The sequence below is a fragment of the Microbacterium maritypicum genome (genome assembly GCF_008868125.1).
Taxonomy (GTDB): domain Bacteria; phylum Actinomycetota; class Actinomycetes; order Actinomycetales; family Microbacteriaceae; genus Microbacterium; species Microbacterium maritypicum.
This window is the reverse complement of record NZ_WAAQ01000002.1, coordinates 843,602-1,012,909: the sequence shown is the minus strand read 5'-3', so window position 1 is coordinate 1,012,909 and position 169,308 is coordinate 843,602. Positions and strand designations below refer to the sequence as shown.

Below are 169,308 nucleotides of genomic sequence, written 5' to 3'. Positions count from 1 at the left end.
CGAGGATAATTTGGCATTTGACAAGTGCACGCTGTTGAGTTCTCAAGGATCGGATGCTCCCACGACCCAGCCATCACAGCCAGGCCCGAAGGGCAACTTCTCTATCTTACCCACCTCGACCCGCTTGTCAAATCGGCGCGCCGTGCGGATCGAAGATCCGCAGCGCGGCTGATGACAGCCACAGAAGAGGTGGAGTCCCTATCCTAGACGCAAGCGTCTGTTCTCTCAAGTGAGAGTGGATCGGGAGTGGTTCTCCGCTTGAGGGGGGTGAAGCTCTTGGCTCCTCCGCTTCCCTGTGGGGCGAACAAGTAATAAGTTACGTGGATCCGCGGCTTCTGGCAAATCGGGCCACACTGCCCGGGCGTGTCGCTCCGAACCGGCACTCGGTTTCCGCCGGATCAGCCGAGGTTTCTGCTCCGCTCCCGCCTCGGAGTACGATCGCGCCATGCCTGCGCCCACGGATGATCGTCGCTCCCCTCGTGCATCCGCGAACGGGGAATCGGACGAAGGCGGACAGCGTCGTGCTGGTGTCGATCTGCTCGCGCGCGTGCAGCGTGAGCTCGACCTCTCGGTCACAGAGCCCGTCCTCCCGTCGGACCGCGCCGTCCCTCTTCCGTCCCGATTGGCCACGGGTGATCTCGCCTGGGCGAGCGTCAGCGCAGCGATGCTCGCTGCCGGGCGCTCCCCCGCTTCCCTCGATCCCGAGCGCATCGCCACGGCCTACCGGAGCGACAGGGTTCTCACCATCAGCGGCCAGGCTCCCCCTGTCTGGTCCGTGTACTCAGGTTTCTGGCGAACGTCGGACGGATGGATCCGCACCCACGGGAACTACCCGCACCATGCGGCCGGCCTGCGCGCGGGGCTGCGTCTTCGGCACGATGCCGCAGTCGACGCTGTTCGCGATGCGCTCGGAGAGCGGACGACCACGGCCGCCGTCGCCGACATCACGACCGCGGGCGGTCTGGCGGTCGCGGTCGCCGCGGAGGAGCCCGCCGTCGATCGCGCACTCCGCGAGCATCCGCTGCTCGAGCTGGTTCGCATCGACACGACACCGGCTTCGCATGCGCCCCGGGCTACGGCGGCGACGCCGCCGCCGCCGGCTTCGCTCCCCCTCCAGGGCATGCGCGTACTCGATCTCACGAGAGTCATCGCTGGTCCGGTCTGCTCACGCACGCTCGCCATGCTCGGTGCCGACGTGCTGCGTATCGATCCCCCGCATTTGCCCGAGCCGGAGTGGCAGCACCTCGACACCGGACACGGCAAGCGATCCGCGGTGCTGGACGCGCGCACGTCTCGGCTGCAGGAGATGCTCGCGCACGCCGATGCCGTCGTACTCGGCTACCGCCCCGCTGCTCTCGACAGGCTCGGGCTGCAGCCGGAAGTGCTCGCGCGCCGATATCCGCGTCTGGTCGTCGCGCAGCTCAGCGCTTGGGGCGTGGAGAATCCCGAGCGGGCAGGGTTCGACAGCCTCGTTCAGGCGGCGAGCGGAATCTCGTTCATCGAGTCGGCGGACGGCGACCGCCCCGGTGCGCTTCCGGCCCAGGCTCTCGACCACAGCGCCGGCTACCTGCTCGCTGCGGCGGTGTCCGCTTTGCTGCGCCGCCGCCCACAGGAGGAAGGTTCGTGGATCGTGCGCGCCTCACTCCGTCGCGTCGCGGCGGAACTGCTCGGGATGCCCCGCAGCGGAGAACCCGCAGCCGAGGTCGAGTTCGACACACGGCCGCATGTGGCGCGATTCGATGTCGACGGAACGGCTCTCGTCACCGCTCGTCCTGCACTGGCGGGCTTCGAGTATCGGGCGCCGCACAAGTGGGGTTCGGATCAGCCCACCTGGTGACGGCGCCCGCGCATCGAGAGAACGAGGCAGAGCACGAACGTGATCGCGCCCCAGATCGCACACGCCGGCGGGAGAACCCGGTAGGCGAGGTGCTGAACCGTGAACTCCGCATCCAGCGGACCGAAGACGACGAGTCCGCCGACCCACGCGCCGACCAGGATCACGGGGAGCGAGGCCCACCATGCCACGCGCATCCAGGTCGGTGACGACGACGCGACCGTCGTGCGGGGAGCCTGCCGAAGAAGCCACAGCAATGCCCAGATCCCGATGATCGCGAGGCCGATCAGACTCGACCCGTGCTGCAGCCACTTGAATCCGGGGAGCGGGCCCCACATCTCCTCGAGTCCGGGAATCGCCTCGACACCCCAGCGTCCCTCATGCGTGAAGAGGTCCCACACGATGTGCGAGAGCACTCCGAGCACGAACGACACAGCGAGCAGGAACGGATACGCGCGCTTCTGCCCGACGCCGACCGCCGACCGCACCGCGGCGAGACCCCTGTCATCCCAGTCGTCGGGCAGGCGTCGCGCCAGCCACAGCGGAACCAGCTCGGGAACCGCCGGACGCAGGACGACGCGCCAGATCAGGAACAACGCGAACGCGAGCAGTGCGGTCCACACGACATTGCCGAACGTGTGGGTGAACGAGTAGTTCAGCCCGACGCCGCGGACGAACAACGGGAGATCGGGTGTCATCGCGCCGATCGCGATCGCCGCCGGCACCAGCGGCGTACGGATGAACGGCAGCGCGACCAGTGCGTGGCTGGGAGTGAACGGCATCCGTCTCTGCTATCCGCTGGCCGGAGACTCAGCCGAGGAAGACGCCGGCGAGGGTCTTCTTGCCGCGGCGGAGGACGGAGACGCCGCCGGGAAGTAGGCCCTGAACCGTGGCTGCCTCGTCTTCGACGCGTTCGCCGTCGAGCGTGACACCGCCCTGGGTGATCGCGCGCCTCGCCTCGGAGAGGCTCGCCACGAGCCCGGTCTCGACCAGCGCCTCGACCACCGGAGTACCGGCGGCGACCGTGGCGTGCGGGAGCTCTTCGAGCGCAGTGCGGAGCGTATCCGCATCCAGTGCGGTCAGGTCTCCCTGACCGAACAGCGCCTCGGATGCCGCGATCACGGCCGCAGCCGCCTCGACACCGTGCACGGTCGCGACCACCTCGAGCGCAAGGCGCTTCTGGGCAGCGCGACGGAACGGCTCCGTGGCCACGAGCTCCGCGAACTCCTCGATCTCGGCCCTGCTGAGGAATGTGAAGACCTTCAGGCGGTCGATCACGTCGCTATCCGCCGTGCTCAACCAGAACTGGTACATCCGGTACGGACTGCACATGTCGGCGTCGAGCCAGATGGCGTTGCCCTCGCTCTTGCCGAACTTGGTGCCGTCGCTGTTCGTGATCAGCGGGGTACCGATGGCATGCACCGACACTCCCTCGGAACGACGGATGAGGTCGGTGCCGCTCGTGAGGTTGCCCCACTGATCCGACCCGCCCGTCTGCAGCACGCAGTCGTACTGCCGGTACAGCTCGAGGAAGTCCATGCCCTGGAGGATCTGGTAGCTGAACTCTGTGTAGCTGATGCCCTCGTCGGAGTTCAGTCGCGCAGCGACCGCATCCTTCTTGAGCATCGTGCCGACGCGGAAGTACTTGCCGATCTCACGCAGGAAGTCGATCGCACTCAACGGTGCGGTCCAGTCGAGGTTGTTGACGATGCGGGCGGCGTTGTCACCCTCGAAGCTGAGGTAACGCTCGACCTGCGCCCGCAGGCGTCCGACCCACTCCTCGACGGTCTCCCGCGTGTTCAGCGTGCGCTCGGCTGTGGGACGCGGGTCGCCGATGAGTCCGGTCGATCCGCCGACGAGACCGAGCGGCTTGTGGCCGGCGAGCTGGATGCGACGAAGGGTCAGCAGCTGCACGAGGTTGCCGAGGTGCAGGCTCGGCGCCGTCGGATCGAACCCGCAGTAATACGTGATGGGGTCTCCCGCGAGCAGGGCGCGCAGCGCCTCCTGGTCGGTGGACACATGGACCAGGCCACGCCACACGAGTTCGTCCCACACGTTCTCGAACGTGGGGTCGATCGCCTGGGGTGCGGTCGTCAGAGCGGGAGTTGACACGCGTTCCAGGCTATCAGCGCACCGCAGCTCAGCTGTGCGCGGCCCACCACACGAGGAACGCCGCGCTGAGCGCGATCACCCAGCTCACCAGGCTGCCGACGAGGAAGTACTCGGCACGGGCGCCGGTCTCGCCGTCGCGGGAGATCTCGGGGAAGCGGACGATGCCCTTCGCCGCGAGCATCGCGGCCAGGATCGGATAGGCCGCAGCGAGCGTGAGGATCAGGACGAGGATGCGCTCCAGGGGTCCGATGAGCCTCCCCCCCTTGAATCCGCTGCGCGGGTCGCGCGGCGCCGGCACCACCTCGGTGGCGGCGTCTCCCTCGGTGGCGGCGTCTCCCCCGGTGGCGGCGTCGCTCCCCGCATCGGCGGCCACCGCGACTTCGGCACCCACAGTGGTGGGCGCCGTCGTCGGCGCCGAAGTCGGGACCGACATCGGGTCGGTGGGACGCCAGGTGTGCTCGCCGTCGAGCGCAGCACGCACCACGAGGTTCGAGGACTCGAGGAGGAACACCCCGGCACCCAATGCCAGCATCGCGAGATCGAAAGGGACCTCTCCGAACGGCGATCGGAGTTGCCAGGTCGCGCCGATCAGACCGACGTCGGAGCGCGCACCGAGCCAGACGACGGCGCCGACGCTCACGACGGCGAGCAGCACGGCGGGCCAGAACCCCAGCGGCGCGGCACGTTCGGTGGGCATGCACCACACCCAGAGCGCTCCGACGACGAGCGCGAGGACCATGGGCAGGAGGGCATCGCTGACGCTGCCCAGCAGCAGGAGGATGACGGCGACGGAGAGGTAGCCGATCCATCGACGCGGTGCGAACTGACGCACCAGGTCGGCCGCGCCGACCGCCAGGAGGATGAATCCGGCGACGATCATGCGCGTTCCCCTCGGAGTGCAGCGACGCCCTCGATGAGCGCCGCCGTGCCGGCGGTGCGCAGCGACTTCGAGACGCTGGGCTGCGTGATGCCTTCTTCGGCCGCGAGTTCCTGCTGCGATCGTCCGAGCAGGCGGCCGTAGGTCAGGCGCCGTTCGCGCTCGCTCATCGCACCGACCAGCTCGTCGCGGACGAGGAGGTAGGCGTTCGAGGCGGCGATCGTGCTCTCCATGACCTCATCCTGCCGGGGGGCTCCGACAATCCAGGTCCGCGTGCGTGGCACGGCACGTCCCTCGCGCGCGTGCACGGTCTCGATCGCGGCCCGAGCCGCGTACCACCCCGGTCCGTCGGCGAGCTCGCCGTGGACGGATTCGACCGGCCGCACCTCGCCCACTCCGATGCCGAACCGGAAGGCGATGCCGTCGGGCAGCCTCAGCTGGATCATCAGGAGCGACACCAGCGCGTCACCCAGGTCGAGGTAGACACCCTGCTGCTCGTCTCCTACGGTGGGCGTGAGCGGCTGCGTCGCCAGCGGGAGATCGGCTTCGACTCCGGCGATGGTGTCGTCGAGGACGCGTTGCGCGGCAGTGCGATCGTCGAGCCGCCGAGAGCCCACGATGTCAGCGAGTACCGCGATGACCATGGGATAACCGTAACACGAATAACTCTCGACTTATGCTCTATCCGGCTATATGTTGAGAACATGCCTGAATCGCACATCATCCCCTGGTCCGACGGAACCTGGACGAACGCTCCCGCCTCCCCCTCCGAACTGCCGGCCGGATCCGAACACCTCGACGTCACGGCTGTAGAGGGCAGCGACGCCTGGCGGCACACCGCCTACGGCTTCGTGCACGACACCGAACACGCGCTGCTCGCCCCGTTCGCCGTCGGAGAGGCGATGGAGGTCTCGTTCCGCGCGCCGTGGGACGGCCAGTTCGACCAGGCAGGGGTGTTCGTGCGCATCGACGACGAGCACTGGATGAAGACCGGTCTCGAATACGCCGACGACCATCTCGGGCTCGGTGCCGTGGTCACCGCCGGCGGCTCCGACTGGTCGGTCGGTCACGTCGACGAGTGGCTCGAGAGCGAGATCACGGTGCGCGTCAGTCGCTGGGCGGACTCGCTGATCGTGCGCGCTCGCGCCGACGACGACCCCTGGCGTCTCGTCAGGGTGGCACCGTTCGACGGACAGGCCACGGCTTCGGCCGGGCCCTTCCTCGCGGCGCCGACCCGCACCGGACTCACGGTGCGGTTCACCCGATGGGAGCGGTCGGCGGCCGACACCGAGCTGCACTGAGCTGCGGGCGGCCGCCGACTCGCGCGGCTAGAGCCCGAGAGCGTGGGCGGCGGCCTGTGCGCGCGCGACGAGCTCTGCCCGCTGCTCCGCGACCCGGACCGGGGCGGTACCGCCGACGCCGGTCCGGGACGCGACCGATCCCTCGATCGTGAGGATTTCACGCACCTCGGGCACGAGATGCGGAGACACCGAGAGCAGCAGTTCGTCGGAGGCGTCCTCCAGACCGATCCCCTGCTCCTCGCATGCACGCACGAGCGCGCCCGAGATCTCATGGGCGTCGCGGAACGGCACCCGACGCTTCACCAGCCACTCCGCGACGTCGGTCGCGAGGGAGAAGCCCTGCGGTGCCAGCGCCGCCATGCGCTCGGTGTCGAAACGCAGCGTCGCGATCATGCCTGCGAAAGCGGGGAGCACGACCTCGAGCGTCTGCACCGAATCGAACACCGGCTCCTTGTCCTCCTGCAGATCGCGGTTGTACGCGAGCGGGAGGCCCTTGAGGGTGGCCAGCAGCCCCGAGAGGTTGCCGATGAGGCGCCCGGACTTGCCTCGCGCGAGCTCCGCGATATCGGGGTTCTTCTTCTGCGGCATGATGCTCGACCCGGTCGAGTAGCCGTCGTCGAGAGTGACGAAGCCGAACTCGCGGGTGTTCCAGAGGATGATCTCCTCGGACAGGCGCGAGATGTCGACGCCGGTCATCGCCGTGATGAAGGCGAACTCCGCCACCACATCGCGGGCGGCGGTGCCGTCGAGCGAGTTCTCGGCGGGGCGGTCGAGGCCCAGCTCGGTCGCCACGAGTGCGGGATCGAGGCCGAGCGTGGAACCCGCCAGCGCTCCCCCGCCGTAGGGCGAGACACCGGCGCGGCGACGCCAGTCCACGAGCCTCTCGAGCTCACGCACCAGCGGCCAACCGTGTGCCTGGAGGTGGTGGGCGAGCAGCACCGGCTGCGCATGCTGCAGGTGCGTGCGTCCGGGGAGGATCGCTCCCGGGTGCGCCTCGGCCTGGGCGACCAGCGCATCGATCACCCGCAGGATGTCGCGGGCGATCACGCGCGCGTGGTCGATCAGATACATGCGCACGAGAGTGGCGATCTGGTCGTTGCGGCTGCGACCGGCGCGCAGGCGTCCGCCCAGCTCCGGTCCCAGCTCGGCGATCAGCGCCTGCTCGAGTGCGCCGTGCACGTCCTCATCCGTCGGCACAGGGCGCAGAGTGCCGTCGGCGACCTTGCGCGCCACAGCATCCAGTCCCTCGTGCATCCGCTGCGCCTCATCGGGTTCGAGGTACCCGGCTGCGGCGAGCGCGGTGGCGTGAGCATGCGAACCGGCGATGTCGTACGGCGCGAGGATCCAGTCGAAATGCGTGGAGCGGCTCAGCTCCACCAGCTCGGGCGAGGGGCCCGTGGCGAAGCGGGCGCCCCAGAGCGCGCCCTCGTTGGTGCCTTCGTGCGTCGAATCGCTCATCACGCGTCCTTCTTGCCGAGAAGCCAGACCAGGAGCGCCTTCTGCGCGTGCAGCCGGTTCTCCGCCTCGTCCCACACCACGCTCTGCGGACCGTCGATCACGCTGGAGTCGACCTCGTAGCCGCGGTCGGCGGGGAGGCAGTGGATGAAGATCGCCTCGGGGTCGGCCAGGGCCATCGTCTCGGGGGTGACCTTGTAGCCGCCCAGATCGCGGATGCGCGCGATCTTCTCCTCTTCCTTGCCCATCGAGACCCAGGTGTCGGTCACGACGACGTCGGCACCGGCCGCAGCCTCGACCGGGTCGGTGTAGAGGGTGATCGAACCACCGGTCTCGGCGGCACGGCGATCGGCCGCCTCGATGACATCGGCGCGAGGGGCGTAGTCCTCCGGTGAGGCGATCCGCACGTGCATTCCCGCCGTGACCCCGGCGAGGGCGTACGAGTGCGCCATGTTGCTCTGCCCATCACCGAGGAAGGTGAGCGTGAGCCCCTTCAGGTCGCCCTTGTGCTCACGGATGGTGAGCAGGTCGGCGAGCAGCTGGCAGGGGTGGAAGTCGTCGGAGAGCGCGTTGATGACCGGCACCCGAGTGCCTTCGGCCATCTCCTCGAGCCCGGACTGCGCGTAGGTGCGCCACACGATGGCGGCGACCTGGCGCTCGAGCACGCGTGCGGTGTCGGACGGCGTCTCCTTGCCGCCGAGCTGGCTGCTCGCGGTCGAGATGATCAGGGGCGAACCGCCGAGATCGGCGATCCCCACCGCGAACGAGACGCGGGTACGCGTGGAGGACTTGTCGAAGATGACCGCGACCGTCTGGGGACCGGCGAGGCTCTTGTCGGCCCACCGATCCTTCTTCAGCTCGATGGCGAGATCGAGGATCTCGGCCTGCTCGGCGGGGGTCAGATCGTCGTCACGCAGCAGGTGGCGGGTCATGCGGATACCTTTCCGGCAACAGAGGCCTGGACGTCGGCGAGAGCGGCCGTGAACAGCTCGCGGAACTCGGCGAGCTCGATGTCGCCGATCGTGAGGGCCGGCGCGATGCGGACCGTCTCGGGGTTGGCGGCGTTGACGATGAGGCCGCGCTCCTGGGCGGCCGCGACGACCGCACCGGCGACCGGGGCGGTCAGAGCCACACCGACCAGCAGACCGCGTCCGCGCACACCCTCGATCAGAGGCGAGTCGATGCCGAGGATCATGTCGCGCAGCTCGACGCCGCGCTTCGCGGCGTTCTCGACCAGTCCGGCGCTCTCGATCTCGGCGAGCACCGCGTCGGCGACAGCGGTCGCGAGCGGATTCCCCCCGAAGGTGGAGCCGTGCGATCCGGGCGTGAAGAGGGCACTGGCGGCGCCGAACGTGACCAGCGCGCCGATCGGGAAGCCGCCGCCGATGCCCTTCGCGAGGGTGATCGCGTCGGGAGTGATGCCCTCGTGGCTGAACCCGAACCACGCGCCCGTGCGACCGGCGCCGGTCTGGATCTCGTCCACGATCAGCAGTGCACCGTGAGCGAGGGACAGCGAGCGCGCGGCGGCGAGGTACCCCTCCGGCAGCTCGACGACTCCGGCCTCGCCCTGGATGGGTTCGACGATGAGGGCGGCGACGCGGTCGTCCATCGCCTCGTGCAGCGCCTCGATGGTCGCCGGGATGTGCTCGACACCGGCCGGCATCGGCTCGAACGGCGCACGCATCGACGCCTTCGCAGTGAGCGCGAGCGACCCCATGGTGCGACCGTGGAAGCCGTTGTCGAGCGCGAGGATGCGCGGCCGCTCGGTGCCGCCGTGCAGCCGGGCGAGCTTGAAAGCGGCTTCGTTGGCCTCGGCGCCCGAGTTCGAGAAGAACACCCTGCCGTCGATACCGGCCCCCGCGAGACGCTTGAGCCGTGCGGCCAGGGCGAGCTGGGGCGGGGTGGCGAAGTAGTTGGACACATGGGCGAGCGTGGCCGCCTGGGTCGAGACCGCCTTCACGAAGGCCGGGTGCGCGTGTCCGAGAGAGGTCACGGCGATACCCGCCAGGAAGTCGAGGTGGCGTCGGCCGTCGGCATCCCACAGGTAAGAGCCCTCACCGCGGACCAGCAGTGCGAGCCGCTCCCCTGCGTTGAGCACGAGATCGCGTGCCGCATCCTCCTGCCAGACGGTCATCCCGTCACCTCCGACTTCCCCAGGACCACTTCGGTCCCGATTCCCTTGCTGGTGAAAAGTTCGACGAGCACCGAATGCGGCACCCGTCCATCGATGATCGCTGCCGCGTCGACGCCGCCCTCGACCGCGTCGAGGCACGCCCGCATCTTCGGGATCATCCCCGACTCGAGCTTCGGCAGCATCTCGATGAGCGCTTCCGATGTCAGGTGCGAGACGAGCGAGTCACGGTGGGGCCAGTCGGCGTAGAGCCCCGGCACATCCGTGAGGATCACGAGCTTGCGCGCGTGCAACGACACCGCGAGGGCGGCGGCTGCGGCATCCGCGTTGACGTTGAGCGACTGACCGGGGTGGTCGAGGTCGGGCGCGATGCTCGACACCACCGGGATGCGCCCGGCTGCGAGGTGGTCGAGCACGGGGGTCGGATCGACCTCGACGACATCGCCGACGCGTCCGAGGTCGACCTCTTCCCCGTCGATCACGACACCGCGGCGGCGTCCGCCGAAGAGGCCGGCATCCTCACCGCTGAGACCTGTCGCGATCGGACCGTGCGAATTGATCTTGGAGACGAGCTGCGGGTTGACCTGGCCGGTGAGGACCATGCGCACGACGCTGATCGCCTCGGTGTTCGTGACGCGGTAGCCGCCCTTGAACTCACTGGGGATCTCGAGACGCTGCAGCATGTTCGAGATCTGCGGACCGCCGCCGTGCACGACCACCGGCATCACTCCGACATAGCGGAGGTAGGCGATGTCCTGCGCGAAGGCGTCTTGCAGCTCCTCCGACACCATCGCGTTCCCGCCGTACTTGATGACGACGATCTGGTCGCGGAACTTCTTCAGCCACGGCAGCGACTCGATGAGGGTGGTGGCCTTCTGCGCGGCGACCTCGGCCGGGGTGTCCTGGATGTCGGTCATGAGGCGTACGCGCTGTTCTCGTGCACGTAGTCATGGGTGAGGTCGTTGGTGAGGACGGTGGCCGTCGCCTCGCCGACCTTGAGGTCGATCACGAGGTGCGTCGCGCGCGGGGTGAGGTCGACCTCTTCGCGAGGACGGTCGGGCCCCCCCTCGGTGCACACCCGGACGCCGTTCATCCAGACGTCCACGTCGTAGGGGTCGAACTGCGCGCTCGTGGTGCCGATCGCCGCGAGCACGCGTCCCCAGTTGGGGTCGTTGCCGAAGATCGCGGCCTTGAAGAGGTTGTTGCGCGCGACGGAGCGGCCGACCTCGACGGCGTCCTGCTCCGACACCGCGTGCTGCACCTCGATCGTGATGTCGTGGCTCGCGCCCTCGGCATCGCCCTGCAGCTTGACCGCGAGCTCCTGGCACAGCTCGGTGAGCGCTGCGGCGAAGTCGTCGAGGTCCGGCACGACGTCGGATGCGCCGTTGGCGAGGAGGGTCACCTGATCGTTCGTCGACATGCAGCCGTCGGAGTCGAGGCGGTCGAACGTCCGGCCCGTCGCGCGGCGCAGCGCCTCGTCGGCCTGAAGCGGCTCGAGGACCGCATCGGTGGTGAGCACCACCAGCATCGTGGCGAGGCCGGGCGCGAGCATGCCCGCGCCCTTCGCCATGCCGCCGATCGTCCAGCCGTCGCGGCTGATGACCGCGGTCTTCGCGACCGTGTCGGTGGTCATGATGGCGTGCGCTGCGCTCTCGCCACCATCGGCGCTGAGCTCCGCGATCGCCTGCGCGGTTCCGGCGAGCACCCTGGCCCGGAACGTCTCATCCCCGGTGCCGATGAGACCGGTCGAGCAGATCAGCACGTCGCCGGCGCTCACGCCGAGGAGCTCGGCCGCCTTCTCGGCGGTCTGATGCGTGGTCTGGAACCCGAAGGACCCGGTGAAGCAGTTCGCCCCTCCGGAGTTGAGCACCACGGCCTCCACCACGCGGTCGGCGACGGCCTGCTGCGACCAGATGATCGGGTTGGCCTTGGCCCGGTTGCTCGTGAAGACGGCGGCGCCGACCTTGCGCGGTCCACGGTTGACGACCACGGCGACGTCCGGCTTGCCAGTCGACTTGAGCCCTGCGGCGACTCCGGCCGCTTCGAATCCTGCGGGGGCGGTGACGCTCACGGCGCGACTCCGTTCACTGAGAGGGCGCGGGCTTCGGGAAGCCCCAGCGCGATGTTCATGGATTGGATGGCTGCTCCCGCTGTGCCCTTGACGAGGTTGTCGACGGCGGTGACCACGGTCACCCGGTTCGCGGCACGATCGATGGCGAGGCCGATCAACGCGGTGTTGGCGCCGAGCACGTCGGCCGTGCGCGGGAAGCGTCCCTCCGGGAGCAGGTGCACGAAGGTCTCGCCGGCGTAGGTGCTCTCCCAGGCGTCGCGGATCTGCGCGTCGGTCGCGCCATCGACGATCGGCGCGGTCGAGGTGGCGAGGATCCCCCGGGACATCGGCACCAGCACGGGGGTGAACGAGATCCGGATCCCGTCGGCGTCCGCGCCGGAAGCCGCGGCGAGCGCCTGACGGATCTCCGGGATATGCCGGTGCGTCCCGCCGACCGCGTAGGGGTTGGCGGTGCCGAGGATCTCGCTGCCGAGGAGGTTCGTCTTGAGGCTCTTCCCCGCCCCTGACGGGCCGACGGCGAGCACCGACACGATGTCGGAGGGGTCGATCACTCCGGCGGCGACGCCGGGAGCGAGGCTGAGGCTCACGGTCGAGGCGTTGCAGCCGGGCGCGGCGATGCGCGTCGCTCCCCGGAGGTGCTCGCGCTGCTTGACCCCGCCGACGACGAGTTCCGGCACGCCATAGGTCCACGGATCGTGGAAGGCGCCACCGTAGAACGCATCCCATGCCGAAGCCGAGGTGAGCCGATGATCGGCCCCGGCATCGATCACGAGAGGGGCATCGCCCAGAGCGTCGGTGTACTGCCCCGACTGCCCATGCGGGAGCGCGAGGAACACGATGTCGTGGCCGGAGAGGATCTCCGGCGTCGTGTCCTGCAGGGTCAGGTGCGCGAGGGAGCGCAGGTGCGGCTGGTGGTCGACGAGAGGCTGTCCGGCGTTCGAATGCGCCGTGACGGTGCGGATCTCCATGTCGGGATGATCGGCCAGGAGGCGCAGAATCTCGCCGCCTGCGTAGCCGGATGCGCCGGAGACGGCGACGGAATACGTCATGCTTCTACCTTAACGGTCGGGCCCGCGAGGAAATCGGGGCCGGGGACGGGGCCGGAGGCGGCGACACCGGCACTCGACCGCCGTGCGGGCACAGGCAGGAGGGCGGGGTCGCCTACAGTCGGCGGCCGCGGCGTCGGCGCACAGCGATGACGCTCGGAGCGAGCGTCGAAGAAGCGGTGGCGGCCGAAGGCATGTCGCGACAGTAGCGCGGCCCCGGCGGCCACCGCAAATCCGCTCCGTCATCTGAGACGCTGCGGCTCCATCGGCGCAGCGAAGAACGCCAGCTCGTGCGCGCTCGACGCCTCGAACGCCCGGCGCATGCGTGCCCGTGTTCCAGGATCCGCCTGTGCCGCGGCGTCGGCGACGTAGGCGATCGCCGTCCGTGTGGCCTCCTCGAATGCCGGATCCGCGTACGTCGCGAGCCACGAGGCGTACGGATGCCCCGCATCTCGCGCGTACTCCCCGAACTCCCCCGCGTGCAGGCGCCGCCCGAGATCGGTGTAGAGCCAGAAGCACGGGAGGACAGCGGCGATGATCTCCGCATAGTCGCCGCCGAACGCGACGGAGCGCAGATGGTCGAGGTATGCGGTCGTCGCGGGCGCCGGCTCTGCGGCGAAGGTGGCCGCACTCACGCCGTGCGAGGGGGTGAGCCATGAGGCGTGCAGCTCGAGTTCGCCCACGATGGAGCCGCGGGCGGAGTCCGCCCAGAAGGCCTGCTCGTCGGATGTCGGTGCCAGCCGGGCCGCCTCAGCGAGCACACGCGCGTACTCCCGAAGATACAGCGCGTCCTGCGCGAGGTAGAACAGGAACGGCGCGCGCTCCAGCGTCCCGTCGGCGAGCGCGCGGATGAACGGCAGCTCCGCGATGCCCGTGCGGATCGCGGCGATGCCCCGCCACCATTCCGTGGCGACCTCGCCCGCCGCGGGTCGGGTCTCGGCTCCCCCACGTTCCCAGAGTCCGGCGAAGTGGTTGATCGGCCCGTGTCCACGACCCACGCGCAGTGCGTCTCCTGCGCGCAGGGACTCGCGGAGCCAGTCCCGCGCGGCGCTGACGGCATCTCCGGGCTCTTCACCACGAGCGAGCAGGGTCGCGAGCGCGGACGACAGCGAGCAGCCGGTGCCGTGCGTGTTCCGGGTCGGGATCCGGGGAGCGATGAACTCCTGGCGCAGCCCTCGCCGCGCATCGACCAGCGCATCGGGGGCCTCGTCGCCGGGAAGGTGGCCACCCTTGACGAGCACGGCTGCTCCCACCTCGGCGGAGAGCTGCTCGGCCGCGGAGATCGCGTCGTTCCAGTCGGCGAGGTCGCGCCCGGCGAGCACCGCCAGCTCGGCGAGGTTCGGGGTCACGAGCGTCGACAGTGCGAGGAGATCGCGCAGCGCCCGTTCGGCGTCCGGATCCAGCAGTCGGTCCCCCGAGGTCGCCACCATCACGGGATCGAGCACGACGACGGGCGGACGCACAGCGTCGAGCCAGGCTCCCACCGCGCGGATGACGTCGGCGTCGGCCAGCATCCCGATCTTCACGGCATCGATCACGATGTCGTCCGAGACCGCGTCGAGCTGCGCGCGGAGGAACTCCACGGGCGGAACGTGCACCGCTCGCACTCCCCGCGTGTTCTGCGCGGTCAGCGCCGTGAGCACGGCCATGCCGTATCCGCCGTTGGCGGCGATGGACTTGAGGTCGGCCTGGACGCCCGCGCCTCCCGAGGGGTCGCTTCCGGCGATGCTGAGCACCCTCGGGACGGAGCCGCTGAGCCAGCGTCGCCGGAACTGCCGGGCGGTGGTGGCGGGATCGTCGGCGGCACACAGCGCCGAGACCACGGCGAGCCCCGCCGCACCGGCCTCACGAAGGGCCTCGGTGTCATCCATGCCGACCCCGCCGATCGCCACGCACGGCAGCGCGCTTCGCGACACGAGACCGCGAAAGCCCTCCACGCCGAGAGGGGCAGGGTGATCCGGTTTGGTGGTGGTCGGACGGATCACCCCGACGCCCAGGTAGTCGACCGTGCCGGAGGGCAGAGCCTCGACCGCGTCGAGGTGCGCCGGGCTGTTCGCGGTGAGGCCGATCAGAGCCTCCGGTCCGAGTACCTCGCGTGCACGCAGCACCGAGGCATCACCCTGTCCGAGATGCACGCCGTCGACCCGTGCGCCGCGCTCGCGAGCGGCCACGGCGGCATCCAACCGATCGTTCACGACCAGAAGAGCGCGGCCGTCGATCGCCTGCGACAGTGCCAGCAGCTGATCGACCGTCTCGGCGTCGGTCGCGTCCTTGTCGCGAAGCTGCACGATGCGCACGCCGCCGTCGACCGCGCGGCGGACGGTCTCGACGACGCCACGGTCTCCGCAGAGCGCCGCGTCCGTGACGAGGTAGAGCGAGAGATCGGCGTTCACAGGGCACCGCCTTCGACGCGTGCAGCGGCTCGGATGTCGTCGGCGCTCACCGCGGCGAGCGCATCCAGCAGGGCGACGGCGAAGCTGCCGGGCCCTGCCGATACCGCCGCCGCTCGTTCCGCCGCGATCGTGTAGACCAGGCTCGCCGAGGCCACGGCACTGAGCGCGTCATGCGTCGTCGCGCTGGCCGCTCCGAGGAAGGCGGCCATTACCGCACCGAGAGCGCAGCCTCCGCCGGTCACTCGGGTCAGCAGTTCGTGACCGTTGGACACGCGCAGCACCCGCTCCCCGTCGGTGATGAGGTCGACCGGCCCCGAGACCGCGACGACGCCGCCCGTGCTCCGAGCCAGCGAGAGGGCTGCATCGGCCGCGGAGTCCGTGCTGTCGGTGGCATCCACCCCGCGACCGCCCGCGCTCAGCCCCGCGAGGGCCAGGATCTCGGAGGCGTTGCCGCGGATCGCGGTGGGGCGGTGCCCGACGAGCTGATGGGCGAGTGCGGTACGAACCGGGAGCGCGCCGATCGCGACCGGGTCGAGCACCCAGGGTGTGCCGGACGCGACGGCACCGGCGACGGCCTCCAGAGTGGCCGCGCGCTGTTCGGGCGTGGGTGTCCCCAGGTTGATCAGCACCCCGGAGGCGACGCCGGCGAACATCCCCGCCTCATCGACGATGTCGACCATGGCGGGAGCGGCACCGAGAGCCAGCAGGACGTTGGCGGTGAACCCGGTGACGACCGCGTTGGTGATGCAGTGCGTCAACGGGGGCGCTTCTCGCAGCACCCCCAGCAGGGTCGCGGCATCGCCGGCGAGGTCGTGGGTGGTTTCAGGACGCAGAAGATCGCTCATCGCGACATCCCTTCGCTAGTACGAACTAGATCAGGTTCGACGGGTCTGTTCTCAGCCGCGGATTGCGGCACCCGTGTCACTGCTCGCAGTCTAGCGATCGGCCAGCAGAGCCTTCTCCTGCGCCCGCGTGAGTCCGGCCCGGCGCTCCCTGTCCACGCCGCGCACCCGTTCGTCGGCGACGACGCGTCGCGCGGTGTCGGCGAGGGGGCGCAGGTGTCCCCCGCTGTCGTGGAATGCGCTGTTCGAGCGGGTCATGAAGCCGGACATCTCGGGAGGAAGCCACAGCGGAAGCGAGAGCGGACCGGCCCAGTGCGCGACGCCGTGTGCTCGCAGCCACTCCTCGTCGGCGACCACCGTCTCCCCGGTGTGCCCTGCCTCCTCGCGCACGGTCTGCAGCAGTTCGGCGAGGGGATGCTCGTCCCCGATCGCGTTGACCACCCCGCTCCGCGTGGCGGCGACGATGTAGGCGGCCACGTCGTCGACGTCGATCACCTGCGCACTGCGCCTCTCGAGCGGAGGCAGCAGCACGGGCTCCTCCCCCGCTCGGGAGAATGCCGCAGCCCAGTACCCGAAGCGGTCGCTGGGGTCGCCGTCCCCGACGATGAGTCCTGGTCGCACGATGAACGCGCGATCCCCCAGCATCGTGACGGCGTCTTCGGCCGCCGCCTTCTGCGGGCCGTACTCGTACTCGTCGCCGGGGCGGGCGGCAGGATGCCGCGGCGCCGATTCATCGGCGCCGACCGTGGCGTCATCGGCGTACACCGAGAGGGAGGACACGTACGTCCATCGCGCCGTGCGGTCTCCGAGAGCCTCGACCGCTGCCACGACGTGCGCGGCCTGAGAGGAGATGTCGACGACGTGATCCCAGTCCTTCCGCGCGAGCGCGGCGTAGATCCCAGGGTCGTCACGGTCGCCGGTCACGAGCACCGCTCCTGCCGGCGCGAGGCGCTCGCCCCGGGCCAGACATGTCACGGCCGCTCCGGACTCGAGCCATCTCCGGGCGATCCGCCCGGAAAGCCACCCCGTCCCGCCGAGGATCAGAACATTCGTCATGGCTCCATGCCACCAGCAACCGCTGCGGGAGGGAAGCCCTCTCCGCTCAGGGCAGAGGGCCCCCTCCGGGACAGCACATCGCTCAGTCGCGGAGCGCTGCTCCGAATCGCTGCGCGGCGACGTCGACACCCGCGAGCTTGGCCGCGGTGGCCTCGGCCGCCGTGAGGGTGCGATCGTCGGCGCGGAATCGCAGAGCGAAGGTGAGGCTCTTGGAACCCTCCGGCACGCCGTCTCCGCGATAGTCGTCCACGAGACGCACCGACTCCAACAGTGCACCGGCTCCCTCGGCGAGGGCGGCCTGCACATCTGCGGCCGGAACTTCGGCGGGCAGTGTGAGCGAGACGTCCTGCGTGGCGGCGGGGAACGTCGACAGCGATGCCGCGACGACGCGACCACCGGCGAGCGACAGGATGCGGTCGAGATCGAGCTCGAACACGGTCGCACGCCCGGGGAGGTCGGCCCCTTCGGCCACGGCGGGGTGCAGCTCGCCGACGTAGCCGACCTCTTCGCCCGCGACCAGGAGCGATCCTGTGCGTCCGGGGTGGAGTGCCGCACGCTCGGCCTGCACGACGTCGATCTCGACGCCGGCCGCTGCCGCGATCACGCGGACGGCATCCAGCGCCTCGACGAGCCCGGCGGCCTCGGCAGGGCGACCGGGCTGGCGCGGGGCGACGTTACCGGTCAGCAGCGCCGAGATGAACCGGTGCTGCGGCGGGATGGAGGCGTTCAACTGCGCGAGGGTCTCGTCGGACGGACGCTCGCCCAGCGGCGGCACGTCTTCCGTGCCGTAATCCACTCCGGGCTCCGGCAGGAAGACGACACCCGTCTCGAAGATCGCGAGGTCGGTGAGACCCCGCGAGATGTTGCGGTGCGCGGTCTGCAGCAGGCCCGGGATGAGCGATCGACGCAGGTACGGAGCCTGCCCGTCGAGCGGGTTCGCCAGACGGATGCTGGGCAGGTGCGCGCCCGAGGCGGATCCGTGCAGGTCGTTCTGCACATCGGTGGTGAACGGGAATGACGGCGTCTCGACGAGCCCCGCTGCGGCCAGCGCATCGGCCACCCGGCGGCGACCCTGCTGGTGCGCCGTGAGTCCGCGGCCGGACGGAGGCGTCGGCAGCACCGAGGGGATGCGGTCGAGCCCGTGGATGCGGGCGACCTCCTCGGCCAGCGTCCACTTGTCGGTGAGGTCGGGGCGCCAGGTCGGCGGGATCACGGTCCAGCCGGAACCCTCCTCCGACGCGGTGACATCGGCGCCGATGGTGGTCAGTGCGCCGGTGATCTCGTCGTCGGTGTAGTCGACGCCGATGAGCCCCTGCACGAAGCCGGCGGGAAGCTCGATCTCGCTGACGAAGACCTCGGCGAACAGTGCGCCGCCCTCTTCGGTGAGCGTGCCTCCGGCGAGCTCGACCATGAGGTCGGCGGCACGGCGGGCGGCGACGAAGGGGATCAGCGGGTCGACGCCGCGCTCGAAGCGCTTGGACGCCTCGCTGGGCAGCTTGTGCCGGCGCGCCGACCGGGCGATGGTCGTCGGGTCGAAGTTCGCGGCCTCGATCAGCACGTTCCGCGTGGTGTCGCTCATCTCGGTCGTGCCACCGCCCATGACGCCGGCGAGGCCGATCGGGCCGGACTCGTCGGTGATGAGGAGGTCTTCGACGTGCAGCGTGCGCTCGACACCGTCGAGGGTGGTCATCTTCTCGCCGGGGTTCGCGCGACGAACGGTGATGCCGCCGGCGAGCTTGTCGAGGTCGTAGCCGTGCAGCGGCTGACCCAACTCGAGCATGACGTAGTTGGTGATGTCGATCAGCACGCCCAACGAGCGCATGCCCGCGAGGCTGAGCCGCGCGACCATCCACGGCGGCGTCGGACGCGAGGGGTCGACGCCCCGGACGACGCGCGTCACGAACTCGCTCGCGCCGATGTTCCCGCGCACGGGGGCGACGTCCTCGACGACGGTGGTGTGTCCACTGCCGGGCTGCAGCTCGGCGAAATCACGCTCAGCAGGGTCGCGGAAGGTCGCTCCGGTGGCGTGCGAGTACTCGCGGGCGACGCCGCGCAGGGAGAAGGCGTAGCCGCGGTCGGGTGTGACGTTGATCTCCACCGCGACGTCGTCGAGACCGAGCAGCGCGATCGCGTCGGTGCCGACAGGCGCATCGATGCCGAGGTCCGAGAGCACGACGATGCCGTTGTGCTCATCCCCGAGGCCGAGCTCGCGGGCCGAGGCGATCATGCCGTCGGACACGTGACCGTAGGTCTTGCGCGCGGCGATCGGGAACGGACCGGGCAGCACGGCGCCGGGGAGCGTCACGACGACCTTGTCGCCGGCAACGAAGTTGTGCGCGCCGCAGACGATGCCGCGGATGCCACCGTGCTCTTCGCCGACATCGACCTGGCACCAGTTGATGGTCTTGCCGTTGGACTGCGGTTCGGCGTCGAGCGAGACGACCTGCCCGACGACCACGGGACCCGTGATGTCGAAGCGGTGCACGTCCTCTTCCTCGAAGCCGACGGTCACCAGTGCCGCGAGGACATCCTCGGGCGTGGCATCCGCTGCCAGATCGACGTACTCACGCAACCACGAAAGCGGGACGCGCATCACACCACCATCCCGTACTGCTCGCTGAATCGGACATCGCCCTCGGCCATGTCGCGCATGTCCTGGACGTCGCTGCGGAACATCAGTCCTCGCTCGATGCCCATGCCGAACGCGAAGCCGCTGTACACCTCGGGGTCGATCCCGGCGGCGCGCAGCACGTTCGGGTTGACCATGCCGCAGCCACCCCACTCGATCCAGCGCGCGCCGCCCTTGAAGGTCGGGTGCCACAGGTCGAGCTCGGCGGAGGGCTCGGTGAAGGGGAAGTAGTTGGTGCGGAAGCGCGTCTCGGCCTCGGGGCCGAAGAGCTGCTTGGCGAAGTGGTCGAGCGTGCCCTTGAGGTGTGCCATCGTGATGCCCTTGTCGATCACGAGACCCTCGAACTGGGTGAACACCGGAAGGTGCGTGGCGTCGAACTCGTCGGTGCGGTACACCCGTCCTGGGCACAGCACGTAGATCGGCACCTCGCGGTCAAGCATCGAGCGCACCTGCACGGGGCTCGTGTGCGTGCGCATCACGAGGTGGCGCGAGGTCGGGTCGACGTAGAACGTGTCCTGCTCCTGACGGGCAGGGTGGTCGACGTCGAAGTTCAGGGCATCGAAGTTGAACCACTCGTGCTCGAGCTCCGGCCCCTCCGCGATCTCCCAGCCCATGCCGACGAAGATGTCGCAGACCTGGTCCTGCAGGAGGGTGAGCGGGTGGCGCGCGCCGACCCGCGTGCGCGAGGGCACGGCGGTGATGTCGACACGCTCGGCCTCGAGTCGCGCGGCGACCTCGGCCTCGGCGAGCTCGGCCTCCTTCGCGGCCAGCGCCTGGGTCACCTGCCCTCTCCCCTGACCCACGAGCTTGCCGAACGCGGCCTTGTTCTCGGGGGCGACCTGGCGCATCGAGGCGTTCAGGACCGCGAGCGGCGATCCGTCGGCGACGTGTGCGGCGCGAGCCGCTTTCAGCTCGGCGGTGTCGGCGGCTGCGGCGATCGCCGTGAGGGCGTCGGCGACAGCGGCTTCGACCGCTTCCGGGGTGATTTCAGGAGACTCTGACACGAGAATCGAGTCTACCGGGGGCACGTGGGTCCCTTTCGCGGATCAACGCGTCTTCTCGGACCCGTCTCCCTGCAGGACGATGAGCGAGGTGTTCGTCTCGCCGCCGTGCTGACGGGGATCCGGCACCGCCGGCCCGGCCTTCGGCGAGCGCTTGGCCCGACGCTGCAGGCGGTAGGCGATGTAGGACAGCAGCAGACACACGGCCACGTACATCGATCCGCCGACGATCGCCGCGGGGATCAGCGGCGACCCGTAGGGCGCCTGGTTGCCGATCTGGTTGATGACGTAGAGGAGCTCCTGGTACGTGATGATGAACCCGAGCGCGGTGTCCTTCAGCGCGACGACGAGCTGCGCGATGATCACCGGCATCATCGCTCGCACGGCCTGCGGGATCAGGATGAAGTACATCACCCCGGTCTTTCGCAGTCCGATCGCGTAGCCGGCTTCCTTCTGCCCACGGGGCAGCGACTCGATGCCGGCACGCAGCACCTCGGCGAGCACGGAGCCGTTGTAGACGATCAGGGCGATCACGACGGCCCAGTACGGCGGCATCTTCACACCGATCACGGGGAGGCCGTAGTACAGCAGCATCATCAGGATGAGCACGGGCACCGCTCGCAGCACCTCGATGATCCACCGGACGGGCTCACGCACCCAGGCGTGCTCCGACAGGCGCCCGATGCCGAGCAGGAAGCCGAGGGCGATAGATCCGACACCGGCGACCGCGAATGCGGCCAGCGTGGCCACCAATCCCTCGCCGAACCGGACCCAGACCGCGGAGAAGGTGAAGATGTTCCACTTCTCCGCAGAGAACTGTCCCGTGGCGAAGAGTCTCCACACGACCCAGCCGAGCACGGCGAGGACGACGAGGACCGTTGCGGCTCCGATGAGCCGGTTGCGGACGACGGCACGAGGGCCGGGGACGTCGAAAAGGACGGAACTCATCGCGCGATCCTCCACTTGTTCTCGAGAACGCGCTGCACCCAGGCGAGCAGCAGCACCAGCACCACGAACAGGACCATGACCCACAGCAGGACGACGAGGGCGTTCTCCCCGCGCTCGCTGAGCGCCGCGCGGATGGTGCCGAGGTTGACGACGGAGAACCCCGCCGCCACCGTGGTGTTCTTCATGAGTGCGATGAGCACGCTCATCATGGGCGGGACGACCGAGCGCGTCGCCTGCGGCAGCACCACGTAGCGCATGACCTGTCCGAAGTTCAGGCCGATCGCACGCGCGGCCTCGGCCTGTCCGACCGGCACCGTGTTGATGCCGGCGCGCAGCGCCTCGGCGACGTAGGTCGCGGTGTAGAGCCCGAGGGCGATCACGGCCAGCAGGAGGGAGTTCACCCGCTCCCCCAGCAGGATGGGGAGGCAGAACGCGAAGAAGAACATGACGAGGGTGAGCGGCGTGTTGCGGATCCAGTTCACATAGATGCCGCCGACGGCTCGTGCGATCGGAACCGGCGATACTCTCGCGGCCCCGACGATGAGTCCGAGAACCAGCGCGATGATGCCACCGCCCAGGAACAGCACGATGGTTCCCCACAGTGCCTCTCCCCAGAGGTCGAGGTGGTCGGTGATGACTCCCACAGCTGCTCCTGTCGATTCGAGTTCTCGAATGTTCCTGCCGATGAGCGGGGCGGTCGAACATGTCGACCGCCCCGCAGGAATCAGCCGATCGGGTCGACCTCGGGCTGCGTCGCCTTGACGCCGGAGGCACCCAGGTTGTTGTCGAAGATCTGCTGCCAGATCTTCGCGCCGTCGGTGAGCTGCGTGTTGAAGTACTCGACCAGCGCGTCATCGCCCTTGGCGAGTCCGATGCCGTAGCGCTCCTCGCTGAACGGCTCCCCGACGACCTTCAGCTTGTCCGGGTCCTGGGCCGCGTAGCCGATGAGGATCGCCTCGTCGGTCGTGACGGCATCCACCTGACCGTTCTTCAGGTCCTCGACGCACTTCGAGTACGTGTCGTACTCCTTGGTCGGCACGTCGGGGTAGTTCGTCTTGATGTTCTGGATCGGCGTCGATCCGGTCGCCGAGCAGACCGTCGTCTCGGCACTCAGGTCGTCGACGCTCTTGATGTCGCTGTCGGCGCCGACGAGGAGGCCCTGACCGGTGACGAAGTAGGGACCGGCGAAGGAGATCTGCTCCTTGCGCTTGTCGGTGATCGAGTAGGTGCCAACGTAGTAGTCGATGTCGCCGTTCACGATGGCCTGCTCGCGGTTCGCGGAGGCGATCGCCTGGAACTCGATCTTCTCCGGGTCGACACCGAGCGATGCCGCCATCCAGCGGGCGATGTCGACGTCGAATCCGGTGCGGTCGCCCGTCACCGGGTCGAGGTAGCCGAGGCCCGGCTGGTCCTCCTTGACGCCGACCTTGATCGTGCCGGAAGACTCGATCCGGTCGAACGTCGGGCTGCCGTCGATGCTGACGTCGGTCAGGACGGTCCACGGGGTGCTGCTGGAGGCCTCGCCCTCGTCGCCGCCCTCCGGTGCTCCTGTGCTGGACGGCGTACCGCTGTTGCAGGCGGTGAGCGCCAGCAGCGCGGCCGCTGCGATTCCGATACCTGCCAGTGTCCGTGTGCGTCGCATGTGCGTCTCCTTCGTGTGCTGTGTGTGCAGGGTCTGTGTGGTCGGTGCGTGGACGTCAGTGCGTGAGGAGCTTCGAGAGGAAGTCCTTGGCGCGATCGCTCTTCGGATGCGTGAAGAACTCCTCGGGAGTCGCCTCCTCCACGATCCGTCCGTCGGCCATGAAGACCACGCGGTCGGCGGCCTTGCGGGCGAAGCCCATCTCGTGGGTGACGACGATCATCGTCATTCCGTCGTGCGCCAGCTCGACCATGACGTCGAGGACCTCGTTGATCATCTCGGGGTCGAGGGCGCTGGTGGGCTCGTCGAACAGCATCACCTTGGGCTGCATCGCGAGAGCGCGGGCGATCGCCACGCGCTGCTGCTGGCCGCCGGAGAGCTGGGCGGGGAGCTTGTTCGCCTGCTGGGCGACGCCGACGCGCTCGAGCAGCATCATCGCCTCCTTCTCGGCGTCGGACTTCTTGATGCCGCGGACCTTGATCGGGCCGAGTGTCACGTTCTCGAGGATCGTGAGGTGGGCGAAGAGGTTGAAGGACTGGAAGACCATGCCGACGTCCGCCCGCAGATGCGCCAGGCCCTTACCCTCGGCCGGGAGCTCCTTGCCGTCGATGCTGATGCTGCCGCTCGTGATCGTCTCGAGACGATTGATCGTGCGGCAGAGCGTCGACTTGCCGGAGCCGGACGGGCCGATCACGACCACGACCTCCCCCGAGTTGACGGTCAGGTCGATGTCGGTGAGCGCCTGGAAATCGCCGTAGTGCTTCTGGACGTTCTCGACCACGACGAGCGGGGTATCAGAGGTCATCATTTCTCCAAACTAGCCACGTCGGACGCGGGTCTCCAGGCACCTCGGTGAGATTTACACGTTCGTAATCACCTGATCGCGGCACCAATGCAGCTGTGCATGGGTACCCCGCGGCCCGCCCCCACGGGCCGCGGAATCGTCCTGCTGCAGCACCCCAAAGACAGTTGAGCAGCAGGCGACGATCGTTCACGATCGACCTCACAATGACAGAGGGTGGACCCCGGTGTCAGACTTCTTGAGGATTTCTTGAGCAGTCAGCCGCGCAGGTCCCGGTAGTAGTCCACGGCCCCGGGGTGCAGAGGGACGGGACCGGTGAAGATCGCCGAACGACGGTCCAGCAACGCCGCGGTGGGCACCTCCCCCGCGATGCGCAGACGCGCGTCGAACAGCCCGGCGAGCACGTCGCGCACGACGGCATCAGGGGTCGCGGCTGCCGTGACGAGATAGTTGGGCACCGCCATCGTCGGCGCGGAATCCACGAGGCCGTAGGTCCCGGCCGGGACATCTGCCGGACGGTAGGCGTGCGAGTACCGCTCGTTCACCTCGTTGACCCACTCCTGCTCGATCGGGAGCAGGCGAACCGGCGACCTCTCGGAGAGCTCCGCCACTCCAGGGGTCGGCAATCCGCCCACCCAGAAGAACCCGTCGATCTCCCCGCGCTCCATCGCGCCGATCGACTCGCTGAGGTCGAGCTGGGGGTTGCGGACAGACCCGATGTCGACGCCGGCCGCATCCAGCACGCGCGCGGCGATCACGTTCACCCCGGAGTTCTCCGCGCCGAGCGAGATCGTGCGGCCGGCGAGATCGCCGACGTCGTCGATCTCGGAGTCTCCCCGCACCACGACCTGCACGTATTCGTCGTAGAGCCGAGCGAGGGCCTGCACCTCCAGCGGCGTGTCGAAGGCCCCGGTGCCGGCCACCGCATCGGCGGCCGCATCACCCTGCGCGAACCCGATCAGGGCCTCCCCCGAGCTGACCCGCAGCAGATTGTCGACGGATCCCGCTGTCTCCTGCGCCCCCATCCGGATATCCAGCGATGCGGACAGCTCTTCGGCCAGGTGACTCCCGTAGTCGTAGTAGACGCCGGTCGACCCGCCGCTGGCGATCGCGTACTCCGCATCCGTCCACTCGCTCGCACGAGGATTGCACGCGGTCAGCACCGCCAGGAGCGTGATCGCGAGCGCACCAGCGACGAGCCGCCGCGCGAGGGCCCTCACGGCATCGTCCCGTCGTGGAGCACGAGCGCGACGGCGAGCCCGCCGCCCTCCGCCGAGGCCACGGAGAGTTCCCCGCCGACCGTCGCGAGCAGGTCACTCGCGATGGCGAGGCCGAGCCCGGATCCGGGAGTGTCTCCGCTCTCGGCGCTGCGCCAGAAACGGTCTGTCGCCGCTGCCGCCTCCTCCTCGGTCAGACCGGGACCGTGATCGCGGACGGTGATCCGGCAGAGCCGGCCATCGCGTTGCGCACCGATCTCGATCTGCACCCCCTCGGGGGAGAACTTCACCGCGTTGTCGATCACGGCATCCAGCGCACTCTCCACGATCGTCCGATCGGTCACGCTCATCACCGACGAGTCCCCCGTGGCACGCAAGCCGACTCCGCGCTGTGCGGCGACGTCGCGCCACGCGTCGAGGCGCCGGGCGGCGAGGGTCGCGAGGTCGACAGCGGAGATGGCCGAATCCCCGCGTCCGCCGCGCGCGAGGCCCAGCAGCGTCTCGAGGATACGGGTCATCCGTCGCCCCTCCTCCCGCGTCTCCTCGACGTCGTGCTGCCACTGCGTCCCGAGTCCGGTCGCCAGATGCTCCACGCGCAGGAGGAGAGCGTTCAGGGGGTTGCGCAGCTCATGAGAGGCGTTGAGTGCGAACTCCTGCTGGCGTGTCATCACCCGTTCGATCTCGTCGGCCATCCCGTTGAACACCTGCGCCATGCGGCGCAGCTCCGGCGGACCGTCATCCGCCGCGACCCGCGCGTCCATCTCACCCCGCTCGATCGCGACCATCGCCTCATCGAGCCGGCGCACCGGCGACAGCACCCATCGAGCGAGGCGGAACACGAGGAGCACTCCGAGCGCGATGAGCACCAGCGCGATCGCGCAGATGAGGAGGAACTGCTGCAGGATCGCGGCACGCGGCGCCTCGACGTCGCCGGTGACGAGCACGGCGCCGATCACGTCCCCGTCGTCGAACACCGGCTCGGCCAGCGCCGCATCCGTGACGGTCCAGGGGAACACGACCGTTGGCTGCTCGGCCCGCCGCCCGGAGAGGGCCAGCCTGACCCTCTCGGCGTCTTCCTCAGGAAGGACCGCCGGGTCCTGCTCGCCTGCGGCCCACACGCTGCCGCCGAGATCGAAGACGGTGACCTCGATTCCGTAGACCTCACGGAAGCGCATCACCTCGGCGTCGATCACCGCCGCGCTGCCGGATCGCAGAGCCTGACGCGCGCTCGTGGCGAAGTACCCGAGGTCGCCGAGCTGCTGGGTGTAGAACGCCTGCTGCACGCCGTGGGCGGCGCTCCATCCCGCAGCCCCGCCGAGCGCGGCCAGGATGGCGACGAGCGGTACGAGGAAGACGATGATCAGACGGCGCCGCATGCGTCACGACCCCGCAAGCCGATATCCGACGCCACGCACGGTCTCGATGACCCCGCGGACTCCGATCTTCTTCCTGATCGCGCCGACGTGCACCTCGAGGGAGTGCCCGAACCCTCGCCAGTCGGTGTTCCACACCTCGCGGATCAGACGCTCCTTCGGCACAGCCACCCCCGGGTATCGGGCGAGGACCGCGACGATGTCGAACTCCTTGCGCGTGAGGTCGATCGGTGTGCCGTCGACGAGGACCTGCCGTGCGACGAGGTCGATCTCCACACCACCGTCATGCAGCAGCACACGGGCATCGGCCTCGGGTCGCATCGGTCGTGTTCTTCTGGTCACGGCCTCGATCCGGGCCAGGAGCTCGTGCACGTCATAGGGCTTGACCACGAAATCGTCGGCTCCGGCCCGCAGCCCTTTGATGCGCTCGGCGACCTGATTGCGCGCGGTCACGATCACGATCGGAACCTCCGAGCGGCCACGGATGCGGCGGCATAGGTCGACACCGTCGATGTCGGGAAGCCCGAGATCGAGCAGGACGACCTCGGTGTCCGCACCCAGCAGGTCCAGAGCTGCCGCTCCGTCCGCCGCGCGCACGGTCGCGTATCCCGATCGAGCGAGGAACGCCTCGAGCGCGCCGGCGACGCGGTCGTCATCCTCGACGATCAGAATCCTCATCGACTCCGTCTCCTGCTTCCTTCGGGGCCGAGAACTCAGCCGGCGGACGTCGCCCGCTGTGCGAAGGCGCTCTCGTAGAGGCACACGCTGGCGGCCGTCGCCAGGTTGAGGGATTCGGCACGGCCGAAGATGGGCAGCTTGAGCACCTGGTCCGCGAGCGCGAGCGCCTCGTCTTCGAGCCCGCGCGCCTCGTTGCCGAAGAGCCAGGCGGTGGGCTCTTCGAGCACGCCCTCGGCGCGTGCTTTCAGCAGATCGTCGCCCTTCACATCGGCCGCGAGGATGCGCAGGCCTGCGGCATGGGCGCGCGTGACGACATCGGCCAGGTCTCCCCCGACCGACACCGGCAGGTGGAAGAGCGACCCTGTCGTGGCGCGCACGACCTTCGGGTTGTACGGATCGACCGTGCGGCCGGTGAGCACGACGGCATCCGCACCGGCGGCGTCGGCAGCCCGGATGATCGTGCCGAGGTTCCCGGGGTCCCGCACCTCCTCGCAGATGGCCACCAGCCGTGGCGAGGAGTCGAAGATGTCGCGCACGGAAGTCGGTGTCTGCTGCACCACCGCGACCAGCCCCTGCGGGGTGACGGTGTCGGCCATCGCGTTGAGGACGTACTCGGTCACGTATTCGACATCGATCTCGGCCTCGGCGGCCTTCGCACGGATGTCGGGGTGCCTCTCCCAGCCGTTCGGCGTCGCGAACAGCTCGACGATCGCCTCGGGACGGTAGGTGAGCGCCTCGCGGACGGACTGCGGACCTTCCAGAAGGAACAGGCCCGTCTCGGTTCTCGCGCTGCGCTTGGTCAGCTTCGCGACGGCTCGGACTCGGGGCGAACGGGGGTTCTCCAGCACGATCACAGTCTAGAGAACGCGCGGCTGGTTCCCGCACCATCGGGATAGGGTGCCGGGATGAGCGACAGCCCCACGGTGAACAGCACCCGCCGACGGATCACCCTCGCCGTCGTCGCCGCCGTCACGGTAGGGAGCGGCCTCGTCGTTCACCTCGGTGTGAGCGGGATGATCGGCGACATCGTGGGCGATGCCCTGTACGCCGTGCTCATCTACGTGCTCGTCGCGTTCCTCGCCCCGCACCGGCCTCGTCCCGCGATCGCGGTCGTGGCATTCGTGTTCTGCGCCGCCGTCGAACTGCTTCAGCTCACCGGGCTTCCCCGCGAGTGGGCAGCCCTGTTCCCGCCGATCCGTCTCGTCCTCGGCTCGGGCTTCGATGTCCGCGACCTCGCGGTGTACGCCGGCGCGGTCGCCGTGGCGGCCCTCGTCGACGTGGTCGTCACCCGCGCATCCGCCGGTTCCGAGCCGACGAACGCCACAGGGCGCCCTCCCGAAGGAGAGCGCCCCGTGTGAAGAGATGCTTACGCAGCCGACTTCGGTGCGTTGACGTCGGAGGGCAGAGCCTTCTTCGCCGTCTCGACCAGCGTCGTGAAGGTCGCCGCGTCGTTGACCGCGAGGTCGGCGAGCATGCGACGGTCGACGGTGACACCCGCGAGGCCGAGGCCCTGGATGAAGCGGTTGTACGTCATGCCGTTCTGGCGAGCCGCAGCGTTGATGCGCTGGATCCACAGACGACGGAAGTCGCCCTTGCGCTTGCGACGGTCACGGTACGAGTAGACCAGCGAGTGGATGACCTGCTCTTTGGCCTTCCGGTAGAGGCGCGAACGCTGTCCGCGGTAACCGGAGGCGCGCTCGAGGATGACCCGGCGCTTCTTGTGGGCGTTTACTGCCCGCTTGACTCTTGCCATTTTCCTGTGTTCCTATTCGTGCGTTCGGTGCGCGTCAGCGACCGAGAAGCTTCTTCGCGACCTTGGTGTCAGCCTTCGACAGCACCTGGTCCTGGTTCAGACGACGGGTGCGACGGCTCGACTTGTGCTCGAGGTTGTGGCGCATCCCGGCCTGCTGCTTCTTCAGCTTTCCGCTGCCGGTGATCTTGAAGCGCTTCTTAGCACCCGAGTGGGTCTTCTGCTTCGGCATCTTCTCTTCCTTCGTATGGCGCCTTCTCAGGCGACGGTGTCAACCCGCGGTGCGGGAGTTCTGGGGGCGGGGATCACTCCGCCGGAGCTGCGGCTGCGGGCGAATCGCTCTTCGCGTCGCGCGCCGCCTGCTTCTTGTCGGCACGCTGAGCATCGCGCACGGCGTTCTGCTCCTGCTTCGCCTCGGACTTGCTCTTGAGCGGAGCCACGACCATCACCATGTTGCGACCGTCGATGGTCGGGTTCGACTCGACGGTGCCGAACTCGGCGACGTCTTCGGCGAACTTGCGCAGCAGGCGGACGCCCTGCTCGGGACGCGACTGCTCGCGACCGCGGAACAGGATCATGGCCTTGACCTTGTCGCCGGCCTTGAGGAAGCCCTCGGCGCGCTTGAGCTTGGTCGTGTAGTCGTGCGCCTCGATCTTCAGACGGAAACGGACTTCCTTGAGGATCGTGTTCGCCTGGTTGCGGCGAGCTTCCTTTTCCTTCTGGGCGGCCTCGTACTTGAACTTGCCGTAGTCCATGATCTTGACGACGGGCGGCTTCGAGTTGGGGGCGACCTCGACGAGGTCGAGATCGGCTTCCTGCGCGAGGCGCAGCGCGGCCTCGATGCGGACAACGCCGATCTGCTCACCCGCGGGGCCGACGAGGCGGACCTCGGGGACGCGGATGCGCTCATTGGTACGGGGATCGCTGATGCGGAACTCCTTAGACGATGTGATTCGGCCACCGCGATGCTGTCTGCATCACGGGCGAAATCGGAATCGTCCCCGCCCACCGGCATTCAGACGCCGGCTCCGCACCCTACCTGCCGGGTCCGTCTTGCGAACGGAGCCGGTGGAGTGCAAGACCCGGTAGCCTTGAACGGCAAGCGCGGGTGGGAAGTGAATCCTCTTTCGATCCGGAGCATGACGCTCCGGAGCCCGCCAAAGTCTAACAGAAAGCAAGGCGAAGTGACGAACCAGGCACCGGACGAGGCTGCACGTGAGCGCGAAGAGCGCTGGGCACGTCAGGAGGAGGCCGCATCGTCGGCCACCCGAGACATCGCCGATGTACCCGCTGTCGAGGTGATCACCACCGCCGCCGTGCACCTCATGAGCGCCGCAGCCGTCAAGCTCGGACTCGCCGACGATCCCGACGCCGCGGCGCAGATCGACCTCGACGAGGCGCGCAAGCTCATCAACGCTCTCGCCGGCCTCATCACCGCCGGCGCTCCCGAGATCAGTGACATGCACGCCCGCTCGCTGCGTGACGGTCTTCGTTCGCTGCAGCTCGCCTTCCGCGAGGCATCGACGATTCCCGACCCGATCGGCAAGGGACCGGGCGAGAAGTGGACCGGTCCGGTCAACTAGTCAGGGCTGCAGGATCAGGGGTTCCGCGGTGGAGGGGCCGGAGCAGGCGCCTCCGGTGTGGGTCCAGGCAATCGCCTCTTCAGCCTCGTGGATGAGGGTTCCCTGCGCGTCGAAGAGACGGATGTCGACGTCTTCCGGCGTGGACATGTCGAACATGAGGCTCCACGTCCCGTCGTCCTGACGGGACGTGGAGAACATGTTGGTCGAGGAGGTCTCGTCCTCCCCCGGCGCCGGTGAGCACTCCGCGTCCACGCAGAACTGGACGGCCGCGACCGCGGGGAATGCGCTCACGTCAACGACCGCCCCGTTGACGTAGCCGATTGCCGGGCACGCGGTGAAACAGCCCGTAGTGCCGGTCGCGGCACCACACAGGAGCGCGACCACGGCGAGGACTCGCATCAGACCGCGGGACATGCCCCGATCGTAGCGAAAGCGGTCAGGCGCTGCGGCGGAGCTTCACCGTGAGCGAATCCGCGAGCACGGCGATGCGGTCGTCGGACGCCCAGCGCTGAGCGAGGCGAGAGAGCACGGCGTCGAGCACCTCACGCTCCAGACCGTCGACGAGCTCGAGGATCACGATCAGCTCGGGGCCCCGGAGCCGTGCGTCGGGATCGCCCGCGGCCACCGCCACGTCGATCACGGCCAGTTCGTGCGCCACGCTCTCCTGGAGCGCGGTGAACACCTCGGTGGAGAGGAAGCTCGGCTCCCAGCGGTGCTCCTGAGCGATCGCCCACACCGCGGGGCGCCGGATGACGAACTCCGTCTCGGAGGTCGGGTCGAGCACGATCAGGTCGGTGTCTTCCGCGGAGGCCGCCAACGCGGCGCGAACCGCCTCGACCGGAATCGGTCGCGCGGTCGGATCCCAGGCCTGCATGGCCTGGACGGAGGAGAAGACCGGCTGCACGCGGCGTCCGTCGGGAGCCGCCACCGTCACGATGGACAGCTCCTGCGTCTTGTCGACGGTGAGTCCGTTCGGCGCGACGCCCTCGTCGCCCTTCTCCGCGATGAGCGGCACCAGCACTCGCGCACCCCGGAAGGCGTCGACCACCTCAGCCTGGCTGCCCTGTCCCGCACGGAAGCGAAGGATCGCGGCCAGGAGAGCGGGGTCTGCGGAGCCGTCGTCCCCCGCGTGCGGGTTCGACTCGAAGCTGCGCCCCTCCCAGGGGACGCCGGCCGAATCGCCGTGGTTGTGCGACTCGGGCCCGCAGGCGTGCGCGTCAGTCTCCTGCGACATCCAGTGCCTCAGCCAGCGTGAACGCGCCGGCGTAGAGTGCCTTGCCGACGATCGCTCCCTCGACGCCCAGCGGCACGAGCTCACGGAGCGCGGCGATGTCGTCGAGGCTCGAGATCCCACCGGATGCGACGACCGGCTTCGGGGTGCGCGAGGTGACCTCACGCAGCAGTTCGAGGTTCGGGCCGCGGAGCGTGCCGTCCTTCGTGACGTCGGTGACGACGTACCGGCTGCAGCCGGCGTCCTCGAGGCGCTCGAGCACCTCCCAGAGGTCACCGCCCTCCTTGGTCCATCCGCGGGCGGCGAGAGTCGTGCCTCGCACATCGAGGCCGACCGCGATCGCCTCGCCGTAACGACCGATCACGTCGGCAGCCCACTCCGGGTTCTCCAGCGCCGCGGTGCCCAGATTGATCCGGGTGGCGCCGCTCTCCAGAGCCGCCTCCAGCGTCGCGTCGTCGCGGATACCGCCCGAAAGCTCGATGTTCACGCCCTTGAACTGCTTGATGACCTTGCGCAGGATCGGCGCATTGCTGCCGCGGCCGAATGCGGCGTCGAGGTCGACGAGGTGGATCCACTTCGCACCCTGCGCGGCCCACTCCCCCGCGGCATCCAACGGGTCGCCGTAGCTGGTCTCGGTGCCGGCCTCGCCCTGGGTCAGGCGGACGGCCTTGCCCCCGGCGACATCGACCGCGGGAAGGAGCGTGAGCGAGGGGGACTGCGCGAAGTCGTTCATGGGGTCCTTGGATCGGGAAGCTCTTCGGCCCGGTGCGGGCACGAGAACCGAGGGTAGTCCGCCGGACGGCGGGGAACAAAACGGATGACGCCTGCCGGCGTCGTCAGAGGCTCTGGACCCAGTTGCGCAGCAGCTGGATGCCGGCCTCGCCGGACTTCTCCGGGTGGAACTGCGTCGCTGAGAGCGGGCCGTTCTCGACCGCCGCGAGGAAAGGACCCCCGTAGGTCGTCCAGGTGAGGACGGGTTCGGGGAACGGCGGGATGACGTCGAGCTCCCAGGACTGCGCGGCATAGGAGTGCACGAAGTAGAAGCGCTCCTGCTCGATGCCTCGGAACAGCACGCTGTCGGCACCCGGCTCGACCGTGTTCCAGCCCATGTGCGGAAGCACCGGTGCGTTGAGCTGGGTGACGGCCCCCGGCCATTCGCCGAGGCCCTCGGTGTCGTGGCCGCGCTCGACGCCGTGCTCGAACAGCACCTGCATCCCGACGCAGATCCCGAGCACGGGGCGACCGCCGGCCAGACGACGATCGATGATCTCGTCTCCGCCATGGGCGCGCAGGGCATCACGCACGGCCTGGAACGCACCGACACCGGGCACGACGAGACCGTCGGCCTCGAGAGCGGTGGCGCGGTCGCGTGTCAGCACGGCATCCGCACCGGCGGCCACGAGCGCCTTGACCGCCGAATGGACGTTGCCCGACTCGTAGTCGAAGACCGCGATGCGAGGCGCAGCGCTCACAGCGCACCCTTGGTGGAGGGGACGCCGTCGACGAGAGGGTCCAGCGCCTTGGCCTGACGGAACGCACGGGCGAACGCCTTGAACTCCGCCTCGGCGATGTGATGAGGGTCGCGTCCGCCGAGCACGCGCACGTGCACCGTCAGAGCCGCGTTGAACGTGATGGCCTCGAACGAGTGACGCACGAGCGAGCCCGTGAAGTGCCCGCCGATGAGGTGGTGCTCGAACCCGGCGGGCTCACCCGTGTGCACGAGGTAGGGGCGACCGGAGATGTCGACGACGGCCTGAGCGAGCGCCTCGTCGAGCGGAACGAGCGCGTCACCGTAGCGGGAGATGCCGGACTTGTCGCCGAGGGCCTCGAGAATCGCCTGGCCGAGCACGATCGAGACGTCTTCGACAGTGTGGTGCGCGTCGATGTGCGTGTCGCCGGACGCGCGCACGGTCAGGTCAGTGAGCGAGTGCTTGGCGAACGCGGTGAGCATGTGGTCGAAGAACGGTACCGACGTGTCGATGCGACTCGCACCGGTGCCGTCGAGATTCAGCTCGAGCTCGACGGTGGACTCCGACGTGCTGCGCACGCGGCTCGCTGTGCGCGGGGTCAGTGCGGGGGTGCTCATGAAGCCGATCCTATCGAGGCCAGGGCGTCGAGGAACGCGGTGGTCTCGGCCTCGGTTCCGGCACTCACTCTCAGGTGGCCGGGGATGCCGACGTCGCGCACGAGCACGCCGCGGTCGTAGAGCTGCTGCCACGTCGCCTTAGGGTCGGCGACTCCGCCGAACAGCACGAAGTTCGACCACGTCTCGTTCGGCTGATAGCCGAGCGCCTCGAGTGTCGCCGTGATCCTGTCGCGCTGTTCGACGATCTCCTCCACCATCCCGAGCATCACGTCGGCGTTGCGCAGTGCCGCGATGGCCGCTGCCTGGGTGAGGGCGCTCAGGTGATAGGGCAGACGCACCAGCCGCAGCGCGTCGATGAAGGCCGGATCCGCCGCGAGATAGCCGACGCGAGCGCCCGCGAACGCGAACGCCTTGCTCATCGTGCGCGAGACGGCGAGTCGCGGACGCCCTTCGAGCAACGTCAATGCGGACACCGCGTCGCGGGGAGCGAACTCCTGGTAGGCCTCGTCGACGATAACGATGCCCCGAGCCGCGTCGTAGACGGCTTCGACGACGTCGAGCCCCAGCGGCGTGCCGGTGGGGTTGTTGGGCGAGCAGAGGATCACCACGTCGGGGTCGGCGGCCCGCACCTGCTCGGCGGCCTCCTCCGGCGTGATCGTGTAGTCGGGCTGCCTGGTGCCGGCGATCCACCGCGCCCCGGTCCCCTGGGCGATCAGCGGGTACATCGAGTACGTGGGCGCGAAGCCGAACGCCGTGCGCCCCGGCCCGCCGAACGCCTGGAGGATGTGCTGGAGCACTTCGTTGGACCCGTTGCCCGCCCAGATCTGCTCGGGGGTGAGCCCGTGGCCCAGATACTCTGCGAACGACTCACGAAGGGTGCTGAACTCCCGGTCGGGGTAGCGGTTGACGTCGCGGATCGCCACGGCGATGTCGTCGAGGATGTCGCTGGCCACTTCATCCGGGATCGGATGTGTGTTCTCGTTCACGTTGAGCGCGATCGGAAGGGGCGCCTGCGGAGCGCCGTACGGCGTCAGTCCGCGAAGATCATCACGTACCGGGAGATCGTTGAGGGAGAGGGTCACCCTTCCCATGTTAAGCGGCGCCCCGAGTCGATGACGCAAAGTTGCTGCAGCGACGCTGCGGCAGGATCAGTTCACGTACTGGGCCGGGATGGCCAGTGTCTGACCGATCTGGAGCTCGCCACCACGCAGCAGGTTCATCCGGCTGATCTCACCGATCACGTCGCGCGGGTCGGCGTCGGGGGCGACGCCGGTGGCGATCGACCAGAGCGTGTCGCCGGGCATGACCGTGACGGTCTCGACGCTGACGGCCGCGGTGTCTGCACCCGAGGCGATCGCACTGCCACCGCTGAGTGCGGCGAACGCGATGCCGACCGCGAGCGGCACGGAGGCGAAGGCCAGCAGCACGGCGCGGCCACGCGTCGTCAGTCGGAGTCGCGTCGAAGGACGGGTCGACGCCGGAATGACTGCTGCGGTGCTGAAGCTGATGCTGCTCATGTGGTGCTCCTTAGCCTGTCCCGGAGCCGTGAGGCGACCGGGGAAGTTGGCGTAGCGTTCGCATTCCCGCCTCGGCCGGGAGCCGTGAATGCGAAGCTACGTACCGAAGATATCTTCGAGTTCGAACATCTGTCAAGTATTCTTCGAAACCCCACCGACGATTAGGCCGACACGCTCGAACAGATCTTCCAGATCGGCCCGATTCTCGGATACGGTTTCGATAAGGACACCCCACCACGGGCCTCCGACATTCGAAGAGGGACGTCGGATCACGCACTGAAGGAGCACCATGAGCGAGAACTCTGCCCCCGAGTCGGAGGCACCGCGCACGCGCCGCCGGAAGAGCCTCAGCCCGAAGCAGATGGCGATCCTCGAGGTCATCCAGAACTCGATCGCGCACCACGGCTACCCCCCGAGCATGCGCGAGATCGGCGACGCCGTCGGCCTCAAGTCCCTCTCCAGCGTCACCCACCAGCTCGGACAGCTCGAGCTCAGCGGCTATCTGCGCCGCGACCCCGGGAAGACGAGAGCCATGGAAGTGCTCATCGATCTGCCTGGCACCAGCACCGAGAGCCCCGCCGACGTGGCGACCCCGGTCGGAGACGCCGCGCTCGTCCCCCTCGTCGGGCGCATCGCAGCCGGCGTGCCGATCACCGCCGACCAGCAGGTCGAGGAGATCTTCCCCCTCCCCCGCCAGCTGGTGGGCAAGGGCGACCTCTTCATGCTCAAGGTCTCCGGCGAGTCGATGATCGATGCCGCCATCTGCGACGGCGACTGGGTCGTCGTCCGCTCCCAGAACAGCGCCGAGAACGGCGAGATCGTGGCAGCGATGCTCGACGGCGAGGCCACCGTGAAGGTGCTGCGTCGCCGCGACGGCCACACCTGGCTGCTCCCCCGCAACTCCGCGTTCGAGCCCATCCTCGGCGATGAGTCCGTGATCCTCGGCAAGATCGTCGCGGTACTGCGCGCGGTCTGAGACAAGACGGCACGACGAAGCCCCTCCCGGGTACCGGGAGGGGCTTCGTGGCGTCGGGCAACGGATCAAGACCGCGATGCTCCCGTCCTGACGCACGGGCGTCCACCTTCGACGCCTAGGCTCGAAGCATGTCGTCGTTCCCCTACGGTTCCTGGCCCTCGCCCTTCTCCGCGGCCTCCGTCGCGGCCTCCTCTCCGCGCATCGACGGAGCCCGCTTCGTCGGTGCGGAGATCTGGTGGGGTGAGTCGGTACCCGCCGAGAAGGGACGCGTGACGGTGCGGAGTTCTTCCGGCTCCGAAATCCTCCCCGCCCCCTGGAGCGCGCGCTCTCGCGTGCACGAGTACGGCGGAGGCGCCTGGACGGTCGATGAGCACGGCACGCTGTTCTTCGTCGATGCAGGAGACCAGCGGGTGCGCCGCCTGAGCGTCGGAGCCGAACCGGTCGCCCTTACCGCCCCGGGGCCCTCGCACGGCGGTCTGCGCGTGCAGAACGGCCGCCTGCTGGCCGTGCGCGAAGACCTCTCGACCACGCCGCACCTCCGCTCGGTCGTCGAGATCCCGCTCGATGGATCCGCCGCCGAAGACCCGTCCGCGATCAGGGTGATCGTGCAGGGAGACGGCTTCTTCGCCCACCCCGCCCTCTCTCCCGACGGCACCCGCGCGGCATGGGTCGGCTGGGATCGAGGACGGATGCCGTGGGAGGACGCGCACGTTCAGATCGCAGAGGTCCCCGGCGGGGCGCCGCACACGATCCCCTCGCGGGCGGCGCTGCAGCCGGAGTGGCTCAGCGACGCGGAACTGATCTTCGCCGACGATCCCGACGGTCGCTGGGCTCTGCAGCGTGTCACGCTCGATGGGGTGACTCCCACCGGGCCGGCGCGACCGTTCGCCCCTGCCGGCGCTCCTGTCGATGCCGACACCGGCTACGGGCTGTGGGTGCTCGGCAACCGCTGGTACCAGCCGCTCGACGACGGCCGCATCGTCGCCGTCCGTACGAACGGCCGCGACGAGGTCGTCGTGATCGATGCCGACGGCGGCGTGAGCGTGATCGACTTCCCCGGTGACGGCCACGTGAGCATCGATGCCGTCGACGGCACCAGGGTGCTCCTCTCCGGCAACGGCTCTCGGGCGACGGCGGGCCTGTGGTGCGTCGACATCGAATCCGGCGAGTTCACCGCCGTGCGCGGTGGCGAGCCGGTCGATCCGGAGTGGATGCCCGCGTCCATCCCGATCGAGATCGAGGGTCCCCGCGGCGCGGTGCACGCATTCGCCTATCCTCCGGCAAACCCCGACACGTCGGCGCCCGACGATGAGCGCGCACCCTACGTCGTGCTGGTGCACGGCGGACCGACGGCGCACGTCACCGGCGCGGCGTCCGCGGCGATCGCCTTCTACACGAGCCGGGGCATCGGCGTGCTCGACGTGAACTACGGAGGATCCACCGGCTACGGCCGCGCCTACCGCGAGCGTCTCGACGGCCAGTGGGGCGTGGTCGACGTCGATGACGTGATCGCGGCCGCCCGCGGACTCGCCGACGCCGGACTCGCCGACCCCGCCCGCATCGCGATCCGCGGCGGTTCGGCAGGTGGTTGGACAGTGCTGTCGGCGCTGGTCCGCGGTGGTGCCTTCGCCGCCGGGATAAGCCGCTACGGCGTGGCCGACCTGCGCATGCTGGTGGCGGAGACGCATGACTTCGAGGCGTCGTACATCGACGGCCTGGTCGGACCGCTCCCCGAGTACAAGCACCTGTACATCGAGCGTTCGCCGCTCACCCACACCGATCGCATCGATGTGCCCGTGCTGCTCCTGCAGGGTGGGGAGGACCGCGTGGTTCCGCCCTCGCAGTCCGAGGCGATCCGCGACGCGCTCACAACCCGCGGCATCGACCACGAGTACGTCCTGTACCCCGCCGAGGGGCACGGCTTCCGCAGCGCGGAGACGATCGTCGACGCCCTCGAACGGGAGCTGAGGTTCCTCGGCCGCGTCTTCGGGTTCGAGCCGCGCCTGTGACGGCCGGGGACTACTCCCCTACGCGGTTGCGCAGCCGCATGGCGCGGTCGGCCTCTCGGGTGTCCTGACGCTCGCGCAGGGTCTGGCGCTTGTCGTATTCGCGCTTGCCCTTCGCGAGAGCGATCTCGACCTTGGCGCGACCGTCCGAGAAGTAGAGCTTCAACGGGATCAGTGTGTATCCGCCTGCCGACACCGCGTGCGCGATCTTGGCGATCTCCTCGCGGTGCAGCAGGAGCTTGCGGATGCGCTTGGCCGAGTGGTTGGTCCAGTGCCCCTGCGAGTACTCGGGGATGTGCACGGAGTCGAGGAAGACCTCGTTCCCCTTGACGAACGCGTAGCCGTCGCTGAGGTTGGCGCGTCCCTGACGCAGTGACTTGACCTCGGTGCCGGTGAGCACCATCCCCGCTTCGTACGACTTCTCGATGGTGTAGTCGTGACGTGCGCGACGATTGGTCGCGATGACCTTCTCTCCGCGTTCCCTGGGCATGATGCTCTCCTGTTGCCGTGATGAGCTCGATCGATCGATCCGACCGAGCAGCCTTTCAGGCTATCAGGTACGCAGCCAGCGTCGGATCGCGAAGCCGGCCGAGAGCGCGGCGAGGATGACACCGATGCCGATCAGCACGGGAACCACGAGCGCGGCATCCTGCATCGTCACCCATGTCGTGATGAACGGAACCCGGCCCCGAAGGTAGCCGTTCACTCCGAAGTGCACGCCGGCCACGACCGCGGCGCTGGCCAGGGCGGAGCCGAGGAAGGCGGCGAACACGCCCTCGAGGACGAACGGCGTCTGGATGAAGCGGTTGGACGCTCCGACCAGGCGCATGATGCCGATCTCCTTGCGTCGGGCATACGCCGACAGTCGGATGGTGGTTCCGATCAGCAGGGTGGCGGCGATGAGCATGAGCACCGCGATGCCCACCGCGATGTATGTCGCGACGGTCAACGCGGAGAACAACGGCTCGAGGTATTGGAGCTGATCCTTGACCTGCTCCACACCGGCCTGTCCGCTGAACGCCTCGGCGAGCACCTGCGACTGGCCCGGGTCCTTCATGGTGACGAAGAACACCTCGAAGGCCTGGTCGGGCGTGAGCACGCTCGCCTGGTCGGCGCCGAGCTGATCGACGAGCTTGGCGTAGGTCTCTTCCTTGGTGTCGAACGTCATCGAGCTGATGAGCGGCTTGAGCGCGTCGCCCTCGAGCTGTGCACGGACGGCGGCGACCTGCTCCTCGCTCGCGGCGCCGTCGAGGCAGGTCTCGGATTCCGAGACCGCCGAGCACATGTACACCGCGACCTGGGCGCGCTCGGCCCAGTAGCCGCGCATGACGCCGATCTGCCCCTGCATCAGGATCGCTGCACCCACGAACGTCAGGGAGACGAAGGTGACGAGCACGACGGAGATCACCATCGAGATGTTCCGCCGGAGCCCGCCCAGGGCTTCGGTCAGGATGAGTCCGATTCTCATGAGGTCGGGCCCACTTCCTCGTCGTCTTCATCGGAGAGGCCGAGGCGATCGGCGACTCCGAGCTCGGCGACGTCGACCGTCGGCAGCGTGATGGGGTGTGTTCGCGGGCGGATGACCGCCGGAGGTTCGACGGCGGCGGGAGGCTCCACGACGTTCGCGGCAGAATCAGCGGCCTGCGAACGTGCGGACTCGGGGGGCTCGACCGTGCGCGGGGCCGGGGGAACCACGGTCTCCCCGTCGCGGTCGACCGCGGCCGCGGCCTTGCGCTGCGTGCTGAGCTCCTCCGCCAGGGCGGCACGCACCATGGAGAGGTCTGCGGTCTGACGTTGTACTTCCTGCACGGCGGTGAGCGCGGCCGCTGCCGCGGCCCCACGCACCTCCTCCGGGACGAGGCGCGGGATGTTGGAGGTGTCGCCGTACCCGCCGTGCACCTCATCGCGAACCATCTCGCCGTCACTCAGCTCGATCACGCGGCGCTGCATCTGGTCGACGAATCCGGCTTCGTGGGTGGCCATCAGCACGGTGGTGCCGCCGGCATTGATGCGGGCGAGCAGCTGCATGATGTCGACCGAGGTGGCGGGGTCGAGGTTTCCGGTCGGCTCGTCGGCGAGCAGCACCTGAGGACGATTGACCAGAGCGCGCGCGATCGCGACGCGCTGCTGCTCGCCGCCGGAGAGCTCGTGCGGCATCCGCTTCTGCTTGCCGTCGAGACCCACGAGCGCCAAGGCCTCCGGAACAGCCTGCTGGATGAAGCCGCGCGACGAACCCGTCACCTGAAGCGTGAAGGCGACGTTCTGGTAGACGGTCTTCGACGGCAGAAGTCGGAAGTCCTGGAAGACCGACCCGATGTGGCGGCGGAAATACGGCACCTTGCGGTTGGCGAGCGCCCGCAGGTCTCTGCCGAGCACAGCGACCCGCCCCGTCGTCGGGACGTCTTCGCGCAGGATCAGGCGCAGACAGGAGGATTTGCCGGAGCCCGAGGCGCCGACGAGGAAGACGAACTCCCCGCGCTGCACTTCGAAGTCGACACCGGAGAGGGCGGGCTTCGACGTCCCGCGGTAGCGTTTCGTGACGTTCTCGAACCGAATCATGGCGCTACGAGCCTAAGCGCGGGCTCTCCCCTGGCCGCGAGCGACACCCCGCACGACGCTTCCGTCCTCCGACCGGATGGGGATTGTTCCCCATCCACGACCCACTTCCACGTCGCCTGCCACTGCTATACATGAAGATGTCGGCTGCAGGAAGTGGCCGCCGAATTCTTTCAAGGGGGACCCATGACTACGCCCGCAGGATGGTACGACGACGGATCCGGTCGACAGCGCTGGTGGGACGGCCAGCAGTGGACCGAGCACTTCGCCCCGGAGACCACCGATGCCCCGGCCGTCTCCGAGGAGCATCTCGTCGTCGAGGAGCAGGTCGCCGAGACCCCATCGATCGATGACACCGTCGTCCGTCCGTCCGACGAGACGCCGATCTCCCCCGAGTCGCCGGATCCGTCGCAGACGGCTTCCGCAGGTCTCACCGCTCAGGATGTGAATGATGCTCCCGGGGCGACGGCGGCGACGACCCCGCTCAGCGACGACCTCGGCGCATACTCCGCGCCGGCGGCTCCCGCCTACCCGGTCGGCGCAGCCGCGCCGTCGTCGGATTCCTACCCGGGCGCCGCGCCGGCCTACCCCGGCAGCACGACGGGCTACCCCGCCGCCGCCGGGTACGGGCAGCCCGGTCCCGAGGAGCCGAAGAAGGTGTCGGTCCTCGGACTCGTCGGACTCGGGCTCGCGGCGCTCGGCACGATCCTGGTCTTCATCCCGGTGATCGGCTTCATCGGCTTCTTCCTGCTCGCCGCCGGGTTCATCGTCTCCCTCGTCTCGGTCTTCCTCAAGGGCAAGAAGTGGCCGGGCATCACGGGGCTCATCCTCGCGGTCGTCGGGACGATCATCGGCATCGTGATGTCGTTCGTCTACCTCTTCGCCTTCGCGCAGGGAGTGAGCGAAGAGATCGACAGGATGCCCACCTCTTCTCCGTCGATCGAGGCGACCGCGCCGAGCGAGACCGAAGGAACCGACAGCACCGAGGGAACCGATGCCGGCGTTCGCCCGACCGCTCCTGAAGTGGCTCAGGGACTCACGGCGATCCTCGCTTCCACCGGAGCCGAGGGATACACCGAGCCTCAGATCTCCTGCCTCGCGGACCTGTTCGTCGCCTCCGACCTCGACAACGCGACGCTGCGCACGATCGCCGAGAGCGATGGCGCGCTGACCGACACCGATGCCCTCTACGGCTTCGCTGAGGTGCTCGGGGACACGGACGCGGTCGCCGCGTGCTTCACGCCCTGACCACCGCAGAGTGACGTCGAAGGCCTCAGGAGCACCGCGCTCCTGAGGCCTTCTTCACGCGGTCGTCCTGTCATTCGACACAGGGCGCCCAGCGCCGCTACCGTCGTCATGACGGCCACACCGATGAGGATCGGCCGGCGTAGCGAGAATGACCTCACCACGCATTCGCCGACCGAGAAAGACACACGGGGAAGCCTGATGACAACACCTGCCGGCTGGTACGACGACGGCTCCGGGAACCGACGGTGGTGGGACGGTCTGCAGTGGACCGAGCATGTCGTCACGGGGAGGCCAGCGCCTGGCGGCGAGTCGACAGCGTCTGAACCGAGAGTGCAGGAGCCGACGGCTTCCGAACCGGCGCCGGAGGCTCCTGTGCCGGCTGTACCCATCACCCCGCCCGCCGACGCCGAACCGGCGCCCTTCGTCCCGCCGTACACGCTCGCAGGCCAGATGCCCGCGCCCGCTGCGACCACGTCCCCTGCCGGTATGACGTATCCGGCATACGGCGGATACCCGGCGGCGTCGTGGCCGGTCGCACCGTCTCCGCAGCCCGCGACCGGAGTGCCGGTGGTGGGGATCATCGGACTTGTCGCCGTGGTCATCGGCGTCGTCTGCGCCTGCTTCCCGGTGATCGCGATCGCCGGTTGGGCGCTGCTCGCCGTGGGCTTCGTGATGTCGCTGATCTCGCTCTTCCTGCGCGGACGGAAGTGGCCCGGCATCGCCGGACTGGTCGTAGCCGTCGTCGGCGCGGTGCTCGCCGCCGCGGTCTCTTTCCTCGTGCTGGCGACGTCGTCGATCGCGGAGAACGGCGACAGTCCGTTCGCCGCTCCCGGCGATCGCCCGTCGTCCGAGGGCGATTCCTCCACCGGACGCGAGGATCCCTCCACCATCGAGGGTGCGGAGATGGTCCCCTTCGAGGAGCTCGAGGTCGGCGACTGCCTCCCCCTGGTCGAATACACCGACGACGACGTGATCTTCGATCTTCCCGTCGTGCCGTGCGAGCAGCCCCACACCGACGAGATCTACCTCATCTTCGACGTCGAAGACGGCGAGTTCCCCGGGGACGACGCCCTGGGCGTCACGGCGTCGGACGGCTGCCTCGCGGCGTTCGAGTCGTACGTCGGCGTCTCCTACGACGTCTCCGAGCTCGATTACTACTACTACCAGCCGACGAAGTCATCCTGGAACCACGCATCGGATCGCACCGTGCAGTGCATCCTCTTCAGCTACGAGGAAGTGACCGGAACCCTCAAGGGCGCGAACTACTGACCGACGACGCACACGAAGAAGGCCCCGGATCTCTCCGGGGCCTTCTTCGAGGAATCAGTCCTCGATCTTGCGCTTGCGCCAGCGGATGCCCGCCGAGATGAAGTCGTCGAGGTCGCCGTCGAACACCGCCGCCGGGTTGCCGGACTCCTGTCCGGTGCGGAGGTCTTTGACCAGCTGCTGGCCGTAGAGGAAGTACGAGCGCATCTGGTCGCCCCAGCTCGCGGTGATGTTGCCCGCGAGCTCCTTCTTCTTCGCCGCTTCCTGCTCCTTCTGCAGGAGCAGGAGTCGCGTCTGCAGCACGCGCATCGCGGCGGCGCGGTTCTGGATCTGCGACTTCTCGTTCTGCATCGACACGACGATGCCGGTCGGGAGGTGGGTGAGGCGCACGGCCGAGTCGGTCGTGTTGACCGACTGCCCACCGGGGCCGGAGGAGCGGAAGACGTCGACGCGGATGTCGTTCTCCGGGATGTCGACCTCGGTGGCCTCTTCCATCAGCGGGATGACCTCGACGGCGGCGAACGACGTCTGGCGCTTGTCGGCGGAGCCGAACGGGCTGATGCGGGCGAGGCGGTGGGTTCCGGCCTCGACCGAGATGGTACCGAAGGCGTAGGGCGCATCGATCTCGAAGGTCGCAGACTTGATGCCCGCACCCTCCGCGTAGGACGTGTCCATGACCTTGACGGGGTACTTGTGACGCTCGGCCCAGCGCAGGTACATGCGCATCAGCATCTCGGCGAAGTCTGTGGCGTCGTCGCCGCCGGCGCCGGAGCGGATCGTGATGATCGCGGCGCGCTCGTCGTACTCGCCATCGAGGAGCGTCTGCACCTCGAGCTGGTTGATGAGGTCGGTGAGAGCGGCGAGCTCGGCGCGGGCTTCCTGCGCGGAGTCCTCATCGCCCATCTCGTTGGCGAGCCCGATCAGCACCTCGAGGTCATCGAGACGCTGAGCGATGCCGGTGATGCGGGCGAGCTCGGACTGGCGGTGGCTGAGTGCGCTGGTCACCTTCTGCGCGTTCTCGGTGTCGTCCCAGAGGTCGGGGGCACCGGCCTCCTCGCTGAGACGCGCGATGTCGTCGCGGAGACGGGAGACATCGACGACCTCGCTGATGTCGCCGAAGGTGTGCCTGAGCGCCTGGATTTCGGCGGAGAGATCTAGTTCGAGCATGACACCTCAGCCTAACGTGCCGCCTGCCCGCGCGGGGACCCCGTCGTCGGAGACCTTTCCGCAACGGGAGTAGCGTGAAGCTGTGAGCAGTGCTTCGACGGTCCTTCGACAGTTCGGGCCCATGGTGTATCTGCCGACGATCCTCTTCGCCCTCGGCGAAGGCGCCGTGATTCCGCTCATCCCGGTGCTCGCCGCATCCATGGGCGCCGACGTGGCGTTCGCCGCCCTCGTGGCCTCCGCCCTCGTCATCGGTCAGTTGTGCGGCAACCTTCCTGCCGGCTGGGCCGTGGGCAAGATCGGCGAGAGGTACACGATGGTCATCGCCGGCGTGATCGCCATCGTCGCCGGACTCGGAATGGTGTTCGCGCCCTCGCTCGGCGTGCTGGCGGCCTCGGTCTTCCTCCTCGGGATCTGCGCGGCGGCCTTCGGTCTCGCCCGGCACGCGTTCATGACCACTCGCCTGCCGGTCGCCTTCCGTGCGCGTTCGCTCTCGCTGCTCGGCGGCAGCTTCCGCCTCGGCATCTTCATCGGCCCCTTCGTGGCCGCGGGGCTCCTGCAGCTGTTCGGGAGCGAGAGTGCGGCGATCTGGTTCTTCCTGGGCTGCCTGGTGGTCATGGTCGTGCTGGTGCTCTTCGGGCCCGACCCCGAGAAGATGGTCCCGCCGGTACCGTCGACCACTCACGAGCGCTATCTGGAGGACTCCGGCGAGGCGGTGAGCGGATCGATCCCGACGATCGAGCGCCTGGGCATATTCCAGACCATGTGGCGTCAGCGCGCGGTGCTCGGCCGGCTCGGGCTCGCCGCCGCGTCGCTCTCCGCGGTCCGCTCGGCGCGACAGGTGGTGCTGCCGCTGTGGGGACTGTCGCTGGGATTGGATGCCTCGACCATCGCCCTCGTGGTCGGCGTCTCCGGCGCCATCGACTTCGCGCTCTTCTATGCGAGCGGCCAGGTGATGGACCGCTTCGGCAGACTTTGGGCGGCGATGCCGGCGATGGTTCTCATGGGCGCAGGGTTCCTCGCCCTGTCGTTCACGCACGACGTGGATGCGGCGGTTCTGTGGTTCGGCATGTTCGCCGCTGTCCTCGGTGTCGGCAACGGCCTCTCGAGCGGCATCCTGCTGACTCTGGGCGCCGACGTCGCCCCGAAGCGGGAACCCGCGGCGTTCCTCGGATCCTGGCGCACGCTCACCGACGCGGGCGGAGCGATCGCTCCGCTGCTCGTCTCGGCCATCACGGCTGTCGCCGCCCTGCCGTTCGCGGCGGCCGCGATGGGCGTGGTCGGCCTCGTCGGCGCTCTGGGGTTCCTGCGGTGGATCCCGCAGTTCGTGCCGCGGGAGCGACCGGAATCCGGCGACGACTCCTCCGAGGGGGAACAGGAATGACCCAGGCCCTGGAGGCGGATGCCCACCGACTGGTCTCGACCTTCGTGCCGCGATCGGAACGAGACCGTGCAGCGCAGGCCGACTTCGCGTCGTTCTTCGCGGCAGAGGGTGGCCCGGTGCATCGGGAGGCAGGACCCGATCACCTCACCGCGTCGTGCGTGGTGTTCGATGCGTCCCTGCAGCACACGCTGCTCGTCTTCCATCGCAAGGGGCAGTTCTGGGTGCAGCCGGGAGGCCACGTCGAGCACGGCGATGATTCGGTGGTGGCCGGCGCGCTGCGTGAACTGCGCGAGGAGACGGGCATCGTGGTGGAGCCGACGCCCGCCCCCCTCGCCTACGACCTCGACCACCATGGGCTTTCCTCGCGCTTCGGCGCCTGCGCCTCGCACCTCGACATCGGCATCGCGGTCGTCGTCGACCGTGAGTCCGCGCTGACTGTGAGCGAGGAGTCGGAGGACGTGCGCTGGTGGCCGGTCGACGCCCTGCCCGCCGAGGTGCCGCCGCAACTCGTTCCCCGGCTCGACGGACTGCTCACGCAGCTGCGCGACCCTCGCTGAGCCGAGGCATCTGTTACCGCAGGGCCGTGCGGCTGGTGGCGGTCGACTCCAGCGGCACACCTCCGGGCACGAACACGGACACCAGCGGCGGATGCCATTCCGCGGCGACGGTCACCCGGGCGGTGACACCGTCGGGCGTGCCCGCGGCGGTGAGCGACGCCTCGCCCGGCAGCGCGCTCATGAGAGCGTCGGCCTGTTCCTCGACGCCGGCATCGGTCAGCTCGGCCCGCACGCTGTCGTCGTACACCGCCAGGGTGAAACCGTCCGCTCCGGCGAGCGCCGCGGAATCGGCGAGTGCGTCCAACCGCTTCTGGGCGATGTAGAGATCGGTGGCGCAGACGCACACGAAGATCACGGCCAGAGCGAGCAGTACGTAGCCGAGAGTGAGCAGCAGCACGCTCCCCTCCTCCTGGTCGCCGACCGCGCCGTGAGCTGTTCGGGACTGCCCCCTCATCCCGTCCCCCACAGCCGTGACACCTTCTGCACCGCTTCGGCCTGCACCGGGACGGCCGTCGACCGGTCGAGTCCGAGCACCTCCGGCACCAGCGGCAGCCGTACCCGCGTGGTGACGGTGACGACGATCGTCGTGCCGGCCGACGGACACTCCGCTGCGGGCGGTGCGCAGGAGAGCATCACATCGACCGCGTCCTCATCGAGGCCGTACTCGTCCACGATCCCTGCGAGCACCGCGTCGCTGCGGTCCGCCGCAGTCGCAGCGTCTGGCGCTCGTGCGATCACGCGGGCGATGTGCCGTGCTGCCGCTTCCGCCCCGAAGGTCTGCTCCTGGATCGCACCGAGCGCGATGACGAGATAGATCAGCGGCACCAGGAGGATCACCCCCACCGCGATGAACTCCAGGGCGGCCGATCCCTCGTCATTCCTCCCCGAAAGTCTCGGCAGGTGCATGAGCCTCCACCTCCATCGCGAGGGGAAGGCCGATCAGTCCGAGCAGCGGAAACGTCGTGCGGACCCGGACGTCGACCGTCTCGTAGGGCGGGGCGCCGGAGACGCCGATTCGGATGTCCTCGGCGTAGTCCGCGCCGACCGCGCGGGAGATGACGTCCCTGGTGCGTTCGATGCCCTCCTCCGGGGTCGTATCGGCGAGAGCCGCGTGGTAGGCGCCTTCGACGGCGGCGTCGTGCACCACGTTGCGCACGTACACCGCGAACGCGAGCTGCAACACAGCGAGCGTGAGGGCGGTGAGGAGCGTTCCGACGAGCACGAACTCCACCGGGCTGGAGCCACGATCATCCGCGCAACCACTCCGGTCGTCCATGTCAGAGCCCCGAGACCCTCTGGATCGCCTGCTCGAACAGTGAGGTCAGAGCGGGACCGACGACGGCCCAGATCAGCACCACCAAGCCCGCGGTCATCAACGTGACGAGCACCCATCCGGGAACGTCACCCGCTTCGTCGTCGATGAAGGCGCGGAACCGGGTCGTGACGTTATGCCACCGGCGTCGCCGGTGATCCTGTGTTCGTGCGGTCATGGTGGTCCTTTCGTCGGGCGGTCAGCCGATGCCGAGCCGGAGGATGAAGAGTCCCGGATACACGGCGAAGAGCACCGAGAGCGGAAGGATCAGGAAGACGAGCGGTATGAACACCCAGTTAGGAGTCCCCTACAGCGTGGAGGAGTGATCGGCAGGGAGCGCCCGCTCGCGCGAGGCCCGGCAGTGCTCTCAGGGGGTTACGACAGATGCCTCATCGACCCAGCGCGCCAGGACGCTCAACGCGGCAAGCTGCTCGAGCGCAGCCTGCTCGTCCAGATCGCCCTCGTCGTGAGAGGCGGGGTTACGGATGCCGGCATAGCAACCCTCCGCGAACGCCATGATCCCGCGACGCAGGCTGAGGGACGTTCTGCCGCCGTCGTCGCCGGCGGGGCGGAGGCGATGAGCGCTGCCTGTGGGCGGGTCATTGGAGAGAGCCTGCTTGAAGAGATCGGTCTCGGAGATGTCGCGTCGGTGGAGCTTGTTCTGCGTCTCCGCGTTCACCTTGACCGATGCGGCGCGCACGGCCTCCCGGAAGTGCCCCGACTGCCAGAGCGAGCGCGCGCCCTCCCAGACCCAGGGGTGGAGGTTGCTGGCGCTCAGTACGGGAGAGTTGTCGCCGAGCCGAGCCGCGATCTCAGCGCCATCGCGGAGCTGCACGACGGCGCGCTGCGCGGCTTGGTGTTGCTGCTGCCAGCGGTTGGTCGTGTCTTCGGGTATCTCGGAGCGCCAGCGGGGCAGCACCCGATCGAGGATCTGCTCGGTGGTGTGGATGGCTTCGAGAATGGCGGAGCGGCCGCCAGCGGGGCGAGCACGGAGACCGTAGGTGTTGTTCGAGTTGGGATTGATCAGGCGCGTGAGATGGATGAAGTACTCAAGTCGCTCGATCGCCCATGGTTCGTCCACGCTGCTCAATCTACTTGAGCAGCCGTCGTCCCCCACCGCGACGCGTCGCACTTCGCTGCGACCTCGCCCGTGTCGGGGGTGGGTGCGACGGTGGGAGCATGTACAGCAGCCGGATGGTGGTGCGGGGCACGGAGCGGCGCGATGGGGCCGTGATCGACATGCTCGAGCGATCGCGGGACGACGGCTCTCGCGGCGTGCTGGTGACCGATCTGAGTGGAGACCGGTGGAGTCTTGAGCTCTCGGCGGAGGTGCGGGCGGGACGGGTGTGCTCGATCGCGGAGGGCGAGGCAGTGCCGGCGGCGAGCGCGGAGCCGTCGTGGGCGGCCGTGGAGGACGTGTAGCGCGTCGACGTGCGACGGCCCCGGCCATCCGCGGGTGCGGAGAGACCGGGGCCGTCGTGGCAGGTCAGGCGCCGGGGAGCGTGACCGTGTTGTTCAGCTTGATGAGCGAGAGGGCGGGCGGCACGGGGATGCCGAATGCCGCGCGGAGCTCGGCGCGGAACATGTACTGGTTGCGACGGAAGTCCTCGCCGGCGACGTCGGTTGCGCGGACCTCCATCTGCTCACGCATCCAGAGGATCGCCTGGCGGAGGTCGCCGACGACGGCGAGGCCGGCGGGCATGGTCGGGATCGCGATGGTGGGCACGCCCCACACGTTGCGCCCGCGGGCGGGAGCGACGTTGCCTCGGTACTGTCCGCCGGCCCCGTCGCGCTCGAGCTCGACGCCGGCGAAGTCCTCGGGGCCGATGAGGAGCGCGGTGTTGGCGTAGCCCTTCGCTTCGACGCGAGCCATGGCGCGGCGGATGGTGGCGGAGGGATCGACTGCGTAGTCCTGCACGAGCACGCCGTCGGTGTAGAAGATTCCCTCGAAGTTCTCGCCCGTGCCGTCACCGAGGAGGATCTGGTGATCGAGCTCGTTGAGCACGTCGGCCTTGAGCTCGTAGTCGAGGAAGGTGGTGAGGTCGGGGTAGTCTGCGATGTCCTGGCGCGGGATGCCGTCGAGGACGACGGCGATCGTGCGGGCCGGGGCGTCGACGCGCTCCATCTCAACGTTCTTGAGCGGCTTGAGCGCCTTGGGAGCGACGGGCTTGGCGGCGTTCTCCCGCTGGGCCTGGCGGAGGTAGTTCGCGCCGTTGCCACGGTCGAGCTCGATCACGGTGAGGGCGTCGAGCACGTGGCCGACCGGTGCCGCGGCGGCGACGATCGGGGTCGGCGCGGGCACGGTGAACGTGGCCGACGAGGGCAGGGTGAACGCCTTGCCCTCAGCGACGCCGGGGTGCTGCTTGGCGAACGCCGCCGACCAGTCGCCCACGGGGCGCGACTTCTGCGCGACGATCGCCTTGCCGCGGGACACGCCCGCGGCCGAGGGTGCCGGCGCGGCGTCTGCGTCGAGGGTGCCGGCCTCTGCGTCGCCGAGGAATGCGGCCACGCCGTCGGCGATCGCCTTGCTGCCGTCGATGGCCTTCACGGCATCCATGTGGGCTTTGAGCTCGGCCTGCTCCGCGGCGGTGAAGTCTCGGTTGGCGGCCTGAGCACGGTCGGTGATCGCCTTCATCGCGGCGATCAGCTGTGCACGGTTCATTCTTGTGATTCCCTTCGGGAGGGCGCGCGGTGAGCGCTGCCCGATGACGGTGAGATGTCGGCCGGCGCGGGAGTGCGCGGGCGGACGGTTCCGGTCGGCGACGGGCCGCGCGCGGGCTGGCGGTCGCTCGTGATACCGGGAGGGGCTGACGGGCCGTGTGCTGACGGATGGTCGCCCCGAAGGGGTGGGTCACGCTGGACCCGGTGCAGCGGTGCTGGCGGAGAGAGCGATTCGGGACGCTGCCCGGGTGGTCGCGCTGGACCGGTGCTCTCCATGGCCGCTACTGCGTGCTGGCGAGTGTAGCGCTGCTCGCGGACATCAGCGAGATCCCGGCGCGACGGATCAACGCGTCGCGTCTGCAGCGCGGATGAGTGCCCGCAGCCACTGGTCGGGTTCGTGGCCGGCGCTCGTGCGCAGCGCGGCGTCGAGGACGACCAGAAGCGACGCGATCGCCGCCTGCGCCTCGTCCACGTCGAGGTCCGCGATCATCCGCGCGAGGGCCGGGTCATCGCGACGCCAGGCGAGAGCCCAGGCGGCGACGTCGCCGGTGGCCGGCGGGACGCTGGACGGAGTCTCGCCGGTCACGCCGCACCGCCCGCGGGATCGACCGGAGTCCCGGTGGCCAACTGCGCGCGCGCGACGAACCACACTGGGTCCACGCCGGTGGGTGCGATCGCGACCAGACCGATGACCTGCGTAAGCCGCACGACGAGGGCGCGCATCTGCGACACGTCGAGGCCGTCGAGCACGTCGAAGATGACGGACGGGTCGTCAACGGCGTCGAGCGCGAGCTCGACGAGCTCGGACCTTTCCGGGATCAGCCCATACGGCTCCGGGACGCTCGCACCGAGTCGCCGATTTTCGACAGCCCGATCGCTCGATTTCGGGGTGGGGTGTGTAGTCACGCTGTACGCCTTCCTTGATTTTCTGGGGAATCGGGGTCGGGAAAGGGGGGTCTGCATTCTGAGATTTCGTGCGCGCAGCTAACCGAGCCGCTCTTCGCCGGATAGTGGGGCAGGATTCTGACTCCCCTTCCCCCGAGAGCACCGCCCGCACCCGTACCGGCACGCGTAGCGACCTGAACGGGCAGCGGGCGGCGCGGCCCCGGCTGAGGCGTCTCATCGCGCCACAGGGCCGCTGAGCGCCGTCCCCGCGCACTCCGGGCATGGCAGCAGTCGGATGTGCCGGTCGCATGCGCGCACCTGGTCGGCGCGACGGGTAGGTGCGACCTCGGCCGCAGCGCGGTCGCAGTCGACGCAGCGACGCGGGTACGGCTCGCCAACATGCTCCTCGCAGCGAGGCTCATGCATCGCGTCGCTCCTCTCGGGCGGTCGCACGTACAGCGGCGTGGTCCTGCTCGACGGCCGCGGCCAGCAGCGCGCGGTGCTCGGCGAGGAGCTCGCGCAGCCACGTGTCGGCGTACTGGCGGTTCTGGACGCTCGGCCGGAGACCTCGAGCAATGGAGATCGCGTCGAGCACGACGGGGCCTCGGAGAGCGGCGTCTCGCGGTGTTGCGAGCATCCGGTCGAGCGTGAGTACCGCGGCGTCGAGGTGGCGCAGCGACCGTCGGTCGGGCCTCGTGGGCGGCGTTTCGACGCTCATGCGGCTTGGACGCGGCGAGCGCGGGTGGGTCGGAGACGGGCTCGGAGGGCAGCGGCGGGATCGGTCGTGCCGTCGAGCGTGCGCTCGGTGACGCGCTCGACGATCTGGTAGCCGGCGAGGAGGTCGCCGTCGCCGAGGCGGGCGGCGTGCTGCATGAGCTCGTCGAGCTCGATTGGCAGCGCTCGGTCGCGGCGGAGAGCAGTCAGCTTGCGACGAGCGCTGATCGTGTCGCGTTCTGCCGCGGTGATGTTGGGGTTACGAGCGTGGCAGTGGAGGCAGGCGAGGGCGTCGCCGTCGAGCTCGTGCGGCCCTCGGGGATTGCGTCGAACATCGCACTCCTCCCCCGCCCATGGCGAGTCCTCGTGAGGGCGAGCCTTGTCGTGGGGGGTAGGGGGGTTCTCTCCCTCTATCAATAGAGGAACATCTGTCGAATTCGACACTTGTGAGGCGTCGTTTTCAGCAGCTCGATCTGTTGTATTCGACACATCGGAGATTACGGGGGTGTACGAGTAGCGGCGGTCGTAGGGGCCGTTCTCTCGTAGCTGGTGGCGACGCACCGCGGTGCGGGTCACGAGGGCGTCGAGCGCGCGACGGACCTGTCCCTCGGAGTGGCCGGTTTCGAGGGCGAGGTCGGACAGGGTGACGGTCCACCACCGGCGTCCATCGTGCTCGATCCAGGAGCGGTCCTCGGCGCGGGTGCGCCACACGATGCGGGTGAACAGGATTGCTTCGAGTGCGCCTCCGAGGTAGCGCAGGAGCGCGAGCCGCACTTGCACGAAGTCATTCGCGGTGACGAGCTCGGCGGGGACGCCGCCTGGGGTGTCCCCGCTCATCGGGCTCGCCTGGACGCGCTGGGAGTGTCGGTGGTGGCCGCTATCGTGATGGGCGGCGGACTCCATTCGCCTCGAGGTGCGGAACGCTCCCGGTTGCTACCGGGGGCGTTCCGTCGTTCCGGGGAGCGAGTACCCATGGCTGATCGGATGGTGCTGGCCTGGCCAGGGCTGAGTGGTGGCGCGGTGGCGACGATGCCGTCGATGTGCGCGGCGCGGTCGGCGGGGCTCATCGGTGGCCGCCGGTCAGCTGGTGGCGTCGGATGACGGCGTGGAGCTCGTCATACTGGGCGCGAGTGAGCACTGGGGCTTCGGCCAGCTTGCTTGAAAGGTGATCGACGACGGTCGAGGCGTAGAACTCCTGGCGAACCGCGGCGAGCGCAGCGGGGTCGGTGTTCTGGCGGGTGGCTTGTGCGAGTCGGGCGCGGAGTGCGCGGGATCGCGTTGAGAGGGTGGGCATGACGACGTGCCTCCGGTGAGGTATGTCGTCCGATGCCCAATGCGGAGCGGGTTCAGCCAGGAACAGGCAAGGCCCCTGGATGCTACCTCTCGGAGCGAGGGCGTGGCAACACCGCGGGGAGTTGACGGCGGGTTATGGTCCTGCCATGAACGATCCCGAATATCCCCTCGCGAACGAGGTAGGCGTAGTCCTTGACGAGCGGTTCCGGTGGACCCGCCAGCAGGTGCGTGAGGAGACGGGGCGCGACCTCGACGACGACACCATGCAACGAGCGTTCACGCTGATGAATCAGATCCGCTCGCTGAGCGGCGAACTCGACGACGTGCTCCGGGGCGCGTAGCCACTCCCCCGAGGAGAATGGCCACGACGAGACACGTCGCGAGGGCCCAAGACGCCAGACGCAGTGTCACCGACCCACGACGTGGGGCAATCGGAGCAGCGTGTCGGCGTCGAGCGCGTTCGGTAGGACTCGCGGGTCGAGGATGACTGTTCGCCCGCACCGGCATGGGACCGTCGGTGCTTCGTCGAGGGCGGCGAGGGGAACGTCTTGCTGGAAGCCGTTCTCGAGGTAGGCCACGTGGAGAGCCGGTCCGACGCGGTGAAGACCGGCGACACTGAAGCCCCCCTCGCAGAACACGGGTGCGGGGCGGGTGCGGGTGCTGGCACCGTGACGCAGGGTGATGCGCCGCTCGCCCGCGTCGAGGCGCTGACGCAGGTCGCGGGTGTCCAGGGCAACTGAGCGCCGGCCGCATCCGCAGGCGACCGGGAGCGTGTGGAGCGTCGAATCGGCGAGCTCGTCGAGGTCGAGCACGTGCGGGAGCCCAGCGGGCTCGGGGCGTCGACTGAGGGGCTCGGCCTGGGGAATGCTCAGTTGCTCGATGCGGATGCGGCGAGCGCCGGCGGAGGAGATCTCGACGGCGGCGACGGTGCGGCCGTTCTGACACTGGATACGGATACCGCTCATGCGGGCACCATTTCGGGCTGCAGCGGCGCGTGCTGTCTCCAGCGGATGGTGATGGAGCGGGGGTCAAACCGCGTGCCGATGCCGGAGGGGTTGATCGTTACAGTCATGAGCGCGTCGACAACTTCGCGCTGAGCATCGAGCGGCATGGCGTCCCACCGTTCGCGGACGTCGCCCGCGGTGAGGTCGAGGAGGCGGCTGTTGGGCTGGTAGGCGCGCAGCCGGCGCTCAGCGGCGTCCCGCTCGGCGCGTAGGCGGGCGGAGATGCGGGTCAGCTGGGCACCTGTGATCTGGTCGGAAGCGAACTGATCGGCGGCGACGTCGAGCTTGGCGTCGATAGCTGTGATGGTGCGCTGGGCCTCCCGCACGCTCTCAGGGTCGCCGGAGGACAGCAGCGGGAGCGCGTCGGGCTGGGAGAGGCGCGCGAGGAGCACGTCGACCACGAGATCGTCGACGGGCTCCTGCTTGCGACGGACCTTGAAGCAGTGGGTGCAGGCGTAGGACGGGGGCTGTCGTTTCGGCGTTCCGTCGGCGAGGGAGCCGGCGGAACGCCCGACCTGACGCTTCATGCGTCCGGCAGCAGCCACGGCGCTATCGCAGAGGTTGCATGCCGGCGGGTCGTAGTCGCCGAGATGCTCGGGGCAACGGCCGCAGCGGCCGCAGATAGCGATCCCGCTCAGGAGGTACTTGAAGCCGGGGCCGGATTGGTTCGTCTTTCGGCTGGGGTCGGTGAGTAGGGCGGTTAGACGGTCAAAGGTGGCGCGGTCGAGCACGGGCTCGGTCGTCGAGCTGCCGATGATCTTGCCCTGGTACTGGCGGAGGCCAGCGTTCGATCCGCGGAGGAGGATCTGGCGGAGGATTGTGGTGTTCCACAGCGGTGCTTTCGGGCCGTGCACGCCGCGGGCGTTGAGGTCGGTGGCGACGGCCCGCAGCGACTCTCCGTCGAGCACGCGGCGAGCGCACTCCAGGATGACGGTTGCCTCGTCGGGCTCGGGAACGTCTCGACCGTCGACGCGGCGGTAGCCGTAGGGGCTGTATCCGTGCGGCTCACCGCGCTCGGCTTTCTCCTGGAACCGCCGCTTGAGGCGGCGCGACATCTGCTCGGTCTCGTGGCGGGCAACTGTGCCCTTGATTCTGGCTGTCATCCGCCCCTGCGGGGTGGAGAGGTCGATCTCGCCGCCGACGTTGGCGAGGGCCAGCCCGTGCTGGTCAGCAAGGTCGATGATGTCCTCGAGCTCGCGGGGAGTGCGGGTGAGACGATCAACGTCCCAGACGACGATCGCGGTGATGTGGCCGGCGCGCACGTCGGCGAGCATGCGCTCATAGGCGGGGCGACGCTTCGAGCGCGTGGCGGAGACGTCGTTGTCGATGTACACCTCGTCGACGGGCCAGCCGCGACGTGCGGCCTCGGCCTGACAGTCGGCGGTCTGGCGGCCGACGCCGAGCTCATCGCCGAGCTGGTCCTGGGAGATTCGAGCGTATATGCCTGCGTGCATAGATGCATACTAACTCACGCTTCATAGGGAGGAGCATCAGGATCTCTTTGCGCCCCGCCTGCTCGATCAGTACGCGCTTCGCGTCTTCGCGTGCATCGCCCGCCTGTGCATGCAGGACGGCGGCGAGCGGGGCACCGTGCTCGAGCGCAGCGATCACCTGGTCGACGACGCGAGACAGTCCGGGAAGCTGCAGCCGTCGCGCCATCTCGTTCAGCGCATCGGCCAAGGGGGATCCGGTGCCGACCGCGAGCACCACCTGGCGCAGCTCGGCGGTGAGCTCACCCGACCCCACATCGGCGACCCGGCGCAGCGAATCGAGGAACCCCTCACCCGCGGAGAGACACAGAGCCAGGAATTCGAGCGTCGTCGGAAGCTCATCGGTGAGCCGCGCCCGGCGGGACCTGGCGCGCGCGGAGAGCTGCAGGTCGTACGCAGCGGCGGCCGCCGCGCCGCAGAGCAGCGGCATCGCGCCCGTCGGCACCGACAACCGGCCGGTCACCGCCAGCACGGTCAGCACGACCGCGCCCACACCGATCCCGGCGAGACCCCACCCCAGCTGCCGCCCGCGGAACGCAGCCGGGTCCGTGCGCAGACCCGCCTGCGCCAGCCGCTGCCGGAGAGCCTCTCCCCCGCCGAGCATCCTCTCGAACCCGCTTCGCGCGCGCTCCCACAGCGTCCGCCCGCTCGCCGGCAGTGCTCCCGCAGCGGGAAGAACCCCGCTGGGCAGCTGATCATCGGCGACGACGTCGCGCACGTAGGGCCCGATCCGCACGGCCAGAGATGCCGCCCTCCACCGCGGGAGGGCGGAGAGGATGCTCATCACTCCCGCGGCGAAGCCACCCCCGATCAGGATGGCGCTCGCGAGGACCGAGATCGCGCTCATCCGAACCACCGCCGAGGCTCGGGAAGCCGGCCGATGCGGACCATGACGTGGAAGGCGACGACTGACACCGCCGCCCCCAGGCAGATCACGATCACGCCTTCGGGAGTGCCGTATGCCGCAGCGCCCTCAGGTCGGAGCACCAGCAGGCCGAGGATCACCCACGGCGCGACGGCTCCGAGAACCGCGGCACCGCGGATCCACGACTGCCGCGCCTCGACCTCGCCCCGGAGAGCCGCATCCGCCCGCACCGAGCTCGAGAGGGCGCGCAGGACACTGATCAGTTCCGTGCCGCCGACCTGACGCGCCATCCGCAAGGTCTCGGCGATGCGATCGCCGATGGGGTCGGCCAACGTGGACTTGAGCCGATCGAGGCTCGACTCGAACCTTCCGCTCGCCCGCAGATCTCTCGCGAAGACGATGAACGCCGGCCTGAGCATCTTCGGTGCCGACTCCGCCAGACTCGCCACCGCGTCGGGGAGCGACAAGCCCACGCGGATCGATGCGATCAGGAGATCGCAGACGTCCGGCCAAAGCTGTCGCCGCGATCGTCGCAGTCGCGTGCGGCGCCCTCGGAGGAGCATGATCGGCGCCGCCGCCCCCGCAAGGCCTGCCAGCACGGAGAGCACGGCGATTCCGGTCAGAAGCCACACCACGGACGCCGCGACCAGCCCGGCCGCGATGATGACGGTGAGAAAGACACGCCGCGAGAGCCCGTCGAACCCCGCCTCCTCGATCAGACGGACGAGCCGACCCTGTCGCGGGAGCGGTTCGGCCTCGTCCGACAGGGGCCACATCCATGGCGAGAGGCACAGGAGCACACCCGCAGCGAGGACAGCGCCCACGAGCACCGTCACGATGCGGCCTCGATCGGGCGCAGGTCCCCGCGCTCCCTGCCGAAATCGTCGCTCTGCCGGGTTCGCGCCCGGTAGACCGACCTCGTGCGCACCTTCCCCTCGTCGATGTCGCCTGTCGGAGCGATGATCTCCTGCACGTGTCGCCGTCCTGCCCGATCTCGGACGCAGTGCACGACCAGATCGATCGACGCGGCGAGCGCCGGTGCGATGAATGCACGATCGATGTTCCGTCCGGCCAAGAGCGGGAGGATCGTGAGCTTCTCGATGGCTTCGGTCGCCGAGTTCGCGTGCACGGTGCACGCCCCGGGTACGCCGGTGTTGAGCGCGAGCACGAGGTCGAGGGCTTCGGCGTCGCGGACCTCGCCGACGACGAGACGGTCGGGGCGCATGCGCAGCGCCTCCTTCACCAGTCGACGCAAGGTGATCTCCCCGGTCCCCTCGAGACTCGCCTGGCGCCCCTGGAGCGAGACGAGATCTGGCCCCTCCACGGCCAGTTCGAACGTCTCCTCCACGGTGACGATGCGCTGCGTACCGGCGCAGGAGGCCAGCAGCGCGCCGAGCATGGTGGTCTTGCCCGCGTGCGTCGCTCCCGAGACGATCACGCTGCGGCCGTCGTTCATGGCGGTCGTCAGCAGCTCCGCGACATCGGTCGGCATCATCCCCTGGGCCGCTAGCGCGTCGAGGGATCGGTACTTCGGCAGGAACTTGCGGATGTTGACGGCCCAGGAGCCGCGCACCACATCGGCGATCGCCACGTGCAGACGGGATCCGTCCGGCAACGAGGCATCCACGAACGGCTGGCTGATATCCACCCGCCGGCCGGTCGACTGCAGCATGCGCTCGACGATGTCGCGCACCGCGACATCGTCGAGACGAAGGCCCGTCCGCTCTGCCTCGCCCTCGCGGGCGATGTGCACATGGCCGGATCCGTTCAGCCAGATCTCCTCGATCTCCGGATCGTCGAGCAGCGGCTGCAGCGCACCGAATCCGCTGAGCGACGCCATGACCTCTCTCACGCACGCCGCTTCATCGTCGATCAGCGCCTCCCCGCGAGCGAGGGCGAGATCGTCGTGTCGGCGAACCTCGGCGTGGGTGATGCGCGAGGCCGCCTCCGGATCGATCGACGGGTCGATGCCCTCGGCGCGCAGACGCGACCGCACACGGTCGGCGACAAGGGCGGACGGATGACTCACCCAGGCATCCTCGCAACAATCGCCCTCCGCCCTCCGAAGTTATCCACAGCCGCTCTGGCGCGCCCGAGCGCTCAGGGGGAGACGGACTGCGGGCTGATCCCCAGACAGGCGGTTTCGACGATCAGTAGACTGTTTCCACCGCGCGGGAGTGGTGGAATTGGCAGACACGCAGGATTTAGGTTCCTGTGCCCCAGGGCGTGTGGGTTCAAGTCCCACCTTCCGCACGAGAGACGACGGCATCCTTCTCGGGTCGCCACGACATCGCTCTGTTCTACCGCCGACCATTCACGACCGACGGGACTCCCCCTGTGCTCGAAACCATGCTGCACGCGCCGACCGCTCTCATCCCCTGGCTCGACCCTGCGACGATCATCGGGACCGCCGGGCCGTGGGCACTGCTCGTGGTGTGCTTCATCATCTTCGCCGAGACCGGTCTGCTCGTCGGGTTCCTGCTTCCCGGTGACACCCTCCTGGTGATCGCCGGCCTCCTCTCGCACCCGATCGCGGGCTCCGAGCACGGCGTCTTCGGCATCAACGTCTGGTGGGTCGCACTCCTGATCGGCCTCGCGGCGTTCGTCGGCGGTGAAGTCGGATACGTCATCGGCCACAAGGGTGGACCGGCGGTCTTCGAGCGCAAGGAATCGGGCCTGTTCAGCAAGAAGAACGTCGAACGCACGAACGCGTTCTTCGAGCGCTTCGGCGGCATCACCGTGATCCTCGCGCGCTTCGTGCCGATCGTGCGCACCTTCGCCCCGGTCGCCGCCGGTGTGGGCCATATGCCATGGCGCAAGTACACCCTCTACAACCTGATCGGGGCGGTCCTCTGGGGCTTCGGGCTCACCATGTTCGGCTATCTCATCGGCTTCATCCCGCCGGTCGCCGAGTTCGTGGAGAGCTACATCGACCTGATCCTGCTTGCGGCCGTCGGTGGCACCGCGCTCGTCACGCTGTGGCACTACCTCTCCGAGCGTCACAAGGCCAAGAAGTCCGCTGCGGCAGGCGAAGACGTGGTCACCGACGCCGAGGAGGCACAGGAGCTCGTGCTCGACGCCGACGTCTTCGACCGTTCTCCCGACCTGGACGGCGACGGCAAGCACTGATCGCGCATCGGGGGCCGACTCCTCGGCACCCGATGATCACCCCGCGTTCTTGGCGCGCTCTTCCTTCGACCGCGCCACGCTCGCGCGCAGCGCTTCCATGAGGTCGATGACCTCGCCGCCCTCTGCCGCCTTCTCGGTTTCACCGAAGGTCTCGGCCACGTCGAACGTGTCGCCCGCCTCGATCTTCGCGTCGATGAGGGTGCGCAGTTCCTTCTGGTACTCGTCGACGAACGCCTCGGGGTCGAAGTCCGCCGAGTAGCTGTCGACGAGGGAGGCCGAGAGCTCCAACTCCTTCTTCGAGATCCGCACGTCCTCCTCCAGCGCCGGGAACGCGGCTTCGCGCACCTCGTCTGCCCACAGGAGCGTCTGCAGCACGAGCACCTTCCCTCGCACCCGGAGCGCGGCGAGGCGGGTCTTCTGCCGCAGGGTGAAGCGCACGATCGCCGTGCGGTCGGTCTGCTCGAGGGTCTTCCTCAGCAGCACGTAGGCCTTCGGCGACTTCGAATCGGGTTCGAGGTAGTACGGCTTGTCGAGTGTGAGCAGATCGACCTGGTCGGACGGCACGAACTCGACCACGTCGATCTCCCGGCTCTTCTCCGCCGGAAGCGCCGCGAGGTCGTCTTTCGTCAGCACGACGGTCTGGCCCTCGTCGACGTAGGCGCGGTCGATGTCCGCGTAGGCCACGGTCTCGCCGCACACCTCGCAGGTGCGCTGATAGCGGATGCGTCCGCCGTCCTTCTCGTGCACCTGATGCAGCGGCACGTCGTGGTCCTCGGTCGCGGAGTACACCTTGACCGGGACGTTCACGAGCCCGAACGTCAGTGCGCCCTTCCAGATCGTCCTCATCACACCAGTAGACACCAGCCGCCGCCGTCACGACCAGCCCCTTGACCACCGACGCCTCGACCACGCGGACCCTTGACTACGCTGGCCCCATGGTCACAGAAGGGCAGATCGTGCAGGTCGACGGCCGACGCCTGCGTGTGACCAACCTCGACAAGGTCGTGTATCCCGCGACCGGCACCACCAAGGGCGAGATCATCGCCTACTACACGGCCATCGCTCCGCTCCTGCTCCCCCTCCTCGACGGCCGCCCCGTCACCCGCAAACGCTGGGTGGAGGGCGTCGGGAGCGCGGAGGCCCCGGCTGACGCGTTCTTCACGAAGCAGATCGAGCCGGGCGCGCCGTCGTGGATCCCCCGACAGGCGATCCAGCACTCGGACGGCCCCAAGGAGTACCCCCTCGTCCAGGACGTCCCGACCCTCGTCTGGCTCGCGCAGGTCGCCGCCATCGAACTGCATGTGCCGCAGTGGCGCTTCTCCCCCGAGGGCCTTCCCGGCAAGCCCGATCGGCTCGTGCTCGACCTCGACCCCGGGGAGGGGGTGGGGCTGGAGCAGTGTGCCGAGGTCGCCCGCATCGCCCGCGTCATCCTGTCCGACATGGGGCTCGACCCCCTGCCGGTCACCAGCGGCAGCAAGGGCATCCACCTGTACGCGTCGCTACCCGGCGAGCAGACGAGCGACGAGGTCTCGACCGTCGTCAGAGAGCTCGCCCGAATGATCGAGAACGACCACCCCGACCTCGCCACCAGCGTCATGGCGAAGGCGGTCCGTGGCGGCAAGGTGTTCCTCGACTGGAGCCAGAACAACGGCAAGAAGACCACGATCTCGCCCTACTCGCTCCGCGGCCGTGCGCAGCCCTGGGTGGCTGCTCCTCGCACCTGGGACGAACTCGACGACCCGGGCCTCGCCCAGCTCGACCTCGATCAGGTGCTCGCCCGCGCGGCCGCCGGCGTCGACCCCCTCTCGACGCTCCACCCGCCCGAGACCGCTCCGCTCCCGCAACCGGCGAAGGCCCGACGCTCCCACCGGTATCCCCAGAGCTCTCCCGCGCCCGCCTCCCCTCCGATCCCGGCATCGGTGGCGCCGATGCTCGCCGAGAACGGCTCCCCCGGGGTCGCCCGCGCTCTGAGCGACCCCTCGTGGGTCGAGGTCAAATGGGACGGCATCCGCGCGATGGGCACCTGGGCGAACGGGCGGATGCTGCTGCACGCACGCAGCGGAATCGACATCACCGCCCGCTACCCCGAGCTCACAGCCGACGGAGCGCCCTTCCTGCCGGTCGCAGACGCGATCGTCGACGGTGAGATCGTCGCCTTCGACTCCCACGGCCGCCCGAGCTTCTCCCTCCTCCAGAATCGGATGCACCTCACCCGCCCGCGAGAGATCGAGCGCGAGGTGGTGCGCACCCCCATCGTCTACATGCTGTTCGACCTGCTGCGTCTCGACGGACACGACCTCACCGGCATGCCTCTGCGGGAGCGTCGCACACTGCTCGAGGATGTGATCGCCGACCTCGACGCCCCCGTGCAGATCCCTCCCGTGTTCGACGACGTCGACGCGGCACTCGCTGCAAGCCGGGAGTTCGGGCTCGAGGGCGTCGTCGTCAAGGATCCGATGTCGCGGTACCGCCCGGGGCAGCGCTCCCCCTCCTGGCTGAAGCTCAAGCACACCAGGATGCAGGAGGCGGTGATCGTCGGGATCCGCCCCGGCAAGGGCGACCGGGAGAGCACGCTCGGGTCTCTCCTGCTCGCCGTGCCCGACCCGAACCGAGGTGGGGGCGGCCTGCGCTACGTCGGACGCGTGGGGACCGGATTCACCGACCGCATCCTGCGCGATCTGCTCACACGGCTCGAACCGCTGCGGGTGGACGCCGCACCGCTCGACGGAGTACCCGCCCCGGATGCCTCTGACGCCCTCTGGGTGCGGGCGGAAGTCGTCGGCGAGGTCGAGTTCGCGAACTGGACTCCGGACGGCGTACTCCGTCATGCCCGCTGGCGAGGTCTGCGCCCGGACAAGAGCCCGGACGAGATCTCCGTCGAGACCTGAGACTCGATCGAGCAGATCAGGCGTGGTGCGGCTCGCAGTCCGACTGCTCGGCCGGCTCGATCTGGAAGGTGGAATGCTCCACGTCGAAGTGATCGGCGAGGCACGCCTGCATCTCGGTGAGCAGTTGGGCTGAACGGCCGTCGGCGAACAGCGTCGGTTCGATGCTGACGTGGGCCGTGAACACGGGTGCTCCGCGTGTGAGCTGCCAGACGTGCACATCATGCACGCCGACGACGCCCTCGTATCCGAGAAGGTGGGTACGGATCTCGCTCACCGCCGTGCCCTTCGGCGCGGACTCGGCGAGAACCGAGAACACCTCCCGCAGCAGGGCGATGGCCCGAGGGATGATCATCGCCGCGATGAACAGCGACGCGATGGCATCGGCCGGCATCCATCCGGTGACGAGGATGACCACCGCTGCCACGATGACCGCCACAGAACCGATCAGATCGCCCATCACCTCGAGGTAGGCACCGCGCACGTTGATGCTGGTGCGCTGCGCGCGACTCAGCAGCCACATCGACACGGCGTTCGCGAGCATTCCCACCACCGCGACGATCAGCATGAGGCCGCCGGCGACCTCGACCTCTCCCGGATCGATGAGTCGCCCGATGCCCTCGATCGCGACCCAGGTCGCGAGGGCGATCAGGATGACGGCATTGATCAGCGCACCGAACACCTCGGCGCGCTGATATCCGAAGGTGCGCCTGTCATCCGCCGGGCGCGCGGCGACAGTGGCGGCGATGAGAGCGATCACGAGACCGGAGGCGTCCGTGAACATGTGTGCCGCATCGGCGAGCAGCGCGAGAGAACCGGAGAGCAGCGCGCCGACGATCTGGACGAGCATCACCGTCGCGGTGAGGGACAGCGAGATCGCGAGCAGGCGTCTGCTGCTCGCGGAGCGGATGCCGCCGGGGGCGCGTGCGTGATCGTGCATGCCCCCAGGCTAGACCGGGACGACGGCCCGGAAGGCCTGTTCCGGCTAGTCGGGAAGGGTAACGATTCTCAGCTTCAGCAGCGGTTTCTCGCAGCCGAGAGCCGAGCGCGCTCAGAGCGCGGCGAGCAGCGGAACCAGTTCGGCGAAGGCGCGGGCGCGGTGGGACTGCGCCTGCTTCTCCTCGGAGGTGAACTCGCCCACCGACCGCTCCTCCCCTGCGGGCTGACCGTCCGGGACGAAGATCGGGTCGTACCCGAAGCCGCCTTCTCCCGTTGCCGCGTGGGCCAGGCGCCCCGGCCAGCGTCCCTCCACGACCTGCTCACGGCCGTCCGGCAGCACGAGGGCGATCGTGGAGGTGAAGTGCGCGCCCCGGTGCGGGTCCGCGATGTCACGCAGCTGGTCGAGCAGCAGCTCGAGGTTCGCCGCGGCGTCCTTCTTCTGACCGGCCCAATAGGCCGAGAACACCCCGGGAGAGCCGCCGAGAACGTCGACGCAGATGCCGGAGTCGTCGGCGAGAGCCGCTAGTCCGGTGTGAGCGGCGGCCGCCCGTGCCTTGATCAGCGCGTTCTCGGCGAACGTCACGCCGTCTTCGACCGGCTCGGGACCGTCGTAGCCGACGACCTCGAGATCAGGACGGGCCTGCGCCACGATCTGCTGGAGTTCCGCGACCTTGTGCGGATTGTGCGTCGCGAGCACGATCCGCATGGTCACTCCCCTGCCAGTGCGGCGAGCTGCGCACCCTTCAGGTCGGCGCATCCGGCCAGACCGAGCTCGAGCAGCGCGTCGAGCTCCCGCTTGTCGAACGGAGCGCCCTCGGCCGTTCCCTGGACCTCGACGAAGAGTCCGCGGCCGGTGACGACGATGTTCATGTCGGTCTCCGCGCGTACATCCTCGACATATGCCAGATCGAGCATGGGCTCGCCATCGATGATCCCCACGGACACGGCGGCGACCGAATCGAGCAGCGGCGTGGAGTTCTTGCCGATGAACTTCTTCTCCCGGCCCCACTCGATGGCATCGGCGAGCGCCAGGTACGCACCGGTGATGGCCGCCGTGCGCGTGCCACCGTCAGCCTGCAGCACGTCGCAGTCGATCACGATCGTGTTCTCGCCGAGCGCCTTCGTATCGACGACGGCACGCAGGGCGCGACCGATCAGGCGCGAGATCTCATGGGTGCGACCGCCGATGCGGCCCTTGACGCTCTCCCGGTCGTTCCGGCTGTTCGTGGCCCGCGGGAGCATGGAGTACTCGGCCGTGACCCATCCCTTGCCCTTACCGGTCAACCAGCGCGGAACGCCGTTGGTGAAGGAGGCGGTGCACAGCACCTTGGTGCCGCCGAAGCTGATCAGTGCGGATCCCTCGGCGTGCGCACTCCAGCCCCGCTCGATGGTGATCTCACGCAGCTGATCGGTGGAGCGGCCGTCGACGCGGACGATTTCGGACATGTGCTTCTCTCAGGTCGGGGTGGCGGATCGAGTCGGAGCGACTCGATCCGGATTACTCGAAAGCGTTCTCGGGAAGAGTGATCACGCCGGTCTGGACGAGCTGCACGTCGCGGACCTCACGGCCCATCAGACGGTTGGCCAGAGCGGTGAAGTCGTCGGTCGACGCTCCGGTGGCCTCGTAGACGTAGCTCGCGGTGGCATCCGGCGAGGCGAGCAGGTCTCCGCGGACGAGCTGGCGATAGACGTCGCCGGCGGTCTCGTCGTCGCTGGAGACGAGCGTGACGCCCTCTCCCATGACGTAGCTGATGGCGCCGCGAAGGAACGGATAGTGCGTGCAGCCGAGCACGAGCGTGTCGACGTCAGCATCGCGAAGAGGGGCGAGATACTCCTCAGCCACAGCGAGCACCTCCGGAGTCCCGGTGATCCCGGCCTCGACGAACTCGACGAAGCGCGGGCAGGCGGCGGTGAAGACCTGCAGCCTCTCGTTCACCTCGAGCATGTCCTGGTAAGCGCGTGAGCCGATGGTGCCAACCGTGCCGATCACGCCGACGCGCCCGTTGCGGGTCGTGGAGACCGCGCGGCGCACCGCGGGACCGATCACCTCGACCACCGGGATGTCGTAGCGTTCACGAGCATCGCGGAGCATGGCGGCCGAGGCGGTGTTGCACGCGATCACCAGCATCTTCACGCCCTGCTCGACGAGGGTGTCGAGCACCTCGAGAGAGTAGCGGCGCACGTCGGCGATGGGCTTGGGGCCGTACGGCGAGTGCGCAGTGTCGCCGATGTAGACGAACGACTCACGGGGCAGCTGGGCGCGGATGGCCCGCGCCACCGTGAGCCCGCCGACACCGGAGTCGAAGATCCCGATCGGCGCGTCGTTCATGACTCCCCAGCCTACCTGCGCGGGAGCCGCCGCGCGCATCAGCACGCTCACTAAACTGAGCGCATGACCACGTCGACGGCGCTGCTCACCGACCGCTATGAGCTGACGATGCTCGCCGCCTCCCTCCGGGACGGGACGGCGTTCCGCCCCAGCGTCTTCGAGCTGTTCTCCCGGCGTCTGTCCGGGGGCCGCCGCTTCGGTGTCGTCGCCGGCACCGGCCGCCTGCTCGGTCTCCTGCGCGACTTCCGCTTCGGTGACGACGAGCTCCGGTTCCTCAGAGACCAGAACGTCGTCGATGCGTCGTCGATCGCTCACCTCGAGGACTACCGGTTCTCGGGAACGATCCGCGGCTATCGCGAGGGTGAGCTGTACTTCCCCGGCTCCCCCATCCTCACCGTCGAGGGCACGTTCGCCGATGCCGTCGTGCTCGAAACGCTCGCCCTGAGCGTGCTCAATCACGATTCCGCCGTCGCGACCGCCGCCTCTCGCATGAGCATCGCCGCCGGCGAGCGTCCGCTGGCAGAGATGGGATCACGACGCGCAGCCGAGCGCTCGGCCGTCGCCGCCGCCCGGGCTGCCTACATCGCCGGCTTCGGCGCCACGAGCAACCTCGAGGCCGGGCGAAGCTGGGGCATCCCCACCATGGGCACGGCCGCCCACTCCTGGACGCTGCTGCACGACTCCGAAGAGGAGGCGTTCCGGTCGCAGGTCGAGAGCATGGGCATCGGAACGACGCTGCTCGTGGACACGTACGACATCCGCACGGGCGTCGAGACCGCCATCCGGGTCGCCGGCACGGAGCTCGGCGGCGTGCGGATCGACTCCGGCGACCTCCCCATCGTCGCCGGAGACGTACGCGCGCAGCTCGACGAGCTCGGTGCGACGTCCACGCGCATCACCGTGACCAGCGACCTCGACGAGTACGCGATCGCCGCCCTGGCCGCATCGCCGGTCGACGCCTACGGTGTCGGAACGTCGGTGGTCACCGGATCCGGATATCCGACCGCGAGCATGGTCTACAAGCTCGTGGCACGACAGGATGCCACCGGATCCTGGATCGGTGTCGCGAAGGCATCGGCGGACAAGGCGTCGCACGGTGGTCGCAAGGCCGCTTTCCGGACCCTGGTGGACGGCGTCGCCACCGCCGAGACGGTCGTCGTCTCCGATGGTTTCGAAGAGCTCGGCACCGCGGCGGAGCATCCAGACGGCCGTCCGCTGCAGGTGACCTTCGTCGAGGCTGGTGACATCGACTCGAGCTACGAAGGCGTCGAGGGCACGGCAGCCGCGCGGGCGCACCATCTGCGCGTGCGCGAAGAACTCCCGGTGCGCGCTCTCGCGCTCAGCAAGTCCGACCCGGCGATTCCCACCGTGTACGTCGAAGCAGACTGAGGTCAGCCCATCATCGACTCGTAGATCTCCTTGCACGTGGGGCAGATGGGGAACTTCTCCGGGTCGCGGCCCGGGGTCCACTTCTTGCCACACAGTGCCCGCACCGGCTTGCCGGTGATCGCGGACTCGAGGATCTTGTCCTTCTTCACGTAATGCGAGAAGCGCTCATGGTCGCCCGGTTCGAGATTCTCCTCACGGAGGAGCTCTTCCAGTTCGCGATCAAGCGTTGCCACGCCGCCCTGATCGGGGCTGTCCAGCGGAGTACTCATCCCGTGAGTCTAGCGGCGTCGAGTGCCTCGTGGGCGGTCGTCACGCCGTCTCGACGAACTCCATCAGGCGCTCCCCGCTGCGCTCGAAGATGCGACCGCCGATGACCGCCCCCGCGGCCAACACCGCGAGGCCGCCGAGGAGCCCGACCCAGAAGGTCGCCGGGGCGTATGCGGAGCCCTCGAGCATCGTGGCCGCGAACAACCAGATAGTGGGGGCGCTCAGCACGATCGCTCCGAGGAACGCCGCTGCGGGACCGTATGTGCCTCGGGACGTCGGCCGTTGCGGCTGCTGGAACGGGCTGTCACCGGGTCGCGAGACCGCGTACGGGGCGACGACCGAGACGATGCTCGAGATACCCAGAGCGCAGAAGAGCAGGCTCGCGGCCACGCCGCCCATCGGCAGCAGCAGGCTCCAGTTGCCGACGAGGAGGAGCGACAGGGGAACCGCGATCGCGAGCACCGGAATCGCGACGAGAAGGACCGGCACCAGGCGTCCGAGACGGTCGGGAAGACCCCGGACGCCACTGGCCACGTGGGTCCACAGCGCCGTCGAGTCGTAGGCGACGTCGTTGTGCGGCAACCAGCCGAAGAACAGCGCCATCACGGGCACGGGCACGAGCGCTGCGACCTCCAACGGGACACCGGCGACGATGAGCGGAAGCACGGTGAGGACACCGGCCACCGGCACCACGATGATGTTCATGATGTAGCGACGGTCGCGAAGCCAGTAGACGAGGCTTCGAGCCGCGATCGCACCGAAGGCGTTCGACGGCAGCAGACCGAACCAGCCGAGGCCCGTGCGCTCCCTCAGCGTGACCGGACGCTCCGTCGTCGTGAGCAGACGCCGCACGAGCCAGGCCCATGCGATCCCGAGCAGAACGACCGTGAGGACCGCGATGACGCCGCTGACCCACGCCGAGGCGGTCGCCCCGGCTGCGGAGTCGAAGAGGAACGCGGGCGCCGCGGCGAACGGGCTGAAACCGAAGACGCTCGAGAGCGTCGCGAGCGACGGCGGCACGAGGCCGTCCCAGCGGAGCGATCCGAAGAACACCGCGACGGGGAACGCGATCACGATCAGCGCGAGCGCGAACAGCGCCGTGAGCTCTCGGGATCGGCGCTCCGGAAGAAGCAGAGCGTTGAGCGCCATACCGATCCTCGAGACCAGCATCGTCGTGATGACACCGATGATCGTCATCAGCACCGCCAGCGGCCAGGGAGTCCCTGCTCCGATCGCCACGATGCAGACGCTGATGTAGACCGCGAGAAGCGCCAGGCTGGGCACGCTGATGAAGGCGGCCAGCGTGAGCACCCAGGGCATCTGCCGCTCATCGACACCGAAGACCGCGAACCGTCGGGGGTCGAGCTGGTCGACGGCACCGACGAGGATCGGGCCGACGAGGAAGCCGATGAGGAGGGCGGCCCCGCCGAGCACGGTGACTGCGCGTGCCACCGGTACCGGGGCTGCCGCGAGGCTGAACACGGCGATGCACACCACGGCGGTGACGGCGATGACCGCCGCGAGCGAGATGAGCGTCCGGATCCGACGATCGCCGCGAACAGAGCCCAGCAGCAGCGCGAGCCTCAGTCGGAGAACGTGTGCAGCCACTCGAGCCCCTCCACCTCTCCGCTGGAGCCGGCGAGCTCGACGAAGCGCGCCTCGAGAGTCTGACCCGCGCGGACCTCGTCGATCGTGCCTTCGGCGAGAACCTCTCCGCCGACGATGATCGCGACGCGTGAGCAGACACGCTCGACCAGATCCATGCCGTGGCTCGACAGGATCACGGTGCCGCCGTGCGAGACGTAGGCGCGGAGGATGTCCAGGATGACCGCCGAGGAGACAGGATCCACCGACTCGAACGGCTCATCGAGCACGAGCACGCGCGGCGAGTGGATCATGGCCCCGGCGAGCATGATCTTCTTCGTCATACCGGCCGAGTAGTCGGAGACGACGCGGCTGAGGGCATCGCCGAGATCGAATGCTCGAGCGAGGTCGGCGGCGCGCTTCTCGATCACATCCGCCGCGAGGCCGCGCAGCAACCCGTAGTAGTAGAGCAGCTGACGACCGGTGAGACGGTCGAAGGTGCGCAGCCGATCAGGCAGCACGCCCATCAGCCGCTTCGCCGCCAGCGGCTGCTTCGCCTGATCGATGCCGCAGATGACGACGCTGCCCGCGTCGGCGCGCAGAAGCCCGGCGACGATCGAGAGTGTCGTGGTCTTACCCGCGCCGTTGGGACCGACGACCCCGTAGAACGAGCCGGCCGGCACGGTCAGGTCGATGCCGTCGACGGCTCTGTTGTCACCGAACTGCTTGACGAGACCGCGAATGCTGATCGCCTCGCCGGCGGAGCCGGCATCGTGGGGATCCACGACCCCGGAAGCCGCATCGTCGGACTCCGCCACCGCCGCGGCGATCTCGACGGAACCATCGGGTTCGACTGCGGCAGCAGCCTCCGCCGGTCCGGCCTCGACAGGTTCGGCCTCGACGGGTTCCGAGGCGACGGTCGCTTCCGCGACGGCCGCGGTCTCGACGACGGCGGGCTCGACGACGGCGGGCTCGACGGCCGCGGTATCGACGACGGTGATCTGCTCGATCGCCGCAGGAGTGGAATCGGCCGTCGGGGTGAGATCCACTGCGGGAGCCGTCTCGACGGTCACCGACTCGATGACGGGAGTCGCTTCCGGCGCCGCCGTGGCGGTGTCTGCCGCGGCCTTCGCGGCCGCGTCGGCGGCCTTCTTCGCCGCGGCCTTCTTCGCTGCCGCCGTCTTCGCGGCCGTGGTCTTGGCTGCCGTGGTCTTCGCTGCGGCCGATCGCGCAGTGGACTTGGATGCCGCCGCCTTGGTCGCCGCTGACTTGGCCGCCGCCGTCTTCGCGGCGGTGGTCTTCGCTGCGGCCGTCTTCGCTGCGGTGGTCTTCGCTGCGGCCGTCTTCGCCGCTGCTGTCTTCGCGGCGGTGGTGGTCTTCGCCGCGGTGGCGGTCTTCGCGGCGGCCGTGTTCTTCGCGGCGGCCGTGCGCGCGGCTGTCGTGCTGCGGGGGGAGCTCGTGGTCGACGACGGCTCACCCGTCTGGCCGGGCATCGCCTTCACCAGCGGTTCCACCACCACTTCCGCTGTCGGCGCCGCCTTCTCCGCAGCAGCCTTCGTGGCTCCGGTCTTCGCCGCGGATGCCTTCGTCGCAGCGATCTTCCTCGTGGCGGAGGGCGTGGACGTACGCGTGGTCGCCGGGCGCTTCGCGGCCGGCTTCTTCGCCGCCGGCTTCTTCACAGCGGGCGCGGGCGAGATCTCATCGGCGGCCGTTGCCGCGGTGGGAGTCTGCTTCTTGGCCGGCGCGCGCTTCGCCGACGTCTTCTCTTGCGCGATCTCGGTTTGGTCCACCTGGGCGGTGCGGTCGTCAGGGGAGGCAGTCACCGTCCTACGGTATCAACGGGTGGCTGTACGCCAAGGCCGCCGCGCAATAAACTGCCCTCGGATCGCGCAGATCCGCCGAGATCTCGAGGCGATCGGAACCCTGTGCATCCGGTGTGTAGTCGATCACGAAATGACAACGGGGGCCTCCTCACCCCGAGGTTCCCAGGCGGAATCGATACCATGACAACGGCACGACGAAGTGTCTGGTCGGTTAATCGACCGTGAACACAACTTCCTTTAGGAGCACTCGTGACTCTTCAGACCGTCATCCTCGCCGCCGGAATGGGCTCGCGCCTCGGCCGCGCGCTGCCGAAGCCGCTCACCGAACTGAGCGACGGCCGCACGATCATGGGCCAACAGCACGACAACATCCGCGCCGCTTTCGGTTCCGACGCCCGCATCACCACCGTGGTCGGCTACCGCGCAGAGACCATCATCGATGCGTTCCCCCAGGTGAACTACGTCCACAACGAACGCTACGACGAGACCAACACCTCCAAGAGCCTGCTGAGGGCCCTCGGTGCGACCGGTCGCAGCGGAGTGCTGTGGATGAACGGAGACGTCGTCTTCGACCCGATGATCCTCGGCCGCGCGCTCGAGTACATCGAGCGCGACCAGTCCTTCGTGACGGTGAACACCTCCAAGGTCAGCGATGAAGAGGTGAAGTACACGGTCACGGCCGAGGGCTTCATCAACGAGCTGTCCAAGACTGTCAAGGGCGGTCTCGGCGAGGCCGTCGGCATCAACTACATCTCGTCCGCACACAAGAAGGCGTTCATGCGTCAGCTGCAGCGCGTCGAGGACCAGGATTACTTCGAGCGCGGTCTCGAGCTCGCGATCGCCGAAGACGGCCTGCTGCTCGAGCCGATGGATGTCTCCGACCTGTACGCGGTCGAGGTCGATTTCGCCGAAGACCTGGAGCGGGCGAACCTCTTCGTCTGATCGCCGGTCACGAAAGCCCGGTCCCTCCGAGGGACCGGGCTTTCGGCGTTTTCGCGGACTGGCTTCATAGGATCGCAGCATGGCTCCCAAGGTGCACAAGATCCATTCGCTCCCGGACGACGCCCCGTGGGACAAGGGGGTGCCTCCCACCGGATCGGCGGAGCATCCGATGATGGTGCGCGGCCTCGACCGCGTGCTGTCGATCCAGCGCCCGCTCGTGCTGGCGCACATCCGGAGCATCCGCCTGCGCAATCCGCAGGCCTCGCCGGCCGAGATCATCCGCATCCTCGAGCGTCGCTACCTGGCGGCCGTGACCACCGGTGGAGCCGCGGTCGGCGCGACCGCTGTCGTCCCGGGCATCGGCACGGGTGTCACGCTCGCACTCTCCGGCGTGGAGACGGTCGGCTTCGTGGAGTCCACAGCTCTGTTCGCGCAGTCGGTCGCCGAGGTGCACGGGATCGCGGTCGCGAACCCGGATCGCGCCAGAGCGCTGGTGATGACGCTGATGCTCGGCAAGGAGGGCGTCGACCTGGTCGGACAGCTCGCCGGGCAGGTGGCAGGGCGCGGCGGGAGCAGATCGTCGTACTGGGGCGAGCTCGTCACGAAGTCACTCCCCCGCGCCGCCGTCGGACCTCTCGTCGACCAGCTCAAGAGCATGTTCGTGAAGCAGTTCGCTGCCAAGGGCGGCGCGTCGGTCATCGGCAAGGCCCTCCCGTTCGGGATCGGTGCCGCGATCGGAGGCGCGGGGAACAACATCCTCGGCCGCCGCGTGCTGACGACGTCCCACAAGGCCTTCGGTGCCGCCCCGATCGACCTTCCCCTCGAACTGGAACCCGTGCCCGGCGCCGAGAAGCTGGAGTTGCGGGTGCTGCGTGGTGCCCGCTACGCCGGCAATGCGGTCGCGGGAGCGGCCGGTACGACCGTCCGCGGGGTGGAATGGGCGGGACGCAAGGCCCGCTCGATCGGCCGCCGCCCCAAGGCCGACCCGGAACTCGAGTCCGGTGAGCCCGAGGGCTGAGCGCACCTCGCCAAAGGATCGGCCGACCCGTTGTGGCGAGCATCCAACAGCCGGAGGCGAGCCGACGATAGGGTGGAATCCGTGACGGACAAGCCCGACCTCTTTACCACCGCCGGCAAGATCGCGGATCTGCGCGCTCGCTATACAGAAGCCGTCGTCGACGCGGAAGCGAAGGCGAAGGAGAAGCAGCACGCGAAGGGCAAGATGACCGCCCGCGAGCGCATCGAGCTGCTCGTCGACCCCGGGAGCTTCGTCGAGTTCGACGAGTATGTGCGCCACCGCACCACGGCCTTCGGCATGGATCGTTCGCGACCCTACGGCGACTCGGTCGTCACCGGCGTGGGCACGATCAACGGCCGCACGGTCGCGGTGTACTCGCAGGACTTCTCGACCTTCGGCGGTTCGCTCGGCGAGGTCGCCGGCGAGAAGATCATCAAGATCATGGAGTTCGCCCTCGCCGGAGGGATGCCCTGCATCGGAATCCTCGACTCCGGTGGCGCGCGCATCCAGGAGGGCGTCGTCGCCCTCGGCAAGTACGGCGAGATCTTCCGCCTGAACACCCGTGCATCCGGCGTCATCCCGCAGATCTCCATCATCATGGGCCCGGCTGCGGGCGGAGCGGTGTACTCCCCCGCCCTCACCGACTTCGTGATCATGGTCGACAAGACCAGCCAGATGTTCGTCACCGGCCCCGACGTGATCAAGACCGTCACGGGCGAGGACGTGGGCATGGAAGAGCTCGGCGGTGCGTACACGCACAACACCCGCTCGGGCGTCGCGCACTACCTCGCCGAGGATGAGGACGACGCGATCGACTACGCGCGCACGCTGCTGAGCTTCCTCCCGGACAACAACATGGCGGAGCTGCCGTCGTACGAGAGCGCCTTCGAGTTCGAGACCACCGACGCCGATCGCACGCTCAACACGATCGTCCCCGATTCGACGAATCAGCCGTACGACATCCACACCGTCATCGAGCATGTCGTCGATGAGGGCGACTTCCTCGAGGTCCAGCCGCTGTTCGCGCCCAACATCGTGATCGGATTCGGACGCATCGAGGGCCGGTCGGTGGGCATCATCGCCAATCAGCCCTCGCAGATGGCCGGCACCCTGAACATCGAGGCCGGAGAGAAGGCGAGCCGGTTCGTGCGCTTCTGCGACGCCTTCTCGATCCCGATCGTCACGCTCGTGGATGTGCCCGGCTATCTGCCCGGCACCGACCAGGAATGGACCGGAGTCATTCGCCGTGGCGCGAAGCTGCTCTACGCCTACGCAGAGGCCACCGTGCCCCTCGTCACCGTGATCCTGCGCAAGGCCTACGGCGGCGCATACATCGTGATGGGCTCGAAGCAGCTGGGCGCGGATGTGAACCTCGCGTGGCCGACAGCGGAGATCGCGGTCATGGGCGGCCAGGGCGCCGTCAACATCCTGTACCGCGGCGAGATCAAGAAGGCCGAGGAAGCCGGTGAGGACGTCGCCGCCGTGCGCACCCGGCTCGCGAACGGGTACACCTACAACGTGGCGTCGCCCTTCCTGGCGGCAGAGCGCGGCGAACTCGACGGCATCATCGAGCCGGCGAACACCCGCGTCTCGATCGCCAAGGCGCTGCGCGCTCTGCGCGGCAAGCGTGCGGAGCTGCCTCCGAAGAAGCACGGGAACATCCCGCTGTGACCGCGCAGAACGCTCAGGACGGCACACCGGCCCCGGAGACCCCGGAGGCGCCGATGCTCGACATCACCCGCGGGGCGGCCACCGAGGAAGAGCTCGCCGCGCTCATCGCGGTGATCAGCGAGGCCTATGCGATGGAGGCGGCTGCCGCCGTCGCCGACGAGCCGTCCGTGTCGGCATGGACGCGGACGCAGCGACCGCTGCGACGCCCGCTTCGTCGCGACATCCCCTGGGGGCGCTTCTCCGGCTGACCGCCGCGCGCAGCTGCGGGACGCAGGCGTCTCGAAGGAATCCGACTACGTCTGCGTGATCCGTGAACCCTCCGCCTCACGAATCACGCAGACGATCGTCGCAGGACCCCCAGCGCCCTGCTCGGCGACGTTCCCCGTCGCCGCCTCGCCCTGCCCTGTGCAGGATGGGGCGTGTTCACCCCGACTCGGACCGGGACCGCTTCCCCCCTGCATGCCACGGTGCCGAGCATGCGGAGAGAGGGCGCAGTTCCGTGATCCGACGATGAGGGAACCCTAAATATTACATCGATTAGACATATACCCGCAAGCCCTGATCCGTCGACGGCAGAGACCGGGACGGCGTCTCGGATCAGCTGTCGAGCAGCAGATCCGAGGCACGGGGACTGAGGACCGAGTCGAGGACCACGCACCCGGCACCCACCGCACCGACGTCGTCCCCCACCACCGTGCCATCGACAGGAAGCGTGCGCACCGCGCGCGTCGCACTGGCACGATCGAGCCTGGCGGGGATCTCCCGCAGGTAAACGTCGGCGAGCCGAGCCCAGAAAGGCCCGCCGAACACGACCCGATCCACGTCGAGCATGTTGGTCAGCGCCGCCGTCAGCACGGTGATGTGCGCAGCCGCCTGTCTCAGCACCTCGACAGCCGCTTCATCGCCCTCGGCCGCTCGCTCGCACAGCCGACTGAATCTCTCATGGACGGCGGCGACGTCGCTCGCCTGGCGGTCGTCGCCGAAGACACCCGCACGCTCCGCCTGTTCGACGATCGCCTGCGGGGTGCAGACGACCTCGACGCACCCGCGGGACCCGCACGAGCAGGAGGGCCCGTCCGGGTCGACGATGATGTGCCCGATCTCGCCGATGTTGCGCGTGCTGCCACGCACCGCCTCCCCGTCTCTGGCCAGGGCCGCGCCGATCCCGGTGCCGAGGTAGACGAAGACGAACGAGTCGTCGGCCGACTCGCGTCGAGTCCACAGCTCCCCCACCGCGGCAGACGTCGTGTCCTTCTCCAGCACCACGGGCAGCCCGGTGGCCTCCGCCAACACCTCGCGCAGCGGAACACGGTGCCAGCCGACGAGCTTCGGGGGATCGATGACCGTGCCCTTCTCCACGTCGAGCGGGCCGGGGGCCGCGACCCCCACCCCCGCGATCCGCGAGCGATCCACACCCGATCCCACGATCAGGGCGTCGATCGTCGTCGCCATGGCCTCGACGATCCGGTGCGGATCCTCGGCGGGCGTGCGCACGCTCAGGCGTCGAACGATGGCACCCGACAGGTCGAGCAGCACGAATGTCATGAGGGCGGGGTCGAGGTGCACTCCCACCGCGAAGCGGCTGTCTGCGACGAGCCTCAGGGTGACGCGCGGCTTGCCAGGCCCGTTGATCGTGCGCCCGGCCTCCCTGATGAACCCGTCATCGAGGAGCCTCCGGGTGATGTTCGTGACGGTCTGCGCCGAGAGCCGGGTCGCCGTCGCGAGCTCGATCCTGCTCAACCCCTCGCCGGACTGGCGGATGGCCTCGAGGATCACGGACTGGTTGAAGTCACCCATACGCGGGAGATTGGTGCCACGACGCGTTGCCATCGTCCAATGATCCACCATCGAGGCGGATTCTTGTCCCCCAAAATACCTACAGACAATGTTTGCGCAAGCCATCAGACTGAGGGAGACGCTTCGCGTTCGGCTGGTCTCTCTGTCCCAGGGTAGACAGACGCTGATCGGCCACCAGCGGACGGTTTTCGGGTAACTGTCCGCACGGAGAGGGGCAGGGGGATTCGCCGCCCCTCTCCCACTCTCATCATCCTCGACTCCGGTCGCCTCCCCCGGCCGGGGCCGAGGACGTTCGCGAACCGCGTCAGACGACCGGCATTCAGCGCGGGATCTCGTGCCAGAGGTCGACCGCATCATCGTCGCCGGACGATCGCGAACCGGCGCGGCCGACCACGGTCACCGCGATACGAGGGTCCGGTGACGAGCGGATGATGAGTCGAGACGTCTGCGCCCGGCTGAGCACCACCGCCAGTTCGTCTCGGATCGCTTTGCGACGCGCCTCGTCGATACCGTCGAAGCCGCCCTCATCGAACACGGTGACGACCACGCCGCGCCGTCGCGCCGCCTCGATCGCGTTGCGCACCGCGTCGTTGAGGAGGTCGGCTCCGCGCAACTCGTCGCGCAGCCGCCCCTCGGCGAGACGTGCATCCAGACGCTCCTGATCGTTCAGCGCGCCCCTCGCCGCCACGACCCTGCTGAGGACCGGGCCGGCGACGGCCAGGGCGAACTGCGTGCGAAGACGCCGCTCACGCTGCCGGACCCGCTGCGTGGCGTGCCATGCGGACACCGCCTGCTGGATCTCTGCGAGACGCTCGGTGTCGCGCACCGCCCGGTCCCAGAACATCACGAGCAGTCGCGCAACGGCCACCCACATGATGGAGCCGACCAGCCCGAGGTTGAGCGCCACGACGAAGCCCAGCGACGCGGACGCCGCCACCACGAGCACCACGAGCACGAGCCAGCCGATCAGGGACCGCCGGCGAACGACGCACACGATACCGAGCAGGCCGAGAGCACCGATGTACCAGGTCGCGAAAGGGGCGGTGCGATCCGCCGGTTCGAGCGAGAAGGTGACGAGCACGGGGATCACCGCACTCGCCAGCAACGCGAGGATCGCCGACCACATCGGCATCTTCACCGAGGCGCCGTCGCCGAGGATCGCGATGTTCACGACCACCAGGTACACGGCGATCGCGAGGACCATCAGCAGCGGAGCCGTCGGCTGCTCGATCCACCAGATCCCTCGGGCGACGAAGTACAGTGCGAAACCGACGGCGAGAGAGGTGGCGACGCTGCGCACGGTGCGGTTCACGAGCGCACCCATCCCAGCGTGACGGTGGTGCCGTGCTCGTCGGAGACGATGTCGGCCGTGCCGGCGACGCCCGCCATGCGCGCGAAGATCGACGCGCGGATCCCGAGGCGGTCGGCACCGATCGAGTCGACGTCGAAACCCGACCCGGTGTCCGAGACCGTCACGACGACCCCTTCGTCTGCATGCCCCTCGACGATGATGTGGAGCCCGCGTCCGTTGGCATGCGACACGGCGTTGCCGATGGCCTGCCGCGCGGCGAGCACCAGCGCACGAGCCGCCCGCCCGGGGATGAGGCCGATTCCTCCGCGCTCCTCGACGATCGCGTCGGCACCGAGCTCGGACAGGGCCCGACGCAGCTCGACGACGATCTGCGCCGTGCCGACGGGCTCATCGCTGCCTTCCTGCGCGACGGCGGCTTCGGTGTTCGCAAGGCGGGTGAGAGCCTCCCGCGCCATGGCGACGGCCAGTTCCTCCGCACGCTCACCCTCGGCCCTCTCGGCGGCGATCAGCGCGGCGAGGACGCTGTCATGCATCAAGGCGGACATCGCCGCCCGCTCCTCTTCCGCTGCGGCCGCTGCGGCAGCCGTCGAATACGAAGCCACCGCCTGCCCCCTGGCCTCGTCCACGCCGGCGGCGACGGAGCGGAACATCCAGCCGAGCGAGACGATGACGACACCGAGGATGAGGGTGAACGACACATCGAACGCGGTCGTCACCCAGAACTCACGGGAGAACTCCCCCTGGACGAGGCGCACGTAGCCGTAGACGAACGGCATCCCGGCAGCCCACGCGAACTGGAGCCACAGCGGGAACGCGAGCATGGCCGCGACGACACCGACGTTGACGAGGAAGAAGATCCAGGGCTGGTCTCCCGCGCCCTTGTCCGAGGGGTCGACGACGGTCGGCCAGGCGGCGAGCGCGAGGACGTAGACCACGGCGAAGATTCCGGAGAAGGTGCGAACGCCCCGACCCACCACACAGGCCAGCAGCATCGCGGCGAGCGGCACGAACACCACGATCAGCGTCACCAGGTGCGCAGGATCCGCTGCGGACAGGGAACCCATCGCGGAGATCAGGGCCTGCGCTCCGAGCACAGCCGAACCGATCGCGACGACGATCGCGAGGATCCGTTCCATGCGCTTGCCGGTGAAGCGCTCGTACGCCGTCTCCGTGCTGCCGGGAGAGGGGATCTTGCTCCAGGCGTCGCGGATGCTCAGCGGCTCAGCGGCCACCGGGTGCCTCGTCAGCCGTGACGATCCCGTCCTCCATCGCTCGGCGCAGGAGATCGACCTTCGTCGGCGCGGGGCGCCCGACCTCGACGTACTTCACGCGGATGCGGGTGATGTTCTCCTTGGCGGTGGAGTAGGCGACGCCCAGCTTCTCGGCGACGGCCTTCAACGGCAGGCCGGTCGCATACAGGCGGAGCACCTCGCGCTCCCGTGTGGCGAGCTGCGCATCGGCGAAGGCGCGGTCTCCGTCGACGGCGCTCGCCCACTCGACGTTGTTGAGGGCCTCGCCCTGCGCCACGGTGCGGATCGCATCGAGGACGTCGTCGAGGGCGGAGGACTTGCTCACCACTCCGGCGGCACCGGCAGCGAGCGCCTCGCGCACGGCGGCCGGCCGATCGGCGACGCTGTGGATCACGACGCTCGCACCGTCGTTCACGAGGGAGGTCACGTTCTCGGTCACGGTCGTCCCGTCGCCGAGAGTGAGATCGAGCACGACGACCTCGGCAGGCGCCGCCGCGGTGGCGCGGCGCCATTCGAGGTACGACACGACGGTGCTCCCGGAGAAGACGACGGTCTGCGAGTCACGCGCGCACGCGGCCTCGAGACCGAGGCGAACGGACTCGTGATCGTCGATGAGTGCGACCGTGCTCATCCCCTCAGCCTACTGAGTCCCCCGACGAGCCGAGGATCGCTCACCGGGTGAGCAGCGCGACGACCTCGAAGTGATGCGAGTGCGGGAACAGGTCGAAGCTACGAAGGCGGTCCACGTTCCATCCGAGAGTCCGGAAGGTGCCGAGATCGCGAGCGAGGGCCACCGGATCGCACGCGACATACGCGATGGCATCCGGCGCGAGCGCGTGAATCGCCTCGACCACCTGACGACCGGCACCGGCGCGCGGGGGATCGAGGACCACGGCTCCTGTGCGCCCGCGCTTCTGCGTGGCCAGGAAACGATCGACGCGCGCCGTCACCGCATTCACCTCGAGGGGAGCGAGGTTCGCGGCCGCGTGCTGGGTGGCGCGGGCGCTGGACTCGACCGTCACGATGTCGGTGCCGCCGAGATCGGCGAGTGTCGCGGCGAACAGACCGACCCCTCCGTACAGGTCGTAGTGCGACTTCTGCTCGTCGACGTGCCCGTCGAGGATCCCGTAGACGGCGGCATCGAGCACCGAGGCCGCGCGCGGGTACACCTGCCAGAAGCCCGTGGAGTCGACCTGGAAGCGCCGGTCGTTGACCATCTCGTGGATGACCTCGGGAATGGGACGCTTGCGGAAGCCCCTCTGCACCCGTGGTGCACGCTCGGTCTCCTCGCGACGGATGATGCGCACCGTGCCGTCGGCGGGCTCGACGAGTTCGATGCGGCCAGGGGCCTCGCCCTGCAGTGCGAGTGCCGCTTCGGCGATCGCCGGCCGTGCGAGCGGGTGCGAGGTCACGGGGACGACGCGGTGGCTGCGAGCGGCGAACGGCCCGGCCATTCCCGTGTCGTCGACGTGCAGGGTGACGCGGGTGCGCCATCCGAGGCCGTCGCCCGACTCCACGGACTCGATCTCGGGGGCCTCGAGGCCGCTGCCCGCGAATCGGTCCAGCGATTCGGTCAGCACACGCCGCTTGAGCTCGCGCTGGTGGTCCAGATCGATGTGGCCCAGGTCGGCGCCGCCCGGGCGGTCCGCCGGATCACGGGAGACGTCGGCCTCCGCCCACACGTGCGGGCGGCGGTGCTCCGAGGCCTCGAGCACCTCGACGGTCTCCGCCCTCCAGAAGCTGCGGGTCGACGCATCAGCGCCCTCCTGCGGGGCGATCACGCGGGCACGCACGCGCTCACCGGGGATGGCATCGGAGACGAAGACCACGCGTCCCTCGTGGCGGGCGACGAAGGTGCCCCCGTGTGCGATGCCGGTGATGTCGAGTTCGAGCACGTCGGCTGGGGAGGAAGTCATTCTTCGAGGATACGGTGGTGGACATGCGCGTCTGCCTCGCCTCCACCTCCCCCGCCCGACTCATGCTGCTCCGCCAGGCCGGCATCGAACCGCTCACGGTGTCGCCGGATGTGGATGAGGACGCCGTCGCCGCCGCCGCAGAGGCGGAACGAGGCGCACCCCTGCCGCCGGCGGAACTGGTGCTGCTGCTCGCCCGCGCGAAGGCCGTGGCCGTCGCGCACGGTCTCGCCGACGAAGGCACCTTCGACGGCCTGGTGATCGGCGGGGACTCGATGTTCGCCCTCGGTGGGCGGGTGTACGGCAAGCCCTACACCCCGGAGGAGGCGACCAGGCGCTGGCAGGAGATGCGCGGAGCGACGGGCATCCTGCACTCCGGGCACTCCGTGTTCCGGGTCGCTCCCGGCTCAGAGCCCACCGAAGCCACCGCCGTCGCCGAAGCCGCCGTGACGTTCGCACACGACGTGAGCGACGCGGAGATCGCCGCGTACGTCGCCTCCGAAGAGCCGCTGCACGTGGCAGGGGCCTTCACCGTCGACAGCCTGGGCGGCGCCTTCATCACGCGCGTGGACGGCGACCCCTCGACGGTCGTCGGCATGTCGCTGTCGACCGTCCGCCGTCTGGCGGCCGAGCTCGGCGTCCGCTGGACGGACCTCTGGTCGTAGACTCCCCTCCACGTTTTCTCGACTTTCTTGTGGGGAGTCGTCAAAGGGATCGGGATCGTTCTCGCTAGGCTGGCAAGCATGCCTGCTATCGCCAAGGTGCTCATCGCCAACCGCGGCGAGATCGCCGTCCGCATCATCCGCGCCGCCCGGGACTCCGGAATCGCCTCGGTCGCCGTCTACGCCGACCAGGATCGCGACGCTCTGCACGTCCGCCTCGCCGACGAGGCCTACGCCCTCGGCGGCTCGACCAGTGCCGAGACCTACCTCCAGATCGAGAAGATCCTCTCGATCGCCCGCCGCGCCGGTGCCGACGCGGTGCACCCGGGATACGGGTTCCTCGCCGAGAACGCCGAGTTCGCTCGCGCCATCATCGGTGCGGGGATGACCTGGATCGGCCCGTCGCCCGAGGCCATCGAGGCGCTCGGAGACAAGGTGACCGCGCGTCACGTGGCAGAGAAGGTCGGCGCACCTCTCGCCCCCGGCACTCCCGGTCCCGTGGAAGGCGCCGACGAGGTCATCGCCTTCGCGAAGGAGTTCGGCCTGCCGATCGCCATCAAGGCGGCCTACGGGGGCGGCGGACGCGGTCTCAAGGTGGCGCGTGAGCTCGACGAGGTCGCCGAGCTGTTCGAATCCGCCACCCGCGAGGCCGTCGCCGCTTTCGGACGCGGCGAGTGCTTCGTCGAGAAGTACCTCGACAAGCCGCGTCACGTCGAGACGCAGTGCCTGGCCGACGCCGAGGGCAATGTCGTCGTCATCTCGACGCGCGACTGCTCACTGCAGCGCCGCCACCAGAAGCTCGTCGAGGAGGCGCCCGCCCCCTTCCTCACGCAGGAGCAGAATGACCTCCTCTACTCGGCGTCGAAGGCCATCCTCAAGGAGGTCGGCTACGTCGGCGCCGGCACGTGCGAGTTCCTCATCGGCGCCGACGGCACGGTGTCGTTCCTCGAGGTGAACACCCGCCTGCAGGTCGAGCACCCGGTCTCCGAAGAGGTCACCGGCATCGACCTGGTGCGCGAGCAGTTCCGCATCGCGGCCGGCGGCACCATCGACTACGACGACCCGAAGCCGCAGGGGCACTCGATCGAGTTCCGCATCAACGGCGAAGACCCCGGTCGCGGATTCCTGCCCCAGCCCGGCCCGATCCACGTGTTCAAGACGTTCGGCGGTCCCGGCATCCGGCTCGACTCGGGCGTCACCGCCGGCGACGCGGTCTCGGGTGCGTTCGACTCGCTTCTGGCGAAGATCATCGTGACGGGCAAAGACAGGGCGGAAGCACTGGAGCGCTCGCGCCGCGCGCTCGACGAGTTCGAGGTCGCAGGGCTCCCCACCGTCATCCCGTTCCACCGCAAGGTCGTGCGCGATCCCGCGTTCACCGCGGAGAACGGCGAGTTCGGCGTCTTCACGCGCTGGATCGAGACGGAGTTCGTCAACGACATCCCCGCGTGGGACGGCGAGCTCGAGGCGCCGACGCCTGCGGAATCGCGTCACACGGTCGTCGTCGAGGTCTCCGGCAAGCGTCTCGAGGTGAGCCTGCCCGATCGCGTCGCGGTCGCGGCCGGCACCGCCGGGCGCCCTGCCGCCGTCCCGCCGTCGCGTCGCAGCCACGCCACCACCGCCAACGCCGGAGCATCCGGTGACGCGGTCAAGTCGCCCATGCAGGCCACCGTCGTCAAGATCGCCGTCGCCGACGGACAGCAGGTCGTCAAGGGCGACCTGGTCGTCGTGCTCGAGGCCATGAAGATGGAGCAGCCGCTGCAGGCGCACAAGGACGGCGTGGTCGGCAACATCAACGCGGACGCCGGCGCCACGGTCTCCGCAGGACACCAGCTGCTCACGATCAGCTGACGCACAGCATCGACGCGAAAGGCGCCCCACCGCGGTGGGGCGCCTTTCGCATGTCTCCGCGGATCAGGAGATGTTCACAAGGTGCATCGCCCTGCTCGCATCGGTGATGCTGCTGGACAGCGAGGGGTACGCCGCGAAGACCCGGGAGACCTGGTCGACCGTGAGACGGCGCTCGACGGCGACCGCGATCGGGTAGATCAGCTCCGAGGCCTTGGGAGCGACGATCACGCCGCCGATCACCGTGCCCGATCCCTTGCGCGCGATGAGCTTGACGAAGCCGTCCTTGATGCCCATCATCTTCGCGCGCGGGTTCGCCGCGAGCGGGAGCTTGTAGACCAGGCCGTCGGCCACGCCGTCCTCGACGTCCTTCTCGCCGTAGCCGACCGTGGCGATCTCGGGCGCGGTGAAGATGTTCGAGGTGATCTTGATCTGCTCGAGCGGGATCACGATGTCGCCCAGGGCGTGGAACACGGCCGTGCGGCCCTGCATCGAGGCGACGGAGGCCAGCGGGAAGAAGTTCGTGCAGTCGCCGACGGCGTACACGTTGGGGACCGAGGTGCGCGCGACCCTGTTCACACGGACGTGCCCCGACTCGTCGAGCTCGACGCCGGCCTCCTCCAGACCGATGCCCGCGGTGTTCGGGATCGACCCGACCGCCATGAGGCAGTGGCTGCCGTCGACGGTGCGCCCGTCGGACAGCGTGACCGTGACGCCCTCGTCGGTGACCTCGACCCGGTCGGCGCGGGACTTGGAGAGCACCTGCATCCCCCCGCGCTTGAACACCTTCTCGAGAACGGCTGCGGCATCCTTGTCCTCGCCGGGGAGCACCTGCTCGCGGCTCGAGACGAGTGTGACCTTCGCCCCCAGGTTCATGTAGGCGGAGGCGAACTCCGCACCCGTGACACCCGATCCGACCACGATGAGGTGCTCGGGAAGGGCCTTCATGTCGTACAGCTGGGTCCAGGTCAGGATGCGCTTGCCGTCGGGCTTGGCCGAGTCGAGCTCGCGCGGCGAGGCGCCGACGGCCACGACGATCGTGTCGGCCTCGACCCGATCGAAGTCGGTGCCGCCCTGGCCCGTCGACACGATGATCGCGGTGGGCCCCTCGAGGCGGCCGTGTCCGGACAGGATGCGCACCCCGGCTTCGAGGAGCGTGGCGCGCATGTCCTCGGACTGCTGACCCGCCAGTGCGAGCAGGCGCTTGTTCACCGCGGCGAGGTTGATCGCGATCTCCGGCTTGAGCGGCCTGGAGTGATCGCCCTTCGCGTAGAAGTTCACACCGAGGTCGCTCGCCTCGGAGATGGCGACGGCGGCATCGGCGGTGGCGATCAGGCTCTTCGAGGGCACGACGTCCGTGAGGACGGCGGATCCGCCGACTCCCACGCGCTCGACCAGGGTGACCTCGGCCCCCAACTGGGCAGCCGCGAGGGCCGCCTCGTAGCCGCCGGGACCGCCGCCGAGGACGGCGACGCGCTGAGTGCGCTCGAAAGTGGTGGAAGACATGGAATCCATTCTCGCGCAATCCTGGCACCCGAGCCTGCACCTTCCTAGAGTGGATCCATGCCCGAAACGCACAGCAACCCCCTCGACGACCCGACCGCGAACCCGTTCGAGGTCGCCGCGCAGGCCGCAGCCGACATCGCACGTCTGACCGGTGTCGAGAAGCACGACATCGCCCTCACCCTCGGCAGCGGCTGGGGCAAGGCCGCCGACATCATCGGCGAGACCGTCGCGACGATCCCCGCGACCGAGGTCACCGGCTTCTCCAAGCCCGCGCTCGAAGGCCACGTCGGCACCCTGCGCAGCATCCGCACCCCCGACGGCAAGAACGTGCTCGTCATCGGTGCACGCACCCACTACTACGAGGCTCACGGCGTGCGCCGCGTGGTGCACAGCGTGCGCACCGCCGCCGCCACCGGCGCCAAGATCATGGTGCTGACCAACGGCGCCGGCGGCATCCGCGAGACGTGGACGCCCGGTCAGCCCGTGCTCATCAGCGACCACATCAACCTCACCGCGGACTCCCCGCTCGAGGGCGCCACGTTCGTCGACCTCACGGACCTCTATTCGAAGCGCCTGCGCGACGTCGCCCGCACCGTCGACCCGACGCTCGACGAGGGCGTCTACACGCAGTTCCGCGGCCCGCACTACGAGACCCCGGCGGAGGTGCAGATGGCCAAGCACATCGGCGGCCACATCGTCGGCATGTCGACCGCGCTCGAGGCGATCGCCGCCCGCGAGGCCGGCATGGAGATCCTCGGCTTCTCCCTCATCACCAACCTCGCCGCGGGCATCCAGCAGACCCCGCTCAGCCATGGCGAGGTGATCGAAGCCGGACGTGAGGCCGAACCCGTGATCTCCGCGCTCCTGGCGAGGGTGGTCGAGGCCCTGTGAACGAGGAGCTGCTCGCGCAGGCCAGGGCCTGGCTGCGACAGGACCCGGATCACGAGACGCGCGACGAGCTGGCCGGTGTGATCACCCGTGCCGCCGCCGGCGACGAAGGGGCGATCGCCGACCTGGAGGACCGTTTCCGCACGCGGCTCGCGTTCGGGACCGCCGGTCTCCGCGGCGAGCTCGGTGCCGGCAGCAACCGGATGAACAGGGTGCTCGTTGCGCAGGCCGCCGCGGGCTTCGCCGCCTACCTGCGCGAGAAGTCCGACGGACGCACGCCGACAGTCGTCGTCGGCTACGACGGACGCCGCAACTCCCGCGTGTTCGCGACGGACTCCGCCGAGCTGTTCGCCGGGGCAGGTCTGCGCGCGATCCTGCTCCCCCGGCTCCTCCCGACGCCCGTGCTCGCTTTCGCCGTGCGCCACTTCGGAGCCGATGCCGGAGTGATGGTGACCGCGAGCCACAACCCGCCGAACGACAACGGCTACAAGGTCTACCTCGGCGGCGCCGACCACGGGTCGCAGATCGTCGCCCCCGCAGACGCCGAGATCGCCGCGCACATCCAGCGCACGGCCGACGCGGGATCCGTCGCGACGCTCCCGCGCTCCACGGACTACGAGACCGCCGGTGAAGAGGTCGTCGAGGCCTACATCGCCGCGACCGTCGCCGTGGCCCCGGCCCCGGCGGGCACCACGGGCATGCGGTGGGTGTACACCGCGATGCACGGGGTCGGCTGGGAGACGCTGTCGCGCATCGTGAAGGACGCCGGCTACCCCCAGCCCTTCGTCGTCGACGAGCAGCTCACCCCCGATGCCACGTTCCGCACCGTCTCGTTCCCGAACCCCGAGGAACCGGGAGCGATGGATCTCGCCTTCGCGAGGGCCCGCCGGGTCAAGGCCGACTTCATCCTGGCGAACGACCCCGATGCGGACCGCCTGGCCGTCGCCGTGCCCGATGCTTCGACAGCGGACGGTTGGCGACGTCTCACCGGCAACGAGGTCGGTCTCCTGCTCGGCGCGCGGGCTGCCCGCGCCGCGGCAGGAACCCCGGGTGCATCGCTCGCGTGCTCCCTCGTCTCCTCCCCCGGTCTCGGTGCCGTCGCGGCGCACCACGGACTCGACTTCCACGAGACCCTCACCGGGTTCAAGTGGATCTCGCGCGCCCCCGGCATCGTCTTCGGCTTCGAGGAGGCACTGGGCTACCTCGTGAACCCGGAGACCGTGCGCGACAAGGACGGCGTATCGGCCGCGGTCGCCATCCTCGGCCTCGCCGCGGAGGCACGCGACCGGGGAGCCACGCTCGTCGATCTGCTCGATGAGCTCGGAGAGACCTACGGGCATTTCGCGAGCGGCCAGGTGTCGGTGCGCGTCGAGGACCTCGCGGTCATCGGCAACGTGATGCTCGCGCTGCGCACGCTTCCTCCGACGCACATCGCCGGACGTTCGATCGCCTCCGCCGAGGATCTTCTGCAGGCAGCGCCCGGCCAGCCGTCCGGCGACGTGCTGCGGTACCGTCTCGTCGACGGATCACGGGTGATCGTGCGCCCCAGCGGCACCGAACCGAAGCTCAAGGTCTACATCGACGCCCGCGCGGAGTCGGCGGAGAGTGCGCGTGAGGCGGTCGCAGAGCTCGAAGCCGGAGTCCGCGCCCTGCTCGACGAGCGTTCCTGAGCATGCCCGTCCGACACCTCGTCGTCAGCGCGCACAACGGTGCGCACGCCCGACCGGTGGCCGAGCTGGTACGACTCGCGCAGTCCCATACCGCTCCGGTGACCCTCCGCACGGGCGACGGCACGATCGTCGACCTGACCAGTGTGCTGGCGGTCATGGACCTCGGGATCGCCTCGGGGGATTCGGTCGTGCTCGAGACGGCGCCCTCCGCGACGGCTGAGGCCGTTCTCGATCAGCTCGCGGAGGTGCTCGCTCCCCGCGGATGACGATGACCGCGGTCAGCCGTCGATCACGGAGACGAGCTCGTCGAGGAACGCCTCGAAGGTCGTCCCCTTCCGGACGATCCGCTGCACGCTCTCGCGCTCGCTGAACACTTCGACCAGCTGCTCGAACACGGTCTGGAACGCCGCACGATCGCTCTCGCTGAAGGCCGCGAGCGCGACGACCTGCACGCGTCCTCCGCCCCACGCCGCAGAGCCGTCGGCGACGCCGATGGCGATGGCGGTGCGGCTCGCGGTCATCTGGAGCGCGTGCGGGACCGCGAGCGCATCCGTGAAGGCGGTCGAGGACATCCGCTCGCGCACGATGGTGTTCTCGACGTAGTCCTCGCCGATCAGCCCCGCCTGGACGAGGAGCCCGCCGAGGCGTCGGATGATCGCCTCCTCCCCCTCGTCCGGCAGCGGGAACACGTAGGCGTCGGCCAGGAAGTAGCGGGCGAGCTCACCCCGAAGGCGCGTGAGACGTCGGCCCCGACGCACCCGAGCCGCCGCCTGCTGGATGCGGTCGACGTCGGCGTCGGTCAGGAACGGCTGGATGCGCACGAAACGGTCGCCGGAGGACCCCGGTTCGATCGTGCTGAGCACGAGGTCGGTGTCGAAGGACGACCAGTCGGGATCGACGTTCGTCACGACGGTCGTGACCTCGATCGCCGAGCCCAGCGAGCGGTCGACGCTCGAGCGGAGCAGCTCGTGCAGCTCGTGATACCCCGGGCAGACGATAGTGGCGGTGAGGATCGACTCGGCCTTGCGGCTGCGCTCCAGCCGTCCGCCGACATGCATGGCGATGTACGCGATCTCATCGTCGTGGATGGGCGTGCCGACGCGGTCGTGCAAGCCGCTGGCGATCGAGACCGCCACCTCGAAGATCATCGGATACGTCGTCTTGAGGGAGCGGGTGAGCGGGTTGCGCGTCAGCGCGCTCTCCTCGGCGCGACGCAGCAGGTTCTGCACGTGCAGCGCGAGTCGGAGCACGAACGTCTCGTCGACCAGGTCGACCTGGAAGTCCTCGGCCGCCCGGCTGATCTCGGCGCGCACGGCGGCTTCGACGGCCGGGTCCACGCCGCTGCGCGCGACCTCCCGGGTGGCATCCTCACCGGGGGCGACGATGCGGGTGAGCACGAGGGAGGCGAGGTGGCCGCTGTCGCCCTCGCCGAGCACGACCGAGAAGTGCTCCGCGGCCAGGCGGGCGATGACCGCGCCGACGCGCGGGATCTCCTCCCGCGTGCCCGCCGGCGAGGATTCCAGGGCGTGTCCGGCCGCGACCCGCTCCGCCGCGATGGCGATGTGCAGCAGCACGTCGGCGATCGCGAGCTCGTTCACGTAGTAGCCGAGCTCGCCGAGTTCGCGGACCAGGGAGGACTTGAACGGCCCGACGGCGCTGGCAGCCACCGCGGACCCGGAGAGCGCACGGCGGAAGGTCTCGGGGTGGAAGGACGCGTCGTCCATCTCGTCGTGCGCGAGCCTGCTGAGAAGACGGCGCTGCGCGGGCTCATCGCCTCGGAGACGCACGCGCTCCCGGTCTCGCTCGAGCAGGAGCTCGGTGCCGTCGAGCAGGCCGCGCACCCGCACCAGGTCCGCCTCGAGAGTGGCCTCGCTGACGTGCAGCTCGTCGGCCGTGTCGAACACGTCGATCCCGGCAGGCTCGTCCAGCAGGAGCCGCACCAGCGTGTGAAGCCGATCGCGCGGCGCCGACTCCCCCGTCTGACGCATCCGGAGCGCACCACGGGCACCGGGCCCTGCACGATACCCGGCCGGGCCGGACTCGATCACGCCGGCACCGGGCGTGCGCGCATTCAGCGCCGCGACGTAGGAGCGGATGCTTCGCGGCGTGACTCCGAGCAGATCGGCGAGGCTCGCGGCCGTCGCCCATCCTTCCTGGCGCAGCAGCGCTGCGAGGAGCTGGTCCTGGCGCTGGCGCGACATGATCCTCCCCTTCCCGCGTGCTGACCGCACTGTCTCGACGTGGTCTCCATGATGTCAGCATGCCGGCATGCGCGGGCGGAAGCCCTCGTTCCGCGGGGGCGGAAAGGAACCTGTTGGCGCGGCACCCCCTCCGGTTCACAGACTGTTCTCAGGAAGGTGGGAATCGATGAGGATCCTCGTGGTGTGCGGCGCCGGCGCGTCGAGCACGTTCGTCGCACAGCGGCTCCGCACGGCGGCAGCAGCGGCCGGTCTCGACTGGGACGCGACGGCCGGGATGGAGAGTTCCGTCTCCGACTCCGGCTCCGACCTCGTCCTCGTCGGCCCGCACCTGAGCGACCGGCTGGAAGCCATCCGCACCCGTGCGCACGCGCCCGTCGCAGTGCTCCCGCATGACGTCTTCGCCGACCGCGACGGCTCCCGCACCCTCGTCTTCGCCCGATCGATCCTCGCCGCCGCCGGCGACACCCCGAAAGGAACACCATGACCGCCACCCGCACCGTCCGGATCGGCTCCTCCCACGGACTGCACGCCCGCCCGGCGAAGCTCTTCGCGCAGGCGGCGAAGGATTCCGGCATCGCCGTGACGATCGCCAAGGACTCGGGCAAGCCGGTCAACGCGGCGAGCATCCTGGGCGTCATCGCCCTGGCGATCGAGTACGGGGACTACGTGACGCTCACGGCCGACGGCGACGGTGCAGAGGGCGTCCTCGACACCCTCACCGAACTGCTCACCACGGACCACGACCAGGACGCCGCCGGATGAGCGAGCTGCGCGGAGTGGGGATCGGTCTCGGTGTCGCACAGGGGCCGATCATCCGCATGTCCGAGGCGATGCCCGCCCCGGAGAACACGCCGAGCACCGTGGGTGCCGAAGCCGAGCGCGCCCGGGTCCACGATGCCGTCGCGACGGTCGCCCGAGAGCTGAACGAGCGCGGCGCGGCCGCGGGCGGCTCCGCGCAGGAGGTGCTCGAGGCACAGGCGATGATCGCCGAGGACCCGACCCTCCAGGACGAGGTCGACACCCGCATCGACGCCGGCGCGACCGCCGAGTGGGCCGTGCACGACGCGTTCGCCGGATTCCGCGCGACACTCGAGGCCGTCGGCGGCTATCTCGGCGAGCGGGCTGCCGACCTCGACGACATCGCACAGCGAGTCCTCGCGCATCTTCGGGGCGTCGACGCCCCCGGAGTGCCCAGCCCGGGACACCCGTTCGTCCTGGTCGCGCGAGACCTCGCCCCCGCCGACACCGCCCTCCTCGACCTGGACCAGGTCCTCGCGCTGATCACGACCGACGGCGGGCCCACGTCGCACACGGCGATCCTCGCCAGGGAGAAGGGCATCGTCGCGATCGTCGGCGTCGCGGACGGTGCACTGCTCACCACGGGCGAGACGGTGATCGTCGACGCCGCCGCCGGGGTCGTGACCCGCGAACCGACCGAAGAGGAGAAGGACCGTGCCACGCAGCGCGCTGCCGCCCGCCGCTCGGCCGACGCCGCTCCGCTGACTCCCGGCGCCCTCGCCGACGGCACGCCTGTCGCACTGCTCGCGAATCTGGGGAAGCCCGCAGACGCTGCGGATGCGGTCGCTCGGGGGGCCGAGGGCGTCGGGCTGTTCCGCACCGAGTTCCTGTTCCTCTCCTCGGCGCAGGCGCCGACGATCGCCCAGCAGCGCGAGTCCTACCGGGCGCTGCTGGCGGCGTTTCCGGGCAAGAAGGTCGTGGTGCGGATGCTGGATGCCGGTGCCGACAAGCCGCTGGCGTTCCTCAACGACGCGCACGAGGAGAATCCCGCGCTGGGGCTCCGGGGCCTCCGGGCCCTCCGGGCGAGCGAGGACATCCTGCGCGAGCAGCTGACCGCCCTCGCCGAAGCCGACGCCGAGACCGAGGCCGACCTCTGGGTGATGGCCCCCATGGTCGCCACGGTCGAGGAGACCGTGTACTTCACGGGTCTCGCCCGCGAATACGGCCTGCAGACGGCCGGGGTGATGGTCGAGATCCCCGCGAGCGCCCTGCTCGCCGACCGCGTGCTCGCGCACGCCGACTTCGCCTCGATCGGCACCAACGACCTCACGCAGTACACGATGGCCGCCGACCGCATGCTGGGTTCCGTCGCCGGTTTCCAGGACCCCTGGCATCCGGCCGTGCTCAGACTCGTCCGCGAGGTCGGCGATGCGGGCGCCCGACTGGCCAAACCCGTCGGCATCTGCGGCGAGGCGGCGGCCGACCCGCTGCTGGCCGTCGTGCTCGTCGGGCTCGGAGCCACGAGCCTCTCGATGGCGCCGTCCGCTCTGGCGGACGTGCGACACGCACTGTCCGAACGCACCCTGTCCGAGGCGCGGAGCCTCGCCGAAGCCGCCCTGGCCGCTGACGATGCCCCCTCCGCCCGTACCGCCGCGGCGACGCTCGCCGCGGAACTCCCCCTCCACAAGAAAGAGACGACATCATGACGACGACGTCACCTGCCGCCACGAAACCGGGCGGCCTCCGCGTAGGAGTGCAGCGTTTCGGCACGTTCCTCTCGGGCATGATCATGCCCAACATCGCGGCCTTCATCGCCTGGGGCTTCATCACGATGCTCTTCATCGCCGTCGGCTGGCTGGGGTGGTGGCATCCGGTGTCCGACCTCCTCGGCGGCTTCGGAAACGCCGACGTCATCGGCTGGCAGGGAGCGATGACGGCTCTCGCCCAGGACGAGAACGGCGCCACGTTCCCGCAGTATGTCGGCCTCGTCGGGCCGATGGTCACCTACCTGCTTCCGCTGCTCATCGCCAACACCGGCGGTCGCATGATCTACGGCGAGCGCGGCGGCGTGGTCGCCGTGATCGCGACGATGGGTGTGATCGTCGGCACGAACATCCCGATGTTCCTCGGCGCGATGATCATGGGCCCGCTCGCAGCGTGGATCACGAAGCAGATGGACCGGCTGTGGGACGGCAAGATCCGTCCGGGCTTCGAGATGCTGGTGAACAACTTCTCCGCCGGCATCCTCGGCATGCTGCTCGCCATCGTCGGCTTCTTCGTGTTCGGACCGGTGATGCTCGCGGTGAGCACCTTCCTCGGCACGATCGTGGACTGGCTGGTGAACTACCAGCTGCTGCCGCTGCTCTCGGTCATCGTCGAACCGGCCAAGGTGCTGTTCCTCAACAACGCCATCAACCACGGCGTGTTCACCCCCCTGGGTCTGCAGCAGGTCGAGGAGGCCGGCAAGTCGATCCTGTTCCTCATCGAGGCGAACCCCGGCCCCGGCATCGGTCTGCTGCTCGCGTTCAGCTTCTTCGGCGTCGGCGCGGCGAAGGCGTCGGCACCGGGCGCGGCGATCATCCAGTTCTTCGGCGGCATCCACGAGATCTACTTCCCGTACGCGCTGAGCAAGCCGATCACCATCCTCGCGCTCATCGCGGGTGGTGCCACCGGCGTCACGACGAACATGGTGCTGAACGGCGGACTCGCCTTCCCCGCGGCTCCGGGCAGCATCATCGCGGTCACGGCCGCGGCGGTCGCACCGGCGGCGGGCGGAGTGGCGAACCTGCTGGTCGTGTACCTCTCGGTCGTGCTGGCCGCGGTCGTGACCTTCCTGCTCACGGCGGTGTTCCTGCGGGCCTCCCACAAGCGCGACCTCGAGGCCGAAGGAGACACCTTCGGCGCGGCGATCGCGCAGACAGAGGCGAACAAGGGCAAGTCGTCCGCCGCGATGGATGCCCTGCGGACGTCGACGGCGGCGACGACCCCCGAGGCTGCGGCCGCTCCGAGCACCACCGCGATCGCCACCACTCCGATCGAGCGCATCGTGTTCGCGTGCGACGCCGGTATGGGATCGTCCGCCATGGGCGCCAGCGTCCTGCGCAACAAGCTCAAGAAGGCCGGCATCGAGGACATCACCGTCACCAACCAGGCGATCGCGAACCTCGACGGCACTGCCGACGTGGTGATCACGCAGCAGCAGCTCACCGAGCGCGCCACCGCGAAGTCGCCGAACTCGGTCCACGTGTCGGTCGACAACTTCATGAACTCGCCCAAGTACGAAGAGGTCGTCGAGATGGTGCGCGAGCAGCGAAAGGAAGCAGAATGAGCGTTCTCACCCCCGAGCAGGTCCGCATCCATCCCGGAGGGGCGACGCGGGACGACGCGCTCCAGGAGGCGACCGACATCCTGGTCGCCGCCGGAGCCGTGACACCGGCGTACGTCGATGCGATGAGGCAGCGCGAGGAGACTGTGTCGACCTTCATGGGCAATGGCCTCGCCATCCCGCACGGCACGAACGACGCGAAGGATGCGATCCTCGCCTCGGCCCTGTCCGTCGTCCGCTACGACGGCGGCGTGGACTGGGCCGGCGACCCGGCGACGTTCGTGATCGGCATCGCGGGTGTCGGTGACGAGCACCTGGAGATCCTCTCCCGCATCGCGATCCTGTTCTCCGAGGAGGACGATGTCGCGCGGCTCACCGCGGCGCAGACCCCCGAGGAGCTCTACGCCCTCCTCTCGGAGGTGAACGAGGGATGAAGGCGGTCCACTTCGGGGCGGGCAACATCGGGCGCGGGTTCGTCGGTCTGCTGCTGCGCCAGGGCGGGTACGAGGTCGTGTTCTCCGACGTCGCGGATGCCCTGGTCGACGCGATCAACGCGGTCGACTCCTATACCGTGCACGAGGCCGGCCCCGGAGGGACCGATCACGTCGTCACCGGCTTCCGAGCGGTGAACAGCCGGACGGACCCCGCCGTCGTGGCCGAGGAGGTCGCATCGGCCGACATCGTCACGACCGCGGTCGGACCGACCGTGCTGCGCTTCGTGGCTCCGTCGATCGTCGCGGGGCTCGCCTTGCGCTCCCCCGCCGCCGGGCCGCTGCAGGTGATGGCGTGCGAGAACGCGATCGGCGCTACCGACCTGCTCCGCCGCGAGATCGCCGCGGCCGCAGGGGCGGATGCCGACACGCTGCTGGCCAGAGCGGTCTTCGCGAACACCGCCGTGGACCGCATCGTGCCGGCGCAGCCGGAGGGAGCAGGGGTCGATGTCACCGTCGAGCCCTATTTCGAATGGGCGATCGAGTCAGGGCCGTTCAGGGGGAACCTGCCCCACATCCCGGGAGCGCACTTCGTCGACGACCTGGCCCCGTACATCGAGCGCAAGCTGTTCACGGTGAACACGGGCCATGCGGCTACCGCGTACTTCGGAGCCCGCGCCGGCATCGAACGCATCTCGGATGCTCTGGCGGACCCCGCCATCGCGGCGAGCGTCTCGGCGGCTCTCGAGGAGACATCGGCGGTGCTGGTCGCCGAGCACGGCTTGGACCCGGACGATCTCGCCGGCTACCGTGCGACGATCCTCGATCGGTTCCGCAACCCCGCGCTCATCGACACCGTCCAGCGCGTCGGTCGCCAACCGCTGCGCAAGATCTCCCGGCACGAGCGCTTCGTGGGTCCTGCCGCCATGGCCGCGGAGCGCGGCCTGCCCACTGAGGCTCTGGTCGCGGCCGTCTCGGCAGCGCTCGAATTCGACGACCCGGCGGACGAGCAGTCGGTCGAGCTGCAGCAGCTGCTGCGGACCGAGGACCCTGACGCTCTCACCACGAGGACGACGGGCCTCGACCCCGAGCATCCGCTGTTCCGCTCGGTCCGCGACGCCGTCGCCGCCCGGCAGCACGGCCTCGATATCGCCTGACCCACAGCTCATCCACGCCCCCGCGCTGCCGATACGATCGGTGGGCGGGGGCGTTTTTCGAGCACGACGATGTGCGGGGAGCCAGATGAACAGATATGCCGTGATCGGCGCGGGGCCGTCGGGCCTCGCCGCAGCACGTGCGTTGCACACGCGCGGGATCACCGTCGACGGTTACGAGGCGTCGCACGGCGTCGGCGGGCTGTGGGACATCACCAATCCCCGCAGCACGATGTACGAATCCGCACACCTCATCTCCTCGCGCACGACCACCGAGTTCGCCGAGTTCCCGATGCGCTCTCGCGTCGACTACCCCGGTCACCGGGTGCTCAAGAAGTACTTCGACGACTACGCGGAGCACTTCGGACTCACCGAGCTGTTCCGGTTCGACACCAGGGTCACCCGCCTCGAGCCGCGCGACGGCGGCTGGGACCTGACCAGTGCCGGCCCCACGGGGAACGAGACCCGCTGGTATGCCGGAGTCGTCCTCGCGAACGGGACGCTCGCCGAGCCGAACGTGCCGACGTTCACCGGGGAGTTCAGCGGCGAGCTGCTGCACACGAGTGCCTACAAGTCGCCCGAGCAGCTGAAGGACAAGCGCGTACTGCTGATCGGCGCAGGCAACTCCGGCTGCGACATCGCGGTGGATGCCGTGCACCATGCGGTCTCGGTCGACATGAGTGTGCGGCGCGGGTACTACTTCGTACCCCGCTACCTGTTCGGCAGGCCCAGCGACACCCTCAATCAGGGACGCCCACTTCCGGCGCGCATCAAGCAGGCGGTCGACAGCCGCGTGCTACGGGCCTTCACGGGTGACCCCGTGCGGTTCGGGTTCCCCCGGCCCGACTACCGCATCTACGAGTCGCACCCGATCGTGAACACCCTGATCCTGAATCACCTCGGGCAGGGCGACCTGCGCATCCGGCCGGACATCGCCCGATTCGAGGGGACGGCGGTGCACTTCCGCGACGGCAGCGCCGACGACTACGAGCTGGTGCTGCTCGCCACCGGGTACACCCTCGACTACCCGTTCGTGGACAGGGAGCACCTGCACTGGCGCGGCGCCTCGCCCCGGCTGTTCCTCAACGTCTTCCCCGCATCGTTCAACGGCCTCTACGTGATGGGCATGATCGAGGCCTCAGGCATCGGCTGGCAGGGCCGCTACGAACAGGCCGAGCTGCTCGCGGCCTACCTCTCCGCCGTCGAGGAGGACCCCGCGCGCGCCGCCCGTTTCCGCGAGCGGGTGACCGGAGCACCCTGGCCCGATGTGACCGGCGGCTACCGCTACCTGGGCCTGGACCGGATGGCGTACTACGTCAACAAGGACGCCTACCGGGGCGCTGTGCGGCGCGAGAAGAGCGCGCTGGAGGTGTCGGCGTGAACGTCGACGACGTGGTCCTGTCCTTCACGCCGGGCACGCTCACGATCCTCAACGTCGTGCTCGGCCTGATCATGTTCGGCATCGCCCTCGACACCTCGCCGAGCGACTTCCGCGTCGTGGCGAAGCATCCGAAACCGTTCGTGATCGCGATCCTCGCACAGCTGCTCCTGCTGCCGATCGCCACCTTCGCACTCACCCTCGTGCTTCCCGTGCCGCCGTCGATGGCGCTGGGCATGCTCCTGGTCGCGTGCTGCCCACCAGGGAACATCTCGCAGGTGCTCACCCACCGCGCCGGCGGCAATGTCGCCCTCTCGGTCTCGCTCACGGCGGTCGGGAATCTGATCTACATCTTCGCGATGCCGCTCAGCATCACCTTCTGGGGATCGCTGCACCCGACGGCACGCACGCTGCTGCGTGACGTCGCCGTCGACCCCTGGCGCATGCTGCTCGAGGTCCTGCTCATCGTGGGGCTCCCGTTCGCGCTGGGACTGCTGCTGCGTGCCGGCGCTCCGCGGTTCAGCGCCCGTGTGCAACCGTTCGTGAAGTGGTTCAGCCTCATCGCGCTGCTCGGGTTCATCATCGCCGCGCTCGTGGGCAACTGGGCGGTGTTCGTGCAGGTCCTCGGCATCATCCTGATCGTGGTCGCGGTCCACGACGCTGTCGCCCTGGCCCTCGGCTACGGCACAGCGGTGATCGGCGGGCTCGGCACCCGCGAGCGCAAGGCCATGACGTTCGAGGTCGGCATCCGCAACGCCGGCCTCGGCCTCGGGCTGGTGTTCCTGTTCTTCGACGGGCTCGGAGGCATGGCCGTCGTCGCCGGCTGGTGGGGCATCTGGGACATCATCGCCGGCCTCGTGCTCGCCGGGCTCTGGGCGCGGCACACCAGAAGACGAACTGGCTCCTCGTCCGGCGACGCGAGCGGCCGCACGAAGGCGGAGGCTGCCTGATGCCGCGCGTGCTCATCACGGGAGGAAGCGGGTTCCTCGGTTCGCATGTCGCCGCGGCCCTCGCGGCCCGCGACGACGTCGAGCTGGTCGTCTGCGGCGATCTTCGACACGGGGTGCCTCGCGACGGCATCATCGACGAGACGCTGGATGTGACGGACTCAGCCGGCCTCGCCCCGCTCCTGCGACGGCACGCGATCGACACGGTCGTGCATCTGGCAGCCATCGTCAATCCCGGTCGCGACGTCGAGCAGGAGTATCGCGTCGATGTCACCGGGTCCGCGAACGTGCTCGCCGCGTGCGTGGAGGCAGGTGTCCGGCGGATCGTGGTCTCCAGCTCCGGGGCCGCCTACGGCTACCATGCGGACAACCCCCGATGGATCGACGAGGAACAGCCTCTGCGCGGCAACGACGCCTTCCCGTACGCGCGGCACAAGCGCCTGGTCGAGGAGATGCTCGCGGAGCACCGGGCTGCCCACCCCGAGCTCCAGCAGGTGGTGTTCCGCATCGGCACGATTCTCGGGCCGACGGTGCGGAACCAGATAACGGCGCTCTGGGATGGACGACGGATACTCCGGATAGCCGGATCCGCATCGCCCTTCGTCTTCATCTGGGTGGATGACGTGGCTGCGGCGATGGTGCGCGCGGCGACCGACGGCCCACCGGGCATCTTCAACGTCGCCGGAGACGGATGCCTGACCGTTCCCGAGATCGCCGAACGCCTGGGGAAGCCGCAACTCGTCCTCCCGGCGTGGGCGTTGTCGGGGGCCCTGCGCATCGGGCGGATGCTGCGTCTCACGGAGCACGGACCGGAGAAAGTCCCCTTCTTGCGGTACCGGCCGGTCCTGGCCAACGCAGACCTCAAGAGGGTGTTCGGCTACACCCCGCTGCGCACGAGCAGGCAGGCCTTCGAGGAGTACCTCCGCACGCACCCCACGATCGCCCGGGAGAGACGCCGGGCGCAGTAGCGTGGAGCCATGCAGAAGAAGCGTGGACGCCGGATCCTGAAGCGTGTTCTGTGGAGTGTCGCGATCGTGCTGGTGCTCGCCGTCGGCGGCGTGCTCGCGTGGTCGCAGATCGGCGTCATGGCCGCCGAGCCGGAACCGCTCGCGGCCGTGCGAGAGAACCCGGCGATCACCGTGACCGACGCGGACGAGGGCATCGTCCTCGCCCCGGCCGACGGCGCGTCGGAGCGCGGACTGGTGTTCATCCCCGGAGCCAAGGTCGACCCCTGGGCATACGCCGCGATACTGCAGGGGCTCGCAGAGGACGGGGTCACCGTCGTGATCACCCGACCCTGGCTGAACCTGGCGTTCTTCGATCCGCGCGGCCTCGATGCCTTCACAGCTGCGGCCCCCGACGTCGATGTCTGGAGCGTCGGCGGTCATTCCCTGGGCGGCGTACGCGCCTGCCAGCTCGCCGCCGACGCCGATGCGCTCGTGCTGTTCGCCTCCTACTGCGCGAACGACCTGTCCGAGAGCGGGCTCCCCGTCCTCAGCCTGTCCGGAAGCGAGGACGGGTTGTCCACCCCGGAGAAGATCGCCGACGCACGGGACCAGCTGCCCACCGACGCCGACATGGTCGAGATCGACGGCGCTTCGCACGCCTCCTTCGGCGACTACGGCCCGCAGGACGGGGACGGCACTCCCTCGATCTCTCGCGAGCAGATGCACGCAGAGGTCACGCGTCTCACCGAGAGCTTCCTCGCGCCACTCGCCCCGTGAGGGTCACTCCCCCGCCGTCCCGAGGATCGGGTCGAGCAGCGGATGCAGGTGCCGTGTGCGCAGAACCGATGCCGCGGCTCGGGCCCCTGCTCCGAGTGCGGCGGTGACGTCCGCCCCGTCGAGACGCGCATCGAGCACGCCGGCCAGGAAGGCATCACCGGCGCCGTTCGTGTCGACGACCTCCACGGGCGCAGCCGGAACCCGGTGCAATTCTCCGTTCCCGTCGATCGCCACCGCCCCGTCGGCGCCCAGGGTGCACACGGCGAGGCCGGCCCCCGCCGCGATGCGTGAGCGCAGGAACGCGACCGGGTCATCGAGGCGGTCCGCATTGCAGAACACGGCGTGAGCGGCGTCGAGGAACGGCCGGTGGAAGGGCGCAGTACCGTCGTAGTCGTGCACGTCCACCCAGATCGGAGTGCCGGTCGCTCGAGCGACCGGCAGCAGCCGCAAGGGCTCCGCCGCGAGATCGAGCACGATGGCATCGGCCGCCGTCATCTCGTCGCGCACCTCTTCGTCATGCTCTCCTCGCGTCTCCTGCGGCGTCGACAGGTACAGCGACACGCGCTCCCCCGCCGGTGTCATCAGGTTCAGATGCCGTTCGGTGATGCCGTCGCTCCACCGCGTCCGCACACCGGAGGCACGCAGGGCTTCGCGGACGCGTCGGCCCTCCGCGTCCGTCCCGGTGATGGCATGGAGCCGCGTCGTGCGGCCCAGTGCGGTCAGGCTGAGCGCTTTGCCGGCGCTGGTCCCGCCGACCGTCTCCCACGTGTCCTCGGCGAACTGCATGTGCGGCTCCGGTTCCGGCAACCGATCGAGCACGACGATACGGTTCCACGACGCGGGGCCGACGATGAAGACGGACGCGGGTTCGGAGGCGGGAGGCATGACACCATCCTGCCGTGCGGTCCCCTCAGCCGATGCGGGAGACCAGCGCGTCCAACCCCATGCCGTAGTCGATGCGCACCACGGGAAGAGCGAGCTTGTCCGTGCCGATCTTCACGTATCCGGGTTCGATGGTGCGACCCATCTCGTAGCCGGCCTGGGCGACGCCCTGCTTGGTCGTGTCGTTGTAGTGCCCGTAGGGGTACGCGACCACCTGACCCACGCCGAGGATGTCGGCCGAGGTCGTGAGGTCGGCCGCGATCTGATCGGCGCTCCAGTTGACCATCCGGCCCTTGCCGTTGTCGCCGGCCTGGTGCATGTCGTGGGTGTGCGAGCGGCGCTGCACGTAGATCGACGGTGCCGGATCCTGCCGATAGGCCGTGATCATGAACGACGTCGAGAGCACCTTGTATTTGTCGACGACCGGTACCGCGAGGTCGAACCACGTCTGATCGGCGTCGTCGTCGGTGATGATCACGCTCTTCGCCGGCAGCGAGAGCCGCCCGTCGATGAAGGCGCTGAGCTCATCCCACGTCGGCAGATAGAAGCCCGTGGTCGCGATGTGGTTCATCTGCGCGTCGAAGTCTCCGATGTACGCGTAGTTGCCGCGCAGCCAGCCCTTCTCGCCCTCGGGTTCGGCCGTGAACTGGTGGTACATGAGGATGGGCACCCGCACGTCTTCCGCGGCGTTCTCCTCCGGCGTCTTCCAGGCGGCGAAGAGCTCGACCTGCTGATCCACGCACACCACGGGGTCGGCGCCGTTCACGCGGGCTGCGACCGCGAAAGCTCCCGCATCCGCCGCGCTCGGGTACCAGCCGGCGAAGACCCGGCCGTCGAGCTGCGGGATGGGCAGTCCCTGATACAGAGCTTCCTGGAACTGCAGCATCGGCTCCGCAGGAGCACCTTCGCCCGTGAACGTGACCGCACACGCACGCGGGTCGTTCGCGTCCGCCACGATCTGCTCCGCCGGCGTCAGCGGATGCTCGATCGCCTCGGGCTGCGCCTTCGGGACCGTGTTCTCCGGCGTGCGGGTGAACCACACTAACGCGGCTGCCGCTCCTCCGACGACGACGACCGCCACGGCGGCGCTGATGATGATCGCGGCACGCGAGCGCCGCTTCCCCCCGGAAGCCATCATCAGGCGTCGAAGCCCTCGGCGATCATCTCGACGAGCTCCTCCCGCTCCTCGACCGGGAGGAATGCTGCGGCTGCGGCGTTGAACTGGAACGTCTCGAGGTCGTCGAGATCGTACTCGAACGCCTCCACCAGCAGCGCGAGCTCACGGGTGAGAGAGGTGGCGCTCATGGTGCGGTTGTCGACGTTCACGGTGACCGCGAATCCGAGCTGGTACAGCAGGTCGAAGGGGTGATCCACCATGGTGTTGCCCCACGCGGCGATCGCACCGGTCTGCAGGTTCGACGACGGCGAGAGCTCGAGCGGGATCTCACGGTCGCGGACCCAGCGCGCGAGGTCGCCGAACTGCACCTGCACCTCGTCGCCCTCCTGCGTGATGACATCCAGGTCCTCCGCGATGCGCACACCGTGTCCGAGCCGCAGTGCGCGTCCGTCCAGCAGAGCCGAGCGGATGGAGGCGGGGCCTGCCGCCTCTCCCGCATGCACCGTGACGGGGAAGAAGTTCTCGGCGAGGAAGTCGAACGCCTTGCGGTGGTTCGACGGCGGGAAGCCGTCTTCGGGACCGGCGATGTCGAAGCCCACGGCGCCGCGGCCGCGGAAGTCGACCGCGAGCTCGGCGATCTCGAGGGCACGGTCGGTGTGCCGCATGGCGGTGATCAGCTGGCCGACACGGATGCTGCGTCCCGCGCGGTCCGCGGCATCCTCGCCTTCCTCGATGCCCTGCTGCACGGCTTCCACGGTCTGCTCGAGGGTGAGGCCGCGAGCCAGGTGCTGCTCGGGGGCCCAGCGCACCTCGCCGTAGATCACGCCGTCGGCCGCGAGGTCCTGCACGAACTCGCGCGCCACCCGGGTGAGGCCCTCCTGCGTCTGCATCACCGCGGTCGTGAGGTCGAACGTCTTGAGGTACTCGACCAGCGAGCCGGAGTCGCTCTGCTTCGCGAACCACGACCCGAGAGCAGCCGGCTCGGATTCCGGCACCTCCAGGCCGGTCGCGTCCGCGAGCTCGATGATCGTGGCGGGCCGCAGCGCGCCGTCGAGGTGGTCGTGCAGCGAGACCTTGGGCAGGCTCCGCAGGGAGACGCCCTGAAGCGTGACGTCGCCGTTCGCATCGATCGACATGGTGATCCTCTCGGTCGCGGATGTGCTCAGTTCAGGCTAGCGGTCGAAGGTCACGCCGTGATGCGCTCGCGGACGATGGGACCGGTGACCGGAGCCTCGTCTCCGATCGCCCAGGAGCCCTCGAGAGCGTCGAGCGCCCTGCCGAATCGGGCGTCGTCCGCGGCGGAGAGCGTGAAGAGCGGCTGGCCGGCGACGACGCGGTCACCCGGCTTCGCGTGCAGATCGATGCCAGCCTCGAAGATCACCGGGTCCTGTGCCCTGGCGCGCCCCGCACCCAGACGCCACGCGGCGACGCCGAACGGGAGGGCGTCCATGCGCGTGACGATGCCATCGGCCGGTGCGAGCACCTGGTGGGTCTCGCGAGCCGTCGGAAGAGCGGCATCCGGGTCGCCGTCCTGGGCGCGGATCATCGCCTTCCAGGTGTCCATCGCGCGTCCGTCATCGAGGGCGGCCTCCACGTCGGCATCCGGCTGCCCGGCGAGGGCGAGCATCTCGCGTGCCAGGGCGATCGTCAGCTCGCGCACATCCGACGGTCCGCCGCCGGCGAGGATCTCGACGGACTCCCTGACCTCGTTGGCGTTGCCGATCGCGAGCCCGAGCGGCACATTCATGTCGGTCAGCAGCGCCGTCGTCGCGACACCCGAGTCGGTGCCGAGCGCGACCATCGTGCGTGCCAGCTCGCGGGCGCGATCGATGTCCTGCATGAATGCGCCGGATCCGAACTTCACGTCGAGCACGAGAGCGTCCGTGCCCTCGGCGATCTTCTTGGACATGATGCTCGATGCGATCAGCGGGATCGCCTCGACCGTGCCGGTGACGTCGCGCAGTGCGTACAGCTTCTTGTCCGCGGGGGCGAGCCCGGAGCCGGCCGCGCAGATGACCGCGCCGACGTCGCCCTGCATCTGCGCGAACATCTCCTCGTTGCTGAGAGCGGCGCGCCATCCGGGGATCGACTCGAGCTTGTCGAGCGTGCCACCGGTGTGGCCGAGTCCACGACCGCTCAGCTGCGGCACGGCCACGCCGAACGAGGCGACCAGAGGCGCGAGCGGCAGCGTGATCTTGTCGCCGACGCCGCCGGTGGAGTGCTTGTCGACGGTGCGCTTGCCGAGAGAGGCGAAGCTCATCCGCTCCCCCGAGGCGATCATCGCGTCGGTCAGCACGCGGATCTCATCGCGCTCCATGCCGCGCTGGAAGATGGCCATCGCGAACGACGCCATCTGCGCGTCGGAGACGTAGCCGCGCGTGTAGGCGTCGACCATCCAGCGAAGCGCGGGCTCCGGCACGGCACCGCCGTCGCGCTTGGCGCGGATCACATCGATCGCGTCGAACGGTTCGATGGCTCCCTGAGCCTGTGCAGCGGTCATCGTGCTTCCTCCAGGTCGCGCGGCCCGAATGCGTCGGGCAGCACCTCGTCGATCGTGCGGATGCCGGAGACGGTCTCCAGCAGCATCCCGGGCATCGCGTGCTCGAACAGCAGCTGGCGACAGCGTCCGCACGGCATGATGGTCTGCCCCTCGTTGTTGACGCACACGAACGCGACGAGCTGGCCGCCGCCGGACATGTGCAGGTCGCCGACCAGAGCGCACTCGGCGCACAACGTCACGCCGTAGGAGGCGTTCTCGACGTTGCAGCCGGCCACGATGCGGCCGTCGCCGACCAGGGCGGCCGCACCCACGCGATAGCGGGAGTACGGCGCGTACGCCTTGGTCATGGCGTCAGTTGCGACCTGGCGCAGTTCATCCCAGTCGATGTCCGTCATTGCGATGTTCTCTCTTCCCTGCAGGGCTACGACTTGATGTAGGGCTTGCCGTCGGCGGCAGGCGCCTTGATCTGCCCGGCGAACCCGGCGACCGCGAGCAGCGTCACCACGTAGGGCAGCATCAGCATGAACTCACCCGGGATGGGCGTCTTCAGGATCGACAGCAGGTTCTGCAGGTTGGTGGCGAATCCGAACAGCAGCGCCGCGAGCGTCGCGCGGATCGGGTCCCAGCGTCCGAAGATCACCGCGGCAAGGGCGATGAAGCCGAGCCCGGCCGTCATGTCCTTTCCGAACTGCGGGACCGAGACGAGGGTGAAGTACGCGCCGCCCATGCCCGCGATCGCGCCGGCGAGCAGCACGTTCCAGAACCGGGTCGGGTTCACCTTGATGCCCACGGTGTCCGCAGCCTGCGGGTGCTCACCGACGGCACGCAGCCGCAGACCCCACCGGGTGCGGTAGAGGCCCCAGGCCACGACGCCGACGGTGATGAACATCAGGTACCCGATGAACGTCTGGTTGAACAGCACCGGTCCGATGATCGGGATGTCGCTGAGCACCGGGATCTCGACGCGCGGGAAGCGCACCGGCCTGTTCAGCGTCGCCTCGTTCGGAGCGAGCAGCGCGCCGTAGAGGAAGCCCGTGAGACCGGTGACGAGCACGTTGAGCACGACACCGACGATGACCTGCTCGACGAGGTACTTGATCGCGAATGCGGCGAGCACACTCGCCACCAGGACGCCGCCGATCATGGCGCCGACGAGACCGACGAACGGGTTGCCCGTGATGCTCGACAGGAGCGCCGCGGAGAACGCGCCCAGGAGCAGCTGCCCCTCGATCGCGACGTTCACGACGCCGGCACGCTCGCCGATGACGCCGCCGAGAGCTCCGAAGACCAGGGGCACCGAGAGCGAGACCGCACCGAACAGCAGGCTCGTGACGGGCACGAGACCGCCGGCGGCCGCCCAGACGAGGAACGCGAACACGGCCAGCACACTGAACGCGATCACCAGCCACAGCGAGGGCGCACGGTAGGTCCATGCCCGAAGGAACGCCCCCACCGTCAGCACCACGAGGATGCCGATCACGACCCAGAAGGTCGAAGCCGTGGGCAGCGCCACGTCCGGCAGCGCGAGCGCCGAGGACTGGTCGGAGAGGCGGAACGTGCTGGTGCCGTCGCGCGGCACGAACAGGAACAGCAGCGCGAGGAGCACGGTGGCGCCGGCGAGAACGATCGGCGCCTTGAGGTGCCGTTCCTTCACGGTCGCCAGCTGGACCGTGCCGTCGGCGGCCTGAGTCTGCACGAGGGACATCATGCCGCCACCGCCTTCTTCGCGGCCTTGGCTCTGAGCCTGGCCGCCTTCTCGATATCGGTCTTCGGGAGGAAGAACACCGCGCGCAGCAGCGGCGGCGCGGCGATGAACAGCACCACGAGCGACTGCACGACGAGCACGATGTCGACCGGGATGTCCTGCGCCTGCATGGAGAAGGACCCTGCCTTGAGCGCGCCGAACAGGATGCCGGCGGCGAACGTGCCCCAGGCGCGGCTGCGGCCGAGGAGGGCGACGGTGATCGCGTCGAAGCCGATCCCGGCATCGATGGTCTCGGTGACGCCCGTGGTGACCGCGCCCTGGATCTGGTTCATGCCCGCGAGACCGGCGAGGCCACCTGCGAAGAGCATGGCGTAGACGTAGACGCGCTGGACGCTGATGCCCGCGGCGCGCGCAGCGTGCGGGTTCTCCCCCACGGCGCGCATGCGCATGCCGAGCGACGAGCGCTCGATGAGCCACCAGACGAACAGGGTCGCCACGATCACGATCACGAAACCGAGGTCGAGCAACGGGAACTGCGGTCCGAGCAGCGTCGGGAACTGGGCGCTCTCCGGCGTCGCCGATCCGAGCGCCTGGTTCGTCCCCGGCTTCTGCAGCAGACCCGGGGTGCGGATCATCCACAGCAGCAGGTAGTACGCGATGTAGTTCAGCATGATCGTGAGGATCACCTCGTGCGCACCCGTGCGCGCCTTGATGAGTCCCGCGATCGCGCCCCAGAGCGCACCGCCCGCGATGCCGGCGATGAGCGTGACCGGGATGTGCAACCAGATCGGCAGGTCGAGCGAGAACGTCAGCAGTGCGGCGACGGCCACACCGATGAGCATCTGGCCGCGAGCACCGATGTTGAACAGGCCGACGCGGAATGCCAGCGCCACGCCGAGGCCGGCCGCGATGAGCGGCGCCGCGAAGCCGAGCGTGTTGGTCAGCGGTCGGATCTGCGCCGCGAAGTCCGCGCCGCGGGCGTTGAAGATCGCTCCGCGGACCAGGGCCTCGTACCCGTTGTAGACGGCGTTCCACGCGGCGGCGAACGTATCACCGGGCTGTGCGAAGAAGTAGACGGATGCTTCCAGCACGTCTTCGTTCGTGAAGGCGATCAGGACGCCGCCGACGATGAGTGCCAGCACGATCGCGAGGATCGTGGTGACCGCATTGCCGCGGAGGATCTCTTTGAGGATGACGTTGCCGCGCGGGGGCGGCGGCACATCGGAGGGGTCGCGCGGGACCGTGCCGGTGCTCGTGCTGAGCTCCTGCGGCGGAATCCCCTTGGTCACATCTCCTGCGCCGGGTGTCGCTCCGCTCACGCGGCCACCTCCCCTTCGGCCGCTCCGGCCATCATGAGTCCGAGCGTCTCCCGAGGCGTGTCGCCGGGGACGATGCCGACGATCGTGCCGCGGTACATGACCGCGATCCGATCGGCGAGAGCTGCGACCTCGTCGAGCTCCGTGGAGACGACGATCACGGGCACACCCGCGTCGCGCGTCTCGATGATCCGCTTGTGGATGAACTCGATCGAGCCGACGTCGACACCACGGGTGGGCTGCGCCGCGACGAGGAGGCGCAGATCGCGGCTCATCTCCCTGGCGATGACGACCTTCTGCTGGTTTCCGCCGGACAGTGTTCCTGCGGCCGTCTCCGGACCCTGGGTGCGGATGTCGTACTCCTTGATGCGCGCACGGGCGAACTCGTCGAGCACCGAGCGCCGCAGTGTTCCCGCGCGACTGAACGCCGGGTCGTCCGAACGGTCGAGGATCAGGTTCTCCGCGACGGAGAAACCGGCCACCAGGCCGTCTTCCGTGCGGTCTTCCGGCACGAAGCCGACTCCGGCGTCGAGGATCGCGCGCACGCTCTTGCCGACGAGCTCGTTGCCGTCGAGCTCGATGCTGCCTTCGACGCGGGCGGCGAGGCCGACGATGGCCTCCACGAGCTCGGTCTGGCCGTTGCCCTGGACACCCGCGATCGCGAGCACCTCTCCCGGTCGGACGGCGAAGTCGACACCATCGACGACGATGGCCCCGGTGGGAGTGAGCACGCGCAGTCCCTTGACTTCGAATCCGCCCTCGCCCAGGCGCGGCGGTTCCTTGTGCACGGTGAGCTCGACGGCTCGGCCGACCATGAGCGAGGCGAGCTCGCCGTTGGTCGCGGTCGGGGACGCCTCGCCGACGACGCGGCCGAGACGGATGATGGTGATCTTGTCGGCGACCTCGCGGACCTCGCGCAGCTTGTGCGTGATGAACACGATCGCCGTGCCCTCGTCGCGCAGCTGACGCATGATGCTCATCAGCTCGTCGGTCTCCTGCGGCGTGAGCACGGCCGTGGGCTCGTCGAACACGAGCACCTTCGCGTCGCGCGACAGCGCCTTGATGATCTCGACGCGCTGCTGCACGCCGACGGGAAGGTCTCCGACGAGGGCGTCGGGGTCGATGTCGAAACCGAAGCGGGCGGCGACCGATCGCACGTGCTCTCGCGCCTTCGCGATGTCGAGCGTGCCGAGGGCCTTGGTCTGTTCGTGTCCGAGCATCACGTTCTCGGCCACGGTGAACACCGGGACGAGCATGAAGTGCTGGTGGACCATGCCGATCCCCGCAGCCATCGCGTCACCGGGACCGCGGAAGCGCTGCACCTCGTCATCGAGGAGGATCTCGCCCTCGTCGGCCTGATACAGGCCGTAGAGCACGTTCATGAGGGTGGACTTGCCTGCGCCGTTCTCACCGAGGAGCGCGTGGATCTCACCCGGTTCGACCACGAGATCGATGTGGTCGTTGGCAACGAGGGTGCCGAATCGCTTGGTGATGCCGCGAAGTTCGAGCTTCATATCTGCACCTTATCCAGAAGAGTTGTCCAGGAGAATCATCGTCCGTCCACGACACGGGGCGAGTGGCATCCTGCTCACCACTCGCCCCGTGCGGGAACTGCGACGGAATTACTTGGAGGTCGGGGAGTTCGGGGACTCCACCTTGATGTCGCCGGAGATGATCTGCTCCTGCAGAGCCTTGAGCTCGTCGGTCAGACCCTCCGGCAGCTTCGACTCGAAGTCACCGAAGCCGGAGAGCTTGACGCCCTCGTTCTCGAGCGTGCCCACGTACGGGGCCGGGTCGAACTCGCCCTTGGCCGCAGCCAGGGTCGCGTCCTTCACGGCGACGTCGATCGCCTTCATGATCGAGACGAGCGTGATGCCGGCCACCTCGGGGTCGGCGACGGCGAGGTCGCTGTCGACACCGAGCATCAGGGTGTCCTTGCCGCTGTCGGCGATCGCCGCAGCCGCGCTCTGGTAGACGGGGCCGCCGACCGGGAGGATGACGTCGACGCCCTGGTCGAGCACACCCTGTGCGGTCTGCTTGGCGGTGTCGTTCGCGTCGAAGCCGCCCGTGAACGAGCCCTTCTGCGTGGCCTCGTCCCAGCCGAAGACCTCGACCGCAGCGGACTCGTCCTCGTTGTACTTCTCGACACCGAGCTGGTAGCCGTCCATGAACACGGCGACCGACGGGATCTGCATTCCGCCGAACGTGCCGACCTTGTTCACACCGCTCTGGGCAGACCACGATGCGGCAGCGTAGCCGCCGAGGTATGCGGCCTGAGCCGTGTCGAAGACGAGGGGCTTGATGTTCGGGGCATCGACGGTGCCGTCGAAGTCGTTGTCGGCCCAGTCGTCGATGATCGCGTAGTCGATGTCGGGGTTCGCGAGAGCGGACTCGACCGTGGCGGCGGACAGCTTGAAGCCGACCGAGACGATGAGCGAGCAGCCCTCGGAGACCGCGGTCTCGAGGTTCGGCGCGTAGTCGTTGTCATTCGCCGACTCGAACTCGAGGGGCTTGATGTCCAGCTCCTCGGCGGCACTGTCCATGCCCTCCTTGGCGGACTGGTTGAACGACTTGTCGTTCCATCCGCCGGCGTCGGAGACGAGGCAGGGAAGGAAGTCGGAGGCGACCGGCTCGCCGGAGCCGGCGGGCTTGTCTGTCGGTGCCTGGCCGCAACCGGCGAGTGCGAAGACGACGCCAGCGGCGACGGTGACGCCGAGCAGCTTCTTGGTGGTGGAGATGGTCAACTGATGCCTCCCTCAACGAAACCGCGGCCATCGCGGATCGATCAAAGTTACCTACTGTTTCGGCTTTTGTGCACGCCCGCCCCGCATGTGCTGGCCAATGGTTACCAAGCTGAAATCAAGACAGCCGATGAGCGTGAGAGCGTGCTCATCGGAGCAGGCGTCAGAGCACGTCTCCGCGACCGGTGAGCTTGAGCGACTCGACCACGCCCTTGACCCGCTGCGCGTGCTGCACGGTGGTGACCAGCAGCGCGTCGGGGGTGTCGACCACGACGATGTCCTGCACCCCCACCAGGCTGATCACGCGCGAGGTCTGGCTGACGAGGATTCCGCTCGCGCCGTCGGTGAGAACGCGCGCGTTCGGGCCGAGAACGGCGAGATCGTTCTTGCGACCGTTGGTGATGAGCTTGGTCAGCGAAGCGAAATCGCCCACGTCGTCCCAGTCGAAGTGGCCGGGGACGACGGCGAGGCGTCCGCGGCGGGCGGCGGGTTCGGCGACCGCGTAGTCGATCGCGATCTTCTTCAGGCGCGGCCAGATCCGATCGACCGCCGGTCCTCGACGATCGCGGTCGTCCCATGCCTCGGCGAGTTCGAGCAGACCGGCGTGCAGTTCGGGCTCGTTCACGGCCAGCTCCTCCAGCAGCACGCTGGCCTTGGCGATGAACATGCCCGCGTTCCAGAGGTACCCGCGATCAGCGATGTAGGACTTCGCCGTCTCGAGATCGGGCTTCTCCACGAAACTCTCGACGAGAGCGGCCTCGCGCGCGCCTTCGACCACGAGCTCGGGCCCCATCTTGATGTAGCCGAAACCGATCGCCGGCTCGGTCGGCGTGATGCCGATCGTGCAGATGTACCCCTCCCGCGCCACCTCGACGGCGTCGCGCACCGCGAACTCGAACACGCGTGTGCCGCGGATCACGTGGTCCGCGCTGAACGAGCCGATGATCACGTCGGAATTGCGACGGTGCAGAATCGCCGCGGCGAGTCCGATCGCCGCCGCCGACTCGCGCGGCTCGGATTCCAGGAAGACGTTCAGGTCGGGGATGCCGGGCAGCTCCGCCTCGACGGCCGCGCGATGGGCACGGCCGGTGACGACGGCGATCCGGTCCGCCCCGGCGAGCGGGACGAGCCGATCCCAGGTGTCGCGCAGCAGCGAGTGCCCGGACCCCGTCAGGTCGTGCAGGAACTTCGGTGCGTCCGCCCGGGAGAGCGGCCACAGCCTGCTGCCGATGCCGCCGGCGGGAATGACTGCGTAGAAATCCTTGATGGGTGCGCTCACCCTGCCAGGGTAGCCGCAGAGGACGAGCCGACATCGAGAGACTTAGGCTCCCCTTCGTCGCTCCCAGTGATCTGACAGGAATAAGATGGACAGCGATCGGGCGTGCCTGAGACTTCGCCAGGCTCACACTTGAACGAGAGCAGTGCACGCGACCGAGTCACATCGATCCAGGGAGGACGACCGTGTCCACAAGCGCCCGCTTGACACCGTCGATTTCGGAAACCACGTCCAAGACCCCACGCGGCACCCTCTATCGGGGTCGCGAAGGCATGTGGTCGTGGGTGCTTCACCGCATCACCGGAGTCGCCATCTTCTTCTTCCTGTTGGTGCACGTGCTCGACACGGCGCTGATCAGGGTGTCGCCGGAGGCGTACAACGCCGTCATCGGCACATACAAGAACCCGGTCATGGCCCTCGGTGAGGTCGTGCTCGTCGCCGGCATCGTGTTCCACGCGATGAACGGCCTGCGCATCATCGCCGTCGACTTCTGGTCGAAGGGCGCCAAGTATCAGCGTCAGCTGTTCTGGGGCGTCCTGCTGGTGTGGGGCATCATCATGGCCGGCTTCGTGCCCCGCCACCTGATGCTCGCGTTCGCCGGGTTCGGAGGGGGACACTGATGTCTGCACAGACCATGGCGACCGCCCCGGTGCGCCGCCGCCGCGGAGTCAACCTCGAGAAGTGGGGCTGGATCTTCATGCGCGTCTCGGGCGTCGTGCTCGTCGTGCTGATCTTCGGCCACCTCTTCGTCAACCTCATGGTGGGCGAAGGCATCCACGCCCTCGACTTCGCGTTCATCGCCGGCAAGTTCGCCACGCCGTTCTGGCAGTGGTGGGACGTGCTGATGCTGTGGCTCGCACTCATCCACGGCGCCAACGGCATGCGCACGATCGTGAACGACTACGTGACGAACAGCACGGCGCGCAAGGCGCTGGTCTGGGCGCTCGGGCTGGCCGCCGGCCTGCTCATCATCCTCGGCACGCTCGTGGTCTTCACGTTCGACCCGTGCCTGGGTGTGACCGAGGACAGCGTCCTCTGGTCCGAATGCGCCGCGATCGTCGGGAACTAGAAGAAGGCATACGAGAAGTGACTACCGAGACGCAGGATTCCGTCGTCCGTGACGGCGTGCACTACCACCAGTTCGACATCGTCATCGTGGGAGCCGGTGGGGCGGGCATGCGTGCCGCCATCGAGGCGGGCCCCGGGGCGAAGACCGCCGTGATCTCCAAGCTCTACCCCACGCGCTCGCACACCGGTGCGGCGCAGGGCGGTATGGCGGCGGCCCTCGCGAACGTCGAAGAGGACTCCTGGGAGTGGCACACCTTCGACACCGTCAAGGGCGGTGACTACCTCGTCGACCAGGACGCGGCCGAGATCCTCGCGAAGGAGGCCATCGACGCGGTCATCGACCTCGAGAACATGGGCCTCCCCTTCAACCGCACGCCCGAGGGCAAGATCGACCAGCGCCGCTTCGGCGGGCACACCGCAGAGCACGGCAAGACCCCGGTCCGCCGCGCCTGCTACGCCGCCGACCGCACCGGCCACATGATCCTGCAGACGCTGTTCCAGAACTGCGTCAAGCTCGGCATCAACTTCTTCAACGAGTTCTACGTCCTGGATCTGCTCACGGTGAAGGACGCCGACGGCAAGACCCAGGTCTCGGGCGTCGTCGCCTACGATCTCGCGACCGGCGAGCTGCACGTCTTCCAGGCCAAGGCCGTGATCTTCGCGACCGGCGGTTTCGGCAAGATCTTCAAGACGACCTCGAACGCGCACACCCTCACCGGCGACGGCGTCGGCATCGTGTGGCGCAAGGGACTCCCCCTCGAGGACCTGGAGTTCTTCCAGTTCCACCCGACCGGCCTCGCCGGTCTCGGCATCCTCCTCACCGAGGGCGCACGAGGAGAGGGCGCGATCCTGCGCAACGCCTCGGGTGAACGCTTCATGGAGCGCTACGCCCCGACCATCAAGGACCTCGCCCCGCGCGACATCGTCGCCCGCTGCATGGTGCAGGAGGTCCTCGACGGCCGTGGCGCCGGTCCCCACAAGGACTACGTGCTGCTGGACTGCACGCACCTGGGAGCCGAGGTTCTCGAGACCAAGCTCCCCGACATCACCGAGTTCGCACGCACGTACCTCGGCGTCGACCCGGTCGTCGAGCCCGTGCCCGTGATGCCCACCGCGCACTACGCCATGGGCGGCATCCCGACCAACAACGACGGCGAGGTGCTCGCGGACAACACCACCGTCGTCCCCGGCCTCTACGCCGCCGGCGAGTGCGCCTGTGTCTCGGTGCACGGCGCGAACCGCCTCGGCACCAACTCGCTCCTGGACATCAACGTCTTCGGCAAGCGCGCCGGCCGCAACGCCGTCGAGTACGTCAAGACCGCCGAGTTCGTGCCGCTCCCCGAGAACCCGGCGGCATTCGTGTCGGGCATGCTCGAGGACCTGCGCAACAACCAGGGCACCGAGCGCATCGCCGTGCTCCGCAAGACCCTGCAGGACGAGATGGACAAGGGCGCGCAGGTCTTCCGCACGCACGATTCCCTCCAGCACGTGCTCGGCGTGATCGCCGAACTGCGTGAGCGCTACAAGAACGTCCACGTCGACGACAAGGGCCAGCGGTTCAACACCGACCTGCTCGAAGCCGTCGAGCTGGGCTTCCTCCTCGACATCGCCGAGGTCGTCGTCTACGCCGCGCAGAACCGCGAGGAGAGCCGCGGCGGACACATGCGCGACGACTTCCCGAAGCGCGACGACGAGAAGTACATGAAGCACACCATGGCCTACCTGACCGGTGACCCGCACTCCTCCACGCCGAGCGATCACATCAAGCTCGACTGGAAGCCGGTCGTCTTCACGAAGAACGAGCAGGGCGAGTTCAACTACCCGCCGATGGAGAGGAAGTACTGAGCATGTCGACCGCCATCGCAGAGGCACCTGCCGACACGACCGAGGAGACCGGCATCCAGTCCTTCGTCGTCACGTTCAACATCCGCCGGTTCAACCCGGAGGTCGACGCCGAGCCGCACTGGGTCGACTACGACGTGGAGCTCTACTCCACCGACCGTGTGCTCGACGCCCTGCACAAGATCAAGTGGGAGGTCGACGGCTCCCTGACCTTCCGCCGCTCCTGCGCTCACGGCATCTGCGGCTCCGACGCCATGCGCATCAACGGCCGCAACCGCCTCGCCTGCAAGACGCTGATCAAGGACCTCGACATCTCGAAGCCGATCTACGTCGAGGCGATCAAGGGCCTGCCGCTGGAGAAGGACCTGGTCGTCGACATGGAGCCGTTCTTCGCGTCGTACCGCGAGGTGCAGCCGTTCCTGGTCGCCAGCTCCGTGCCGGAGAAGGGCAAGGAGCGCGTCCAGTCCATCGCCGACCGCGAGATCTTCGACGACACCACCAAGTGCATCCTGTGCGCCGCGTGCACCTCGTCCTGCCCCGTGTTCTGGACCGACGGGCAGTACTTCGGCCCGGCCGCGATCGTCAACGCCCACCGCTTCATCTTCGACTCCCGCGACGACAACGCAGCGGTCCGCCTCGACATCCTCAACGACAAGGAAGGCGTGTGGCGCTGCCGCACCACCTTCAACTGCTCCGAGGCATGCCCCCGTGGCATCGAGGTCACCAAGGCCATCGCCGAGGTCAAGCAGGCCGTGCTCCGCGGGCGTCCCTGACGACGCTTCTGCAGTCGCATGCGAACAGGCGGTCCCTTCCGGGGCCGCCTGTTCGCGTATCCGCCACCACTCTCCTCGCCGCCACCTCTTGGGTAGGGTGGGGAGGTGTCCGAACCCGATGGCTCCGAGGCCGAGTCCGGTCGCCTCGATGCGGCCGTCGAGCGCGCGACCGCACTGACACAGCGCACCCTCGGTCTGTTCCCTGTGCGGGTCTGGCGCCACTTCCTGCAGCACAACGGATTCCTCCTCGCTGCGGGCGTGAGCTATCAGGCGCTGTTCGCGATCTTCGCGGCGATCTATCTCGTCTTCGCGATCGCCGGGCTCTGGCTCGGAGGCAGCGAGGAGGCGGTGGATGGCCTGATCGCCATGATCAACCGCTACATCCCCAATCTGATCCTCCCTGAAGGCGGTGTCTTCACGCCCGCACAGGTGCAGGAGATCGCGGTGAACACCACGGGGCTGCTGAGCGTGACCGGTCTGATCGCCCTCGGCACCGTGATCTGGACGGCCATCGGATGGGTCACGTTCTCGCGTCGGGCGACCAGGGACATCTTCGGCCTGCCGCCGGACCGGCGCAGCTACGTGCTGCTGAAGGCCAGGGACCTGCTGGCGGCCGTGATCTTCGGTGTCTCTCTCGTCGTCGGCTCACTGCTCAGCTCCGCCAGCGCGGCGGTGCTGAGCTGGCTCCTCAGCCTGCTGGGGTGGGACTCCGGCTCCGACGGGATCAACATCAGCATCCGCATCGGCACCGTGCTGGTGTCGTTCGCCCTGATGTCCGGGGCGCTGGCGGCGATGGTGCGCTTCCTGACGGGAACGTCACTGCACTGGCACGTGATCTGGCCGGGGGCGCTTCTCGGCGGCGGCGCGATGACCATCCTCCAGTACGGGGCCGGATTCCTGCTGAGCTACACGCCCTCCAACCCACTGCTCGCCACGTTCGCCATCTTCATCGGTCTCCTGCTGTGGTTCCGCGTGAACGGGGTGGTGATGCTGGTGGCGTCCTCCTGGATCGCTGTCGCCGCGCAGGATCGCGATCTGCCTCTGTTGACGCTCACGGATGCCGAACGCCGCGTGGCCGAGTATCAAGCGCTGTTGACGGCGGCGCGCATCCGGGTGCGCAAAGCCCACGCCGCCCGCGAGAGTGCGCCGTGGTACCGCGCCTGGGCTGCGGAGAGGGCCGTGCGCGACGCGGAGCAGGAGCTCGCGGACCTCGAGGCCTCTCCTCCCCCACCCGACGACCCGCGCGGCCCGCTGGCCCAGCGCCTGCTCACGGAGCTGCATCGACCGGGACGGGATGTCGGCGGCGCTCGTTAGGCTTGTGACCATGCCTCATCTGCGTATCGCCACGGTCAATGTCAACGGAATCCGAGCGGCGGCTCGCAACGGGATGAGCTCCTGGTTGGACGATGCCGGCGTCGACATCCTCACGCTCCAGGAGGTCCGCGGGCAGGACGAGCACCTCGAGGCCGCACTCCCCGGCTGGTCTTTCGTGCACGATGAGGCCACAGCGAAGGGGCGGGCCGGCGTCGCCATCGCCAGCCGCACTCCCGCGCTGGCCTCCCGCACCGATTTCGGCCCCGACGACTTCGACTCCAAGGGTCGCTGGATCGAAGCCGACTTCCTGATCGGCGATCGCCCGCTCACCGTCGTGAGCGCCTACGTGCACTCCGGCGAGGCCGACACCCCGAAGCAGGACGAGAAGTGGAAGTTCCTCGACGCGTTCGGGACGCGCCTGGGCGAGCTCGGCTCCGACGGCGCCCTCGCGCTCGTCACAGGCGACCTGAACGTCGGGCACCGTGAGCTCGACATCAAGAACTGGCGAGGCAACCGCAAGAAGGCCGGTTTCCTCCCCCGCGAGCGCGCCTACTTCGACCGCTTCCTCGGCGAGGCGGGCACAGAGGTCTCGGGGGTCGACGGCACCGTGGGCCCCGGCCTCGGCTGGATCGACGTCGGCCGAAAGTTCCACGGCGAGGTCGACGGCCCGTACACCTGGTGGTCGATGCGAGGACAGGCGTTCGACAACGACTCCGGGTGGCGCATCGACTATCACCTCGCGACGCCCGCACTCGCCGAACGCGTCGAGAGCTATCACGTCGCGCGCGCCGCGGCCTACGACCAGCGCTGGAGCGACCACGCGCCCGTCGTCGTCGACTACCGCTACTGATCCGCGGCGGGCACGCCACCCGACGTCGTGACGTCCGGCGCTGTGAGGTCCGCATAGCGGTACCACCCGCGGTACTCCAGGACCGTCCCGAGAACGGGGCTCGTCGCGCGCATGTCGATGGTGCGTCGACGGCGGGCCTCGTCCCAGCCGTCGACGAGCTCCACCTCGATGCGCAGGATGCCGCGGAGCGGGATCCGATACCGCCCCAGCCGCAGTGCGACGGCGCGAGTGCTCATGCGCAGCGCACCCTCGTCGGTCACCGAGCAGTGCTCGAGCATCTGCACCCGCCCTCGCACGCCCAAGGCGTTCTGCACGATGCCGGGGTGACCGGTCGCGAAGAGTCGATCCGTCACGTGCTGCGTCGCGCCGGGAAAGCGGAACTCGCGGACGGTGTCGAGCGTCGCCCGCCCCGCGCGCGATCGGCCGGACACGGTATCGATCCGGAACGGCACGTCACGCGCGAACCGCGTTACCAGCAGGCCGGGACCGATGACGGGCGCGGCGAGACCGGCGACGCGTCCGAACCGGCTCCCGGCGACCGCGAACACGCCCTCGGCGCTGTCCCTGGTCGCCTCGACGCTCATCTGCGCGAGGATCTCGGGATGAAGCCGCTGCGCCTGCTCCCCCAGCGCTTCGAGGAAGGCCGCTCCACGCGCGGTCACTCCCTGGCCTCCTCACGGTACGGCTTCACGGTCTCCGGGGCGGGGCCGTCGACGAACTCGCACGTGAACGCACCCCGATAGCCGAACAGGAACCCGAAGACGTCGTTGTGGATCTCGAGGTCGATCAGGTAGCACTCCTGCTCGTCGTCATAGCGCTCGACGAGCCGCGCCCGTCCGCTGAAGACCATCGGGAAGCGGAAGGCCGCACGCCCCTCGTAGAAGCGCTGTGCCCCCGAGGTGAGCAGGAGCCCGCCGTCATCGGTGACGGCGAGGTCGAGGTCGACCGCGAGGTGCTGGTGGGTGCCCAGGTAGTCGACCACTCGCCGCCGGGCCTCGCTGTAGATCATGGTCGCGTCGAAGCGGCGACGGCGACCGGGGCGCACATCCATGGTCCGCACGAAGGTCACGGTCTCACGGCCGAAGTCGTCGACGTAGGCGTGGTTGTCGATCCGGAACGGCACGTCCTGTCCCCGCTCGGGGAAGAGGATGTTCCGGAACGTCCCGATGAGGAGGAACGGCAGCGTCCACCACGGACCCCGGCGCACCTCGGTCATCACTCCGCGCCCGATGCAGCCGTAGCCGGCGTCGACGCCGACCCCGAACCGGCGCTGGAGCTGCGGGTGGAGTCGCGCGAAATCGGCTCCCAACGCGCGCTCGAAGATCCCGGCGCCTGTGGTCATACGAGCTCCTCCAGAGATTCCGGTGCGTCCTCCATGATCGTGCGTCCGGTGCGTCGCGGAGGCCGGGAGAGGCAGTTTCCTGCGCGAGGTCGGTGACCTCGGCGCAACGATCGCCATCCGCTGGTCTCCTCGGGCGCGATCCCCTGCTCGGCCCAGAGCCGCAGGCGATCGAAGCTCCGCGCCGTGAGCCACCAGACGAAGCGCCGCGTGATCAGCGGATCCAGCACGCGCCCGAGCCAGCCCCAGCCCGGGACGTAGTCGTAGCCGGTGAGGAATCGCACGCCGTCATCCGTCGGCACGTAGCGCCAATACCCGCGCCCCGCACCGAGCGGGGAGAGCGCGTCGTCCGTGTCGAACAGGAGCGCAGAGGTCCGCTCGCCCGTGCGGCTCAGCTTCGTGGCGAGCGAGACGCCGGTTCCGCGGATCGTGTGCACCCGCAGATCGAGTTCGTAGCGGAAGTCCTGTGCGCCGTCCGCCCGGGTGCGCTGCGGCACGATGTCGCTGAAGCGCGCGTCCCAGCGCACGTGCGAGGACGGGTCCTGGGTCAGCGCCCACACCTCGTCCAGGGGCGCGCGGATGAGGATCTCGACGTAGAGGGCCCGATCCCCTCGCGACCGTGGGAGAGGAGAAGCGGAAGCCATGCGCCCATCGTAGGGGCACAGCACGCACCCCATAGGATTGATCCCGTGACGAGACCTCGCCTTTACTCCGGAATGCAGCCCTCCGCCGACTCCCTCCAGATCGGCAACTACATCGGCGCGCTGCTCCAGTGGCGGGAGCTGCAGAGTTCCTACGACGCCTATTTCTCCGTCGTCGATCTGCACGCGATCACCGTCGCCCAGGACCCGGCAGAGCTGCGTGAGAAGACGCGTCGTACGGCAGCGCAGTACATCGCCGCCGGTATCGAGCCCTCGCTGTCGACGCTGTACGTGCAGTCGCATGTGCGCGCTCACGCCGAGCTCGCGTGGATTCTCAGCACCATCACCGGCTTCGGCGAAGCCGGTCGGATGACGCAGTTCAAGGACAAGTCCTCGCGCTACGGTGCGGACTCGACCAGTGTCGGCCTGTTCACCTACCCGGTGCTCATGGCCGCAGACATCCTGCTCTACCAGACCGATGTGGTGCCGGTGGGCGATGACCAGAAGCAGCACGTCGAGCTCACGCGCGATCTCGCCGAGCGTTTCAACTCGCGATTCGGTGAGACCTTCACGGTGCCGATGCCCGTCATCCAGAAGGAGACCGCGCGCATCTACGACCTGCAGAACCCGACGTCGAAGATGTCGAAGTCTGCCGAGAGCGACGCCGGCGTGCTGTGGATGCTCGACGATCCGGCGAAGTCGGCGAAGAAGGTCATGCGCGCGGTGACCGACAACGAGGGCTCCGTGCGGTTCGACCGCGAGAGCAAGCCCGGCGTCTCGAACCTGCTCACGATCTACGCGGCGCTCACAGGACGCCAGGTCGCCGCGATCGAGGACGAGTACGCGGGACGCGGCTACGGCGACTTCAAGAAGGGCCTGGCCGAGGTCGTCGTCAACGAGTTCGAGCCGGTGCGCGCCCGCGCCCTCGAGCTGCTCGACGATCCCGCCGAGCTCGATCGCATCCTGGCCGAGAACGCCGCCCGCGCCGATGCCGTCGCCGACGCGACTCTCTCGGACGTGTACGACCGGGTGGGTCTGCTCCGGCGCGTCTGACGCTCGCCTTAGGATGGGGGCGTGACTGATCCACAGCTGCCTTCCCCGTCCGGTGCCGTGCCCTCCGAATCGCAGGTGCCGCCCGAGACGTCGGTCCCGTCGGTGCCGGCAGCGCCTGCAGGTGCGGTCCCACCTCCTCCGGCCTTCCCCGCGCCGCCCGCGTTCTCCGCCCCACCGGCTCCGCCGGCGTATCCGGTTCCGTCGGCGTACCCGGCAGCTCAGGCCGCACCTCCTGCCGCCGGTCACCCGGCGTATGCCGCGACGCCCGGCTCTCTCCCGTCCGCTCCTGCTCCCGGATATCCTGCGGCCCCTCCCGGGGCGTACCAGGTGCCCGTCGGCGGCTACGCCGCACCTGCGGGCGCGTACGCCGTGCCGGAGACCACGCCCCGTCGCTCCGGGCTGATGGGCATGCTCGCGCTGATCTCCGCGCTCGTCGCCGCGATCGTGATGCCCATCGTCGCGGGCATCAACGCCTTCGCGATCGGCCGCGTCATCCCGCCGAGCATGACCACCTACAGCGATGATCTGCGCATCTTCTCCCCGGTACGCGATCAGGTGCTGTGGACGGAGCTCTCCTTCTGGGCGGGCACGATCCTCGGCATCGCGGCGATCGTGCTCGGCATCATCGCGATCCGCAAGAAGCAGGGCCGCGGGGCCGGTATCGCCGCTCTCGTCGTGGCCGTGCTCGGCGCGGTGATCTTCTCGATCGTCCTGGTCATCGCACTGGGTGCGGGAAGCGCTACAAGCGTCGCCGGCTACACCGCCTGATCGGTCGACCGCGGCCGGGCGTCGCCGCCCGGATCACCGGGGTGCGTGGTGCTTCTGCTGCGCTGCGAGAAGGCCTTCGCCCACCAGCAGCTCGACCGCGTCGGCGGCGTCCGCGACGAGGATCGGCAGGTTCGGCTGCTCCTCCTTGCCGAACGGGGCGAGCACCCAGTCCGCGGGATCCTGGCGCCCGACGGGACGGCCGATGCCCACCCGCACGCGCGGGAAATCGGCGGTGCCTAGGGCGCGTGCGACATCGCGCACGCCGTTGTGTCCGCCGTGACCGCCGCCGGTCTTGAGCTTGACCGTGTCGAACGGGATGTCGAGCTCGTCGTGCACCACGATCACCTGCTCGGCGGGGACCGAGTAGAACCGGGCCAGAGCCGCCACGGGCGTGCCGGAGACGTTCATGAAGGTGTTCGGCTTGGCCAGCACCACCTTGTCCGCCCCGGGGCGCAACCACGTCTCCACGACGCGCGCTCCTCCCTTGTGCTCGCGGAACGCCTCGCTGCGTCGCGAGGCCAGCTCGTCGACCACCATCTGGCCGATGTTGTGCCGTGTGGCCTCATAACGGGGGCCGGGGTTGCCGAGCCCGACCACGAGCCAGGTCGATGCCATGTCCTCGTCCTCTCACTGCCCGGGTGCAGAGCCTCGGTCAGGATACGACAGAGGGGACGCGATCGGATCGCGCCCCCTCTGTGATGAATCAGTCGGAGATCACTCCGCGGCGGCCTCTTCTGCCGCCTCGGTCGCCGCGGCGGCCTCGCCCTCTTCGTCATCCTCGGTGGGTGCAGCCGGGACGGAGATCGCGACGACGAGCACCTCGGGGTCGGAGAGCAGCGTGGAACCCTTGGGGAGCTTCACGTCGGCGCCGGTGATGTGCGCGCCCTCTTCCAGGCCCTCGACCGAGACCTCGATGTTCTGGGGGATGTGGGTGGCCTCGGCCTCGATCGACAGCGTGGTCGCATCGAGGTTGACGATGGTGCCCGCAGCGGACTCGCCCGTGACGACGATCGGGACGTCGATGGCGACCTTCTCGCCCTTCTTCACGACGAGCAGGTCGATGTGCTCGATGATCTGGTGCACCGGGTCGCGCTGGACGTCCTTGACGAGGGCGAGCTGGCCCTTGCCCTCGATGTCGAGCTCGAGGAGAGCGTTGGCGCGACGGATGATGAGCGAGACCTGGTGGCCCGGCAGCGCGACGTGCACCGGCTCGGTGCCGTGGCCGTAGATGACGGCGGGGATCTTGCCGGCGGCGCGGAGGCGGCGGGCGAAGCCCTTGCCGAAGCTCTCGCGGAGCTCGGCCTGGACCTTGGTGTCTTCAGACATGGGGTTCTCCTTCGGGGCACGCAGCGAAGGCGCCGCGCGGTGGTCTTGGAATTTTCGAACTCGCTGACGCAGGAGGAAAGCCACCGGGCTTGCTTCGCCGCGTCGATAACGGATGTTCGCGCACGCGCAGAAGCATCCCTCGCCGAGGTACAGCCTCAATGGTACCGGATGACCCGATAGGCTGAGGACACCGGTCCTTTTTCTGCAGAACACGGAGAACCCCCATGCTCGACGGCGCCTTCCTCTCGCACGCACTCCTCTGGCTAATCGGCGCCATGACCGTGTGCGCTGCCGTCACGTCGTTCATCGCACTGTTCGCGATGGGCCGCTCGGGGTACCGCAAGGACTGACCTCCGCAGGACTCAGTGCGGCAGCCGTGCCGCCGCGGCGATGACGGCGGATGCGGTCCGAACGTCCGCCGACTCGTCCACCCTGATGCCGTGCTCATCGGCTTCGAGGGACTCGAGCGTCTGGAGCTGCGAGTCCAGGAGCGCCGCCGGCATGAAGTGATCGGCCCGCAGACGCATCCGCTCCTCGAGCACGGCCCGACCGATCGCGAGTTCCGCGAAGAAGGTGTCCGGCGCCTCGGCTCTGATGACCTCGCGATAGGCACGTCGGAGTGCCGAGCACGCGACGACGATCCGCTCCTCGGCCTGGAGGGTCTCGCCCACGAGGCGGAGCCAGGGCTGCCGATCCGCGTCGTCCAAGGGGATTCCCGCCGCCATCTTGCGGACGTTCGCTGCCGGATGCAGGTCGTCGCCGTCGATGAACCGCGCACCGAGAGCATCGGCGAGGAACGCCCCCACCGTCGACTTTCCCGAACCGCTCGGGCCCATCACGACGATGCGCACACTCATGCCTCCCGGCCGAAGTCGATGAGCACCTTGCAGGAGCTCGCGGGGTCGGCGGCCCGTGCGAAGGCGTCGAGCGCATCGTCCACCGGCAGCACGTGGCTGATGATACCGCGCACGTCGAGGCTGCCGTCGGCGAGGGCGGCGATGACCTCGTCGAACTCCGCCCCGAAGCGGAAGGACCCGCGCAGCGTGAGCTCACGGGTGATGGCCGTGGCCATCGGCGCCGGCACCTCTCCCCCGCGCTGGAGCCCCAGCATCACCACCGTGCCCCCGCGGGCGGCGGCGGAGACGGCGGCCGAGAGTCCGGGGACGGTGCCGCTCGATTCGATCACGACGTCGGCGTGCAGCTCGGAGATCTCATTCTCGGCCCGTGCATCGAGCGACCGGATGCCGCGCGCTTCGGCGATGTCGCGCGGCTGCTGCTGCAGGTCGGTGACGGTCACGGAGGAGGCCCCTGCGCGCTGCGCCACCGCGGCGACGAGTTGGCCGATGGGTCCGGCACCGATCACGACGACCCGCAGACCGCGCACATCACCCGCACGCTGCACACCGTGCCAGGCGACGGCTGCGGGCTCGGCGAGCGCCGCCGTCTGCAGGTCGAGACCGGCGGGAAGCGCGTGCAGCATGCGTGCGGGCAGGGCGACGCGGCGCGCGAAGGCGCCCTGGGTGTGCGGCAGGTGCATCGCCGAGCCGAGATACGTCGACGCCGGCGCGAGGTTGGGATGCGCCGCCGGCCAGGGGGTGCGTCCGTCACCGTGCGCGGTGAGCGGATGGACGGCCACGGGAGTGCCGACGGCGGGCCCCGTGCCATCGGCCGCGGCGACGCAGACGACGCCGGACACCTCGTGTCCGAGGATCATCGGCTCACGCAGCACCGAGGCACCGGCGGCTCCATGTCGCCAATAGTGGAGGTCTGATCCGCAGATGCCGCCGTAGGCGATGTCCACGACGGCTTCATCCGGTCGGGGCGCCGGGGCGCCGATGTCTTCGATCCGCAGATCCTCGGCGGCATGCGCCACCACGGCGAGGTTGTTCACCGCGCTCCTTCCTCGGTCACACGAATGCCGTGACCAGCTCGATTCCCGCGACCCTGACGGTCACGGTCTGCCCGGGCTCCACGGGCGCCTGGGAGTGCGGAGCGCCGGTCATGACGACGTCTCCCGGTCCGAGCGGAGACCACGCGGCCACGTAGGCGAGGCATTCCCGGATCGACATGGGCAGCTGCCTGCTTCCCGTCTCGGCGACCAGGCGTCCGTCCACCTCCACCTCGAGGCTCACGTCGTCGATCCCGACCTCGGTGTCGATCCAAGGGCCGAGCGGGGTGTAGCCCTCCCCCGACTTCGATTCGAAGTTGCGGGGGTCGAACGCCGCTCGATCCGGGCTCGAGAGGTCGTTCACCGCCGTGACGCCCAGCACGTACTCGTGCGCGTTGTGCACGGTCAGCCCCGGAGTCGGGCGCCCGATCACGACGGCGATCTCGCCCTCGGCGACCTGGGCACCGGCGTCGCGGCGCATCACGACCTCGGCACCGCTGCCGATCACCGTCCGCGGACTCTTGAGCCACGCCTGCACCGGCGACACGTGCTCCGGTCCGTTCTGGGCGATGCCGACGATCACCACGGGGTCCACCGGCGCGATCATCGCCCCGTCGACGGCGTCTCCTTCATCGCTCGGCAGGCGCCCCTCGGCGAAGGCGAGGAAGGGATCGGACAGCGGGATCAGCCCGTCCGCCGTCTCGCGCACCCAGCGGGGGCCGTCGGCGGTGTCGATGCGCCCAAGACGCATCAGACCACCGCCGTCATGCCGCCGTCGACGAACAGCGTCTGCCCGTTGACGAAGTCGCTCGCGCCACTGGCGAGGAACAGCAGGGCACCGACGAGGTCCTGGGTGTCTCCCCAGCGGCCGGCGGGCGTGCGTCCGCGCACCCACTGCGAGAACTGCTCGTCCGCGACGAGCGCCTTCGTGAGCTCGGTCGCGAAGTACCCGGGAGCGATCGCATTGGCCTGGATGCCGTGCGGGGCGAGATCGGCGCACAATCCCTTCGTGAACATCACGATGGCGCCCTTGGTGGCCGAGTAGGCAGCGATCGAAGGACGCGCGAGCTGTGACTGCACGCTGCCGATCTGGATGATCTTGCCCGAGCCGCGTGCGATCATCCCGGCGGAGACCCGTCGCGACAGATGGAAGACGCTGGAGAGGTTGGTCTGCACGAGCGCATCCCAGTCCTCGTCGGCGAACTCCGCGATCGGCGCTCGGCGCTGGACCCCGGCGTTGTTCACGAGGATGTCGGGGGTGCCGACCAGACGCTCGACCTCGGCCATGCCGGCATCCACCGCCGCGGCGTCGGTCACGTCGAAGACGACGCTGTGCACGACGGCTCCCGTGGCGTGCGCGATCTCGTCGGCCGATGTCCGGGCCTTGACGGCATCCCGTCCATGCACGACGACGGTCGCGCCCGCGCCGGCGAGCCCCGCCGCGAGTGTCCTGCCGATCCCCTGGCTCGACCCCGTGACCAGCGCCGTGCGCCCCGTCAGATCGAAGGCGGCGAGTCCCGCCGGCAGCGCGGTCATCGGCCCACGGCCTTGATCGACACCGTGGTGGCGAACACGTCGTCGCCGGCCTCGGCCCTCGAGACCTTGATCGCGTCGTCGACGCGGGTGAGGTCGCGACGGAGGGTCTCGGGCGCGAGGAAGGTCGACGCGGTGGTGATGAGGGCGAGCACGGCCATGTAGATGGCCAGCAGCACCCAGTTGCCGTCGCTCACCGCGATCAGGTAGGCACCGAGGACACCGGCGAGACCGCCGGCGAGCACGGCCGAGATCTCGCGGGCCATCGCGACACCCAGGTAGCGGTGACGGTTGCCGAAGAGCTCGGGGAGCATGGCGCACTGCGGTCCGAGCATGCTGTTCACGGCGACACCGATGCCGATCGCGATCACGCCGATCGCCACGGCGTAGTTTCCGAGCGACAGCAGCCACCACGCAGGGAAGGTGTAGACGAGCATGAACACCGCCCCGAAGCGGTACACCGTGCGACGACCGAAGCGGTCGGAGAGGTGGCCGGTGAACGGCACGGAGAACACGCCGATCAGCGATCCGAGGGTGACACCCCACGTGAGCAGGCTCTTGTCGGCGTTGTCGCCGATCACGGTGACGAAGAACGCGAGTCCGAGCGTCTGGAACATGTAGGAGCCGCCGTTCTCGGCCATCCTCAGACCCACGCCGACGATCACACCGGGCAGCCCGTGCGTGAAGATCTCCTTGATCGGGCGGTCTGCGACCTGCTCGTGCTTCTCGAGCTCGATGAACGTCGGCGTCTCGCGCAGTCGCATCCGGATGAACAGCGCGAGCAGGATCAGCGCGAAGGAGGCGAGGAACGGCACGCGCCAGCCCCAGCTCAGCAGCTGGTCCTCGGGAAGCAGCGTGATCAGGCCGAAGACGACCGCGGCGAGCAGCGTTCCCGCCTGGATGCCGACGAACGGCAGGGCCGAGAAGAAGCCGCGACGCTTCACCGGCGCGTACTCGGCCATCAGCACGGTCGCGCCCGCCTGCTCGGCCCCGGCACCGAAGCCCTGCAGCAGACGCATCAGCACCAGCAGGATCGGCGCCCAGACACCGATCGCGGCGTAGGTGGGCAGCAGACCGATCGCGGTCGAGGCTCCGCCCATCAGCACGATCGTGGCGACCAGGACCCACTTGCGCCCGAGCTTGTCTCCGAGGACACCGAAGAACAGGCCGCCGAACGGACGAGCCAGGAACCCGACGCCGAAGGTCGCGAAGGCGGCGACCGTGGCCATGGCCGGGTCGTCCTGAGGGAAGAACAGCACGTTGAAGATCAGCGCGGTCGAGAGGCCGTAAAGCGCGAAGTCGAAGTACTCCAGCGCGCTGCCGATGCTCGACGCGAGTGTCGCGCGACGCAGGTTCGCCGCGTATTCCGGGTCATCGGACGCTGCTCGGACGGGGGTGCGGGGGTCGGTCACGGCCATCTCCTTCGATCGGCTTCGCCTGCGGCGTGACCCCGACTGTACCAGCCCGTTGGATTGCGTTCAACCCTTTGGACCGGAGTCAGGCGTACGAGAAGCATGGCCCTCCATAAGGGCTCCGCCGGTTGCGCGGCGCGAGGGGTCAGCGCCGGACGGCGGCGCTGAACGGGTTCGTCAGCGCCGCGGCGGCCTCGCGCAGAGCCTCACCCACGCGCTCGATGCGCTCGTAGTCGGCTTCGGCGGCGCGGATCGCCACTCCCAGCGCGAGGGGCGGATCGGTCGGAGCCCAGCCCTCCAGCGGCACGGCCACGCCGACGATGCCACGGAAGGACTCCTCGGCGTCCAGCGCCCAGCCTCGGCGGCGGGCCGTGGCCAGCACTTCCAGAAGGCCGGACATGGTGGTCGCACTCCGCTCGGTGAGCTGAGGGAAGACGGCATCCTCGCCGAGGAGCTCGACCACCTCGGCGTCGCTCATCGCCGCCAGGAGAGCGCGGCCCGTCGCCGACAGCGGGGCCGGGAGCCGCGAACCGAGCGGCGTGCCCAGCCGGAGCGACCGCGATCCCTCGTGCCTGGCGAGGTAGAGCGCATCGGTGCCGTCGAGCATCGCGACCTGGACGAGCTCGGAGGCGAGCTGCGGGGAGGCCTCGCACACGCTGTAGAACTCGCGCACCTGGTTGAACTGCGCCGCGAACGCTCCTCCGAGCTCCGCGGTGCGCACCCCGAGGCGGTAGCCCTGCGGGGTGCGGTCGACCATGCCACCGGCCTCGAGCGCCAGACAGAGGTTCGCCGTCGACGACTTCGCCAGCCCCAGGTCTCCCGCGAGCTCCGTGAGGGTACGCGGGCCACCGGCCTCGGCGAGGATGCCGAGCAGGCGGATGCTGCGAGTCACGGCCGGCGCGGGGTCGCGCCCTTCGCGGGTGTCGTCGTCCATGGCCGCGCCTTCCGCCTTCAGGGATTCCTGCAGGCGGTCGCCGCCTGCAGGCCGATCAGTAGAACTCGACCGTATCGACCACGGCGGTCAGCGGCTCGCCATCGAGCAGGCGCGCCGCGTTCTCCGCGAAGCGGCGGGCGATGCGCTCCTCCTCCTTCGAGCTGAGGGCCGCGGTGTGCGGGCTCACGAGAACGTTCGGATGGCCCCAGAGCGGCGAGGCGGCATCGAGGGGCTCCTGCTCGAAGACGTCGAGAGCCGCGAACGCGATCCGACCGTCGTCGAGCGCACCACGCAGAGCGGTCTCGTCGACAACGGTGCCGCGGCCGACGTTGGTGATGATCGCGCCCGGCTTCACGGCCTCGAACACCTCGGCGCCGATCAGATGACGGGTCTGCGCCGTACCGGGAAGGGTGACGACGATCGCGTCGACGTGGGCCACCGCGTCGATCAGCTCGTCCAGCGGCACCAGACGATCCACTCCGTCCACCGGCTCGCCGGACCGTGTCGTGCCCCACACCCGCGCGCCGAGCGCGTGGAAACGTCGTGCGCACTCCGCGCCGATGCCGCCGAGGCCGACGACCAGCACGGTCATCTCGTCGAGCTGACGCATCTCCCAGCGGTCGGGCCAGGTGCGGGTGCCCTGGTCGGCGAGAAGACGCGGGAGGTTCTTCGCGCCCGCCATGACCCCGAACACCGCGAACTCCGCGAGCGGTCCGCCGTGCACGCCCGCACTGGTCGTGAAGACGACGCGGTCGAGCTGCTCGCGATCGAGACCAGCGGCCTTGACCGAGGCGCCGCCACCGGCAGCGGTCGTCATGACCCAGCGCAGCCGCGGATTGGCAGCCACGGTGCGCGCCAGCGCCGCCGCATCCACATCGGGGATCCCGAACAGCACGTCGGCCGAGTCGACCATCTCATCGAAGGCCTGCTGCTCGCTCGGTGTGCGCACGTGGTCCGGGTCGCCGGACCAATCGGCGGGTCCGCGCATCGGCGGCATGAGCGCGTGATCGCGGATCACCTCGACGCGAGGCTCGAGCTCCTCGATCAGCCGACACAGGTCTTCCGCCAGCGGTACCGCCACGACGGCGCGCAGCTTCTTCTCGGTCCCCGTCATGCTGGTCCCTTCCTCGGGAAGTCTGGATCCCTCACCTTAGCCCAGTTCCAGCAGGTTGGACACTGTTCTATCTGTTGGATTGTTGCTACCGTGTGCGCATGAACATCTCATCCGTCACCGTCGGCGTCGTGGGCCTCGGCGCCATGGGCCGCCCCATGGCCGACCACCTGCTCGCCGCACACGGCCGGCTCGTCGTCCACGCGCGGCGCCCGCAGCCGGAACTGCTGGCCGCCGGAGCCTCCTGGGCGCAGACGCCACGCGAGCTCGCCTCCAGAGTAGACGTCCTGCTCATGATGCTGCCGGACCTCCCTCCGTTCGAGGCCATGCTCGACGGCCCTGACGGGCTGCTCGCCGATGCCGGCGACCTGCTCATCCTCATCGGATCCACCTCCTCGGCACCCGCCGTCCGCGCGTTCGCGGAGCGTGTCTCGGACCAGACGGACGGCCGGGTACGTGTCGTGGACTGCCCGGTCTCGGGCGGCGAGGACGGGGCGATCGCCGGAACCCTCTCGATCATGCTCGGCGGCGCCCCGGACGACGCGGCCGTCGCGGCAGAGGTGCTCGCCCCCTGCGGCACACCCGTCCTGCTCGGCCCGCTCGGCGCCGGCGAGGTCGCCAAGGCCTGCAACCAGCTCGTGGTCTCCGCGACGATCATGGCGCTCGGGGAGGCCACCGTGCTCGCCGACCGCTCCGGCCTCGATCTCGACGCGTTGTGGTCGCTGCTGTCGGGCGGATACGCCGGATCGCGGCTGCTGGACAGCCGTCGCGAGAAGCTCATCACCGGCGACGACTCCCCCAGCGGCATCGCGCGGTACATGGTGAAGGACCTCGGCTTCGCGGCCGACATCGCCGATGCCACCGGCACCTCCCCCGTCCTGCTGCCCGCCCTGCGCGCGGCCTTCGACGAGCTGGTCGCCGCAGGTCTCGGCGACCGCGACATCGCCGTGTCACGACGCTTCATCGCCTCTCGTGACACAGGTGGCCACTGACCTGCCGTACAGCGATACGCTGAAACCACCCCTTCTTCACCATCGAGGAGCCTTCTGTGCCCGAAGCATCAGCGAACATCGGAGTCGTCGGACTCGCCGTTATGGGATCGAACCTCGCCCGCAACCTCGCCAGCCGCGAGGGGAACACGGTGGCGATCTTCAACCGCAGCTACGAGAAGACCCAGACGCTCCTCGACGAGCACCCCGAGGCCGGCTTCGTTCCGGCCCGCACCTACCAGGAGTTCGCCGACTCGCTGCAGAAGCCGCGTACCGCGATCATCATGGTCAAGGCCGGCGGCCCGACCGACGCCGTGATCGACTCGCTGGTCGAGGTCTTCGAGCCCGGTGACATCATCGTCGACGGTGGCAACGCCTACTTCCCCGACACCATCCGTCGCGAGAAGGCCGTGCGCGAGACCGGCATCAACTTCGTCGGCGCCGGCATCTCCGGCGGCGAGGAGGGCGCCCTCACCGGCCCCTCGATCATGCCCGGCGGCTCCGACGAGTCCTGGATCACGCTCGGACCGATCCTGAAGTCGATCGCCGCGATCGCCGAGGGCGAGCCGTGCGTCACCCACGTCGGCCACGACGGCGCCGGTCACTTCGTCAAGATGGTGCACAACGGCATCGAGTACGCCGACATGCAGCTGATCGCCGAGGCCTACGACCTCATCCGTCGCGGCACCGGCAAGTCGCCGGCCGAGATCGCCGAGATCTTCGCCGAGTGGAACAAGGGCGAGCTCGAGTCGTACCTGATCGAGATCACCGCCGAGGTGCTCCGCCAGGTGGACGCCTCCACCGGCCAGCCGCTGGTCGACGTGATCCTCGACCAGGCAGGAGCCAAGGGCACCGGCGCCTGGACCGTGCAGACCGCACTGTCCCTGGGCGTCCCCGTCTCGGGCATCGCCGAAGCGACCTTCGCCCGCTCGCTCTCCTCGCACCCCGAGCAGCGCGCCGTGTCGCGCGACCTCCCCGGCCCCGAGGAGGAGTTCTCCGTCGAGGACACCGAGGCGTTCATCGAAGACGTGCGCCTCGCGCTCTACGCGTCGAAGATCGTCGCCTACTCGCAGGGCTTCGACGAGATCCGCGCGGGTGCGGCCGAGTACGGCTGGAACATCGACCTCGGCGCGATCTCGAAGATCTGGCGCGGCGGCTGCATCATCCGCGCCCAGTTCCTCAACCGCATCGCGGACGCCTACGCCGAGACCCCCGACCTGCCTGTGCTGCTGACCGCTCCGTACTTCACCGAGGCGATCACCCGCGCCCAGGCGCCGTGGCGCCGCGTCGTGATCGCGGCCGCCGAGGCCGGCATCCCCGCGCCCGCGTTCTCGTCGTCGCTGTCGTACTACGACGGCATCCGCGCCGACCGCCTCCCCGCAGCGCTCGTGCAGGGTCAGCGCGACTTCTTCGGCGCGCACACCTACAAGCGCGTCGACAAGCCGGGCACCTTCCACACGCTGTGGTCGGGCGACCGCACCGAGATCGAGGCGGAAGACACGCACTGACGTCTCGCCGTCGAAGGGCCGGGTACCGCGAGGTACCCGGCCCTTCGTGCATCGCACCACGATGCCGCGCTCCCCTACTTCGTGATGTCCTGCACCACGCCCTTCGTCAGACGCAGCCGCCGTGTCGCATGACGCGCGACCGCCGAATCGTGCGTCACGACGATGATCGTGATCCCCTCGGCGCACAGCGATTCGAGCAGCGTCAGGATCTCGTCGCGCATGCTCTCGTCGAGATTGCCCGTCGGCTCGTCGGCGAGGAGAACGCGCGGCCTCTTCACGATGGCGCGTGCGATCGCGACGCGCTGCTGCTGCCCTCCGGAGAGCTCGGTGGGCAGATGGTCGCCCCTGTCGTCGAGCCCGACGTGGGCGAGCGCCTCGGCCACCCTGGTGCGGCGCTGCGCCCTGTCGAGACCGAGGGGCTCGAGCGCCATGTCCACGTTCTCCGTGGCGGTGAGCGTGGGGATCAGGTTGAACCCCTGGAACACGAACCCGATCTCCTCCGCCCTGATGCGGCCGAGCTCCTTCGCCGAAGCCGATGCGAGCTCTCTGCCGTCGAGCAGGAGCGAACCGGTCGACGGCGTGTCGAGGGCCCCGAGCAGCTGCAGCAGTGTCGATTTCCCCCCGCCTGTCGGCCCTTGGATCGTGACGAACTCGCCGGGCATGATGTCGAGGTCCACTCCGGTGAGCGCCTTCACGATGCGGCCCTTCTGCGTGTACGTCCGCGTGACGCCCGCCACGCGGTAGAGCGGGTGCTCGTCCTCGCGTCGTGGCGTCGTCGGCTCGAGGTCTGCGATGGTCATGCGGTTCTCCTTCTCCTGGAACGACTGCTCGGGCAATGGCGTGCGCTGTGGGATATCGTCCGTGTGCTGAATACTCATGCGACCGACCGCAGCGCTTCCGCCGGGCTGAGCCGGGCGGCACGCCAGCCGCCGAATGCGCCTGCGACGAGGCCGCCGAGCACCGCGAGACCGACGGCCGCCACCAGCACCCACGGCGTGAAGGGGGCCTGGAGGACGACGTCGGCGGCGGGAGTCTGGAGCATCCCGCCCCCACCGCCGGTGGGACCGGGGCCCATGCCTCCGGGGCCCGCGCCCTGACCCGCGCTGCTCGCGGCGACCGTGGGCCTGAGGACGTTGATCAGCACGATCCCGGCGATGCCGAGGACGAGCCCGACGGCGCCCCCGATCAGCCCCTGCACCATCGATTCGCCTGCGACCTGCCGCACGACGCGACCGTTCGACCATCCGATCGCCTTGAGGGTGCCGAACTCCCTGGTGCGACGCCCCACGCCCGACAGCGTGAGCAGCACCGAGAGCACCACGGCGACGACGAGCACGATGATCGAGAGCCACGTACCGAGGTTCGTGATCAATGCGGTCGCGCTGGAGAGCGAGCCGGAGACGGTCGAGGCGAGCTCGGACTGTGACGTGACGGTCGCGTCGGGGAGTTCATCTGCCAGCGCCGCCTGCACGGCATCGATCGAGGCGGCAGAGTCCGCCTGCACGTAGACGGTGGAGATGACGTCGTCGACACCGGCGAGCGTCTGCGCGGTGCTCAGCGGCAGGTACACGTTCACCGCCGTGTCCGCGCTGTCCGAGGTCGAGCCGAGGATGCCGACGATCTCGACATCGGAGCCGGCCACGTCGATGGTGCTCCCCACCGAGAGCTCGTTCGTGGCGGCATAGGTGCGGTCGACGAGCGCGACGAGCGCCTCATCGTCAGCGGCGTCGAAGCCGCGACCGTCCGTCACCTCGGCGGAGGCGAGCGGGCCCACCGTGGTCTCGGCGGGGTCGATCCCGAGCACCGAGAAGGAATCGACGCCGAAGGATGCTCCGCCGCCCTGCCCGGCGTCCGGCGGTGCCTGTCCGGCCTCGGGCGCGGCCGGCTGCTCGCCGTCCTGCTGTGCGAAACCGCCGCTGGGCATCTCTCCGGAGAAGGTGGAGTTCGTCAGACTCAGTGCCCCGGAAGCGGCAGCGACGCCGTCCGTGTCGGCGACGGTGTCGAGCACCGAGGAGTCGAGAGTGCCGCGCAGGAAGTCGGTCCGCAGCATCGACTGCGCGAGCGTGGTCGTCTCGCCGTCGCTCTCCCCGGCGCCCGCATCGAAATCGAAGCGCGGCCCCTCGCCCTGGCCCGGCTCCGTGGTCGCGCCGGTCACGGTGAGGTCGGTGCCGACACCGTAGACGGAGGCGAGGGCCTGCGCCTGTGCGTCCCGCACTCCCGCGGTGAGGGCGTTGACCACGATCACGAGAGCGATTGCGATCGCCAGTCCGATCGCGACGATCATCGTCTGCTTCTTGCGGCCGGCCAGTTCGCGCCGCAGATACATTCCGTACATCTCTCTCCTTCCGCCGCGGCCATCGCGGGGCGAGATCGACGTTAGGAATCGCTCATATGCGAGATCGAGGGACAGGTGATGAGGAACCTATGGAAGGCGCGGATCATCCACAGCGCATGCCTGGACGAACGCGCCGGCGCGAACCGCGAGCGCCTCGAGGTCGCCGCCGGGAGCCGTGGCGTCTCCGACGAGCGGCCCGCCCACCCCGATGCCGAAAGCACCCGCCGCGAGATACTCGGCTACCGTGTCGACGCGCACGCCCCCCACCGGGATGATCCGCGCCTGCGGGAAGGGATCGCGCACGGCACGGATGAAGCCGGAGCCGAGCGCCGACGCGGGGAACAGCTTGACCGCCGCGCTTCCGAGGTCGTGGCCCCGCTGGATCTCGGTGGGTGTGTAGACGCCCGCCAGCACACCGATGCCCTGGCTGACCGCATAGGGGACGGAGGCGCTGAGGGTGGGCGTGACCATGAACTGCGCACCGGCGGAGACCGCTCGTTCGACATCGGCCTCGTCGAGCACCGTGCCGGCACCGACCAGCGCCGTCGCCGGGGCGTCCTGCACGATCTGCGCGATCGCCTCTTCCGCGTCCTGCAGGGTGAGGGCGATCTCGAGGGTGAGCACACCCACCTGCAGCAGCGTCCGCGCCGCGGCGACCGTGGCGTCGACATCCGTCCCCCGCAGGATCGCGACGAGCCGGGTGCTGCGCAGCCGCTCCTGCAGCTCGGCGTTGTCGACGGTGCTCACGATGCCACCTCCTCCACGGAGCCGGCAGATGCCACGATCGGCGCCCCGCCGCCCCAGGGGAAGGCGGGTGCGCCGCCGACGTCGACCCGCACGCCGAGCAGGGCGCCGTCGGCGTCCGTGGGGTCGGAGAGCCCGATGCTCGCCGTCGTGATCACGAGCAGCCGGTCGACGAGCGCCACCGCGGTGGGCCGCTTCGCCGGAAGGCTGATCGTCTCGACGAGCTCACCCGCGGGTGAGTAGCGGCGCACCTCGGAGGCGTCCCAGACAGCGACCCAGAGCATGCCGTCGAGATCGATGGCCATGCCGTCGGGGTTGCCGCCCTCGACCCGGCACAGGGTGCGGCGGTTCGAGAGCTCCCCGTCGGGCGCCACGTCGAAGGCCTCGATGCTGCGGTGCGGGAGCGTGTCGATGTAGTACAGCGTCGAGCCGCTGCGGTCGAAGGCGAGTCCGTTCGACACGGTAACCCCGTCGAGGCGGGCGGTCGGCTCGCCGTCGGGACCGATGCTCCACAGTGTGCAGTGGGGATCGCGGGGCATCGACTGACTGCCCACCCAGAACCGCCCGGACGGATCACCGCCGCCGTCGTTCATGTAGTCGCCCACCCCGGCGATGTCGCCCGTGAGGGGAGAGACGACGCCGTCGTCACCGACATGCACCACGCGGCGGTCGACGCCGACGAGCCAGCCCGCCCCCGGCTGGGCGAGCGGGATCGGGGCGCCGATCTGCGCGCCGACGACGACCGCGGTCTCGGGAACCACCCGTCCGTCTTCGATGCGGCCGCGATGCAGCGAACCGGTCGCCATGTCGATCCAGGCGAGGCTCCCGTCCCGACCGTCCCAGCGCGGCGATTCGGCCTGGACGTAGCGGGCGTCGGAGAGGATCTCGACGCGTCGGGAGGTCTGGGTGTGCGGCATCCGGGTCATCCTTCGCTGGTAGCTCGTAACCGTTATGTGGCAGACTATCTCACAATATGCATAACACTTGCGAGAAATGTGGACACACGATGATGAAGCGGGGAAACAGCTGATGGCTCCGACACTCCACGGCTTGATGCCCATCCTGGCAACACCTTTCGACGAGTCGGGCGCCCTCGACCGTCAGGGCCTGCGCCGGCTGGTCGAGTTCCAGCTCGCGTCCGGCGTCGACGGCGTCGCCGTCTTCGGCATGGCGAGCGAGGGCTTCGCCCTCACGACCGAGGAGCGACGCACGATCCTGGACGATGTCGTCCGGGTGGTGGACGGCCGGGTCCCCGTGGTCGCCGGCGTCAACGGCACCTCCACGGCCACCTCGATCGAGCAGGCGCTGCTCGCGGAAGAGGGGGGCGCTGACGCCCTCATGGTGCTTCCACCGTTCATGGTGAAGCCTCCGGCCGGCACACTCGTCGACTTCTACGGGGACGTCGCCGACGCCACCTCGCTCTCCGTCATGGTGCAGGATGCCCCCGGTGTCACCGGTGTGGTGATGGCACCGGCGCTGATCGCCGAGATCGCCCGCCTCGACGGCGTCGACTCCGTCAAGGTGGAAGCTCCCCCGACCGCCCCCAAGGTCGGCGCGGTCGTCTCGGCCATCGACGATCCCGCCTTCACCGTGCTCGGCGGGCAGAACGCCCAGTTCTGCCTCGAGGAATACGCCAGGGGCGCCGTCGGCACGATGCCCGCGTGTGAGTTCCCCGACCTCCTCGGCCCCGTGCTCGCCCAGTTCCTCGAGGGGCGCGTCGACGAGGCTCGCGCCGAGTTCCGACGTATGCTCCCTCTCGTGCTCATCGGTCTGCAGGGCGGCATCGCGTGGGCGGTGCACAAGGAGGTCCTCGTCGCGCGTGGCGTGATCGACCATGCGACCGTGCGCTACCCGGCCTCGCGCCTGGACGCCGGCAGCCGCGCCTCGGTGAAGCTCGTGATCGACGAGCTCGCCCTTCCGCCGATCCCGGCCACGGTGCGGGTGTGAGCGGCCGCGGTGTTCTGCTGATCGGCGGCAGCTCCGACATCGGCCTCGCGATCGCCCGCGCCTTCGTCGACGGCGGAGACGCCGTCGTCGGAGTGGGGCTCGATCACTCCGACGATCCCGTCTTCGCGCGGTACCTCGTCGCCGACTGCAGCAGACCCGAGGCCGCCGACCGTGCCGTCGCGGATGCGGAGCAGGCGCTGGGCCGACTCGACGTCATCGTTCTCGCAGCCGGGCGCATGCCGATCGCCCGCGCGGAGGACACCAGCGACGAGGACTGGCGCGGCGCGCTGGGCGCCACACTCGACTCCGCGTTCTTCGTGGCGCGAGCGGCCCTTCCCCGGCTCTCCGCGGGATCGTCGATCGTCGCGGTGACGTCGGTCAACTCGTCGCTCGCCGCACCCGCCCTCCCCGCGTACGCGGCCGCCAAGGCGGGCGTCGACGGCCTCATCCGGCAGCTCGCCCTCGACAACGGCCCCCGCGGCATCCGCGTGAACGCCGTGCAACCGGGAAGCATCTCGGCCGCCGACACGGGCGAGAGCGAGGGATACCCGCTCGGACGCATCGGCCGCCCGGAGGAGGTGGCGTCGGTGGTGGCGTTCCTCGCCTCCGACGCCGCCTCCTTCGTCACCGGCACCTCCATCGCCGTCGACGGGGGGCTGTCGATCTCGTCCCCCGCGGCCTGGCTGAAGCCGGTGCTGCGGGAACGCTGGCTCTGACCCGCGCACATCGACGAAGAAGGCCGCGTCCCCTCCCGGGACGCGGCCTTCTTCGTGAGCAACGCTCGGATCAGGCGTTGGCGTCGAGGAGCCCCTGCACTTCCTTCTTCAGCGCGTTGAGACCGGCCTGCGCCTCGACCTGACCCGCGAGGATCGTCGCGACCCCCGCGCCGATGGCCGCATCGATCTGGGCGGTCACGGCGACACGATCCCACGCGGCGCCGCGCGCGTGCTCGGAGACCTCGGTGCGGAACGCGCCCTGGAACTTGTCGGCGGCGAGAGCCGGGATCTTGTCGGCCACGCTCTTGGCGGCCGGCGCCACGGCGGAGTTCTCGTAGAGCGCGGTCGCGGCCTCGACGTTCGTCGCCGCGTAGAGGATGAAGTCACGGCTCGTGAGCTCTCCCTCGCCCGCCGTCGCGAAGACACCGCTGCCCCAGGCCCGGTTGTACGAGTCCTTGCCACCGGCGGTCGGACGCGAGATGGCGCCGATGTTGTCGATGATGTTCTGGGCGGCGCCGTTCGTCTTGACGAAGGTCGACGCGAGCGGGGCGTCGTCGTACAGGGCCGCCCGCCCGCTCGCGAACAGGATGCGGGCATCGCTGCGCGCCACGTTCGTCTGCGTCAGACCGGCGTCCTGAAGCGACTTGTACCAAGTGACCGCCTTGACGCTCTCGGCGTCTCCCAGGGTGCACTTCAGGTCGTCGGTGACGACATCGCTGCCGAAGCCCCACATCCACGGGACGGCGTCCTTCAGGTCGGGGTTCTTGGTGACAGCGGCGTACGGGATCAGCGAGGAGTCCTGCTTCTTGATCTTCTCGAGCGCCGTGGCGAACTGCTCCACGGTCATGCCCGAGGTGATGCCGACGCTCTTGGCGATCTCGCCGTTCGTGATGATGCCGATGCCTGCGGCCGTCAGCGGCAGCACGAGCAGCTTGCCGTCCATCGTGTACGAGTCGAGCACGCCCTGCGGGATGCCCAGCCCCTTCGCGAGGTCGGAGAGGTCGGCGAGCACGTTCATCGGGGTCAGCACCTGCCAGCCGCCCGACTGCCCGACGCCCATGAGGTTGCCGGAGCGTCCGGTCAGGGCCAGCTGCGTGGCGGCCTGATCATACGGGTAGATGACCGGGGCGACCTTGACGCCCTCCTGCTTCGAGAAGCCGTCGAGGATGCCCTGCCACGCCGACTTCAGGGCTTCCTCGCCGAGCGAGTTGCCGTAGAAGTTGATGGTCTTGGCCTTCGTGGCTCCGGCGGCCGTGGCCCCGGCGCCGGTGCCGGGTGCGGCGGGCGTCGCGCAGCCGGCGAGCGCGAGAGCGCCGAACGCGGCCAGGACGGTTCCGCCTCCGAGGAAGGCTCGGCGGCTCAGCTGCGAGTTCGAGATGTTCATGAGACTGCTCCTTCGGGGTGAGGGGGACGAGCTGTTCTGCGGTGCATCGCTAGCCCTTGACCGCTCCGGCGGCGAGGCCGGACACGAAGTAGCGCTGCAGGAGGATGAAGATGAGGACGAGCGGCAGGGAGGTGATGAGGGACGCCGCCATGAGCGCCGGCCAGTCGGCGGTGCCCTCGCGGATGAACGCCTGGGTGAGACCGGCGGGCAGCGTCTGCTTGTCGGGGCCGGCGAGCGTGAGCGCGAAGAGCAGATCGCTCCACCCGCGCATGAAGGCGAACATGCCGGCGGTGATGAGGCCGGGGACCACGAGCGGGAACACGATGCGGAACATCGTCCCCGTGCGCGAGAGCCCGTCGACCTTGGCCGCCTCGAGGATGTCGTCGGGAAGGGCGTCGATGATGCCCTTCAGCAGGAACACCGCGAGCGGCAGCGTGAAGGTCGTGAACGAGATGATCAGCGCCGTGTAGGTGTACAGCAGACCGGCCGAGCTCAGCATCAGGTACAGCGAGATGAGCAGCAGTGCACCCGGGATCAGCTGGCCGATCAGGAACATGAACATGATGGCGTTGCGCCCGCGATAGCGGAACTTCGACAGCGAGTAGGCCATCAGCCCGCCGACCAGGACCGCGAGCAGGGCCGTGCCGGTGGAGACGATGATGCTGTTGAGCAGGTTCTTCAGCAGCAGGTCGTTCTGGAAGAAGCCGATGAAGTTCTCGAACGTCGGGTCGACCGGGAAGAACGGACGGTCGAGGGAGAAGACGTCCTCCTTCTTCGTGAAGGCGGTGGCCGTGAGCCAGTACACCGGCAGCAGGCCGAACAGGGCCAGCAGGAGGAGCAGGACGCGCCCCGGGATGGACAGGTGGGGGCGGATGATCGACTCCCCCACGTCGCGACTACGGCGCATCACTTCTCCAGCCGTCGGTTGAGGAACAGGTATCCGCTCGTGATGATCGCCAGCAGGACGAGCCACAGAGCGCCCATGGCGGAGGCCTTGCCGAGCTCGTAGCTGCCGAAGGCGAGGTCGTAGAGGCTGACCGCGAGCGTCGTGGTCGAGTTGCCGGGTCCGCCGCCGGTCATGACGAAGATGGTGTCGAAGTTGCCGAAGTTGTAGATGAACTCCAGCACCGCGACGAGGGTGACGGGGCCGGCGATGTGCGGCAGCGAGATGTGACGGAACCGCTGCGAGCGGGTCGCGCCGTCGATCGTGGCGGCCTCGATCTGCTCGCTCGGGAGGGTCTGCAGCACCGCGAGCGCGACGACCATGATCCACGGGAACGAGTGCCAGGTCTTGGCGATGACCACGGCGGCCATGGCGCCCGTGGGGGTGCCGAGCATGCTCACCTCGGGCAGGCCGAAGACCGAGAGCACATGGTTGACGACGCCGTAGCTGTCATTGAAGATCCACGCCCAGAGGAAGGAGACCACGACACCGGGGAGCAGCCACGGCAGCATGAGGGCGCCGCGCAGGATGTTGCGTCCGCGCATGCGGGCGTTCAGCAGCAGTGCCAGCGCCACGCCGAGCACGAGGGGGAAGACCGTGGCGAGCGACGCGAACACGACGGTCGTGCCGAGCCGGGCGAAGAACTCCTCCCAGACGGCCGCATAGTTGTCGAAACCCACGAACGTGCGCTCGGGGCGCAGGAGCGATTGGTCGAAGAGGCTCGTGAAGATGCTCGACACGAGAGGGAAGATCGCGATCATGAGGAACAGCAGGACCGCGGGAAGTGCGATCATGAAACCGAAGGTGCGATCCTTCGCGCCCAGCGTGGAGCGTCGCCCGGAGCGTGGCTCGACGGCCTTCTGCTCGCTCTCTGCAGGCCGCTCGAGTATGGCTTGTTGCATTGCAGTCACTTTCCAGTAGAGACGACCCCGTGGGGCCGTGCGCGTCGTCGTCACAGTCGTCAACGTCGACGTGCGGCCAGTTAACCACAATGCGGATGCGAAATCCACAAGATGCATAAGACACCCACATTTGTGTTGCTTGAAGCTATTTCTCTGAATAGGATGACTGGCAGCGGCGATCGACCGCGGCGTCGCATCCGCGGCGGCAGCACTGAGGAGGAGTGACCATGGCATCGGAATCGGTGGGCGGCACCCAGACCGTCGAACGGGCGATGTCGTTGCTCGCATGCTTCACCGAGGAATCCGGTGAGCTGAGGGTCTCCGAGCTGTGCACTCTCACCGGCCTCGGCCAGTCCACCGTCTCGCGCATGATGTCGGCGCTCGATCGCATGAAGTTCGTGGTGCAGGACTCACGCACCGGGCTCTACCGCCTGGGCCCCGCGGCCGTGTCCCTGGGCACGATCGCCCTCAACGGCTCGCCCATCTTCCGCGCATCGCGGCAGATCGCACAGAACCTCGCTCGCAGGATCGAGATCGGTGTGAACGTGGCCGAACTCAGCGGCTTCACCTTCATGTACCTGTGCAACTTCGAGGGAGCACTCGCGCCCAAGTCGTTCGACATGGCGGGTCGTACGGGCCCGCTGCACGCCACCGGCATCGGCAAGGCGCTGCTCTCGGGCATGACGGACGCGCAGGTGGACGAGTACTTCGCGCAGGCGCCGCAGCGATTCACCCCGCACACCATCGTCGACCGTGACAGCATGCAGCTCGCGCTCGACGAGACGCGCAGTCGCGGCTACTCGACCGAGATCGAAGAACTCGCCTTCGGACGTGCCTGCATCGCCGCCCCGATCCGCAACCGTGCCGGCGAGATCGTGGCCGGCATCTCGGCCAGCGGCCCCCTCTCGGTGCTCGACCTGCACGCCCCGCACCAGGAACTCGCGCTGCAGCTGATCGAGGCCGCCGACGAGATCTCCGTTGCTCTCGGCTACAGCCCGTCCCGCACCGCATCGGCCTTCGCGGCGCTCTGACGTCCGGCCGCGAGGCGGCCCCTGATCCGATCCTGATCCCTGACCGCGGCACCAGCCGCCGGCCGCTCGCCCCTCGATGTCTTTGGAGACCCCTGTGAGAATCACGCGCGTCCAGACCTTCCCGCTCTACCTGTCGAAGGAGGAGGCGAACAACTCCTACGCCGGCGACACCGCGGTCGACCACCGCGGCTACGTGATCCGTCCGCCCTGGCGGAGCCTGTACTCCCCCGGCTACGAGACCCTGCTCGTGAAGATCGAGACCGACGAAGGTCTGGTCGGCTGGGGCGAGGCACTGGCGCCGGTCGCCCCCGTCGTGGCGGGCGCAATCGTCGACAACCTGCTCACCCCGCTCATCATCGGCGAGGACCCGCGCTCGGTGCGCACGCTCTGGCACCGCATGACCGAGTCGATGCGCGAGCGCGGTCACCTCACCGGTCACCAGGCCGACGCCATGGCCGCCGTCGACATCGCACTGTGGGACCTCTGGGGTCACGCCACCGGCCTCTCGGTGTCCGAGCTCGCCGGCGGCCGCTTCCACGAGGTGCTGCCGACCTACGTCTCGGGGATCCGCGGCGTCGATGACGTCGAGCGCGCGGAGAAGGCGGCCGAGCTCGTCGAGGGCGGTGTACGCCGCATCAAGCTGCACCTCGGCGTCGACATCCGCACCGACCTCGCCACCTACGACGCTGTCCGCGGCGTCCACCCCGACCTCGACGTCGCGCTGGACGCGCACTGGACGTACCGGCTCGGCGAGGCGCGGGCACTCGGCCGGGAGCTCGACGACCGGAAGGCCTGGTTCTTCGAGGCACCGCTGGCTCCCGAAGACGTGGAGAACCACCGTGACCTGGCGACCGCGCTCGCCACCCCGATCGCGGTCGGCGAGGCGATGCGCAGCCGCTTCGAATTCACCGACTGGCTCACCCGCCGCGCCGTCGGAATCACGCAGCCCGACATCGGTCGCACGGGCATCACCGAGGGCCTCGCGATCGCCGCGGTCGCCGACGCATTCCACGTGCAGGTCGCACCTCACCATTCGGCCGCCTTCGGCATCGCGATGGCTGCCGGCGTGCACGTCGCGGCGAGCGCCGCCTCGCTCCTCGCGTTCGAATACCAGCCGTTCCCACTCCCGGTCGCCAACCGCCTGCTCACGACGCCGCTCGAGGTGCGCGCCGACGGTGGGTTCATCGTCCCGACGGGGCCGGGACTGGGCGTGACCGTCGACGAGGACGCGATCAAGGAGTACGTGCGGCACTGACGCGTTCCCCTCCTGCCGAAGACGAACGGGTGGGTGGAACCGGATTCCTTCCGGTCCCACCCACCCGTTCGTCGTCTGGGCGCGCGCAGGTCAGTCCCCGATGCGGACGAACTGCGCCGCACTGACCCGGTGGATGCTGGTGTTGCGCACCTCGAGCCGCACGGTCCCGGTCGCCCCCGCGCCGTAGCGGAACGAACCCAGCGAGCGCCAGGCCGCCGCTCCCTGCGTCTGATCCACGATCACCTCGGAGCTTCCGTTCTGATGCTCCACGACGTAGGCCGCCGACGTCGTGGTCGTGGGGTTCGTCGGATACCAGACCGAGACGCGGTAGAGCCCCGCCTGCGGCAGATCGACGTTCCACGTCACGGTGCTGCCGACCGAGTCGGAATCGCTGTACCGCGTGCGGGTGCCGTTCCAGCCCGAGAGCCCGCTGGGGTACCAGTTTCCCGATTCCAGATAGCCCGGCCACGGCGACTGGGTGTGGGCGATCACGCCCTCGTCGGCGACCCGCACGAGCACCCCTCGACGCAGCGTCTGATCCAGCCGCGCCTCGAATCGGGTCGACGATCCTGGTGCGACGCCGGCCCCTGCCGTCACCGTCCAGGTGTGGGTCAGATCGGACCTCGGCGGCACCGTGATCGTCGCGCTCTGCTGCCCGACGCTCCAGCCCGTGAGGCCGTAGAGCGCGAGGGTGCCCTGCAGCGGGGTGACCCCGGTGTTGATCACCAGAGCCGTCAGTGTGGCTACCGCGCCGGGGCCGCTGACGATCTCGACGTCCGAGGTGAGCGACACCAGCCGGCGCCGGTCGATGACTTCGATCGCCGCGGCGCGGAGCGTGACCGGGTCCTCCCCCTGGATCGTCAGCTTCGCCTTCACCTCGACCTCGCCCAGCGGCGCAGCGGCGGCGATCACGGCCGCGGATTCCACCCGCGCCGAGCCCTGCGCGGGAACGGAGATCGACGGGACCGCACCGTCGATCTGCCAGCCCGACGGCAGGGTCACCGCCACGGTGCCCGTGATCGGATCGTCGGTGGCGTTTCGCACCTCGATGATCAGCGGCACACGGTCGCCCGCGGTTCCCGTCGCCTGCGCGATGACGTCGCCCGCGAGGCCGGGGTTCGCTCCGCTGATCCGTGCGGGCAGTCGCAGCGTGACCTCGGGCGTGGTCGTGCCCCCGGAGGTGATCGTGTATCGGAACGTCTCGGTGAGGTCGTCGACGGGGATCGTCCATTCGAACGGGTACGCCTTCTGCGGCGCCTGCTGCACCGCCTGCGTGCCGATGCGGTATGACAGCGTGGCCTGCTGCTCGGTGTCGATCTGCACGTAGGCGTCGTACCCCTCCCCGTCGGGACGCACCAGCAGCATCCCGCGCGCGACCCCATACTCGGTCGCGGGGTCGGAGTCGATCTCGTGGAAGCTGTCGCGCCCGTGATCGACGATGTCGTCGAACGGCAGCCCCGGCCGCTGCACGGTCACGTTCCGCACCACCAGGGCCACCAACCCGCGGGCGGGCACCGTGACGGTGACGCGACCGTTCTGGGCCGCCGTGGTCGAACGGGCGCCGTTCGCGGCCACCACCTCGACCGCGGTCGACGAGCTGCGGGGCAAGCCGGTGAGATCGGTGGAGAGGTCGACGACCACCTGCTGCGGGGTGCCGGCAGAGTTCGTGAGGCTCACGTACAGGGCCTCGTTGCCGACGCCGCCGATCCAGTTGACCAGAGGGTTGTCGACCTCGATGAGCCCCTCGGGGAAGTACGGCCACACGCCGTCCTCGCCGAAGAACGTCCCCGGCGCGTGACCGTAGGCGAAGAACTTGAAATATGCGAAGTCCGCCTCGAACACGTGCGGGAACTCGATCGCGCCGGCGCTGCGGTAGAAGCTCTCGCTGATCAGGTAGTCCATCGCGAGACCGAGCTGGGCGGGCGCGTGGTGGAAGTAGTACCCGGTGATCCCGACCGGCCCGCTGGTCGCGAAGTCGGGCTTCATGTGCGCGACCTGGAACTGCCGCCCGTAGTAGCCGGGATACGTGGTGAAGCGCCCGATCACCATGTTGTGCGCGATGTCGGCGATCAGCTCGTCACCGGTGTGATGCGCCAGGCGCAGCAGGGCTCCGGCCCAGCAGGGGTTGAACACGTAGCCTCCGCCCGGGTTCGTCAATGTGCTGACGCCGAGCTTGAACGACGACAGCGCCTCGAACGTCAGCCCCGAGGTCGAGACGTACCAGGCGGGCACGGTCTCGCTCTGGACGCTCGTCGTCGGGTACGACGGGAGTGAGGAGCGCGACTCCCAGTCGTACTGCTGCGTGATCACGGAGCCGACCGGCACGGTGACAGTGGTGTCGGGCACCGGGCGGACCGCGGTCTGCGTGATGAAGCGCTGCACCTCGCGGTACGCCCCGTCCAGGAACTCCGTCTCCCCCGTGGCCTCGAACATCTCCAGCAGGTCGACCCAGTATTTCGAGAAGCTGTACGCGAAGCCGCCCGGCGGCTGTCCGTTGCTCCGATAGGGCGTGAGGATCTGCTCCTGCGAGTAGCGCCGCGCGATCAGCGTCGCCTCCGCGAGATAGGCCGGATCCCCCGTGACCCGGTAGGTCGCCAGCGCGTTCGAGAACGGCGCCCTGCTCTGACCGACCACGCCAGCCTTGGTCGCCTGCACCGCGAGCCGCTGGATGCCCGCATTCCGGCCGTGCGTGAGCTGGTACAGCGACGCGAGGTTCACGGCATCGGTGGGGATCCGCCCGATCCGGTACTGGGTCTTGTCGTTGTAGACCGGGCTGCCGATCATCGGCGTGTGCCCGATGCCCTTTCGGGAGAGCTGATACTCCACGAGCGGCCGCGCGCGACGGTCGTACAGCGTGCTGTCGGCGGTTCCGGTCAGATAGTGCGCGGCGAGCACGACCCCGCTCGCCGCGGCGCGGACGGCATCCTCGTTCTCGACGTCGACGAAGCCCTTCGCGCGGTTCCACCAGCCCGAGTACGACGGGACGTAGTCGACGGAGTCGTCGCCGCTGGGCTCCACCGCGATCAGCGCTGTCATCGCGTGCACGGCATCCGTGAGCGATCGGTCGTAGACGTTGTGCCGATAGGCGCTCAGACCGTATTCGTTCCGGCACAGCTGCGCGTAGGTGCCGTACAGGGTGTCCGCACGAGCGGCGATGCCGAACGCGAATCCCCGCTGCTGTCCGACGGTCATGGCCGTGCGCAGGCCCGGCTGCGGCGAGTACATGGACGGAACGATGTCGAGGCTGTCGTTGCGCAGGCTCATCCCGTACGGTTGCCGGTCCGCCATGAGCTGACGTTCATGCACGAATTCGGCGACCTCAGACGGCAGGTACACCCCCGAGGTGACGGCGACGCCGCCGACGGAGTACTGCGTCAGCGCCATCGGCGCGAAGAGCTCCCAGGCGCCCAGGGGCGCGGAGCCGTCGAGCACCGAGAGCGCATGCTGGTACGAACCGCACAGCACCTCGTCGAGGTCGTCGAGCGACCTCGTGTCCTGGCTCTGGTAGCCGACGATGTAGTCGCCGGCGGTCTTGGCCGTGAGCACGTGGTGAGCCTCGGGGTAAGCGCCCTCCAGCCTCCACCGCACGACCAGATCGACATCGTCGGTGCTCGTGGTCAGCTCGATGGCCTGCGGCCCGAGGACCTGGTAGGAGGTGAAACCGAGCCAGCTCGGGGTGAGCGGCCCGTACAGCTCCGGGGCGCTCCCCGTCGGCAGTGCCCCCTCCAGCACGAGCCACTGCTCATCGAACCGATGGGCAGGGTCGGTGATCGACAACCAGCCGCCGTTGTGCTTGATCTCCAGGTCGCGCACGATGGTCGCCCCGCCGTCCCACGTCGCCTGGAGAAAAGTCATCCGGTGGTTCTGGCCGACCAGCTGGGCGACCTGCGAGAACGCCAGATTCGGCTTCTCCAGGCGGCGGAGCGCATCGGCATAGACCCCGCCCGGCGTGGTGAGCTCGGTGGCCGCAGCGGGTGCCGAGCCGGAGGACGAGCCGAGCACCGGAGGAAGCACACCGGCGATCACGAGCATTCGCAGCACGGAGCGTCGGCTCCACATCAGGGGATTGTCTTCGGCTCCATCGCCAGCTATTGAATCCATGATCCACATACTGCAATCCATATGCGATCATGTCAATGGAACGCGCCTCACCGATCCCCCCGCCGCCGCTTCCGCTCGACACCGGTAGCGTCGTCGAGGCAGACCACCCCGAAAGGACGCCCGCGGTGACCCAGACCCCTCGCGAGGAGATGACGGAGTACTCGCTGAGTGCGCTCCTCGCTCCCCCCGAATCACCGGCCGAACCCGAGGACTTCGACGCCTTCTGGCGGGGCACCTTCCAGGAGTTCGGTGCGGGAGCGGTGGCGTGGGAGCTCACTCGCGAGCACCCCGAGACCGCGACGCATCGCGTGATGGAGATCCGCTTTCACTCCTCGGTCGATGAACACGCCACCGCCTTCGTGATGCAGCCCCACGCCGTCGCCGACGCGCGGCGCGGCCTCGTCGTCGGACACGGCTACGGCGGTCGCACGGGACCCGATGTCGAGAGGGTGCCCGCCCATACCGCGGCGATCTTCCCCGTCGCCCCCGGGACGCATGTCGGCACCGCCAGCCGCTTCCCCGCACCGCCGGACGAGCATGTCCTGGCCGGCATCGCCCATCGCGACACCTACTCGCATCGCTTCAGCGCAGCCGACATCTGGCGCGCAGCCACGATCCTCCTCGAGATCGTGCCCGCCGTGGCGGGATCGCTCGACTTCAGCGGCGGCAGCTTCGGCGGTGGCATCGGCGCCCTGGCCCTTCCCTGGGACGCCCGGTTCCGACGCGCGGTCCTCGACGTCCCGAGCTTCGGCAACCACGACGTGCGCCTCTCGCGGCGCTGCACCGGCAGCGGAGAGGCCGTTCGCCGGCACCTGCGCGACCATCCAGAGGTCCGCCCCGTCCTCGACTACTTCGACGCGGCGATCGCGGCACGGCGCCTGCGCATGCCCGTGCACGTCAGCGCGGCGGTGCTCGATCCCGCCGTCGACCCGCGCGGACAGTTCGCGGTGTATCACGCGCTGCCGGGCCCGAAGCGCCTCGGCGTGCGAGCCTGCGGTCATCTCGACGGACCCATCGGCGAACTGTCCGACCGCCTCGCCCTGCAGGACGGCATGGACTTCCTCGCGCTCCCCGACGAGCGTGTGATCTGAACGCTCCTGCGGATCTCCCAGACAACGCATAGCGTTCTCCATAGAAATCGCATAGGAGATTCCGCAGAATAGGCACATGACCAGCGACCTGCCCGAACTGCGCCGCCCCGACGGCTCCCCCCTGCGCATCCTCGCCGTCGACGACGAGCAGATGCTGACCGACCTGCTCGCGATGGCACTGCGCATGGAGGGCTGGGAGGTGCGGACCGCTTCTTCCGGCATGGAAGCGCTCCAGGTGGCGCGCGAGTTCGAACCCGATGCGCTCGTGCTCGACATCATGATGCCCGACCTCGACGGGATGTCCGTGCTCAAGCGTCTGCGGGAGTCCGGCAACCTCGTCCCCGTGCTGTTCCTCACCGCGAAGGACGCCGTGGGCGATCGCGTCGCCGGTCTCACCGCCGGAGGCGACGACTACGTCACGAAGCCGTTCAGCCTGGAGGAGGTGATCGCACGACTGCGGGCGATCATCCGCCGCACCGGCCACGCCACCGCCGACGACGGACAGTCGATCCTGCGCGTCGCCGACCTCACCCTCAACGAGGACAGCCACGAGGTCGTGCGAGACGGCACCGAGATCGAGCTCACCGCGACCGAGTTCGAGCTGCTGCGCTACCTGATGCGCAACGAGCGCCGGGTGCTGTCGAAGGCGCAGATCCTCGACCGGGTGTGGAGCTACGACTTCGGCGGCAAGTCGTCGGTCGTCGAGCTGTACATCTCGTACCTGCGCAAGAAGATCGATGCCGGGCGCACGCCGCTGCTGCACACCGTGCGCGGCGTCGGCTACATGATCAAGGCCCCGCAGTGAGCTCAGCGACGATGATGAGAAGGCCGATGAGCCTGCAGACACGGCTGATGACCGCCGTGATCGGGTTCGTGTCGCTGATCCTCATCATCGTCGCCGTGATCACCAGCGCGACGCTGGGAAAGACGATGGAAGATCAGCTCGACCAGAAGCTGAGCGAATACGCCCACCAGCTGGTTCGCATCTCCCAGGCTGTCGCTCCATCGTCGGCGACCGCGCAGAACGTGCTCGCGAGCAGCCCCGCACCTCCGGTCGGAGTTCTCTTCGTCGTCTCCAGTCCCGTCACAGGGTTCTCCGGAGTGGTCGCGAAGAGTGAGGACGGCGACGAATTCGCCGGAACGCTCGATCCGCTGACCGGCGCCCAGCTCGCCGAGATCGCGGTGTCGCTGAAGGATACCCGGGTCGCGACCGTCACCCTCACCGACCTCGGCTCCTACCGCGTCATGGCGCTGCCGACGAGCAACGGGCTGATCGTGGTCACCGGGCTCCCCCGTGACGAGATCCAGAACCAGCTCACGCAGCTGCTGACCGTGATCGCGCTCGCGACGATCGGTGGTCTGATCCTCCTGGCGCTGACCACCGCGATCACCATCCGGGTGGGTCTGCGTCCCCTCCGCGCCGTCGCACTGACCGCGACCAGGGTCGCGAATCAGCAGCTCGACCGCGGTGAGGTGACCATCACCGAGCGCGTTCCCGCGTACGAAGCCGATCCCCGCACCGAGACCGGTCTCGTCGGAGCCTCGCTGAACAAGCTCCTCGACCACGTGAACACCTCGCTCGCCTCACGGCAGAAGAACGAGGAGCGGATGCGGCGCTTCGTCGCCGACGCCAGCCACGAGCTGCGCACCCCGCTCGCGTCCATCCGCGGGTACTCCGAGCTGTCGTTGCGCGCCCTGCGTCAGTCGGACCCGCAGACGGAGCGCCCCGAGGTCATCGAGAGCACGACGTCGTCGCTGGAGCGCATCCAGGCCCAGTCGCTGCGGATGACCCGGCTCGTCGAGGACCTGCTGCTGCTGGCCCGTCTCGATGAGGGCCGGGAGCTGGTCTACGGCACGGTCGACCTGACCCAGCTGGCCCTCGAGGGTCTCTCGGACGCGCGGCCGACCGCGGCCGACCACCACTGGAACATCGACGTGCCCGACGAGCCCGTCACGATCGTGGGAGATGCCGGACGCATGCATCAGGTCGTCGCGAACCTGCTCGCGAACGCCCGCACCCACACGCCCGCCGGCACCACCGTCACGCTGAGCGTCGCTCAGGAAGGCGAGGAGGCGGTGCTGCGCGTGCACGACGACGGTCCAGGGATCGACCCCGCCATCCGCGACGAGCTCTTCGCCCGCTTCGCCCGCGGTGACAGCTCGCGGGCCCGGCAGACCGGCGGCACGGGCCTCGGACTCGCGATCGCGAAGGCCATCGTCGAGGGCCACCACGGCCTCATCACCGTGACCAGCGAGCCCGGCGACACGACCTTCACCGTCCGCATCCCCATGAATCCGGCGACGACCGGCGACACCCCTGCGGAGGCGTGAGAACCCCGCACAGTCGCGCGGGGCCTCGCGCCCTCGTTCCTCGCTCCCCACACCCCCACACCCGCACACCCGCACACCCGCACACCCCGCGCTCCCCACTCCCCGGCACACCCGCACTCCCTGCACACCTGTCGGGAGATTGCTCGTGGACCGGCGTGTGGGGGCTGTTTCCTCCCGACATCCGGACGATCTCCCGACAAGCGCACGCGTCGAGGTCGAGGGGAGGGACGGGCCGGGACCAGCGCCCACGTCAGCCGCGCTCGCGCAAACGCACGAAGGCGGCGATCACGGCAGCCTCGACGGTGGGCCAGGCATGCACGATCTGTGCATAGTCGAATCGCAGCGTCTCGTTCCCAGCGCCGACGCCGCGGCATCCCTCACCAGATCCCGGTGGCGGTGCGCAGAGCCCGCGTGGTTGCCCTTGCCGTCGGCCTCGAGGATGAGCCTGTCGTCGACCACGAAGTCGACCCTCCCCACGGTCGGGATCGTCACCTGGCAATCCAGCCTGATCCCGTGCACATGCAGCCGCAGCCGCAGCAGCGACTCGAGCCCGCTGTCGGCATCCGATCTGGCCAGATCGACGAGCCAGTGCGCCCGAGCCGGCAGTCGACTCCGGATTCGTCGGCGTGCGGCCTCGGAGATCAGCCGCTGCGTGAGCGACGACTCGAGCGCGGCGAAGAACGCCTCGTCACCACCGCAACGGTAAACATGGACGAGCACCTCTTCGAGCGGTGCGAGTCCGACGCCCGCGCGACCCGCGTCGTAGTGCCCCACGCATTCGCACTCGTCGTGGTGAGCACGACCTCGCCCGCCGAGCCACACGTGAACGGGACCTTCGTCGTAGAGACACCATACGCCGTGCAGTCGCAGCGCATGTGCACAGGTGAGCGCACCGCCGTGTCGTGCGGCTTCCACGAGGTGCACATTCGCCTCCGGCACGGCGAACACCCCAGGTCTCACGCGCTGAAGCGCGCCGACACGCACCTCGTCCGCGCGCATCCGACGAGTGATCCCATACTTCTGGAGCAGGGTGCCCCGGACGACTCCGCCGTGTCGGGCGGTCACGAAAGCGGCACTGAGCATCCGTCGATCCTGCACCTCCCGTGCTCGTGGCGGGGGCCGAGCATCCGGATATACGGGCAGATTCGATTCACGCATCGACTGTGAAGGAACAGAGGTGCCGTCCACCCGTCGGGAGTCCGGGCGGATGTCGGACGAATCGCCGTCGGATCACCCGACATTCGCCCGAGCTCCCGACAGGTGGACGAGGAAGGACGCGAGAGCACGGGGGCACCGTGCACACGGGCGTGAGGGGTCGCGCCCGCGACCCGGATCAGTATCCGGCGAAGGCGTCGGTCGTGAGGCTGCGCGCCTTCTGCAGGGCGGGGGCGAGGTCGGCGATGAGCCGCGGGGGGCCGGAGATGAAGGCGTGGCGCGAGGCCAGGTCGGCGACGGTGCGCTCGAGGGTCTCCGCATCCAGACGCGCGCCCTGCGCCCACGACCAGTGCGCCGGGAGGTCGGCGGGCTCATCACGGGTGAACACGACGGTGCGCACGCCGGTCGCTGCCAGCTCCTCGCGGAAGGCGAGCTCGGAGGCGTCGGAGGCGACGTACACGAGCACCACGTCGCGCTGCTGCCCGGTCGCCTGCAGCTGACGCAATTGCGACACGAAGGGCGTCACCCCGATGCCGGCGGCGACCATGAGCACCGGCTGCTCACCGCGGGGCAGGATGAAGTCGCCCCAGGTTCCGGTCACCGCGAAGGTCGCACCGGGCTCGGCCGCGGCGAGAGCACGCTTGTAGCTCGAGGGATGCTTCTGGTCGCCGTTCTTGTAGGCGATGCGCAGCGTCGGCAGATCGGCCGGCGCCGACACGATGCTGAACTCCCGACGGGTCCCTCGGGCATCGGGTCGGTGATGCGGGACGTCGAGCTCGAGGTACTGTCCCGGCAGGAAACGCACCCGGCCCTTGGCGCGGAACGTCAGCTCCTGGGCGGTCGGGGTCACGAACTCGCGCCGTTCGAGCACCAGCCGCACCGAACCGCGCAGGGCGAAGGCGAACGCCACCAGGTTGCCGATCAGCAGGGCGCGCTCCTGACCGAGTGTGAAGAGACCGGCCACCGAGATCGGCCACCCCGCGAGCAGCCCGACGACGGCAGCCACCACGAGCTGCTGCCGGCGGCGCGGCGGAAGGGTGAGCGGCTCCGACAGCATGAACGCTCCGAGGAACAGGAACGGCGACTGCAACAGCGCGAACTGCAGAGCCGTCGCGACGTCGAAGGCGATGTCGAACTCCACGGCTTGCACGGCCTGCCGCACGACCGATGTGGCCACGGCGACGGCGAGGAACACCAGGATCACTCGGATCTTCTCGGTGCGCCACAGCACCGCGAGGCCCAGCACGGCCACGGGAATCGTGAGCACCGGCGTGCCGACCCACCACGACGACGACGTGCCCAGCCACTCGAAGGCACCGAACGCTCCGAGGATCGAGACCACGGCGGCGCCGAACGCGGCAGGGTTGAAGATGTGACGCCCGCGCCAGGCGATCAGGTACTTCGAGACGCTCGCGACCGCACCGGCGAGCGCGAGACCGAGCAGCGCGCCGGCTTCGACGCCCGGTCGGAGCACGAACAGCAGGATGAGCGCCGTCACCAGCGACGACTCGATGCGCCAGGGCAGTCGGAGCAGGCGCTGCGCCGCGGCGTCGACGGCGGAGATGACGACCGCGAGCACGAGGAACGACGCCACGAGCTCGAGCGGGGTGGGCGAGACGATCACGCCGAACAGCGAGAGCAGGAAGGCGACGACCGCGAGAGCGACGAGCGCGAACAGCACGAGGCGGTACATCGACAGCGAGCCCAGCACCGCGAGGACCCGCTGACGTGCGGCGGCGAATGAGGTGATCACGTTTCCACTCTTCCCTAGTTCTGGGCTGCCGGGGACGACTCCCCCACGGCGAGGAACAGTTCGGCCGGGCACCCGGGCGAACGTTGCACGCGTCCGTCGGTACTCATCCGCGCCCACTCGACGCCCCAGGCGGCCGCGATCTCGTCGCCGCCGTCGAAGAAGAGCGCCGTCGCCACCGCATCGGCCGTCATCGCCTCCGGTGCCCACGCCCAGGTCGCGGCCCAGGTGCGCACCGGGAGTCCGGTACGGGCGTCGAGCACGTGATGCAGCCCGCTCCCCCACGCTCGCCGGTTGATCGCCGAGGCGCACAGCGCCTGATCCTGCACCTCGACGACCCCGATCGCCTTCGTCGGGTCGAACGGATGCTCCAGGCCGATGCGCACACCGGACCCGCGGACGCGGATGTCGCCGCCGGCGTCGACCACGAGATCTCCGGGCACGCACGCCAAGACCGCCGTCACGAGGTCGACGAGGCGTCCTTTGCCGAGCGCGCCGACATCGAGCAGGGACGGGGTGGATGCGGTGACCCCGGTGTCGGTCCAGGACAGACGCTGCTCCCAGGTATCGGGAGCGCGCACCGGATCCCCTGCGGTCAGAGAGTAGTCCGCGTCATATCCGAGCGCGTCGAGGCTGTCGGCGACGAGCGGGTTGACGGCTCCTCCGGTCGCGGCGGAGAGCTCGCGATACGCGTCGAGCATGGGCCCGGCATCGGTGGAAGCCAGAGCGCCGCCCTCCCGACCGAGGCGCACGACGTCCGAGTCCGTGCGGAACCGGGACCACTCGCGGTCGAAGCGTTGGATCTCCGCGGAGACCGCTGCCGTCACGGATTCCGGAAGCGCATCCGTCGTCTCGATCTCCCAGTGCGTTCCGATGGCCTCGAAGCGCCAACTCGCCATGGGAAGTCAGGCGCCTAGGAGGCGGCCTGCTCCTTGATCGACTCGACGGCCTTGTTGAAACCGCCACTGGTGAGCGACGAGCCGGCCACGCGGCTGACGTTCAGGTCGTCGAGTGCCTTGCCGTCGACCTCGTCGGCGATCCCGGCGATGAACTGCCCCTGGTATTGCTTGCTCTCGGGGGCCTGCGGGTCTCCCGTGACCTCGACGTCGGTCACGACGCCGTCGGCGAGCGTGAGGGTGACGGAGATCTCCTCGACCGTCTCCGGCGTCTGGTACGAGCCCTCGGCCGTGTAGGTGCCGTCGGCGTAGGTCGCCGTGGAATCGCCGCCGGACGACGAGGAGGAAGAACCGGCATCGGGCGTGCTGCCGGTGCTGTTCGGGGTCTCGGCGTCAGCGGTTCCGGAGCATCCGGCGAGGACGAAGAGTCCCGCGATTCCGAGGAGTGCGGTTCCCTTGCGGACAGAGGTCGGTACGGTCGTGCGGATCATTGTGGTCCTCCCGGCTCGGTGTCGGCCGACGCGCTCGTCGACCATTCGACCGTAGGCACGGCGGCTATGCGCGGGCTGTGCCGTGACGATGCGTTACGCGTCGCCGCCGAACATGCTCGTCACGGAGCCGTCCTCGAACACCTCGTGGATCGCGCGTGCGAGCAGCGGGGCGATCGGGAGGATGGTCAGGTTGTCCCAGCGACGCGATTCGGTGAGCGGGATCGTGTCGGTGATGACGACCTCGTCGATGGACGAGTCCTGCAGCCGCTCCGATGCCGGGTCGCTGAAGATCGCGTGCGTGGCGGCCACGATGACGCGGTGGGCGCCGTTCGCCTTGAGCGCCTGGGCCGCCTTGACGATCGTTCCGCCGGTGTCGATCATGTCGTCGACGAGCAGGCAGGTGCGGCCGTCGACGGCACCCACGATCTCATGCACGGAGACCTGGTTGGCGACCTTCGGGTCGCGGCGCTTGTGGATGATCGCGAGCGGAGCGCCGAGGCTGTCCGACCACGTGTCGGCGACGCGCACGCGGCCCATGTCGGGCGACACGACGGTGAGGATCTCCCGGTCGGCCGGCGACAGGGTGCGCTCGAAGTAGTCCAGGAGCACGGGCTTGGCGAACAGGTGGTCGACGGGACCGTCGAAGAATCCCTGGATCTGCGCCGCGTGCAGGTCGACGCTCATGACACGGTCGGCGCCTGCGGTCTTCAGCAGATCGGCGACGAGTCGGGCACTGATCGGCTCACGGCCGCGGCCCTTCTTGTCCTGACGCGAATACGGATAGTACGGCGCGACGACGGTGATGCGCTTGGCCGAGGCGCGCTTGGCGGCGTCGATCATGATGAGCGTCTCCATGAGCCACTCGTTGACCGGTTCGCCGAACGTCTGGATGAGGAAGAGATCCACGCCGCGGATCGACACCTCGAAGCGGGCGTAGATCTCACCCGATGCGAACGTGCGGTGCTCCACCGGTGCGATCTCGGTACCGAGCGCCTCGGCGACGGCTGCGGTGAGCTCGGGGTGCGAGCGACCGCCGGCGACGACGAGCCGCTTCTTGGTCTTGGCGATGATCCCGGGGGCCACGCCGTTGTCGCGATCCAGATCGACCGTCTTCTTCTTGCGCGCCATGTCCGCCTATTCCGCCGAATTCTCGCGGGACGCAGCATCCGCCGCGCCCGTCCCTGCTCTGTTCTTCTCGACCCAGCCCTCGATGTTGCGCTGGGGCGCGACGCTCATGGCCAGAGCGCCGGCGGGGACGTCCTTGCGGACGACGGCGCCTGCACCGGTCTTCGCACCGGCTCCCAGCCTAACGGGCGCGACGAGCACCGTGTGCGACCCGGTGTGCACCTCGTCGCCGATCTCGGTGCGGTGCTTGTTCACGTCGTCGTAGTTTGCGGTGATCGTGCTCGCGCCGAGGTTCACGCCGCGCCCGATCGTGGCGTCGCCCACGTACGAGAGGTGGGGCACCTTGCTGCCTTCGCCGATCTCGGCGTTCTTGGTCTCGACGTAGGCGCCGATCTTGCCCTTGGCGCCCAGCACAGTGCCGGGGCGGAGGAACGAGAACGGGCCCACCGTGGCCTCGGCGCCGATCACCGCGAGAGTGGCGTCGGTGCGGCGGACGATCGCATCCTCGCCGACCTCGCAGTCGACCAGAGTCGTGTCCGGACCGATGACGGCGCCAGAGGCGATCGTCGTGGCCCGCAGGATCTGCGTGTTCGGGAGGATCGTGACGTCGGGCGCGAGCGTCGCGTCGTCATCGATCCAGGTGGTGGTCGGGTCGATCACGGTGACGCCCTCGAGCTGCCAGCGGCGCACGATGCGCTGGTTGAGCAGACGACCGACCTCGGCCAGCTGTGCACGGTCGTTGACACCGAAGGTCACCGAGATGTCGGAGACGACCGATGCCGCCACCCGGTCGCCGTCGCGGCGCAGCAGGCCGGGGACGTCGGTCAGGTACATCTCGCCCTGAGCGTTGTCGACGCCGACCCTGGGCAGGTAGTCCCGAAGCGTCGCGGCACGGAACACGTACATCCCGGCGTTGATCTCGCGAACGGCGGCCTCTTCGGCGTTGGCGTCCTTCTGCTCCACGATGCGATCGACGCCGCCGTCGGCATCGCGCACGACGCGTCCGTAGCCGGTCGGATCGTCGACCAGCGCCGTCATCAGCGTGGCCGGAGCGCCCGAGGCGCGGTGCTCCGCGAGGAAGGCGGAGAGGGTGTCGGCATCGGCCAGCGGGCAGTCGCCCGAGAGCACGAGCACGTCGCCGTCGAAGTCGGCGGGGAGAGCATCCACAGCCACCTGCACTGCACGTCCGGTTCCGGGGATGTCGTCCTGGTCGACGAACACCGCATCCGGGTAGTCGGCCTGGAGAGCTGCGACCACCTGGTCGCGCTCGTGTCGCACGACCACCTCGACGTGCGCGGCCTGCAGCCGCCCCGCCGTGGTGAGGACGTGACCCACCAGCGGACGACCGCTGATCGGGTGCAGCACCTTCGGCAGGCGCGACTTCATGCGGGTGCCCTGGCCTGCGGCGAGGACGATGATGGCGAGATTGTTCCCAGTCATGCTCCGCCGCCAGGACTCGAACCTAGACCTAACAGCTCCAAAGGCTGTCGTGCTGCCATTACACCACGGCGGACCGCGCCGCCCCGAGGACGCCGCGGGGACAAGTCTGCCATGCTCCGGCCCCGCATCCGCTGACACCACCGCTCGTCATCCCGCCGAAACACGGCTCTGGGATGCTGACGAGATGAGCATCGTGATCGAACGGGTGGAGACCGCGAGCCCCGCCCTCGCCGAGTTCCTGGTCGCCCATCATGCGGAGATGGAGCACACGGCACCGGCGGAGAGTCGTCACGCCCTGGTGTTCGAGCGTCTGCTCGCCCCTGGTGTGCGGCTGTTCGCCGGTCACCTCGACGGCCGCCCCGTGTCCACCGGAGCGCTGGCGGCGGTCGAGGACGCACACGAGGAGATCAAGTCGATGCGCACCGACCCCGCTCTGCGCGGGCGCGGCCTCGGACGTGCGATGCTCGGCTTCCTCCTGACGGATGCCGAGGCCCGCGGCATCCGTCGGATCTCCCTGGAGACCGGGAGTGCCGACTTCTTCGCCCCGGCACGGGCCCTGTACCACGCGGTCGGCTTCCGTGAATGCGGACCGTTCGGGGGCTACGCCGCCGACCCGTACAGCACCTTCATGACACTCGATCTGCCCGCGGCGTCCGTGATCGCCGACTCGCACACGGGATAATGGGCGGATGAGCGAGGCGGATGAGGTCGACCGGATCGTGGGCGCGTGGAACACCCAGCGCCCCGACCTCGACTTCTCGCCCCTCGAGGTCCTGTCCCGGATGGATCGTCTGTCGCGACACCTCGACCGCGCCCGCCGTGATGTGTTCCGTCGCAGCGATCTGGAGCACTGGGAGTGGGATGTGCTGTCGGCGCTGCGCAGGGCCGGCGCGCCGTTCCAGCTCTCCCCCAAGCAGCTGCTGCAGCAGACACTGGTGTCCAGCGGCACCATGACCAACCGGATCGACCGTCTCGTCGGACGGCGCTTCGTGCGTCGCGAGGCAGACCCCGGTGACGGCCGCAGTGTGCTGGTGACGCTCACCGACGACGGCCGCATCCGTGTGGATGCCGCCATCACGCGTCTGGTCGACGTGGAAGCGGACCTGCTGCAGGCCCTCTCCCGCTCGGATCGGGATCGCCTCGCGGGACTGCTGCGCAAGCTGAGTCTGAGCTTCGACTCGTGACCGGCCGCATCTGATGGGCATGCCCTCTCCCCTCCCTGTGCGCGACGGCGTGGGAGCCACACGACTGCACGTGCCGCTGACCGGGCCATGGCCCACCGCCGCGGCCTACATGGTCGAGCGCTTCTTCCACATGGATCCCGAGCGTCTGCTCGCGCGGTTCGACCGCGGCGAGATCGTGCGTGCCGACGGCTCCCCCGTCCCTCGCGACGCCCCGCTGGGCAGCGTCGAATTCGTCTGGTACTACCGCGAACCCGCTGTCGAGACGCGGATCCCCTTCGAGATCGAGGTCCTGCACCAGGACGAGCATCTCGTGGTCGTCGACAAGCCGCATTTCCTGCCGACGACTCCCGGCGGCAAGTTCCTGCAGAACTCGGCGCTGGTGCGCTTGCGCAATCTCCTCGACAATCCCGACCTGGCGCCGATCCACCGCCTGGACCGTGCGACCGCCGGGCTGCTGATGTTCTCGACACGGCCGGCGACCCGCGGTGCCTACCAGTTGATGTTCGAGAACCGGCAGGTGCAGAAGGTCTACGAGGCGGTCTCCGCACTCCCCGAGGGCGGCGAGTTGCCCTCGTTCCCCCTCGTGTATCGCAACCACATCGAGAAGCCGCGGGCCCAGGTGCGGGTGGAGGTCGACGACACCAGGGAGCCGAACGCCGAGACGCTGATCGCGCTGATCAGCAGCGACGATCGCGTGGTGCACACCCTGCTCAGACCGCACAGCGGCAAGATGCACCAGCTGCGCGTGCACCTCGCCGCCCTCGGCATCGGCATCCTCAACGACAGGTTCTACCCCGAGCTGCTCGAGGACCTGCCCGACGATTTCGACCGTCCCCTGCAACTGCTCGCGCGGGAGCTGCGGTTCGTCGATCCGCTGAGCCGCGAGGAGCGGGTGTTCACCACGCGGCGCACGCTGCAGCACGCGCCCGCCGGCGAGGATCCCGTCAGCGAAGATCCCGTCAGCGGCGCATGACTTTGCGGGCCAGGCGCGTTCCGAGCATCTGCACGAGGTGCACGAACACCACGATCAGGACGATCGCCGTCCACATCACGACCGGCTCGAACTGCCGGAATCCGTAGATCTGCGCGAACGCGCCGAGACCGCCTCCGCCGATCAGACCGGCCATCGCCGTCATATCGATGAGCGCGACCACGATGAACGTGTAGCCGAGGATCAGCGGTCCCAGCGACTCGGGGATGGCCACGGTGAAGAGGATGCGCCAGGGGCCGGCGCCCATCGCGCGCGCGGCTTCGATCACGCCGGGTGGGACCGAGACGAGGTGCTGCTCGACGATGCGACCGATCGCGAACGCGGCGGCGAGAGCGATCATGAACGCTCCGGCGGTGGTTCCGATCCCGGTGCCGACCACCACACGGGCGAACGGCTGCGCGACGGCCACGAAGAGGACGAAGGGGATCGGGCGGAAGAAGTTCACCCCGAGGTTGGCGATCAACGCGACCGGCTTGTTCTGCGCGAGCCCGCCGGGACGGGTGACGTAGAGGATGACGCCGATCGCCAGGCCGAGGATGCCGCCGAGGACGAGCGCGAACGTCGTCATGTAGAGCGTCTCGAGTGCGGCCTTCCACAGCTCGGGCCACAGTTCGTTCAGGCGGTCCATCAGCGCGCCTCCTCTCCGGCGATCTCGGTCACTTCGACACGTTCGGCGATGTTCGCGAGAGCGCGATCGATCACGGCGTCCTCGCCGCGGATGGCGAGGGTGAGGTGCCCGAAGGCCCGTCCGCGGATGTCGTTGATCCCTCCGTACACGAGCTCGAAGTCGAGCCCGGCACCGGCGAGATCGAGGAATACCTGCGCCTGTGAGGAGTCACCGTCGCGGAAGGAGAACGTGACGAGGCGGCCCTGATGCCGCTCGCGCAGGACGGAACGCTCGGACGGCGAGGGCACGCCCTTCACCACCGTTCCGACGAAGCGCTGCGACGCCGGGTTCTGCGGTGACGAGAAGACGTCGAACACATCACCCTGCTCGATCACACGGCCGTTCTCCATCACGGCCACCTTGGTGGCGATCGTCTGGATCACATCCATCTCGTGCGTGATGACGACGATCGTGACACCCTGCTCCTTGTTGACCCGCTGGAGCAGATCGAGCACCTCGTGAGTGGTCTGGGGGTCGAGGGCGCTGGTGGCCTCGTCCGCGAGCAGGATCGCGGGCCCGGTGGCGAGTGCGCGGGCGATGCCGACGCGCTGCTTCTGCCCGCCGGAGAGCTGCTCGGGATACGCCTTCGCCTTGTCGGCGAGGCCGACGAAGCTGAGCAGCTCGGCCACCCGCGTCTCGATATCCGCCTTGGACCAGCCTGCGAGCTTGAGCGGGTAGGCGATGTTGGCCTTGACGGTGCGGGAGGAGAACAGGTTGAACTGCTGGAAGATCATGCCGATCCCCCCGCGGACCGCGCGCAGCTCGCTCTCCTTGAGCGCGGTGATGTCGACGCCGTCGACCGTGATGGTGCCGCTCGTGGCGGGCTCCAACGCGTTGATGAGGCGGACGAGGGTCGACTTGCCCGCGCCGGAGTATCCGATGATGCCGAAGACGTCGCCCTTCTCGATCGAGAGGGAGACGTCGTCCACGGCCACGACTTCCGCGCCCTCACGAGTGCGGGACGGGTAGGTCTTGGAGACGTTCGTCAGGGTGACGATCGACATGTGCTGCTCCGGTCTGCTTCGGGAACGAAGAATCGGGTGACGCGTTTCGCGCCACCCGATTCTCCCTTATCGGACAGGGTGGGAATCCCCGCGTCCTACTTCTTCGCGTCGGCGTCCTTCTGGACCTTCGCGAGCGACGCGACCAGATCCTCCACCGGCGTCTGCAGGGCCACCGCGGTGCCGCCGGACGACTCGAGCAGACCCTTCTGGACGGCCCTGTTCGTCTGGAAGATCTCGACGAGCTTGAGGTAGGTCTCGTTGTCGGCGTCTTCGGCACGGGCGGCGAAGATGTTCACGTACGGCAGGGCACTGGCATCTTCGGGGTCGTCCTGCGCGATCGCGTCCTCGAAGGTGAGACCGGCATCCTGCACGAAGTCGTTGTTGATGATCGCCGCGGCGACGTCGGGCAGCGAGGTCGGGATGAGCGCGGCCTCGAGAGCGGTGACCTTGACCTTGGACTTGTCGGTGTCGACATCGGCGAGGTCGGAGTACGGCGTGCCGCCGCTCTTCAGCTCGACGAGGCCGGCCTGCTGCAGCACGTTCAGCGCACGCGCCTGGTTGGAGGCGTCGTCGGGCACGGCCACCGTCTCGCCCTCGGGGATGCTGTCGACGTCGTCGTACTTCTTCGAGTACAGACCGAGCGGGTAGATCGCGGTCGAGCCGATCGGGGTGAGGTCGGAGCCCGAGGCGTTGTTGTACTCGGCGAGGTAGACGATGTGCTGGAACTGGTTGAGGTCGATCTCTCCCTCGGTGAGCGCGGGGTTGGGCTGCTCGTAGGAGCCGAAGTCGACCAGTTCGACCGTGATCCCCTCTTCGGCTGCGGCATCGACGAACGCCGGCCACTGCTCGTCGCCCTTGCCGACGACGCCGATCTTGACGACCTCGTCCTCGGACGATCCGTCACTGCCGGAGCCGGCGTCGGCTGATCCCGTGGCGCAGCCTGCGAGTGCGACGAAGAGCGGGACCACGGCGAGCGCGGCGAGGATGGAGGTGGTGCGGCGTGACATGTGAAGGAGTTCCTCTCTTGGGGGGACTCGAATACGTTAGGCAGCGCGCACCGCGCACGCGGAATCGTGTGTCACACGGCGTCACAGCAGACACGGAACCCGACGTTCAGTCGTACTCCTCGATCCCCTGCAGGCGCACCTGCTCGAGGTCGAGGCGGGCTGAGATGCGGCGCACGACGATGTCATCGACGGTGCCGGAGCCGCGCAGCCCCAGCAGGACCTCGCGCTTGCGGTCGATGAGGGCGAGTTTGAGTCGCGTGTGCTCGTCGTGGCGGATCAGCGGCGAGCGCTGGGCGAGGTCGACGTCCGCCGAAGTGGCGATGATCTGCAGCACCGCGCCGTCGGTGGCGTCGGCCGCCGCGATCTGCGCGGTGCCGCCGCCGGAGTCCTGATCCGCCCCTGGGGCGACGGGGCGGGTCGGTCCCGCGGTTCCGGCGCCGAGCGGGTCGGGTTCGCCGAGCATCTCGTCGAGCGCATCGGCCTCCGCATCGACCAGAGCCTGCTCGCGGGCCAGGGCGCGGGCGTTCGCGACCTCGAGCATCCGATACCCCTCGGACCGCACGTGGTCGAGCACCTCCTGCCCGACGCCGTGCTCGGAGGCGAGGTCGTCGAGCGCGGCGAGCGCCGCCCCGGAGATCGCCCGCTCCGCGAGCTCGTACTCCTCGTCCTCGACATGATCGACGGGGAACCGCGCCCACCGCACGATGGCGGGCAGGAGCGGACCCTGCACGAGCAGACTCAGGAGGATGACACCGGCGGTGACGAACACGATCTCATCGCGCCCGTTGACGGCCCCGCCCTCGGTGACGGCAGCGGGGACCGACAGCGCGATCGCGAGTGACACGGCACCGCGCATGCCGGCGACCGTGGAGACGACCCTGGCCCGCGCCCGAGCGCCGGGAGCCGGACGAGGGCCGGCCGGACGCTGGACGAGCACGTTGAGCAGTTGGAACAGATAGCGCACGACCAGCAGCGTCACCCACACGGCGAGGGTGAGGAGCACGAGGCGCCCGATCGCCGCCGCCGAGATCTCGTGCACGACGTACTGCACCTCGAGGCCGATCAGCACGAACAGGGCGCCGTTGAGCAGGAAGACGCCGAACGGCCAGGCCGCATCCGCCTGCCGTCGCGACGAGGCGGTCGTGACACGAGGCGCCACGTAGGCGACGATGAGTCCGGCCACGACGACCGCGAGCACGCCGGAGGCATGCACCATCTCCGCGACGAGGAACGCCGTGAACGGGATCAGCAGCAGAGCGACGTTGATCACGATCGTCGACGATGTGCGCCGCAGCAACAGATAGCCGAGGCCGGCGACCACGACGCCCCCGGCGATGCCGCCGACATACGACAGCAGCACGTCGAGCGTGACCGACAACGGGGTGATCTGACCGCCGAGGGCGAGCGACACCGCGATCGCGTAGAGCACCAGGGCCGTGCCGTCGTTGGTCAGGCTCTCGGCCTTGAGCTTCATGAACATGCGGCGCGGCAGCAGGCGCCCGAGGGCGGCGACGGCCGTGGCATCGGGGGGAGCCACCGCAGCCCCGAGGATGAGGGCGATCTCCCACGGCATCCCGAACAGCACCCCGATGCCGGCGACCGCGAACGCCGAGGCGACCACGAGCACGGTGCTCATCGGGAGGATGTAGCGGAAGTCCCGCCGGATCGACCGGAGCGACGTGGTGAGGCTCTCCCAGAAGAGCATCACCGGCAGGAACAGCAGCAGCACCGTCTCGGGTGGCAGTTGCACCTCGCGCAGCTGCGGCACGAAGCCCAGCAGCAGCCCGAAGATGACCAGGACGAGGGGCAGCGCGAGACGCACGCGCGGGGCGATAAGGGTTCCGACGAGAATCGTGAGTCCGAGCAGGACTGTTACTTCGAGGCCTTCCATCCCTACCTCCCAACAGCGTTGGGAGAAGGATATTCCTCCGTCAGCCGATCTCCTCGGTGAGTTCGAACCAGCGCAGCTCCAGCTCCTCGATCTCGGCCTGCTGCTCGCTGATCTTCTTCATCCGGTCGCCGAGACCCTCGTAGTCGGACTGGTCGTGGTCGGCCAGCGCGGTCTTGGCGGCGTTCACCTGCTGCGTGAGCTTCTGGATGCGACGCTCGAGAGCGGACACCTCCTTCTGCGCCGTGCGCAGGGCCGCACCGTCGAGCCCCTTGGCGGTCGCCGTCGCCGTCGCCGTCGCGGCGGCCGTCGCGGTCTGCTTCGACCCCGTGGAGGCCTGAAGGTGGCGCAGCCGCAGGTACTCGTCGACCCCGCCGGGCAAGTGGCGCAGGTGACCGTCGAGGATCGCGTACTGCTGGTCGGTGACGCGCTCCAGGAAGTACCGGTCGTGGCTGACGACGAGGAGCGTGCCGGACCAGGAGTCGAGAAGATCCTCGATCGCGGCGAGCATGTCGGTGTCGAGGTCGTTGGTCGGCTCGTCGAGGATCAGCACGTTCGGCTGGTCGAGCAGCACGAGCAGCAGCTGCAGACGGCGCTGCTGGCCACCCGAGAGGTCCTTGACCGGAGTGGAGAGCTGGGCGGAGTCGAACCCGAGCCGTTCGAGCAGCTGCCCCGGGGTGAGATCCTGCGCCTTGGAGCCTGCCCCCATCGTGTACGAGGTGCGAAGGCCCGAGATGATCACGCGCACCGGGTCGTTCCAGTGCTGGGTGAGCTCATCCAGCCGCTGCGTGAGGGTCTGCACCTTCACGGTCGTGCCGCGCTTGACCCGGCCGACGGTCGGCTCCACGGTGCCGGAGATGAGTCCGAGCAGCGTGGACTTTCCGGCACCGTTCACGCCGAGGATGCCGGTGCGCTCGCCCGGCGCGATGCGCCACTCGATGTCGCGCAGCACGACCTTCTCGCCGCCGTCCGCCGTCGGGTAGGTCACACCGACGTCGAGGAGATCGACCACGTCCTTGCCGAGCCGCGAGACGGCCAGCGACTGCAGCGAGACCTTGTCGCGGATCTCGGGCACGTCGGCGATGAGCTCGTTGGCCGCGTCGATGCGGAACTTGGGCTTCGCCGTGCGGGCGGGAGCGCCGCGGCGGAGCCATGCGAGCTCCTTCTTGGCGAGGTTCTGACGCTTCGCCTCGGTCGCGGCCGCCATGCGATCGCGCTCGACGCGCTGCAGGATGTACGCCGCGTAGCCGCCTTCGAAGGGCTCGACGATGCGATCGTGCACCTCCCAGGTCTCGGTGCTGATCTCGTCGAGGAACCACCGGTCGTGGGTCACGACCATGAGGGCCCCCGAGTTCGGCGACCAGCGCTTCTTGAGGTGCCCGGCGAGCCAGGTGATCGCCTCGACGTCGAGGTGGTTGGTGGGCTCGTCGAGCGCGATGACGTCCCAGTCGCCGGTGAGGAGCTTCGCGAGCGAGACACGGCGCCGCTGCCCACCGCTGAGGGATCCGATCTCCGCATCCCACGGCAGGTCGGTGAGCAGTCCTTCGATGACGTCGCGCACGCGCGCGTCGCCCGCCCACTCGTACTCCGGGGTGTCACCGACCACCGCGGCGCTGATCGTGAGATCGTCCGGCAGGTTGTCGGCCTGATCGAGCACGCCGATCCGCGTGCCTCCGCGCACGGTGACGCGGCCGGAGTTCGGCTCCTTGATGCCGGCCAGCATGCCGAGGAGGCTCGACTTGCCGTCGCCGTTGCGGCCGACGATGCCGATGCGGTCGCCCTCCTCGATGCCGAGGGTCACGGAGTCGAAGACGACCCTGGTCGGATATTCGAGGTGGAGCGCCTCAGCGCCGAGAAGATGTGCCATGTTCCTTCCAGGGTAGCCGCGTGCGGGGATCCGGCCGGCCGTCGCCCGGCAGGGTGGCCTCCGACCGACGTCGCCCGATCTAGGATCGACGGGTGCCAAGGAATCGCCGGGTGTTCTCGCTCATGCTCGACAATCGCAAGGCGAAGCTGATGGAGTCGAAGCGGCGACCCGGTCGCTTCGAGCTCAGCGTCGATGGGATTCCGCAGTCCGTCGTCTCGATGACCGAGCCCACCTCACTCGAATACGCCTACATCCAGCACATCGCCAGAGCGATCGATGCCGCGGCCGAACCCGGTGCACCGCTGTTCACCGTGCATCTGGGGGCCGGAGCACTCACGCTCGCGCGCTACGTCGAGGCCACGCGTGCCGGATCGCCTCAGCTCGCGGTCGAGTTCGAGCCCGCTCTCTATGCCGCGGTGATCGCCGCGCTGCCCCTGCCCCCCGGCGCTGATCTGCGAGTCATCTTCGGCGATGCGCGAGCGGTCGCCGACGCGGATCTTCCGGACGGGAAGCGATCGTCGGCGCCGTCATCCCCATCCCCGGCGCTCGACGCGGCGGCATCGGGCAGCACCGCGGTCGACACCGATTGGGTGGATGCGCGCTTCACCGTCGTCGATCTGTGGGATGCCGCGGTCATCCGGCATCGCGTGGCCAGCCAGGAGTTCTACCGCCGCGTCGCCGCGCGCTCCGCGTCAGATGGAATCGTGGCGGTGAACCTGCTCGACGGGCACCCGTTCGAGTACTCACGACGACAGGCCGCCACGCTGAGCTCCGTGTTCGACCACATCGCGGTCGTTCTCGACGCAGAACCGGAAGATGACGAAGGGCCACTCGGCAACGTCGTCATCTTCGCCAGCGATGAGCCGCTGGACGTCGTGACGAACCCCGATCTTCTCGGCTCACCGCGACCGCACATGCTCCACGACGATTCCCTGACGTCGTGGATCGCCGAAGCGCGCATCATGACCGACGCCGACGGCACGGACTCCCCCGACCCCGACGACCCGATCTGGGACTAGGGCGAGGACGATTCCCTCAGCTCGCCTCCGCTGACGCACCGTCCGTGACGGCGGGGGCTGTGACCGATCCCGCCGTGCGCAGGAAGACGATGATCCAGCTGAAGATCAGCACGGCCGCGATCAACTCGACCGCGGTGAGGTTGTAGTAGCCGACCGCGAAGAAGGCGGCGAGCAGGACGATCACCAGCACATAGATCCATCCGAAGGCCACGAACACGCGAGGGATGGTCGGCAGGAACCACGGCAGTCCGACCACGACGATCCCGAACACGACGGCCATGCCCGTCGCGACGGTGTTGTGCAGGAGGAAGAACTCGTCCACGGGGAAGATGCCGACGCACGCGAGGAAGATCCCCATCAGGATCAGACCGCCGCGCACCATGAAACGCCCACGACGGTCGTCGGCGCTCTCGGCCGGGAGCCCCGCGGTCGCGTACCGGGAGATCGTCGTGATCATGACCCCGGCGATGACGAGTGTCACGTTGAACGCGACCGATGCGCTGTTCGTGCTCATCCCCAGCGCCGAGAGGTTGTCGCGCCACCAGTGCACGTCGCTGGATGCGAGCATGCTGGCGAATGCGCCGACCACGAGGAACACCGCGAGCACCAGCGACAGCACCATCGGGGTGAGGGCGACGGCGCTGAGGAACGAGACATATCCGGTCAGCGCGAAGGCGACCGCCACCAGGATCGCTCCGGGGAACGGGAACACCGGAGCGTCGGTGAAGCTCCGCTCGAGGAGCTCCGCGATGCCGAGCCAGCCCAGATACGCGATCGCCGCGTGGGCGAAGGCGATGGCGGTGAGGTCGTACCACCGCAGCCGATCCCCCGGCACGCTGAATCCGTCGCGTGCCTGCTGCGGGTTCGGCTGCGCCGGTCGCACCGCGACGCGTCCGAGGGCGAAGGCGATCACCGCGGTGATCGCGCCACCGTATGCGGCGAAGACGCCGATCGACCCGCTGCCGCTGATCGCCAGCTCGTGACCCCAGAAGACAGGGAGTCCGATCACGAAGCCCGCCACGAAGAAGCCGGCGCCGACGATCAGCGCGGTCGCCTCGAAGACGGCCTCCGCCGTCTCCGGACCGCGCACCTGACGCAGCACCTGCATGACCCTGCTCGCGAGAGCGTTCATCGTCGTCCTTCCCGACCACATCATAGGAGCCGAGCACTTCGGCCGCAGCCGGTGGTAGCATCACGGAACGGATCGTATACAACGTCGTCGTTCCACCACCCGAGGTGATCAGTCATGAACGGTGCACCCGCTGCTCCTGCCGAATCGGTATCGACTCTCGTCGCGCGCAACATCAGTGATTTCCGCGCCGCGGTCTCCGAGTCGTTCGTCCCGCTGCAGGTCTCCACGGCAGGGCCGGACCACTTCCGCGGCGTCATCCGCGGCGCGTCGGTCGATGAGGTCCATGTGACAGAGGTGCGCGCCACCTCGCACGTCGTGGAGCGCACGCCCGAGCTGATCGCCCGCAGCGACCGCTCGTACTTCAAGCTCAGCCTGATGCTCGCCGGCACCGGTCTGCTCATCCAGGACGACCGCGAAGCCGTGCTCCAGGCCGGTGATCTCGCCGTGTACGACACCGATCGTCCCTACTCGCTCGTCTTCGACGAGGGGTTCCGCACGATGGTCGTGATGTTCCCGAAGCACCTCATCAGCCTGCCCCCCGACGTCGTCGGCCAGCTCACCGCCGTGCGCATCTCCGGCCAGGAGGGCCTGGGCGGCATGGTGGTGCCGTACCTGACGCAGCTCGCCGGCAACCTCGACCAGCTCGCCGGCACCACGGGAGCCCGCCTCGCCCACAGCGCCCTCGACCTCGTCTCCACGGTCTTCACGCGCGAGCTCGGCCTCGACGGCGTCTCGGCAGACCCGCACCGCGCCCTCGTGCAGCGCATCCGCTCCTACATCGACCGCAATCTGGCGTCGACCGACCTCGGTCCCGCCACGATCGCGTCGGCCCACTTCATCTCCACCCGCCACCTGCACGGACTGTTCCAGGAGCAGGGCGTCACGGTGTCGACGTGGATCCGCACGCGTCGCCTCGAGCAGTGCCGGCGCGACCTGCTCGACCCCATGCTCGCCGACCGGCCCGTCGCCGCGATCGCCGCCCGCTGGGGCTTCGTCGACGCCGCGCACTTCAGCCGCGCATTCAAGTCGGCGTTCGGGATCTCCCCCAGCGAGTACCGCGCGGCGCACTGAGCCGCCGCTCGCCGGGAGCCACCGCTTGCCCGGTACGGCACGCCGGTTGACTCTCGGCGCGCGATGGGTGCCACGATCTTGAGCGCCGGGCGGCGCCGGACGGAGCATGAGGCAAGCGCATCGCGACGACGCGGTGCCCGGGGCGAAGAAGCCCTGCCGCGTGCGACGTCTGGACCCGCATGACCGACATCACGACCGACCCGGCACTCGACGAATGGCGCACCTACGACGAGTTCGCCGCCGGAATCGACACCTTCCGCCTGCCGAGCATCCTGCTGGCCGGAA

The 169,308-nt window shown here is 69.0% G+C and carries 168 protein-coding genes, 2 tRNA genes and 1 riboswitch (1 of these 171 running past the window's edge); of the genes, 59 read left to right on the top strand and 111 right to left on the bottom strand.

The window, feature by feature from the left end; translation table 11 throughout:
- Positions 1-445: 445 nt before the first annotated feature.
- A complete protein-coding gene (locus F6W70_RS15710; protein WP_151487224.1) occupies positions 446-1,837 on the top strand; it encodes a CoA transferase in 1,392 nt (463 codons plus the stop codon).
- On the opposite strand, the gene F6W70_RS15705 is transcribed toward F6W70_RS15710, so the two are convergent.
- From F6W70_RS15705 to F6W70_RS15690, 4 genes are read right to left on the bottom strand one after another with little or no spacing between them, the layout of a single operon-like run.
- A complete protein-coding gene (locus F6W70_RS15705; RefSeq protein ID WP_151487223.1) occupies positions 1,822-2,616 on the bottom strand; it encodes a DUF4184 family protein in 795 nt (264 codons plus the stop codon). The genes F6W70_RS15710 and F6W70_RS15705 overlap by 16 nt on opposite strands.
- Positions 2,617-2,644: 28 nt before the next feature.
- The gene (gene tyrS, locus F6W70_RS15700; protein ID WP_151487222.1) at positions 2,645-3,946 is read right to left on the bottom strand and encodes a tyrosine--tRNA ligase; all 1,302 of its coding nucleotides are present in this window, start codon (positions 3,944-3,946) and stop codon (positions 2,645-2,647) included.
- Positions 3,947-3,974: 28 nt separating this feature from the next.
- Positions 3,975-4,826, bottom strand: coding sequence for a hypothetical protein (locus F6W70_RS15695; protein ID WP_151487221.1), 852 nt, complete (start codon positions 4,824-4,826; stop codon positions 3,975-3,977).
- A complete protein-coding gene (locus tag F6W70_RS15690) occupies positions 4,823-5,467 on the bottom strand; it encodes a SatD family protein (RefSeq protein ID WP_151487220.1) in 645 nt (214 codons plus the stop codon). Before F6W70_RS15690 ends, F6W70_RS15695 begins: the two co-directional genes overlap by 4 nt.
- A 60-nt stretch (positions 5,468-5,527) precedes the next feature.
- On the opposite strand from F6W70_RS15690, the gene F6W70_RS15685 reads away from it, so the two are divergent.
- Entirely contained in the window at positions 5,528-6,124 is a 597-nt protein-coding gene (locus F6W70_RS15685; RefSeq protein WP_151487219.1) for a DUF1349 domain-containing protein, read from the top strand.
- Between the two features lie 27 nt (positions 6,125-6,151).
- Here the strand turns inward: F6W70_RS15685 and argH are convergent, their stop codons facing one another.
- The 19 genes from argH to F6W70_RS15590 all read right to left on the bottom strand — a co-directional run bounded on the left by argH (position 6,152) and on the right by F6W70_RS15590 (position 28,253).
- On the bottom strand, positions 6,152-7,582 hold the full coding sequence (gene argH / locus F6W70_RS15680) for an argininosuccinate lyase (RefSeq protein ID WP_151487218.1): 1,431 nt from the start codon (positions 7,580-7,582) through the stop codon (positions 6,152-6,154).
- The gene (argF, locus tag F6W70_RS15675) at positions 7,582-8,511 is read right to left on the bottom strand and encodes an ornithine carbamoyltransferase (protein WP_017828583.1); all 930 of its coding nucleotides are present in this window, start codon (positions 8,509-8,511) and stop codon (positions 7,582-7,584) included. The genes argH and argF overlap by 1 nt, the downstream gene beginning before the upstream one ends.
- Positions 8,508-9,713, bottom strand: coding sequence for an acetylornithine transaminase (locus F6W70_RS15670; protein ID WP_151487217.1), 1,206 nt, complete (start codon positions 9,711-9,713; stop codon positions 8,508-8,510). Before F6W70_RS15670 ends, argF begins: the two co-directional genes overlap by 4 nt.
- Positions 9,710-10,627, bottom strand: a complete 918-nt coding sequence (gene argB, locus F6W70_RS15665) for an acetylglutamate kinase (protein ID WP_017828581.1) — start codon at positions 10,625-10,627, stop codon at positions 9,710-9,712. The genes F6W70_RS15670 and argB overlap by 4 nt, the downstream gene beginning before the upstream one ends.
- Positions 10,624-11,781, bottom strand: a complete 1,158-nt coding sequence (argJ, locus tag F6W70_RS15660; protein WP_055877816.1) for a bifunctional glutamate N-acetyltransferase/amino-acid acetyltransferase ArgJ — start codon at positions 11,779-11,781, stop codon at positions 10,624-10,626. Before argJ ends, argB begins: the two co-directional genes overlap by 4 nt.
- Entirely contained in the window at positions 11,778-12,830 is a 1,053-nt protein-coding gene (gene argC, locus F6W70_RS15655; RefSeq protein ID WP_055877814.1) for an N-acetyl-gamma-glutamyl-phosphate reductase, read from the bottom strand. The genes argJ and argC overlap by 4 nt, the downstream gene beginning before the upstream one ends.
- Positions 12,831-13,069: 239 nt before the next feature.
- On the bottom strand, positions 13,070-15,220 hold the full coding sequence (locus F6W70_RS15650; protein WP_151487216.1) for a bifunctional hydroxymethylpyrimidine kinase/phosphomethylpyrimidine kinase: 2,151 nt from the start codon (positions 15,218-15,220) through the stop codon (positions 13,070-13,072).
- Entirely contained in the window at positions 15,217-16,065 is an 849-nt protein-coding gene (thiM, locus tag F6W70_RS15645; protein ID WP_318278919.1) for a hydroxyethylthiazole kinase, read from the bottom strand. The genes F6W70_RS15650 and thiM overlap by 4 nt, the downstream gene beginning before the upstream one ends.
- Positions 16,056-16,149: riboswitch (TPP riboswitch) on the bottom strand. It overlaps the preceding gene by 10 nt.
- A 6-nt stretch (positions 16,150-16,155) precedes the next feature.
- Positions 16,156-17,118, bottom strand: coding sequence for an NAD-dependent epimerase/dehydratase family protein (locus F6W70_RS15640; RefSeq protein WP_151487215.1), 963 nt, complete (start codon positions 17,116-17,118; stop codon positions 16,156-16,158).
- Positions 17,119-17,200: 82 nt separating this feature from the next.
- Positions 17,201-19,711, bottom strand: coding sequence for a phenylalanine--tRNA ligase subunit beta (pheT, locus tag F6W70_RS15635; protein WP_151487214.1), 2,511 nt, complete (start codon positions 19,709-19,711; stop codon positions 17,201-17,203).
- Positions 19,711-20,751: a phenylalanine--tRNA ligase subunit alpha gene (gene pheS, locus F6W70_RS15630; protein WP_055877798.1), complete on the bottom strand. Its 1,041-nt coding sequence runs from the start codon at positions 20,749-20,751 to the stop codon at positions 19,711-19,713. The genes pheT and pheS overlap by 1 nt, the downstream gene beginning before the upstream one ends.
- A gap of 42 nt (positions 20,752-20,793) precedes the next feature.
- Positions 20,794-21,696, bottom strand: a complete 903-nt coding sequence (locus tag F6W70_RS15625; protein ID WP_055877961.1) for an amino acid ABC transporter permease — start codon at positions 21,694-21,696, stop codon at positions 20,794-20,796.
- Complete coding sequence (locus F6W70_RS15620) at positions 21,693-22,340, bottom strand: amino acid ABC transporter permease (protein WP_055871047.1); 648 nt, start codon at positions 22,338-22,340, stop codon at positions 21,693-21,695. The genes F6W70_RS15625 and F6W70_RS15620 overlap by 4 nt, the downstream gene beginning before the upstream one ends.
- 80 nt (positions 22,341-22,420) lie before the next feature.
- The gene (locus F6W70_RS15615; RefSeq protein WP_055871044.1) at positions 22,421-23,338 is read right to left on the bottom strand and encodes a glutamate ABC transporter substrate-binding protein; all 918 of its coding nucleotides are present in this window, start codon (positions 23,336-23,338) and stop codon (positions 22,421-22,423) included.
- A 55-nt stretch (positions 23,339-23,393) separates the two neighbouring features.
- On the bottom strand, positions 23,394-24,143 hold the full coding sequence (locus tag F6W70_RS15610; protein ID WP_371861286.1) for an amino acid ABC transporter ATP-binding protein: 750 nt from the start codon (positions 24,141-24,143) through the stop codon (positions 23,394-23,396).
- A 251-nt stretch (positions 24,144-24,394) separates the two neighbouring features.
- Positions 24,395-25,357, bottom strand: a complete 963-nt coding sequence (locus tag F6W70_RS15605; protein ID WP_141386237.1) for a TAXI family TRAP transporter solute-binding subunit — start codon at positions 25,355-25,357, stop codon at positions 24,395-24,397.
- A complete protein-coding gene (locus F6W70_RS15600) occupies positions 25,354-26,730 on the bottom strand; it encodes a sensor histidine kinase (protein ID WP_151487213.1) in 1,377 nt (458 codons plus the stop codon). The genes F6W70_RS15605 and F6W70_RS15600 overlap by 4 nt, the downstream gene beginning before the upstream one ends.
- A 3-nt stretch (positions 26,731-26,733) precedes the next feature.
- Complete coding sequence (locus tag F6W70_RS15595) at positions 26,734-27,405, bottom strand: response regulator transcription factor (protein ID WP_151487212.1); 672 nt, start codon at positions 27,403-27,405, stop codon at positions 26,734-26,736.
- 35 nt (positions 27,406-27,440) lie between these two features.
- Positions 27,441-28,253 carry a TrmH family RNA methyltransferase gene (locus tag F6W70_RS15590; RefSeq protein WP_055877958.1) on the bottom strand — a complete coding sequence of 271 codons (813 nt, stop codon included), beginning with the start codon at positions 28,251-28,253 and terminating at the stop codon, positions 27,441-27,443.
- A gap of 57 nt (positions 28,254-28,310) precedes the next feature.
- On the opposite strand from F6W70_RS15590, the gene F6W70_RS15585 reads away from it, so the two are divergent.
- Entirely contained in the window at positions 28,311-28,763 is a 453-nt protein-coding gene (locus F6W70_RS15585) for a ribosomal maturation YjgA family protein (RefSeq protein WP_151487211.1), read from the top strand.
- A gap of 8 nt (positions 28,764-28,771) precedes the next feature.
- Here F6W70_RS15585 and rplT read toward each other — a convergent pair whose 3' ends face one another.
- From rplT to infC, 3 genes are all read right to left on the bottom strand, one after another.
- A complete protein-coding gene (gene rplT, locus F6W70_RS15580; protein ID WP_017202428.1) occupies positions 28,772-29,158 on the bottom strand; it encodes a 50S ribosomal protein L20 in 387 nt (128 codons plus the stop codon).
- Positions 29,159-29,192: 34 nt separating this feature from the next.
- Entirely contained in the window at positions 29,193-29,387 is a 195-nt protein-coding gene (gene rpmI, locus F6W70_RS15575) for a 50S ribosomal protein L35 (protein WP_017828564.1), read from the bottom strand.
- A 73-nt stretch (positions 29,388-29,460) separates the two neighbouring features.
- Positions 29,461-30,084, bottom strand: a complete 624-nt coding sequence (infC, locus tag F6W70_RS15570) for a translation initiation factor IF-3 (protein WP_127482140.1) — start codon at positions 30,082-30,084, stop codon at positions 29,461-29,463.
- A 255-nt stretch (positions 30,085-30,339) separates the two neighbouring features.
- On the opposite strand from infC, the gene F6W70_RS15565 reads away from it, so the two are divergent.
- Complete coding sequence (locus F6W70_RS15565; RefSeq protein ID WP_017828562.1) at positions 30,340-30,738, top strand: DUF1844 domain-containing protein; 399 nt, start codon at positions 30,340-30,342, stop codon at positions 30,736-30,738.
- Here F6W70_RS15565 and F6W70_RS15560 read toward each other — a convergent pair whose 3' ends face one another.
- From F6W70_RS15560 to F6W70_RS15530, 7 genes are all read right to left on the bottom strand, one after another.
- Positions 30,739-31,152 (bottom strand): hypothetical protein, encoded by a 414-nt coding sequence (locus F6W70_RS15560; RefSeq protein WP_151487210.1) that lies wholly within the window; start codon positions 31,150-31,152, stop codon positions 30,739-30,741.
- Between the two features lie 22 nt (positions 31,153-31,174).
- Positions 31,175-31,972 (bottom strand): SseB family protein, encoded by a 798-nt coding sequence (locus F6W70_RS15555; RefSeq protein ID WP_055871027.1) that lies wholly within the window; start codon positions 31,970-31,972, stop codon positions 31,175-31,177.
- Positions 31,956-32,702: a bifunctional 1-(5-phosphoribosyl)-5-((5-phosphoribosylamino)methylideneamino)imidazole-4-carboxamide isomerase/phosphoribosylanthranilate isomerase PriA gene (priA, locus tag F6W70_RS15550; protein WP_017828559.1), complete on the bottom strand. Its 747-nt coding sequence runs from the start codon at positions 32,700-32,702 to the stop codon at positions 31,956-31,958. Before priA ends, F6W70_RS15555 begins: the two co-directional genes overlap by 17 nt.
- Before the next feature lie 103 nt (positions 32,703-32,805).
- Complete coding sequence (hisH, locus tag F6W70_RS15545) at positions 32,806-33,441, bottom strand: imidazole glycerol phosphate synthase subunit HisH (protein ID WP_151487209.1); 636 nt, start codon at positions 33,439-33,441, stop codon at positions 32,806-32,808.
- Positions 33,438-34,055: an imidazoleglycerol-phosphate dehydratase HisB gene (hisB, locus tag F6W70_RS15540; RefSeq protein ID WP_055877783.1), complete on the bottom strand. Its 618-nt coding sequence runs from the start codon at positions 34,053-34,055 to the stop codon at positions 33,438-33,440. The genes hisH and hisB overlap by 4 nt, the downstream gene beginning before the upstream one ends.
- Positions 34,052-35,137: a histidinol-phosphate transaminase gene (locus F6W70_RS15535; RefSeq protein WP_151487208.1), complete on the bottom strand. Its 1,086-nt coding sequence runs from the start codon at positions 35,135-35,137 to the stop codon at positions 34,052-34,054. Before F6W70_RS15535 ends, hisB begins: the two co-directional genes overlap by 4 nt.
- Before the next feature lie 66 nt (positions 35,138-35,203).
- Positions 35,204-35,572, bottom strand: coding sequence for a LysM peptidoglycan-binding domain-containing protein (locus F6W70_RS15530; protein ID WP_017828555.1), 369 nt, complete (start codon positions 35,570-35,572; stop codon positions 35,204-35,206).
- 289 nt (positions 35,573-35,861) lie between these two features.
- Between F6W70_RS15530 and lexA the strand changes: the two genes are divergently transcribed.
- Together lexA and F6W70_RS15520 are read left to right on the top strand one after the other, a co-directional pair.
- The gene (gene lexA / locus F6W70_RS15525; protein ID WP_017828554.1) at positions 35,862-36,548 is read left to right on the top strand and encodes a transcriptional repressor LexA; all 687 of its coding nucleotides are present in this window, start codon (positions 35,862-35,864) and stop codon (positions 36,546-36,548) included.
- Between the two features lie 128 nt (positions 36,549-36,676).
- The gene (locus F6W70_RS15520) at positions 36,677-38,557 is read left to right on the top strand and encodes a S9 family peptidase (protein ID WP_151487207.1); all 1,881 of its coding nucleotides are present in this window, start codon (positions 36,677-36,679) and stop codon (positions 38,555-38,557) included.
- 10 nt (positions 38,558-38,567) lie between these two features.
- Here F6W70_RS15520 and smpB read toward each other — a convergent pair whose 3' ends face one another.
- The 3 genes from smpB to ftsE all read right to left on the bottom strand — a co-directional run bounded on the left by smpB (position 38,568) and on the right by ftsE (position 41,113).
- Complete coding sequence (smpB, locus tag F6W70_RS15515) at positions 38,568-39,044, bottom strand: SsrA-binding protein SmpB (protein ID WP_017828552.1); 477 nt, start codon at positions 39,042-39,044, stop codon at positions 38,568-38,570.
- 63 nt (positions 39,045-39,107) lie between these two features.
- Complete coding sequence (gene ftsX, locus F6W70_RS15510; protein ID WP_017828551.1) at positions 39,108-40,022, bottom strand: permease-like cell division protein FtsX; 915 nt, start codon at positions 40,020-40,022, stop codon at positions 39,108-39,110.
- Positions 40,019-41,113 carry a cell division ATP-binding protein FtsE gene (gene ftsE / locus F6W70_RS15505; protein ID WP_141386247.1) on the bottom strand — a complete coding sequence of 365 codons (1,095 nt, stop codon included), beginning with the start codon at positions 41,111-41,113 and terminating at the stop codon, positions 40,019-40,021. The genes ftsX and ftsE overlap by 4 nt, the downstream gene beginning before the upstream one ends.
- A gap of 183 nt (positions 41,114-41,296) precedes the next feature.
- On the opposite strand from ftsE, the gene F6W70_RS15500 reads away from it, so the two are divergent.
- Together F6W70_RS15500 and F6W70_RS15495 are read left to right on the top strand one after the other, a co-directional pair.
- On the top strand, positions 41,297-42,358 hold the full coding sequence (locus F6W70_RS15500) for a DUF2510 domain-containing protein (RefSeq protein WP_151487206.1): 1,062 nt from the start codon (positions 41,297-41,299) through the stop codon (positions 42,356-42,358).
- A 198-nt stretch (positions 42,359-42,556) separates the two neighbouring features.
- Positions 42,557-43,627: a DUF2510 domain-containing protein gene (locus tag F6W70_RS15495; RefSeq protein ID WP_170287929.1), complete on the top strand. Its 1,071-nt coding sequence runs from the start codon at positions 42,557-42,559 to the stop codon at positions 43,625-43,627.
- 54 nt (positions 43,628-43,681) lie between these two features.
- Here F6W70_RS15495 and prfB read toward each other — a convergent pair whose 3' ends face one another.
- Positions 43,682-44,791 carry a peptide chain release factor 2 gene (gene prfB / locus F6W70_RS15490; RefSeq protein WP_017828547.1) on the bottom strand — a complete coding sequence of 370 codons (1,110 nt, stop codon included), beginning with the start codon at positions 44,789-44,791 and terminating at the stop codon, positions 43,682-43,684.
- Between the two features lie 121 nt (positions 44,792-44,912).
- On the opposite strand from prfB, the gene F6W70_RS15485 reads away from it, so the two are divergent.
- On the top strand, positions 44,913-46,172 hold the full coding sequence (locus F6W70_RS15485; protein ID WP_151487270.1) for an MFS transporter: 1,260 nt from the start codon (positions 44,913-44,915) through the stop codon (positions 46,170-46,172).
- The gene (locus F6W70_RS15480) at positions 46,169-46,729 is read left to right on the top strand and encodes an NUDIX hydrolase (RefSeq protein WP_151487204.1); all 561 of its coding nucleotides are present in this window, start codon (positions 46,169-46,171) and stop codon (positions 46,727-46,729) included. Before F6W70_RS15485 ends, F6W70_RS15480 begins: the two co-directional genes overlap by 4 nt.
- Positions 46,730-46,742: 13 nt before the next feature.
- Here F6W70_RS15480 and F6W70_RS15475 read toward each other — a convergent pair whose 3' ends face one another.
- The 5 genes from F6W70_RS15475 to F6W70_RS15450 form a co-directional block, all read right to left on the bottom strand.
- A complete protein-coding gene (locus F6W70_RS15475; RefSeq protein ID WP_151487203.1) occupies positions 46,743-47,183 on the bottom strand; it encodes a pilus assembly protein TadG-related protein in 441 nt (146 codons plus the stop codon).
- Positions 47,180-47,635, bottom strand: coding sequence for a TadE family protein (locus tag F6W70_RS15470; protein ID WP_151487202.1), 456 nt, complete (start codon positions 47,633-47,635; stop codon positions 47,180-47,182). Before F6W70_RS15470 ends, F6W70_RS15475 begins: the two co-directional genes overlap by 4 nt.
- Positions 47,604-48,005 carry a TadE/TadG family type IV pilus assembly protein gene (locus tag F6W70_RS15465; protein ID WP_031205427.1) on the bottom strand — a complete coding sequence of 134 codons (402 nt, stop codon included), beginning with the start codon at positions 48,003-48,005 and terminating at the stop codon, positions 47,604-47,606. Before F6W70_RS15465 ends, F6W70_RS15470 begins: the two co-directional genes overlap by 32 nt.
- Before the next feature lies 1 nt (position 48,006).
- Positions 48,007-48,219, bottom strand: coding sequence for a hypothetical protein (locus tag F6W70_RS15460; RefSeq protein ID WP_151487201.1), 213 nt, complete (start codon positions 48,217-48,219; stop codon positions 48,007-48,009).
- A 189-nt stretch (positions 48,220-48,408) separates the two neighbouring features.
- A complete protein-coding gene (locus F6W70_RS15450; RefSeq protein ID WP_318278918.1) occupies positions 48,409-49,122 on the bottom strand; it encodes a TIGR02391 family protein in 714 nt (237 codons plus the stop codon).
- Between the two features lie 98 nt (positions 49,123-49,220).
- Here F6W70_RS15450 and F6W70_RS15445 point away from each other — a divergent pair, with 98 nt between their 5' ends.
- Positions 49,221-49,463: a hypothetical protein gene (locus tag F6W70_RS15445; protein WP_151487200.1), complete on the top strand. Its 243-nt coding sequence runs from the start codon at positions 49,221-49,223 to the stop codon at positions 49,461-49,463.
- A gap of 64 nt (positions 49,464-49,527) precedes the next feature.
- Here F6W70_RS15445 and F6W70_RS15440 read toward each other — a convergent pair whose 3' ends face one another.
- From F6W70_RS15440 to F6W70_RS15415, 6 genes are all read right to left on the bottom strand, one after another.
- Entirely contained in the window at positions 49,528-50,703 is a 1,176-nt protein-coding gene (locus F6W70_RS15440) for a phage major capsid protein (protein WP_151487199.1), read from the bottom strand.
- 342 nt (positions 50,704-51,045) lie between these two features.
- A complete protein-coding gene (locus tag F6W70_RS15435) occupies positions 51,046-51,288 on the bottom strand; it encodes a hypothetical protein (protein WP_151487198.1) in 243 nt (80 codons plus the stop codon).
- On the bottom strand, positions 51,285-51,608 hold the full coding sequence (locus F6W70_RS15430) for a hypothetical protein (protein ID WP_151487197.1): 324 nt from the start codon (positions 51,606-51,608) through the stop codon (positions 51,285-51,287). Before F6W70_RS15430 ends, F6W70_RS15435 begins: the two co-directional genes overlap by 4 nt.
- Before the next feature lie 397 nt (positions 51,609-52,005).
- Entirely contained in the window at positions 52,006-52,305 is a 300-nt protein-coding gene (locus tag F6W70_RS17860) for a hypothetical protein (RefSeq protein ID WP_170287928.1), read from the bottom strand.
- Entirely contained in the window at positions 52,302-53,138 is an 837-nt protein-coding gene (locus F6W70_RS15420; protein ID WP_151487196.1) for a hypothetical protein, read from the bottom strand. Before F6W70_RS15420 ends, F6W70_RS17860 begins: the two co-directional genes overlap by 4 nt.
- Before the next feature lie 226 nt (positions 53,139-53,364).
- Complete coding sequence (locus F6W70_RS15415) at positions 53,365-53,595, bottom strand: hypothetical protein (RefSeq protein ID WP_151487195.1); 231 nt, start codon at positions 53,593-53,595, stop codon at positions 53,365-53,367.
- Positions 53,596-53,740: 145 nt separating this feature from the next.
- Here F6W70_RS15415 and F6W70_RS15410 point away from each other — a divergent pair, with 145 nt between their 5' ends.
- Positions 53,741-53,935: a hypothetical protein gene (locus F6W70_RS15410; protein ID WP_151487194.1), complete on the top strand. Its 195-nt coding sequence runs from the start codon at positions 53,741-53,743 to the stop codon at positions 53,933-53,935.
- Positions 53,936-54,001: 66 nt separating this feature from the next.
- Here the strand turns inward: F6W70_RS15410 and F6W70_RS15405 are convergent, their stop codons facing one another.
- Genes F6W70_RS15405 through F6W70_RS15385 form a run of 5 tightly spaced genes read right to left on the bottom strand, consistent with a single transcriptional unit; the run spans position 54,002 to position 58,982 of the window.
- Positions 54,002-54,559 carry a hypothetical protein gene (locus F6W70_RS15405; protein WP_151487193.1) on the bottom strand — a complete coding sequence of 186 codons (558 nt, stop codon included), beginning with the start codon at positions 54,557-54,559 and terminating at the stop codon, positions 54,002-54,004.
- Positions 54,556-56,052, bottom strand: coding sequence for a recombinase family protein (locus tag F6W70_RS15400; RefSeq protein ID WP_151487192.1), 1,497 nt, complete (start codon positions 56,050-56,052; stop codon positions 54,556-54,558). Before F6W70_RS15400 ends, F6W70_RS15405 begins: the two co-directional genes overlap by 4 nt.
- Positions 56,003-56,935 (bottom strand): type II secretion system F family protein, encoded by a 933-nt coding sequence (locus tag F6W70_RS15395; protein ID WP_151487191.1) that lies wholly within the window; start codon positions 56,933-56,935, stop codon positions 56,003-56,005. Before F6W70_RS15395 ends, F6W70_RS15400 begins: the two co-directional genes overlap by 50 nt.
- The gene (locus tag F6W70_RS15390) at positions 56,932-57,789 is read right to left on the bottom strand and encodes a type II secretion system F family protein (protein WP_151487190.1); all 858 of its coding nucleotides are present in this window, start codon (positions 57,787-57,789) and stop codon (positions 56,932-56,934) included. Before F6W70_RS15390 ends, F6W70_RS15395 begins: the two co-directional genes overlap by 4 nt.
- The gene (locus tag F6W70_RS15385; protein ID WP_170287927.1) at positions 57,786-58,982 is read right to left on the bottom strand and encodes a TadA family conjugal transfer-associated ATPase; all 1,197 of its coding nucleotides are present in this window, start codon (positions 58,980-58,982) and stop codon (positions 57,786-57,788) included. Before F6W70_RS15385 ends, F6W70_RS15390 begins: the two co-directional genes overlap by 4 nt.
- A gap of 142 nt (positions 58,983-59,124) precedes the next feature.
- On the opposite strand from F6W70_RS15385, the gene F6W70_RS15380 reads away from it, so the two are divergent.
- Positions 59,125-59,206: transfer RNA gene (locus F6W70_RS15380), tRNA-Leu, on the top strand.
- A gap of 96 nt (positions 59,207-59,302) precedes the next feature.
- Positions 59,303-60,082, top strand: coding sequence for a DedA family protein (locus F6W70_RS15375; RefSeq protein ID WP_055871254.1), 780 nt, complete (start codon positions 59,303-59,305; stop codon positions 60,080-60,082).
- Positions 60,083-60,118: 36 nt separating this feature from the next.
- Here the strand turns inward: F6W70_RS15375 and ku are convergent, their stop codons facing one another.
- On the bottom strand, positions 60,119-60,928 hold the full coding sequence (ku, locus tag F6W70_RS15370; protein WP_055870975.1) for a non-homologous end joining protein Ku: 810 nt from the start codon (positions 60,926-60,928) through the stop codon (positions 60,119-60,121).
- Positions 60,929-61,017: 89 nt separating this feature from the next.
- Between ku and ligD the strand changes: the two genes are divergently transcribed.
- Entirely contained in the window at positions 61,018-62,970 is a 1,953-nt protein-coding gene (gene ligD, locus F6W70_RS15365; protein ID WP_151487189.1) for a non-homologous end-joining DNA ligase, read from the top strand.
- Positions 62,971-62,986: 16 nt separating this feature from the next.
- On the opposite strand, the gene F6W70_RS15360 is transcribed toward ligD, so the two are convergent.
- From F6W70_RS15360 to murI, 4 genes are all read right to left on the bottom strand, one after another.
- On the bottom strand, positions 62,987-63,907 hold the full coding sequence (locus F6W70_RS15360) for a cation diffusion facilitator family transporter (RefSeq protein ID WP_151487188.1): 921 nt from the start codon (positions 63,905-63,907) through the stop codon (positions 62,987-62,989).
- Between the two features lie 111 nt (positions 63,908-64,018).
- A complete protein-coding gene (rdgB, locus tag F6W70_RS15355) occupies positions 64,019-64,612 on the bottom strand; it encodes an RdgB/HAM1 family non-canonical purine NTP pyrophosphatase (protein WP_151487187.1) in 594 nt (197 codons plus the stop codon).
- 2 nt (positions 64,613-64,614) lie between these two features.
- Positions 64,615-65,352 (bottom strand): ribonuclease PH, encoded by a 738-nt coding sequence (gene rph, locus F6W70_RS15350; RefSeq protein ID WP_151487186.1) that lies wholly within the window; start codon positions 65,350-65,352, stop codon positions 64,615-64,617.
- A 52-nt stretch (positions 65,353-65,404) separates the two neighbouring features.
- On the bottom strand, positions 65,405-66,235 hold the full coding sequence (gene murI / locus F6W70_RS15345; RefSeq protein WP_055870948.1) for a glutamate racemase: 831 nt from the start codon (positions 66,233-66,235) through the stop codon (positions 65,405-65,407).
- A 63-nt stretch (positions 66,236-66,298) separates the two neighbouring features.
- On the opposite strand from murI, the gene F6W70_RS15340 reads away from it, so the two are divergent.
- The gene (locus tag F6W70_RS15340; protein WP_055877741.1) at positions 66,299-67,624 is read left to right on the top strand and encodes a nicotinate phosphoribosyltransferase; all 1,326 of its coding nucleotides are present in this window, start codon (positions 66,299-66,301) and stop codon (positions 67,622-67,624) included.
- A gap of 2 nt (positions 67,625-67,626) precedes the next feature.
- Here F6W70_RS15340 and F6W70_RS15335 read toward each other — a convergent pair whose 3' ends face one another.
- The 3 genes from F6W70_RS15335 to F6W70_RS18005 are packed head-to-tail and all read right to left on the bottom strand — an operon-like array spanning position 67,627 to position 71,298.
- Positions 67,627-67,893, bottom strand: coding sequence for a DUF3039 domain-containing protein (locus F6W70_RS15335; RefSeq protein ID WP_017828506.1), 267 nt, complete (start codon positions 67,891-67,893; stop codon positions 67,627-67,629).
- A gap of 40 nt (positions 67,894-67,933) precedes the next feature.
- Positions 67,934-69,499 (bottom strand): hypothetical protein, encoded by a 1,566-nt coding sequence (locus F6W70_RS15330; RefSeq protein WP_055870942.1) that lies wholly within the window; start codon positions 69,497-69,499, stop codon positions 67,934-67,936.
- A complete protein-coding gene (locus F6W70_RS18005; protein ID WP_318278917.1) occupies positions 69,475-71,298 on the bottom strand; it encodes an ABC transporter ATP-binding protein in 1,824 nt (607 codons plus the stop codon). The genes F6W70_RS15330 and F6W70_RS18005 overlap by 25 nt, the downstream gene beginning before the upstream one ends.
- 249 nt (positions 71,299-71,547) lie before the next feature.
- On the opposite strand from F6W70_RS18005, the gene F6W70_RS15310 reads away from it, so the two are divergent.
- The 4 genes from F6W70_RS15310 (at position 71,548) to F6W70_RS15295 (ending at position 75,177) form a co-directional block, all read left to right on the top strand.
- Complete coding sequence (locus F6W70_RS15310) at positions 71,548-72,240, top strand: phosphocholine cytidylyltransferase family protein (protein ID WP_055870939.1); 693 nt, start codon at positions 71,548-71,550, stop codon at positions 72,238-72,240.
- Positions 72,241-72,319: 79 nt separating this feature from the next.
- The gene (locus tag F6W70_RS15305; RefSeq protein ID WP_055870936.1) at positions 72,320-73,258 is read left to right on the top strand and encodes a hypothetical protein; all 939 of its coding nucleotides are present in this window, start codon (positions 72,320-72,322) and stop codon (positions 73,256-73,258) included.
- Positions 73,259-73,339: 81 nt separating this feature from the next.
- Positions 73,340-74,929 (top strand): acyl-CoA carboxylase subunit beta, encoded by a 1,590-nt coding sequence (locus tag F6W70_RS15300; protein WP_373695317.1) that lies wholly within the window; start codon positions 73,340-73,342, stop codon positions 74,927-74,929.
- A complete protein-coding gene (locus F6W70_RS15295) occupies positions 74,926-75,177 on the top strand; it encodes an acyl-CoA carboxylase epsilon subunit (protein ID WP_318278916.1) in 252 nt (83 codons plus the stop codon). Before F6W70_RS15300 ends, F6W70_RS15295 begins: the two co-directional genes overlap by 4 nt.
- A gap of 349 nt (positions 75,178-75,526) precedes the next feature.
- On the opposite strand, the gene F6W70_RS15290 is transcribed toward F6W70_RS15295, so the two are convergent.
- The 5 genes from F6W70_RS15290 to F6W70_RS15270 form a co-directional block, all read right to left on the bottom strand.
- Entirely contained in the window at positions 75,527-76,726 is a 1,200-nt protein-coding gene (locus F6W70_RS15290; protein WP_127483367.1) for an ROK family transcriptional regulator, read from the bottom strand.
- Positions 76,727-77,045: 319 nt separating this feature from the next.
- Positions 77,046-78,038: a hypothetical protein gene (locus F6W70_RS15285; protein WP_229778878.1), complete on the bottom strand. Its 993-nt coding sequence runs from the start codon at positions 78,036-78,038 to the stop codon at positions 77,046-77,048.
- A complete protein-coding gene (locus F6W70_RS15280; RefSeq protein WP_055870926.1) occupies positions 78,035-79,270 on the bottom strand; it encodes an ATP-binding protein in 1,236 nt (411 codons plus the stop codon). Before F6W70_RS15280 ends, F6W70_RS15285 begins: the two co-directional genes overlap by 4 nt.
- Positions 79,260-79,919 carry a response regulator gene (locus F6W70_RS15275; protein WP_055870922.1) on the bottom strand — a complete coding sequence of 220 codons (660 nt, stop codon included), beginning with the start codon at positions 79,917-79,919 and terminating at the stop codon, positions 79,260-79,262. The genes F6W70_RS15280 and F6W70_RS15275 overlap by 11 nt, the downstream gene beginning before the upstream one ends.
- A 40-nt stretch (positions 79,920-79,959) precedes the next feature.
- Positions 79,960-81,204: a class I SAM-dependent RNA methyltransferase gene (locus tag F6W70_RS15270; RefSeq protein ID WP_151487184.1), complete on the bottom strand. Its 1,245-nt coding sequence runs from the start codon at positions 81,202-81,204 to the stop codon at positions 79,960-79,962.
- A 23-nt stretch (positions 81,205-81,227) separates the two neighbouring features.
- On the opposite strand from F6W70_RS15270, the gene F6W70_RS15265 reads away from it, so the two are divergent.
- Both F6W70_RS15265 and F6W70_RS15260 read left to right on the top strand, forming a co-directional pair.
- Positions 81,228-81,866 (top strand): Maf family protein, encoded by a 639-nt coding sequence (locus F6W70_RS15265; protein ID WP_151487266.1) that lies wholly within the window; start codon positions 81,228-81,230, stop codon positions 81,864-81,866.
- 78 nt (positions 81,867-81,944) lie between these two features.
- Positions 81,945-83,711 (top strand): acetyl/propionyl/methylcrotonyl-CoA carboxylase subunit alpha, encoded by a 1,767-nt coding sequence (locus tag F6W70_RS15260; RefSeq protein ID WP_055870912.1) that lies wholly within the window; start codon positions 81,945-81,947, stop codon positions 83,709-83,711.
- A gap of 63 nt (positions 83,712-83,774) precedes the next feature.
- On the opposite strand, the gene F6W70_RS15255 is transcribed toward F6W70_RS15260, so the two are convergent.
- Complete coding sequence (locus F6W70_RS15255; protein ID WP_055870910.1) at positions 83,775-85,223, bottom strand: NAD(P)H-quinone dehydrogenase; 1,449 nt, start codon at positions 85,221-85,223, stop codon at positions 83,775-83,777.
- A 48-nt stretch (positions 85,224-85,271) separates the two neighbouring features.
- On the opposite strand from F6W70_RS15255, the gene F6W70_RS15250 reads away from it, so the two are divergent.
- The 3 genes from F6W70_RS15250 to F6W70_RS15240 are packed head-to-tail and all read left to right on the top strand — an operon-like array spanning position 85,272 to position 88,038.
- Entirely contained in the window at positions 85,272-86,105 is an 834-nt protein-coding gene (locus tag F6W70_RS15250) for a purine-nucleoside phosphorylase (RefSeq protein WP_017828488.1), read from the top strand.
- Positions 86,102-87,772 carry a phospho-sugar mutase gene (locus F6W70_RS15245; RefSeq protein WP_151487183.1) on the top strand — a complete coding sequence of 557 codons (1,671 nt, stop codon included), beginning with the start codon at positions 86,102-86,104 and terminating at the stop codon, positions 87,770-87,772. Before F6W70_RS15250 ends, F6W70_RS15245 begins: the two co-directional genes overlap by 4 nt.
- Positions 87,773-87,774: 2 nt before the next feature.
- Positions 87,775-88,038, top strand: coding sequence for an HPr family phosphocarrier protein (locus tag F6W70_RS15240; protein ID WP_017828486.1), 264 nt, complete (start codon positions 87,775-87,777; stop codon positions 88,036-88,038).
- A gap of 12 nt (positions 88,039-88,050) precedes the next feature.
- On the opposite strand, the gene F6W70_RS15235 is transcribed toward F6W70_RS15240, so the two are convergent.
- Entirely contained in the window at positions 88,051-89,973 is a 1,923-nt protein-coding gene (locus F6W70_RS15235) for a BglG family transcription antiterminator (RefSeq protein WP_151487182.1), read from the bottom strand.
- A gap of 166 nt (positions 89,974-90,139) precedes the next feature.
- Here F6W70_RS15235 and F6W70_RS15230 point away from each other — a divergent pair, with 166 nt between their 5' ends.
- The 10 genes from F6W70_RS15230 to F6W70_RS15185 all read left to right on the top strand — a co-directional run bounded on the left by F6W70_RS15230 (position 90,140) and on the right by F6W70_RS15185 (position 99,670).
- Complete coding sequence (locus F6W70_RS15230; protein WP_151487181.1) at positions 90,140-90,457, top strand: PTS sugar transporter subunit IIB; 318 nt, start codon at positions 90,140-90,142, stop codon at positions 90,455-90,457.
- On the top strand, positions 90,454-90,735 hold the full coding sequence (locus F6W70_RS15225; protein WP_136041541.1) for an HPr family phosphocarrier protein: 282 nt from the start codon (positions 90,454-90,456) through the stop codon (positions 90,733-90,735). Before F6W70_RS15230 ends, F6W70_RS15225 begins: the two co-directional genes overlap by 4 nt.
- Positions 90,732-92,417, top strand: a complete 1,686-nt coding sequence (ptsP, locus tag F6W70_RS15220; protein WP_151487180.1) for a phosphoenolpyruvate--protein phosphotransferase — start codon at positions 90,732-90,734, stop codon at positions 92,415-92,417. Before F6W70_RS15225 ends, ptsP begins: the two co-directional genes overlap by 4 nt.
- Positions 92,414-94,039 carry a PTS mannitol transporter subunit IIBC gene (locus tag F6W70_RS15215; protein ID WP_151487179.1) on the top strand — a complete coding sequence of 542 codons (1,626 nt, stop codon included), beginning with the start codon at positions 92,414-92,416 and terminating at the stop codon, positions 94,037-94,039. Before ptsP ends, F6W70_RS15215 begins: the two co-directional genes overlap by 4 nt.
- A complete protein-coding gene (locus tag F6W70_RS15210) occupies positions 94,036-94,470 on the top strand; it encodes a PTS mannitol transporter subunit IIA (RefSeq protein WP_151487178.1) in 435 nt (144 codons plus the stop codon). The genes F6W70_RS15215 and F6W70_RS15210 overlap by 4 nt, the downstream gene beginning before the upstream one ends.
- The gene (locus tag F6W70_RS15205) at positions 94,467-95,624 is read left to right on the top strand and encodes a mannitol-1-phosphate 5-dehydrogenase (RefSeq protein ID WP_151487177.1); all 1,158 of its coding nucleotides are present in this window, start codon (positions 94,467-94,469) and stop codon (positions 95,622-95,624) included. The genes F6W70_RS15210 and F6W70_RS15205 overlap by 4 nt, the downstream gene beginning before the upstream one ends.
- A gap of 85 nt (positions 95,625-95,709) precedes the next feature.
- A complete protein-coding gene (locus F6W70_RS15200; RefSeq protein WP_151487176.1) occupies positions 95,710-97,002 on the top strand; it encodes a flavin-containing monooxygenase in 1,293 nt (430 codons plus the stop codon).
- On the top strand, positions 96,999-97,949 hold the full coding sequence (locus tag F6W70_RS15195; RefSeq protein ID WP_017828477.1) for a bile acid:sodium symporter family protein: 951 nt from the start codon (positions 96,999-97,001) through the stop codon (positions 97,947-97,949). The genes F6W70_RS15200 and F6W70_RS15195 overlap by 4 nt, the downstream gene beginning before the upstream one ends.
- On the top strand, positions 97,949-98,914 hold the full coding sequence (locus F6W70_RS15190; protein ID WP_151487175.1) for an SDR family oxidoreductase: 966 nt from the start codon (positions 97,949-97,951) through the stop codon (positions 98,912-98,914). The genes F6W70_RS15195 and F6W70_RS15190 overlap by 1 nt, the downstream gene beginning before the upstream one ends.
- A 9-nt stretch (positions 98,915-98,923) precedes the next feature.
- Positions 98,924-99,670, top strand: a complete 747-nt coding sequence (locus F6W70_RS15185; protein ID WP_151487174.1) for an alpha/beta hydrolase — start codon at positions 98,924-98,926, stop codon at positions 99,668-99,670.
- Positions 99,671-99,673: 3 nt separating this feature from the next.
- On the opposite strand, the gene F6W70_RS15180 is transcribed toward F6W70_RS15185, so the two are convergent.
- The 10 genes from F6W70_RS15180 to F6W70_RS15135 all read right to left on the bottom strand — a co-directional run bounded on the left by F6W70_RS15180 (position 99,674) and on the right by F6W70_RS15135 (position 111,210).
- Positions 99,674-100,555 carry a carbohydrate kinase family protein gene (locus tag F6W70_RS15180; protein ID WP_151487173.1) on the bottom strand — a complete coding sequence of 294 codons (882 nt, stop codon included), beginning with the start codon at positions 100,553-100,555 and terminating at the stop codon, positions 99,674-99,676.
- A gap of 25 nt (positions 100,556-100,580) precedes the next feature.
- Positions 100,581-101,690 (bottom strand): polysaccharide deacetylase family protein, encoded by a 1,110-nt coding sequence (locus F6W70_RS15175; RefSeq protein ID WP_151487172.1) that lies wholly within the window; start codon positions 101,688-101,690, stop codon positions 100,581-100,583.
- Positions 101,690-102,805, bottom strand: a complete 1,116-nt coding sequence (locus F6W70_RS15170; RefSeq protein ID WP_151487171.1) for an adenosine deaminase — start codon at positions 102,803-102,805, stop codon at positions 101,690-101,692. The genes F6W70_RS15175 and F6W70_RS15170 overlap by 1 nt, the downstream gene beginning before the upstream one ends.
- Positions 102,806-102,855: 50 nt before the next feature.
- Positions 102,856-104,169 (bottom strand): thymidine phosphorylase, encoded by a 1,314-nt coding sequence (locus tag F6W70_RS15165; RefSeq protein WP_017828471.1) that lies wholly within the window; start codon positions 104,167-104,169, stop codon positions 102,856-102,858.
- Positions 104,166-104,564 (bottom strand): cytidine deaminase, encoded by a 399-nt coding sequence (locus tag F6W70_RS15160; RefSeq protein ID WP_017828470.1) that lies wholly within the window; start codon positions 104,562-104,564, stop codon positions 104,166-104,168. Before F6W70_RS15160 ends, F6W70_RS15165 begins: the two co-directional genes overlap by 4 nt.
- Before the next feature lie 26 nt (positions 104,565-104,590).
- On the bottom strand, positions 104,591-105,874 hold the full coding sequence (locus F6W70_RS15155) for an ABC transporter permease (RefSeq protein WP_017828469.1): 1,284 nt from the start codon (positions 105,872-105,874) through the stop codon (positions 104,591-104,593).
- Positions 105,874-107,193, bottom strand: coding sequence for an ABC transporter permease (locus tag F6W70_RS15150; RefSeq protein WP_055870872.1), 1,320 nt, complete (start codon positions 107,191-107,193; stop codon positions 105,874-105,876). The genes F6W70_RS15155 and F6W70_RS15150 overlap by 1 nt, the downstream gene beginning before the upstream one ends.
- Positions 107,190-108,704, bottom strand: a complete 1,515-nt coding sequence (locus tag F6W70_RS15145) for an ABC transporter ATP-binding protein (protein WP_017828467.1) — start codon at positions 108,702-108,704, stop codon at positions 107,190-107,192. Before F6W70_RS15145 ends, F6W70_RS15150 begins: the two co-directional genes overlap by 4 nt.
- Before the next feature lie 108 nt (positions 108,705-108,812).
- Positions 108,813-109,934 carry a BMP family lipoprotein gene (locus F6W70_RS15140; RefSeq protein ID WP_151487170.1) on the bottom strand — a complete coding sequence of 374 codons (1,122 nt, stop codon included), beginning with the start codon at positions 109,932-109,934 and terminating at the stop codon, positions 108,813-108,815.
- Positions 109,935-110,094: 160 nt separating this feature from the next.
- Positions 110,095-111,210, bottom strand: a complete 1,116-nt coding sequence (locus F6W70_RS15135) for a mannose-1-phosphate guanylyltransferase (protein ID WP_151487169.1) — start codon at positions 111,208-111,210, stop codon at positions 110,095-110,097.
- 182 nt (positions 111,211-111,392) lie between these two features.
- Between F6W70_RS15135 and sdhC the strand changes: the two genes are divergently transcribed.
- The 6 genes from sdhC to F6W70_RS15105 all read left to right on the top strand — a co-directional run bounded on the left by sdhC (position 111,393) and on the right by F6W70_RS15105 (position 117,054).
- Positions 111,393-111,827, top strand: a complete 435-nt coding sequence (sdhC, locus tag F6W70_RS15130) for a succinate dehydrogenase, cytochrome b556 subunit (RefSeq protein ID WP_074731658.1) — start codon at positions 111,393-111,395, stop codon at positions 111,825-111,827.
- Positions 111,827-112,276: a succinate dehydrogenase hydrophobic membrane anchor subunit gene (locus tag F6W70_RS15125; RefSeq protein WP_055870856.1), complete on the top strand. Its 450-nt coding sequence runs from the start codon at positions 111,827-111,829 to the stop codon at positions 112,274-112,276. The genes sdhC and F6W70_RS15125 overlap by 1 nt, the downstream gene beginning before the upstream one ends.
- 17 nt (positions 112,277-112,293) lie before the next feature.
- Positions 112,294-114,120 carry a succinate dehydrogenase flavoprotein subunit gene (gene sdhA / locus F6W70_RS15120; RefSeq protein WP_017828463.1) on the top strand — a complete coding sequence of 609 codons (1,827 nt, stop codon included), beginning with the start codon at positions 112,294-112,296 and terminating at the stop codon, positions 114,118-114,120.
- Between the two features lie 2 nt (positions 114,121-114,122).
- A complete protein-coding gene (locus tag F6W70_RS15115; protein WP_017828462.1) occupies positions 114,123-114,890 on the top strand; it encodes a succinate dehydrogenase iron-sulfur subunit in 768 nt (255 codons plus the stop codon).
- Between the two features lie 105 nt (positions 114,891-114,995).
- A complete protein-coding gene (locus tag F6W70_RS15110) occupies positions 114,996-116,204 on the top strand; it encodes a YihY/virulence factor BrkB family protein (protein ID WP_055870853.1) in 1,209 nt (402 codons plus the stop codon).
- A 10-nt stretch (positions 116,205-116,214) separates the two neighbouring features.
- Complete coding sequence (locus F6W70_RS15105; RefSeq protein ID WP_318278915.1) at positions 116,215-117,054, top strand: exodeoxyribonuclease III; 840 nt, start codon at positions 116,215-116,217, stop codon at positions 117,052-117,054.
- Here the strand turns inward: F6W70_RS15105 and F6W70_RS15100 are convergent.
- Genes F6W70_RS15100 through F6W70_RS15090 form a run of 3 tightly spaced genes read right to left on the bottom strand, consistent with a single transcriptional unit; the run spans position 117,048 to position 119,037 of the window.
- On the bottom strand, positions 117,048-117,716 hold the full coding sequence (locus F6W70_RS15100) for a DUF4166 domain-containing protein (protein ID WP_151487167.1): 669 nt from the start codon (positions 117,714-117,716) through the stop codon (positions 117,048-117,050). The two genes, F6W70_RS15105 and F6W70_RS15100, sit on opposite strands and share 7 nt — an antisense overlap.
- The gene (locus tag F6W70_RS15095) at positions 117,713-118,396 is read right to left on the bottom strand and encodes a DUF4166 domain-containing protein (protein WP_055870844.1); all 684 of its coding nucleotides are present in this window, start codon (positions 118,394-118,396) and stop codon (positions 117,713-117,715) included. The genes F6W70_RS15100 and F6W70_RS15095 overlap by 4 nt, the downstream gene beginning before the upstream one ends.
- Positions 118,393-119,037 (bottom strand): SRPBCC family protein, encoded by a 645-nt coding sequence (locus tag F6W70_RS15090; RefSeq protein WP_318278914.1) that lies wholly within the window; start codon positions 119,035-119,037, stop codon positions 118,393-118,395. The genes F6W70_RS15095 and F6W70_RS15090 overlap by 4 nt, the downstream gene beginning before the upstream one ends.
- A gap of 45 nt (positions 119,038-119,082) precedes the next feature.
- Here F6W70_RS15090 and trpS point away from each other — a divergent pair, with 45 nt between their 5' ends.
- Both trpS and F6W70_RS18000 read left to right on the top strand, forming a co-directional pair.
- Positions 119,083-120,087, top strand: a complete 1,005-nt coding sequence (trpS, locus tag F6W70_RS15085; RefSeq protein ID WP_081603831.1) for a tryptophan--tRNA ligase — start codon at positions 119,083-119,085, stop codon at positions 120,085-120,087.
- Between the two features lie 21 nt (positions 120,088-120,108).
- On the top strand, positions 120,109-120,855 hold the full coding sequence (locus F6W70_RS18000) for a hypothetical protein (protein WP_318278913.1): 747 nt from the start codon (positions 120,109-120,111) through the stop codon (positions 120,853-120,855).
- Positions 120,856-120,888: 33 nt separating this feature from the next.
- Here the strand turns inward: F6W70_RS18000 and pth are convergent, their stop codons facing one another.
- Positions 120,889-121,470 carry an aminoacyl-tRNA hydrolase gene (pth, locus tag F6W70_RS15075; protein WP_151487166.1) on the bottom strand — a complete coding sequence of 194 codons (582 nt, stop codon included), beginning with the start codon at positions 121,468-121,470 and terminating at the stop codon, positions 120,889-120,891.
- 99 nt (positions 121,471-121,569) lie between these two features.
- On the bottom strand, positions 121,570-122,181 hold the full coding sequence (locus F6W70_RS15070; RefSeq protein ID WP_017828453.1) for a 50S ribosomal protein L25/general stress protein Ctc: 612 nt from the start codon (positions 122,179-122,181) through the stop codon (positions 121,570-121,572).
- A gap of 224 nt (positions 122,182-122,405) precedes the next feature.
- On the opposite strand from F6W70_RS15070, the gene F6W70_RS17995 reads away from it, so the two are divergent.
- A complete protein-coding gene (locus F6W70_RS17995; RefSeq protein ID WP_017828452.1) occupies positions 122,406-122,531 on the top strand; it encodes a hypothetical protein in 126 nt (41 codons plus the stop codon).
- A gap of 12 nt (positions 122,532-122,543) precedes the next feature.
- Here the strand turns inward: F6W70_RS17995 and F6W70_RS15065 are convergent, their stop codons facing one another.
- The 7 genes from F6W70_RS15065 to F6W70_RS15035 all read right to left on the bottom strand — a co-directional run bounded on the left by F6W70_RS15065 (position 122,544) and on the right by F6W70_RS15035 (position 129,062).
- Positions 122,544-123,038 (bottom strand): gluconokinase, encoded by a 495-nt coding sequence (locus tag F6W70_RS15065; protein ID WP_151487165.1) that lies wholly within the window; start codon positions 123,036-123,038, stop codon positions 122,544-122,546.
- A complete protein-coding gene (locus F6W70_RS15060; RefSeq protein ID WP_151487164.1) occupies positions 123,035-124,072 on the bottom strand; it encodes a zinc-binding dehydrogenase in 1,038 nt (345 codons plus the stop codon). Before F6W70_RS15060 ends, F6W70_RS15065 begins: the two co-directional genes overlap by 4 nt.
- A 16-nt stretch (positions 124,073-124,088) precedes the next feature.
- Positions 124,089-124,820, bottom strand: coding sequence for a fumarylacetoacetate hydrolase family protein (locus tag F6W70_RS15055; RefSeq protein WP_151487163.1), 732 nt, complete (start codon positions 124,818-124,820; stop codon positions 124,089-124,091).
- Positions 124,820-125,605, bottom strand: a complete 786-nt coding sequence (locus tag F6W70_RS15050; protein ID WP_055877641.1) for an SDR family oxidoreductase — start codon at positions 125,603-125,605, stop codon at positions 124,820-124,822. The genes F6W70_RS15055 and F6W70_RS15050 overlap by 1 nt, the downstream gene beginning before the upstream one ends.
- Positions 125,602-127,020, bottom strand: coding sequence for an MFS transporter (locus tag F6W70_RS15045; RefSeq protein ID WP_055870821.1), 1,419 nt, complete (start codon positions 127,018-127,020; stop codon positions 125,602-125,604). The genes F6W70_RS15050 and F6W70_RS15045 overlap by 4 nt, the downstream gene beginning before the upstream one ends.
- A 139-nt stretch (positions 127,021-127,159) precedes the next feature.
- Complete coding sequence (locus tag F6W70_RS15040; RefSeq protein WP_055870819.1) at positions 127,160-127,948, bottom strand: IclR family transcriptional regulator; 789 nt, start codon at positions 127,946-127,948, stop codon at positions 127,160-127,162.
- Between the two features lie 55 nt (positions 127,949-128,003).
- Complete coding sequence (locus F6W70_RS15035; protein ID WP_151487162.1) at positions 128,004-129,062, bottom strand: D-2-hydroxyacid dehydrogenase; 1,059 nt, start codon at positions 129,060-129,062, stop codon at positions 128,004-128,006.
- Positions 129,063-129,160: 98 nt separating this feature from the next.
- Here F6W70_RS15035 and F6W70_RS15030 point away from each other — a divergent pair, with 98 nt between their 5' ends.
- Positions 129,161-130,051: an NAD(P)-dependent oxidoreductase gene (locus tag F6W70_RS15030; protein WP_151487161.1), complete on the top strand. Its 891-nt coding sequence runs from the start codon at positions 129,161-129,163 to the stop codon at positions 130,049-130,051.
- Between the two features lie 56 nt (positions 130,052-130,107).
- A complete protein-coding gene (gene gnd / locus F6W70_RS15025) occupies positions 130,108-131,556 on the top strand; it encodes an NADP-dependent phosphogluconate dehydrogenase (RefSeq protein ID WP_017828443.1) in 1,449 nt (482 codons plus the stop codon).
- Positions 131,557-131,630: 74 nt separating this feature from the next.
- Here gnd and F6W70_RS15020 read toward each other — a convergent pair whose 3' ends face one another.
- The 4 genes from F6W70_RS15020 to F6W70_RS15005 all read right to left on the bottom strand — a co-directional run bounded on the left by F6W70_RS15020 (position 131,631) and on the right by F6W70_RS15005 (position 135,552).
- Complete coding sequence (locus tag F6W70_RS15020; protein WP_055871229.1) at positions 131,631-132,356, bottom strand: ABC transporter ATP-binding protein; 726 nt, start codon at positions 132,354-132,356, stop codon at positions 131,631-131,633.
- A 74-nt stretch (positions 132,357-132,430) separates the two neighbouring features.
- Positions 132,431-133,891, bottom strand: a complete 1,461-nt coding sequence (locus F6W70_RS15015) for an ABC transporter permease (RefSeq protein ID WP_151487160.1) — start codon at positions 133,889-133,891, stop codon at positions 132,431-132,433.
- Positions 133,892-133,978: 87 nt separating this feature from the next.
- Positions 133,979-134,638 carry a bifunctional 4-hydroxy-2-oxoglutarate aldolase/2-dehydro-3-deoxy-phosphogluconate aldolase gene (locus tag F6W70_RS15010; RefSeq protein ID WP_235563399.1) on the bottom strand — a complete coding sequence of 220 codons (660 nt, stop codon included), beginning with the start codon at positions 134,636-134,638 and terminating at the stop codon, positions 133,979-133,981.
- Positions 134,635-135,552, bottom strand: a complete 918-nt coding sequence (locus F6W70_RS15005; protein ID WP_170287926.1) for an SMP-30/gluconolactonase/LRE family protein — start codon at positions 135,550-135,552, stop codon at positions 134,635-134,637. The genes F6W70_RS15010 and F6W70_RS15005 overlap by 4 nt, the downstream gene beginning before the upstream one ends.
- Positions 135,553-135,664: 112 nt before the next feature.
- On the opposite strand from F6W70_RS15005, the gene F6W70_RS15000 reads away from it, so the two are divergent.
- Both F6W70_RS15000 and F6W70_RS14995 read left to right on the top strand, forming a co-directional pair.
- Positions 135,665-136,582 carry a dihydrodipicolinate synthase family protein gene (locus tag F6W70_RS15000; RefSeq protein ID WP_151487158.1) on the top strand — a complete coding sequence of 306 codons (918 nt, stop codon included), beginning with the start codon at positions 135,665-135,667 and terminating at the stop codon, positions 136,580-136,582.
- Complete coding sequence (locus tag F6W70_RS14995) at positions 136,579-137,298, top strand: SDR family NAD(P)-dependent oxidoreductase (RefSeq protein ID WP_151487157.1); 720 nt, start codon at positions 136,579-136,581, stop codon at positions 137,296-137,298. The genes F6W70_RS15000 and F6W70_RS14995 overlap by 4 nt, the downstream gene beginning before the upstream one ends.
- A gap of 70 nt (positions 137,299-137,368) precedes the next feature.
- Here the strand turns inward: F6W70_RS14995 and F6W70_RS14990 are convergent, their stop codons facing one another.
- The 3 genes from F6W70_RS14990 to F6W70_RS14980 are packed head-to-tail and all read right to left on the bottom strand — an operon-like array spanning position 137,369 to position 140,527.
- The gene (locus F6W70_RS14990; protein ID WP_151487156.1) at positions 137,369-138,682 is read right to left on the bottom strand and encodes an ABC transporter substrate-binding protein; all 1,314 of its coding nucleotides are present in this window, start codon (positions 138,680-138,682) and stop codon (positions 137,369-137,371) included.
- 49 nt (positions 138,683-138,731) lie between these two features.
- Positions 138,732-139,589 carry a carbohydrate ABC transporter permease gene (locus F6W70_RS14985; protein ID WP_055877620.1) on the bottom strand — a complete coding sequence of 286 codons (858 nt, stop codon included), beginning with the start codon at positions 139,587-139,589 and terminating at the stop codon, positions 138,732-138,734.
- Positions 139,589-140,527 (bottom strand): carbohydrate ABC transporter permease, encoded by a 939-nt coding sequence (locus F6W70_RS14980; protein ID WP_151487155.1) that lies wholly within the window; start codon positions 140,525-140,527, stop codon positions 139,589-139,591. The genes F6W70_RS14985 and F6W70_RS14980 overlap by 1 nt, the downstream gene beginning before the upstream one ends.
- Before the next feature lie 227 nt (positions 140,528-140,754).
- Here F6W70_RS14980 and F6W70_RS14975 point away from each other — a divergent pair, with 227 nt between their 5' ends.
- Together F6W70_RS14975 and F6W70_RS14970 are read left to right on the top strand one after the other, a co-directional pair.
- Positions 140,755-141,558 (top strand): IclR family transcriptional regulator, encoded by an 804-nt coding sequence (locus F6W70_RS14975; RefSeq protein ID WP_055870787.1) that lies wholly within the window; start codon positions 140,755-140,757, stop codon positions 141,556-141,558.
- A 94-nt stretch (positions 141,559-141,652) separates the two neighbouring features.
- Positions 141,653-142,813 (top strand): mandelate racemase/muconate lactonizing enzyme family protein, encoded by a 1,161-nt coding sequence (locus F6W70_RS14970; protein WP_151487154.1) that lies wholly within the window; start codon positions 141,653-141,655, stop codon positions 142,811-142,813.
- 90 nt (positions 142,814-142,903) lie between these two features.
- On the opposite strand, the gene F6W70_RS14965 is transcribed toward F6W70_RS14970, so the two are convergent.
- On the bottom strand, positions 142,904-146,872 hold the full coding sequence (locus F6W70_RS14965) for a golvesin C-terminal-like domain-containing protein (RefSeq protein WP_151487153.1): 3,969 nt from the start codon (positions 146,870-146,872) through the stop codon (positions 142,904-142,906).
- A 167-nt stretch (positions 146,873-147,039) separates the two neighbouring features.
- Between F6W70_RS14965 and F6W70_RS14960 the strand changes: the two genes are divergently transcribed.
- The 3 genes from F6W70_RS14960 (at position 147,040) to F6W70_RS14950 (ending at position 150,336) form a co-directional block, all read left to right on the top strand.
- Positions 147,040-148,005 (top strand): acetylxylan esterase, encoded by a 966-nt coding sequence (locus F6W70_RS14960; protein WP_318278912.1) that lies wholly within the window; start codon positions 147,040-147,042, stop codon positions 148,003-148,005.
- A 76-nt stretch (positions 148,006-148,081) separates the two neighbouring features.
- Positions 148,082-148,810, top strand: coding sequence for a response regulator transcription factor (locus tag F6W70_RS14955; RefSeq protein WP_017828429.1), 729 nt, complete (start codon positions 148,082-148,084; stop codon positions 148,808-148,810).
- 26 nt (positions 148,811-148,836) lie between these two features.
- Positions 148,837-150,336: a sensor histidine kinase gene (locus F6W70_RS14950; RefSeq protein ID WP_151487152.1), complete on the top strand. Its 1,500-nt coding sequence runs from the start codon at positions 148,837-148,839 to the stop codon at positions 150,334-150,336.
- 285 nt (positions 150,337-150,621) lie between these two features.
- Here F6W70_RS14950 and F6W70_RS14945 read toward each other — a convergent pair whose 3' ends face one another.
- From F6W70_RS14945 to F6W70_RS14915, 7 genes are all read right to left on the bottom strand, one after another.
- Positions 150,622-151,419, bottom strand: a complete 798-nt coding sequence (locus tag F6W70_RS14945) for a putative endonuclease domain-containing protein (protein ID WP_318278911.1) — start codon at positions 151,417-151,419, stop codon at positions 150,622-150,624.
- A gap of 250 nt (positions 151,420-151,669) precedes the next feature.
- Positions 151,670-153,244, bottom strand: a complete 1,575-nt coding sequence (locus F6W70_RS14940) for an FAD-dependent oxidoreductase (RefSeq protein WP_151487151.1) — start codon at positions 153,242-153,244, stop codon at positions 151,670-151,672.
- Positions 153,245-153,258: 14 nt separating this feature from the next.
- Positions 153,259-154,140 (bottom strand): FAD:protein FMN transferase, encoded by an 882-nt coding sequence (locus F6W70_RS14935; RefSeq protein ID WP_151487150.1) that lies wholly within the window; start codon positions 154,138-154,140, stop codon positions 153,259-153,261.
- A 14-nt stretch (positions 154,141-154,154) separates the two neighbouring features.
- Positions 154,155-154,628, bottom strand: a complete 474-nt coding sequence (locus F6W70_RS14930) for an FMN-binding protein (RefSeq protein ID WP_151487149.1) — start codon at positions 154,626-154,628, stop codon at positions 154,155-154,157.
- 93 nt (positions 154,629-154,721) lie between these two features.
- Positions 154,722-155,756 carry a ribose-phosphate diphosphokinase gene (locus F6W70_RS14925; protein WP_017828424.1) on the bottom strand — a complete coding sequence of 345 codons (1,035 nt, stop codon included), beginning with the start codon at positions 155,754-155,756 and terminating at the stop codon, positions 154,722-154,724.
- 6 nt (positions 155,757-155,762) lie between these two features.
- A complete protein-coding gene (gene glmU, locus F6W70_RS14920) occupies positions 155,763-157,193 on the bottom strand; it encodes a bifunctional UDP-N-acetylglucosamine diphosphorylase/glucosamine-1-phosphate N-acetyltransferase GlmU (protein ID WP_055870751.1) in 1,431 nt (476 codons plus the stop codon).
- Position 157,194: 1 nt separating this feature from the next.
- Positions 157,195-157,266 (bottom strand) — tRNA-Gln (locus tag F6W70_RS14915).
- Positions 157,267-157,377: 111 nt separating this feature from the next.
- Here F6W70_RS14915 and F6W70_RS14910 point away from each other — a divergent pair.
- Genes F6W70_RS14910 through F6W70_RS14900 form a run of 3 tightly spaced genes read left to right on the top strand, consistent with a single transcriptional unit; the run spans position 157,378 to position 159,350 of the window.
- Positions 157,378-157,875 (top strand): GNAT family N-acetyltransferase, encoded by a 498-nt coding sequence (locus tag F6W70_RS14910; protein WP_055870748.1) that lies wholly within the window; start codon positions 157,378-157,380, stop codon positions 157,873-157,875.
- A 7-nt stretch (positions 157,876-157,882) separates the two neighbouring features.
- Entirely contained in the window at positions 157,883-158,377 is a 495-nt protein-coding gene (locus F6W70_RS14905; RefSeq protein ID WP_055870746.1) for a MarR family winged helix-turn-helix transcriptional regulator, read from the top strand.
- Between the two features lie 19 nt (positions 158,378-158,396).
- The gene (locus F6W70_RS14900) at positions 158,397-159,350 is read left to right on the top strand and encodes a pseudouridine synthase (protein ID WP_200942487.1); all 954 of its coding nucleotides are present in this window, start codon (positions 158,397-158,399) and stop codon (positions 159,348-159,350) included.
- Here the strand turns inward: F6W70_RS14900 and F6W70_RS14895 are convergent.
- The 5 genes from F6W70_RS14895 to F6W70_RS14875 all read right to left on the bottom strand — a co-directional run bounded on the left by F6W70_RS14895 (position 159,337) and on the right by F6W70_RS14875 (position 165,801).
- Positions 159,337-159,996 (bottom strand): methionine ABC transporter permease, encoded by a 660-nt coding sequence (locus tag F6W70_RS14895; protein WP_127482036.1) that lies wholly within the window; start codon positions 159,994-159,996, stop codon positions 159,337-159,339. The genes F6W70_RS14900 and F6W70_RS14895 overlap by 14 nt on opposite strands.
- A complete protein-coding gene (locus F6W70_RS14890) occupies positions 159,996-161,039 on the bottom strand; it encodes a methionine ABC transporter ATP-binding protein (protein ID WP_055870735.1) in 1,044 nt (347 codons plus the stop codon). The genes F6W70_RS14895 and F6W70_RS14890 overlap by 1 nt, the downstream gene beginning before the upstream one ends.
- A 95-nt stretch (positions 161,040-161,134) precedes the next feature.
- Positions 161,135-162,046, bottom strand: a complete 912-nt coding sequence (locus F6W70_RS14885; RefSeq protein ID WP_151487148.1) for a MetQ/NlpA family ABC transporter substrate-binding protein — start codon at positions 162,044-162,046, stop codon at positions 161,135-161,137.
- A gap of 106 nt (positions 162,047-162,152) precedes the next feature.
- Positions 162,153-163,937 (bottom strand): Na+/H+ antiporter, encoded by a 1,785-nt coding sequence (locus tag F6W70_RS14880; protein ID WP_151487147.1) that lies wholly within the window; start codon positions 163,935-163,937, stop codon positions 162,153-162,155.
- 40 nt (positions 163,938-163,977) lie between these two features.
- Positions 163,978-165,801: an ABC-F family ATP-binding cassette domain-containing protein gene (locus F6W70_RS14875; RefSeq protein ID WP_055870727.1), complete on the bottom strand. Its 1,824-nt coding sequence runs from the start codon at positions 165,799-165,801 to the stop codon at positions 163,978-163,980.
- 92 nt (positions 165,802-165,893) lie between these two features.
- Here F6W70_RS14875 and F6W70_RS14870 point away from each other — a divergent pair, with 92 nt between their 5' ends.
- Positions 165,894-166,820, top strand: coding sequence for a spermidine synthase (locus tag F6W70_RS14870; RefSeq protein WP_151487146.1), 927 nt, complete (start codon positions 165,894-165,896; stop codon positions 166,818-166,820).
- A 16-nt stretch (positions 166,821-166,836) separates the two neighbouring features.
- On the opposite strand, the gene F6W70_RS14865 is transcribed toward F6W70_RS14870, so the two are convergent.
- Entirely contained in the window at positions 166,837-167,952 is a 1,116-nt protein-coding gene (locus tag F6W70_RS14865; protein ID WP_055870721.1) for a DUF998 domain-containing protein, read from the bottom strand.
- Between the two features lie 114 nt (positions 167,953-168,066).
- Here F6W70_RS14865 and F6W70_RS14860 point away from each other — a divergent pair, with 114 nt between their 5' ends.
- Together F6W70_RS14860 and F6W70_RS14855 are read left to right on the top strand one after the other, a co-directional pair.
- Positions 168,067-169,023 carry an AraC-like ligand-binding domain-containing protein gene (locus F6W70_RS14860; RefSeq protein ID WP_017828411.1) on the top strand — a complete coding sequence of 319 codons (957 nt, stop codon included), beginning with the start codon at positions 168,067-168,069 and terminating at the stop codon, positions 169,021-169,023.
- Between the two features lie 179 nt (positions 169,024-169,202).
- Positions 169,203-169,308, top strand: partial view of a MoaF C-terminal domain-containing protein gene (locus F6W70_RS14855; protein ID WP_151487145.1) — the 5' end (the start) only. It continues 683 nt past the right edge of the window; 106 of the gene's 789 nt are visible here — the first part of the coding sequence; its start codon is at positions 169,203-169,205; its stop codon lies beyond the right edge, outside the window.

What these genes read in the sequence shown, in the direction of transcription:
- F6W70_RS15710 (WP_151487224.1), top strand. Translation starts at nt 446, where the DNA reads ATGCCTGCGCCCACGGATGATCGTCGCTCCCCTCGTGCATCCGCGAAC.
- F6W70_RS15705 (WP_151487223.1), bottom strand. Translation starts at nt 2,616, where the DNA reads ATGCCGTTCACTCCCAGCCACGCACTGGTCGCGCTGCCGTTCATCCGT.
- F6W70_RS15695 (WP_151487221.1), bottom strand. Translation starts at nt 4,826, where the DNA reads ATGATCGTCGCCGGATTCATCCTCCTGGCGGTCGGCGCGGCCGACCTG.
- F6W70_RS15690 (WP_151487220.1), bottom strand. Translation starts at nt 5,467, where the DNA reads ATGGTCATCGCGGTACTCGCTGACATCGTGGGCTCTCGGCGGCTCGAC.
- F6W70_RS15685 (WP_151487219.1), top strand. Translation starts at nt 5,528, where the DNA reads ATGCCTGAATCGCACATCATCCCCTGGTCCGACGGAACCTGGACGAAC.
- argH (WP_151487218.1), bottom strand. Translation starts at nt 7,582, where the DNA reads ATGAGCGATTCGACGCACGAAGGCACCAACGAGGGCGCGCTCTGGGGC.
- argF (WP_017828583.1), bottom strand. Translation starts at nt 8,511, where the DNA reads ATGACCCGCCACCTGCTGCGTGACGACGATCTGACCCCCGCCGAGCAG.
- F6W70_RS15670 (WP_151487217.1), bottom strand. Translation starts at nt 9,713, where the DNA reads ATGACCGTCTGGCAGGAGGATGCGGCACGCGATCTCGTGCTCAACGCA.
- argB (WP_017828581.1), bottom strand. Translation starts at nt 10,627, where the DNA reads ATGACCGACATCCAGGACACCCCGGCCGAGGTCGCCGCGCAGAAGGCC.
- argC (WP_055877814.1), bottom strand. Translation starts at nt 12,830, where the DNA reads ATGACGTATTCCGTCGCCGTCTCCGGCGCATCCGGCTACGCAGGCGGC.
- thiM (WP_318278919.1), bottom strand. Translation starts at nt 16,065, where the DNA reads ATGAGCGATCTTCTGCGTCCTGAAACCACCCACGACCTCGCCGGCGAT.
- F6W70_RS15640 (WP_151487215.1), bottom strand. Translation starts at nt 17,118, where the DNA reads ATGACGAATGTTCTGATCCTCGGCGGGACGGGGTGGCTTTCCGGGCGG.
- pheT (WP_151487214.1), bottom strand. Translation starts at nt 19,711, where the DNA reads ATGCGCGTCCCGCTTTCGTGGTTGCGTGAGTACGTCGATCTGGCAGCG.
- F6W70_RS15625 (WP_055877961.1), bottom strand. Translation starts at nt 21,696, where the DNA reads ATGAGTTCCGTCCTTTTCGACGTCCCCGGCCCTCGTGCCGTCGTCCGC.
- F6W70_RS15615 (WP_055871044.1), bottom strand. Translation starts at nt 23,338, where the DNA reads ATGCGACGCACACGGACACTGGCAGGTATCGGAATCGCAGCGGCCGCG.
- F6W70_RS15610 (WP_371861286.1), bottom strand. Translation starts at nt 24,143, where the DNA reads ATGATGACCTCTGATACCCCGCTCGTCGTGGTCGAGAACGTCCAGAAG.
- F6W70_RS15600 (WP_151487213.1), bottom strand. Translation starts at nt 26,730, where the DNA reads ATGCGGCGCCGTCTGATCATCGTCTTCCTCGTACCGCTCGTCGCCATC.
- F6W70_RS15595 (WP_151487212.1), bottom strand. Translation starts at nt 27,405, where the DNA reads ATGAGGATTCTGATCGTCGAGGATGACGACCGCGTCGCCGGCGCGCTC.
- F6W70_RS15585 (WP_151487211.1), top strand. Translation starts at nt 28,311, where the DNA reads ATGAGCGACAGCCCCACGGTGAACAGCACCCGCCGACGGATCACCCTC.
- rplT (WP_017202428.1), bottom strand. Translation starts at nt 29,158, where the DNA reads ATGGCAAGAGTCAAGCGGGCAGTAAACGCCCACAAGAAGCGCCGGGTC.
- rpmI (WP_017828564.1), bottom strand. Translation starts at nt 29,387, where the DNA reads ATGCCGAAGCAGAAGACCCACTCGGGTGCTAAGAAGCGCTTCAAGATC.
- F6W70_RS15560 (WP_151487210.1), bottom strand. Translation starts at nt 31,152, where the DNA reads ATGTCCCGCGGTCTGATGCGAGTCCTCGCCGTGGTCGCGCTCCTGTGT.
- F6W70_RS15555 (WP_055871027.1), bottom strand. Translation starts at nt 31,972, where the DNA reads ATGTCGCAGGAGACTGACGCGCACGCCTGCGGGCCCGAGTCGCACAAC.
- priA (WP_017828559.1), bottom strand. Translation starts at nt 32,702, where the DNA reads ATGAACGACTTCGCGCAGTCCCCCTCGCTCACGCTCCTTCCCGCGGTC.
- hisB (WP_055877783.1), bottom strand. Translation starts at nt 34,055, where the DNA reads ATGAGCACCCCCGCACTGACCCCGCGCACAGCGAGCCGCGTGCGCAGC.
- F6W70_RS15530 (WP_017828555.1), bottom strand. Translation starts at nt 35,572, where the DNA reads ATGAGCAGCATCAGCTTCAGCACCGCAGCAGTCATTCCGGCGTCGACC.
- lexA (WP_017828554.1), top strand. Translation starts at nt 35,862, where the DNA reads ATGAGCGAGAACTCTGCCCCCGAGTCGGAGGCACCGCGCACGCGCCGC.
- F6W70_RS15520 (WP_151487207.1), top strand. Translation starts at nt 36,677, where the DNA reads ATGTCGTCGTTCCCCTACGGTTCCTGGCCCTCGCCCTTCTCCGCGGCC.
- smpB (WP_017828552.1), bottom strand. Translation starts at nt 39,044, where the DNA reads ATGCCCAGGGAACGCGGAGAGAAGGTCATCGCGACCAATCGTCGCGCA.
- ftsX (WP_017828551.1), bottom strand. Translation starts at nt 40,022, where the DNA reads ATGAGAATCGGACTCATCCTGACCGAAGCCCTGGGCGGGCTCCGGCGG.
- ftsE (WP_141386247.1), bottom strand. Translation starts at nt 41,113, where the DNA reads ATGATTCGGTTCGAGAACGTCACGAAACGCTACCGCGGGACGTCGAAG.
- F6W70_RS15500 (WP_151487206.1), top strand. Translation starts at nt 41,297, where the DNA reads ATGACTACGCCCGCAGGATGGTACGACGACGGATCCGGTCGACAGCGC.
- F6W70_RS15495 (WP_170287929.1), top strand. Translation starts at nt 42,557, where the DNA reads ATGACAACACCTGCCGGCTGGTACGACGACGGCTCCGGGAACCGACGG.
- prfB (WP_017828547.1), bottom strand. Translation starts at nt 44,791, where the DNA reads ATGCTCGAACTAGATCTCTCCGCCGAAATCCAGGCGCTCAGGCACACC.
- F6W70_RS15485 (WP_151487270.1), top strand. Translation starts at nt 44,913, where the DNA reads ATGGTGTATCTGCCGACGATCCTCTTCGCCCTCGGCGAAGGCGCCGTG.
- F6W70_RS15480 (WP_151487204.1), top strand. Translation starts at nt 46,169, where the DNA reads ATGACCCAGGCCCTGGAGGCGGATGCCCACCGACTGGTCTCGACCTTC.
- F6W70_RS15475 (WP_151487203.1), bottom strand. Translation starts at nt 47,183, where the DNA reads ATGAGGGGGCAGTCCCGAACAGCTCACGGCGCGGTCGGCGACCAGGAG.
- F6W70_RS15470 (WP_151487202.1), bottom strand. Translation starts at nt 47,635, where the DNA reads ATGCACCTGCCGAGACTTTCGGGGAGGAATGACGAGGGATCGGCCGCC.
- F6W70_RS15465 (WP_031205427.1), bottom strand. Translation starts at nt 48,005, where the DNA reads ATGGACGACCGGAGTGGTTGCGCGGATGATCGTGGCTCCAGCCCGGTG.
- F6W70_RS15460 (WP_151487201.1), bottom strand. Translation starts at nt 48,219, where the DNA reads ATGACCGCACGAACACAGGATCACCGGCGACGCCGGTGGCATAACGTC.
- F6W70_RS15445 (WP_151487200.1), top strand. Translation starts at nt 49,221, where the DNA reads ATGTACAGCAGCCGGATGGTGGTGCGGGGCACGGAGCGGCGCGATGGG.
- F6W70_RS15440 (WP_151487199.1), bottom strand. Translation starts at nt 50,703, where the DNA reads ATGAACCGTGCACAGCTGATCGCCGCGATGAAGGCGATCACCGACCGT.
- F6W70_RS17860 (WP_170287928.1), bottom strand. Translation starts at nt 52,305, where the DNA reads ATGAGCGTCGAAACGCCGCCCACGAGGCCCGACCGACGGTCGCTGCGC.
- F6W70_RS15420 (WP_151487196.1), bottom strand. Translation starts at nt 53,138, where the DNA reads ATGAGCGGGGACACCCCAGGCGGCGTCCCCGCCGAGCTCGTCACCGCG.
- F6W70_RS15415 (WP_151487195.1), bottom strand. Translation starts at nt 53,595, where the DNA reads ATGCCCACCCTCTCAACGCGATCCCGCGCACTCCGCGCCCGACTCGCA.
- F6W70_RS15410 (WP_151487194.1), top strand. Translation starts at nt 53,741, where the DNA reads ATGAACGATCCCGAATATCCCCTCGCGAACGAGGTAGGCGTAGTCCTT.
- F6W70_RS15405 (WP_151487193.1), bottom strand. Translation starts at nt 54,559, where the DNA reads ATGAGCGGTATCCGTATCCAGTGTCAGAACGGCCGCACCGTCGCCGCC.
- F6W70_RS15400 (WP_151487192.1), bottom strand. Translation starts at nt 56,052, where the DNA reads ATGCACGCAGGCATATACGCTCGAATCTCCCAGGACCAGCTCGGCGAT.
- F6W70_RS15395 (WP_151487191.1), bottom strand. Translation starts at nt 56,935, where the DNA reads ATGAGCGCGATCTCGGTCCTCGCGAGCGCCATCCTGATCGGGGGTGGC.
- F6W70_RS15375 (WP_055871254.1), top strand. Translation starts at nt 59,303, where the DNA reads ATGCTGCACGCGCCGACCGCTCTCATCCCCTGGCTCGACCCTGCGACG.
- ku (WP_055870975.1), bottom strand. Translation starts at nt 60,928, where the DNA reads ATGAGGACGATCTGGAAGGGCGCACTGACGTTCGGGCTCGTGAACGTC.
- ligD (WP_151487189.1), top strand. Translation starts at nt 61,018, where the DNA reads ATGGTCACAGAAGGGCAGATCGTGCAGGTCGACGGCCGACGCCTGCGT.
- F6W70_RS15360 (WP_151487188.1), bottom strand. Translation starts at nt 63,907, where the DNA reads ATGCACGATCACGCACGCGCCCCCGGCGGCATCCGCTCCGCGAGCAGC.
- rdgB (WP_151487187.1), bottom strand. Translation starts at nt 64,612, where the DNA reads ATGCGGATCGTGCTCGCGACGCACAATCCGCACAAGGTCGCGGAACTC.
- rph (WP_151487186.1), bottom strand. Translation starts at nt 65,352, where the DNA reads ATGTCCGAAATCGTCCGCGTCGACGGCCGCTCCACCGATCAGCTGCGT.
- murI (WP_055870948.1), bottom strand. Translation starts at nt 66,235, where the DNA reads ATGAACGACGCGCCGATCGGGATCTTCGACTCCGGTGTCGGCGGGCTC.
- F6W70_RS15340 (WP_055877741.1), top strand. Translation starts at nt 66,299, where the DNA reads ATGACCACGTCGACGGCGCTGCTCACCGACCGCTATGAGCTGACGATG.
- F6W70_RS15335 (WP_017828506.1), bottom strand. Translation starts at nt 67,893, where the DNA reads ATGAGTACTCCGCTGGACAGCCCCGATCAGGGCGGCGTGGCAACGCTT.
- F6W70_RS15305 (WP_055870936.1), top strand. Translation starts at nt 72,320, where the DNA reads ATGGCTCCCAAGGTGCACAAGATCCATTCGCTCCCGGACGACGCCCCG.
- F6W70_RS15290 (WP_127483367.1), bottom strand. Translation starts at nt 76,726, where the DNA reads ATGGGTGACTTCAACCAGTCCGTGATCCTCGAGGCCATCCGCCAGTCC.
- F6W70_RS15275 (WP_055870922.1), bottom strand. Translation starts at nt 79,919, where the DNA reads ATGAGCACGGTCGCACTCATCGACGATCACGAGTCCGTTCGCCTCGGT.
- F6W70_RS15270 (WP_151487184.1), bottom strand. Translation starts at nt 81,204, where the DNA reads ATGACTTCCTCCCCAGCCGACGTGCTCGAACTCGACATCACCGGCATC.
- F6W70_RS15265 (WP_151487266.1), top strand. Translation starts at nt 81,228, where the DNA reads ATGCGCGTCTGCCTCGCCTCCACCTCCCCCGCCCGACTCATGCTGCTC.
- F6W70_RS15260 (WP_055870912.1), top strand. Translation starts at nt 81,945, where the DNA reads ATGCCTGCTATCGCCAAGGTGCTCATCGCCAACCGCGGCGAGATCGCC.
- F6W70_RS15255 (WP_055870910.1), bottom strand. Translation starts at nt 85,223, where the DNA reads ATGGATTCCATGTCTTCCACCACTTTCGAGCGCACTCAGCGCGTCGCC.
- F6W70_RS15250 (WP_017828488.1), top strand. Translation starts at nt 85,272, where the DNA reads ATGCCCGAAACGCACAGCAACCCCCTCGACGACCCGACCGCGAACCCG.
- F6W70_RS15240 (WP_017828486.1), top strand. Translation starts at nt 87,775, where the DNA reads ATGCCCGTCCGACACCTCGTCGTCAGCGCGCACAACGGTGCGCACGCC.
- F6W70_RS15235 (WP_151487182.1), bottom strand. Translation starts at nt 89,973, where the DNA reads ATGTCGCGCCAGCGCCAGGACCAGCTCCTCGCAGCGCTGCTGCGCCAG.
- F6W70_RS15230 (WP_151487181.1), top strand. Translation starts at nt 90,140, where the DNA reads ATGAGGATCCTCGTGGTGTGCGGCGCCGGCGCGTCGAGCACGTTCGTC.
- F6W70_RS15225 (WP_136041541.1), top strand. Translation starts at nt 90,454, where the DNA reads ATGACCGCCACCCGCACCGTCCGGATCGGCTCCTCCCACGGACTGCAC.
- ptsP (WP_151487180.1), top strand. Translation starts at nt 90,732, where the DNA reads ATGAGCGAGCTGCGCGGAGTGGGGATCGGTCTCGGTGTCGCACAGGGG.
- F6W70_RS15215 (WP_151487179.1), top strand. Translation starts at nt 92,414, where the DNA reads ATGACGACGACGTCACCTGCCGCCACGAAACCGGGCGGCCTCCGCGTA.
- F6W70_RS15210 (WP_151487178.1), top strand. Translation starts at nt 94,036, where the DNA reads ATGAGCGTTCTCACCCCCGAGCAGGTCCGCATCCATCCCGGAGGGGCG.
- F6W70_RS15205 (WP_151487177.1), top strand. Translation starts at nt 94,467, where the DNA reads ATGAAGGCGGTCCACTTCGGGGCGGGCAACATCGGGCGCGGGTTCGTC.
- F6W70_RS15200 (WP_151487176.1), top strand. Translation starts at nt 95,710, where the DNA reads ATGAACAGATATGCCGTGATCGGCGCGGGGCCGTCGGGCCTCGCCGCA.
- F6W70_RS15190 (WP_151487175.1), top strand. Translation starts at nt 97,949, where the DNA reads ATGCCGCGCGTGCTCATCACGGGAGGAAGCGGGTTCCTCGGTTCGCAT.
- F6W70_RS15185 (WP_151487174.1), top strand. Translation starts at nt 98,924, where the DNA reads ATGCAGAAGAAGCGTGGACGCCGGATCCTGAAGCGTGTTCTGTGGAGT.
- F6W70_RS15180 (WP_151487173.1), bottom strand. Translation starts at nt 100,555, where the DNA reads ATGCCTCCCGCCTCCGAACCCGCGTCCGTCTTCATCGTCGGCCCCGCG.
- F6W70_RS15175 (WP_151487172.1), bottom strand. Translation starts at nt 101,690, where the DNA reads ATGATGGCTTCCGGGGGGAAGCGGCGCTCGCGTGCCGCGATCATCATC.
- F6W70_RS15170 (WP_151487171.1), bottom strand. Translation starts at nt 102,805, where the DNA reads ATGTCGATCGATGCGAACGGCGACGTCACGCTTCAGGGCGTCTCCCTG.
- F6W70_RS15165 (WP_017828471.1), bottom strand. Translation starts at nt 104,169, where the DNA reads ATGACCGCTGCACAGGCTCAGGGAGCCATCGAACCGTTCGACGCGATC.
- F6W70_RS15160 (WP_017828470.1), bottom strand. Translation starts at nt 104,564, where the DNA reads ATGACGGACATCGACTGGGATGAACTGCGCCAGGTCGCAACTGACGCC.
- F6W70_RS15155 (WP_017828469.1), bottom strand. Translation starts at nt 105,874, where the DNA reads ATGTCCCTCGTGCAGACTCAGGCCGCCGACGGCACGGTCCAGCTGGCG.
- F6W70_RS15145 (WP_017828467.1), bottom strand. Translation starts at nt 108,704, where the DNA reads ATGAAGCTCGAACTTCGCGGCATCACCAAGCGATTCGGCACCCTCGTT.
- F6W70_RS15125 (WP_055870856.1), top strand. Translation starts at nt 111,827, where the DNA reads ATGTCTGCACAGACCATGGCGACCGCCCCGGTGCGCCGCCGCCGCGGA.
- F6W70_RS15115 (WP_017828462.1), top strand. Translation starts at nt 114,123, where the DNA reads ATGTCGACCGCCATCGCAGAGGCACCTGCCGACACGACCGAGGAGACC.
- F6W70_RS15105 (WP_318278915.1), top strand. Translation starts at nt 116,215, where the DNA reads ATGCCTCATCTGCGTATCGCCACGGTCAATGTCAACGGAATCCGAGCG.
- F6W70_RS15095 (WP_055870844.1), bottom strand. Translation starts at nt 118,396, where the DNA reads ATGACCACAGGCGCCGGGATCTTCGAGCGCGCGTTGGGAGCCGATTTC.
- F6W70_RS15090 (WP_318278914.1), bottom strand. Translation starts at nt 119,037, where the DNA reads ATGGCTTCCGCTTCTCCTCTCCCACGGTCGCGAGGGGATCGGGCCCTC.
- pth (WP_151487166.1), bottom strand. Translation starts at nt 121,470, where the DNA reads ATGGCATCGACCTGGCTCGTGGTCGGGCTCGGCAACCCCGGCCCCCGT.
- F6W70_RS15070 (WP_017828453.1), bottom strand. Translation starts at nt 122,181, where the DNA reads ATGTCTGAAGACACCAAGGTCCAGGCCGAGCTCCGCGAGAGCTTCGGC.
- F6W70_RS17995 (WP_017828452.1), top strand. Translation starts at nt 122,406, where the DNA reads ATGCTCGACGGCGCCTTCCTCTCGCACGCACTCCTCTGGCTAATCGGC.
- F6W70_RS15065 (WP_151487165.1), bottom strand. Translation starts at nt 123,038, where the DNA reads ATGAGTGTGCGCATCGTCGTGATGGGCCCGAGCGGTTCGGGAAAGTCG.
- F6W70_RS15055 (WP_151487163.1), bottom strand. Translation starts at nt 124,820, where the DNA reads ATGCGTCTTGGGCGCATCGACACCGCCGACGGCCCCCGCTGGGTGCGC.
- F6W70_RS15050 (WP_055877641.1), bottom strand. Translation starts at nt 125,605, where the DNA reads ATGACCGCGCTGCCGGCGGGACTCGCCGCCTTCGATCTGACGGGGCGC.
- F6W70_RS15045 (WP_055870821.1), bottom strand. Translation starts at nt 127,020, where the DNA reads ATGGCCGTGACCGACCCCCGCACCCCCGTCCGAGCAGCGTCCGATGAC.
- F6W70_RS15040 (WP_055870819.1), bottom strand. Translation starts at nt 127,948, where the DNA reads ATGGACGACGACACCCGCGAAGGGCGCGACCCCGCGCCGGCCGTGACT.
- F6W70_RS15035 (WP_151487162.1), bottom strand. Translation starts at nt 129,062, where the DNA reads ATGACGGGGACCGAGAAGAAGCTGCGCGCCGTCGTGGCGGTACCGCTG.
- F6W70_RS15030 (WP_151487161.1), top strand. Translation starts at nt 129,161, where the DNA reads ATGAACATCTCATCCGTCACCGTCGGCGTCGTGGGCCTCGGCGCCATG.
- F6W70_RS15020 (WP_055871229.1), bottom strand. Translation starts at nt 132,356, where the DNA reads ATGACCATCGCAGACCTCGAGCCGACGACGCCACGACGCGAGGACGAG.
- F6W70_RS15015 (WP_151487160.1), bottom strand. Translation starts at nt 133,891, where the DNA reads ATGTACGGAATGTATCTGCGGCGCGAACTGGCCGGCCGCAAGAAGCAG.
- F6W70_RS15005 (WP_170287926.1), bottom strand. Translation starts at nt 135,552, where the DNA reads ATGCCGCACACCCAGACCTCCCGACGCGTCGAGATCCTCTCCGACGCC.
- F6W70_RS15000 (WP_151487158.1), top strand. Translation starts at nt 135,665, where the DNA reads ATGGCTCCGACACTCCACGGCTTGATGCCCATCCTGGCAACACCTTTC.
- F6W70_RS14990 (WP_151487156.1), bottom strand. Translation starts at nt 138,682, where the DNA reads ATGAACATCTCGAACTCGCAGCTGAGCCGCCGAGCCTTCCTCGGAGGC.
- F6W70_RS14985 (WP_055877620.1), bottom strand. Translation starts at nt 139,589, where the DNA reads ATGCGCCGTAGTCGCGACGTGGGGGAGTCGATCATCCGCCCCCACCTG.
- F6W70_RS14980 (WP_151487155.1), bottom strand. Translation starts at nt 140,527, where the DNA reads ATGCAACAAGCCATACTCGAGCGGCCTGCAGAGAGCGAGCAGAAGGCC.
- F6W70_RS14975 (WP_055870787.1), top strand. Translation starts at nt 140,755, where the DNA reads ATGGCATCGGAATCGGTGGGCGGCACCCAGACCGTCGAACGGGCGATG.
- F6W70_RS14965 (WP_151487153.1), bottom strand. Translation starts at nt 146,872, where the DNA reads ATGTGGAGCCGACGCTCCGTGCTGCGAATGCTCGTGATCGCCGGTGTG.
- F6W70_RS14955 (WP_017828429.1), top strand. Translation starts at nt 148,082, where the DNA reads ATGACCAGCGACCTGCCCGAACTGCGCCGCCCCGACGGCTCCCCCCTG.
- F6W70_RS14950 (WP_151487152.1), top strand. Translation starts at nt 148,837, where the DNA reads ATGAGCCTGCAGACACGGCTGATGACCGCCGTGATCGGGTTCGTGTCG.
- F6W70_RS14945 (WP_318278911.1), bottom strand. Translation starts at nt 151,419, where the DNA reads ATGCTCAGTGCCGCTTTCGTGACCGCCCGACACGGCGGAGTCGTCCGG.
- F6W70_RS14935 (WP_151487150.1), bottom strand. Translation starts at nt 154,140, where the DNA reads ATGGCGAGTTGGCGCTTCGAGGCCATCGGAACGCACTGGGAGATCGAG.
- F6W70_RS14930 (WP_151487149.1), bottom strand. Translation starts at nt 154,628, where the DNA reads ATGATCCGCACGACCGTACCGACCTCTGTCCGCAAGGGAACCGCACTC.
- F6W70_RS14925 (WP_017828424.1), bottom strand. Translation starts at nt 155,756, where the DNA reads ATGGCGCGCAAGAAGAAGACGGTCGATCTGGATCGCGACAACGGCGTG.
- glmU (WP_055870751.1), bottom strand. Translation starts at nt 157,193, where the DNA reads ATGACTGGGAACAATCTCGCCATCATCGTCCTCGCCGCAGGCCAGGGC.
- F6W70_RS14910 (WP_055870748.1), top strand. Translation starts at nt 157,378, where the DNA reads ATGAGCATCGTGATCGAACGGGTGGAGACCGCGAGCCCCGCCCTCGCC.
- F6W70_RS14905 (WP_055870746.1), top strand. Translation starts at nt 157,883, where the DNA reads ATGAGCGAGGCGGATGAGGTCGACCGGATCGTGGGCGCGTGGAACACC.
- F6W70_RS14900 (WP_200942487.1), top strand. Translation starts at nt 158,397, where the DNA reads ATGCCCTCTCCCCTCCCTGTGCGCGACGGCGTGGGAGCCACACGACTG.
- F6W70_RS14895 (WP_127482036.1), bottom strand. Translation starts at nt 159,996, where the DNA reads ATGGACCGCCTGAACGAACTGTGGCCCGAGCTGTGGAAGGCCGCACTC.
- F6W70_RS14890 (WP_055870735.1), bottom strand. Translation starts at nt 161,039, where the DNA reads ATGTCGATCGTCACCCTGACGAACGTCTCCAAGACCTACCCGTCCCGC.
- F6W70_RS14885 (WP_151487148.1), bottom strand. Translation starts at nt 162,046, where the DNA reads ATGTCACGCCGCACCACCTCCATCCTCGCCGCGCTCGCCGTGGTCCCG.
- F6W70_RS14880 (WP_151487147.1), bottom strand. Translation starts at nt 163,937, where the DNA reads ATGGAAGGCCTCGAAGTAACAGTCCTGCTCGGACTCACGATTCTCGTC.
- F6W70_RS14875 (WP_055870727.1), bottom strand. Translation starts at nt 165,801, where the DNA reads ATGGCACATCTTCTCGGCGCTGAGGCGCTCCACCTCGAATATCCGACC.
- F6W70_RS14865 (WP_055870721.1), bottom strand. Translation starts at nt 167,952, where the DNA reads ATGAACGCTCTCGCGAGCAGGGTCATGCAGGTGCTGCGTCAGGTGCGC.
- F6W70_RS14860 (WP_017828411.1), top strand. Translation starts at nt 168,067, where the DNA reads ATGAACGGTGCACCCGCTGCTCCTGCCGAATCGGTATCGACTCTCGTC.